General features: G+C 64.5%; 221 protein-coding genes, 4 tRNA genes and 5 pseudogenes (2 of these 230 cut by a window edge). 113 read left to right on the top strand and 117 right to left on the bottom strand.

What is annotated here, in order from left to right; genetic code table 11:
- Positions 1–44 carry the 3' portion of a phosphoenolpyruvate--protein phosphotransferase gene (gene ptsP / locus ABFK29_RS07525; protein ID WP_005856633.1) on the top strand. It extends 2,197 nt beyond the left edge of the window, so the window shows 44 of its 2,241 coding nt (coding positions 2,198–2,241); its start codon lies off the left edge, out of view; its stop codon occupies positions 42–44.
- Positions 45–400: 356 nt separating this feature from the next.
- Here the strand turns inward: ptsP and ABFK29_RS07520 are convergent, their stop codons facing one another.
- Complete coding sequence (locus tag ABFK29_RS07520; protein WP_005856631.1) at positions 401–1,162, bottom strand: EcsC family protein; 762 nt, start codon at positions 1,160–1,162, stop codon at positions 401–403.
- 58 nt (positions 1,163–1,220) lie between these two features.
- Positions 1,221–1,712, bottom strand: coding sequence for a GNAT family N-acetyltransferase (locus ABFK29_RS07515; protein WP_005856629.1), 492 nt, complete (start codon positions 1,710–1,712; stop codon positions 1,221–1,223).
- Between the two features lie 119 nt (positions 1,713–1,831).
- On the opposite strand from ABFK29_RS07515, the gene ABFK29_RS07510 reads away from it, so the two are divergent.
- On the top strand, positions 1,832–2,437 hold the full coding sequence (locus ABFK29_RS07510; RefSeq protein ID WP_005856627.1) for a flavin reductase family protein: 606 nt from the start codon (positions 1,832–1,834) through the stop codon (positions 2,435–2,437).
- Between the two features lie 209 nt (positions 2,438–2,646).
- On the top strand, positions 2,647–3,297 hold the full coding sequence (locus ABFK29_RS07505; RefSeq protein ID WP_005856626.1) for a CatB-related O-acetyltransferase: 651 nt from the start codon (positions 2,647–2,649) through the stop codon (positions 3,295–3,297).
- Positions 3,298–3,376: 79 nt separating this feature from the next.
- On the opposite strand, the gene ABFK29_RS07500 is transcribed toward ABFK29_RS07505, so the two are convergent.
- On the bottom strand, positions 3,377–5,005 hold the full coding sequence (locus ABFK29_RS07500; RefSeq protein ID WP_005856624.1) for a SulP family inorganic anion transporter: 1,629 nt from the start codon (positions 5,003–5,005) through the stop codon (positions 3,377–3,379).
- 289 nt (positions 5,006–5,294) lie between these two features.
- On the opposite strand from ABFK29_RS07500, the gene ABFK29_RS07495 reads away from it, so the two are divergent.
- Positions 5,295–6,047: a sulfite exporter TauE/SafE family protein gene (locus ABFK29_RS07495; protein ID WP_040604248.1), complete on the top strand. Its 753-nt coding sequence runs from the start codon at positions 5,295–5,297 to the stop codon at positions 6,045–6,047.
- A 19-nt stretch (positions 6,048–6,066) separates the two neighbouring features.
- Here ABFK29_RS07495 and ABFK29_RS07490 read toward each other — a convergent pair whose 3' ends face one another.
- Positions 6,067–6,240: a hypothetical protein gene (locus tag ABFK29_RS07490; RefSeq protein WP_005856620.1), complete on the bottom strand. Its 174-nt coding sequence runs from the start codon at positions 6,238–6,240 to the stop codon at positions 6,067–6,069.
- A gap of 45 nt (positions 6,241–6,285) precedes the next feature.
- Between ABFK29_RS07490 and ABFK29_RS07485 the strand changes: the two genes are divergently transcribed.
- From ABFK29_RS07485 to ABFK29_RS07470, 4 genes are all read left to right on the top strand, one after another.
- The gene (locus ABFK29_RS07485; RefSeq protein WP_005856618.1) at positions 6,286–7,155 is read left to right on the top strand and encodes an S-methyl-5'-thioadenosine phosphorylase; all 870 of its coding nucleotides are present in this window, start codon (positions 6,286–6,288) and stop codon (positions 7,153–7,155) included.
- A gap of 75 nt (positions 7,156–7,230) precedes the next feature.
- Positions 7,231–7,587 carry a hypothetical protein gene (locus ABFK29_RS07480; protein ID WP_005856616.1) on the top strand — a complete coding sequence of 119 codons (357 nt, stop codon included), beginning with the start codon at positions 7,231–7,233 and terminating at the stop codon, positions 7,585–7,587.
- An 11-nt stretch (positions 7,588–7,598) separates the two neighbouring features.
- Positions 7,599–8,276 carry a DUF2927 domain-containing protein gene (locus ABFK29_RS07475; protein ID WP_005856614.1) on the top strand — a complete coding sequence of 226 codons (678 nt, stop codon included), beginning with the start codon at positions 7,599–7,601 and terminating at the stop codon, positions 8,274–8,276.
- Between the two features lie 4 nt (positions 8,277–8,280).
- A complete protein-coding gene (locus ABFK29_RS07470) occupies positions 8,281–8,901 on the top strand; it encodes a LysE family translocator (RefSeq protein ID WP_005856612.1) in 621 nt (206 codons plus the stop codon).
- 52 nt (positions 8,902–8,953) lie between these two features.
- Here ABFK29_RS07470 and ABFK29_RS07465 read toward each other — a convergent pair whose 3' ends face one another.
- On the bottom strand, positions 8,954–9,145 hold the full coding sequence (locus ABFK29_RS07465) for a hypothetical protein (RefSeq protein ID WP_005856610.1): 192 nt from the start codon (positions 9,143–9,145) through the stop codon (positions 8,954–8,956).
- A gap of 266 nt (positions 9,146–9,411) precedes the next feature.
- Here ABFK29_RS07465 and ABFK29_RS07460 point away from each other — a divergent pair, with 266 nt between their 5' ends.
- Positions 9,412–9,951 carry an adenine phosphoribosyltransferase gene (locus ABFK29_RS07460; RefSeq protein ID WP_005856608.1) on the top strand — a complete coding sequence of 180 codons (540 nt, stop codon included), beginning with the start codon at positions 9,412–9,414 and terminating at the stop codon, positions 9,949–9,951.
- 124 nt (positions 9,952–10,075) lie between these two features.
- On the opposite strand, the gene phaZ is transcribed toward ABFK29_RS07460, so the two are convergent.
- Entirely contained in the window at positions 10,076–11,344 is a 1,269-nt protein-coding gene (gene phaZ, locus ABFK29_RS07455) for a polyhydroxyalkanoate depolymerase (RefSeq protein WP_005856607.1), read from the bottom strand.
- A 132-nt stretch (positions 11,345–11,476) separates the two neighbouring features.
- Here phaZ and ABFK29_RS07450 point away from each other — a divergent pair, with 132 nt between their 5' ends.
- Together ABFK29_RS07450 and ABFK29_RS07445 are read left to right on the top strand one after the other, a co-directional pair.
- The gene (locus ABFK29_RS07450; RefSeq protein ID WP_005856605.1) at positions 11,477–13,279 is read left to right on the top strand and encodes a PHA/PHB synthase family protein; all 1,803 of its coding nucleotides are present in this window, start codon (positions 11,477–11,479) and stop codon (positions 13,277–13,279) included.
- 126 nt (positions 13,280–13,405) lie between these two features.
- Positions 13,406–13,855 carry a phasin family protein gene (locus tag ABFK29_RS07445; RefSeq protein WP_040604247.1) on the top strand — a complete coding sequence of 150 codons (450 nt, stop codon included), beginning with the start codon at positions 13,406–13,408 and terminating at the stop codon, positions 13,853–13,855.
- Positions 13,856–14,191: 336 nt separating this feature from the next.
- Here the strand turns inward: ABFK29_RS07445 and ABFK29_RS07440 are convergent, their stop codons facing one another.
- The 6 genes from ABFK29_RS07440 to topA form a co-directional block, all read right to left on the bottom strand.
- The gene (locus ABFK29_RS07440; RefSeq protein WP_005856602.1) at positions 14,192–16,552 is read right to left on the bottom strand and encodes a mechanosensitive ion channel domain-containing protein; all 2,361 of its coding nucleotides are present in this window, start codon (positions 16,550–16,552) and stop codon (positions 14,192–14,194) included.
- A 227-nt stretch (positions 16,553–16,779) separates the two neighbouring features.
- Positions 16,780–17,403 (bottom strand): CoA transferase subunit B, encoded by a 624-nt coding sequence (locus ABFK29_RS07435; protein WP_005856598.1) that lies wholly within the window; start codon positions 17,401–17,403, stop codon positions 16,780–16,782.
- Positions 17,403–18,107, bottom strand: a complete 705-nt coding sequence (locus ABFK29_RS07430) for a CoA transferase subunit A (RefSeq protein ID WP_005856596.1) — start codon at positions 18,105–18,107, stop codon at positions 17,403–17,405. The genes ABFK29_RS07435 and ABFK29_RS07430 overlap by 1 nt, the downstream gene beginning before the upstream one ends.
- Positions 18,108–18,233: 126 nt before the next feature.
- Positions 18,234–18,767, bottom strand: coding sequence for a superoxide dismutase family protein (locus tag ABFK29_RS07425; RefSeq protein WP_040604246.1), 534 nt, complete (start codon positions 18,765–18,767; stop codon positions 18,234–18,236).
- Positions 18,768–18,899: 132 nt separating this feature from the next.
- Complete coding sequence (locus tag ABFK29_RS07420; protein ID WP_005856592.1) at positions 18,900–19,463, bottom strand: L,D-transpeptidase; 564 nt, start codon at positions 19,461–19,463, stop codon at positions 18,900–18,902.
- A gap of 153 nt (positions 19,464–19,616) precedes the next feature.
- The gene (gene topA, locus ABFK29_RS07415) at positions 19,617–22,286 is read right to left on the bottom strand and encodes a type I DNA topoisomerase (RefSeq protein ID WP_005856589.1); all 2,670 of its coding nucleotides are present in this window, start codon (positions 22,284–22,286) and stop codon (positions 19,617–19,619) included.
- Positions 22,287–22,461: 175 nt separating this feature from the next.
- On the opposite strand from topA, the gene ABFK29_RS07410 reads away from it, so the two are divergent.
- The gene (locus ABFK29_RS07410; RefSeq protein ID WP_005856587.1) at positions 22,462–22,878 is read left to right on the top strand and encodes a hypothetical protein; all 417 of its coding nucleotides are present in this window, start codon (positions 22,462–22,464) and stop codon (positions 22,876–22,878) included.
- A 1-nt stretch (position 22,879) separates the two neighbouring features.
- Here the strand turns inward: ABFK29_RS07410 and dprA are convergent, their stop codons facing one another.
- The 3 genes from dprA to tldD all read right to left on the bottom strand — a co-directional run bounded on the left by dprA (position 22,880) and on the right by tldD (position 26,058).
- Positions 22,880–24,061 (bottom strand): DNA-processing protein DprA, encoded by a 1,182-nt coding sequence (dprA, locus tag ABFK29_RS07405; protein WP_083803427.1) that lies wholly within the window; start codon positions 24,059–24,061, stop codon positions 22,880–22,882.
- Between the two features lie 118 nt (positions 24,062–24,179).
- Complete coding sequence (locus tag ABFK29_RS07400; RefSeq protein WP_157136416.1) at positions 24,180–24,644, bottom strand: hypothetical protein; 465 nt, start codon at positions 24,642–24,644, stop codon at positions 24,180–24,182.
- Complete coding sequence (gene tldD / locus ABFK29_RS07395) at positions 24,637–26,058, bottom strand: metalloprotease TldD (RefSeq protein WP_040604245.1); 1,422 nt, start codon at positions 26,056–26,058, stop codon at positions 24,637–24,639. Before tldD ends, ABFK29_RS07400 begins: the two co-directional genes overlap by 8 nt.
- 214 nt (positions 26,059–26,272) lie before the next feature.
- Here tldD and coxB point away from each other — a divergent pair, with 214 nt between their 5' ends.
- From coxB to ABFK29_RS07340, 11 genes are all read left to right on the top strand, one after another.
- Entirely contained in the window at positions 26,273–27,148 is an 876-nt protein-coding gene (gene coxB / locus ABFK29_RS07390) for a cytochrome c oxidase subunit II (protein ID WP_005856580.1), read from the top strand.
- A gap of 94 nt (positions 27,149–27,242) precedes the next feature.
- The gene (gene cyoE / locus ABFK29_RS07385) at positions 27,243–28,202 is read left to right on the top strand and encodes a heme o synthase (RefSeq protein ID WP_005856578.1); all 960 of its coding nucleotides are present in this window, start codon (positions 27,243–27,245) and stop codon (positions 28,200–28,202) included.
- Positions 28,199–28,378, top strand: a complete 180-nt coding sequence (locus ABFK29_RS07380; RefSeq protein WP_005856576.1) for a hypothetical protein — start codon at positions 28,199–28,201, stop codon at positions 28,376–28,378. Before cyoE ends, ABFK29_RS07380 begins: the two co-directional genes overlap by 4 nt.
- Positions 28,368–28,982, top strand: a complete 615-nt coding sequence (locus ABFK29_RS07375; protein ID WP_005856574.1) for a cytochrome c oxidase assembly protein — start codon at positions 28,368–28,370, stop codon at positions 28,980–28,982. The genes ABFK29_RS07380 and ABFK29_RS07375 overlap by 11 nt, the downstream gene beginning before the upstream one ends.
- A 19-nt stretch (positions 28,983–29,001) precedes the next feature.
- Positions 29,002–29,808, top strand: coding sequence for a cytochrome c oxidase subunit 3 (locus ABFK29_RS07370; protein WP_005856572.1), 807 nt, complete (start codon positions 29,002–29,004; stop codon positions 29,806–29,808).
- 97 nt (positions 29,809–29,905) lie between these two features.
- Entirely contained in the window at positions 29,906–30,580 is a 675-nt protein-coding gene (locus ABFK29_RS07365) for an SURF1 family protein (protein ID WP_005856570.1), read from the top strand.
- 1 nt (position 30,581) lies between these two features.
- Positions 30,582–31,970: a threonine synthase gene (gene thrC, locus ABFK29_RS07360; RefSeq protein ID WP_005856567.1), complete on the top strand. Its 1,389-nt coding sequence runs from the start codon at positions 30,582–30,584 to the stop codon at positions 31,968–31,970.
- Complete coding sequence (locus ABFK29_RS07355) at positions 31,967–33,229, top strand: M16 family metallopeptidase (RefSeq protein WP_005856566.1); 1,263 nt, start codon at positions 31,967–31,969, stop codon at positions 33,227–33,229. The genes thrC and ABFK29_RS07355 overlap by 4 nt, the downstream gene beginning before the upstream one ends.
- Positions 33,229–33,813: a GNAT family N-acetyltransferase gene (locus tag ABFK29_RS07350; protein WP_005856564.1), complete on the top strand. Its 585-nt coding sequence runs from the start codon at positions 33,229–33,231 to the stop codon at positions 33,811–33,813. Before ABFK29_RS07355 ends, ABFK29_RS07350 begins: the two co-directional genes overlap by 1 nt.
- Before the next feature lie 181 nt (positions 33,814–33,994).
- A complete protein-coding gene (locus ABFK29_RS07345) occupies positions 33,995–34,816 on the top strand; it encodes an MBL fold metallo-hydrolase (protein WP_005856562.1) in 822 nt (273 codons plus the stop codon).
- A 66-nt stretch (positions 34,817–34,882) separates the two neighbouring features.
- Positions 34,883–36,292, top strand: a complete 1,410-nt coding sequence (locus ABFK29_RS07340; protein ID WP_005856559.1) for an FAD-binding oxidoreductase — start codon at positions 34,883–34,885, stop codon at positions 36,290–36,292.
- Here ABFK29_RS07340 and ABFK29_RS07335 read toward each other — a convergent pair.
- Positions 36,289–37,134 (bottom strand): lytic transglycosylase domain-containing protein, encoded by an 846-nt coding sequence (locus ABFK29_RS07335; RefSeq protein ID WP_005856557.1) that lies wholly within the window; start codon positions 37,132–37,134, stop codon positions 36,289–36,291. The two genes, ABFK29_RS07340 and ABFK29_RS07335, sit on opposite strands and share 4 nt — an antisense overlap.
- Before the next feature lie 367 nt (positions 37,135–37,501).
- On the opposite strand from ABFK29_RS07335, the gene ABFK29_RS07330 reads away from it, so the two are divergent.
- From ABFK29_RS07330 to ABFK29_RS07290, 9 genes are all read left to right on the top strand, one after another.
- Positions 37,502–37,699 (top strand): Flp family type IVb pilin, encoded by a 198-nt coding sequence (locus ABFK29_RS07330; protein ID WP_005856555.1) that lies wholly within the window; start codon positions 37,502–37,504, stop codon positions 37,697–37,699.
- Between the two features lie 280 nt (positions 37,700–37,979).
- Positions 37,980–38,168 carry a hypothetical protein gene (locus ABFK29_RS07325; protein ID WP_005856554.1) on the top strand — a complete coding sequence of 63 codons (189 nt, stop codon included), beginning with the start codon at positions 37,980–37,982 and terminating at the stop codon, positions 38,166–38,168.
- A gap of 136 nt (positions 38,169–38,304) precedes the next feature.
- Positions 38,305–39,171 (top strand): Flp pilus assembly protein CpaB, encoded by an 867-nt coding sequence (gene cpaB / locus ABFK29_RS07320; RefSeq protein WP_005856552.1) that lies wholly within the window; start codon positions 38,305–38,307, stop codon positions 39,169–39,171.
- Between the two features lie 211 nt (positions 39,172–39,382).
- Positions 39,383–40,804, top strand: coding sequence for a type II and III secretion system protein family protein (locus tag ABFK29_RS07315; protein ID WP_005856550.1), 1,422 nt, complete (start codon positions 39,383–39,385; stop codon positions 40,802–40,804).
- Between the two features lie 8 nt (positions 40,805–40,812).
- A complete protein-coding gene (locus tag ABFK29_RS07310) occupies positions 40,813–41,496 on the top strand; it encodes an OmpA family protein (protein WP_005856548.1) in 684 nt (227 codons plus the stop codon).
- A gap of 296 nt (positions 41,497–41,792) precedes the next feature.
- Complete coding sequence (locus tag ABFK29_RS07305; protein WP_005856546.1) at positions 41,793–43,040, top strand: AAA family ATPase; 1,248 nt, start codon at positions 41,793–41,795, stop codon at positions 43,038–43,040.
- A gap of 18 nt (positions 43,041–43,058) precedes the next feature.
- Positions 43,059–44,516, top strand: a complete 1,458-nt coding sequence (locus ABFK29_RS07300; protein WP_005856544.1) for a CpaF family protein — start codon at positions 43,059–43,061, stop codon at positions 44,514–44,516.
- Between the two features lie 19 nt (positions 44,517–44,535).
- Positions 44,536–45,501, top strand: a complete 966-nt coding sequence (locus tag ABFK29_RS07295; protein WP_005856542.1) for a type II secretion system F family protein — start codon at positions 44,536–44,538, stop codon at positions 45,499–45,501.
- A gap of 10 nt (positions 45,502–45,511) precedes the next feature.
- The gene (locus tag ABFK29_RS07290) at positions 45,512–46,486 is read left to right on the top strand and encodes a type II secretion system F family protein (RefSeq protein WP_005856540.1); all 975 of its coding nucleotides are present in this window, start codon (positions 45,512–45,514) and stop codon (positions 46,484–46,486) included.
- A gap of 72 nt (positions 46,487–46,558) precedes the next feature.
- On the opposite strand, the gene ABFK29_RS07285 is transcribed toward ABFK29_RS07290, so the two are convergent.
- From ABFK29_RS07285 to ABFK29_RS07275, 3 genes are all read right to left on the bottom strand, one after another.
- Complete coding sequence (locus ABFK29_RS07285; protein ID WP_005856538.1) at positions 46,559–47,062, bottom strand: prepilin peptidase; 504 nt, start codon at positions 47,060–47,062, stop codon at positions 46,559–46,561.
- A 12-nt stretch (positions 47,063–47,074) separates the two neighbouring features.
- On the bottom strand, positions 47,075–47,929 hold the full coding sequence (locus ABFK29_RS07280; RefSeq protein WP_005856536.1) for a tetratricopeptide repeat protein: 855 nt from the start codon (positions 47,927–47,929) through the stop codon (positions 47,075–47,077).
- Between the two features lie 95 nt (positions 47,930–48,024).
- Positions 48,025–48,600 (bottom strand): tetratricopeptide repeat protein, encoded by a 576-nt coding sequence (locus ABFK29_RS07275; protein WP_005856535.1) that lies wholly within the window; start codon positions 48,598–48,600, stop codon positions 48,025–48,027.
- Between the two features lie 220 nt (positions 48,601–48,820).
- On the opposite strand from ABFK29_RS07275, the gene ABFK29_RS07270 reads away from it, so the two are divergent.
- The 4 genes from ABFK29_RS07270 (at position 48,821) to ABFK29_RS07255 (ending at position 53,144) form a co-directional block, all read left to right on the top strand.
- Positions 48,821–50,134, top strand: coding sequence for a hypothetical protein (locus tag ABFK29_RS07270; protein WP_005856533.1), 1,314 nt, complete (start codon positions 48,821–48,823; stop codon positions 50,132–50,134).
- A gap of 222 nt (positions 50,135–50,356) precedes the next feature.
- Positions 50,357–50,433, top strand: a tRNA-Met gene (locus ABFK29_RS07265).
- A 219-nt stretch (positions 50,434–50,652) separates the two neighbouring features.
- The gene (locus tag ABFK29_RS07260; protein ID WP_050772369.1) at positions 50,653–51,912 is read left to right on the top strand and encodes a tyrosine-type recombinase/integrase; all 1,260 of its coding nucleotides are present in this window, start codon (positions 50,653–50,655) and stop codon (positions 51,910–51,912) included.
- 209 nt (positions 51,913–52,121) lie between these two features.
- Complete coding sequence (locus tag ABFK29_RS07255) at positions 52,122–53,144, top strand: S49 family peptidase (RefSeq protein ID WP_005856526.1); 1,023 nt, start codon at positions 52,122–52,124, stop codon at positions 53,142–53,144.
- 1,031 nt (positions 53,145–54,175) lie between these two features.
- Here ABFK29_RS07255 and ABFK29_RS07250 read toward each other — a convergent pair.
- Positions 54,176–55,244 (bottom strand): annotated as a pseudogene (locus ABFK29_RS07250) (IS3 family transposase); the annotation flags it as partial.
- Positions 55,245–55,304: 60 nt separating this feature from the next.
- Positions 55,305–55,502 carry a hypothetical protein gene (locus ABFK29_RS07245; protein ID WP_005856518.1) on the bottom strand — a complete coding sequence of 66 codons (198 nt, stop codon included), beginning with the start codon at positions 55,500–55,502 and terminating at the stop codon, positions 55,305–55,307.
- A gap of 1,607 nt (positions 55,503–57,109) precedes the next feature.
- Here ABFK29_RS07245 and ABFK29_RS07240 point away from each other — a divergent pair.
- From ABFK29_RS07240 to ABFK29_RS07215, 6 genes and pseudogenes are all read left to right on the top strand, one after another.
- Positions 57,110–58,197, top strand: a protein-coding gene (locus ABFK29_RS07240) for an IS3 family transposase (RefSeq protein ID WP_085983413.1) whose coding sequence is annotated in 2 segments (ribosomal slippage) — positions 57,110–57,362 and positions 57,362–58,197 — 1,089 coding nt in all. Because the reading frame shifts where the segments join, the coding sequence is not laid out codon by codon here.
- 40 nt (positions 58,198–58,237) lie between these two features.
- A pseudogene (locus ABFK29_RS07235) lies at positions 58,238–58,546 on the top strand (transposase); the annotation flags it as partial.
- Positions 58,547–58,793: 247 nt separating this feature from the next.
- Positions 58,794–60,494 (top strand): hypothetical protein, encoded by a 1,701-nt coding sequence (locus ABFK29_RS07230; RefSeq protein ID WP_198135693.1) that lies wholly within the window; start codon positions 58,794–58,796, stop codon positions 60,492–60,494.
- On the top strand, positions 60,484–61,986 hold the full coding sequence (locus ABFK29_RS07225) for a hypothetical protein (RefSeq protein ID WP_005856508.1): 1,503 nt from the start codon (positions 60,484–60,486) through the stop codon (positions 61,984–61,986). The genes ABFK29_RS07230 and ABFK29_RS07225 overlap by 11 nt, the downstream gene beginning before the upstream one ends.
- 102 nt (positions 61,987–62,088) lie before the next feature.
- Positions 62,089–62,688: a hypothetical protein gene (locus ABFK29_RS07220; RefSeq protein WP_005856506.1), complete on the top strand. Its 600-nt coding sequence runs from the start codon at positions 62,089–62,091 to the stop codon at positions 62,686–62,688.
- Between the two features lie 11 nt (positions 62,689–62,699).
- A complete protein-coding gene (locus tag ABFK29_RS07215) occupies positions 62,700–63,287 on the top strand; it encodes a hypothetical protein (RefSeq protein ID WP_005856504.1) in 588 nt (195 codons plus the stop codon).
- 92 nt (positions 63,288–63,379) lie between these two features.
- On the opposite strand, the gene ABFK29_RS07210 is transcribed toward ABFK29_RS07215, so the two are convergent.
- The 4 genes from ABFK29_RS07210 to ABFK29_RS07195 form a co-directional block, all read right to left on the bottom strand.
- Entirely contained in the window at positions 63,380–64,141 is a 762-nt protein-coding gene (locus tag ABFK29_RS07210) for a nitroreductase (RefSeq protein WP_005856502.1), read from the bottom strand.
- Between the two features lie 73 nt (positions 64,142–64,214).
- Positions 64,215–65,780, bottom strand: coding sequence for a hypothetical protein (locus ABFK29_RS07205; protein WP_005856501.1), 1,566 nt, complete (start codon positions 65,778–65,780; stop codon positions 64,215–64,217).
- A gap of 677 nt (positions 65,781–66,457) precedes the next feature.
- On the bottom strand, positions 66,458–67,351 hold the full coding sequence (locus ABFK29_RS07200) for an OmpA family protein (protein WP_005856499.1): 894 nt from the start codon (positions 67,349–67,351) through the stop codon (positions 66,458–66,460).
- Between the two features lie 401 nt (positions 67,352–67,752).
- A complete protein-coding gene (locus tag ABFK29_RS07195) occupies positions 67,753–68,469 on the bottom strand; it encodes a hypothetical protein (protein WP_157136414.1) in 717 nt (238 codons plus the stop codon).
- Positions 68,470–68,843: 374 nt separating this feature from the next.
- Between ABFK29_RS07195 and ABFK29_RS07190 the strand changes: the two genes are divergently transcribed.
- From ABFK29_RS07190 to ABFK29_RS07180, 3 genes are all read left to right on the top strand, one after another.
- Positions 68,844–69,203: a hypothetical protein gene (locus ABFK29_RS07190; RefSeq protein ID WP_040604244.1), complete on the top strand. Its 360-nt coding sequence runs from the start codon at positions 68,844–68,846 to the stop codon at positions 69,201–69,203.
- 229 nt (positions 69,204–69,432) lie between these two features.
- The gene (locus ABFK29_RS07185; protein ID WP_005856493.1) at positions 69,433–69,627 is read left to right on the top strand and encodes a hypothetical protein; all 195 of its coding nucleotides are present in this window, start codon (positions 69,433–69,435) and stop codon (positions 69,625–69,627) included.
- A gap of 46 nt (positions 69,628–69,673) precedes the next feature.
- A protein-coding gene (locus tag ABFK29_RS07180) for an IS5 family transposase (protein ID WP_085983410.1) occupies positions 69,674–70,431 on the top strand; the annotation gives its coding sequence in 2 pieces (ribosomal slippage) (positions 69,674–69,995 and positions 69,995–70,431; 759 coding nt in all).
- Positions 70,432–71,084: 653 nt separating this feature from the next.
- Here ABFK29_RS07180 and ABFK29_RS07175 read toward each other — a convergent pair.
- On the bottom strand, positions 71,085–71,537 hold the full coding sequence (locus tag ABFK29_RS07175) for an Lrp/AsnC family transcriptional regulator (RefSeq protein ID WP_040604297.1): 453 nt from the start codon (positions 71,535–71,537) through the stop codon (positions 71,085–71,087).
- Between the two features lie 102 nt (positions 71,538–71,639).
- Between ABFK29_RS07175 and ABFK29_RS07170 the strand changes: the two genes are divergently transcribed.
- Both ABFK29_RS07170 and ABFK29_RS07165 read left to right on the top strand, forming a co-directional pair.
- Positions 71,640–72,320 carry an AzlC family ABC transporter permease gene (locus tag ABFK29_RS07170; RefSeq protein ID WP_050772377.1) on the top strand — a complete coding sequence of 227 codons (681 nt, stop codon included), beginning with the start codon at positions 71,640–71,642 and terminating at the stop codon, positions 72,318–72,320.
- A complete protein-coding gene (locus tag ABFK29_RS07165) occupies positions 72,317–72,613 on the top strand; it encodes an AzlD domain-containing protein (protein ID WP_005856483.1) in 297 nt (98 codons plus the stop codon). Before ABFK29_RS07170 ends, ABFK29_RS07165 begins: the two co-directional genes overlap by 4 nt.
- Positions 72,614–73,066: 453 nt before the next feature.
- On the opposite strand, the gene ABFK29_RS07160 is transcribed toward ABFK29_RS07165, so the two are convergent.
- Together ABFK29_RS07160 and ABFK29_RS07155 are read right to left on the bottom strand one after the other, a co-directional pair.
- A complete protein-coding gene (locus ABFK29_RS07160; protein ID WP_005856482.1) occupies positions 73,067–74,038 on the bottom strand; it encodes a cation diffusion facilitator family transporter in 972 nt (323 codons plus the stop codon).
- On the bottom strand, positions 74,038–74,211 hold the full coding sequence (locus ABFK29_RS07155) for a hypothetical protein (protein WP_005856480.1): 174 nt from the start codon (positions 74,209–74,211) through the stop codon (positions 74,038–74,040). The genes ABFK29_RS07160 and ABFK29_RS07155 overlap by 1 nt, the downstream gene beginning before the upstream one ends.
- A gap of 75 nt (positions 74,212–74,286) precedes the next feature.
- On the opposite strand from ABFK29_RS07155, the pseudogene ABFK29_RS07150 reads away from it, so the two are divergent.
- A pseudogene (locus ABFK29_RS07150) lies at positions 74,287–74,710 on the top strand (MerR family transcriptional regulator).
- 124 nt (positions 74,711–74,834) lie between these two features.
- Here the strand turns inward: ABFK29_RS07150 and ABFK29_RS07145 are convergent.
- Entirely contained in the window at positions 74,835–75,635 is an 801-nt protein-coding gene (locus tag ABFK29_RS07145; RefSeq protein ID WP_005856476.1) for an AraC family transcriptional regulator, read from the bottom strand.
- Between the two features lie 179 nt (positions 75,636–75,814).
- Between ABFK29_RS07145 and ABFK29_RS07140 the strand changes: the two genes are divergently transcribed.
- The gene (locus ABFK29_RS07140) at positions 75,815–76,213 is read left to right on the top strand and encodes a hypothetical protein (protein WP_005856474.1); all 399 of its coding nucleotides are present in this window, start codon (positions 75,815–75,817) and stop codon (positions 76,211–76,213) included.
- A gap of 29 nt (positions 76,214–76,242) precedes the next feature.
- Positions 76,243–76,653 carry a hypothetical protein gene (locus tag ABFK29_RS07135; RefSeq protein ID WP_005856472.1) on the top strand — a complete coding sequence of 137 codons (411 nt, stop codon included), beginning with the start codon at positions 76,243–76,245 and terminating at the stop codon, positions 76,651–76,653.
- Between the two features lie 307 nt (positions 76,654–76,960).
- On the opposite strand, the gene ABFK29_RS07130 is transcribed toward ABFK29_RS07135, so the two are convergent.
- Positions 76,961–77,095 carry a hypothetical protein gene (locus ABFK29_RS07130; RefSeq protein WP_005856471.1) on the bottom strand — a complete coding sequence of 45 codons (135 nt, stop codon included), beginning with the start codon at positions 77,093–77,095 and terminating at the stop codon, positions 76,961–76,963.
- A 287-nt stretch (positions 77,096–77,382) separates the two neighbouring features.
- Here ABFK29_RS07130 and ABFK29_RS07125 point away from each other — a divergent pair, with 287 nt between their 5' ends.
- The 5 genes and pseudogenes from ABFK29_RS07125 to ABFK29_RS07105 all read left to right on the top strand — a co-directional run bounded on the left by ABFK29_RS07125 (position 77,383) and on the right by ABFK29_RS07105 (position 80,951).
- The gene (locus ABFK29_RS07125) at positions 77,383–78,159 is read left to right on the top strand and encodes a phytanoyl-CoA dioxygenase family protein (RefSeq protein WP_005856469.1); all 777 of its coding nucleotides are present in this window, start codon (positions 77,383–77,385) and stop codon (positions 78,157–78,159) included.
- A gap of 333 nt (positions 78,160–78,492) precedes the next feature.
- On the top strand, positions 78,493–78,882 hold the full coding sequence (locus ABFK29_RS07120; RefSeq protein WP_157136413.1) for a hypothetical protein: 390 nt from the start codon (positions 78,493–78,495) through the stop codon (positions 78,880–78,882).
- A 62-nt stretch (positions 78,883–78,944) separates the two neighbouring features.
- Positions 78,945–79,091 (top strand): helix-turn-helix transcriptional regulator, encoded by a 147-nt coding sequence (locus tag ABFK29_RS07115; RefSeq protein ID WP_232281521.1) that lies wholly within the window; start codon positions 78,945–78,947, stop codon positions 79,089–79,091.
- Positions 79,092–79,417: 326 nt separating this feature from the next.
- A pseudogene (locus tag ABFK29_RS07110) lies at positions 79,418–79,792 on the top strand (transposase); the annotation flags it as partial.
- A 220-nt stretch (positions 79,793–80,012) separates the two neighbouring features.
- A complete protein-coding gene (locus ABFK29_RS07105) occupies positions 80,013–80,951 on the top strand; it encodes a hypothetical protein (protein ID WP_157136412.1) in 939 nt (312 codons plus the stop codon).
- 128 nt (positions 80,952–81,079) lie between these two features.
- On the opposite strand, the gene ABFK29_RS07100 is transcribed toward ABFK29_RS07105, so the two are convergent.
- The 3 genes and pseudogenes from ABFK29_RS07100 to ABFK29_RS07090 form a co-directional block, all read right to left on the bottom strand.
- On the bottom strand, positions 81,080–81,955 hold the full coding sequence (locus tag ABFK29_RS07100) for a DUF4231 domain-containing protein (RefSeq protein ID WP_040604242.1): 876 nt from the start codon (positions 81,953–81,955) through the stop codon (positions 81,080–81,082).
- Complete coding sequence (locus ABFK29_RS07095) at positions 81,952–82,347, bottom strand: TIR domain-containing protein (protein WP_040604241.1); 396 nt, start codon at positions 82,345–82,347, stop codon at positions 81,952–81,954. The genes ABFK29_RS07100 and ABFK29_RS07095 overlap by 4 nt, the downstream gene beginning before the upstream one ends.
- 413 nt (positions 82,348–82,760) lie before the next feature.
- Positions 82,761–83,762: pseudogene (locus ABFK29_RS07090) on the bottom strand (VapE domain-containing protein).
- On the opposite strand from ABFK29_RS07090, the gene ABFK29_RS07085 reads away from it, so the two are divergent.
- Positions 83,755–84,213: a deoxycytidylate deaminase gene (locus ABFK29_RS07085; RefSeq protein ID WP_005856452.1), complete on the top strand. Its 459-nt coding sequence runs from the start codon at positions 83,755–83,757 to the stop codon at positions 84,211–84,213. The pseudogene ABFK29_RS07090 and the gene ABFK29_RS07085 sit on opposite strands and share 8 nt — an antisense overlap.
- Before the next feature lie 427 nt (positions 84,214–84,640).
- Here the strand turns inward: ABFK29_RS07085 and ABFK29_RS07080 are convergent.
- The 6 genes from ABFK29_RS07080 to ABFK29_RS07055 form a co-directional block, all read right to left on the bottom strand.
- A tRNA-Glu gene (locus tag ABFK29_RS07080) sits at positions 84,641–84,715 on the bottom strand.
- Positions 84,716–84,840: 125 nt separating this feature from the next.
- Positions 84,841–84,915 (bottom strand) — tRNA-Glu (locus tag ABFK29_RS07075).
- A gap of 130 nt (positions 84,916–85,045) precedes the next feature.
- Entirely contained in the window at positions 85,046–86,791 is a 1,746-nt protein-coding gene (gene recJ / locus ABFK29_RS07070) for a single-stranded-DNA-specific exonuclease RecJ (protein ID WP_005856450.1), read from the bottom strand.
- A gap of 239 nt (positions 86,792–87,030) precedes the next feature.
- Entirely contained in the window at positions 87,031–88,002 is a 972-nt protein-coding gene (glpX, locus tag ABFK29_RS07065; RefSeq protein WP_005856448.1) for a class II fructose-bisphosphatase, read from the bottom strand.
- A gap of 278 nt (positions 88,003–88,280) precedes the next feature.
- Positions 88,281–89,567, bottom strand: coding sequence for a homoserine dehydrogenase (locus tag ABFK29_RS07060; RefSeq protein WP_005856446.1), 1,287 nt, complete (start codon positions 89,565–89,567; stop codon positions 88,281–88,283).
- A gap of 103 nt (positions 89,568–89,670) precedes the next feature.
- Positions 89,671–89,991, bottom strand: a complete 321-nt coding sequence (locus ABFK29_RS07055; RefSeq protein ID WP_050772375.1) for a hypothetical protein — start codon at positions 89,989–89,991, stop codon at positions 89,671–89,673.
- Positions 89,992–90,070: 79 nt separating this feature from the next.
- Between ABFK29_RS07055 and ABFK29_RS07050 the strand changes: the two genes are divergently transcribed.
- On the top strand, positions 90,071–90,658 hold the full coding sequence (locus tag ABFK29_RS07050; protein WP_005856442.1) for a TetR/AcrR family transcriptional regulator: 588 nt from the start codon (positions 90,071–90,073) through the stop codon (positions 90,656–90,658).
- A gap of 165 nt (positions 90,659–90,823) precedes the next feature.
- On the opposite strand, the gene ABFK29_RS07045 is transcribed toward ABFK29_RS07050, so the two are convergent.
- On the bottom strand, positions 90,824–91,240 hold the full coding sequence (locus ABFK29_RS07045; RefSeq protein WP_005856440.1) for a c-type cytochrome: 417 nt from the start codon (positions 91,238–91,240) through the stop codon (positions 90,824–90,826).
- A gap of 63 nt (positions 91,241–91,303) precedes the next feature.
- Entirely contained in the window at positions 91,304–91,822 is a 519-nt protein-coding gene (locus ABFK29_RS07040) for a hypothetical protein (protein WP_005856438.1), read from the bottom strand.
- 193 nt (positions 91,823–92,015) lie between these two features.
- On the opposite strand from ABFK29_RS07040, the gene ABFK29_RS07035 reads away from it, so the two are divergent.
- Together ABFK29_RS07035 and ABFK29_RS07030 are read left to right on the top strand one after the other, a co-directional pair.
- Positions 92,016–92,348, top strand: coding sequence for a PaaI family thioesterase (locus tag ABFK29_RS07035; RefSeq protein ID WP_232281519.1), 333 nt, complete (start codon positions 92,016–92,018; stop codon positions 92,346–92,348).
- 8 nt (positions 92,349–92,356) lie between these two features.
- Entirely contained in the window at positions 92,357–92,791 is a 435-nt protein-coding gene (locus tag ABFK29_RS07030; protein WP_040604295.1) for a DMT family transporter, read from the top strand.
- A gap of 506 nt (positions 92,792–93,297) precedes the next feature.
- Here the strand turns inward: ABFK29_RS07030 and ABFK29_RS07025 are convergent.
- Complete coding sequence (locus tag ABFK29_RS07025) at positions 93,298–93,996, bottom strand: ABC transporter ATP-binding protein (protein WP_005863762.1); 699 nt, start codon at positions 93,994–93,996, stop codon at positions 93,298–93,300.
- On the bottom strand, positions 93,989–95,272 hold the full coding sequence (locus ABFK29_RS07020; protein ID WP_005863761.1) for a lipoprotein-releasing ABC transporter permease subunit: 1,284 nt from the start codon (positions 95,270–95,272) through the stop codon (positions 93,989–93,991). Before ABFK29_RS07020 ends, ABFK29_RS07025 begins: the two co-directional genes overlap by 8 nt.
- Before the next feature lie 106 nt (positions 95,273–95,378).
- Between ABFK29_RS07020 and ABFK29_RS07015 the strand changes: the two genes are divergently transcribed.
- The 3 genes from ABFK29_RS07015 (at position 95,379) to ABFK29_RS07005 (ending at position 98,025) form a co-directional block, all read left to right on the top strand.
- Complete coding sequence (locus tag ABFK29_RS07015) at positions 95,379–96,062, top strand: NAD(P)-dependent oxidoreductase (RefSeq protein ID WP_005863759.1); 684 nt, start codon at positions 95,379–95,381, stop codon at positions 96,060–96,062.
- Between the two features lie 457 nt (positions 96,063–96,519).
- Positions 96,520–97,629, top strand: coding sequence for a pyridoxal phosphate-dependent aminotransferase (locus ABFK29_RS07010; protein ID WP_005863757.1), 1,110 nt, complete (start codon positions 96,520–96,522; stop codon positions 97,627–97,629).
- A gap of 168 nt (positions 97,630–97,797) precedes the next feature.
- Complete coding sequence (locus ABFK29_RS07005; RefSeq protein WP_005863755.1) at positions 97,798–98,025, top strand: hypothetical protein; 228 nt, start codon at positions 97,798–97,800, stop codon at positions 98,023–98,025.
- Positions 98,026–98,194: 169 nt separating this feature from the next.
- On the opposite strand, the gene ABFK29_RS07000 is transcribed toward ABFK29_RS07005, so the two are convergent.
- On the bottom strand, positions 98,195–99,391 hold the full coding sequence (locus ABFK29_RS07000; RefSeq protein WP_040605189.1) for a pyridoxal-phosphate-dependent aminotransferase family protein: 1,197 nt from the start codon (positions 99,389–99,391) through the stop codon (positions 98,195–98,197).
- 157 nt (positions 99,392–99,548) lie between these two features.
- Between ABFK29_RS07000 and ABFK29_RS06995 the strand changes: the two genes are divergently transcribed.
- Together ABFK29_RS06995 and ABFK29_RS06990 are read left to right on the top strand one after the other, a co-directional pair.
- On the top strand, positions 99,549–100,271 hold the full coding sequence (locus ABFK29_RS06995) for a tyrosine-protein phosphatase (protein ID WP_005863750.1): 723 nt from the start codon (positions 99,549–99,551) through the stop codon (positions 100,269–100,271).
- A gap of 104 nt (positions 100,272–100,375) precedes the next feature.
- On the top strand, positions 100,376–102,073 hold the full coding sequence (locus ABFK29_RS06990; RefSeq protein ID WP_430459349.1) for an ABC transporter ATP-binding protein: 1,698 nt from the start codon (positions 100,376–100,378) through the stop codon (positions 102,071–102,073).
- Positions 102,074–102,200: 127 nt separating this feature from the next.
- Here ABFK29_RS06990 and ABFK29_RS06985 read toward each other — a convergent pair whose 3' ends face one another.
- A complete protein-coding gene (locus ABFK29_RS06985; RefSeq protein ID WP_040605188.1) occupies positions 102,201–102,878 on the bottom strand; it encodes a TIGR04283 family arsenosugar biosynthesis glycosyltransferase in 678 nt (225 codons plus the stop codon).
- Positions 102,879–102,939: 61 nt separating this feature from the next.
- Here ABFK29_RS06985 and ABFK29_RS06980 point away from each other — a divergent pair, with 61 nt between their 5' ends.
- Both ABFK29_RS06980 and ABFK29_RS06975 read left to right on the top strand, forming a co-directional pair.
- Complete coding sequence (locus ABFK29_RS06980; protein WP_005863745.1) at positions 102,940–103,677, top strand: YgfZ/GcvT domain-containing protein; 738 nt, start codon at positions 102,940–102,942, stop codon at positions 103,675–103,677.
- Positions 103,678–104,475 (top strand): fructosamine kinase family protein, encoded by a 798-nt coding sequence (locus ABFK29_RS06975; protein WP_005863743.1) that lies wholly within the window; start codon positions 103,678–103,680, stop codon positions 104,473–104,475.
- Here the strand turns inward: ABFK29_RS06975 and ABFK29_RS06970 are convergent.
- Positions 104,472–104,969: a GNAT family N-acetyltransferase gene (locus tag ABFK29_RS06970; protein ID WP_005863740.1), complete on the bottom strand. Its 498-nt coding sequence runs from the start codon at positions 104,967–104,969 to the stop codon at positions 104,472–104,474. The genes ABFK29_RS06975 and ABFK29_RS06970 overlap by 4 nt on opposite strands.
- A gap of 95 nt (positions 104,970–105,064) precedes the next feature.
- On the bottom strand, positions 105,065–105,628 hold the full coding sequence (gene efp, locus ABFK29_RS06965; protein WP_005863739.1) for an elongation factor P: 564 nt from the start codon (positions 105,626–105,628) through the stop codon (positions 105,065–105,067).
- 214 nt (positions 105,629–105,842) lie between these two features.
- Between efp and ABFK29_RS06960 the strand changes: the two genes are divergently transcribed.
- Entirely contained in the window at positions 105,843–106,163 is a 321-nt protein-coding gene (locus ABFK29_RS06960) for a DUF6280 family protein (protein ID WP_005863737.1), read from the top strand.
- 108 nt (positions 106,164–106,271) lie between these two features.
- On the opposite strand, the gene ABFK29_RS06955 is transcribed toward ABFK29_RS06960, so the two are convergent.
- From ABFK29_RS06955 to ABFK29_RS06945, 3 genes are all read right to left on the bottom strand, one after another.
- Positions 106,272–107,642 carry a hypothetical protein gene (locus ABFK29_RS06955; RefSeq protein WP_040605187.1) on the bottom strand — a complete coding sequence of 457 codons (1,371 nt, stop codon included), beginning with the start codon at positions 107,640–107,642 and terminating at the stop codon, positions 106,272–106,274.
- Positions 107,643–107,895: 253 nt separating this feature from the next.
- A complete protein-coding gene (locus ABFK29_RS06950) occupies positions 107,896–109,305 on the bottom strand; it encodes a TolC family outer membrane protein (protein WP_050772496.1) in 1,410 nt (469 codons plus the stop codon).
- A 46-nt stretch (positions 109,306–109,351) separates the two neighbouring features.
- Positions 109,352–110,005, bottom strand: a complete 654-nt coding sequence (locus ABFK29_RS06945; RefSeq protein ID WP_040605186.1) for a protein-L-isoaspartate O-methyltransferase family protein — start codon at positions 110,003–110,005, stop codon at positions 109,352–109,354.
- Between the two features lie 230 nt (positions 110,006–110,235).
- Between ABFK29_RS06945 and ABFK29_RS06940 the strand changes: the two genes are divergently transcribed.
- A tRNA-Cys gene (locus tag ABFK29_RS06940) sits at positions 110,236–110,309 on the top strand.
- 134 nt (positions 110,310–110,443) lie between these two features.
- On the opposite strand, the gene ABFK29_RS06935 is transcribed toward ABFK29_RS06940, so the two are convergent.
- The gene (locus ABFK29_RS06935; protein ID WP_040605185.1) at positions 110,444–112,087 is read right to left on the bottom strand and encodes a Na/Pi cotransporter family protein; all 1,644 of its coding nucleotides are present in this window, start codon (positions 112,085–112,087) and stop codon (positions 110,444–110,446) included.
- 148 nt (positions 112,088–112,235) lie between these two features.
- On the opposite strand from ABFK29_RS06935, the gene ABFK29_RS06930 reads away from it, so the two are divergent.
- The 7 genes from ABFK29_RS06930 to ugpB all read left to right on the top strand — a co-directional run bounded on the left by ABFK29_RS06930 (position 112,236) and on the right by ugpB (position 118,852).
- Positions 112,236–113,045 carry a DeoR/GlpR family DNA-binding transcription regulator gene (locus ABFK29_RS06930; protein ID WP_347100248.1) on the top strand — a complete coding sequence of 270 codons (810 nt, stop codon included), beginning with the start codon at positions 112,236–112,238 and terminating at the stop codon, positions 113,043–113,045.
- A gap of 42 nt (positions 113,046–113,087) precedes the next feature.
- Positions 113,088–114,056, top strand: a complete 969-nt coding sequence (phnD, locus tag ABFK29_RS06925; protein ID WP_040605184.1) for a phosphate/phosphite/phosphonate ABC transporter substrate-binding protein — start codon at positions 113,088–113,090, stop codon at positions 114,054–114,056.
- A 71-nt stretch (positions 114,057–114,127) separates the two neighbouring features.
- Complete coding sequence (gene phnC / locus ABFK29_RS06920) at positions 114,128–114,922, top strand: phosphonate ABC transporter ATP-binding protein (RefSeq protein WP_005863721.1); 795 nt, start codon at positions 114,128–114,130, stop codon at positions 114,920–114,922.
- Positions 114,919–115,743: a phosphonate ABC transporter, permease protein PhnE gene (gene phnE, locus ABFK29_RS06915; RefSeq protein ID WP_005863720.1), complete on the top strand. Its 825-nt coding sequence runs from the start codon at positions 114,919–114,921 to the stop codon at positions 115,741–115,743. The genes phnC and phnE (ABFK29_RS06915) overlap by 4 nt, the downstream gene beginning before the upstream one ends.
- Entirely contained in the window at positions 115,743–116,558 is an 816-nt protein-coding gene (gene phnE, locus ABFK29_RS06910) for a phosphonate ABC transporter, permease protein PhnE (RefSeq protein WP_005863719.1), read from the top strand. The genes phnE (ABFK29_RS06915) and phnE (ABFK29_RS06910) overlap by 1 nt, the downstream gene beginning before the upstream one ends.
- Before the next feature lie 2 nt (positions 116,559–116,560).
- Positions 116,561–117,460 carry an HAD-IIA family hydrolase gene (locus ABFK29_RS06905; RefSeq protein WP_040605183.1) on the top strand — a complete coding sequence of 300 codons (900 nt, stop codon included), beginning with the start codon at positions 116,561–116,563 and terminating at the stop codon, positions 117,458–117,460.
- A 93-nt stretch (positions 117,461–117,553) separates the two neighbouring features.
- Positions 117,554–118,852: a sn-glycerol-3-phosphate ABC transporter substrate-binding protein UgpB gene (gene ugpB, locus ABFK29_RS06900; protein ID WP_005863715.1), complete on the top strand. Its 1,299-nt coding sequence runs from the start codon at positions 117,554–117,556 to the stop codon at positions 118,850–118,852.
- An 18-nt stretch (positions 118,853–118,870) separates the two neighbouring features.
- Here ugpB and ABFK29_RS06895 read toward each other — a convergent pair whose 3' ends face one another.
- Both ABFK29_RS06895 and ABFK29_RS06890 read right to left on the bottom strand, forming a co-directional pair.
- Positions 118,871–119,230: a hypothetical protein gene (locus tag ABFK29_RS06895; protein ID WP_005863714.1), complete on the bottom strand. Its 360-nt coding sequence runs from the start codon at positions 119,228–119,230 to the stop codon at positions 118,871–118,873.
- A complete protein-coding gene (locus tag ABFK29_RS06890) occupies positions 119,214–119,489 on the bottom strand; it encodes a ribbon-helix-helix domain-containing protein (RefSeq protein WP_005863712.1) in 276 nt (91 codons plus the stop codon). Before ABFK29_RS06890 ends, ABFK29_RS06895 begins: the two co-directional genes overlap by 17 nt.
- A gap of 66 nt (positions 119,490–119,555) precedes the next feature.
- Here ABFK29_RS06890 and ugpA point away from each other — a divergent pair, with 66 nt between their 5' ends.
- From ugpA to ugpC, 3 genes are all read left to right on the top strand, one after another.
- Positions 119,556–120,434 carry a sn-glycerol-3-phosphate ABC transporter permease UgpA gene (gene ugpA / locus ABFK29_RS06885; protein ID WP_005863710.1) on the top strand — a complete coding sequence of 293 codons (879 nt, stop codon included), beginning with the start codon at positions 119,556–119,558 and terminating at the stop codon, positions 120,432–120,434.
- A 17-nt stretch (positions 120,435–120,451) separates the two neighbouring features.
- A complete protein-coding gene (gene ugpE, locus ABFK29_RS06880) occupies positions 120,452–121,288 on the top strand; it encodes a sn-glycerol-3-phosphate ABC transporter permease UgpE (protein ID WP_005863708.1) in 837 nt (278 codons plus the stop codon).
- A gap of 282 nt (positions 121,289–121,570) precedes the next feature.
- A complete protein-coding gene (ugpC, locus tag ABFK29_RS06875) occupies positions 121,571–122,572 on the top strand; it encodes a sn-glycerol-3-phosphate ABC transporter ATP-binding protein UgpC (protein ID WP_005863706.1) in 1,002 nt (333 codons plus the stop codon).
- 10 nt (positions 122,573–122,582) lie between these two features.
- Here ugpC and ABFK29_RS06870 read toward each other — a convergent pair whose 3' ends face one another.
- From ABFK29_RS06870 to ABFK29_RS06855, 4 genes are all read right to left on the bottom strand, one after another.
- Positions 122,583–123,380 (bottom strand): inositol monophosphatase family protein, encoded by a 798-nt coding sequence (locus ABFK29_RS06870; protein ID WP_005863704.1) that lies wholly within the window; start codon positions 123,378–123,380, stop codon positions 122,583–122,585.
- Entirely contained in the window at positions 123,377–124,435 is a 1,059-nt protein-coding gene (locus ABFK29_RS06865; RefSeq protein ID WP_005863702.1) for an ABC transporter ATP-binding protein, read from the bottom strand. The genes ABFK29_RS06870 and ABFK29_RS06865 overlap by 4 nt, the downstream gene beginning before the upstream one ends.
- Complete coding sequence (locus ABFK29_RS06860) at positions 124,432–126,642, bottom strand: ABC transporter permease (RefSeq protein ID WP_040605193.1); 2,211 nt, start codon at positions 126,640–126,642, stop codon at positions 124,432–124,434. Before ABFK29_RS06860 ends, ABFK29_RS06865 begins: the two co-directional genes overlap by 4 nt.
- Before the next feature lie 81 nt (positions 126,643–126,723).
- Complete coding sequence (locus ABFK29_RS06855) at positions 126,724–127,746, bottom strand: ABC transporter substrate-binding protein (RefSeq protein WP_005863699.1); 1,023 nt, start codon at positions 127,744–127,746, stop codon at positions 126,724–126,726.
- A gap of 150 nt (positions 127,747–127,896) precedes the next feature.
- On the opposite strand from ABFK29_RS06855, the gene ABFK29_RS06850 reads away from it, so the two are divergent.
- A complete protein-coding gene (locus tag ABFK29_RS06850; protein WP_005863697.1) occupies positions 127,897–128,895 on the top strand; it encodes a LacI family DNA-binding transcriptional regulator in 999 nt (332 codons plus the stop codon).
- An 81-nt stretch (positions 128,896–128,976) separates the two neighbouring features.
- A complete protein-coding gene (locus ABFK29_RS06845; protein WP_040605192.1) occupies positions 128,977–129,780 on the top strand; it encodes a GIY-YIG nuclease family protein in 804 nt (267 codons plus the stop codon).
- Positions 129,781–129,794: 14 nt separating this feature from the next.
- Here the strand turns inward: ABFK29_RS06845 and ABFK29_RS06840 are convergent, their stop codons facing one another.
- The 23 genes from ABFK29_RS06840 to katG form a co-directional block, all read right to left on the bottom strand.
- The gene (locus ABFK29_RS06840) at positions 129,795–131,021 is read right to left on the bottom strand and encodes an AGE family epimerase/isomerase (protein ID WP_040605191.1); all 1,227 of its coding nucleotides are present in this window, start codon (positions 131,019–131,021) and stop codon (positions 129,795–129,797) included.
- A gap of 74 nt (positions 131,022–131,095) precedes the next feature.
- Entirely contained in the window at positions 131,096–132,118 is a 1,023-nt protein-coding gene (hypE, locus tag ABFK29_RS06835; RefSeq protein ID WP_005863690.1) for a hydrogenase expression/formation protein HypE, read from the bottom strand.
- A 154-nt stretch (positions 132,119–132,272) separates the two neighbouring features.
- Positions 132,273–133,415 carry a hydrogenase formation protein HypD gene (gene hypD / locus ABFK29_RS06830; RefSeq protein WP_005863688.1) on the bottom strand — a complete coding sequence of 381 codons (1,143 nt, stop codon included), beginning with the start codon at positions 133,413–133,415 and terminating at the stop codon, positions 132,273–132,275.
- Entirely contained in the window at positions 133,412–133,726 is a 315-nt protein-coding gene (gene hypC / locus ABFK29_RS06825; protein ID WP_005863686.1) for a HypC/HybG/HupF family hydrogenase formation chaperone, read from the bottom strand. Before hypC ends, hypD begins: the two co-directional genes overlap by 4 nt.
- A gap of 4 nt (positions 133,727–133,730) precedes the next feature.
- Entirely contained in the window at positions 133,731–135,236 is a 1,506-nt protein-coding gene (locus tag ABFK29_RS06820; RefSeq protein WP_005863684.1) for a sigma-54-dependent transcriptional regulator, read from the bottom strand.
- The gene (gene hypB, locus ABFK29_RS06815; RefSeq protein ID WP_040605181.1) at positions 135,233–136,099 is read right to left on the bottom strand and encodes a hydrogenase nickel incorporation protein HypB; all 867 of its coding nucleotides are present in this window, start codon (positions 136,097–136,099) and stop codon (positions 135,233–135,235) included. The genes ABFK29_RS06820 and hypB overlap by 4 nt, the downstream gene beginning before the upstream one ends.
- On the bottom strand, positions 136,099–136,440 hold the full coding sequence (hypA, locus tag ABFK29_RS06810) for a hydrogenase maturation nickel metallochaperone HypA (RefSeq protein WP_005863676.1): 342 nt from the start codon (positions 136,438–136,440) through the stop codon (positions 136,099–136,101). Before hypA ends, hypB begins: the two co-directional genes overlap by 1 nt.
- Entirely contained in the window at positions 136,433–137,326 is an 894-nt protein-coding gene (locus ABFK29_RS06805) for a hypothetical protein (RefSeq protein ID WP_005863674.1), read from the bottom strand. Before ABFK29_RS06805 ends, hypA begins: the two co-directional genes overlap by 8 nt.
- A 5-nt stretch (positions 137,327–137,331) precedes the next feature.
- The gene (hybE, locus tag ABFK29_RS06800; RefSeq protein ID WP_005863672.1) at positions 137,332–138,141 is read right to left on the bottom strand and encodes a [NiFe]-hydrogenase assembly chaperone HybE; all 810 of its coding nucleotides are present in this window, start codon (positions 138,139–138,141) and stop codon (positions 137,332–137,334) included.
- Entirely contained in the window at positions 138,138–138,968 is an 831-nt protein-coding gene (locus tag ABFK29_RS06795) for a hydrogenase expression/formation protein (RefSeq protein ID WP_005863669.1), read from the bottom strand. Before ABFK29_RS06795 ends, hybE begins: the two co-directional genes overlap by 4 nt.
- Before the next feature lie 13 nt (positions 138,969–138,981).
- Complete coding sequence (locus ABFK29_RS06790) at positions 138,982–139,365, bottom strand: hydrogenase accessory protein (RefSeq protein WP_005863667.1); 384 nt, start codon at positions 139,363–139,365, stop codon at positions 138,982–138,984.
- 11 nt (positions 139,366–139,376) lie between these two features.
- Positions 139,377–139,697 (bottom strand): HypC/HybG/HupF family hydrogenase formation chaperone, encoded by a 321-nt coding sequence (locus tag ABFK29_RS06785; protein ID WP_040605180.1) that lies wholly within the window; start codon positions 139,695–139,697, stop codon positions 139,377–139,379.
- A 3-nt stretch (positions 139,698–139,700) separates the two neighbouring features.
- Positions 139,701–140,309: a HyaD/HybD family hydrogenase maturation endopeptidase gene (locus ABFK29_RS06780; RefSeq protein WP_005863663.1), complete on the bottom strand. Its 609-nt coding sequence runs from the start codon at positions 140,307–140,309 to the stop codon at positions 139,701–139,703.
- A gap of 341 nt (positions 140,310–140,650) precedes the next feature.
- On the bottom strand, positions 140,651–141,433 hold the full coding sequence (cybH, locus tag ABFK29_RS06775) for a Ni/Fe-hydrogenase, b-type cytochrome subunit (RefSeq protein WP_005863661.1): 783 nt from the start codon (positions 141,431–141,433) through the stop codon (positions 140,651–140,653).
- On the bottom strand, positions 141,426–141,602 hold the full coding sequence (locus ABFK29_RS06770; RefSeq protein ID WP_005863659.1) for a hypothetical protein: 177 nt from the start codon (positions 141,600–141,602) through the stop codon (positions 141,426–141,428). The genes cybH and ABFK29_RS06770 overlap by 8 nt, the downstream gene beginning before the upstream one ends.
- A 15-nt stretch (positions 141,603–141,617) precedes the next feature.
- Positions 141,618–143,411, bottom strand: a complete 1,794-nt coding sequence (locus ABFK29_RS06765) for a nickel-dependent hydrogenase large subunit (protein ID WP_005863657.1) — start codon at positions 143,409–143,411, stop codon at positions 141,618–141,620.
- Between the two features lie 3 nt (positions 143,412–143,414).
- Positions 143,415–144,503 carry a hydrogenase small subunit gene (locus tag ABFK29_RS06760; RefSeq protein WP_005863655.1) on the bottom strand — a complete coding sequence of 363 codons (1,089 nt, stop codon included), beginning with the start codon at positions 144,501–144,503 and terminating at the stop codon, positions 143,415–143,417.
- A 369-nt stretch (positions 144,504–144,872) separates the two neighbouring features.
- Positions 144,873–147,095, bottom strand: a complete 2,223-nt coding sequence (gene hypF / locus ABFK29_RS06755) for a carbamoyltransferase HypF (protein ID WP_085983442.1) — start codon at positions 147,093–147,095, stop codon at positions 144,873–144,875.
- A gap of 96 nt (positions 147,096–147,191) precedes the next feature.
- Positions 147,192–148,619 carry a nickel-dependent hydrogenase large subunit gene (locus ABFK29_RS06750; RefSeq protein ID WP_005863651.1) on the bottom strand — a complete coding sequence of 476 codons (1,428 nt, stop codon included), beginning with the start codon at positions 148,617–148,619 and terminating at the stop codon, positions 147,192–147,194.
- Positions 148,616–149,605 (bottom strand): HupU protein, encoded by a 990-nt coding sequence (locus ABFK29_RS06745; protein ID WP_040605178.1) that lies wholly within the window; start codon positions 149,603–149,605, stop codon positions 148,616–148,618. Before ABFK29_RS06745 ends, ABFK29_RS06750 begins: the two co-directional genes overlap by 4 nt.
- Entirely contained in the window at positions 149,602–150,972 is a 1,371-nt protein-coding gene (locus ABFK29_RS06740; RefSeq protein ID WP_005863647.1) for a sensor histidine kinase, read from the bottom strand. Before ABFK29_RS06740 ends, ABFK29_RS06745 begins: the two co-directional genes overlap by 4 nt.
- A gap of 74 nt (positions 150,973–151,046) precedes the next feature.
- Positions 151,047–152,129, bottom strand: a complete 1,083-nt coding sequence (locus ABFK29_RS06735) for a LysM peptidoglycan-binding domain-containing protein (protein ID WP_005863645.1) — start codon at positions 152,127–152,129, stop codon at positions 151,047–151,049.
- Between the two features lie 187 nt (positions 152,130–152,316).
- Entirely contained in the window at positions 152,317–154,524 is a 2,208-nt protein-coding gene (gene katG, locus ABFK29_RS06730) for a catalase/peroxidase HPI (protein ID WP_347100242.1), read from the bottom strand.
- A gap of 209 nt (positions 154,525–154,733) precedes the next feature.
- On the opposite strand from katG, the gene ABFK29_RS06725 reads away from it, so the two are divergent.
- The gene (locus ABFK29_RS06725) at positions 154,734–155,633 is read left to right on the top strand and encodes a hydrogen peroxide-inducible genes activator (RefSeq protein ID WP_005860698.1); all 900 of its coding nucleotides are present in this window, start codon (positions 154,734–154,736) and stop codon (positions 155,631–155,633) included.
- A 291-nt stretch (positions 155,634–155,924) separates the two neighbouring features.
- Here ABFK29_RS06725 and ABFK29_RS06720 read toward each other — a convergent pair whose 3' ends face one another.
- From ABFK29_RS06720 to ABFK29_RS06695, 6 genes are all read right to left on the bottom strand, one after another.
- Positions 155,925–157,160, bottom strand: coding sequence for a CoA transferase (locus ABFK29_RS06720; RefSeq protein WP_005860696.1), 1,236 nt, complete (start codon positions 157,158–157,160; stop codon positions 155,925–155,927).
- Positions 157,157–158,026: an FAS1-like dehydratase domain-containing protein gene (locus ABFK29_RS06715; RefSeq protein ID WP_005860694.1), complete on the bottom strand. Its 870-nt coding sequence runs from the start codon at positions 158,024–158,026 to the stop codon at positions 157,157–157,159. Before ABFK29_RS06715 ends, ABFK29_RS06720 begins: the two co-directional genes overlap by 4 nt.
- On the bottom strand, positions 158,023–158,919 hold the full coding sequence (sucD, locus tag ABFK29_RS06710; protein ID WP_005860692.1) for a succinate--CoA ligase subunit alpha: 897 nt from the start codon (positions 158,917–158,919) through the stop codon (positions 158,023–158,025). Before sucD ends, ABFK29_RS06715 begins: the two co-directional genes overlap by 4 nt.
- A gap of 47 nt (positions 158,920–158,966) precedes the next feature.
- On the bottom strand, positions 158,967–160,148 hold the full coding sequence (locus ABFK29_RS06705; RefSeq protein WP_005860690.1) for a malate--CoA ligase subunit beta: 1,182 nt from the start codon (positions 160,146–160,148) through the stop codon (positions 158,967–158,969).
- Between the two features lie 133 nt (positions 160,149–160,281).
- On the bottom strand, positions 160,282–161,241 hold the full coding sequence (locus ABFK29_RS06700) for an HpcH/HpaI aldolase/citrate lyase family protein (protein ID WP_040604751.1): 960 nt from the start codon (positions 161,239–161,241) through the stop codon (positions 160,282–160,284).
- Between the two features lie 92 nt (positions 161,242–161,333).
- A complete protein-coding gene (locus ABFK29_RS06695) occupies positions 161,334–162,530 on the bottom strand; it encodes a pyridoxal-phosphate-dependent aminotransferase family protein (protein ID WP_005860686.1) in 1,197 nt (398 codons plus the stop codon).
- A gap of 140 nt (positions 162,531–162,670) precedes the next feature.
- Here ABFK29_RS06695 and ABFK29_RS06690 point away from each other — a divergent pair, with 140 nt between their 5' ends.
- Positions 162,671–164,065, top strand: coding sequence for a helix-turn-helix domain-containing protein (locus tag ABFK29_RS06690; protein WP_005860684.1), 1,395 nt, complete (start codon positions 162,671–162,673; stop codon positions 164,063–164,065).
- A 208-nt stretch (positions 164,066–164,273) separates the two neighbouring features.
- Here the strand turns inward: ABFK29_RS06690 and ABFK29_RS06685 are convergent, their stop codons facing one another.
- On the bottom strand, positions 164,274–165,209 hold the full coding sequence (locus tag ABFK29_RS06685; protein ID WP_005860681.1) for a LysR family transcriptional regulator: 936 nt from the start codon (positions 165,207–165,209) through the stop codon (positions 164,274–164,276).
- Positions 165,210–165,330: 121 nt separating this feature from the next.
- Here ABFK29_RS06685 and ABFK29_RS06680 point away from each other — a divergent pair, with 121 nt between their 5' ends.
- The 6 genes from ABFK29_RS06680 (at position 165,331) to ABFK29_RS06655 (ending at position 170,365) form a co-directional block, all read left to right on the top strand.
- Positions 165,331–165,651 (top strand): hypothetical protein, encoded by a 321-nt coding sequence (locus tag ABFK29_RS06680; RefSeq protein WP_005860679.1) that lies wholly within the window; start codon positions 165,331–165,333, stop codon positions 165,649–165,651.
- Positions 165,648–167,150, top strand: coding sequence for an L-piperidine-6-carboxylate dehydrogenase (gene amaB / locus ABFK29_RS06675; protein ID WP_005860677.1), 1,503 nt, complete (start codon positions 165,648–165,650; stop codon positions 167,148–167,150). Before ABFK29_RS06680 ends, amaB begins: the two co-directional genes overlap by 4 nt.
- The gene (locus tag ABFK29_RS06670) at positions 167,147–168,412 is read left to right on the top strand and encodes an NAD(P)/FAD-dependent oxidoreductase (protein ID WP_005860675.1); all 1,266 of its coding nucleotides are present in this window, start codon (positions 167,147–167,149) and stop codon (positions 168,410–168,412) included. Before amaB ends, ABFK29_RS06670 begins: the two co-directional genes overlap by 4 nt.
- Before the next feature lie 19 nt (positions 168,413–168,431).
- Entirely contained in the window at positions 168,432–168,677 is a 246-nt protein-coding gene (locus ABFK29_RS06665) for a hypothetical protein (RefSeq protein ID WP_005860673.1), read from the top strand.
- A gap of 121 nt (positions 168,678–168,798) precedes the next feature.
- Positions 168,799–169,194, top strand: coding sequence for a DUF6795 domain-containing protein (locus tag ABFK29_RS06660; protein ID WP_040604750.1), 396 nt, complete (start codon positions 168,799–168,801; stop codon positions 169,192–169,194).
- A gap of 10 nt (positions 169,195–169,204) precedes the next feature.
- A complete protein-coding gene (locus ABFK29_RS06655) occupies positions 169,205–170,365 on the top strand; it encodes a lipase family protein (protein WP_005860669.1) in 1,161 nt (386 codons plus the stop codon).
- Between the two features lie 61 nt (positions 170,366–170,426).
- Here ABFK29_RS06655 and ABFK29_RS06650 read toward each other — a convergent pair whose 3' ends face one another.
- The 3 genes from ABFK29_RS06650 to ABFK29_RS06640 form a co-directional block, all read right to left on the bottom strand.
- Positions 170,427–172,718, bottom strand: coding sequence for a right-handed parallel beta-helix repeat-containing protein (locus ABFK29_RS06650; protein WP_005860668.1), 2,292 nt, complete (start codon positions 172,716–172,718; stop codon positions 170,427–170,429).
- A 155-nt stretch (positions 172,719–172,873) separates the two neighbouring features.
- Positions 172,874–173,305, bottom strand: a complete 432-nt coding sequence (locus tag ABFK29_RS06645; RefSeq protein ID WP_040604749.1) for a DUF4864 domain-containing protein — start codon at positions 173,303–173,305, stop codon at positions 172,874–172,876.
- A 107-nt stretch (positions 173,306–173,412) separates the two neighbouring features.
- A complete protein-coding gene (locus ABFK29_RS06640) occupies positions 173,413–174,993 on the bottom strand; it encodes a lysine--tRNA ligase (protein ID WP_005860664.1) in 1,581 nt (526 codons plus the stop codon).
- 119 nt (positions 174,994–175,112) lie between these two features.
- Here ABFK29_RS06640 and ABFK29_RS06635 point away from each other — a divergent pair, with 119 nt between their 5' ends.
- Both ABFK29_RS06635 and ABFK29_RS06630 read left to right on the top strand, forming a co-directional pair.
- Positions 175,113–175,535: a tellurite resistance TerB family protein gene (locus ABFK29_RS06635; RefSeq protein ID WP_005860662.1), complete on the top strand. Its 423-nt coding sequence runs from the start codon at positions 175,113–175,115 to the stop codon at positions 175,533–175,535.
- A 176-nt stretch (positions 175,536–175,711) separates the two neighbouring features.
- Positions 175,712–176,140, top strand: coding sequence for a L,D-transpeptidase (locus tag ABFK29_RS06630; protein WP_005860660.1), 429 nt, complete (start codon positions 175,712–175,714; stop codon positions 176,138–176,140).
- A 161-nt stretch (positions 176,141–176,301) separates the two neighbouring features.
- Here the strand turns inward: ABFK29_RS06630 and dacB are convergent, their stop codons facing one another.
- The 3 genes from dacB to ABFK29_RS06615 all read right to left on the bottom strand — a co-directional run bounded on the left by dacB (position 176,302) and on the right by ABFK29_RS06615 (position 181,096).
- Positions 176,302–177,804, bottom strand: coding sequence for a D-alanyl-D-alanine carboxypeptidase/D-alanyl-D-alanine endopeptidase (gene dacB, locus ABFK29_RS06625; protein WP_005860658.1), 1,503 nt, complete (start codon positions 177,802–177,804; stop codon positions 176,302–176,304).
- A 58-nt stretch (positions 177,805–177,862) separates the two neighbouring features.
- On the bottom strand, positions 177,863–178,465 hold the full coding sequence (locus ABFK29_RS06620) for a nicotinate-nucleotide adenylyltransferase (protein WP_005860656.1): 603 nt from the start codon (positions 178,463–178,465) through the stop codon (positions 177,863–177,865).
- 108 nt (positions 178,466–178,573) lie between these two features.
- Positions 178,574–181,096, bottom strand: a complete 2,523-nt coding sequence (locus ABFK29_RS06615) for a methyl-accepting chemotaxis protein (protein ID WP_050772444.1) — start codon at positions 181,094–181,096, stop codon at positions 178,574–178,576.
- Positions 181,097–181,382: 286 nt separating this feature from the next.
- On the opposite strand from ABFK29_RS06615, the gene ettA reads away from it, so the two are divergent.
- Positions 181,383–183,038, top strand: coding sequence for an energy-dependent translational throttle protein EttA (ettA, locus tag ABFK29_RS06610; RefSeq protein WP_040604748.1), 1,656 nt, complete (start codon positions 181,383–181,385; stop codon positions 183,036–183,038).
- Between the two features lie 395 nt (positions 183,039–183,433).
- Here ettA and ABFK29_RS06605 read toward each other — a convergent pair.
- Positions 183,434–184,191 (bottom strand): IS5 family transposase gene (locus ABFK29_RS06605; protein ID WP_085983406.1). Its coding sequence is split into 2 segments (ribosomal slippage): positions 183,434–183,870 and positions 183,870–184,191, totalling 759 coding nucleotides; the frame shifts between segments, so codons are not numbered across the junction.
- Here ABFK29_RS06605 and ABFK29_RS25145 point away from each other — a divergent pair.
- On the top strand, positions 184,190–184,555 hold the full coding sequence (locus ABFK29_RS25145; RefSeq protein WP_083803471.1) for a DUF4145 domain-containing protein: 366 nt from the start codon (positions 184,190–184,192) through the stop codon (positions 184,553–184,555). The two genes, ABFK29_RS06605 and ABFK29_RS25145, sit on opposite strands and share 2 nt — an antisense overlap.
- On the opposite strand, the gene ABFK29_RS06600 is transcribed toward ABFK29_RS25145, so the two are convergent.
- A protein-coding gene (locus tag ABFK29_RS06600) for an IS5 family transposase (RefSeq protein ID WP_085983406.1) occupies positions 184,486–185,243 on the bottom strand; the annotation gives its coding sequence in 2 pieces (ribosomal slippage) (positions 184,486–184,922 and positions 184,922–185,243; 759 coding nt in all). The genes ABFK29_RS25145 and ABFK29_RS06600 overlap by 70 nt on opposite strands.
- A 119-nt stretch (positions 185,244–185,362) precedes the next feature.
- Between ABFK29_RS06600 and ABFK29_RS06595 the strand changes: the two genes are divergently transcribed.
- The 4 genes from ABFK29_RS06595 (at position 185,363) to ABFK29_RS06580 (ending at position 187,227) form a co-directional block, all read left to right on the top strand.
- Complete coding sequence (locus tag ABFK29_RS06595; RefSeq protein WP_157136532.1) at positions 185,363–185,566, top strand: hypothetical protein; 204 nt, start codon at positions 185,363–185,365, stop codon at positions 185,564–185,566.
- 180 nt (positions 185,567–185,746) lie between these two features.
- The gene (locus ABFK29_RS06590; RefSeq protein WP_005860649.1) at positions 185,747–185,953 is read left to right on the top strand and encodes a cold-shock protein; all 207 of its coding nucleotides are present in this window, start codon (positions 185,747–185,749) and stop codon (positions 185,951–185,953) included.
- Positions 185,954–186,289: 336 nt separating this feature from the next.
- Positions 186,290–186,496 (top strand): cold-shock protein, encoded by a 207-nt coding sequence (locus ABFK29_RS06585; RefSeq protein WP_005860647.1) that lies wholly within the window; start codon positions 186,290–186,292, stop codon positions 186,494–186,496.
- A 233-nt stretch (positions 186,497–186,729) separates the two neighbouring features.
- Positions 186,730–187,227: an RbsD/FucU family protein gene (locus tag ABFK29_RS06580; RefSeq protein ID WP_347100233.1), complete on the top strand. Its 498-nt coding sequence runs from the start codon at positions 186,730–186,732 to the stop codon at positions 187,225–187,227.
- Positions 187,228–187,410: 183 nt separating this feature from the next.
- Here ABFK29_RS06580 and ureG read toward each other — a convergent pair whose 3' ends face one another.
- The 12 genes from ureG to ABFK29_RS06520 form a co-directional block, all read right to left on the bottom strand.
- A complete protein-coding gene (ureG, locus tag ABFK29_RS06575) occupies positions 187,411–188,013 on the bottom strand; it encodes an urease accessory protein UreG (RefSeq protein WP_005860643.1) in 603 nt (200 codons plus the stop codon).
- 5 nt (positions 188,014–188,018) lie between these two features.
- Positions 188,019–188,546: an urease accessory protein UreF gene (locus ABFK29_RS06570; protein WP_347100231.1), complete on the bottom strand. Its 528-nt coding sequence runs from the start codon at positions 188,544–188,546 to the stop codon at positions 188,019–188,021.
- A 100-nt stretch (positions 188,547–188,646) separates the two neighbouring features.
- Positions 188,647–189,114 (bottom strand): urease accessory protein UreE, encoded by a 468-nt coding sequence (locus tag ABFK29_RS06565; RefSeq protein ID WP_005860640.1) that lies wholly within the window; start codon positions 189,112–189,114, stop codon positions 188,647–188,649.
- The gene (locus tag ABFK29_RS06560) at positions 189,111–189,701 is read right to left on the bottom strand and encodes a hypothetical protein (RefSeq protein ID WP_005860638.1); all 591 of its coding nucleotides are present in this window, start codon (positions 189,699–189,701) and stop codon (positions 189,111–189,113) included. Before ABFK29_RS06560 ends, ABFK29_RS06565 begins: the two co-directional genes overlap by 4 nt.
- A 328-nt stretch (positions 189,702–190,029) precedes the next feature.
- Positions 190,030–191,790, bottom strand: a complete 1,761-nt coding sequence (gene ureC / locus ABFK29_RS06555) for an urease subunit alpha (RefSeq protein ID WP_005860636.1) — start codon at positions 191,788–191,790, stop codon at positions 190,030–190,032.
- A gap of 90 nt (positions 191,791–191,880) precedes the next feature.
- On the bottom strand, positions 191,881–192,204 hold the full coding sequence (locus tag ABFK29_RS06550) for a hypothetical protein (RefSeq protein ID WP_050772442.1): 324 nt from the start codon (positions 192,202–192,204) through the stop codon (positions 191,881–191,883).
- Positions 192,205–192,287: 83 nt separating this feature from the next.
- A complete protein-coding gene (locus ABFK29_RS06545; RefSeq protein ID WP_005860632.1) occupies positions 192,288–192,683 on the bottom strand; it encodes a carboxymuconolactone decarboxylase family protein in 396 nt (131 codons plus the stop codon).
- A complete protein-coding gene (locus ABFK29_RS06540) occupies positions 192,683–193,498 on the bottom strand; it encodes a cyclase family protein (RefSeq protein WP_005860630.1) in 816 nt (271 codons plus the stop codon). The genes ABFK29_RS06545 and ABFK29_RS06540 overlap by 1 nt, the downstream gene beginning before the upstream one ends.
- Positions 193,499–193,537: 39 nt before the next feature.
- On the bottom strand, positions 193,538–193,843 hold the full coding sequence (locus ABFK29_RS06535) for an urease subunit beta (RefSeq protein ID WP_005860628.1): 306 nt from the start codon (positions 193,841–193,843) through the stop codon (positions 193,538–193,540).
- Positions 193,840–194,010, bottom strand: a complete 171-nt coding sequence (locus ABFK29_RS06530) for a hypothetical protein (RefSeq protein WP_005860626.1) — start codon at positions 194,008–194,010, stop codon at positions 193,840–193,842. Before ABFK29_RS06530 ends, ABFK29_RS06535 begins: the two co-directional genes overlap by 4 nt.
- 56 nt (positions 194,011–194,066) lie before the next feature.
- Positions 194,067–194,369 (bottom strand): urease subunit gamma, encoded by a 303-nt coding sequence (locus ABFK29_RS06525; RefSeq protein WP_005860624.1) that lies wholly within the window; start codon positions 194,367–194,369, stop codon positions 194,067–194,069.
- Between the two features lie 4 nt (positions 194,370–194,373).
- Entirely contained in the window at positions 194,374–195,150 is a 777-nt protein-coding gene (locus ABFK29_RS06520; protein ID WP_005860622.1) for an urease accessory protein UreD, read from the bottom strand.
- Positions 195,151–195,587: 437 nt separating this feature from the next.
- Here ABFK29_RS06520 and urtA point away from each other — a divergent pair, with 437 nt between their 5' ends.
- The 6 genes from urtA (at position 195,588) to ABFK29_RS06490 (ending at position 203,417) form a co-directional block, all read left to right on the top strand.
- Complete coding sequence (gene urtA / locus ABFK29_RS06515; RefSeq protein WP_005860620.1) at positions 195,588–196,877, top strand: urea ABC transporter substrate-binding protein; 1,290 nt, start codon at positions 195,588–195,590, stop codon at positions 196,875–196,877.
- Positions 196,878–196,983: 106 nt separating this feature from the next.
- Complete coding sequence (urtB, locus tag ABFK29_RS06510) at positions 196,984–198,915, top strand: urea ABC transporter permease subunit UrtB (RefSeq protein WP_005860618.1); 1,932 nt, start codon at positions 196,984–196,986, stop codon at positions 198,913–198,915.
- A gap of 241 nt (positions 198,916–199,156) precedes the next feature.
- On the top strand, positions 199,157–200,338 hold the full coding sequence (urtC, locus tag ABFK29_RS06505; protein ID WP_005860616.1) for an urea ABC transporter permease subunit UrtC: 1,182 nt from the start codon (positions 199,157–199,159) through the stop codon (positions 200,336–200,338).
- Positions 200,335–201,075: an urea ABC transporter ATP-binding protein UrtD gene (urtD, locus tag ABFK29_RS06500; protein WP_005860613.1), complete on the top strand. Its 741-nt coding sequence runs from the start codon at positions 200,335–200,337 to the stop codon at positions 201,073–201,075. Before urtC ends, urtD begins: the two co-directional genes overlap by 4 nt.
- Positions 201,076–201,139: 64 nt before the next feature.
- Positions 201,140–201,838, top strand: a complete 699-nt coding sequence (urtE, locus tag ABFK29_RS06495; RefSeq protein ID WP_005860611.1) for an urea ABC transporter ATP-binding subunit UrtE — start codon at positions 201,140–201,142, stop codon at positions 201,836–201,838.
- A gap of 124 nt (positions 201,839–201,962) precedes the next feature.
- Positions 201,963–203,417: a methyl-accepting chemotaxis protein gene (locus ABFK29_RS06490; RefSeq protein WP_005860609.1), complete on the top strand. Its 1,455-nt coding sequence runs from the start codon at positions 201,963–201,965 to the stop codon at positions 203,415–203,417.
- 10 nt (positions 203,418–203,427) lie between these two features.
- Here ABFK29_RS06490 and ABFK29_RS06485 read toward each other — a convergent pair whose 3' ends face one another.
- The 8 genes from ABFK29_RS06485 to ABFK29_RS06450 form a co-directional block, all read right to left on the bottom strand.
- Positions 203,428–204,528 (bottom strand): hypothetical protein, encoded by a 1,101-nt coding sequence (locus ABFK29_RS06485; RefSeq protein WP_157136531.1) that lies wholly within the window; start codon positions 204,526–204,528, stop codon positions 203,428–203,430.
- A complete protein-coding gene (locus ABFK29_RS06480; protein ID WP_005860605.1) occupies positions 204,485–205,537 on the bottom strand; it encodes a Gfo/Idh/MocA family protein in 1,053 nt (350 codons plus the stop codon). The genes ABFK29_RS06485 and ABFK29_RS06480 overlap by 44 nt, the downstream gene beginning before the upstream one ends.
- Positions 205,534–206,535 carry a Gfo/Idh/MocA family protein gene (locus tag ABFK29_RS06475; protein ID WP_005860603.1) on the bottom strand — a complete coding sequence of 334 codons (1,002 nt, stop codon included), beginning with the start codon at positions 206,533–206,535 and terminating at the stop codon, positions 205,534–205,536. Before ABFK29_RS06475 ends, ABFK29_RS06480 begins: the two co-directional genes overlap by 4 nt.
- Before the next feature lies 1 nt (position 206,536).
- Positions 206,537–207,553 carry a Gfo/Idh/MocA family protein gene (locus ABFK29_RS06470; protein ID WP_005860601.1) on the bottom strand — a complete coding sequence of 339 codons (1,017 nt, stop codon included), beginning with the start codon at positions 207,551–207,553 and terminating at the stop codon, positions 206,537–206,539.
- The gene (locus tag ABFK29_RS06465) at positions 207,550–208,623 is read right to left on the bottom strand and encodes an ABC transporter ATP-binding protein (RefSeq protein WP_005860599.1); all 1,074 of its coding nucleotides are present in this window, start codon (positions 208,621–208,623) and stop codon (positions 207,550–207,552) included. Before ABFK29_RS06465 ends, ABFK29_RS06470 begins: the two co-directional genes overlap by 4 nt.
- Before the next feature lie 10 nt (positions 208,624–208,633).
- Positions 208,634–209,713 carry a carbohydrate ABC transporter permease gene (locus ABFK29_RS06460; RefSeq protein WP_005860597.1) on the bottom strand — a complete coding sequence of 360 codons (1,080 nt, stop codon included), beginning with the start codon at positions 209,711–209,713 and terminating at the stop codon, positions 208,634–208,636.
- Between the two features lie 106 nt (positions 209,714–209,819).
- Positions 209,820–211,244, bottom strand: coding sequence for a carbohydrate ABC transporter permease (locus tag ABFK29_RS06455; protein ID WP_005860595.1), 1,425 nt, complete (start codon positions 211,242–211,244; stop codon positions 209,820–209,822).
- A gap of 66 nt (positions 211,245–211,310) precedes the next feature.
- Positions 211,311–212,597 carry an ABC transporter substrate-binding protein gene (locus ABFK29_RS06450; protein WP_005860593.1) on the bottom strand — a complete coding sequence of 429 codons (1,287 nt, stop codon included), beginning with the start codon at positions 212,595–212,597 and terminating at the stop codon, positions 211,311–211,313.
- A 216-nt stretch (positions 212,598–212,813) separates the two neighbouring features.
- Here ABFK29_RS06450 and ABFK29_RS06445 point away from each other — a divergent pair, with 216 nt between their 5' ends.
- The 7 genes from ABFK29_RS06445 to ABFK29_RS06415 all read left to right on the top strand — a co-directional run bounded on the left by ABFK29_RS06445 (position 212,814) and on the right by ABFK29_RS06415 (position 219,926).
- The gene (locus ABFK29_RS06445; protein ID WP_005860591.1) at positions 212,814–213,764 is read left to right on the top strand and encodes a sugar phosphate isomerase/epimerase family protein; all 951 of its coding nucleotides are present in this window, start codon (positions 212,814–212,816) and stop codon (positions 213,762–213,764) included.
- Positions 213,765–214,139: 375 nt separating this feature from the next.
- Positions 214,140–214,880: an ATP-binding cassette domain-containing protein gene (locus ABFK29_RS06440; protein WP_040604745.1), complete on the top strand. Its 741-nt coding sequence runs from the start codon at positions 214,140–214,142 to the stop codon at positions 214,878–214,880.
- Entirely contained in the window at positions 214,877–215,926 is a 1,050-nt protein-coding gene (locus ABFK29_RS06435; RefSeq protein WP_005860587.1) for an ABC transporter permease, read from the top strand. The genes ABFK29_RS06440 and ABFK29_RS06435 overlap by 4 nt, the downstream gene beginning before the upstream one ends.
- Positions 215,927–215,964: 38 nt before the next feature.
- Positions 215,965–216,957, top strand: a complete 993-nt coding sequence (locus ABFK29_RS06430; protein WP_005860585.1) for a sugar-binding protein — start codon at positions 215,965–215,967, stop codon at positions 216,955–216,957.
- A 76-nt stretch (positions 216,958–217,033) separates the two neighbouring features.
- On the top strand, positions 217,034–218,113 hold the full coding sequence (locus tag ABFK29_RS06425; RefSeq protein WP_005860583.1) for a Gfo/Idh/MocA family protein: 1,080 nt from the start codon (positions 217,034–217,036) through the stop codon (positions 218,111–218,113).
- The gene (locus tag ABFK29_RS06420) at positions 218,113–218,955 is read left to right on the top strand and encodes an amidohydrolase family protein (RefSeq protein WP_005860580.1); all 843 of its coding nucleotides are present in this window, start codon (positions 218,113–218,115) and stop codon (positions 218,953–218,955) included. The genes ABFK29_RS06425 and ABFK29_RS06420 overlap by 1 nt, the downstream gene beginning before the upstream one ends.
- 2 nt (positions 218,956–218,957) lie before the next feature.
- Positions 218,958–219,926, top strand: coding sequence for an aldo/keto reductase (locus ABFK29_RS06415; RefSeq protein WP_005860578.1), 969 nt, complete (start codon positions 218,958–218,960; stop codon positions 219,924–219,926).
- 16 nt (positions 219,927–219,942) lie between these two features.
- Here the strand turns inward: ABFK29_RS06415 and ABFK29_RS06410 are convergent, their stop codons facing one another.
- Positions 219,943–220,737, bottom strand: coding sequence for a metallophosphoesterase (locus ABFK29_RS06410; RefSeq protein WP_040604744.1), 795 nt, complete (start codon positions 220,735–220,737; stop codon positions 219,943–219,945).
- 211 nt (positions 220,738–220,948) lie between these two features.
- Between ABFK29_RS06410 and ABFK29_RS06405 the strand changes: the two genes are divergently transcribed.
- On the top strand, positions 220,949–221,764 hold the full coding sequence (locus tag ABFK29_RS06405; RefSeq protein WP_005860574.1) for an ABC transporter substrate-binding protein: 816 nt from the start codon (positions 220,949–220,951) through the stop codon (positions 221,762–221,764).
- A gap of 2 nt (positions 221,765–221,766) precedes the next feature.
- Here ABFK29_RS06405 and ABFK29_RS06400 read toward each other — a convergent pair whose 3' ends face one another.
- Entirely contained in the window at positions 221,767–222,930 is a 1,164-nt protein-coding gene (locus tag ABFK29_RS06400) for a PLP-dependent aminotransferase family protein (RefSeq protein WP_005860572.1), read from the bottom strand.
- Positions 222,931–223,115: 185 nt separating this feature from the next.
- Between ABFK29_RS06400 and ABFK29_RS06395 the strand changes: the two genes are divergently transcribed.
- From ABFK29_RS06395 to ABFK29_RS06385, 3 genes are all read left to right on the top strand, one after another.
- The gene (locus tag ABFK29_RS06395; protein ID WP_005860570.1) at positions 223,116–223,928 is read left to right on the top strand and encodes an amino acid ABC transporter permease; all 813 of its coding nucleotides are present in this window, start codon (positions 223,116–223,118) and stop codon (positions 223,926–223,928) included.
- Positions 223,925–224,653 (top strand): amino acid ABC transporter ATP-binding protein, encoded by a 729-nt coding sequence (locus ABFK29_RS06390; protein ID WP_005860568.1) that lies wholly within the window; start codon positions 223,925–223,927, stop codon positions 224,651–224,653. Before ABFK29_RS06395 ends, ABFK29_RS06390 begins: the two co-directional genes overlap by 4 nt.
- Before the next feature lie 515 nt (positions 224,654–225,168).
- Positions 225,169–225,909: the beginning of an SH3 domain-containing protein gene (locus ABFK29_RS06385; RefSeq protein WP_005860564.1), read on the top strand. 1,431 nt of this gene lie beyond the right edge of the window; the window shows 741 of its 2,172 coding nt (coding positions 1–741); the start codon lies at positions 225,169–225,171; the stop codon falls past the right edge of the window.

The following is a 225,909-nucleotide window of genomic DNA, read 5'->3' as shown; positions in this document are numbered from 1 at the left end:
CGGTGCGGCAGTCGGTCATGGAATACCTCAGGGATTCGAGCTGACAAAGCCATCGGACAAAGCCATTTGACCGGCAGGTGCCCGAGCGGCCAGGCGCTTCCACCGCACGTTTGCGCGCCCGATCGATGCCCGCGCAAAAAACGCCCCGGTCGGCGCGTTTTACACCGAACCGGAGCGCGTTAGTCTCTGACGTCTCATCCGCCCTCCGCCTTCTGGCAAAGAGCCCTGCGCACGCTTCCGCGCGGCAGGAGCCGGTTCCCACATGCAGGTACTGTGTGCTTTCAGGACAGCCTGTCGCGTAGGGTTTTGGGACCGGATTGCTTGGCAGGGCCTTTTGTGCCCCGGATGACCGAGACGCTACATCTTCGGTATTAAGCCAAAGTTACCGAAAATCCGAAATTCAGTTTCGTCGTATCCGCGGCGGTTCAAGCTCCTCGCGCAGCATGTCCAGAAGTTCTTCCCTGGGGCGCCCGCTGTCCTCGGCCAGCCGCATCAGGCCGAAGTGCACATGCGCCATCTGCTGGTAGTACGAGGTATAGGCGTAGTTCACGGCGGCACCCGCCGCAGCGCCGAGCACTGGCACGGTCTGCGCGGCCAGTTTCTGACCGAGCGCAGTCGCGACACGTGGCGCGACACGCGCGATCAGGCCATTCACGCTGGCCCCGGTCAGGGACACCCTCGCCGCCAGAAAGCCGATGTCCGTTCCGTCGTCCTTGGACAGCGGTCCGGCAGAGGCGAAGACGGCAAGGCACTCCTTCGCCACTTCCGGGCTTTCCGGGTCGAACCCGTGTTCGGCGGCGATACCCAGCATCGCGCGCATGAGGACGGTGACCGTGACCGGCAGTTCCGCCAAGGCCGACGGCAGACCACCTACGCCGCCGGCGACCCCCATGGCCGTCGCCATCGCTGTGTTCAGCCATCCTTTCTGGTCCGGGACGATGCCGCGCGTCCGTCCGGCGGCGTCCAGCGCGGCGCCCAAGGCACGCTCTGCCGTGACCTCCAGCCGGTCCTTGGCCGAATCCGGCAACCGTTCCAGCAGGTTCTCCGCCTGCCCCCCGATCAGGTTGAGCAACTGCATGCCGACCGAATTGGCCGACCTGTAGCGCTTCGCCAGCAGGCGCACCTGATCTTCGGGGGTTCCGACGGGTGTGATTTCGGTCATGGCGCATCCTCCTGATGAAAAAGATGTGACCGAACCCGCGACGTTCAAGACGTGGCGCTCACTCCGGCAATGCGCGCTCCACCTCTCCGGTCACGCCGGACCATGCGCCGTCCACCAGTTCCAGCCCGAGGATCCGCGCCGGGTTTGTGGGTGGGGGCATCTCGACCCCCTCCAGCCGGTCAAAGCCGAAGCGCCCGTAGTACGGCCGGTCGCCGACCAGCAGGATCCGTTCGAAACCAAGCTCCGCGGCCTTCGACAGCGTCTCGCGGATGAGGAGCGCCGCCAGCCCCGCGCCCTGCGCGACCGGGTGCACCGCGACGGGCCCCAGCAGCAGGACGTCTGCATCGCCGATCCGGACCGGCCAGTAACGGATGGCCCCCACGACGGTGCCCGATCCGTCCCGCACCAGGCGGCAAAGCGGTGCCACCGGCGGCACGTCATCGCGCAGCCGGTAAGAAGACAGGGCCGTACGTCCCGGTGCAAAGGCAAGGTCGAACAGCGCCTCGACATCCCACCAGTCCTCGGGCCGTTCCTCGGTCGTCACATACACCCGTCGGGGCCTCCCTTCCCGCCTGCACGTTTGCAGGCTGCCTGCGCCGTGAGGCACGTGCACTTCGCCTCCAAACGCCCTATCACCAGCGGGAATCCGCTGCAAACAGGAGCAACACCATGTTCTACCGCCCCGCTGACGGTCACGGCCTGCCACATAATCCGTTCAATGCCATCGTCACCCCTCGTCCGATCGGATGGATCTCGACCCGGGGGGCCGACGGGCGCGACAACCTCGCCCCCTATTCCTTCTTCAACGCCTGCGCCTACACTCCGCCGCAGGTCATGTTCTCTTCCACCTCATCCAAGGACGACCGCGGGGATACCAAGGACAGCGTCGCCCAGATCCGCGAATCCGGCGTCTTCTGCGTGAACATCGTCGAATTCGCCATGCGCGACGCCATGAACGCGACCTCTGCCCCGCTGCCTGCCGGAACGGATGAGTTCATTGAGGCCGGGATTGAGAAGGCCGAGTGCGAGACCATTGCCTGTCCGCGCGTCGCGCTGGCGCCTGCCAACCTCGAATGCCGGCTCACGCAGATCGTCGCGCTGGAGGGCACCAGCAATTTCGCGGTGTTCGGCGAGGTGACGGGTGTGCACATGCGCGACGACTGCCTGATCGACGGCATCTTCGACGTGCTGGCCTACAACCCGCTGTCCCGGATGGGCTACCGCGACTACACGGTGGTGCGCGAGAAGTTCTCGCTCAAGCGCCCCGGCGATTGAGCTGGCCCCGGGTTGGCGGGTGGGTGCTTTTGGCCGCAGGCCAAACAGGTCACCTGCCGACCCGTCATGACCGCCGTGCGGTTTCGCGCGACAAGGGCCGTGGCCAAACTGCCCGCGTCATGCTACGCATCCAATAAAGCCGATGGAGAGCGACATGGACCAGCACCTTTGAACCCCTGACATCCGTTCAGCATTTCAAAGGAGGCACCATGCCTGCACGTTTCTCCCTGCCCGACGCCGCGCGTCGCCATCCGATCACCCTGCCCGACGGTTCCCCGCATGTCGGCACTGTCCACCTGAAGGCCGTGATCGACCATCCAAGGTTCGTCGTCGGCGACTACACCTACGCGTCAGACTTCGATCCGCCCGAGGACTGGGCCGCGCGCCTCGCACCCTACCTGTTCCCGTTCTCGCAAGAGTCGCTCAGCATCGGAAAGTTCTGCCAGATCGCCCACGGCGTGCGCTTCATCGGGTCGTCGGCCAACCATGCGATGGACGGTCTGACCACCTACCCGTTCACCGTGTTCGATCCCGACGCGATGACCGGATACCAGCCCGACACCCGCGATACGACCATAGGCCATGACGTCTGGCTGGGCTACGGCGCGATGGTTCTGCCCGGAGCGCGGATCGGCAACGGTGTCATCGTCGGCGCCGGTTCCGTGGTACGCGGAGCCATACCGAATTATGCCATCGTCACAGGCAACCCGGCCAAGGTGGTGCGCATGCGCTTGTCTGAGGACGTTATCGCGCGGCTGAACGCGCTCGCCTGGTGGGACTGGCCAGCCGAACGGATCGCCGCCGCACGGCCTGCGCTCGAAGCCGGCGATGTGGGCGCTCTGGAACGGCTGGCGCCCTGACCCGCGCCCCGGCATTCACGCACTGGACATGAAAAAGGGCGGCCTCTGCAGGCCGCCCCGTTCCGATCTTCTGCGGGGATCAATGTCCGCCGAGGATGCCGGTCCGCACCCCGTAGTCCACCGCCAGTTCGTAATCCGGATCGTCGTCGGAATCGATCATCAGGTGTCCGGCCTTGTTGAGCAGCCGGTGGCAATCGCGCGACAGGTGCCGCAGTTGCACGGTCTTGCCCACGGCCGCGTATTTGCCGGCAACCGCCTCGATCGCCTGCAGCGCCGACTGGTCGACCACACGGCTGTCGGCGAAGTCGACCACTACCAGCGAAGGGTCCTCGGCCACGTCGAACATCTCGACAAAGCCGTCGGAGGAACCGAAGAACAGCGGCCCCTGCACCTGATAGACCTTCGCGCCCTCGGGCGTCACGTAGGTACGCGAATGGATGCGCCGCGCGTTGTTCCAGGCGTAGGCCAGCGCCGACACGATGACACCAACGACGACCGCGACGGCGAGGTCCTCCAGCACCGTCACAACCGTCACGAGGATGATGACGAAGGCGTCCATCGCCGGGACCTTGAGCAGGATCTTGAGCGAGTTCCACGCGAAGGTGCCGATCACCACCATGAACATCACGCCGACCAGCGCCGCCAGCGGGATCATCTCGATCAGCGGCGAGGCAAAGAGGATGAAGGACAGCAGGAAAAGTGCCGCCACGATGCCTGCGATCCGCGTGCGCGCGCCGGATTTCACGTTGATCATCGACTGGCCAATCATGGCGCAGCCGCCCATACCGCCGAAGAAGCCGGTCAGAACGTTGGACGCGCCCTGAGCGATACACTCCTGGCTGGCGCCGCCGCGCTTGCCGGTCATCTCGCCCACAAGGTTCAGGGTCAGCAGGGATTCGATCAGACCGACCGCCGCGAGGATCACCGCGTAGGGGAAGATGATTTCCAGCGTTTCAAGGTTCAGCGGGACCATCGGAACGTGGAAGCTCGGCAGCCCGCCTTCGATGGAGGCCATGTCGCCGACGCGCGGCACGTCCAGCCCGAAGCCGATCACGATGGCCGCGACGACGGCGATCCCGGCCAGCGGTGCGGGCACGACCTTGGACACCTTCGGCATGAGCCAGATGATCGCCATGGTCAGAGCCACGAGGCCCAGCATCAGATAAAGCGGCAGACCCGTCAGCCACTCGCCGCCCCCGGCGCCATGGCCCGAAATCTCGGTGGAGCCGGGCACTTTGAACTGCGTGAGCTGGGCGAGGAAGATCACGATGGCCAGCCCGTTGACGAAGCCCAGCATCACCGGGTGCGGCACCAGCCGGATGAACTTGCCCCACTGCATCACCCCGGCCAGAACCTGCAGGATGCCCATCAGCACCACGGTCGCAAAGAGGTATTCGACCCCGTGTTCTGCCACCAGCGCCACCATGACGACAGCGAGCGCGCCGGTTGCGCCTGAAATCATGCCCGGACGGCCGCCGAAGAGGGCGGTGACAAGTCCCACCATGAAAGCCGCGTAAAGCCCGACGAGCGGGTGCACCCCCGCCACGAAGGCGAACGCCACCGCTTCCGGCACCAGAGCCAGAGCAACGGTCAGGCCGGCCAGCACTTCGATCCGGAGTCGTTCAGGTGTCAGTCTCTCCTCCGGCATGAGGGACAGGTCAGGCATGGCAAGGCGTTTGGCGAAGTTCGCCAGTACGGTGTTTTTCATCGGGGATCCTCTTCGTCGCGAGGCGGCGGCATAGCGCAACGAGAGCGCAAACACCACCGACAATGCTGCAAAGCAGCGCGTTCGGCTTCGCTATAGACAGGAATCGATGCAGATGCACGGATTTCTTCTGCCCGGCGGCCGGTTTCCCCTTTCGCCACCGTGAAGCCGCAGTGGACGCGGATACCTTGAAGATACACGGCAGACCTGCAAGAGGGACGGAAGGGCAGACCTTTTGGGCAACGGCCTCCGGGTCTCCGCCAATCCGGGTCTCTGCCAAGAAGGAAAACCCGTGCTCGAAACCTCTCTTCTCCTGGTCGCAGCGCTGATCGTCGGCTTTTCCAAGGGCGGGCTCGCCTCTGCCGCGGCCATCGCGGTGCCGATGCTTTCGCTGTTCATGAACCCGGTCACGGCGGCGGCGACCCTGTTGCCGGTCTTCGTGGCCACCGACTGGATCGGCGTATGGCTCTATCGCAAGGATTACTCCCGTCGGAACGTCGCCATCCTGGTTCCGTCGATCCTTTTGGGTGTGGCCATCGCCACGGTCATCACGCCCTACACACCGGAACGGGCGCTGCTGATCTTCACCGGGCTGATCGGCCTTTGGTACATCGCCCGCACCTGGGGACGGGCGCTGCGGCAAAAGGAGACGCCGGAACCAACCAGCGCGGACGTCGCGCCGGGCGTCTTTTGGGGCACGATAACGGGCATCGCGAGTTTCATCACCCATTCCGGCGCGCCGCCCGTGCAGGCCTTCCTGCTGCCGCAACGCCTGCCGAAGCTGGAGTTCGCCGGCACCGTCGCCATCTCTTTCGCCATCGGCAACCTCGTGAAGCTGCCCGCCTACTGGTCCATCGGCCAGTTCGAAGGGCTGCGCTGGGGGCTTGTTGCGGCGCTCTGCGTCACCGGGATGATAGGGACCTACGGCGGCCGCTGGCTGACCGCCCACCTACCGGAACGCACCTACCGGATCGTGATTGAGATATTCCTCCTGATCCTCTCCGTCGTGCTACTCATCAAGGGCGGGTTGGACATCTACGCCTGACCCGGATCGGATGGCAGGTTCAAAGGCACATTTCCCTGTTTCGGAAATTATTCTCGATTTTGCAGAAGCCATACCTTTCCGAAGCTCCCGTGCGCCGCAAGGCGTTGATTTCAAAGAACTGACCGACCCACACCGGTGTCAGCGCCATGCGTGCAGCTTCGCCGATCCGCTGTTGCAGCCATGCCTTGGCCATGGCTAACTGCCCGCGAGACGCCCGATGAACAGCCAGGAGAGCCCAATGACAGAGACCATGATCGCCGTGATCGGCGGCTCGGGAATTTACGAGATCGACGGCCTCGAAGACGCCCGCTGGCAGGCGGTCGAAAGTCCTTGGGGGACGCCGTCGGACGAGATCCTGACCGGGCGGCTGGACGGGGTGAATATGGCCTTCCTGCCGCGTCACGGGCGCGGGCACGTCCACTCACCGACCACGGTGCCCTATCGCGCCAACATTGACGCGCTGAAGCGGCTTGGGGCAACGGACGTGATCTCTGTCTCTGCCTGCGGGTCCTTCCGCGAGGAATACGCACCGGGCCATTTCGTGGTGGTCGACGACTTCATCGACCGCACCTTCGCGCGCGAGAAATCCTTTTTCGGCTCCGGATGCGTAGCGCATGTCTCGGTCGCGCATCCCACCTGCCCCAGGCTGGGCGACGCCTGCTATACCGCCGCAAAGGATGCGGGCATCACTATCCACAAGGGCGGCACATACCTTGCCATGGAGGGGCCGCAGTTCTCATCCATGGCGGAATCGAAGATGTACCGCGCGTGGGGATGCGACGTGATCGGCATGACCAACATGCCCGAGGCCAAGCTCGCCCGCGAGGCGGAGCTTTGCTATGCCTCCATCGCCATGGTCACGGATTACGACAGCTGGCACCCGGACCACGGCGCAGTTGAAATCACCGAGATCATCGCCACCCTGACCGGCAACGCCGACAAGGGGCGCGAGATGGTGCGCCGCCTGCCTGCCCTTCTGGGGGAAGACCGCGCGCCCTGCCCGCATGGGTGCGACCGCGCGCTGGAGTTCGCCATCATGACCGCCCCCGACAAGCGCGACCCTGCGTTGCTGTCGAAGCTCGACGCAGTGGCGGGACGGATGCTCTGAGGGGCGTAGCGGTTGCCGTCGGGCTTGCCCCGCGCGCGTCCCCGGCGCTAGACTTCGGCACGAAGGAGACCCGTGATGCGCCTTGTTGCCCTCGCCCTGATCGTGACATGCGCGTCGCCGCTATCGGCGCAGGTCACATTCAGTTCGACCGACAGCTACGTCATGGGCGCTGGTGGCTGGACCTGTGCCAAGGTGCTGGAGACCTTCCATGGCACGGACGAAAGTCTGAAGGGCCAGTTGGCAGGCTGGGTGCTGGGCGTATGGACCCGGGCGACGACGGAACGGGAGAAGGGCTTTACCGACATTGTCGAGAACGTCGGCGGGCTGAAGATCTACGAGGCCACGCTGAACGAATGCAGGCAGGCGCCGCCGTCGACCTATCTCTACCGCGTCGCATACAAGATGATCGAAAACACCAATCCGCAGAAGTGAGCCGCCTGCCCATGCGTCCCGCCTTTTGCGGCCTCGTTCTGGCCGCGCTTACCGCAACTGCGGCCACCGCCGCAAAGGACTACGTGGAATCCGACGGATGGCTGTCAGACGAGGATTTCTACCGGCTAGTGGCCTGTGCCGCCCCGCCGGGAGATCGCTGCGGCAAACCGATGCTGCACTGGAACGCCGAACGCCCCGTGCGTGTCCGGATCGCCTCGATGGACCGTGCGTTCCTGGGCGGCAAGACCAAACGCGCAGAGGCGGCACTGGCCCGTGCAGTGAAGTATATAAACGCGGCGGGCGCGGGCATCCGGGTCGAAGAGGTGGTACCTGGGGCCGAGGCAGACATCAGCATACACTTTCTCGACACCGACGGCAGCAAGCCTCTGGCGCGGACCGGGATAGACGGCGCGGACGGCACCACGGTCACGGGCGCGCGGGTCATCGTCTGGTCGCGCAGCGATACGAAGACCATCCTGCGGGCCACGATCCTGTTCGGGACGCGGCTGCACATCCAGCACTACGAATCCGCCATGCTGGAAGAGGTGACGCAGGCGTTGGGGCTGCTGACCGACATCCGCAACCCCGTGTATGAAGGCGTCTCGATCTTCTCGCAGGACAGCAACGACACCAAGCAACTGTCGGCGCAGGACGTGATGGCCCTGCGCAGACATTATCCACCGGAGTAAGACCATGGACCTGTCAATTTGGCTCACCTTCGTCGCGGCCTCGACGGCGCTGCTGCTGATACCGGGGCCGACCGTCCTGCTGGTCCTGTCCTACGCCTTGTCGAAGGGCCGGTCTGTCGCGGTGGCCTCTGCCGCCGGTGTCGCCACCGGTGATTTCGTGGCGATGTCGGCCTCGTTGGCCGGTTTGGGCGCGCTGGTCGCGACCTCTGCCGCGCTGTTTACCCTGCTGAAGTGGGTGGGCGCGGTCTACCTCGTGTGGCTTGGCATCAAGCTGATACGGTCGGCACCCGCCGAGGGGCTGTCCCTGCCGCGCGCAGAAGTCTCCGCCCGGTCGGTCTATCTGCACAACGCGGCGGTGACGGCGCTGAACCCGAAGAGCATCGCGTTCTTCGTGGCCTTCGTGCCGCAGTTCCTGGATCCCGGTCGGGCGTTGCTGCCGCAATTCGCCATCCTGATCGCCACCTTCGTGACGCTGGCGACCCTGAATGCGCTGGCCTATGCACTGGCAGCCGACCGGTTGAGACGTTGGATCGCAAAGCCCGCCGCACTGACCTGGATAACACGTGCCGGGGGAGCGACGCTGATCGGCATGGGCGTCCTGACAGCGACCCTGCGCCGGGCCTGACGGCAGACGGTGGGGGTGGCGGCGCAAAGCCCCGCCCTACACCTTGCCGCGCCTAGCCATTGCGTTTCAGGAAGTCCCGGATGAAGCGCCGCACCTCGCGCGATGCGGATGTGTCCATCTCCTTGCAGAGGGCGATGAAATCGTCCCTGTCCTCGCGGTCCAGTCGCAGCACCAGTTGGGCGTCCTTGCCTTTGGCCTTCTTCTTTTCGTCCTTGCCCAACTCGGTCTTCCCTGGCTCCGCCATTGATCTTTCGTTAATACATTGTATATACAAATTACAGCAATAAACTATAAAACCGAGGTATACCGATGAGCCCTTTTCATGCCAAGTCCATCTTCATGCACGACAGTCTCGACGGCCGCCGCCCGCAATTGAGCTGGTTCAAGCGCGCCCTTTACGCGTCCTGGACCCGCTTGCGCTGAGCTTTCCCGCCACTCACGGCAACACGCTTGCGGCACAGCCGCCCCCGCGTTACCGCTGGGGGCGGTTTTTTCTTTTCCGGAGGCCGCATGCCACCCCGTCGCGAGATCAAGGATTATATCCGCACCATCGTCGATTTCCCGCACGAGGGGATCATGTTCCGGGACGTCACGACGTTGTTCGTCGATCCGCGCGGGTTCCGGATGGCCATCGACCAGCTTCTTCTTCCCTATGCCGGTGTGCGGTTCGACAAGGTCGTAGGCCTGGAGGCGAGGGGATTCATCCTTGGCGGCGCCGTCGCGCATCAGCTGTCAGCCGGGTTCGTGCCGGTCCGAAAAAAGGGCAAGCTGCCCGGCGCGGTGATTTCGGAAGAATACCAGCTCGAATACGGCGAAGCGGTGGTCGAAGTGCATGACGATGCCATCGAGGCCGGCGAGAAGATCCTGCTGGTGGACGACCTGCTCGCCACGGGCGGCACGGCGGAGGCAGGTATCAAGTTGGTGGAACGCCTTGGCGGAGAGATCATCGGCTGCGCATTCATCGTCGATCTGCCGGACCTTGGTGGGCGGAAGCGACTTGAGGCGCTGGGGATGGATGTGCACACGCTGGTGGAATACGGCGGCCTTTGACAGCGCTAACAAAAGCCGTCCCCGCTCGGCATCGAGCGCCGCCGGTGGCTTCCTGCGCCAGTTGGCCCAACAAAAAAAGGCGCGCCGTCGCGGCGCGCCTGTCCTGAAGCCCCCACAAAAACCGTCAGAGATTGACGACCTTGGAGTCGGCCTGTTCCGGGGTCCCAGAGTTGGCGTCGATGAAGTCGAGCACCAGAGGACGGATGTTGTTGCGCCAGCTCTTGCCCGCGAAAATCCCGTAGTGGCCCGCGCCCGGCTCCAGATGGCTTGCCTTCTTGGACGCCGGCAGACCCGTGCAGAGGTCGAGCGCCGCGACACACTGGCCGGGAGCGGAAATGTCGTCTTTCGAACCTTCGACCGTCTTGACCGCAACGCTGGTGATCTTGCCGATATCGACCTTGTGGCCGTTCACCACGAACTCGTTCTTGGCGATCTCGCGGTTCTTGAAGATCCGCTCCACCGTCGAAAGGTAGAATTCCGCCGGCATGTCCATCACGGCGAGGTATTCGTCGTAGAACCGGTTGTGGGCGTCGTGGTCCGACGCCTGCCCCTTGGCCACGCGCAGGATCTGGTCCTGGAACGCCTTGACGTGCCGGTCCGCGTTCATGCTGACGAAGGAACTCAGTTGCAGAAGACCCGGGTAAACCAGGCGGCCCACGCCCTTGTGTTTGAAGCCCACGCGCTGGATCATCGTCTCTTCGAGCTGGCCCATGGTCACGCGGCGGCCGAAGTCGGTCACGTCGGTCGGCGTAGCGTCAGGGTCGATCGGTCCGCCGATCAGGGTCAGCGTGCGCGGCTGCGCGTCCGGGTCGATCTCGGCCAGGTAGGCCGTCGCGGCCAGCGTCAGCGGCGCGGGCTGACACACGGCGATGACGTGGGTGTCCGGGCCGAGGTGGCGCATGAAATCCATCAGGTAGAGGGTGTAATCCTCCACGTCGAACTTGCCGCAGCTCACCGGGATGTCGCGCGCGTTGTGCCAGTCGGTGACATAGACTTCGCAGTTGACCAGCAGCGACTTCACCGTGGACCGCACGAGCGTGGCGTAGTGGCCGGACATCGGCGCGACCAGCAGGATCTTGCGCGGCTGCTCCTCGCGTCCGGAAACGTCGAAGTGGATCAGGTTGCCGAACGGCTTTTCCACGACGTTGCGGATGTCGACGAGGTGATCCTTGCCGTCTTCGCAGGTGAAGGTGCGGATGCCCCAGTCAGGCTTGACCACCATGCGTTCGTAGGTGCGCTCGGTCACCTCGCCCCATGCGGCCATCCACTGGATCATCGGATTCGGGGTCAGCGCCATCGCTGGGTAGGATGCCATCGTGCGCGCCGTGGCCCCAAGCCATTGGCTGGTATTGCGCATCGTTTCCATCAGATCGTACGTCGCCATGTAGCGCATGACAGCCACTCCTATTATCATGGGGGTCGACGCAACCACGTCGGCGGTCGGACCCGAGCCATTTCGTCGCTTTGCCCCCCGACCCCGGCGACGGTATTTCTGCGTTCGCGAAGATAGGGGGGAATTCCTTAAATGACAACGAACACTGTTGCCGCAGGGAAAGATAGAGAACGGCTCGAAGAGAACCTCAAGAAGGTCGAAGAGCTGTCGAAGCGCATGGTGGCCGCTTTGACACGGCGCCATCCCACCCCGGACGCACTGAACGGGCCGGACAGTTCCCTGTACGTCAAGGCCGCACAGGCCTACATGCAGGAATGGGTGACCAACCCCGCCAAGCTGATCGAGCAGCAGGTGGGCTTCTGGGGGAAGACCGTCACGCACTTCGTCGAGGCGCAGCAGGCGCTCGCTTCGGGAAAGCTCTCCGCGCCGGAAGACCCCGGCCCCAGCGACAAGCGGTTCAAGAACCCTTTGTGGGACAAGCATCCCTACTTCAATTACGTCAAACAGCAGTACCTCATCAACGCGGACGCGATCCGCGACGCGGTCGAGTCGATCGACGACATGGACCCCAAGGAGAAGAAGCGCCTGCGCTACTTCAGCCAGCAGATCATCGACATGTTCGCCCCGACCAACTTTCTTGCGACCAATCCCGATGCCCTGATGAAAGCGGTGGAGACGGAGGGCGAGAGCCTCGTGAAGGGGCTGGAGAACCTCGTTGCGGACCTGGAGGCCAACAACGGCGAGATGCTTGTGCGGCTGGTCGACGAGAGCGCATTCCAGATCGGCGAGAACATCGCCACCGCCAAAGGCGAGGTGGTCTATCGCAACCGCATGATGGAGCTGATCCAGTACAGCCCGACCACCGATCAGGTGCACGAGACCCCGATCGTGCTGTTCCCGCCGTGGATCAACAAGTTCTACATCCTTGACCTGAAACCGCAGAACTCCTTCATCCGCTGGGTCGTCGACCAGGGCTACACGCTCTTCGTGGTCAGCTGGATCAACCCGGACGGCCGCTACCGCGACGTCGGGATGGAAGAGTACATCGAGGAAGGGTTCCTTAAGGCGATGGACATCGCCAAGGACATCTGCGACGTCGACAAGGTCAACGCCGTCGGCTACTGCATCGCCGGCACGACGCTGTCGCTAACGTTGTCCCTGATGAAGAAACGCGGGAACAAGTCGATAAAGTCGGCGACCTTCTTCACCGCCCTGACAGACTTCAGCGACCAGGGAGAGTTCACCCCCTTCCTGCAGAACGACTTTGCCGATGGGATCGAGCAGGAGATCGACCAGGAAGGAATGCTGCCGCATTTCATCATGGCGCGGACCTTTTCTTTCCTGCGGTCGAACGACCTGATCTACGGACCGGCGATCAAGTCCTACATGATGGGCGAAACGCCTCCGGCTTTCGACCTGCTCTACTGGAACGGCGACGGCGCGAACCTGCCGGGCAAGATGTTCCGCCAGTACCTGCGCGCGCTCTGCCAGCGCAATGAGTTCGCCATGGGCGAGTACGAACTGTTCGGCGAGAAGCTGTCGGTGGCCGACGTGGACGTGCCCCTGATGTCCATCGCGACCGAAACGGACCACATCGCGGCTGCGCGCGACGTTTATCGCGGCGTGCAGATGATGGGGTCGAAGAACAAGCATTTCGTGCTGGGACAATCCGGCCATATCGCCGGCATCGTGAACCCTCCGGGCAAGGACAAGTACGGTCATTACCTCAACGACGACCTGAGCCTGTCCTTCGATGACTGGAAGGCCAACGCCGATCACCACACCGGATCCTGGTGGCCGCATTGGGAAGCATGGCTGAAGAAACGCGCCGGGAAAAAGGTGGACGCACGCGTTCCGGGTGATTCTGGCTACGAGGTCCTCGCCCCTGCCCCGGGCACTTATGTGAAGATGAAAGCGGCGAAACAAATTCAATGAGTTGAACGAATTTTTGCTGCGGCGCAGAAAAACACTTGAAATGCTGCGCTGCAGCATGCATATTCTTCTCAGTTGCAGAGACGCGGGGCGGGCCCGCAGAGCAATACAGAGATGACGAGGAATACAATGGCACAGACTCAAGACTTCACCGCTATGATGAAAGACATGATGGGTTCGTTCCCGGTTGACACCAAGGCAATGGAAGACGCCTTCAAGACCACCGCGACGATGAGCGAGAAGCTCTCCGCAGTGGCTCTGGAAGCAGCCGAGAAGTCGACCGAGCTGTCTGCATCTTGGACCAAGGAAACCCTGTCCAAGATCGCCGAGCTGTCTTCCGCCAAGGAAGAGCCGGCCGACTACGCCAAGGCAATGACCGACTTCGCAGCCTCCCAGGCCGAAGCCGCAGCCGAGCACATGGCAACCTTCGCCGAAATCGCGAAGAAGGTTCAGATGGACACCGTCGAGCTGATGATGGCCGCAGGCAAGGACTTCTCCGAGGACATGACCGCGGCTGCCAAGAAGGCAACCGACGAAATGACCGCGGCGACCAAGAAAGTCACCGAAGCGGCAAAGTAATTCCTGGGCCCTTCAGGGGCCAAGGACCGGTTTTTTGCGCCCTCTCCTCCCATTCAGGCGCAAAATCCTGGGGCGGGTTCTTAGGAGCCCGCCCCTTCTTTATGCGCCTTCCTGTGTGCCGGGATTACCTCGTGCGGCCTGCAGGGAGGCGCAGTCGTTTCCGCGTCCCGAAAGAAGTGGCCGGCTGCCCCTACGACGGTGCAGAGCAGAGGCCAAATCCCGGTTTGCATCACGACATGAAAACGCCCGCGCGACCCTTCGCGCGGGCGTTTCCCGTTTTCATCCTTGCCGGAACAGCCATCCCCCGTGCGTTTTGACACGGTGAGAGGGATCGCCTCAGCGGTCGCCCGGCGGTTCGTCGTCTGGTGACGTGTTTATCGAGCCGTCCAGTGTATCCTGCCGCCCCGCCGTGCCGCCTGACGGCGCAGGACCGGACTTCGGCGACTGTTCGATGGTCATGCGCACCGGTGCCGCAGGCGCACGCCCCTCCTTGTCCTCTCCGAAGTAGATGGTCTGGTGCGGGAACGGGATTTCGATACCGCGCTCGTCGAAGATCCGTTTCAGGATCTCGTTGTAGGCGCGTCCGATGCCCCACTGCTGGCCCGGCACGGTCTTGATGCGGGCACGCACCACGACTTCGCTGGCACCGAAACTGTTCAGGCCGAACCATTGCAGATCCTCCAGGATGTGCTGCCCCCACTCGGGATTGGTGCGCAGTTCCTCGAACCCGTCGAACATCGCCTGCTTGGCCTCGCCGATATCCTCGCGATAGGCGATGCCCATGTCCGCCACACAGAAGGCAAACTCCCGCATGTAGTTCGTCACCATGTCCACCGAAGAAAACGGGATGATGTGGAAGGCCCCGTGCAGGTCGCGCAGGCTGACGGAGCGGATCGTCAGACGCTCGACGGTGCCGGTGGTTCCACCGACCGTCACCACGTCACCCACGTTCATCGCGTTTTCAAGCTGGATGAAGACGCCCGTGATGATGTCCTGAACCAGCTTCTGCGCACCGAAACCGATGGCAAGGCCGAGCACCCCAGCCGAGGCGATGAGCGGCGCGATATCGATGCCGATCTCCGACAGAACGAACATCAGCGTGATGACCACCAACACGATGGTCACGGCGTTGCGCAACAGAGCCAGAAGCGTGCGTTCGCGTGCCGTCGGCACCGACCCGAACTCGGGGTTCAAACGGAAGTCCACCCACGAGTTGACCGCCAGCCAAATCATGAAGGACACCGTCAGGATGACCACGACGCGCAGGACGACAGCGGTCGTGCGCACGCCGATCTGACTTTCCATCCAGCCTTGGACGTCAAGCACCCCAACGGTATGGAGCGTGAACAGAATGACGGCCAGCAGGATCGCGACCTTGAGGATCGTCAGCACGCGCGGCACGAAGGCGTTCAGGCGGCGCTCCAGCAGAGGCAGCCTTTGCGACACGCCGGTCGGCACCCTTACGCCGCGCATGATGGCGCGGCTCACGATGTTAGAGGCGATGAAACCCAGCACGATGGCTCCCAGCACCTTGGCGGACGTGCCAAGGAGCGGGAACAGGATACCGCCCGGACGCGCCAGGACGATGGCCATCACGAAAATCAGGTAGACCAGCGCCGGAAGGTGCCAGTTGCGTGCGACGAACTTCAGAAGCCCGCGCCCCTCGCTTAGCCTGCGGTCACCCAGCAACCAGTCCGCGACGACCCTGCGCCACTTGATGACCATCCAGATCAGAATCGCGACGGCCACGGCCGAAATGAGCGTGGATACGCCACGTCCGGTGGTGAAGTTGACGTTCTGATTGATGATCGGAACCACCAGAAGCTGGCCGTAGCCCAGCAGGCTGACGAGGAACGTCAGCGCCCGAGCAATGTAGCGCGCGCCCTTGTCCGGGACGTTCACCGTGCGCAGTTGCGAGGTGGTGGGCGACATCACGGCGCGGATCAGAACCTTCAGCATCTCTACGATCAGGAAGGCGTTCAGGTACATCGTTTGCCGGATACCGATCTGCCCAGTGTCGCCGAAGGCCGCAAGCGCAAGGGCGTAGCCGGCCCCCCAGGCGATCATGACCACGATCGCATCGATGACGACGGAGGAGACGATGATCAGCATGGTTTGTGCAGGGCCGGCATCCCCGGCCACGGTGCCCATCCGGCGGAACAGCCGTTTCGCGATCCACCGCAGGACATTGTAGAGCAGGACCGTCGCGACGATCACCAGCGCAAGGTCGCGCAGAGATGTCAGGATAATGCCTGGGTCGATCGACAAGGCAGTGCCCAGCGTTTCGGGCGCCCGGCTGAACCCCCGCCAGAACCGTGCCAGACTGCCAGCGACGCTCTCCGCCGTATCCTGTGTGGCGGCAGCGATGCGGCGGCTGAAGGACGTCTCGCCCGGTGCCGTCGCCTCACTTTCCACCGCGGCCGTCACCGCTTCGGTCACGGTTTCTCCGGACGCCTTGCCGGACTTGTCCGCCGGCTCTCCGGTCCGGTTCAGGGCATCGATCAGAGCGCCGCGGGTGGCGTCATCAGCCAGAAGATCGGCCAGAGCCTTGGCCTGTTCGGGAGAGAGCGCCTCGACCCCGCTGACAGCGCCGGTTGTGGCGGTGGCGTCTTGGGCATGGAGGGAAGCCGGTATGGCAAGGACTGCGAGTAAGGCGACAAGGCAGGATATAAGGGCCTGCCGAATGTGAACCCTCATTTAGAGCTCCTTGTTCTTGTTCTGCTCAACGTTCCGAAACCGCGCTGCCGCCGAGCCCGTCGTCCCGGGCCGCATGGCGCACTCAGCGCAGGAAGACCTAGTGCCGCGGGTGCGAGGTCAAGGCAATCCGTCCCCCGGCGCGCGGCGGAGGCGAGGTTTCTTCCCGATCGGGCAACAAAAAAGGGCGGCCCCGGACAGGGCCGCCCCACCTTGCGGTAGATATGAAATCAGACGAGGGTCGCGTCGGTTGCGGCGCGGATGTCGTCCTCGGTCACGCCGTCCGCACATTCGACAATCCTCAGACCGCCCTCGACCACGTCGAGCACGCCGAGGTTGGTGATGATGCGGTTCACCACGCCTTTGCCGGTCAGCGGCAGGGTGCATTCCTTCAGCACCTTGGACTCGCCCGCCTTGTTCTGGTGATCCATCACCACGATGACCTTGCCGACACCGGCCACGAGGTCCATCGCGCCGCCCATGCCTTTCACCAGCTTGCCGGGGATCATCCAGTTCGCGAGGTCGCCGTTTTCGGCCACTTCCATCGCGCCAAGGATCGCCGCCGCGATCTTGCCGCCGCGGATCATGCCGAAGGACATGGCGCTGTCGAAGTAGGACGTCCGCGCCAGTTCCGTGATCGTCTGCTTGCCCGCGTTGATCAGGTCCGGATCCTCTTCGCCCTCGAAGGGGAACGGACCCATGCCCAGCATGCCGTTTTCCGACTGGAGCGTGATGTCCTTGTCACCCACGTAGTTCGCCACCAGCGTCGGGATGCCGATGCCGAGGTTCACATACATGCCGTCTTCGAGTTCTTCCGCCGCGCGTGCGGCCATCTGGTTACGATCCCAGGGCATTACGCTTCCTCCCGCTTGCGCGTCGTGCGCTGTTCGATCCGTTTCTCGTGTTCACCCTGGATGATCCGGTGCACGTAAATGCCGGGCAGGTGGATGTGATCCGGGTCGAGCGAGCCACGCGGCACGATCTCTTCCACTTCGACCACGCAAACCTTGCCGCACATGGCGGCCGGCGGGTTGAAGTTGCGGGCCGTCTTGCGGAACACGAGGTTGCCCGTGTCGTCGGCCTTCCACGCCTTCACGATGGACAGGTCGGCAAAGATCCCGCGTTCGAGGATGTAGTCCTCGCCGTCGAAGGTCTTCACTTCCTTGCCTTCGGCAATCTGCGTGCCGACGCCGGTCTTGGTATAGAAGCCCGGGATACCTGCGCCGCCGGCGCGCATGCGCTCGGCCAGGGTGCCCTGCGGGTTGAACTCCAGCTCAAGCTCACCGCCGAGGTACTGGCGCATGAACTCCTTGTTCTCGCCCACGTAGGACGACATCATCTTCTTGATCTGCCGGGTCGCCAGAAGTTTGCCCAGACCGAAATCGTCGACGCCCGCGTTGTTCGACGCGACCGTCAGGTCCTTCACGCCGCTTTCCACCAAGGCGTCGATCAATAGCTCGGGAATGCCGCAAAGACCGAATCCGCCCGCGGCGACCAGCATGCCGTCACTTAACAGGCCGTCCAGCGCTTCGGACGCCGAACCGTATACCTTCTTCATGAAACACCCCTCCTGTGCGGTAATGAAGCAGGTTGTCGCCGCTCTGCAGCAGAGAGTCAACGCGGCGGAGCCATGGTAGCGCCCCAACTCGGAGGGGGCGGCCCGACAGACCGCCCCCTGCATTGGTCACTGCCCCTTGATGACACCGCAGGCAACACGGTCGCCCGCCCCGCCAATGGGTTGGGACATGTGGTCGTCGCCCTGTGCGTGGATGATGAAGGTCGAACCATCCTCGTCCAGCAGTGAGGCCACGTCGACCAGCGTGGAATAGGCCTCCATCTCGCCGATGCCGTCCTCGCCCACGAAAATGTTCGGCAGGTCGCCCGGCTCCGGGCCCGCGGGGTTCAGGAGCCCATGGCCGCCCTCCACCTTGCCGACGTGGCCCGTTGCCGTCGTAAAGCCCTCGGACGGCTCACATGTGCCGACCGCGTGCAGGTGCAGACCGTGTTTGCCCGGGGTCAGCCCTTCGACGCGGACATGGATCAGCACGCCCGCCGGACCGTCGGTCAGGGTGGCCGTGCCGATGCTCTCGTTGTCGGTGTTGATCAGGTCGGCCGAAGCGGTCTGCCCCGGCTGGTCCATCCCGGCCCCATGGCTTTCGGCCATGGCCCCCGATGCAAGCATCGCTGCCATGGCCGTCGTCAGGATTAGTCGTGTCATGAAATGTCCTCCTCTGGTTCGGTGGGCGTCCCGGCGCGGGCTTCACAAGGAAGCCCGCGCGATGCGCACCTTGGACCAACGCCTGCATTGTCGGGGCGGTTCGGAAGACGGAGCGAAAAAGAGCAGGCCCGCTCAGATCAGGCGGACCTGCGTGCCGATGGGCGTGATCTCGAACAGTTCGGCGATCTTCTCGTTGTACAGGCCGATGCAGCCGTCGGACGACCTGCGCCCGATCTTGCGCGTGTCGTGGGTGCCGTGGATCAGGTAGGCGGGCCAGCTCAGGTACATCGCATGTGTGCCAAGCGGATTGTCCGGCGCACCGCCCGCAACCGGCTTCCAGTCGGGGAAACGTTCCATCTGGCTGGCGGTGGGTGTCCATGAGGGACCGACCTTCTTGCGCACGATCTCGGTGTAGCCGCGCTTTGTCAGCTCATCGGACTTCGGGACGGAGGTCGGGTAGATGCGATAGTCGACGCCATCGGCCGCCCAGTAGTGCAGCGCGCGGCTTTCGGTATCGCAGACGATGCAGCCTTTCCCGATCTCCGAGAAGTGGTCGCGCCAGTCCTGCATCACAAAGCTGGATACGTTGCGCCGCACGTCTGCCGCTCGTGCCGTGGCCGGGACGATCAGCGCCGCGGCCCCTGCCACAAGACCCGAGTTCAGCAGCGCGCGACGGGTGATGCTCGACTTCGTCATGAAGGTGGCCCTCCTTGTTGCCTGTTTCGATACGGGCAACATGGAGGCGGGTGTACGCTATTGGAAATCACACATTCTTTACCGCGAATGTGATTGCTTTTGCGCAACAGATCAGGGGGTTGGAGGCAGGTTTCCGCCTCCTTTTCCGGCCCGTCAGTCCTTCTTCGCGGGCTTTTTGGCCGCAGGTTTCTTGGCCGTGGTCTTCTTGGCGGTCGACTTGGACGCGGCCTTCTTCGCCGGCTTCTTCTTCGCCTTCGCGGCGATCAGCTCCAGAACCGTTTCCATGGTCACATCCGCAGGTTCCACGTCTTTCGGCAAGGTGGCGTTCACCTTCTCCCATTTCACGTAAGGACCGTAGCGGCCTTCCATGATCGAGATCTTGCCACCATCGGGATGTTCGCCCATCTCGCGCAGCGCCTTGGCAGTCTGCCGCCCGCGCCCGGGGTTTGCCCGCTTCTGCGCCAGCAACTCGACCGCGTGGTTCATCCCGATCTCGAAGACCTCCTGGAATTCCTTGAGGTTGACGTAGACCGGTTTTTCCTCATCGGGCAGCTGGTGCATGATGTAGGGGCCGAAGCGCCCGAGGTTCGCACTGACGACGCCGCCATCGGGGTGCATCCCCACCTCGCGCGGCATGGTCAGCAACGTAAGCGCCTTTTCCAGCGTCATGTCCGCCGGGTCCCAGCCGGGAAGATAGGCGCCGCCTTTCTTGGGCAGGGAGGCACGCGGCGGCTTCTTGTTCTCGGGCGTGGGCTCTCCGCGCTGTACATAGGGGCCGAAGCGGCCCGCCTTCAGCCAGATCTCGTCGCCCTGGTCCTCGCCCAGCAGCTTTTCCTCGCCCTCGGCCCCCTCTCCCGCGATGGGGCGGGTGTAGGTGCATTCGGGATAGTTGCCGCAACCGACGAAGCCGCCGGTGCGCGATGTCTTCAGGTGCAGACGCCCTTGCCCGCACTTCGGACAGATGCGCGGATCGCTGCCGTCATCGCGCGGCGGATAGAGCTGGGGCGCAAGCGCCTCGTCCAGCACGTCCAGCACCTCCGAAATCCGGAGGTCGGAGGTTTCGGCAATGGCCGCACTGAAATCGCGCCAGAACTTCGCCAGAAGTTCCTTGTAGTCCTCGGCGCCCGCGCTGACCTGATCCAGCTCATCCTCCAGCGCGGCGGTGAAATCGTACTCCACATAGCGCTTGAAGAAGTTCAGCAGGAAGATCGTCACGATCCGGCCCTTGTCCTCGGGGAACAGGCGGTTCTGTTCCTTGCGGACGTATTCGCGGTCCTGAATCGTCGTGATGACAGAGGCATAGGTGGACGGACGCCCGATGCCCAGTTCTTCCATCTTCTTGACCAGCGTCGCCTCGGTGTATCGCGGCGGCGGGTTGGTGAAGCTCTGCGTGCCCAACGTCGCGCCGTCACCGGACAGAACGGCGGGCTTGCCACGGTCCGTGCCCTTCTCCATCGCCTTCGCATGCTCGGACTTCATGGCGCCGGCTTCGAACTTCGCCGGATCGCCCTGCATGATTTGCGGCAGGCGCTTGTCGTCATCTTCGGCCGGCTCGTCGCGGCCTTCCTCGTAGACCTTCAGGAAGCCGTCGAAGAGCACCACCTGACCGGTGGCCCGAAGGCCGACCTGACCGTCGTCAGAGCCGATCTCCACCGTAGTTCTTTCCAGTCGCGCCGCTTCCATCTGGCAGGCAAGCGTGCGCTTCCAGATCAGATCATACAGTTTGCGCTGGTCGGATTCGGAGAGGCGCAGGCTTTCGGCATCCTTCGTCATGTCGGTGGGGCGGATGCACTCGTGCGCTTCCTGCGCGTTCTTCGCCTTGTTCTTGTAAACGCGCGGCGAGGACGGCACGTAGTCCTTGCCGTAACGATCGGCGATGGCATCGCGGCAGGCTGACACCGCCTCCGGCGCCATGTCGATCCCGTCTGTCCGCATGTACGTGATATGGCCGGCCTCGTAGAGCCGCTGCGCCGCATTCATCGCCGCCTTGGCGCCCATGCCGAACTTGCGGCTCGCCTCCTGCTGGAGGGTCGAGGTCATGAACGGCGCCGACGGATTGCGCGACGCAGGCTTCGCCTCGACGCTCAGGACCTTCAGGGCGCGCTTGGCCACGGCATCCACAGCCATCTCGGCCTGCGTGACGTTTTCCAGATCGTAGCGGTCGAGCTTCTTGCCGGCGAGACTGACGAGCCGCGCCTCGAACGTCTGGCCGCGCGGCGTGGCCAGTTGCGCCTTCACCTGCCAGTATTCGCGCGGATTGAACGCCTCGATCTCCATCTCCCGCTCGACGATCAGACGGAGGCAGACGGATTGCACACGTCCCGCCGACCGTGCGCCGGGCAGCTTGCGCCACAGCACCGGCGACAGGTTGAAACCCACGAGGTAATCGAGCGCACGGCGCGCCAGATAAGCCTCCACCAGCGGTGCGTCGATGTCGCGGGGGTTCTTCATCGCTTCGGTGACGGCCGCCTTGGTGATCGCGTTGAAGGTGACCCGGCTGACCTCGGTCGTCTTCTTGATCGACCGGCGCTTGGTCAGCGCCTCCTTCAGGTGCCACGAGATCGCCTCCCCCTCTCTGTCGGGGTCGGTTGCGAGGATCAGCTTGTCGTCGGTCTTCAAAGCTTCGGCGATGGCGGCGACGTGCTTGCGCGAATCGTTCGCGACCTCCCACTTCATCTCGAAATCATGGTCGGTATCGACCGATCCGTCTTTCGGAGGCAGGTCCCTCACGTGACCGTATGAAGCCAGAACCGTGTAGTCGGATCCCAGATACTTGTTGATTGTCTTGGCCTTGGCGGGCGATTCGACGACGACGACGGGCATCTGGGACTGCTACCTCTCCTGGTTTCTTGGCGGCCTCGCGCGGCTGCTTTCCGGGCGGCGTATCGCGGCGCTAGATGTGGGGTGCAAGGGGTAATTGTCAATGCGGGCGGATGAGCCGCGCTTGTGTCGGCGGTGTTCGGGCGTAGGCTGAACGCCACGAAACGGAGCCCCGGACATGCGATTCCTCGCCCTCTGCCTGACCCTGCTGCCCCTGCCCCTAGGCGCCTGGGAAACCCCTCGGATCGGTACCGCCCTGCGCGCCGACCTGATGGACGCGATGCGCCCCCATGCCGAATGGATCTTCGGCGCACCGCTGGTGTTCCGCGTCGACGAGCTTCGGGTGGATGGCGATGTCGCCTTCGCCATGCTGGAACCGCTGCGCAAGGACGGGCGCGCCATGACACCCGCCGATCTCATCCCGGGACACAGCCGCGACATCTTCGAGTTCGACGGACCGGCGATGCAGGCTCTGTTCCGGCGCTCGGGCAACACCTGGGTCGCGGTCCACTGGGCCATCGGGGCGACGGACGCATGGTGGTTTGGGGACCCCTACTGCAGCGACTGGAAAAGCGTGATCCCGGAGGCGTGCTGACTCAGCGGGGCACAAGCGAGAGGAAACCGCCCGGCTGACGGCGGATGCGCCCTTCCAGTTCGAGATCGGTGAGCGCGGGCGAGACATGGGACGAGGCCGCGCCAAGGTCACGGATCAACTGGTCCTCCGCCAGCGGCGACGGCCCGAGCCGGTCGAGGATACGCGTGTGCAGGTCCGCCGTCTGGCGCAGGGTCCGCGTTTCGGGCTCCGGCGCTTTCACAGCGTCGACGGCGGCGCCCTCTGGATCCGGCAGGCCAAGTTGCGGCTGTGCAGGGCCCTCTTTTTCCAGCGGCGGCAGGGCCTGCAGGACATCTTCGACATGCCGTACGAGGTGCGCGCCGTCGCGGATCATCATGTTGCAGCCCGCCGCGCGGGCGTCCAGCGGGTGGCCCGGCACCGCCAACACCTCCCTGCCCTGGTCGAGCGCGCCACGCGCCGTGATCAGCGATCCGGATTTCGCCGCTGCCTCCACGATGACGACGGCACGGGCCAGCCCCGAAACGATGCGGTTGCGCATGGGGAAGTGGCGGGCGAGCGGCTGCATGCCCATCGGCTGTTCGCTGATCCGCGCGCCGTGACAGGTGACGATATCGTCGGCCAGCCCCGCGTTTTCAGCGGGATAAAGCACATCGACGCCACCGGCCAGGACGGCGACCGTGCCGGTCTTGAGCGCGGCGTGGTGCGCCGCCGCATCTATGCCGCGCGCCAGACCGGAGACCACGCAATAGCCCGCCTCTCCCAGGCCTTCGGCAAGGCTGCGCGCCATTCGCAATCCCAGCGATGACGCATTGCGTGCGCCGACAAGGGCCACCATCGGCCGATTCAGCACGCGCGCGTCGCCCTTCACCCACAACGCCGGGGGCGCGTCGGAGAGGTCCGCCAGGTCCTTGGGATAATCCGTATCGCCCCTCAGGATCAGGCGTGCCCCGGACATCCGTGCGGCCTTCATCTCTGCAAGAATCACATTCTCGGGGCATATCGTGTAACGCTCTACCCCCGCGGCCCTGGCCACTTCGGGCAACGCTTCGAGCGCCGCGCGGGCCGAGCCGTGTTCGCCCAGAAGCCGCCAGAAGGTTGCCACGCCGACGCGGCGTGAGCGCAAGAGGCGGAGCCAGTCCACACGAGCATCTTCCGTGGTGGGTGGGAGTGGGGGGTGAGTGGAAGAGTAGCTATCGTCGCGCATCCTGTCCCCGCCGTCTTGCACCTTCATCCATAGCTTGAGGGTGGTTAATTGCAGGTAAACTCTGGCGAGAGAAATGCGCGTGCTGCACTGCCATTCGGTGCCGCGCCTTTCGGGCGTTTCACGCCGATGTGCCGCGGCGCGGCAGGGCCTGCGTATTGCGCCCGACAATCGCACGCAGCAGAGCGAGCTGCAGCACTGCCAGAAACGGACCCAGCCCCACGGTCAGCCCCGTGCCGACAACCGGTCTGAGCACCGCTCCGATGAAAAAGCCGCCAAGCATCGCCAAACCCCAGCCGCCGAGGCCGCGGATCAGGGCCGCGTGTAGGACGAAGGCCCCTGCGAGGTGTCCGATCCAGGTGAACGCGACCGAAAAGATCAGGACGTATCCGACGAGGATCATGGCCCCGGCCGCTGAGGTCGAGACTGCCTCCACCATGAACGCCAGCGTGACGACCGAGATGCCGGCGCCCAAGGTGGTGGCGAGCGTCGCCAGAATGGCCAAACCGTGCTGCCGCAGCGTCGGTCGGATGGCCAGGGCCTTCACGGGATGCCACCAGAGCGGATTGTGCTGCGCGTCAGGCACCCGCACCGCCGACCGTCAGGCCACCGATCATCACCGTGGGCTGCCCGACGCCGACCGGAACCCATTGACCCTGCTTGCCGCAATTGCCCATGCCCGGGTCCAGCGCCATGTCGTTGCCGAGCGCGCGGATCTGCTGAAGCGCGGAGGCGCCGTCGCCGATCAGGGTGGCCCCCTTCACCGGACGCCCGACCTTCCCGTCCTTCACGCGATAGGCCTCCGTGCAGGAAAAGACGAACTTGCCGTTGGTCACGTCGACCTGTCCGCCACCGAAGCCCACCGCCCAGATCCCGTCTTTCAGGTCGCGCACGATGTCCCGCGGATCGGCGTCGCCGCCCAGCATGTAGGTGTTGGTCATGCGGGGCATCGGGATATGCGCATAGCTCTCGCGGCGGCCGTTGCCGGTGGGCGTCACGCCCATCAGTCGCGCGTTCTGGCGGTCCTGCATGAAACCGACCAGCTTGCCGTCCTCGATCAGGACGTTCTTGCCCGAAGGGGTGCCTTCGTCGTCCACCGTGATCGACCCGCGCCGGTCCGGGATGGTGCCGTCGTCCAGCACGGTCACGCCCTTCGACGCGATCTGCTGGCCCATCAGGCCCGCGAAGACGGATGTGCCCTTGCGATTGGCGTCGCCTTCGAGCCCGTGCCCGATGGCCTCGTGCAGCAGGATGCCGGGCCAGCCGGGGCCGAGGACAATGTCCATGACACCCGCCGGCGCGGGCTCCGCCTCCAGGTTGACGAGCGCGATGCGCAGCGCCTCGCGCGCCTTCGATTGCCATTCGATGGGTTCCAGCAGGCCCTCAAGCGTGACCCGACCGCCACCGCCGGCAGTCCCGGCCTCCCGCCGCCCGTCCTGCTCGACGATCACCGAGACGTTCACGCGGGTCATCGGGCGCACGTCGGTCACGAGCCCCCCCTCGGGGCGGAGAATCGCGACCTCCTGCAATGAGGCGGCGATGCTGGCCGTCACCTGCACAACGCGACGGTCGAGACCACGGGCGAAGGCGTCGATCTCCTTCAGGGTGTCCACCTTCACCGGAAAGCTCGCCCCGGCAATCGGGTCGGCGTCGGTGTAAAGCGTGCGGTTCGTGCCCGCAGGCGGCGCGGCCATGACGCCGCCGCCATCACCCACCGCGAGCCGCGCCGTTTCGGCCGCACGTTTGAGAGAGGATTCGCTGATCTCCGTGGCATGGGCGTAACCGGCCACCTCGCCTTTCACCGCGCGCAGGCCGAATCCTTCGGAGGCGTCGTAGCTTGCCGTCTTGAGGCGCCCGTCATCCAGAACAAGCGATTCCGAGCGCCTCCGCTCAAGGAAAAGTTCGCCGTCCTCGGCGCCCGAAAGGGCCTCCTTTACCAGCGTCACGGTGCGATCGAGGTCCAGATGCGTCTTGAAAGGGCGGAAAAGTGCGTCGGACATATGGACCTCTGGATTGATCTGGATCAAGTAAAGCGGCGCTTTGCCGCAAGCTCAAAGCTTTCACGGGTGGAAAGAATATGGTTTCTAGACCGCCAGAACGCAACGGTATGCCGCGGAGGAGGACGGGCGCCAGCCTGCGCTTCCTTTTTGCATGTATATCAAGTCATTCCGGGTCGGCGGGCCCGTGCACAACTCGAATCGATCAGGGTGACATATGACCTTCAAGACGATGATGACGGGCCTTCTCAGCGCCTTTGTCGCCGCGCCGGCCTTGGCGCAGGACCTGCCCGTTGTGGGCCGCCCGCACCAGGGTGGCATGGGTTTCCAGCCGGCCTCCACGGAACTGGCGCGTGACCTGCAATGGCTCGACGGCATGATCCTTGTGATCATCACCGCGATCTGCCTGCTGGTCGTCGCCCTGCTTGCGTACATCGTGGTGCGCTACAACCAGAAGGCCAACAAGACGCCCGGCACCTTCACGCACAACTCTCCGCTGGAGATCGCGTGGACCATCGGGCCAATCGTGATCCTCGTGTTCATCGGCGCCTTCTCCCTTCCGGTGCTGTTCAAGCAGCAGGAAATCCCGGACGGCGACATCACCATTAAGGTCACCGGTTACCAGTGGTACTGGGGGTACGAGTACGTGGGTGAAGACCTGGCCTACGACAGCTACATGATCGGCTCTCCCGCGACGGGCGGCGACAATCGCTATTCCGACGACGTGCAGACCATGCTGACCGACGCGGGCTACACCAAGGACGAGTGGCTGCTGGCCACCGACACCGCCGTGGTCGTGCCGGTCGGCAAGACCATCGTGATGCAGGTCACCGGCGCCGACGTGATCCACTCCTGGACCATTCCGGCCTTCGGCGTGAAGCAGGACGCTGTCCCCGGCCGCCTGGCTGAGCTGTGGTTCACGCCGGAACGCGAAGGCGTCTACTTCGGCCAGTGTTCCGAACTCTGCGGAATTTCCCACGCGTACATGCCGATCACCGTGAAGGTTGTCAGCCAGGAAGCCTATGACGCATGGCTCGCCGCGTCCAAGGACGAAGGCTGGTACACAGACGTGCGCGCGGCACTGACCAACTGATCGCTTCCGGCGACCGAAAGATGATACGCAGGCCGGGACCTATCCCGGCCTGCGCCGCACCAAACCGACCTTGGCATTTCAGGCAGGAGCCGACATGAGCGACGCCAGCTTCGAGACACGCGCCCGGATGGGCACCGAGCTGCGGACCGACGCGCAGGAAGCGCAGTTCGGCGACTATTTCGCGCTGCTCAAGCCGCGTGTGATGACGCTTGTCGTTTTCACCGCCTTCGTCGGCCTGCTGGCCGCACCGGTGGCTATTCACCCGTTCCTCGGCTTCTGCGCGGTGCTGTTCATCGCCATCGGCGGCGGCGCATCCGGCGCATTGAACATGTGGTACGATTCGGACATCGACGCGCTAATGAAGCGCACGGCAAAGCGTCCGATCCCTTCGGGCAAGGTCACCCGCGACGAGGCGCTGGCCATCGGCCTGACGCTGTCAGTCTTTGCCGTCGTTTTCCTGGGCCTCGCGACCAATTGGCTGGCCGCGTCCCTGCTGGCCTTCACCATCTTCTTCTACGTCGTGATCTACACGATGTGGCTGAAACGCTCGACACCGCAGAACATCGTGATCGGCGGCGCCGCCGGGGCCTTCCCCCCGATGATCGGCTGGGCCGCCGCAACCGGCGAGATCTCGACCGCTTCCGTGCTGATGTTCTGCCTCACCTTCCTCTGGACGCCGCCCCACTTCTGGGCGCTCGCGCTTTTCGTCCGCATGGACTACGACAACGCCACCGTGCCGATGCTGACCGTGACACACGGGCGCAAGTCGACCCGGACCCACATCCTTGTCTACACTGTCCTGCTGGCCGCCTTTGCTATCGGGCTGGGCTTTACTCAGGTCGGCGGACCGGTCTACCTCGCGACGGCTCTCGTTCTGAACGCATTGTTCCTGAAGGGCGCCTGGACCATCTGGCGCCGCGACGAAGCCGCGTCGGAGGCCGACAACTTCAAGGCCGAGAAGGCGTTCTTCAAGCTGTCCCTGCTTTACCTCTTCGCTCATTTCGGCGCGATCCTCGTGGATGCAGGGCTGGACCGCTTTGGAGTGCTGTCATGAGCATCACGCGCGAACACGATCTTCACAAACGCCGCAAGTCCCGCAATATCGGCGTCGGGCTGGCGCTGGGGGCATTCATCGTGATTGTCTTCGGGATGACCGTCGTCAAGGTCGAACGGGGCGACTTCCAGATGCAACCGGCTGCGGCAACTCAGGGAGACGGCAATGGCAATTGATCCAAAGACCAAGACCCTTGTACAAACGCTCGGCGTCGTTTTCTTCATGGGTGCGATGGCCTGGGCCTCGGTGCCGTTCTATAACTGGTTCTGCCGTGTCACCGGTTTTGGCGGCACCACACAGGTGGCCGAGGCGTCGACCCGGCGCGACATCCTCGACCAGACCATCAAGATCAAGTTCGACGCCTCGAAGGACCGCGACATGCCGTGGGACTTCAAGCCCATGCAGACCGAGATGATCGTCCGCATCGGCGAAGAAGGGCTGGCGTTCTACGAAGCCTACAATCCGACCGATCATCCGATTGCGGGCCAGGCCACTTACAACGTGGCCCCCTACCAAGCGGGTGGGTTCTTCAACAAGATCGAGTGCTTCTGCTTCACCGAACAGGTGCTGATGCCCGGTGAGCGGGTTCAAATGCCCGTCAGCTTCTTCGTCGACCCGGAAATCGTGGACGACCGCGACGCGAAGTACACAAAGCACATCACACTGTCTTATACATTCTACGAGATCGACCTGCCGGAACAGACGCAGGCCGCGCTCGACACCACTGGCGATGCCCCCGGCATCGACGATCAAGACGATGCGAAAGCATCCGTGAACTAACGCCTAACGAGGGATTGCCATGGCGCATGCTAAGAACCACGACTATCACATTCTGAACCCCTCCATCTGGCCTTTCCTGGGTGCAGTGACCGGGTTCATCATGCTCTTCGGCGCGGTGCTGTGGATGAAGGACATCACGATTTGGATGTTCCTCATCGGCTTCGTCGGCGTCCTCTACACCATGTTCGGCTGGTGGAGCGAAACCGTGAAGGAGAACCAGGTCGGCGACCACACGCCGGTCGTCCTGATCGGCCTGCGTTACGGGTTCATCCTGTTCATCATGTCGGAGGTGATGTTCTTCTTCGCGTGGTTCTGGAGCTTCTTCAAGCACGCGATCTACCCCATCGACCCGAACGGCATGAGCCCGGCTGTCGATGGCGTCTGGCCGCCGGCGGGGATCGAGACGTTCGACCCCTGGCACCTGCCGCTGATCAACACGCTGATCCTCCTGTGTTCCGGCTGCGCAGCGACCTGGGCGCACCACGCGCTGGTCCATGGCAACCGTCGCGACGAGATCAAGCAGGGCCTGATCATCGCGGTCATCCTCGGTCTTCTGTTCACCGTTCTTCAGGCGTATGAATACAGCCACGCGGCGTTTGGCTTCTCGGGGAACATCTATGGCGCCAACTTCTTCATGGCGACCGGCTTCCATGGTGCGCACGTCATCATCGGCACGATCTTCCTGTTCATCTGCCTGATGCGCGTCTACCGCGGCCACTTCACCCCGGAGAACCACCTCGGCTTCGAAGCGGCGTCCTGGTACTGGCACTTCGTCGACGTGGTGTGGCTGTTCCTCTTCGCGGCAGTTTACATCTGGGGCGGCTGAGCCCCCGTCGATGGCCACAGGGCTTGCGCCCGACGCCTCACAAGGTAAACCAAGGCGCGCCCCACCGGGCGCGCCTTTTCCGTTTCCGGAGACGCATGTGACACGCTACCTCGCCCCCCTGCTGATCGGTATTGCCGGATGCGCGATCCTGCTGTGGCTGGGCACGTGGCAGATTCAGCGCCTGGACTGGAAGCAGGGCCTCCTCGCGGATATGGAGGCCACGATCTCCGGCCCCGCCCAACCCTTGCCCGTCATGGTCGACCCCTCGGCGCAGCGGTATCAACCCGTGGACCTGTCCGGCGAGATCGGCGACGAGTCGCTGCACGTGCTGGTCTCGGCCAAGCTGCGCGGGGCGGGATGGCGGGTCATCTCCCCCTTCACCACCGACGACGGGCGCCGGCTGCTTGTGGATCGCGGCTTCACCCCCATCGACCGTAAGGACGCCGCCCTTTACGCGGGGCCCGTCCGGCTGACCGGCAACCTGCACTGGCCCGACGACCGCAACTCCTCGACGCCCGACAACGACCCGGACAACGACACCTGGTTCGCCCGGGACATCGGCCCCATGTCCGAAGCGCTGGACACCGAGCCGCTCCTGGTCATCGCCCGAAGTGTCGACCCGGTCGACGAGGCCATAGATCCGCTGCCCGTGGACACCTCCGGCATTCCCAACGATCATCTGCAATACGCCATCACGTGGTTCTCGCTGGCCGCGGTTTGGCTCCTCATGACCGGCGTATGGCTGCGCCGTATCGCGAAAGGCACCGACTGACATGCGTTACATCTCTACCCGAGGCCAGGCCCCGGCCCTGTCATTCGAAGAGGCCATGCTGTCCGGCCTCGCCCGTGACGGCGGGCTCTATGTGCCCGAGACCATTCCCCAGATGTCCGCCGACGACATCAGGGCGCTGGAGGGCCTGAGCTACGAGGACATTGCCTTTCGCGTGGTGCGGCCCTTCGTCGGCGACGGCTTCACCGACGAAGTCTTTGCCGACCTGATCGCCAAGGCCTACGCCGGGTTCGGGCACAACGCGCGCGCGCCGCTGGTGCAACTGGCGCCGAACCATTTCCTGCTGGAACTGTTCCACGGGCCGACGCTGGCCTTCAAGGACTTCGCGATGCAGCTCATCGGCCAGCTCTTTCAGGAGGCGCTGGAGCGGCGAGGTGAGCGGGTGACCATCGTTGGCGCCACCTCCGGGGACACCGGCTCGGCCGCAATCGAGGCATTCAAGGGACTCGACAACGTCGACGTCTTTATCCTCTACCCGCACGGTCGCGTGTCCGAGGTACAGCGCCGCCAGATGACCACACCGCCAGAGGCAAACGTGCACGCCCTGGCGCTGGACGGACATTTCGACGACTGTCAGGCGCGGCTGAAGGACATGTTCAACCACTTCGAGTTCCGCGACACCGTCCGGCTCGCCGGCGTGAACTCGATCAACTGGGCGCGTGTCCTGGCACAGGTCGTCTACTACTTCTCGTCCGCCGTCAGCCTCGGTGCGCCGGACCGCACCGTCAGTTTCACCGTCCCCACCGGCAACTTCGGAGATATCTTCGCAGGCTACATCGCCAAGCGCATGGGCCTGCCCATCGACCGGCTGGTGGTGGCGACGAACCAGAACGATATTCTGCACCGCTGCCTGACGTCGGGCGACTACCAGACCTCCGAGGTTCATCCCTCGATCAGCCCGTCGATGGACATCCAAGTCAGCAGCAACTTCGAGCGCGCCCTTTTCGACGCTTACAACCGCGACGGCGGGGCCGTGGCGCAACTGATGGACGAGCTCAAGGCAGGCGGTTTCAATGTGAGCCAGGGCGCCCTGCAGGCCTTGCGCGAACACTTCGACTCCGGCCGTGTGTCAGAGGACGAAACACTGGACACCATCCGCCTTGCGCAGGCCACGATGGGCGAGTTGCTGTGCCCGCATTCCGCAGTGGGCGTCCGTGTGGCAGAGGCCCTGCGGGATCCGAAGACCCCGATGATCACGCTGGCCACCGCGCATCCGGCGAAGTTCCCGGATGCCGTCGAAAAGGCCACGGGTATTCGCCCCCCCCTTCCAAATCGCATGTCCGACCTGTATGAGCGTGCGGAACGGTTGACCCGCGTGGCCAACGATTTGTCCGCCCTCGAAAACCTTATTCAGGAGCGTATCACCAAGTGACCGTCCAGATTTCCACGCTCTCCAACGGGTTTCGCATCGTCACCGAGAAGATGCCCGGCCTTCAATCCGCCGCCCTCGGTCTTTGGGTGACAGCGGGTGGACGGCACGAACGCGTGGAACAGAACGGCATCGCGCATTTCCTCGAACATATGGCGTTCAAGGGCACGACGCGGCGCACCGCGCTGCAGATCGCCGAGTCCATCGAGGATGTCGGCGGCTACATCAACGCGTATACCTCGCGCGAGGTGACGGCCTACTACGCCCGCGTCCTGAAGGCCGATACCGCCCTGGCGGTCGATGTGCTCGCCGACATTCTGCGGAACCCGATCTTCGACGAGAAGGAGATCGACACGGAGCGGCATGTCATCCTGCAGGAAATCGGCCAGGCGCATGACACGCCGGACGACATCATCTTCGACTGGCTGCAGGAAAAAGCCTATCCCAACCAGCCCATCGGCCGCACTATCCTGGGCGAAGCGGAACGGGTCGAGGCGTTCTCCCGCGCCGATCTGCAGCAGTTCGTGCACGAGCATTACGGCCCCGGCCAGATGATCCTGTCCGCGGCTGGCGCGGTCGACCACGACGCGCTGGTCAAACAGGCCGAAGGCCTCTTCGGCGATCTGTTGCCCCGGCCGGGCCGCAACGCCGAAGGCGCGCTGTTTCATGGCGGCGAGATGCGGCGGGTCAAGGATCTTGAGCAGGCGCACATGGCGCTCGCCTTCGAGGCGCCGGGCTACAGGGACCCGGGGTTTTACACCGCGCAGATCTACGCCATTGCACTTGGCGGCGGCATGTCCTCCCGCCTGTTCCAGGAGATCCGGGAAAAGCGCGGCCTTTGCTACACCATCTTCGCCCAGTCGGGCGCCTATGCCGACACCGGCATGACGACGATCTACGCCGGCACCTCGGGCAGCGAGATGGGCGAATTGCTGGATCTGACCGTGGACGAGATGAAGCGCGCGGCGGACACCATGTCGGATGCCGAAATCGAACGCGCCCGTTCCCAGATGAAAGCCGGCCTGCTGATGGGGCTCGAAAGCCCCTCAAGCCGGGCCGAGCGCATGGCGCGCATGGTGCAGATCTGGGGAAAGGTGCCGCCGATAGAAGAGACAGTGGCCCGCATCGACGCCGTCACCCGCGAGGGCGTGCTCGCCTTCGCCGAGGCGCAGGTCGCGCAATCCGCCGCGGCACTGGCGCTTTACGGACCTGTCGACGGCGCGCCCTCCCTGGAAAAACTGCAGGCACGGCGGGCTGCGTGATGCTCTCTTTCCGGCGGAAGCTCCGGATCGAGACGGAACGTCTCACACTGCGCCCTCCCATGCATTCCGACTACACGCCCTGGCAGACGCTGCGTTCGGAAAGCCGGGGCTTCCTGGTACCTTGGGAGCCGACATGGGCCGCGGATCACCTGTCGCGCAAGGCCTTCACGAACCGCGTCTACTGGGCGTCGCGCTCGATCAGCGGCGGGACCGCGGTGCCGCTGTTCCTGATCCGACGCGAAGACGACGCGCTTGTGGGGGCGATCACGCTCGACAACATACGGCGCGGTCCGGCGCAGGCTGGCACGCTCGGCTACTGGACAGGCCAGCCCTACGCGCGCAACGGCTACATGGCAGAGGCCATCGCCGCCGTCACGCATCACGCCTTCGAACGACTGGGGCTCAGCCGCCTGGAAGCGGCCTGCCTGCCCGAAAACACGGCGTCGCGCGGGCTGCTAGAACGCTCCGGCTTCAAGTACGAGGGCGTCGCGCAAAGCTACCTGCAGATCAACGGTCGCTGGCGCACCCATGTCCTGTACGCCTGCCTGCGCAGCGACCGGCGCGGCAAGACGACCGTCGGCTAGTTCACCCGCAGTTCAACCCGTTGTGAACGCAAAGCCCCTCTGAGCGGGCTCGGCACGCTTTGGTGAAAACGCGTGTCGCGCTAGGCTGACCTGCGGGTCGGTGCCGTTCCTGCCTTTCTGGCGCCGGCCCCGTGTAGGTCGGAGTTCACTCCGACTCCCTTCCCGGAGCCAGGAGACGTCCATGATCCGCCTCGCCCTCGCCTTCCTAGCCGTTGCCGCCACATCCGCCACAGCGCAGGACCAGCGCCGCCCGTCGCATTGTATCGCCATCGCCGATGCGGCGCCGGGTCTCGAATACCTGCACAAGGCATCCTGGACGGACCCCGTCCCTGACTACTCCGTCCGTCTGCACTACATCTCTCACGCCAGTTTCCTGCTCCAGACACAGGGCGGGATGACGGCGGTCACCGATTTTACAGGCTTCATCGGCAACGTGCCCCTGATCCCGGACGTCGTGACGATGAACCACGCACACAGCACCCATTGGACAGCGAACCCCGATCCCGCCATCCCGCACGTCCTGCCCGGCTGGGGCGAGCCGTTCGGAACCGGCATCGACCACTATCTAGACCTCGGAGAGATGCTGGTTCGCAATGTCTCAACCAACATCCGGTCCGGCTATGGAGGGATGGAGGAAAAGGGCAACTCCATCTTCGTCTTCGAGGTCGAAGGCCTTTGCATCGGGCATCTCGGGCACCTGCACCACATTCCCACCGACGAACAGTTCGCCGCACTTGGGCGGCTCGACGTGGTCATGGTCGCGGTCGATGGCGGTATGACCCTGCCTCTGTCGCGCGTGGTGCCCATGCTGGAACGGCTGAAGTCTTCGGTCGTGATCCCGATGCACTGGTTCTCGGACTACGGGCTTGAAACCTTTCTTTCCCAGATCGGCGAAACCTTTGCCATCGACAGGCGCGACTCCCCGTCTATGGAAGTGAGCCTGCGGACCCTGCCCGCGCGCCCGACGGTGGTCGTTCTGCGGCCCCAATGGCTGCGCGAATGACACCCGCCCCTTGATTAACCCACCCGTATGAGGGACAGGAAATGGCGACGACGGAAGGAAAACACCATGCCCCTCGCCCCCGCCGATGACGCCCTTGCCGATACGCTGCGCCCCCTGCTGCCCGACGACACCTTGCGCCGGGCCGAGCCGCGCTACCTGGAGGAGCCGCGCGGCCGCTGGCAAGGGTCGTCGGCATGGGTTGCCCTGCCCCGCAGCACCGAAGACGTTGCCGCCATCGTCCGGCACTGCGCCGGAAAGCGCACCGGGATCGTGCCTTATGGTGGCGGCACGGGGCTTGTGGGCGGGCAGATCGCCCCGGAAGGTCAGCCGCTCTTGCTGTCGCTCGAACGGATGACCGCGATCCGCGCGACCTATCCCGAGGAAAACACGCTGGTTGCCGAAGCCGGCGCAATCCTGAGCGACATCCACGACACGGCAGAGGCGATGGACCGTCTGTTTCCGCTTTCGCTTGCGTCCAAGGGATCTGCGCGGCTCGGGGGGCTTCTGTCCACCAATGCCGGCGGGATCAATACACTGCGGTATGGCAACGCCCGGAACCTTGTCCTGGGGCTGGAGGCCGTTCTGCCCGACGGATCGGTCTGGCATGGGCTCAGGCGCTTGCGCAAGGACAACACCGGCTACGACCTGCGTCACCTGCTGATCGGCGCCGAGGGGACATTGGGCGTCATCACGGCAGCTTCGCTGGCCCTGTCGCCGCGTCCTGCGGCCACAGGCACGGCTTTTCTGGCGGTTAGCTCACCGCGCGCGGCGCTCGACCTGCTGGCCTTGGCACGCGACCAGCTGGGTGAGACCGTATCGGCCTTCGAACTGATCCACCGGCAGGGCCTGGACTTCCTCGCAGCAGAGCTGCCCGACATCCGCCGCCCATGGGAGACGCCCCCCGAATGGTGCGTGCTGATCGAGATCGGGCTGGGACGTGGCGCAGACCCGGTTGCCGCGCTGGAGACGCTCTTTGCCGAAGCGCTCGACCAGGGGCTTTCGGACGACGGTCTCATCGCATCGTCAGAGACCCAGGCGCAGCAGTTCTGGGACGTACGCGAACACATCCCTGAAGCAAACCGCCGGATCGGTTCGATTTCGAGCCACGACATCTCCCTGCCGCTCTCGGCGATCCCCGACTTCATCGTCGATGCGACGCAAGCGCTGAACGCTATCGGCTCGTTCCGCATCAACTGTTTTGGCCACCTGGGCGACGGTAACCTGCACTTCAATGTTTTCCCGCAGGACGGCCAGACCCGCGCGGACCACGCCCATCAAAGGGAGGCGATCAAGTCCTGCGTGCACGATCTGACACATGGGATGGGCGGCTCGGTCAGTGCGGAACACGGGATAGGGCGCCTTAAGACCGACGACATGACACGTTACACCGATCCGGCAAAGCTTGCAGCGATGCGGTCAATCAAGACGGCGCTCGATCCGGCAGGCATAATGAACCCCGGCGCCGTGCTGCCCTAGCGCGCCGCCACCTGGAAAACGCAGCCATCCGACGCCAGTTGCGGCGGTGTCAGGCACAGGCCACGGGCGACCTCGAAAGCCGCCAGCACCTTCGGGACGTAGTCGCGGGTCTCAGCGTAGTCCGGCACACCCTGATTTGCACCGATCGAGTTCTCTCCGGCGTTATAGCCCGCGAGGACAAGGATCGGGTCGCCCTCGAACTTTTCCATCAGGAAATCCAGGAAGCGGACGCCGCCCTTGATGTTCTGCACCGCGTCCAGCGAGTCCTCGACTCCGAAGCGTTTGGCCGTATCGGGCATGAGCTGCATGAGACCCTGCGCACCCGCGCTGCTTTTTGCATCGGGACGGCCACCCGACTCGACATAGATGACGGCCAGGGCGAGCGCCGGCGAAACGCGCGTTCCCACCGTCTCTCGCAACAGATCCTTGCCGTGACGTGCAGCGATGTCCTGAAGGGCCTGCAATCGTGGAGCGGCCACACGTGCGCCCCCCGGCCCCTTGCCCAGCGTGGCAAGCGCCGGTTCAAGACGACCGGGTCCGCTGTCGGTTTGCGCCGGAGACACTGTGTCCCAGAACCACGCATAACTGCCGGTACGCGGCACCGCATCGGGCGCCGATGCAGAGACAGACGCCTTTTCCTCGGACGGTCTGGGCAAGGGCAAAGGCGGCACGGCGGGGTTCGCCCGTGGGGCCACCTGAACCGTGATCCGTTTGGACGCTCCGGCCTTGGGGGGCGACACGCGCCGTGCAGAAAAATCGGAAAACGCCTGTTGCGCCATGCTGTCGGACGCAAAGGCGCATGTTGCAGCCACAAGGACCGCCGCGAAGAGTTTCTGTGTCATTTACTGCTCGTCCCCGGTTCTGTGCCGTTTTGGGGGGTATTGCAGTCAGTCTGGCACAGTCCGGTGAAAAAAACCACTTTTGTAAACGGATTGCGGCATTGTCTGCCGCAGTTGCCTGTCCGTTAGGATATATTTGCATTCATTCACAGGCAGCGCCCCATTACTTTTCCTTTTAAATTCAGACCTCTATCACGGTGTTTAAAAAAATATGAACGACCGTGAAATTAATGCAAAGCGGCCAAAATCTCGCCGCAAATCACGTGCTTTATAGGGTCATACCAACGAGGGACAGGGCAATGAGAGAGGCCCGCTACCGACCCCAAGCTGGTGAACGTGAGCAACACATTACACACTACGGAGAGAGACCATGATCAACTTCATCAAGAACTTCCGCAATGACGAATCCGGCGCCGTGACCGTTGACTGGGTCGTTCTGACCGCAGCCGTCGTGGGCCTGGCCATCGCCGCCTACACCCAGATCGAGACCAACGCCAACGCGCTGATCAACGCAGCAGCCGGCGAAGTCGCCGCAGAGCAGGCCCTGCTCGAAGCGAAGAAGCCTTAATCGCTTCTCGCGTCGGACCGCCCGGCACAGGGTGGTCCGCCCCGGCGCGGCAAATGCTTGCCGCGCCTTTTTCGATCCAGGCAGAAGCGCGCTTCACACCCGCTTTCGCCACCACATGACCACCGAACGATACCAAGGTATCCCGGAGCTTTCGGATGCGCGCAGAAGCATCTGTCGGCATGTGCGCCACATGAACGACTGCTGCTGCAGAACGCGGCCGCCCGACGAGACGGGAAAATCCGCGCAACGTGGATAAGGCTAAACGCGAGAGGCACTCCGGATGTTTACCAAGATATTCACCACATTCCTCACAGACGAAACTGGCGCGGTCACGATAGACTGGATCGTACTGACCGCGGCGATGGTCGGCCTGTGCCTGTTGGCCACAACCATCATGGACAGCACCACGATGGAGCTTAGCGAAGGGATCGGCCAGTTCATGCAGGACACCGCGCCCGAAGGTAAGTGATGCCCTACGTTCTGTCTCGGATCCCACGCATCCGCTTCGGCCACGAGATCGTCATGATTTCTGCCTGAGTTAACCTTTTTCCTCGGCTATCCCGGTGTCCAATGACCGGGCTGACGCCCATTACAGGAGAACCCACATGCGACTTGTATTCGGACTCGTCCTTCTCGCGGGCATCGGACTTGCCGGCTTTGCCGTCTACATGGCGCAGAACTACATCGGTGCTTACGAAACGGCGCTTGTCCAGGCACGGCAGCAGACACATGTTTCCGTGCCGACCAAACAGATCTACGTGTCCGCCAGACCCATCGCCTACGGCCAGGAAATCACGGAGGAGGACATCCGCCTCGCGCCGTGGCCGGAAGAGATCATGCCGGAAGGCATCTTCGACGAGGAAACCCCCCTCCTGACAGAGAACATGGAACCGCGAGTCGCCCTGCGCGCCATCGACGCGTTCGAGGCCATCGTGCCCAGCAAGGTGTCCCAGCCTGGCGGATCCGCCGGCCTGACCCATTATCTGAAGCCCGGAGAAAGCGCATTCGCGATCCGCGTGGACGTGGCTTCAGGTGTGTCCGGCTTCCTGCGTCCCGGCGACCGCGTGGATGTATACTGGACGGGTCGCGTGGACAGCCGCGATCCCAACATGCCGCGCGGTGAGGTGACAAAGATGATCCTGGCCGGCATCCGCCTGATCGCCATCGACCAGAACTCCGAAGCGGACACCAGCGGGACGTCCATCGCTCGGACCGTCACCGTCGCCGCCACCCGCGAACAGACGCTGGTCCTGACCCACGCACAATCGACCGGACAACTGACGCTTTCCCTGATTTCGCAGAACGAAGACGGAGAGGCGATCACCACCGAGGTCGACCAGATGTCAATGCTTGGACTGACGCGCGCCGAACCTGCCGCCGCCCCGGAGCCGGTCCAGCGTGAGCAGGTCTGCAGCACCCGGGTTCGCCGCGGCGCAGAGGTGGTCAACATCCCGATCCCCTGCACCAACTGATACAAGATAACATGTGACTCTGTAACCAAGGGGCCCGCAACTCGGGGCCCCTTGTCGTTTGGCCCACCGAAAACCTGTCTGTTGCCCCTTATCCACAGAAACTACGTGCTCAAAGCCCTTGATTCTTGATTAATTTCCCGAACTGAACCAAACTCATTGCAAATGCAGGCGACAAGACCTGCGGATGAGGCGTGATCGAAAGGCAGGTCACATGACATTTGACGGCTATCTGAAGGCGGCTCTCTGTGGGCTTGCCTTGGGCATTGCGACCATGTCGCCGCCGGCGCACGCGGATTCCATTCGCGTCGTTCGAACCGGTACGGAATCTGTCCTTTCTGTTCCCATGAACCGGGCCGTGGTGGTCGAGAGCGACACGCCATTCGCGGAATTGTCCATCGCCAACCCCTCCATCGCGGACATCTCGTCCTTGTCGGACCGCACGATCTACGTTCTCGGCAAGCAGCCGGGCACGACCACCTTGACGATCCTCGATCCGCAGGGGCAGCTCATCACCAATGTCGATGTCCGCGTCGCGGCGGATGTGACCGAGTTCAAGGAACGCTTGACGCAGATCCTGCCGGAAGAGAGGATCGAGGTCCGGACAGCCAACGACGGTATCGTCCTTTCCGGAACGGTGTCTTCGATTGCCCGCATGGAGCGCGCGCTGGACCTTGCGCAGCGCTACGCACCCGACCGCGTGTCGAACCTGATGGTGGTTGGCGGCATCCAGCAGGTCATGCTCAAAGTACGCTTCGCGGAAATGCGGCGTTCTGTCTCCAAAGCCCTGCGCGCCTCGCTCGCCACCGGCGGCTCGACCGGCGATCTGGGTGTCGAACTGGGGACGGGCAATGCCGGCACACTCGCCGAACGGGACTTGGTCGCCGACAAGCTGTTTCCCCGCCGACTGGGCACCGAGGGTGCAGTGCTCTTTGGCTTCAACGCCGGTGGGCTCGAAGTCGGGATCCTGCTTGAAGCCCTTGAATCCAAAGGTATGGTCCGGACACTCGCGGAACCGAACCTGACCGCCCTGTCCGGCCAGGAGGCCAGCTTCCTCGCTGGCGGCGAATACCCCGTGCCGACGGCGCAGGGCGACAACAGCGTGACCGTGGAATTCAAGCCGTTCGGTGTGGAACTGGCCTTCGTACCCCGCGTCATCGACGGCGACCTCATCAACCTCGAACTGGAAGCGGCCGTGTCCTCTGTCGACTCGGCCAACGGCATCACCTTTCAGGACGTGACCATCGCGGGGTTCGCACGCCGCGAGGCAAAGACAACGGTGGAACTGCGGGACGGCGAAAGTTTTGCCATCGCCGGGCTGCTGCAGGAAAACTTCGCCGACCTCAATGGCCAGGTACCTTGGATCGGCGATGTCCCCATCCTCGGCGCGCTGTTCCGGTCGACGGAATACCAGCGTGAACAGTCCGAACTGGTCATCATCGTCACCCCGCACCTCGTGACTCCGACCCGGGGCGAAGCGCTGGCCCTGCCCACCGACCGCGTGACCCTGCCCTCCGAACGCCAACTGTTCCTGAATGGCAAGATCGATGGCAACGGACGCAGGCCACGGTCTGGCGCTGCCGCCGAGGTCGCGAACCAGGACTTCAACGGCTCCTACGGCTACGTGATGGATTGAGAGAGACCATGGCCCAAAGACCCCTCCTCCGCCTCACCCTGACCGGGCTCGCCGCAGGGCTTCTGGCCGCCGGCTGTTCCAACGACACGCAATCCACGATGACACGCGGCTTCAACAACGAGGTTGGCGTCAAGGTCGATCCGGGCAACTTCGGCGACGCCACCATGAACAACCACCAGTACATGACCGGCGAAAAGCAGTACGTCTACGACCTGTCGCAACGGTTCGCCGCCGAGGTCATGACCACGGTCAACTTTGCGTTCAACTCCGCGCAGCTCGATCAGGGCGCGATCGACACGCTGCGCGAACAGGCGCGTTGGATCCGCCAGTTCCCCGAGGTCCGTTTCCGCGTCTACGGCCACGCCGACAAGGTCGGCAACCAGGCCTACAACAAGTCGCTCGGCCTGCGCCGCGCCAACGCGGTGGTCAATTATCTGGTGAGCCAGGGCATTTCCCGTTCACGCCTCGAAGCCGTGGTTTCCTTCGGCGAAACGCAGCCGCTGATCGTGACCGAAGGGCGCGAACGCCGCAACCGGCGCACAGTGACCGAGGTGTCGGGTTTCGTTGCCGGACACCCTCAGGTTCTGGAAGGCAAGTACGCCGAGATCATCTATCGCGAGTACGTCAACAGCGCCGCGCCGGAATCCAATCTCGATACACAGTCCGGGTCCGAGCTTCAGATCGGCAACTGACGCCAAGTCGGGACTGACATGCAACGCGCGCCGCGGTCCCCCGGGTCGCGGCGCGCGTTACATGTGTGGCGGGCCGGTCTGCGGTTTCCGACCGGGTTTTCCTGTGGCGCGAACAATCTTATGCCCGCCCTCAAACTTCGCACAAATTCGGAAATTTAGCCCCATTGTCGCCGCCTTTCGGAGTGATTCTGGAACGGAACCACCCGTGCGCCGACCCGACTCGGCGACCGCGTTCACCGGAGGGCGGGCAGAAGCCCGTCGATGTCCGGAACGCGCGAGAAAAGGACGAAAGAGGCATGACCAGTACACCGACCACGCAGGCAGATCCCGCGCCGATCCTTGCCTGCACGATCAGCCGGGACGTGCAGAACTTCGACCTGCTGATCGAGGACATGGAAACAGTTCTGGGGGAAGCCTGGGGCGATCTGGGTTTCGACGAAGCTCTGGCTTTCATGTCCCAGCCGGAGGCCGCATCACTGGAATTCGTGGCCATGGCCATCGACGCCATTGACGAAGGTGAAATCTCGCAATTGGCGGCGATCATCAAGGGGACGCGTTCACGCGGCATCAAGGTCATCCTGATTGCCGAAGACGTCACGCCCGCCTCCCTGCACCAGCTGCTGCGCAGCGGCGCCGACGAATTCATCCCCTACCCTTTGCCCGAGGGTGAGCTGGCCGAGGCGGTCGAAAGGTTGCGTGCACCGGAACCCGAACCCGCGCCACCACAGGAGGCCAGCGCACCTGCGAAGGTCAAGCTGTCTGGTGGCGGCGACGGCGTCCTGATTGCCGTTCAAGGCCTTTCCGGCGGGTGCGGCGCGACCACCTTGGCGGTGAACCTGGCTTACGAACTGACCGCCGTCGGCGGCGACAAACCACCCAAGGTCTGTCTGATCGATTTCGGACTGCAGTTCGGATCGGTTGCGACCTATCTGGACCTGCCGCGCCGCGAAGCCGTGTTCGAGACGTTGTCCGACATCGAGTCGATGGACGGCGAAAGCCTTGCGCAGGCGTTGGTTTCCTTTGAGGACAAGCTTCAGGTCTTTACGTCGCCCGCCGACATCCTTCCGCTCGACCTGATCGGTCCGAGCGATGTATCGAAGTTGCTGGATATCGCCCGCGACCACTTCGACTACGTGGTGGTCGACATGCCCGGCACGCTTGTCCAGTGGACGGAGACCGTCCTGACAGAGGCGCAGATCTACATCGCGCTGGTGGAACTGGACATGCGATCTGCCCAGAACACGCTGCGGCTGAAGCGGATGCTGCAGTCCGAGGATCTGCCGTTCGACAAGATCCGTTTCGCATTGAACCGTTCCCCGAAATTCACCGACCTGCAAGGCAAGAGCAGGGTCAAGCGCATGGCCGACAGCCTCGGTATTTCTCTGGATCTGCAGTTTCCCGACGGCGGGCGCGCCGTGATGCAGGCCTGCGACCACGGGCTGCCACTGGCCGCGCATGCCGCCAAGAACCCGCTCCGCAAGGAAATCGTGAAGCTGGCGCAACAACTCAACGCAATCGGTGCCGACGACGCCGAGGCTGCCTGATCGCGAAGGACCAACTGAATGTTCTCACGCTACAAGAAATCCGGCCTGAAGGAGCCACCCCGCCCCGCGGCCAGGGTGGAAACCGTTGCAGCCCCGGAATCGGCGGACCGCAAGGTCGAGGCGCGCGCACCGTCCGCCGTGCGCCGCAAGGGGGCACCGAAGGCCGCCGCGCAGGGCGCCAATGTCGACAAGGAAAAGAAGCGCAAGGAACGCCTGGGCGAGGTGAAGCTGGAACTGCACCGCGCCCTTCTGGAGAACCTCAACCTCGCCGCTCTGGACCAGGCCACGGAGGCCGAGCTGCGTGAGGAGATCTCACAGATTGCGACGGAGTCGCTGACCGAACGCGGCATCGTGTTGAACCGCGACGAGCGACGCTTGATGATGACCGACCTCTACGACGAGGTGAAGGGACTGGGTCCGCTTGAAGCCCTGCTCAAGGACGAGACCGTCTCGGACATTTTGGTGAACGGCCCGCATCAGATCTTCGTCGAACGGTCGGGCAAGCTGCAGCTTTCCGACATCACGTTCAAGGACGAGAAGCACCTGATGCGGATCATCGACAAGATCGTGTCCGCCGTCGGCCGTCGCGTCGATGAATCGAACCCCTATGTCGACGCCCGCCTGATGGACGGATCGCGTTTCAACGCCATGGTGCCTCCGATCGCCATCGACGGCAGCCTTGTCTCGATCCGGAAGTTCAAGAAGGACAAGCTGGGCATCGACGACCTCGTGAATTTCGGCGCCTTCACCGAAGAGATGGCCGTGTACCTTCAGGCTGCGGTGGCGACCCGTCTGAACATCATCGTGTCGGGCGGTACGGGTTCGGGGAAGACGACCACGCTCAACGCGCTATCCAGCTTCATCGACGACAGCGAGCGCATCCTGACGATTGAGGACACCGCGGAACTCCAGCTTCAACAGAGCCACGTGGGCCGCATGGAAAGCCGCCCGCCGAACGTCGAGGGCAAGGGGGCGGTAACGCCCCGCGATTGCCTGAAGAACGCCCTGCGGATGCGCCCTGACAGGATCATCGTGGGGGAAACCCGTGGCGAGGAAGTCATCGACATGCTCCAGGCCATGAACACGGGCCACGACGGCTCCATGACCACGATCCACGCGAACTCTGCGCGGGACGGTGTTGCGCGTCTGGAAAACATGATCGCCATGGCCGGGATCGAGATGCCGCTGAAGGCGGTCCGCTCGCAGATCGCATCGGCCGTGAACCTCATCGTGCAGGCCTCGCGTCTGCAGGACGGCTCCCGCCGCATGACATCGATTACCGAAATCACCGGCATGGAAGGCGACGTCATCTCCATGCAGGAAATCTTCCGCTACCAGCGGGTCGGCCTGACGCCGGACAACAAGATCATCGGTCACTTCACGGCGACCGGCGTGCGGTCCGCCTTTTCGGAGCGGTTCCGGATGTGGGGTTACGACATCCCGGCCTCGATCTACGAACCGTTTCGCCCGGATTAACTGAAAGCGAGTCACGAACATGCTCTCTGCAGCACCGATCATATACGGCCTGATTTTCGTCGGCGTCCTCGTCTTCGTGAACGGCATCTACCTGGTCGCCTTCGGCAAGTCGATCTCCCTGTCCAACAAGGTCAACCGGCGGCTCGAAATGCTCGACCGTGGGGACCGGCGCGAGGACGTCCTGGCCAAGCTCCGCAAGGAGATGGACCAGCACATGGAAAGCCGTTCCCTGCCGATCTATTCGCTGCTGGCGGACAAGGCGAACAAGGCGGCCATCGCCTTCACGCCCCAGCAACTGATGATGATCATGGCGGGCGCGTCCGTTGTAGCCTTCGTCGGCCTCAGCATCGGGACGGAGACCGGGCTGGCCATCCGCGTCGTGCTTTCGGCGGGTATGGGTATCGGGGGCGTCTACATGTGGGTCGGCACCAAGGCCAAGAAGCGCCTCTCCATGATCGAGGAACAGCTGCCCGATGCGGTCGAACTGATGGTGCGGTCGCTGCGCGTCGGCCACCCTTTCACCTCGGCGATCACCATCGTCTCGAAGGAGATCAAGGATCCCCTGGCCACCGAATTCGGCATCATCGCCGACGAATCCGCCTACGGCAGGGACATCGGCGAAGCGCTCAAGCATATGGCCGAACGTCTCGACATGCAGGACTTGCGATTCCTTGCGGTCGCCGTGGCGATCCAGCAGCAGGCAGGCGGCAACCTCGCCGAGATTCTCGAAGGCCTGGCCAAGGTGATCCGCGCCCGCTTCCGCCTGTTCCGCAGGGTGAAGGCGATCACCGCCGAAGCACAGTGGTCCGGCAAGTTCCTGTCCGGCTTCCCCGTCATGGCGCTGATCTTCATCCAGGTCGCCAAGCCCGATTACTACGACGAAGTTCTGGACCACCCGTGGTTTATTCCGGCCTGTTTCATCGTAGGCATCATGCTTGCCCTGAACATGATCGTCATGCGCTGGCTCGTGAACATCAAGGTCTGAGGAGACACCCATGCTCGACCAACTCAACACTGCAATCACCGATCTTCTTGGTCCCGCCGGTCCGTTGATCCTGGTTGCAGGTCTCGCGATCCTGCTGATCCTTGCGACCATTCCGATCATGCTGAACACGAAGCCGGACCCGCTGGACAAGCTCAAGGAGACCTCGCAGAAGAAGATGGACGCGCAGGCGCGCGCCGTCCTGCGCGACAAGCGCCGCAACGAGAAACTGAACAAGTATGCCCAGTTCCTCGAACCGCAGGACGCCAAGGAGCTGTCCGAAATCAAGCTGAAGCTGCTTCAGGCAGGCTACCGCACGAAAGACGCGGTGCAGGTCTATTACTTCATGCAGTTCGCGCTTGGCCTCGGGATGCTGGCGGCGGGCACCGGGTATTACCTCTTCTTCGTGAACCCCGAAGAAGCGGATATGACCACGAAGCTGATGTACATCCTCGGCCCGGGCTGCGTCGGCTACCTTGCCCCGAAGTACTGGATCACCAAGCGCATGGAGAAGCGTAAGGAGGAGATCCAGCAGGGTTTCCCGGACGCGCTCGACATGATGCTCGTCTGCGTGGAGGCCGGGCAGTCGATGGAACAGTCGATCATCCGTGTGGCCAAGGAACTGCGCGCGTCCTACCCCGCGCTGGCCGATGAGTTCGAGATCATCAGCCACGAGATGAAGGCCGGCAAGGATCGGAGCCAGGTGCTGAACGACATGTCGGAGCGGTGCGGCTCGCAGGACGTGTCCAGCTTCGTCACCGTGCTGAACCAGGCCCAGACCTTCGGTACGTCGATTTCCGATGCTCTGCGCGTCTATGCAGGAGAGATGCGGGACAAGCGCGTGATGCGCGCTGAGGAAGCGGCCAACAAGCTTCCTACGAAGATGACGCTCACAACCATGATGCTGACAGTGCCGCCGTTGCTGATCATTCTTGTCGGCCCCTCTGCCGTGGGCATCACGCAGATGGGTGCCATGGCCGGGAATTGAGCCGACCTACATGAAGAACAAGCGTCGCGTCCGAAAGGGCGCGGCGCAATGCATGGCACAATCAAGGGGATGTCAGCCGGCGGCCTGCCCGTAGAAAAGGCCGAGGCCGAGGTAAATCGCCATGGTCCCGCCAAGGGCGAGCCCCATGGGAAACTTCGACCCGGCGTTCCAGCTTTCCCAGTTCGGGGCCAGCCGCCTTATCGGAGTGAACTTGGCTATCCGGTGCGCGACGAATGCGGCCAGCAGGTTCGCCGCGAAGAGGATCATGAGGAACCGCAGGTCGCCGAGGGCGATGAAAGGCGCGGCCGAGGCCGCCCACTTGGCATCACCGGCTCCGACGGCCCCACCGGCATTCAAGGCGATACCGGCAACCAGTACCACGATCAGGTGCACGTAACGCCAGAGGTAAGCATCGAAGGGCATCGCGATGAAACCGACGACCACGAAGATGATGAACATCGCCAGGACCGAATGGTTCGGAATGCGCATGCCCTTCATGTCCGTGTACATGATGTACAGGCAGACCGGGAGGACGAAAGGCAGGAACCAAGCGGCTTCAGTGACCGTTATCGACATCTCCGACGCCCCTCAGGCGCCGTCTTCAAGCGCGGAGAGGGCACGGGCGGCAGCTTCGAAGTGCTGCGGATGGGTCTCCACCGCTTCGCGCAGCAACCCCTTGCCGATCTGCACGTCGCCGCGTTTCACCGCCGCTAGACCCAAGGTGTAGAGCAATTCCGCGCGTTCCGGCTGGGTCATCGGGATGACCGGCAGGGTGTAGTTGCCCTGCGCACCGCGCGCCATGACGAGGTTGTTCTTTGCGGTGAACATTGTCTGGTCGGCGTTGATCGCCTCGCCGAACAACCGCTCCGCCTCGCGGAAGTCGCCGCGCGTCAGTTTTGAATAGCCCCAGTTGTTCATAACCGAAGCGGGCTTTGTCGTCAGTCCCAGCGCGACCTCATAGAAGGCATCCGCCTTCTTCCAGTCCTTCTTGCCGTCCGCGATCATCGCCTCGAGCCGATAGCGCTTGAAGGACTCGTGGGTTGGCGGGATCGACATCAGGACCTTTTCCGCCTGGTCCCAGTCGTTTGTGCGGATCAGCGCATCGGCCAAGGCCACCCGATCCTCGTTGGTCGCCTCCTCATGATCCACCACCTGCGCCCAGGCAATTCGCGCTTCGGGGAAGCGTTTCGCCCGGATCAGGCTGGACGCCAGCCCGCGTTGGAAATCGATCCGGTCCGGCTCCGACGTCGACGAACGCTTGAAATAGTCGACCGCTTCGTTCGGGTCGCCGACTGTAAGCATGACTTCGTTAAGGTTCGTCTCGTCTATGACGTTGACGCCCTGGAACTTGCGGTCCATTTCGACCTTGTCCCCGGTCTTGTCGCACGCGGAAAGCGACGCCGCCACGGCCACGCCCAATGTCACACGGATCAGATGGCGCATGTTGCCTGCGTCCTCTTGCTGCTCTGCCTTTTCTCCACCTTGCTGGCGGATGTTTTTATGCCTCTGCCACCGCGTTGGGCGGCCATACGGCTCCTTTATACGCCGTTTCGCCGGATATGATACGATCCGCTTCCACGCCGCACGAGCCTGAATTCTTCTTCTTGCCCCGGATCATACCGGCTATTTTCCAATTTTGCGAGCGCCAAGCGAAGATTATCGCGAATTGAGTCGTTTTGGCCATTGTCGAGGGCATAGGCCTTTTTAAAGACGAGGCTTGCCTCGGATGTTTCGCCCTTTTCCATCAGCAGCACGCCGAGGTTGTTCCACGCTTCAGCCCAGTCCGGTTCAAGCTCAACGGCCCGGCGCAGCAGGCCTTCTGCCTGGTTGAGGCGGCCCAGGGCAAGGTTGACGGACCCGAGCGCCGTCAGGGTTTCGGCGTTTATGCCCTCTTCGCCCGCCGCGCGCGTGTACGCTTCGAGCGCGAGCTGATACTCCCCCGCTTCCATGAGCCGATGGCCGACGATCATCCCGTCGACGGCCTGTCCGTTCGGATCGACGGATGGTGCGAACGGGTTCGGGTCGTCCTCGACCTCTTCGCCCGGCGCGCATCCTGCAAGCGTCAGGAAGAGAATGATCGCGGCAAGCGACCACCACTTGGAATTTGGGGTCACCTGTCGCCCCCTTTTGAAAAGCTGCTCGTTTATTGAAGTCGCGTGAAGCGCCCGCCACGTCAAGACGTTTCGCGGAGGCACAGCGCAATCGAAGAGGTTTCGACGCGGGCGCAAGGCGAAGGCGCCCCTCTCCAAATGTCCCAAAGCCTGCCCTAGCCCTGCCACAAACCATTGTCACTCTGGCAACCAACAAACGGGCAATCCGGGCAGGACCTTTCAAATGAACATGCAAAGCAGCACCGTTATCGCGCCCCCGGCGCCGCGCAGGCTCGAAGACATGAGCCTGTCGACCGTGATGATGCGCGACATCGTCCTCAAGACGCTTTTTCGCAAGAACACGAACAAGGTCACGCAACTGGCCCGCGCTGTCTGCCTGCCCGTCCCCGTTTGCCAGGAACTTATCGACATGGCCCGTGGCCAGGGCCTGATGGAGGCGATGGGCACCCTTGGTGCCGCGGGACAGGTCGCCAACGAAATGCCGTACCAGTTGACGGACAGCGGCAAGGCCCGTGCCCTCGATGCGCTGGCGCAGTCGGAGTACTTCGGACCGATGCCCGTCCCGCTGGAGGTCTACCGCGAGCAGGTCGAACGTCAGTCGATCCGCAACATCCAGATCACCCGGGAACAATTGACCTCGGCGATGGGGCACCTGATCCTGCCGGACGATCTGATTTCCAACCTGGGGCCCGCTGTCTCGTCGGGTCGCTCCATTCTGATGTATGGCCCTCCGGGCAACGGCAAGTCGTCGATCTCGAACGGCATTCGTGACGCCATGGGCGACCGCATCTACGTGCCGCGTGCGCTGGAGTATTCCGGACAGGTCATTACAGTCTATGACCCGATCGTGCATTCGAAGGCCGAAGAGGATGCAGAGGACCCCAATGCCCTGCGCCAGCGCGCCCGTTTCGACCGCCGCTATGTCATGTGCAAGCGCCCGACGGTCATCACGGGGGGCGAGCTTTCGCTGTCTATGCTGGACCTCGTCTACAACTCCACGGCCCGCACCTATCAGGCGCCGCTGCAGCTCAAGTCCACTGGCGGCATCTTCATCGTCGACGACCTGGGACGCCAGGCCGAACCGCCGCAGAGCCTCGTGAACCGCTGGATCGTACCGCTGGAGGAGGGCAAGGACATCCTCGCCCTCCAGTCCGGCGAGAAGTTCGAAGTGCCCTTCGACACGCTTGTCATCTTCTCGACGAACTTCCACCCGAACGAGATCTTCGATCAGGCCGCGCTGCGCCGCATTTTCTTCAAGATCAAGATCGACGGACCCAGCCAGGAAAACTTCCTTAAGATCTTCGCCCTCGTGGCCCGCAAAAAGAAGATGCAGCTCGACGAGGCTTCGCTGGTGCACTTGTTGAAGACCAAATATCCGACGATCAAGAACGTCTTCGCCAACTACCAACCCGTCTTCCTGATCGACCAGATGATCGCCGTTTGCGACTTTGAGGGCCTGCCCTACAAGATGACGCCTGAACTGATCGACCGGGCGTGGAGCAACATGTTCGTCAAGGATGAGAAGATCGTGAAGTGACCGCCACCGCCCGTCGAACGGCGGCCGGGATCGCGCTACCCAGGTTCAAACGAGATCCGACTTGCCCTGGCGCCCGGAAACCAGCGGCACCCGTCCAGCGGAAACGGTCCGTCCACCACTCTGGCGCAACCTCCCGCACGGCAGGGGAAAACAATCTTCACATTCGCTCGGGTTTTCCGCTTGACGCCAACTGCGCCGTTCCTTATCCCCCGCCCACGGTTCGGCGCGGTAGCTCAGTTGGTTAGAGCGAACGACTCATAATCGTTAGGTCGGGGGTTCAAGTCCCCCCCACGCCACCAACCATCCTTCAAGCAACTGCAAGATGAATAACACGCGATTATGAAATCGTGTCAAATCAATCCTGTAGCCTGAAACACACAACTTTAAGGTGTATTTAGTCCCGGGTAGTCCCAGCCGATGTGGCACGCGAGTGTGGCACGCGGCGCCTTCCTGTGGCACGCGGGAGATGCAATGCTGCGATTCTAAAATTGCCTCATTGTCAAGATGCGAAGGAACTCATGATGCCACTGAGCAAACTTCAATGCGATCATGCGAAACCTGGTGACAAAAACTACTCATTGGCTGACGGGGACGGGATGTCTCTCAGCGTCCGAAAAACGGGCAGGAAGGTCTGGGAATTCCGCTACCGTTTCGACGGGAAGGAAGAACGCCTGATGATGGGCGACTACCCGGCACTCCCTCTCAAGTCGGCCCGGGCGATGCGCGCCCAGATGCGTGAAGCCCTCGCCAAGGGTCTCGACCCACGCGCCCTGGACGATGCCTCCTTCAAGTCGAAGACGTTCAGTCACGCCGCCGAGTTCTGGTTCCACAAAGAACAGGACAGGTGGTCCCACGGCTTCGCCGGGCGCGTTTGGAACCGTGTCGCCCGTGACCTGTTGCCCAGCCTTGGCCACACACCCCTCACCGAGGTCACTCGGTCCGACGTGATCGCAGCCCTGCGGTCAGTTGAGGACCGCGGGGCCATCGAAACCGCGCGTCGGATCGGCGGCTATGCTCGCGACATCTTCTCGCTCGCCATAAGTGAGGAATGGTGCGACGTGAACCCGGCCATGGACCTCACCAAGTCGCTCAAGCCGAAACCGAAGGTGCGACACAACCCGCGTTTGAAACTGGACCAACTGCCCGAGTTCTTCAACAAGCTGAACGACTATGAGGGTGAGGAAGAAACTAGGATTGCGCTCAAACTGATCCTGCACACATTCGTCCGCACGAAGGAACTGGTCGGCAAGACCGACGGCGGCGTGCGGACCCACGGCTTGCGGGCGGAAGAAGTGGATCTCGTGGGGAAGGTGTGGCGCATCCCGGCTGATCGCATGAAGATGGGGACCGAACACATCGTCCCCCTGACTGACACGACCGAGGCCCTGTTCCGCCGCCTGATCGAAAGGGCTGAGCCCGGCGAACCGCTGCTGAACATGAGCAACAACACGATGATCTTTGCTCTGTACCGAATGGGCTACCACACCAAGGCCACTGTTCACGGCTTCCGCTCTACGGCCTCCACCGCCCTTAATGAATGCGGCCTGTTCCGGGGGGAGGTCATCGAAAAGCAGTTGAGCCATGAGGAAAAGAATGAGGTGCGCGCTGCCTACAACGCTGCCGAATATCTGAATGAGCGCCGCACCTTGATGCACTGGTGGTCCGCACTTCTGGACAAGGCCGAGGCAGGGGGCGAGGCCGAACCTTATATCGACCTGCTGGGAACGGGACCGGCAGAACCCGCCGACCCTGACAAATTTGTGGACCTGCTGAGCTAACCTCTGCCTGCTTTCTTCAACTCGACTGATTTCGAAGCTGGCCATCGCCCGGCGTCCATCGCCTCCTGCACCCGATCCCACGGGGTCAGCTTCGGATTACCCCGAAACGTCTTCTCACGACCGGCGGGGTAGATGCCACACATGGCCAGCCAGATGGGAACCTCCACGAACCCCTGTGCCGCTACCATCGGCGCAATCTGGATTGCCATTTGTCGCGCGCCTGCCAGCTCCCGAACCCGCCCTTCGTCGTGAAGTCCGGCGGCGGATTGGTGGACGGCTGTTTCGAGCTCAACGACAAGATTTACGCACGCCGTGGCGAGAAGCCGATCCGCGCATTCGCGGACTCCTACGCCTATATCGCAGCATACGCGACGGCCTCCGTCGCTGACAGCATCACCGTGACCCGTTCGGGAGGGGTCGGCTCCATCGGAGTCATCATCACCCACGTGGAATACTCGTGCGCCCTCGATACCCGCGGCGTCACGGTGACACCGATCCGCTCCAAACCTCGCAAGGCTGAGAGTGGACCCTACCAAGCTCTGTCGAAGGCCGCACAAGCCAAGATGCAGGCAAGCGTGGATTTCTCACACTCCGAATTCGTCGCCCTCGTGGCGCGGAACCGGGGGATGTCGGAGGCGGATGTCGATGCGACTGACGCCCTGACCTTCCTCGCACACGAAGCCGTCGAAAACGGTTTGGCCGATCAGATCGGCAGCACCGACGACGCACTCGCGGCCTTCGCGGCCTCCTTCAACGACCCTGATACAGGAGAAGAACCCATGGCCGATAAAAACGTGGCCGATACCCTGCCCCTCGCAGATCACGAGGCAGCCGTCGCCGCGGCCCGCGTGGAAGCCGAGACCGCAGGCAAAGCGGCCGGTGCGGATGCCGAACGCGCCCGCGTCGCAGCGATCCTCGACTCTGCCGAAGCGAAGGAGCGGCCGGCAGCCGCTCGCATGATGGTGGATCGCGGCGTGGCCGCAGACCAGGCGCTCGTGCAGCTGGCGAAGTTGCCGGTGGAAGCGGCGACCCAGACCCCCACTGGCACGCCCACTGGCGCCGGTGCCCCCGCCGGGATGCTGGAAGCCGCTATGGACGGCACCCCGCAACCGAAAGTCGGTGCCTCCGACGATTCCGAAAACGATGTCGATCCGAAGGAAGCCCGTCGCGCCGCTCGCGCAAAGGCAGCCCGTGAATACTGCCTCGCGGGCTTCAAGAAGCCTCAGGACTGAACAAAACCACCCCGCCCAGTCAGGGCTGAACAAAGGAGTGTTTGCAAATGGCAAACGTGACCATCCCCTATGCTGACCCGGGCCGGGCGGCATTCGAAGAACTCGACACCTATTTCAACGTCGAACTGCTGGCCGGAAATCACCCCGAGCTGAAACCGGCGTACCACTTCGACATGGAGAACGATACTTCGTTCGAACAGTTCTCCGTCGTCGGTCTGGATGCCAACAACAAGCTGGCCCTCGCCCACGGGCAACGTGGACCCGGCGGACGACATCAAGCCGATTGGTGTCCTCCCGCACGCTGCCGCCCTGGCTGCCACCGGCACCCTGAAAGCCGCAGTCTGGTACAGCGGTCACTTCAACATCGACACGCTGGTTTGGGACGCTTCGTACGCGACCGACGAGCTCAAGACCATGGCGTTCCACGGCGCGCTGTCGCCCACCACCATCCTCGCCAGCAAGGCGTACGCGAGCTGGACACAGAGATCGGGTTCTTGTCGGCCTCCCAGTATGAGCAAATCCGAGCGATGGAGGACTCGGGGGGACTCGGCGGGCGCCCTCGCCGTCGATGCCCGGGCGCTAGGCGACCGTGTGCAGGACGCCAAGGGCGAGACCGAAGGCTGGTAGGCTGCAACTAAGGAACTCGGCAACGCTTGGGATGCGCTGATTTCAGCACTTGCCGACAGCAGCGCATTGCAGGCCGTCGCGGCCGGATTCCGCGATCTTGGCACCTCTGTCGGCCGCCTCGCCAAGGATTTTGCGAACCTGACCGGCAGCGGCGAGATTGTGACGCTTCTGCCCGAAGTGAAACTGGACCTCGCTATTGATGACGCACGTCTCGCGGCGGAAATCGAGACCGCTCGTGCCATGGTCGAGGCAGGCCTCCGCAACCCCATCCCTGACTCTCTCACGGACTGGCTCGGTATTGAGCGGATGCAGGAGGTGACCTGAGACCCGACTCTCCTCCGGCCAATCGGGGAATCCGCGGGTTGATTTCTGGGGCTACGCGGCGCGCATTTCCAGCCCCTCATTGCCATGAACTCAGCCGGGGTCATGTTCCCGAGGCCGGAGTGCGGGAGGTGGTGGGTGTAGTCGTCCTGCCAGGCACAGATTTGCTGCCGGGCCTCGCCGCGGGTCGAGAACAGTGTCTCGTTCAACAGCTCGTCCCGGAAGCGCCCGTTGAAGCTCTCGACGAAGCCGTTTTGCATCGGCTTGCCCGGCGCGATGTAGTGCCATTCGACGCCGGTGCGCTGGCACCACGACAGGATCGCCATCGAGGTCAGCTCCGTGTCGTTGTCGCTGACCACCATGGCAGGGCGCCCCCGCCGGGCGATCACGGCGTCGAGCTCCCGGGCGACGCGATGTCCCGACAGCGACGTGTCCGCCACCAGCGCCAGGCACTCGCGGCTGTAGTCGTCGACCACGGCCAGCACCCGGAACCGGCGTCCGTCCGTCAGCGCGTCGCTGACGAAGTCGAGGCTCCAGCGGATGTTCGGCGCATCTGGCAGCAGCATCGGCCGACGCGTGCCGAGGGCCCGCTTCCGGCCGCCCCTGCGACGCACCTGGAGCTTCTCCTCCCGATAGAGCCGCCGCAGCTTCTTGAGGTTCATCACGATCCACTGCCGCTCAAGCAGATGTGGATGCGGCGGTAGCCGAAGCGCCGTCGCTCTGCCGCCACGGCCTTCATCGCTGTCCTTGCCCCGGCATCGTCAGGGCGGACGCTGCGATAGCGCACGCTCGACCGATCCACGGCCAGGGCCTGGCACGCCCGGCGCTGGCTCACCCCGTGTGTCGCAACGACGTGGGCCACCGCTTCCCGCTTGACACCGGGCGCTACCATTTTTTTGCCGCGACATCCTTCAGGATCGCGTTGTCCAGCATGGCCTCGGCCAGCAGCTTCTTGGGCTTGCCGTTCTCGTCCTCGAGCGCCCTCAGCCGTCGCGCATCCGACACCTCGAGCCCGCCATACTTCGCCTTGTATTTGTAGAAGGTCGCAGAACTCACCCCGTGCTTGCGGCAGACATCGGCCGTCGCCATGCCGGCCTCCTGCTCCTTCAGCATCGCGATGATCTGCTCCTCGCTGAACCTCGATCGCTTCATAATCCGTCTCCTCGTTGGAGCGGACTCTACCTCAAACTGCAGGAAGATACGGGTCTCAGGTCAGAGGCCGAAGCCTATTTCAATGAACGGCTCCGCCTCCTGCAACAGGAACAGGATCGTCGCCGCAGCATCGCGCATGAGGCGGACAACCAAGCGAAGCTGGAACAGGACATCCAAGACATCGTGGACGAAACGGTGGAGGCCCTGCGCAAATAGGTTGAACAGGCTGGTATGACTTCCCGCGAGCGCGAGATCCAAAAGGCACTGGATCAGGCCCGCGAGGAAGCGTTGCAGCGCGCAATTGAACTTGGGACCACCTTCCTCGGGCTTCCATGCTGCGCCCTGCGGCTGCCCATCGGCGATCTGCTACCCCTCCCATGCTGCGCCCTGCGGCTGCCCCTCGGCGCCCCGCCGCCTGTTGCCCCCGCCCCCTGAGGCAATACCCGCCCCCGCCTTTCGAATAGTGCCCCCTCGCGCATTGCGTAGCCGAGTCCCTGCTCCGCCGAGGACGGGGCAGGGTTGCGGGGGCGCGGTTTCGCCTGTCGCCTGTCGCGGTTTCGCCGCATCGAATGGGAGGCATTTGGCGCCCCCTCGCATCATGGCTTTAGGTACTTTGGCGGTTTCGCGGGCCTGGGCGGGGGGCGCCGACCGCGGATCTCGCGCAATCTGAGAAGTCTCTCAACAAGACTGGACTAATTATGAGGATGGCTCACATTCGAAGATGCCAATCCAGCCGCAGAAAGCACGTCAGTCACTTTTTTAAATTTACAATCTCATATTAGCCCACTTTATGCGAGTCGGCACCGCCCGCGGGGTCACCGCCCTCAACTCCATGGAAATTTTAGAGAAAACCTGATTTCGCCCTAACCTTCGCACCGCCAAAGCCGACAGAGGCCACGATCTGCCGAACTAGAGAGGTTGTGGAAGACTTCACCAGCAAAAGAACGGGTCGGCCCACATCCACGCGCATTGGCGATGGCGGGACCGGGGGCCAGCCCTGCCAGCGGGGATTAGCTCGAGGATCGAAGGTGAGAGTCCCGGCTCCCATGGGACTCATATGACGTTAATCCGATGCAGCTCAACTCCAAGAGTGCGACATTCAACTAGTGCATGTATCCTGCTCGTTTTCCACCCAGCTCAATCTTGGCACACAATCACCCTTCTACCACGGCGCGGGATGTAGTCACATAACTAACTGATTCCACGACATAAAAACCCTACGTAGCCGCCCGCCCAGGGGTGACTACATAGGCGACTACATCGTAAGCTACTGAAATAAAACACTTTAATCCTTATGTAGCCTTGTAGCCCTTCAATACTATAGAGAATTGATAGAGATAAGCGGGGTGGAGGTGTGAGATAGAGGCAAGCCCACACCCCCTGGACAAAAAAACCCCTACGGGCGAGGTTTCTGGCACGGGGGTCACCTCGACTACAAATGGCCCAAAATTAGCATTTTTTCATTTATATTCAATTATTTACAATGTAGCCCGCTATGTAGTCGAGGCGACTACACGACTACATACCTAGTTCGCCCAAGCCTACTCAGAAATCCACTCTGCCTTCAGCCGCACCATAGTCCGTGTTGCATCTTAGATTGGTTTCAGTTTTGCCCGACATCCTTATACAGGTTGCATCATGCGGCTTGTCGCAAGTCGCGCATAACGTGATTATCTTTCATCGTGTGAATAAAGGTAAGATGCGTTCAACTGCAAGATGGGAGTGGGAATCAGTGTGCGGAAGGACGGAGTTGTCATAACTTCACGCCCTAGCCCATCGAGATTTGGGACGCATGGTAATCCCCCCCCGATCTTAGAGGGATGCGGAAGTAGAATTTTCTCGGCAGGATGAACGAGGAGATTCCGATGAAGAAGACACGATTTACCGAGGCCCAGATCATGGGTGTGCTGCGCCAGATGGAAGGCGGAGTGCCCGCTGTCGAGCTGTGCCGCGAGCACGGGATGAGCAGTGCGACGCTTTACAAATGGCGGGCTAAGTATGGCGGGATGGACGCCAGCCTCATCAGCGAGATGAAGGCCATGGCTGAGGAGAACCGGCGCCTTAAGCGCATGTATGCCGACGTCACCATGAAGAACGACTTGCTCAAGGAGGCCTTGAGAAAAAAGTGACATGGCCAGCGAACCGTCGCGCGCTGGCCGAGAAAGCGGTGGCAACAAGGGGCGTCAGCATCGCGCTGGCGTGTCGAGCCTTCGAGGTCAGCGAGACCTGCTATCGGTACAGCCCGAAGCTGGACGATGAAAACGAGCAGATCGCCGACCTGCTGCTTGGGCTGACGAAGGCGAAGAAGACCTGGGGCTTCGACCTATGCTTCCTGTACATGAGGAATGTCCAAGGTCATGGCTGGAACCACAAACGCGTCCACCGCATCTACCGCGAACTGGAGCTGAACCTCAGGATCAAACCGCGCAAGCGGCTGAAACGGGAGAAGCCTGACGCGCTGGCGGTTCCGGAGGCTGCGAATGAGGTCTGGTCCATGGACTTCATGGCGGATCGCCTTGGAGATGGGCGCCAGTTCCGGCTGCTGAACGTCTTGGACGATTTCAACCGTGAGGGTTTGGGCATTGAGGTCGACTTCTCGTTGCCCGCCGAACGCGTTGTCCGGGCCCTGAACCAGATCATCGAATGGCGTGGCGTTCCGAAGAGGATCAGGGTCGACAACGGCCCTGAGTACGTCAGTGGAACCTTGATGGAATGGGCCGAACACAAGGGCATCGCCCTGGCCCATATCCAGCCCGGGAAACCGCAGCAGAACGCTTATGTCGAGCGCTACAATCGGACGGTCCGGCACGAATGGCTGGACCTCCACATTTTCGAAACCATCGACGAGGTGCAGCAGATTGCCACCGAGTGGCTCTGGTCCTACAACAACGAGCGCCCCAACATGGGCAACGGCGGCATGACGCCCGCCCAGAAACTGAGAATGGCCGCGTAGATTCTACGCCTAAGCCCCCGCACAAATGGGGGGATTACCGTCCCAGTTCACTTCCTTCGCCTGGACGGACCGGCTGCGCCGATCAGCGGTGCGGATCTCGATGGATGGGAAGGGCCGCTTCCTCGACAACATCTTCATCGAGAGGTTGTGGCGCACCCTGAAATACGAATGCGTTTACCTGCATGCTTGGGAGACCGGATCGGAGACGAAAGCGGCGATCCGGAAATGGATGACCTTCTACAACCACCAGCGCCCGCATTCAGCCCTGGGCGGCCAACCTCCGTCGCTGGTCTATTGGCAAAGAAATGATATCAACCAACCCCATCAGCAGGTGCGACGAGTAGCTTAAATTACGCCAGATCCTGTCCAAGAGATGGGGAGTAGCTCACCTTGCCAATACGCAACTTTGCCTTCCAGATCTGAAACCCAAACTTGTTGAACAGTACAGTCTTTTAGCAGATCATGACAGCGGCTTACCGAAGGAATTTTCATTGCAATCAAGGGTTTCAACATTCCCAACCGAGTCTGATGGCAAGCTTAGTGTCATTCAAATTCAATTCAGGCCAGGCGACGCGGTAGCCGAAGGCGACTTCATCTTGTCTATCGCAGATCAGGCCGGGCGCATGTTTCAGGTGCGAGCGGCTCGAGACGGATGGTTGCAGTTCGCCCCCAGGCCCGGCGACGCTTGGGATAAGCACGCACCACATTTCTCGTTGGCTGCGCCTCTTGCCCCGCCAAAGAAGGAGTCTCACGTCGATATCGCGGCGCCGGTGTTCGAAGGCAAGTTTTATGCTTCGAGTGGAGAACCAGCCGTTGGCTCTGTCTTGCGCAAAGGCCGTGAAGTTGTAACCATCGTAAATCCTGATCAAAACATTTCCCACACTTTGCGTATGCCGGTTAACGGCAAGATCATTTGGCGCTGTGCGGCGAATGAACTTTTGAATTCGGAGGCGTTGCTTGCGGTGATAGATCCGACGGGGATCGCACAGGATATTCCTCCACAAAGTCGGCGATTGGCCAGTCCGGGGCAGGACTATCCAATGCAAGTCGTATCCATCGCGGCGCAGGAGGATGACGTCTGCGTGCCGGGCCAAGAGATCGCGCAACTCATGACGCGTACCGGGCAGATTCTGCGGCTCAAATGTCCGTCTGATGCCACCGTGGCGAAAATCTTCTTGCGCGCCGGCGACATTCTTCACGAGAAGACCCATCTCGTCACACTTAGCGTGGGAGGTGAGCGGACCAGCATCGAGGAGACTTATCTACGGGACAATCAGCCACCTGTTGTGATCAGCCTGATGAACGATGCGGCGCGCAACGTATCTTCCAAGGATAGCGCGCAGCCTGGGCTGAAGAGCGACCCGACTGATGCACCGGCCAAGTCAATGAAGCCGAAGCCAGATCCTGCGCCCGCACCGGGCGAGAAGACAAGTTCCGCCAGCCCCTTTGTCTATATGCAGCCAGACCGCAGGCCTGATCCAATGCCCGCCGAGACGGAAGCAGCACCTACCTCTTCTGCTTTCGATGCGATGCAGCCAGACCCAAAGCCTGATCCGACGTCCGCCGAAACAGAGGCAAGGCCTGCCCCTGCCGCGCCCGCTCCAAAGGTTGCACCTCGCCCGATCGTTTTCGATGCGATGCAACCGGACAAGCCCCAACCAAAACCAAAAGCTGCGCCCGCCAACCGCAATCGAAAAACACCGGTCCCAGGCTGGAGCGCCGCCACGGAAACCTATGGTACGCATAAATCTCCGACGCCTTCGAACTCCCCAAGATGGAACGCAAAGTCGAAGGAGGACCAGTCAGACCACGTTGCCCTTCTTACTGGACTGGGCACAGCGGCCTTCGTGGCGCTGTACGATATAATTCTCAATGAAAACATTGGATTCTCGCTCGGTGCGGGCGCGATCTTCGGAGTCTCGGGATGGTTCCTTGCCGGGTTGCTGGCCCGGACACCGCGGGTGAGTTTCCTCCTCGCCGCCGCCCCGGCGCTCGCCTTCGTGGTGATGTTCACGGAGGAGATAAACGAGATGCTCGTCAACTTCTCCGCCGAGGTCATGGCAGTTGTGGACCCATCCTCCGTCGAGCAGGCACCGCCCGTGATCCTGAGAAACGGCTCCGCTCCGCCCCCGGTCAAGAAAGTCACACGCGTGACACCTCCGGAGGTGCCTGCGAGCATGACCTCCCGGACACCCATTCAACTGGTCGACCTTGACGGACTCGACACCGGCCGGACGCCGGAATTGGTCCAGAGCCAGCAAAGTGCTTTCGAAAGGTATCTCAGAAGTGGCCAGTGAACGATTTTTCGCCCGCCTGACATGCGCCCTTGGCCTGATCTGCGCGACGGCCTTCCTCATCGGCACCCAGCCTTCCCCGGCACAGGCGCAGCAATCCGGGAGCTTTCACCCCGGCGTGTTCACCCATGATTTCAGAGGCTCCACGACCGTCCTCGGCGAGGCTCGACCCAATCAGTTGGGCACGAACCTGCGCGTCAACTACGAAGGTCAGATGCGCCTTGGCCTCGTTTTTGGTGACCCGGTCCTGTCCGTGCGCATTCGCAACGAGGTGGTCGGCGGCACCGTCACGGTGCCCAGCTTCGTACCGGGAGGAAATCGCTACGAGACCGTGAACTTCAACGCGCTGCCGAGCGAGGCGCGCGATCTCATCGACATCTATGATATGGATGTGGAGTTCCATTTTGCGCGGGCGCTTAACACCAGTGTACGCATCGTTGCCGACGGCGGCGCGATCATGCGCCAGAAGCAATGGTCCTTCAACACACCCACGGGGCTGGACTGGGACAAAACCTTCATCACCACGCCCAGCATCAATGAACCGAACCGCGCCTACATGAGCAAGGCGCAGGCGCAGGACTTCTGGCGGTCAGGGCTGAGCATCGTCGATGTGACGATCAGAAGCGCGGACCTCAATCTCCACGATCTGCATTCATGGTGGGCCGACAACGATCGCACCGCGCGCATCGAAACAAAGCTGAAGGCTTTTGCGCGAGTGACCGATGGGGTGAAACGATCCTATGGGTATCTTTTCGGAAATTATCAGAGGTCGATCTCCTACAAGGCGCTCGGGAACGCCCTCCGGGACTACGAAGAGGCCGTCTCCAAACGCAAGGGCGGCTCGCCCTATCACAACTTCGGCGTATGGTTCGACGAGTATCGCACGCCTTTGGAATACAAGCCGAATTACTTTGCCAAACTGGCCGAGGTGGAGGCACTGCTGGACGCCCAACTCGAACGCCTGATGTCCCTGCCTGAGAATTTGCGGTACGGGGACAATCATGCGCCCTACGAGCAGACCGTGCTGGAAGCCCGGGCCATGACCGCTCAGGTCGACCGCTGGCAGCAGGGGTTCCGCGCCGAAGACCGCAACCCGGGCAGCCTGCCGGTCGGGCGCGACGTGACTTTCGATCTGGCTGTCGATGAAAGCGGCCTCGAACCTGTGACCGCCTCGGACATCACGTCCATCGGTGTGCGCGATCATGGCGACGTGGACGGGGATCGGATTTCGATCAGTGTCACCGAAGCGCGCAGCGGGCGCGTGGTCTATGCCGAACCCAACGTGTTGCTTGAGAGTCGCTTCAAGGAGTTCAGCCCCGCAGGCGGGTTCCGGCCCGGCGTCTACACGGTTTCGATCACCGCCCTGAACGAGAATGTCGGCTTCAACACCGGGGAGATGCGGATCAAGGGGCGCATCCTCGAAGGTCTCGCGGTCCAAAGTTATGACCTGAGCACGGGCGAGTCGGGTGCTCTCCTTGTGACGGTGGTGGAGTGACCTGTGGTGTCATTCCGAATTGCATTCGTGCGTGGACGCGCATGGTTCGGGAAGCCGGGGACCGATGTGGACGAGACTGGATAAACTGGTAGTTTTCGATCCATGACCCAAGGCCCCTATTCCTCCGAGCTGATCTGCCTCTCCGCCATGCGTGGTGCGCGGGCCGCGTTTTTCGATGCCGTGGTGGATCACGCCGAGGCTTGGCGGGCAGAGCATGGCGGGCCGGAGCTGGCGCAGGACGAGCGCAGGCTGCTGCGCTCCGACGGGCTCGCGCAACTGGCGGAGTTCTTCTATGCGCTGCGGGAGGCGAAGCTGTCCGATCCGGAGCAGATCAAGGGCTTCATGCGCCGCCACAACGATGACATGCGGGCGCTTCTGGACAGTTGCGAGCGCGGCTATACGCGGTTCGGCCTCTCGGCGGCGCGGATCAAGAGCGCGTTTTTCACGCCGCAGCAGATGGACCTCGTCGCCCATGAAAGCGCCAACGGGCGGGTGACCTTCGATCAACGCTCCATCGGCAAGATCATGGTGCAGATCATGAGTTTCGAAAGCTGCCGGACGTTGCTCGTGCTTCTAGCCAGTTGCGGATTGCTGACCCGAAGCGACTTCCGCTCCATCGTATTGATCAGCAGCGGCGGGCAGTTGGAGGATCTTTACGGCGCGCAGATGCGTGCCATCGTCGCCAGCCTGCGAGCCGAGTGAAGGGGGTGAGGATGCGTGTGCCTTTCGGGATTTTTGTGGCAGTGACCCTCGGGCTGGCGGGGACTGGCGTTGCTGAACAGCACGGACAGCAACGGCCCGCGACACAGCTGGAGAGCGTCCGGTCCGACGAGGCCCCTCCGACACCGCCTGCGCCGGAACTCTGTGCGGCCCTTGAGGAGGTCGACCGCGAAACGGTTCGGGACGCGGCGTCGCAGCAGGCCTATGATTACCTTTCGCTGCGCTGCCTCGCACCGGGACCGCGCGTGCCGCCGAGGTCCTCGGCGGGGGATAGCGCAACGCGGGCCGATCCGGCCCCGCCCCGCAGTCAGACCGCTCTGGAACGCTGCAACAAGGGCGGCTTTCTCTCCACGGGCAGTTATTTCTTTGCCACGCAGGCAGAGCAGGACGCCTGCGAAGCGCTTTATGAACGGCGCAAGACCGCGCTTGTGGACCTCGAAGCCCTGCGCGGCACGCTTGAAGAGACGCAACCCGCATTGGCGGTCCGGATCGACGAAATCATCGACACGGCAGCGAACGATCCAAGTGCGGCCAATGACCTTCTGCGCCGCCTTTTGGGCGGTGCCCCGCCCCCCCGCTGAGCCCCGTAGGCCAGACTGCCTTCGACACCCGGCCCTGACACCCGACCGCGAGACGGGCCCCTTGATCGGAAGCCGCCCGTAACGGCACCGGGTCACACCTCCGCCGCAACTGGCACGAAGCGCGCCCAGTCGTCGAGCGGCGCGCGCTCCGTGCGGAAGCTGTTCTCCGGCGCACTTTGCTCCGCGTGGCCAAGGGCAATGCCACAGACGAGGATTTCGTCCTCTCCCATGCCGATCTCCGGGCGGATGACCTTGTGAAACGGGGCGAAGGCCGCCTGTGTACAGGTCGCCAGCCCGCGCGCCTCCGCCACCAGCAGAAGCGTCTGCATGAACATGCCGAGATCGAGCCACGAGCCTTGCTCCAACCGGCGCGAGACGGTGACGAAGATGCCCACCGGCGCGCCGAAGAAATCGAGGTTGCGGCGGAAGTGGGTGCGCATCGCCTGCACATCGCGGCGCCCGATCCCCAGCGCGCCATACAGCGCGGCCCCCACGGCACGGCGGCGGGCGTTCAGTGGCGCGGGTATCTTGTCCGGGTAATAGCGATAATCGTCCCATTGCGCCTTTTCCGGCGCAACCCCGCAGGCGTCGATCTTCGCGGCGATGCGGGCGATGGTGGGGCGGGTAATCACATAGGCCTGCCACGGTTGCATATTGGTGCCGGAGGGCGCGCGGGCGGCCAGTTCGAGGATCTCGCGGATCTGCGCGGGATCGACCTCCTGATCTGTGAAGGCGCGGGTGGAACGGCGCGCAAGCACCACGCGGTCGACCTCCGGGGCCCGGTGCGGCCGGGTGACGGCGCGGGGCAGAAGGGCGCTTAGGGCGCTGTCGAAACGATGGGTCAGCATGGTCATGTCATCCTCCGGAAAATGTGGCAGCGGACTGGGACGGCGGGGGCGGCCCCCGCCGCGGCTTGAACCGTTGGGCTCAGTAGTCGTGCACGAGGTCGTCCATCTTGAAGGCGGCGATCTCCGCGTGGTTCACCTCTTCCGCATGGGCCGTGACGTGGGCGGCCACGGTTTCGGGGGCATCGAAGAGCAGCGCCCATTCCACCAGCCGCAGGTAGAGCACCATGCCCTGACGCGCGCCGAGAATGAGGTCGTCCACGTCCTCCGGCTGCAGCGCCGCAGAGGTCAGCGCCTCGATGATCTGATCGCCGTGCGGCAGGGTTTCATGCTGGTGCAGCACCAGGAACTTGGTGTTGGAGCGGTCGAGGAAGGGGGCGGAGAGCGCCTCCTTGACCAGCGGACGGGCGACACCGTCCGAGATATTCTCGAGGATCATCGCGGCACCGGCCCGGATGAAGGGGTTGCTGTCGGTGACGGCCTCGAAATAGCTGTGCCAGAGCGCCACATCGAAGGGCATCGGCAGGATTGGCTCGCCCAGGGCCTTCAGATCCGAAGCCGCGACAAGGTAATGCAATTCCTCCTCATTGGCGAAATCCGTGAAGAACTTGCGCAGGGGGCGCAGGCGGGAGAGCTTCGGGCTGGCCGCCACGCGCATGAAGTAGCGGTTCACGCCGCGGGTCATGTGGTACTCGAAGGAGAGGAAGCGCTGGTAGGCCACGCGCTTGTCGCTGTCGGAGGTGATGTAGCGCTGGAGGATTTGGGCAAAGCGGCCCTGTGCCTCTTCGATGATGGCCGCCATCTGGCTGAAGTCGCGGCCGCAGGTCCATTTGGTCTCGAGGTTGGTCATGGTCTTGTCCTTTCGGTTTGATCTGGAGTGGAGGGGGCAGTTGAGGAGAATGCGGTCATGCACGGGCAGCAGCGGGCTGCGCATGGCGGCGAGGTGCGCCCGATCGTGCAGATCGAGGCGCATGAGGTGCTGTTCGCTGGAGTGGCGGCAGGTGTAGGTGCCGGAGGCTACAAACCCGATCTTGGTGAAGAACTTCAGATGCGCCCTGGAGCAGGTGAGCCATGCGATGCGACCACCGGCGCGCAGGTTTGCCGCATAATTGGCGCGGAACAGGGCATAGACATCGCGCAGGTTGGTGCTCTCGCCCTCGGGGGTGAAGAAGCGGGTCATCAAGACGTCGCCGGGGCTCGCTTTGGCGGCGAGCAACGGGTGGAAATCCGTGTAGTTTTGGTTGCGCAGGGCGGTCAGCGCGTCCTGCATGCGGATGGCGTAGCGCACCTTGCCGTCGCGCTTCACCCAGGAGTGCATGGCGTGGAAATCGCAAGGCTCGATAAAATGCGTGGGCGTCGGAGCCATGTTCTCATAGGCGCGCTGCCCTGTGCCGACGAAGCGCGCGGCGCGAAGGGCGAGATAGCGGATCATATCGTTTCGGGTGTTCATGCAGGAGACGGTGGCCTCTTCATCTCCAAAGCCGGCGGAGGCCGGGAAGGCATCCTGTGTCTTGAGAAGGAGGTCGGTGAGCCCGTCGAGCTTGGCTGCCGGGGTTGCGCGTTCAACGGGAAGGATCTGTTTCAGGCGCTTGAGGCAGTTGGCGTTTTTGCAGCGGTAGCTGCAGGGAGAGGCGTTGGTGTTCGTCATCTGTCTGTCCTCGTCTGTGTCGTTTTGGGCGACGTTCGATGAAGCCAAACTGCGGGGGCCAAGAGTTGGGACCAGCTTCAAGTTTTGGGTAATTGTTTCACTTTTCAGTCGTTATACCAAAATTTGGTATGTTCTCTTCGAGCTTCACGCTCTGTCCCATTTGACTGAGACGAGGATGTCGCCCATGCGCCGATTGCCTGTCCAGGAACGTGACTGGAAGTGGCCTGTACGGTTCGGCACGGTGCCGGGAAGTGCTGATTTTCCTCAGGCTTGGAGAGTCGTGGGACCGGTGCTCCCTTCACATGCTTCCAACGCCTCTAGGCGACGGTGAACGACAGCGCCGCCGAAGGCGAGGCTTGCTGAGACCCCCTTCAGGTTCCCAAGCACAGTAGCCCAGTGAGGTATGAACATGTAGCAAGACGTCTGGCGGTCGACGGTACACTGGCTCTGGCCCGACGTCCGCTTCCATGATCTCGCCGGGCTCGGTTTGCATGCGCAGAGAAGGTCTGCAATCCGCCGGCCCCTCTTGTCGATCAACGCTTCCGGCCCATTCCGGCCATTGGGAGGCTATATGAATGCTGCGAGGCCGTCATCCGCATTGCCGACGTTGGCTTCTGCGTTCAACGATCCTTCATGGTCGCCCTGAGGCGCCGCTGAAGCGTCATTACAACGCCATATCAGCGCCCGATGATCTCCACGCGGCGGTTCTGTTCGCGACCTTCTTCTGTCTCGTTGCTGGCCAGCGGATTGGATTCGCCCCGACCTTCGGACGAAATCGACACGTTGGTTAAAACGTCCATGCTGGCGTAATAGTCCCGCACAGCTGCGGCACGCTCCTGCGACAGTGTCAGATTGTAGGCGTCGCTGCCGGTGGCATCGGTATGGCCGACAACGCGGAAGGCAGAGAGATTGGCGTCGGCGATCTGCGCGGCCAGTTCGTCGAGAGCGGCCTTGGCATCAGGCATGAGGTCGCTGCTGTCATGAGCAAAGAGCACAGCGCCGTCAAGCGTGAAACGCAAGGCGGAACCGATAGCCGCGACCGCATCGACGTCCGCCCCGGCAAATGAAGTGCCACAGTCCTCTCCGTCATCGGCAAGACGCACAAAGCGGAAATCAGCCCCGTCTTGCGCGGCGTCTGCGATGTCTACTTCGGCACGCCCGCCGGCAATCGCGCCGATGTCTGTCCAATCCATGCCATCGGTAGAAATGGCGAGCGACATACCCTCGACTTTCGGCCCGACCTCAAACACGTATAGGTCCGGCCCCTCCACATCGACCAGCGCGTTGTCGGCAAACTGCAAGACCACATTCCCGTTGCAACCGAGTGATAAGAAGCTGCCGTCATTCACATTCCCGGAATAATTCGGTGCGCCCAGCGTGGCGGCGGGGTCTGCGGCCGAAGTCTTGATCGTTCCGCTGCCGACTGTGCGCGAGACGACCGCATCGGCAAAGGAATGATCGCCCTGAGGGAGAACGACAGTCCCACGGGTGGCGTCGCTATACTCGGTCTGCTGTGCGACGGCAGGGGCGGCGGCGAGGCCGAATGCGAGAGCGCGAATGATATGGGGCATGAATAGTCTCCTTCTGAGGGGAGGGAAAACGATGATTAAGTCATGGGTCAAGCCCGGCTTTGGCAGGAAGAAAGACTGTGGCGCCGGACGCCAAGCGGTGCGTGGCGACTGATGTTCGATGCGGGGTTTCCAGCGGGTGGGCTCCACGTTGAACAGCCTATACCGGCCTTGACCTACCGTTCGCTTCCTAGCTGGACGCTGCAGTGCAGCTTCACCTGAGCGGCCATTACTTCATCGCGCAGCACTTTCGGAGAGCTAAGGATGGCAGCGAGCGCGGGACAAAGGGTGCATTCGCGGTTGAAGCCAGATGGTTCGCTCTCACGCGATTAACACTTGTTAAACGAAGCGCTTCACTCTTGCTCTTTGGCCTCTAGCAGGCTGCTGAAGAGAGACGGGCCCAGTTAGTCCACGCTGAAAACGAGGGCATCACTACAGGTCAACACCTTGTTGCGTTTGAGGATTTTGAAGAGCGAAATGTCGAATTCATAGATAAAACTATCCAGATTGTTCACACCGTGTATCAATTCGCATTGCTCCCTAGCATCGCTGGCAGCGAGGGACTTCCTCTGTTTTGGAGCAGACACAGCCCAACCTCCTGCTGGCGAGTTCGAAACGCCAAAGTATGTAGTTGCATTTTTGTCTGCAGGGTAAGAAATGTCATTTATTGTTGCGTCTAAATTTGCAACGAGTTGAGGTAGTTCCTCAATGACAAACAAAACCAACTCCTGAGGGAAATCGCCGAGACTGCTTGCTTTTGCACCGCCGACGGGGCGGACCGCCTCGTAGATTTTGCATTCGGTATTTGGGCGGTTGGAGGTCACGTGACACCCCGTTTTTGCAATACGATGGGCAGCCTCCATGCTGGACGTGTTGTCAATCCAATAAAAATAGTCATTGTTCAAATCGATGGCGAAGGCGGCGAAATATCTTGGATTGGCGTTTTTAAAGCTACGATAGCCAAGCTGTTGACGCTTTCCAAGCTCGACGGTCGCTGTTTCGTCTTGGTACCTTATAGGTTCTGCAGTCGGCACCAAATCAAAAGGAAAAAGACCTTGGTCTGCGGCTGCCGACGTTGCTAACATCAACGAAAATCCAATGATTGATCTGGATCTTAGCATGAATCAACCCCCTTATCCACAGATCTACTGTTAACAAGTCTAATTGAAGGGCTGAGTGCTTACTGCATAAATGAAAGGTAACTCGTGCCGATAGCGGAAACATTGATGCGAAACTGCAACATCCTAAATGCGGCGGTATTGGCACGTGTGGGCTCGAACCCGACTTGCGGCGGCGCCGCGAGCGGAGCACTTGGCGCGCCGCAGCCATCGTCGCTCACGGCCCAAAGCTGACTATTGAAAAGGTTGAAGATGCCGCGTTACAGCACACTGCGCCAGACATTCGTTGGCTATAACAAGGAAGAATGTAATTGGGCAACTCTATGCCATGTATGGTTACATCCAACTAGAAAGTTTACATGTGAAAGAAGATTCCAATGATCAAGATGAGAGATTTATATTCCGGCTTTACATATCGCTCATCGTGGACTGGCTATGCAAAGGGCCGAGGCTTGAATATTTGCAATGCTCCAGTGCTGCACAGCGCACGCATCCATGCCAACCAGGTTTACGACGATCCCTTCAAGGGCCCTCGTCACGGTTTTTCAAAAAAGTACGAGCAGTTCATAGAAGCTCTTAAAACAAGTGAGTACGCCATCGTCCGACATGGCGGAAAAGATGAGAATCAAGAAATAATCGGGTCGGGCAAGCTGATTGCCGTTTATGAGGTTATTTCATACCAAATTGACGAAAGCGGCGGCGTGAAGATCCAACTCGGGAAACGGGTCGCGTCTTAGACCGGAGTGTTGCGTGATTGGCTTCAAGCACCGCCTGATTTCCAGGTTTGCCATCTGTCGCAATAGTGACAGGCCCTTCGCTGCCCTGCGGCTCGACCCTGCACACAGCAGCGCAGCTTCGAGGACCGGACAAAGCTGTCGTCGGCAGTACCTTAACCCGAAGCACCCAGAGGGTAGCGTCCTCGGACGCTACCTACTAAGGTGTATTTCAGCCAAGGAGCAGAGTACAATGAACTACCAAGAAACGCCTCTCCCTGCCCTGCAGCGCATCAATGAAAACGCCTACCGGCAACTAAACAAGAATTCCGAGGCCAAGGCGGTGTACGAGCGGACCAAAGCACTGCTCGATGAGCGCGCCGACTGGGATGTCAACTTGGCAGTTGAGTTGCTGCGCAAGGTCGCCTCTAGGTTCAGGACCCATTGATTTGGTTGAGCGAGCGTGATTCACCGTTCGAAAACGAGCGGTGAACATGTCTGATCTCTACTGGTTGAGCGATGCGCAGATGGCGCGTCTGGAGCATTACTTCCCCAAGTCGCACGGCAAGCCCCGGGTTGATGACCGGCGCGTTCTGAGCGGTATTATCTTTATCAATCGCAATGGATTGCGGTGGCGAGATGCGCCAAGGGAATACGGCCCGCACAAGACACTCTACAACCGCTGGAAGCGGTGGAGCGATAGAGGCGTCTTCGCCCGGATCATGGCCGGGCTGGCGGGCGAGCATGGTGAGGAGACGACCGTGATGATCGACGCAACTCATCTGAAGGCCCATCGCACGGCGTCCAGCCTGGGCGTGAAAAAGGGGGGCGTGGACGGCTGATTGGCCGGACGAAGGGAGGCATGAACACGAAGTTGCACGCCGTCTGCGACAGCCATGGCCGGCCCATCGACCTGTTCCTGACTGCCGGCCCCGTCAGCGACTACATCGGGGCGCGTGCGCTGGTCGGCGGGCTGCCAGACGTGAAATGGCTGCTCGGAGATCGCGGCTACGATGCCGACTGGTTCAGAGAAGCCTTGCAAGACAAGAAGATACGCCCTTGCATCCCGGGCCGGACGAAACGGAAGACGCCCGTCCCGTACGACAAGCGCAGGTACAAGCGTCGCAACCGGATCGAGATCATGTTCGGCAGGCTCAAGGATTGGAGACGGGTGGCGACCCGTTATGACCGATGCCCAAAGACCTTCTTCTCAGCGATCGCACTCGCTGCGACCGTGATCTTCTGGCTTTGAGAGAGAACGAGTCCTGACCCTAGGGCAGAGCTGATTACCTACACGGATCTGTGGGCTCAGGTGACCACCAAACGCTTCCCAGGCACTTCAATCCGAAACTACATGCAGGGCGTTCAGCGTGAGTGTAAGGCTAGGAGCTGGCCTATACTGAGTTCCATTGTGCATGCCAACGGTGATGCTGAGGGGCTGAAGGCCGCAGAGGGGCACTTTGAGGGGGCCAAGGCCGAGGGCTTGGATACTGGCACCGATACCCCGCTCATGTACCTACGCAGGCAGCGGCATGCGTGCTGGGTATGGGCGAAGGATGGCAACGATGAAGATTGTGTCCCATGATCAAACAATAGAGGCGCTATCAAAAGGCACCCTTATTGCCAAACTTGTCGGAGCGTCTGGGGCGACACGCCGACAGAACTGCAGAACATCGCTTCGCTGACTTGACGTCGCTTCCGGTCCTCTCCAGACATTCGCCGGGCAAGCTATGGCTGCAGTGCAGCTTCCCCGAACCAGCCATCCGAGGAGTCGTGCAGCATGGTCTGGCAGTCCAAGGTCAGCAGCGCGGACAACCGGCGAGCCGCAGCGCAGTCTCGAATGACCGCTACAGGTTCTGCGAATCTCGAACGTGCTCATTGCCGATGAGGATCATATCCACCTTGTCAGATCGGCAACTCCGACGTGGCCTTCTCTGTCGACACCACAATGGACGTTCTGAACTTGCGGACGTTCTTGTCGGCAAAGAAGAACCGATGCGTGAACGCCTCGTAATCCGCCATGTCTGCGGCCATCACGACAAGAACGAAGTCCGCGTCCCCAGCAATGCAGTAACAATGAGTCACCTGCCGATCTTCCCGCGCCTTGCGCTTGAAGGTGTCGATCTGGTCGAGCCGATCACGCTCGAGCTCGATCGCAACGATGGCCGTGATGCCAAGGCCCAAGGGTTTGGGATCGAGGATGGCCACTTCGCGCTGGATTACGCCGGCCTCTCGTAGCGATCGCATCCTCCGCTGCACGGATGCGGTCGAGACCCCGATCGTGTCGGCAAGAGACTGGATCGATACCTTCGAGTTCCGCTGCAGCTGATCGAGTAACTTCCGGTCCGGCGCGTCCATGATTCCCCCATGCAACATATACCGTATACATGATGCGATCCGATCATCAATTTGCCAAGATCAGTATACTTCGCATCAGCTGATCCACCTATGTTGAATGGCATGAAACACGGTGCCCTTACCATCCTTCCCCTTGCCCTCGGCGCAGCCGTCTACGGCTTCGCATTTGGGTTGCTGGCGGCGCAGGTCGGCTTTCCGTCGTGGGGCGTTGGCCTGATGAGCGCGTCCGTCCATGCCGGGTCGTCGCAGATCGTAGCCGTCGAGCAATTCGCCACGACCGGCACGGTCCTGGGAGCGGTGCTGGCCGGGGCCGCGCTAAACCTGCGCTACGTCGGCATGATCGCCTCTCTCTCGGACGTGTTGGTCGGGCTTTCATGGCGGTGGAAGATCCTCGCGATCCACGTCACGGGGGACGAGAACTGGGCCCTGACCATGGCAGAGCGCGCGAAGTCGACGGATGTCGGCGCGGCGTTTCTGTTGGGGTCGGGTTTCGTCATGATTTCTGTTTGGACCGCGTCGACCGTCGCGGGCGCGGCAACTGGAGCCGTGTTACCCGACCTCGAACGCTTCGGCCTCGGCTTTGCGTTCACAGCCGCCTTCATTGCCATGGCGCGCGGCGTGTGGCGGGGCCGGTCGCAAGCTCTGCCTTGGGTCACTGCCGCTGGGGCGACGGTGGCCACGGTCTCCCTCGGGGTGCCGCAGGCATACGGGATCGTTGTCGGGGCACTTATCGGGCTGGCGGCCTGCGCTCTGATGCGACGCAAAAGCGTAGCCGTCGCATGAGTGGGCAATACTGGGCGGTGATCGGGCTGTTGGCCATCGCGGCGTTCGCGATCCGTGTGACCGGGCTTATCGCGGGCGGGCGCATCCGGGAGTCGCGTCACACCTGGGTGCTGGATGAATTGCCCGGGCTGATCGTGGCCAGCCTGGTCGCGTCGTCGCTGGCCGGACAACCACCGGCGACCTGGCTCGCGGCCGGTATCGCGGTTGGCGTCGCGATTGGAACGGACCACGTTATTGCGACCATGGTCCTCGGCATGGCCGCCTTCACGGGGTTAGGGTGGCTGGGCGTGTAAGCGTTCCTGCCAGAACGCGCCTCATAGACCGTAAAGCAAAGCCAATGCAATCTGGACTGGTCGACAGGGACAACCGAGAACGGCCGAACCCGTCGTTCAAACACCCCGCAGCATCTGGTAGTAAGGGCTCGAAGCGGTCATGCAGCAGCACGGTGTGAAGGACGCCCGGATGAGCGGGTCTGCCCGGCAGAGACGGCCCTGACCAGGCCTTCGACGGGAAGACCGACGCCGCGGTACGACTTACTCGAAGCAGCCGTGCGCACCAGCGTGTAGCAACCGTCGGGGGAGGGAAGTCCGCCCGCGCTTTCCTCACTGTCAGATTTGTCGCCGCTGCATCTCGCGATGAAAGCAGCAACAAACCTTGGACAAACCAGGCTTTCGCGACGCTACGCGCGAAGACCTTACGTGTTCGGATACACCCATGGCCCATTCCTGCCTGGGGATGGATAGCGCTTAACCCCTCCTGTGCTCTGCGCCTGCCGCCACCTCGACGGTCACATGCTCCATCCCGGTCGTCTCGCGCACGCGGCCTTTCACGGCGCGGCGCACGTCGTCCGCCACCGCGCCCGGCGCGAGCTCGATCTCCAGCGTGGCCATGGGCCGCTCCTGAGTGATCGACCAGGCGTGGACGTGATAGGCGCGGGCCACTCCGGGCAGCGTGGCTTCGAGGTCGGTCGCGACGGCGCGGGCGTCGAAGCCCGCCGGCGCGCCTTCGAGCAGGATGTGGCCGCTCTCGCGCACCACGGACCACGCCGAGCGCAGGATGAGGAGAGCAACCAGCACCGACAGGATCGGGTCGATGGGGGTCCAGCCTGTCCAGATGATGACGAGCGAGGCCGCAATCGCCGCAACCGAGCCGAGCAGATCTCCCATGACGTGCAGGGCGGCGGCACGGACGTTGAGGTTGTCGCCCTCCGCGCGGCTGAGCACCCAGAAGGCCAGGATGTTCACCACGAGCCCTCCCACGGCGACCCAGAGCATCAGCCCGCCCAGCACCTCATGCGGATCGCGCAGGCGTTGGATGGCCTCGACGACGATCCACCCCGCGATGGCGAACAGCGTGACCCCGTTCACGAAAGCGGCCAGCACCGAGAAGCGGTCGAAGCCGTAGGTCCGCTTCCAATCCGCCGGTCGCCGCGCCAGCCGGAAGGCGAACCAGGCCAGCAGGAGCGAGGCGAAGTCGGTCAACATGTGGCCCGCATCGGCCAGCAGTGCGAGCGATCCGGAGATGAGTCCGCCGATGACCTCGGCCCCCATGAAGCCGCCCGTCAGGACCGCGGCGGTGAGGATGGCGCGCTCTTTTGAACGGCGCGCCTCGGGAGAGTCATTGGCCGAGAGGGTCGGGCCGTGCGAATGGCCCGCATGTCCGTGTGCATGGTCGTGACCTTGTCCATGGTCGTGATCGTGCGTGTGTTTGTGTCCCATCAGATCGCCTCCGGCCAAAGATCCGTTTTTGCCGGGGGTGTGGCGCGCCCATCGCCGGGGACGGGGGGCACGCGCTCATGCCGGGCGTCGGCGATGCGGTCATTCAAACAGTGGCGGATCGCGGGGGCGTCGACGTCCGGAAATTCGGTGCGGCGGGGGTATCGGTCGGTCATGGCAGTGCTCTTGATTCGTTTCGTCCCCATGGTAGATACGATCTACAGTGGCTGTAGCTTCAAGGGGTAATCGCGATGCAGGGGCATTCCATCGGCGCGTTGTCGCAGCGTACGGGCGTGAAGGTAACGACGATCCGCTACTACGAGGGGCGCGGTCTTCTGCCCGATCCCGGTCGCACGGGCCGGGGGGCAACGCCGCTATGGCGATGCCGAGCTTGACCGGCTGTCCTTTATCGCTCATGCCCGGCAGCTGGGCTTCGACCTCGACGCCATCGCCGAACTGATCGCGTTGCAGGAGGTGCCCCAGGCTGCCCATGGAGACGCGCACCGCATCGCGAAGGATCGGATTATCGAAGTCCGGGATCGGATCGCGCGGTTGCGGCGGCTGGAGGCTGAATTGGTGCGCGTCGTGAAGACCTGCGACGGTCAGTCCGATGGGCAACCCTGCCGGGTGCTGCACGCCCTGGCCGATCATCAGGCTTGCGAAGGCGAGCACTGAGACCTGCTTGGTGTCACAAAGAGGTTTTGACAGTGAACACGTCGCGTGTCGGGGCGAACGCCCCGCCGGAGCATTCGCTGAGCGGCGATTGTGGACGACACTCGGTAGCTCTTATCGCTCTTCCCTATCGTAAACGGTTCCGCTCGAGCAGATAGCGGCCTGGAGGCTTGCCGACCATCTTTCGAAACATGGTCACGAAACTGCTGGCGCTTTCGTAGCCGAGATCGATGGCGACGGCCTGAACCGACTGACCAGCGCTCAGCCGCCGCAAGGCAAGCACGATATGCAACTGTCGGCGCCAGCGGCCGAAACTCATGCCCACCTCGTCGGCCAAAAGACGGCTCAGGCTGCGCTCGCTGAGCGCGACGCGGGAGGCCCACTCCGCGACGCTCGCGTGATCCGCAGGCGCCGCGATCAACAGGTCGGTGAGCTTCTTCAGGCGCGGATCGCCGGGGATGGGCAGGCAGAGATCCTCGACCGGTGCCGCAGCCAGCTCATCGAAGAGAACGGACACGATCCGGCCATCCGGACCGTCGACGTCGTAGAGGTCTGGCAGAGCGTTCGCCCGCAGCAGCAATTCGCGGAAAAAACGCGACACCGTGATCGTGCAGCAGTCTTTCGGCAGGTTCGCGGAGTCGGGAGGATCAATGAAGAGCGAGAGGCACTCCACCTCGCCCGAGCCGAAAACGGAATGCGGCAGCCCGCCGGGAATCCACACGGCGCATTGCGGCGGTACGATCCAGACTGCGCCGTCGACCTCGCAATTGACGACACCACGCACCGTGAAGAGCAGTTGCGCCTTCTGATGGTGGTGCCGGGGCGATTGCTCCAGGGCGTCAAGGGTGGCGACCGCGTTGGCTGCCACCAGCGCACGCGGGATCTCGTCGACATAGGCGAGCCAGTCGCGACGGACGTCCAGATACATCTCAGACCTCGGCATTCTCAGATCAGGCCGGATTGAAACATATCGTGGCAGGGTTGCGCAATGACGCCATATGCCGGCTGGCGTACTGCTGTGGGGCAGAGGCGGCTGGCGGATCTTGTGATTGCGCTCCCTTGCTGGAGAGCCAGAGCTGCCCGGCACATAGGCACAGGAGTTTCCACGTGATCGACAATGCCCCGGTCAAGCTCGCGCTCGCATGGCTCATCCCTGCAGTTGGTGCCGCACTCTTTGTCACGATCCAGTGCTTTTCCTATCTGAACGCCTATGTCGGCAGCGGCGGAACGATGCAGGCCATGACGTTCGATCCCGCCGCCTTGTGGGGCGTGTCGATTTTCTATGGCGCCTGGGTCGTCCCGCCCTTGCTGGCGCTGGCCGCGCGGCGCGCGACCGACTGGGCGATGCTCATACTCGGTGGTCTGCTGTTCGTCATGAGCACGCTCGCTGGCGTCTTCGATGGCTTGCGCGATGGCGGCCATCTCGTGGGTCTGGAACTGCTGGCTGTCACGCTGCCGGGCGTGGTCGCGCTTATCTTTACGTGGCGACACATTCGCTCGATCTGAAACCATCCATTCTCGCTAGGAGACGGCACATGCCCTTGGATATCAAGAATTTTCCGCTTGTCTGGATGAGCTATGACGAAGCGCCCGATCACGACCACGACGAGGACTTCGCGGCACTCGAAGCGTGCTTTAAGCGCCGCGCGCCCTTCGTGATCTTGAGCGATAACGCTCCGACCGAAGACGAAGGCCACGACCACAGCCAGGAAGAAAGGAAGCGCACCGCGCTGTGGATGAAGAAGCACAAGGCGGAACTGCGGACGCTTGTGCTGGCGATGATTGTGATTGAGCCGAGTGCTGCCAAGCGACTGGCCTTTAAGGCTTTCGGCGCGGTCTTTTCCAAATTCTGGGGTTTTCCGTTGAGGATTGCAGTGACTCGCAAAGAGGCGATGGATGTCGCCGAGACCCTGCTGTCAGAAGGCGTGGGGCCTGCAACATCCTGAAGAACGGCTGAGTGGGCCGTGCGAAGACGGTTTTCGGAAGATTGCAAGTTTCGCTCAAACTTAGGTCGATCGGGCTATGGCACAGGTGTCGTGTCGAATGGTATCCCGCACGGTCCGCCAGGGGAGGGTCGAACCGATACTGGTTGTCTGCTTTATCGGCTTCGCTCTTCGGAAACGGACAGACAGCGTGATCCCAAGCTGTATATTCGTCGTGCGCTCGGTGGATGTCTCCTCCCTCCCTCAATGTCGATCGGTCAAGCTCCGGTATGGTATCCAGTCTGGAAGTCCGCTTCTGCATGGAGCCGGCTCAGGCCTCGCGCCCGCAGAGAAGGTCGGGAAGCCGCCCGCTCGTGTAGATGAGAACGCCGCCGACGCTCCCGGCCCAGACCTGCCGTTCGAAGCGACCGTCGATGCCGCAATGCACCGTCACCGAAGCAGCCATTCGTGCATCGCGCAGCGTTTTCCGGCAGCAAAGGTCCGCAGTGCGGACTAAGCGGACGCTTGGTTCGGCCATACAGGTGCCCGCCGGTCGTGGTCTCGCGGTGGTATCCGGAAGGCCGACCTTGACCTATCCGAGTAGCAGAAATATCCAGTAGCCATGATGTGTACGTCCACCTTCTTCCCGCGATTCTGAGCGACCCTCGTCGCTGGCGCTTCTGCGCTTTTTGAATCGTGACGGCTGCGCACTGCGACAGCCGATAAGGAGGACGTGAAATGTCCCTTCCCCGAATGACCGGCCTGACTGCGGATCAGGTCGAAAACTTCATCAACGACGGCTTCGTGAAGGTAGAAGATGCCTTCAGCCGCGATCTTGCCGAGGTGTGTCGGAACGAGTTGTGGGCCGATATGGGCCTCTCCCCGGACCGGCGTGAAAAGTGGACGGAGCCGGTCGTTCGTATTGGCTGGAAATCATCGCCACCTTTCGTGGCTGCCACCAATACGCCTCGCCTGCATGCCGCCTATGATACTCTCGTCGGCGAAGGCCGGTGGCTGGTCCCACAGGGGCTCGGGACATTCCCGATCCGCTTTCCGTCACAGGAAAGCGCCGGGGACGATGGCTGGCATGTGGACATGAGCTTCGGGACCGGGAACCCCGACTTCATGGAATGGCGGGCGAACGTCATGAGCAGCGGAAGGGCGCTGCTGATGCTCTTCCTGTTCTCGGATGTCGGGCCTGACGATGCCCCCACCCGGATACGGAAGGGCTCGCACGCCACAATCGCCCGTGAGCTTCTGCCCCATGGCAAGGCCGGTGCCACGCTCAGGCAGCTTTCGACCGGGGGCTATGCTTCCACGCAAGAGTGTGAGGTCGCTCTCGCCACCGGAGCGGCGGGGACGGTCTACCTGTGCCATCCCTTTGTGGTCCATGCGGCGCAGCCGCATCATGGGACCGACCCGCGCTTCATGGCTCACCCGCCGCTGGTGCCCAGCATGGAATTCGATCCGAAGCTTGCACCGTCGCCAGTCCAGGTCGCCATCCGGAAGGCCTGCGGCCTCACGATATAAAGCGAAGGGGTTTCGGGACCGCTGGTCGGTGCCGGAACCTCGCCACGGATGTCGTGGAAGGGCTCCAAGCGGACATGCGGCGTTGCAGCGGAGGCGGACGCCGGGCTTGCACCAGCGGCCGTCGCTCGCGGCCCAGAGCCGACCTTCGCCAGGCTGGGCCTCGCCGCAGGGCAGCTTCCCCGAAGCGGTCGTCCATGACCTGGTGCAGCATGGTCTGGCAGTCCAAGGTCAGCAGTGCGGGACTTTGGGGCCTTCGAAATCTCCTCTGAAGCAACCTTGACGTTACACAGGGGGTCGCCCTATGTAACCCATAGGTTACACAGGGAGATGAACATGAACCCGCTCGCCATCACGCGCCTTGCCGCTAATCTCATGGTCACCGCTTTTGGTGTCGGACTGCTCGGTGTCTATGCGGTCACGCAAACCGTCACCGCCGAACTTGTTGTTTGGCTCGGAGGTCTTGCCGTTCTTGGCGGCGTCGCGCAGTTCCTGGTTTCCGTGTTCTTCCCGCGCAGCATCCGCCCCACCTGGGACGAGATGGCCGTTGCGTCACACCGCGGCGCTTACCAGTTCGGATACTGGTGCGCTGTCCTTTCCTTCTGGGTGTTTTTCTTTTCCACACAATACTCTACGGTGAACTTGGACGGCGCATTCCTCACGCTGGGTGTCCTGCTGATCTGCGCCCCCTCGGCCTGGATGGCTGTCGCAGTGTTGCGCAAATGAGATCCACGGATCAGCTCATCGTCCATTTGAAGGTCCATCGACTGAAGGCCGGACTTACCCAAATGGAGCTGGCAAACATGGTCGAGGTGAGCCGCAAGACAATCAACACGGTAGAGAACGGCGTGTTCGTGCCATCGACGACCTTGGCCCTGCGTTTAGCGAGATGTCTGGGCGTTTCGGTCGAAGACCTGTTCACGCTTTCTGATTGAAGCGCTCAACGTTCAAGCTTTGCCTCTCGAGACGAAGAAAGGGCTCGGAGCAGACATGCGGCGGTGCCGCGAGCCCCACCGCCTCGTCGGCCAGCCAAGTCGTCGCTGAACGGCCCACAGCCGACCTCCAAAACCTACTCAAGATGCTGCGGTGCAGCCGTCATTGCTGCCATTCGTGCAGAGCGCAGCATTTTGACGGCTTTATCGTCGGTGTGCGGACTTTTTAGCCATTCGCTGCCAGCGCAAATCGTGGATTAAGCGGATGGGGCGTTCGATGAGGAGGGCAGCAAGCAGACTTTTGATGCACGCTCACACATGATATCTAGCAAGCCGAGACGCGTGTGGATGCCGAGGCCGCTTTTGATTTCTTCGTGGCATCCTACGGTGTGAAATACGACAAGGCCGTCGCCAAATTGACCAAAGACCGCAACGTGCTCCTGGCGTTCTATGACTTCCCCACTGAACATTGGAAGCACATCCGCACAACCAATCCCATCGAAAGCACCTTCGCCACGGTGCGGCATCGCACCGGCAAAACCAAGGGCTGCCTCAGCCGCCAAACCGGGCTCGCCATGGCCTTCAAGCTAATGATGTCAGCCCAGAAAAAATGGCGTAAACTCGATGGTGCTAACCGCATGCCTGAAATCATCGAAGGGATTGAATTCAAGGACGGGATCAAGCAACTTCAAAACGCCGCCTGATCACGCCGTCACCAACTTTCGGGCATAGCTCACTCTGGGTTGACCCATATGGCAAAATGCCTGCTCAAGCCTGATCCAAAATCAAGGAAAGAATTTCCTAACAGGGAAGTGAACGAAGACCTACTTGGGTTCCTTGAACTAAAATCTGATAAACTCAATACCAGTATCCGATGGAGCGAATTTCTTGCAGAGCCGAAATAGACGTTTGATGAGATCTTTCATGACTCTAAATCTAATACCATTTGGCATCAGGCTATTTGTCGTTGTGGTTTTTTTAATCCTTCTTCTAGGTGGGAAAGTGTTTGTTCCATGGCTATCAGAACACGGCCCAATAACGTCTATGTCTGACGGCACATATGAAGTCCAACTTCCACTATCAGAAGTCTTACAAGGCAAGCTGGTGTTTTTTGGTATTATTGCCGCAACAGCCCTATTCTCACTGCTCGTGGGTGTTGTCACCGTTTTTGAGCAGCACAAGCGTCGTACTGAAGTTGAAACACAGTCAGTTTCTGAATATTTGCAGGCAAATCGGTTTAAGCGGCGACGAGTCGTTTTGGTACTTCGTCCATTTGACTGTGATGGCTTTCTAATTTTGCCGGAAAGACGAGGTTTTTGGCATAAGCTGCTCTTTCCAGTTGTAGAAGCATCAACCATTGAGCAACTAGTTCGAAACCAGACAAAAACCTACGAAGACGTTGACGTGCTTTCTGTCGTCGCTCCCCAAAAGGACGAACTAGTACCTGGTCCGACCTATGTTACGACGGACATCGATTGGAAGAAAGACGTGACGAGATTAATAAACACTGCGGAAGCAATTCTGTTTGTGCTACCTCCTGGCACCTTGATGTCACCAGGCCTCAAGTGGGAGTTCTTTGAGGTATATGCTAAGAACAAGGAAGAAAAGTCCTGCGCGATCTTTCCTCCAATGCGTGAAAAGTCGCGTGAGATTGTACAAATAGTATCGGACATTATTGAAAGGTCGGGAAATATCTTCTCGGAAGACTTCGATCTAAACAGAGTGATACTGATGCCGTGGAGCGCTGGTGGCGAAGCATGGTATGAAATCGACAACAAGCCTCTTTCTGTTTTCAATCGTGTGCATTCGGATGTTTACAAACAGGCTTTAGGCAGCTGGCTGTCAAAAGTATTGTCAAAATAGTGCCAATAAATTGGGATATTTCTCAGATATTGACGTGCAGTTTAGTGTCAAGTTGGAAAGATATACTAGAGTAGAGTGATCTACCGGTGTTCCTGCATGGAACGGTTTCTTGCGTTGCTAACGTTGTTTCAATTTGCATCGCGCCTAGCGACCCACTGCGTATGCTCCCGCGAAAATGCCAGCTCCGCTTCATTAATTAAGTCAGAGAACTCATCCTCTGTCTTGACTGCTTCCAAATCGCCGAGAAGGATTCCGATCTCATGGGCGGTAAGGTTATAACTGGCCATCAACTCGCCGTGGCGCTTCATCTGTAGCCAACCGAGAGCTGAGGTCACAATGACAATCAGCGGATCAAATGCGAGCGTTGCCGACGGCAGACCTAGTTGCTCTGCGTTTAGCGCAATCGCAGCAATTATATACAGTACAATGGTGGCCACGACCCAAAATGAGAGAGCCGCCTTGCTTGCTGTCGATTTCTTTGAGTACCAAGCCTGCTGATTGTCAATTCTGTTTCTGACGTAGTAGTCCATCCGCTGATTGAGCGGTAATTTTCTGATCTCAATCATCGATCCTGTGACCTGTTCGGTAACGGACGTTTCGAGGTTGGCTGCGATGTGTCTGTTGGTTTGCAGGATATCTTTTAGTAGGTTTCTGAAGTTTGTCTTCGGTACTTCAATACTGCTTGTATCCTCAAAGGGATGTGCACGCATAGAAAACCGCCATGTCGATGTCTTGACGGATTCTGCAAGGGCGCGGCAGCGGTACCAATCTTGATCAAGACGCTTGAAGATTTTGAAGACGAAAAGGCCGGCTAGCACCACAAGTAAAAGTGTTATAAGTAAGGGATTTATCCCAGATATGCCACGAGTCGCGCTCGCAACACTGACGCAGAACAATAGAGAGTATTCAAGCCTGACCGTACGCAGGAAGCGGCTCTGGGCTCTAATAGCACCGTTGTTTGCGCTGTCGTATAGCGCCGGGTATTCGAGGTCGGGTTTGGTCAAGTGATTTGCCTAATGCCTGCGACGATCGAGTCTGAGTTCCAACTCACTACCAGATTCGACGCCAGCGTGACCGCAACCGGCATAACTTGCGCACCACGTGGGCGGACGCCGAGGACCGGTTTGTTGATGCTCTTGGCGAAGTCCATCTTGAACTTAATCCAATCGCTGTGGTTGGCCCACATGCCACCAATGATTATTACGCAGTTGACAGGCCAAATTTGGTCCTGCAACTCGTCCTTCATCTTGTACTGGGCCATCAGCCCAAATGCCTTCGTTTCTGGAACCGAATAATTCGTAAAATTGAAATAGGGGCAATTGTTGAGCAGGTTCACCATCGCATTGTAGCGTTCGCTGTATGACCACGAGTGGCTAACAAAGAGCCGAGTCGACATTTAGTACCTTTCAAAAACGGGTATCTAAACAACCGATACCACAATTCGAACCAATGCGGAACATTCGAATGGAGATTGGTTTGAGTTATCGTTCGAAGAGTGTGTAGCGTGAGCAGCACAAGAAGAAAAGGCGGCTTTGTCCACCTCCGGCCAAGCCAACCTGAGTGTAAGTGTTCCAAACACTTCGATAATCGATGTCAGCTTTCATATGGTCATACGATGTTTTCGCACTGACAGCGAATGGCAGCTCTCCGCCCTTCGTGTTGATCGACGCTTCCGCCCCGAGTAACCGATGCTTCGGTTTACCCCGTTGCCGTGGGAGGGCTAGAAGCGGTCGTCAAGCTCCGAGCCCTGACAGCACCCACCGGCACCACAAGATGCAAAGGGCCACCTCCGCGGGTGGTCCGTTCTTACTACAGAAGGTCGAGGGGTTCGGGTTCGGGATCTCGCAGCTGCCGCCTCTTAGGTGAACGGCTGGGCATCGGTGCAAAGGCTTCGCTTCGCACCCAACCGCGCCTCACACCCATGTTTTCGAACCTGATGGACGACTTCGCCTCCCAGCCCCGCGCCATCTTCATAGCGTTGTTGATCGACTGGACTTCTTGATGCGGGATCGTCTTGCGCCCGTCCTGCGACATGAAATCCGTCCAAATCAGCTGTGTGCAGATGCGATCCCGATAGCGCGGCTCTGTGCCGTCGAGGTCATCGAAGTCTTCCCCAACGGGGGCATCCAGCCATGCGCCCAACTGTTCCGACAGGATCGAAGCCGGGGTCTCGACGCGGGCACCCTCTTGCAAGGCCGTGGCCTCTCGCTGGGCTTCCGGGTCCACCAGGTAGAGCGGCAGATCGCCCGTGGGCTTGGCCTCACGCATAGCAACGTAACAGGCGTAGGCTTCCCCCATGATCTGCGGCAACTCGACCTTGAAGGCGTCGGTGTCAATCGCCCCTTCGATGTTCAGCTTCAAAGGCCAATAGCCCCGGTTGCCGGTGGGATCGCGCAGGTAGCTTTCGTCATTGGTGGACCCCATGAAGACGAAGGTCCGCCGAATGCGAGATTGGAACTACTCATAGGGCACGCGGTAGTCGTCCTCGACCGCCGTTGCGAAACGCTTCATGTGTTCCGACTCGGCCTTGTTGAAGCCCACCAGTTCGGGGAACTCCATCACCCACCGGCCCAGGCACGACTCAATCATCCCCTTCTTGTCGTGATAGTTGAAATCGAGTTCACCGGTGAACCCCATCCCCATCATTCGGATGAACGTGGACTTTCTCTTGCCTTGCTCGCCCTGGAGGATGGGCATGAAGTCGTATTTGCAGCCGGGTTCTTCGATCCGCGTAATCATCGCGGTGAAGTGGATACGGGCGGCATGTCGGTGATAGGGGGTGGCAGGGCAACCAAGGTAGCGGATGGCCAACCATCACCGCGCGCCCGACTGGTGGGATCGCTTCTTTCTCGACATGGCGGTACACGTCGCCACGGCATCCCGTGATCCCAGCACCAAAGTCGGCTGCATCTTGGTCGATGAGCAACGCCGCTTGGTCGGCATGGGCTACAACGGTTTCCCCCGGGGCGTGGTCGATCTGCCCGAGCGGTACGAAGATCGCCCGACGAAGTACCTCATGGTCCAGCACGCAGAAGCGAACGCGGTCCTGCAAAGCCCCTCGAACAGCCTTGCCGGGTCCACCGCCTACCTCACCGCACCACCCTGCTCGAATTGTGCCGGCCTTCTTATCCAAGCGGGCGTGAAACGGGTGGTCAGCCTGGGGTGCAACCCAGACCTTGCATTGCGGTTCAAGGACTCCTTCCGGGCATCGGTCCAGATGTTCTTGGAGGTCGGTGTGACGCACGACTTCATCCTCGCCTGACGAACCGTGGCAGAATGGGCACGCAGTTGCCAAATCGACAAAAACTGTGGCACGAAATAGGGCCTGCTTCATCATAGAGGCAGGCCCATCTTATTAGTCAACATTTTCAATGCGTTACCTACAGATAGTCCCAGATAGTCCCGGCCATGTGGCACGTCGCTTGTGGCAATATTTTCGCTAAGTGATTGTTATCGCTAAAAATGTGGTAGTCCCCCACGCCACCACAACATCCTGACATTCCTGGCTCTTGCCACATTGCAGGGGCACGTCGCGCCGCCGTGCACGACCTGCGCTGCAATGGCACTACCAGTGGCGGCGCAGGCAGCGACAGTCACACCAACAATCAGAGATGCCTCGACCGCGCTTGGCCAAGCGTCCGAATAGCACAAGCCGTCGGTGCATTGCTTTTGGCGATGTCATGACAAAGTGGCAGCCCGTAGGGGAATCGAACCCCTCTTTCCAGGTTGAAAACCTGGCGTCCTAACCGATAGACGAACGGGCCACACATCGTGGTGAGCGGTCTTCTACGTAAGCGCGTGGCGATGTGCAAGACCAATCTTTGACCTGGCTACGCGCAAGTTTTCTGTCACGTCCGTAGCGTCACAGGATTGAATATCAAGGGAGAAGTGGCAGCCCGTAGGGGAATCGAACCCCTCTTTCCAGGTTGAAAACCTGGCGTCCTAACCGATAGACGAACGGGCCACGCTGTGGTGAGCGGTCTTCTAGGGAATGCGGGCGCCGCGCGCAAGCACAAAATCGACAGACCGCTCAGGATTTGTCAGCGCGTCCCGACAGGTCGCCGCGCCACCTCTCAACCCTTTGAAATACAGCCTCAATCTGCCGCAGGTGCCGCATCGTCGAGGCGCATTTGCACGGTGTGCCGTCCCTGCCAAGTGTTCACGTCTAGTTTGCCCGCCAGGTGAAAGCGCCGCCCTTGGTGGTTCAGAAGCGTCTGTCCCAGCGGCCCATCCATGGCATTGAAGCAAATCGCTTCCAGCCGGGCCCCCAGACCGTCCCCGCATGTGATCTTGAGATGCCCCGCGCCCACGACCTTGGCAAACGACAACCGCACATCCGGCACGACGAATCGCGGTCCGGGGGCGCCTTGCCCGAACGGTCCGGCGCGCTCCAGATCCTCGACAAGGTCGACCTGTGCCGCGCCGGGCATCAGCACGCCGTCGACCCTCAGGTCGGACGCCCCGCCACTGCCCGCCCCCTGCTTCTCCAGCAGTTCGGAAAGCCGGGCCATGGCCTCCTCCAGTCTGTCCCGGGCCACGGTGAGGCCGGCCGCCATGCGGTGGCCGCCGCCCTTGATCAGCAGCCCCTCCGCCGCCAGACGTTGCACCGATGCACCCAGATCGACGCCCGCGACAGACCGTCCGGAGCCCTTGCCCTCTGCCCCGTCCAATCCGATCACGATCGAGGGCCGACCGGTGTGCTCTTTCAGGCGAGAGGCCACGATCCCCACGACCCCTGGATGCCAGCCCTCGCCCGCAGCCCAGATCAGCGGCGCATCCAGCCCGCGCGCTTCCGCCTGTGCCAGGGCCGCCGCTCGAACCGCAGCCTCGATCTCCCGCCGTTCCGCGTTCAGCGCCTCCAGACGCTCTGCCATGGCCTGTGCCTCCGCCGGGTTGTCGCTGGCCAGAAGCCGCGCCCCGAGGTCAGCCTGACCGATGCGACCGCCCGCGTTGACACGCGGCCCCAACACGAAGCCAAGGTGATAGCTCTCCGGTGCGCGTTCCAGCCGCGCCACGTCCGACAACGCCACGAGCCCGACGCGCTCCCTGCGCCCCATGACCTTCAACCCCTGCTGGACGAGCGCACGGTTCACACCGCGCAGCGGCGCGACGTCAGCCACCGTCGCGAGCGCCACGAGGTCGAGCATCTTCATCAGGTCCGGACCGCGTGCGCCAGCCTCGCGCAATTGCCGCCCCGCCTCGACCAGCATCAGAAAGACCACCGCCGCGGCGCACAGATGCGCCAATTCGCCGTCCTCGTCCTGGCGGTTCGGATTCACCACGGCCACACAGGCGGGCAATGTCTCGCCGCCAAGGTGGTGATCCAGCACCACCACGTCCGCTCCCTTTGCCGCCGCGATGGCGTCGTGGGACAGCGTTCCGCAGTCGACGCAGACGATCAGGTCGTGGTCACGGGCCAGCGCCGCCATCGCCGTCGGGTTCGGCCCGTATCCTTCGTCGATGCGGTCCGGTACGTAAAGCGTCGCCGGGCGCCCCATCTGCCGCAGCCAGTCGATCAGCAGGGCGGCAGAGGATCCGCCGTCCACGTCGTAATCGGCAAACACGGCGATCCGCTCACGCCCCGACACCGCCTTGAGGAACCGCGTGGCCGCCGTCTCCATGTCCTTCAGGGACCGCGGATCGGGCAGCAGGTCGCGCAGTCTTGGCTCCAGGTAGGGCTGCGCCTCTTCCGGCGGAACCCCCAACCGCGCAAGGATGGCACACAGAGGACGGGCCAGCCCGGTCTGCTGCGCCAGAAGCTCCGCCTGGCGCTCGGTTTCCACGTCCGGTCCGACCCAACGCCGACCCGACAGACTGTTCTTTACACCCAGATACGCCAATGCTGTCCTTCCACTGCCCCGCTGCAGGGGATAGCCAAAACCGCCGGCAAGCGAAAGACTGCAGCCGCATCGCCACAACGGCGCACCAAAGGCGCAAGCCTCCCGAAACCGCGCCCGGTCTTCACCTTGGCGGAAATATCTGTCTTGTCGCCACGGCCACATGCGATGCCGGGCAGCGACAGAATGAAAAAGCCCCCGCACAAGGCGGGGGCCGTCAATCGCAGCGATGGCGCCGCGCCTCAGATATCGTGGTGGAAGGGGTTGCGGTACTGCATCCGGCGCACCGATCCGGTCTTCGAGCGCATCAGGATCGTCTCGGTCTCGATCCAGCCGGGCGACCGCTTGATCCCCGACACCACCGAGCCATTCGTCACGCCGGTCGCGGCAAAGATCACGTGGTCGGTCACCAGCTCATCCCGCGCATAGATCTTGTCCAGGTCGGTGATCCCGGCCTTGGCTGCGCGGCCCTTCTCGTCGTCGTTGCGGAACAGCAGGCGGCCCCACATCTGGCCGCCCATGCACTTCAGTGCCGCTGCCGCCAGCACCCCCTCGGGCGCACCGCCAGAGCCCATGTACATGTCGATCCCCGTCAGCACCGGCTCGGCGCAGTGCATGACACCTGCCACGTCCCCGTCGGTGATCAGACGGATGCCCGCACCGGTCGAGCGGACCTCGGCGATCATCGCCTCGTGGCGCGGACGTTCGAGGATACAGCAGGTGATGTCCTGGGGCAGGCACGCCTTGGCCTTCGCAAGTGCAAAGACGCGTTCGGACGGCGACATGTCCAGCGACACCACGTCGACGGGGTAGCCCGGACCGATGGCCAGCTTGTCCATGTAGACGTCCGGCGCGTGGAGCATCGATCCGCGCGGCCCCATCGCGATGACCGTCAGCGCGTTGGGCATGTCCTTCGCGGTCAGCGTTGTGCCCTCCAGCGGATCGAGTGCGATATCGACCCCGGGACCACCCTGCCCCACTTCCTCGCCAATGTACAACATCGGCGCTTCGTCCCGCTCACCCTCGCCGATCACGACCACGCCCGAGATGTCGAGTTTGTTCAACTCTTCCCGCATGGCATTCACGGCAGCTTGGTCAGCGGCCTTCTCGTCGCCCCGGCCGATCAGGTCGGCACTGGCGATCGCGGCCTGTTCGGCGACCCGGGCGAGGCCCAGCGAAAGCATGCGGTCATTGAAATCCTTGGGGGTGGGCATCAGAGTATTTCCTTTGGATGAAGCGTGCCTTGGCTCTAGCGCAGCCACCGCAAGCGGGGCAAGGCTGGTTGCGCCAACCCTCCCCGCCTTGCGCCTTTCCCGCCACCTTCACCGCCGGCAAAGCCCGTTCGGACAGCACATTTTCACGGAATTGGCCCGATCGCGCCCCTGTACCGCACGCATCGCGGCTGCACGCCCGGTCCGCCCGCCCAGTCCGCCCGCAGCGCGCGCAACCAGAACCCACACCATGTAGGGCGGGGCTATGCGCCGCCTTCGCCTCAGACTTCCTCGATCCGCAGGGCGACCGGCGCCGCGACCACCACGGCAAGCTTCTGCATCGCCTCCAACGCCTGATCGAGCGCGGCGCGTGTGGTCTTGTGCGTCACGATCAGCACCGGTGCCCGGTCTTCGATGTGGTCGTACTGCCGCATCCGGTGGATCGACACCCCCGCCTCGCCAAGCGCGGCCGCCACCTTGGCGAGGGCGCCGGGCTTGTCCGCCAGTTGGGTCCGCAAATAGTAGGGCGCCGGCGTCGTGGCCTTGGCGGCCACGGCGGGCACAAGCTTCGACGCCGACTGGCCGAAGGTCGACACCCGCAGCCCGCGCGCCACGTCCATCACGTCGCCCATCACTGCAGAGGCGGTCGGCCCCTCGCCCGCGCCTGCGCCGCGCATGACGATCTGGCCAACCTGGTCCCCTTCGATCACCACCATGTTGGTGCCGCCCGAAAGCTGCCCCAGGGGCGAGGACGCCGGGACGAGGCAGGGCGCCATGGACTGTTCCAGCCCGCGGCCCGTCATCCGCGACACGCCCAGAAGCTTGATGCGGAAACCCATGTCGGCGGCCTGCCTGATGTCGTCGATGGTGACCTCGCCGATGCCCTCCAGCTCAACGCCGGAGAAGCTGACCTGCGTGCCGAAGGCGATGGCCGCCAGCAGGGACAGCTTGTGGCCCGCGTCGATACCCCCCACGTCAAGCGTCGGGTCGGCCTCAAGGTAGCCCAGGGCGTCGGCCTCGGCGAAGGCCTCGTCGTAGGTCAGACCCCCGTCCTCCATCCGGGTCAGGATGTAGTTGCAGGTGCCGTTCATCACGCCCATCACGCGGATGATCTCGTTCCCGGCAAGGCCCTCGGTCAGCGCCTTGATGACCGGGATACCCCCCGCCACCGCTGCTTCGAAGCGCAGGACCGAACCGCTGGCCTCGGCCAGTTCGGCCAGCGCTTGGCCATGGTGTGCCAGAAGCGCCTTGTTCGCCGTGACGACGTCCTTGCCCGCTTTCAGCGCCGCTTCGACAGCCGCCTTCGCGGGGCCGTCACTGCCGCCCATCAGTTCGACGAACACGTCCACGTCGTCGCGGGTGGCCAGCGCAACCGGATCGTCTTCCCACGCGTAGCTGTCAAGCGACACACCCCTGTCCTTGGCACGGGTGCGCGCCGACACTGCGCTGATCGCGATGGGCCGGCCGGAACGTGCCTCCAGCAGGGCCGCCTTCTGGCGCACGATCTTGACGACGCCGGTGCCGACGGTCCCGAGACCGGCAATTCCAAGGCGAAGGGGTTGGGACATGGGGCATACCTCCGGGTGACGTTCCGCGACACCGGTTACGCGCAAGTGATGCCCCCTGCAACCACGCGCGCACGTGCCCGTGCCAAGGCGTGCGCCGCCTGCGTCACTGTTGCCGCAGCTCTGCCGCTTTCTGTTGCAGACGTTTCAGGCGGTCGGCCACCGAACCGGACTGCGAGACCTGCGCATTCCCGACACGCGCCGCGCGCGATTGCAGCCCGCCGACACGCGCCTGCACCTGCGCGATGTCCTCCTTCGTCGCACGCGGCGGGGCCGGTTCGGCGATAAGGCCGTCGATGGGGACAAGCTGGGGATAGGGCGCGTTTTCGACACCCGGGGTGGCTACGGCATCCAGTTCCGGAAACTGGGTACAGGCCGTCTGGGCCACCAACAGGGCCACCGGAAGGGAAAGGTACGCGCGTCTCATGCGCCAGTCTTGCCGCATGGCGCATCCTCCCGCAAGCGCCCGCCTTGATCTGAACGCATGTTCAGATAATTTGGGCGGCATGGCGCGCACCCAAGGCTCCCACTCCGAGATCACCGGCCCCCGAATCCGCGAGGCCGCCTTGCACCTGTTCGCCAAGCACGGCTTCGCGGCGGTCTCCATGCGGCAGATCGCGGGAGAGGTGGGCGTGCAGGTTGGCGCACTCTACAACTACACCCCCGACAAGCAGGCGCTGCTGTTCTCGCTGCTAGAAGGGCACATGATCGATCTGCTGGAAGCCTGGCGCTCTCTCGATACGCCACAGTCGCCCGAAGCGCGGCTGGAGGCTTTCGTGCGCTTTCACATCGCCTTTCACCTTGATCGGCCAGAGGCGGTCTTCATCTCCTACATGGAGCTGCGCAACCTGGATCCGGAGAACTTCTCAAGGATCGAGCGGCTGCGCCGGGACTACGAGGACGCGCTCGAAACGATCCTGCGCGACGGAGTGGCCAAAGGCGTGTTTGCCCTGCCCGACAGCAAGCTGACAACGCTTGCCGTCATCGCGATGCTGACAGGCGTGACCACGTGGTATCGCCCCGGCGGTCGGCTTGGGCCAGATGATGTGTCGCGGCTTTACTGGGACATGGTGCGCAAGACAGTCGCCGCCTGACATGTTTGCAGGCGACTCGAAGCCAACGACCCAAACCCTTTTCACCACGAGTTTTTCCGGCATCCATGACGCATCACGTCAGGATGGCAAAACGTGCCCCCCGCTGAATCAATGCCACTTGAGGCACGCCGTGCAACCTTCGGAAATCGTACGCTCCTGCGGAGCTTACTTGCGCTCTTCCTGAATGGTCTGGAGGTATTCCAGCAGCGCCACCAGCTTGCGCGGCGTGGGGGTCTGGATGCCATCGCCCGAGTCGAAGGGCACCAGATCGCCTTCGAGCAGTTCGCCAAATTCCGGCATGCCGGGGCCCTTGATGTCCGAGCGTGCGTACCCGTCGATCGTCGACATGATCTTGGCGCGCGGGAAGGCGTTACCGTGCCGCAGCTTGATCAGCGTCAGATCCTTGGGCGCCTTCTGCATCCGGCGCGCCATCGGTCCGTCGCCCTTGCCGTTCTCGCCGTGACATACGGCGCAGTTCTCCATGAAGAGCGCGCGACCGTCCTGCGGTCCCGGCATTTCGGTCTCTTCGACACAACCTGCCAGTCCGGCGGTCATAACCAACGCGATCAGCGGTGCACGCATGTATTTCAGCCCCTCTTTTTCAGGCTGTGATGCCAGCGCCCTGTGGCGGATGCAAGCGCTGCGTCAGACCTGCAGGTCTTCGAGATAGACGATCAGGTCCATGGTGGATTGCGTGGTCAGGTGCGGCGTGCCGTCGGGACCGAACCACTCCACCAGCGGACCGTCCAGCGCGCCGCCGATCTCGGGCATCAGGCCACGGTGATAGGCCCCGGCGCCCTGCATCGCCCCGATCACGCGCCGCGCCGGGAAGGTCCCGCCATTGTTGAGCGACAGAGTCGTAAGGTCGGTGGGCTTGACCGTCATCTGGCCGGAGACACGCCCGTATCCGCGCGCCTCGGCCCCGTGGCATTCCATGCACCAGCCCGCGTAAAGATGCGCGCCCTGCGTCACCGGCACCGCGCGCGGCGGGTTGACGACGGTGACCTGCGGTTCCACGAGGTAGACGGCAGAAGCCGGTGCGGTCCCGGACAGGGTTATGGTGCCGGATTGCGGTGCTGCGGGTCCCGGACCTGCAAGCCGTTCGAGAAACGCGCATCCCGAGAGTGTCCCAAGTGCCGCCGCGAGTGCCAGCCAACGCTTCATCCGAAATCCTTCCCCTTCTGTCCCCCTGGCCTCCTCTGTCGCGGACCGGCCATTGTGGCGCGTGACAGGCGCCGTCCCGGCGGTCATGGTCGGACCAGAATTCGTCCGAGGGAGACTCATGCTCGATCCTGCCACCGCAAATGCGCTGTTAGAAGACAATTTCGCCCAATGGGTGCAAGCTTTGCAGCCAAAAGTGTCCGATATCACACCATTGGGCGCCGTTCTTGAGATTCCGGTCACGGCAGAGATTGCCCGTGTCGGTGGCATAGTCTGCGGGCAGGCCCTTTCGACGCTGGCCGAGACGGCGATGGTCTTTGCCTGTGCCGGGCACCTGGGAGAGTTCGTTCCCGTGGCAACGACGAACCTGGAGACGCGGCTCCTGAGTGCTGCGCGGGGCGATGCGATCCGCTGCACGGCACGTGTGGTGAAGGGCGGACGGGCGCTGTTGTTCGCAGAGGCGGTGCTGGTCAGCCTGCCCGACGAAAAGGAGGTCGCGCGGGCCAGCGCGACGTTCTTCAAGCCATGACGCCGGGGATGACGCATTACGCGGTGGTCATGCTTTTCGCCGGCATGGGCATCCCGATACTCGCGGCCCTGAACGCCGCACTGGGGCAGCGGCTGGCCTCGCCGGTGGCGGCGGCGGTGGTGCTGTTCTGCGTGGCGCTGGCGATCTGTCTCGTGGTCTGGATTCTCAATGGTGCCAAGGGGTTCGGAGGTGTGAGGGTCGCGCCGAAGCACCTGCTTCTGGGTGGCGCCTTCGTCGCGTTCTACGTGCTGTCGGTGACCTTCATCGCGCCGCATTTCGGTGTCGGAAACGCGGTGTTCTTCGTGCTGATCGGGCAGCTGATCTCGGCCGCGGCCATCGACCACTTCGGTCTGTTCGGCGCGCGGATCAGCCCGTTGACCCTGACCCGGGCCACCGGAATCGCGGTCATGGCGCTGGGGGTCTGGATCACGCAGAGGGCGTAAAGAACGCTCGTTCAGATCCGCAACGGGCTGGCCGCCCCGCCCCTGTTAAGGACGCGCGCGGTGGGATGAACGCAGCGTGCGGCGGCAGATGCAGTGGAGCGGAAGAGGCGATGCACAACGGATTAACGCCCCGTTAATCGGGTCCGATGCCCCGTTAAGGGGCGAACCGGCCGATTGGACCCCGATTCCCGGCCGGTTGTTAACCTTTGTCCCGGCGCGCCCCGCCGGCGGACGGATTTCGCGCGCAGATGTGGTTAACGGGCGCTTCTGTCGCAGGCGGGTCGACACTGTCGCGGACAAGGTCATTGGCACCGCATTGCGGCGCCCGGGCCCGCGTCCGAAGCCGTTCGGGTCGGGACAATACCTTGGGGCGAAGGCGGCGCAAAGCCCCGCCCTACGGCCTGTCGCGCAGGATGGCCGACACCTTGCACCGACACATGGGACGGCGCGTGCCCCCGTTGCCGCGTGGACCGGATCGTAGGGCGGGGCTGTGCGCCGCCTCCCCCTCAGTCGACCGCGCGCAGGTGACCGTCTTCCATCCGCACGCGGCGGTCCATGCGGGCCGCCAGCTCGAGGTTGTGGGTGGCGATCAGCGCGCAGAGACCGGTTTCGCGCACGAGGTCCATCAGCGCGGCGAACACGCGGTCCGAGGTCTGCGGATCGAGGTTGCCCGTGGGCTCGTCGGCCAGCAGGAGTTTCGGCGCGTTGGCCATCGCCCGGCAGAAGGCCACCCTCTGTTGTTCGCCCCCCGACATGGCCGCGGGGCGATGGCCCGCGCGTTCCCCGACGCCGACGCTGTCCAGCAGGCCGCGCGCGCGGTCCTCTGCCGCCTGTCGCGCGACGCCGTTGGCGAGCTGCGGCAGCACGATGTTCTCGAGCGCGGTGAACTCCGGCAGGAGGTGATGGAACTGGTAGACGAAGCCCACCTCTGCCCGGCGGACCAGCGTGCGGCGGCGATCGGACTTGCCCTGCATCGCCTCGCCGGCGATCTCCACCCTGCCGCTGTCGGCGGTGTCCAGAAGCCCCGCGATGTGCAGCAGCGTCGACTTGCCCGCGCCGGAAGGCGCCACCAGCGCCACGACCTCGCCGCGCGCCACTTCGAGGTCGCAGCCGCGCAGCACGCGGATCTCGCCCGGGGTGCCTGCGTTGTAGACCTTTTCGATCCCGGTCAGCCGCAGCACCGGATCCTGCGGGGTGTCATTCATATCGCAGGGCCTCCACCGGGTTCAGCCGGGCGGCGCGGCGTGCCGGAAAGATCGTCACGACGAACGACAGCCCCAGCGAGAGCATCACCGCCGACATCACGTCCGCCATCTGGAGCTGCGCGGGCAGCGCATAGATGCCGCGGATCGACGGATCCCAGACGCCGCCCCCCGCCACGTAGTTCACGAAGGCGAAGATCGGGTCGATGTAGATCGCGAAGAGGCAGCCGAGGATCACCCCCATCGCCGTGCCGATGATCCCGGTGAACGACCCGCAGATGAAGAACACCCGCATGACCGAGCCTTCGGTCAGCCCCATGGTGCGCAGGATGCCGATGTCGCGGCCCTTGTTCTTCACCAGCATGATGAGGCCCGAAACGATGTTCATCGTGGCGATCAGCACCAGCACCGAGAGGATGACGAACATCACGTTGTCCTCGATTTCGAGCGCGCGGAGAAACCCGCCCGACGCGTCCTGCCATGTCCAGATCAGCGCGCCGGGACCTACGGCCTCCGACACCGGCTGGACGAAGCTTTCCACGTCTTCGGGGTCGGAGACGATGACCTCCAGCTCGTCGGCCACGCCTTCGCGGTTGAAGTAAAGCTGCGCCTCGGTGAAGGGCATGTAGATCCGGGTGCGGTCGATGTCGTAGCGCCCGGCGGTGAAGATCCACGTCACGGTGTAGGATTTCACGCGCGGCGAAACGCCGAAGGCGGTCTTGACCCCGTTGGGCGAGATCAGCTTCACGTCGTCGCCGACGCCCACGCCCAGCATCATCGCGACGCCGGACCCGATGGCCACGCCCTCCCCGAAGCGGTCGAGGTCGCCGCGTCCGGTTTCCGGATCGGCGATGCGCGGGATGGCCTTCAGGTCGTCGGGGGCGATGCCGAAGACCTCGACGCCGGCGTTGTTGCCGTTGGCCGTGGCCATGACCTGGCCTTTGACCAGCGGGGCCACGCGCTGGATGAAGGGCACGCGTTCGACCTGCTGCGCCATGCCCTCGTAATCCGCGATGGTGCGGTCGGGGTTGCCCGCCTCGTCTGTGCGGGTCGTGCTGTAGACGGTCATGTGGGCGTTGGAGCCGAGGATCGTATCGACGAACTCCGCCCGGAAGCCGGAGCGCACCGCCAGCGTCGCGATCAGGGCGAAGACCGCCAGCGTGATGCCGACGAGGCTGATCCAGGTCATGACGGACACGCCGCCTTCGGCCCGGCGCGCGCGGAGGTAGCGCCACGCGATCATCCATTCGAAAGGGGCGAAGGGCGGCGGATTGCGCATATGGTATTTCTTTCCTGCACTGCTCGGCGGCGAAACTGGCCTTTTGCCGCTGCCGGGTCAAGTTAAGGAAGCGTGAAGGGCAACAACCTGCGGGAGGCGCGTCACCATGAAACTGCTTGTGCTGGGGGCCAGCCGGGGAACCGGGCTGAAGGTGGTGGAGGCCGCGCTGGCGGCGGGTCACACGGTGCGCGCGATGTCGCGCTCGGCCGGGAGGATGGCCCCGCGCGACGGGCTGGAACCGGTGGCCGGCGACGCCACGAACCCGACCGATCTGGGCCCCGCGCTGGAGGGGGTCGATGCGGTGGTGATGGCGCTGGGTATCAAGGAGAGCGTCGCGATGTTGTGGCGGCGGGTGACGCTGTTCTCCGACGCGACGCGGGCGCTGGTTCCGCTGATGGAGGCGAAGGGCGTCCGGCGGCTGGTGGCGATCACGGGCATCGGCGCGGGCGACAGCGTGTCGGCACTTTCGGCGCCGGAGCGGCTGGGCCACCGGTTCCTGCTGTCGGAGCCCTACAAGGACAAGACCCGGCAGGAAGAGATCATCCGTGCCTCGTCGCTGGACTGGACGCTGGTGCGGCCGACGATCCTGACGGCCAACCGCGCTTGCCACGACGTCGACGTGATGGTCGCGCCCGACACGTGGCGGATGGGCGTCATCAGCCGGGCCGACGTGGCGGAGTACGTGGTCCGCTGCCTTGACGATCCCGAGAGTTACGGCACCGCGCCGGTGCTGGCGCGACGGGTGACCTATCCGGGAAGGTCCCCGGGACAAAAGGCTGGCGCAGTCTGAACCAGGCACAGTCTGATCCAAGCACAGTCTGATCGCCGCGCAGTTTGATCGAAGTGCTGGCAGGCGAGGTTCGGGCCGAAGGCCGGCGGTTCCGGTCTGTCTCTTCGGCCCAAATCGCCGGCCCGGTTCTCCGACCCGTGTCTCTGGCGTCTCCACCCCGTCCGGCGCGGGCAATGCGGTGCGGGAGCGCCCCGGCAAAATGCCGTTCGGAGCTTGGGAACGCGGCGGGCCTGCGCTTCGTGGCGGAGACCTCAGCGCTGCCCGAGAGGACCGCATAGAAGACGCAGGGGGATGGCGCATCGTCGGCATGTCGGGGCGCCACGAACGCCAAGGACAGGAAAGGCCGCGTGCCCCGGATCGCCGGTCTTGTGCCGCGTCCGGCATCGCCCGCGCGGCGAGGCGCAGGTTCCTGCGATAACGCTTGCACGGCGAAAATCCCGCGCCATAGTGCGCAGCCATGAGAGGACCCCGTTACCCCGCCCCGATCGCCGATCTTCCCGCAACCGTACCGTTTGTCGGCCCCGAAGCGCTGGAACGCCAGCGCGGTGCGCCGTTCCGCGCACGGCTGGGCGCCAATGAAAGCGTGTTCGGCCCCTCGCCCTTCGCCATCGCGGCGATGCAGGACGAGGCGGTGGAGATCTGGAAATACGCCGACTCGAGCCATCTGGACCTGAAGGGCGCGCTGGCCGAGCAGATGGGGGTGACGCCGGCCAATATCGTTCTGGGGTCCGGGATCGACGGGCTCCTGGGGAACTTCGTGCGCCTGCTGGTGGCGCCGGGCGACGCGGTGGTCACGTCCGACGGCGCCTATCCGACGTTCAACTATCATGTGGCGGGCTATGGCGGCGTGCTGCACAAGGTGCCGTTCGCAGGCGACCACGAAGATCCGGCGGCGCTGTTCGCCAAGGCGGCCGAGGTCGACGCAAAGATCGTCTACCTCTCGAACCCCGACAACCCGATGGGCACCTTCCACAAGGGCAGCGACATCGCCGCTGCGCTGGATCACCTGCCGGACGGCTGCGTGCTGGCGCTGGACGAGGCCTATATCGAGTTCGCACCGAGCGGCACCACGCCCGATCTGGACCCCGAGGACCCGCGCGTGATTCGCTTCCGCACCTTCTCGAAGGCGCATGGCATGGCCGGGGCGCGCATCGGCTACGCCGTGGGCGCGCAGGGGCTGATCAAGTCCTTCGACAAGATCCGCAACCACTTCGGCATGTCGCGCATCTCGCTCGCGGGCGCGTTGGCCGCGCTGCAGGACAAGGCGTGGCTGGGCGACGTGCTGCGGCTGGTCGACGACTCGAAGACCCGCATCGCCCGTATCGCCGAGGCCAACGGGCTGACCGCCCTGCCCTCCGGCACGAACTTCGTCGCGGTGGACTGCCGTGGCGACGGCGCCTTCGCCCGCGCCGTGCTGGCCGCGCTGGCCGAGGACGGCGTGTTCGTCCGCATGCCCTTCGTGCCGCCGCAGGACCGCTGCATCCGCATCACCGCCGGGCGGCCCGAGGACATGGACGTCCTCGAACAGGCCCTTCCCAAGGCACTGGCAAAGGCGCGCGCCGCGTAACCGGCCTTAGATTGCGTTTCGGGCTGCACCACGGGCTGCGTTGGCGGATGCGTTAACACAGGGTTTACCAAATTCCCGCAGAGTGAACGGGACTCCTGTCGCGGATGCGCTAGGCTCTGGTTCGAGGCACCCGGAACGGGTGCGGGATCAGGTGTCGGAGCCGCCGCAATGCAGAACCACCATCCGCAACCGGTCGAGGACTACATGACCGCCAACATGATCCTGCTCTTCGTCAACCTGCTGTGGATCTTCACTGCGATCTGGTATGTCTGGGGCCTTGCGCCGCTGATCCTGATCGCGGCGCTCCTGAACCACCTGATCACCCGGCTGGACCATGCCCGCCGCCGCAGGGACGCAGGGGTCGAGCCGACCTCGGGCAATACCGACAAGGCCTGACCGGCGCCAGCGTCCGTCTCCGCAAGGGCCCTGCCGCCGTTTGGCCCTTCACCAGACCCGGCCCACCTGGCCCCGCGCCCATCACGAGGACGGGGGCTATGGCCCCCGTACGAGACGACCTGTGCGCCGCAGGCGCTCCTTTGGGTTGCCTGCGGATCACGTATGACGGTCAGCCTGCCGCCAGCGCCTCTGCCGCCTGCGCCACGCCGCCCGGCGTGTGCGGGATGTTCAGGACCTTCAGCCCGGTTTCGATCACGCCCAGCGTGCCCAGCATCATGTGCGCGTTGACGTGGCCCATGTGGCCGATGCGGAAATAGCCCGAGGCCGTGGGGTCGTCCGGGTCCGTCACGCCAAGGCCCACGCCCAGCGTCACGCCCGCCTGTTCCGAGGACCACTTGCGCAGCCGGTCGGCGTTGCCCTTGCCGATCGCCATGGCCGTCACCGCGTGAGAGCGGTGTGCGGGATCGGCGATGTTGAGCTTGAAGGGGCCGTCCTGGCCCCAGTGCTCCACCGCGGCCCAGAGCGCGCCGGCCAGCCGGGCGTGGCGGGTCCAGATCGCCTCCATCCCCTCGGCGCGGATCATGTCCAGCGCGGCGCGCAAGCCGTAAAGGTGGTGCGTGGGCGCGGTGCCGCCGAAGTACTGGTAGAACATCTCCGGCTCGGCCCGCCGGGTCCAGTCCCAGTAGTTCGTCACGCGCGGCATGGCGGCGCGCACCGCCTTGGCCTTGTCGTTGAAGAACACGAAGGCCATGCCCGGGGGCACCATCAGACCCTTCTGCGAACCGGTGATCGCCACGTCGGCGCCCCAGTCGTCCATGTGGAATTCGTCGCAGGCCATCGAGGCCACGCAATCCGCCATCAGGAGCGCGGGGTGCCCTTCCTCGTCCAGCACCTTGCGCAGCGCCGCGATGTCGGAGCGGACGGAGGACGAGGTATCGGTGTGCACCGCCAGCACCGCCTTGATCTTCTGGCCCTTGTCGGCGCGCAGCGCGGCGCGGACCAGCTCCGGGTCGATGGGGCGCTGGCGGCCGTGGTCGATCAGGTCGACCTCGATGCCGAGTCCGCCCGCCACCTCGGCCCAGCCGAGGCCGAAGCGCCCGCAGGCGGGCACCAGCACGGTTTCGCCCGGCGCCACGACGTTCGACAGCGATGCCTCCCACGCGCCGTGGCCGTTGCAGATGTACATGGCGACATGACCCGTCGTCCCCGCCACGTAGCGCAGATCGGGCACGAGGCTGTCGACCATGCCGTGCAGGTCGCCCGAATAGATGTCGGGCGCCGGGCGGTGCATCGCCTGCAGCACCGCGTCCGGCATCACCGAAGGGCCGGGAATCGCAACGTGGGCACGCCCCTGTGAAAGTGTCATCCGGTCCTCCATATTCCACAACGGCGCGACCCTTCACCGCCTGCGCCGCGCCGTCAATCCCCCCGGATGCCGCATGTCACCGGCCTGTTCACCGGCCTGTCGCTGGACACCGGGGGGTTTGCCGCGTACACGGCGACACTGACGCTTGGAACCTTCGATGCTGGCACGACTGCGCGACAAACTGGACAAGGCGGAACGTCGCCTGCGCTATTCCTTCGGCACCGACATCACGGATCCGAAGGCACGGCGCTGGTCGAAGCTGCATTTCCACCTGTTCGACCATGCCTTTCTGCGCGTCCTGTGGACCAATTTCTTCGAGATCGCGCCGGGCGTCTATCGCTCGAACCAGCCTACGCATGGCCGGTTCGAACGCTATGCGAAGATGGGCATCCGGACGGTCATCAACCTGCGCGGCCCGGACGTTCGGGCGCAATACCTGTTCGAGCGGGAAAGCTGCGAGACCCTCGGCCTGACGCTGGTCGATGCAAAGCTCTGGGCCCGCACCGCCGCCCCGCGCAGCAAGATCGAGGCGGTGATCGACGCCCTGCGCGCCGCCGAAAAGCCCGTGATGTTCCACTGCAAGTCCGGCGCGGATCGCGCGGGCTTCGTCGCGGCGATGTATCTGCTGATCTTCGAGGACGCGCCGCTTGAGGTCGCGCAGAAGCAGCTTGGTCTGAAGTACATCCACCTCGATTTCACCAAGACCGGCGTGCAGGACTATATCCTGCGGGTCTATGGCGCGCGGCTTGCGCTGGGGCAGATCGGCTTCGAGGAGTGGATCCGCCACGAATACCGCGCCAGCGCCCTGCAAGAGGGCTGGGAGGCGCGCCGCGCCGAGGCGGAGGTGGCAGCCCAGCTCATGGCGGAGCGCGACGCGTGAGCGAGGAAGCTCCGATACAGACCCCGCCGACCCGGCTGCTCGGGTGGTTGTGGACGCGCTACCTGAAGAAATACTGGAAGCTGCTGACCGTCGCGCTGGTGTTCATGGCCATCGAAAGCTCCATGACGGCGGGCTTCGCGGTGATGATGGAGCCGCTCTTCGACGACGTCTTTTCGACCGACGACCGCAGCGCTCTGCTGCGTGTGGGGCTGATCGTCCTGGCGCTGTTCGTCTTCCGCGCGGTGTCTGGCGTGGCGCAGAAGGTCGTTCTGAACCGCGCCGCGCAAAGCAGCATGGCCGACATCCGGCAGGACCTGCTGGAACACCTGATGCGGCTCGACGTGGCCTATCACAACGAGGTCGGCCCCGGGCATCTGATCCAGCGTGTCGAAGGCGACGTGGGCGCCATCGCAAAGGTCTGGAGCACCGTGCTGACGGGCGCCGGACGCGACGCGCTGACCTTCATCTGGCTGTTCGGCGTGGCGATGTGGACGGACTGGCAATGGACGCTGATCGCGCTGATCGGGGCGCCGCTGATGATCGCGCCAGGCGCGCTGCTGCAACGCTACGTGCGCAACAACGCCCGCTGGGTGCGCAACATCGCCGCCGGGCAGTCGACGCGGCTGAACGAGGTCTTCCACGGCATCACCCCGGTGAAGCTGAACCAGCTCGAAACGTATCAGTCCAAGAGCTACCGCAAGCTGGCCAAGAAGCGCATCCTGGGCGAAACCCGGTCGGTCGCCGGACAGGCGCTGATGCCGGCGCTGATCGACATCATGTCGGGCGTGGGCTTCTTCGGCATCCTGTTCTTCGCGGGGCGCGAGATTCAGGACGGCGGCAAGACCATCGGCGAGTTCATGACGTTCTTCACCGCCATCGGCATGATGTTCGACCCGCTGCGCCGCCTTGGCGCGATGAGCGGATCGTGGCAGGTCGCCGCCGCCAGCATCGAGCGGGTGGTCGAGGTGATGCACACCGAACCCGCCCTGAAAGACCCCGAGCACCCGGTGCCCGCCCCCACCGGCACACCGCGCATCGACCTGCGCGACGTGCGCCTGTCCTACGGCGACACCACGGTGCTGCGCGGCGTGACGTTCAGTGCAGAGCCGGGCAAGACGACGGCGCTGGTCGGGGCCTCCGGCGCGGGCAAGTCCACCATCTTCCACCTGCTGACCCGGCTGGTCGATCCGCAGGAAGGCGCGGTCACCATCGGCGGGACCGAGGTTTCGGCCATGCGGCTGGCGGACCTGCGCGGCATGATCTCGACCGTGAGCCAGGAGGCGCTGCTGTTCGACGAGACGCTGCGCGCCAACATCGTGCTGGACCGCAACGTGACGGACGAGCAACTGGCCACCGCGTTGAAGGCCGCGCATGTGCAGGACTTCCTGCCGCGCCTGTCCGACGGGCTGGACACGCGGGTCGGCCCGCGCGGTTCGACGCTTTCGGGCGGTCAGCGACAGCGCGTGGCCATCGCCCGCGCCGTGCTGCGCGACACGCCGATCCTGCTGCTGGACGAGGCGACGAGCGCGCTGGACACCCAGTCGGAGGCCATCGTGCAGGCGGCGCTTGAGGAACTGGCGGTCGGGCGGACCACCGTCGTGATCGCCCACCGGCTGTCCACCGTGCGCAGCGCCGACAAGATCGTGGTCATGGACGCGGGACGGGTTGTCGAGGAAGGCACCCATGACGCGCTGCTGGATAAGGGCGGCGCCTATGCCGCGCTCTACAAGATGCAGTTCGAGACCCGCAAGGCCACGGATGGCGCCGACGCCGAGGGTGACCCGGTCAGCGGAACGGCCTGACAGGCGCCCTGCGGCCCGTGACTGGGCCTTGTCCCGCGTCGGCGCCCTTTGCCTTGGAACAACCGCTGATTGCGCTCCTGCGGCCCCTGAGGGGCGTCCCTGACGTACATCGCGAAGGTCTGCGCCGTCAGCTCCGGTAGCGGCGCGCCAGCGTTTCCGGGTCGGCCCCGGCGAGGTAGCGGGTCAGCGTCGAGAGGTTGCGTCCGCCGCGCACGATCCAGCCCTGCTTGCGGTAACGCTCGGCCGATGTGGTGGCTGTGACGTCCAGCGGTTTCAGCCGTCCGCGCAGGGCCCGGGCGAGGGCCACGTCCTCCATCAGCGGGATATCCGGATAGCCCCCGGCCTCGTGGTAAAGCGACAAGGGCAGCAGCAGACCCTGGTCGCCGTAGGGCAGCCCGAAGGTCCGGGCGCGCAGGTTGGCCCAGCCGGCGACGACGCGCGGCGCGAGGCCACGGGCGTCGAAGCGCAGCGTGAAATAGCCCGCCTGCCGGGCGCGGATGGCCTCGGCCACGGGGCGGTTCCAGCCCTCCTCCAGGATCGTGTCGGCGTGCAGCACCATCAGCCAGTCGGCCCGCGCCTCTGCCGCCCCACGGCGCAACTGCCCGCCACGCGAGGCCGGTCCGGTCACGATCACGGCCCCCGCCGCGTCGGCGATGTCGAGCGTCGCATCGGTCGAGCCGCCGTCGCTGACCACCAGTTCGCGGATCAGCCCCTGGGTCAGCCCTTCGCCCAGCGACGCCAGCGCGCGCGGCATATGGGCCGCCGCGTCGAGTGTCGGCATCAGAACGGTGATCGGAGCGCGCATGTCTGTCATCTCTGGGTTCGCGGGCCTATATGACACCCTGAAGCCAAAGGTGAAAGTAAACATGACGCAAGAGAGCCGAACCGTCCTGAGGGTCCACGGCGCCAAGGCGCGGGAATTCCTTCAGGGACTGGTGACAAACGATGTGGCGCGGCTGGAAAAGGGGTTGGTCTATGCCGCCCTGCTGACGCCGCAGGGCAAATACCGCGCGGACTTCTTCCTTGTGCCGGATGGCGAGGACGTGCTGATCGACGTGGAGGTCGCGCTGGCCGTCAGCCTGATGCAGGCGCTGACCATGTACAAGCTACGCACGCCGGTGGAAATCACCGAGACGGACGTCGTGGTGACCCGCGGCACGGGCACCCCGCCCGAAGGCGCCTTTGCCGATCCGCGCGATCCCCGGCTGGGCTGGCGGGGCTATGCCGGACAACCCGCCGGAGAGGCCGACTGGGACGCGCTGCGCGTCGCCGCCTGCGTGCCGCGCGCCGGGGTGGAGCTGACCCCCGACACCTTCATCCTGGAAGCCGGGTTCGAGCGCCTGAACGGCGTCGATTTCAAGAAGGGCTGCTATGTCGGGCAGGAAGTGACCGCCCGGATGAAGCACAAGACCGAGCTGCGCAAGGGGCTGGCCCGGGTCGCCATAGACGGCCACGCGCCGATAGGCACGAAGATCGTCAGCAACGGCAAGGAGGCCGGTACGCTGTTCACCCAGTCGGGTGACTCGGCCATCGCCTACCTGCGCTTCGACCGCGCCGGAGACGACATGATGGCCGGCGATGTCCACGTTTCAATGGCCAACTAGGTGATCTCCGGCCCCTACCTTGCCGCGGCGCTGGAGACCCCGGTGACGGCGATCCGACACTTGCACGGCGGCGACCTGTCCGAGGTGGCCTGCGTGGATCTGGCCGATGGCCGCCGCATGGCGGTGAAGGTCGGCGCCCACGTGGGGGTCGAGGCGCGGATGCTGCAGGCCATGGACCGCAGCGGCGCGCCGGTGCCGCGCGTGCTTTTCCAGGGCCGCGATGTGCTTTGCCTCGAATGGCTGGAGGAAGGCCCCGCCACCGAAGACGGCTGGCACGCGCTGGGTCGGGGCCTGCGGCGGCTGCACGCGACAACGGGCGACGACACCGGGTGGCCCGAGGGCTACGCCTTTGGCGCGCTGCGGCTCGACATGGCGCCCCGCCCGGACTGGCCCTCCTTCTGGTGCGAGGCGCGGCTGCTGCCGCTTCTGCCGCACCTGCCCGGCCCCGTAGCCCGACGGGTCGAAACGCTGGCCTCAGCCCTGCCCGACCGGCTGGAGGACGTGACGCCCGTGCTGTTGCATGGCGATCTGTGGACGGGCAACGCGGTGTTCTCCGGCGACCGGGCGTGGATGATCGACCCGGCCTGCTACTTCGGCGATCCGGAGGTGGACCTGGCCATGCTGCACCTGTTCGGCAAGCCGGACCACGCCTTCCATGACGGCTATGGCGCGCTGCGCAAAGGACACGAAGCGCGCCGTCCGATCTACCAGCTGTTCCCCGCGCTGGTGCACCTGCACCTTTTCGGCGGCAGCTACTACGGGCTGGTGGAACGCCTGCTGACGGCGGCCCGCGTCTAGGCACTGGTCGGGGCACTGGCCCGGACGGGCGCGGCGTATTTGTCGAAGGCCTGCACCGACAGCTCCGCCCCATGGCGCCGCATGAGCGCGGCGGAGGCGGCGTTGAAGGCGTGCACCCGCACCGTCCAGCCCTGCGCCCCTGCCCGGGCGCTGTCCTGTTCGAACCGGTCGATCAGGCGCGAGGCCAGCCCCCGGCGCCGCCAGATCGGTTCCACCCAGATGTGATCCAGAAGCGCAATGCGGCGGGGCCGTTCCAGCGCGGCGACCCCCACGGGCATCATCTGCCATTTGAGGTAGCCCCGGGCCACGCCTTCAGTGCGGTAGACGAGGAAGCGGCTACCGCCCTGCCATGCGCCCTGCAGCACGTCGTGCAGATCGGCGTCGCTGGCGGCATCGTGGAAACGGTCGGGCACGTGGACCGCGTGCAGATCGTTCAGGGACCGAAAGAGCGGCACAAGCCCGCCCAGGTCGCTCTGCGTGGCTTCGGTAATCATGAAAAAGGCCTCCTTGGCTGTAAGAGCCGGAGGCCTTTCATGTCTGTATATCGCCCCCGGCGGTTGCACGGGGGAATGGGTTCAGGCCGCGCGGGTTATGCGCGTTCCGAATACTCCATGGTCTCGGTGTTCACGACGATCTGCTCGCCCGTTCCGACAAACGGCGGCACCGTCACGCGCACGCCGTTGTCGAGCAGCGCGGGCTTGAAGCTGTTGGCCGCTGTCTGGCCTTTCACCACCGGCTCGGTCTCTTCGATGGTGCAGACGACCTTTTGCGGCAGCGTGGCGTTCAGCGCCTCGGAGTCGTGGAATTCCACGACGATGGTCATGCCGTCCTGCAGAAACGGACGACGCTCGCCGAGGATGTCGGCGTCGAGTTCGACCTGCTCGAAGGTTTCCGTGTCCATGAAGGTCAGGCGGCCGTCGGACTCGAACAGGAACTGCATGTCCTTCTGTTCCAGGCGCACACGCTCGACTTTGTCCGCGGATCTGAACCGTTCGTTCAGTTTTGATCCGTTACGCAGGTTCTTGAGCTCGACTTGGGCGAAAGCGCCGCCCTTTCCGGGCTTTACATGATCGACCTTCACAGCGGCCCAAAGATGGCCGTCATGCTCTAGAACATTGCCTGGACGGATCTCGTTACCGTTGATCTTGGGCATAGGAGCTTTTCCGTGTCGAAAGGTTGATGGAACTTTGGCCGCTCCTATATCTGGCCAGTGAGTGGCTGGCAAGACAACGATATGTCGTGCTGCACTTGCAGAAGCCATGCACCAACCGCAAAGGAGCTATGCGGTATCGGGGTATCCGAATCGGAACAGATACGCCATAAGCCGCGTTACGCCGAACACAAGAGCAATAATCAAAGGTCGCACTATGAAGGATTTCGTTGACGGCACTGCATTCAATGCCGAGCAAGGCAACCGTGCCCGCAAACTGTTTGCGGCCGTGGTTCTGGCCGCTCTGGATGATGCAATTGCCGATGACAAGAAGTATGGCAACGGGCCGGAGCAGATCGCCCGTTGGGCACGTTCGCGCGATGGCCGCGAAGTTCTGTCCTGTGCCGGGATCGACCCGAACGAGCGTGTCGTGAACGGTTTGATGGAGTTCGTCTCGAAGGGCGTTCGTACGTCCGTCGCACTGTCGCGCGAAGAAAGCGAGCGTCGTCATGCCGCTCAGCAGGCCGAAGCCGCCTGAACCGAAACTGCTGCCAAGATGGAAAAAACCCGCTCTTCGGAGCGGGTTTTTCTTTTTTAACCATATGTTTGCATTGCGCCCACGTGGCGTCTGGCGCCGGAATGCGCGTCAGTCGAATTCCTGAGTCATCATCACGCGATGGATTTCGCGGCGGACCAGTTTGCGCACGTTGCGGGTGATCCGCTCTCCGAGCACGCCCTGAAGCTCCTGGCGCACGATGTCCGACACCATGTCGCGCAGCATCGCCTCGTCCAGGATCGGCACGTCACCGGGCGCCTGAGAAACGGGTTGCCGGGTCTCTTCCTCTCGGTCGGCATCGTGATGCGGCGACGACACATGGCGCGCGCCGTCCCTGCGGGGCGCGTGATCTTCCCAGTCGAGCGTCGCCTCCGGCGGACGATGGCGGGGCGTCGCCTCCGGCGGGCGGTGGCGGAAGGCCGGGCCAGTGGCCGCGCGGGCGCTGCTGTCCTCCGGCCTGCTGGCGGCATCGGGTTCCGGTTCAGCGTCGGTTTCGGGCCCCTCGTCGGCCAGATCGTCCCAGACGTCGCGTTCCTCGTCACTGACGACAGAGAGCGTCGGGCGCGTGGACGCCATCACGTCTGTGTGACCGGGAGCGTCACGCATATCCTCCGACGTCTCCTCGGAGCCCCAGGACTCGGCCTTGTCGGACATCATGAGAACAAGCGCCTCCGCCGCGTCGATATGGTCGGATAGGGCCTCGGAGGCGTCTTCGCCCGCGGCGATATCCGATGACGTTGCGTCACGGTTCGTGCCGGAATTGGCAGGGGCCGCATCGGTTTCGTCCGCTTCGTCGCTGTCGGGAGCGGGCTGTTTCGCTTCGTCGCCGGCGCGCCTATGACCGTCGTCCCGGCTGTTGATCAGCGCTTCGAGCGCGGCGATCTTCGCCTCGAGCCCGCGATCCATCGGGCCGAAATCGGCGACGGTTTCCGCCTCTGCCAGAACGGCGGAGAGATCGAGCGTGTCGTCCTCCGCATCGTCGCAAACGTCCTGCAGCGCCTCAAGCGAGAGAGCCTCGCCCCCGCCTTCGCTCCGCGCGACGGAGGAGGCCGCATCGGCAGCCTCGATCGCGTCCAGCGCGTCCTCCAGCGCGGCCTGATCGGGTTCCGCCGGCGCGGTTTCATCCGCAGGCGTGTCGCCCGGGTCCTTGGCCGTTTCATGCCCGGGCGTGTCGCGCGTGTCCTGGCCGATGGCGTCGTGGTCGTAGCGCGACATGGGTTCGGACAGCCGCACATGGGTCCAGTCGGCGATTTCGGCGGCGGGGTCGTCCTCCACCTCCGGCGCGGAGCCTTCGGTGTCGAAGAGACCGTCGTCGGTATCGTCGAAGAACGCGTCTTCATCGGCGGGTTTTTCCTGAACCGCCTCCGGCCCCAGGGCACGGGCGACCTCTTGCTCCACCAGCCGGGCCAGCCGACTGGGCTGGGCGGGCGCGGGTGTTTCAGCCGGATTCGTAAGGAGCATAGGTTCCGGCGCGGGGTCCGGCTTTGGCGCATCCTGAACGCGCAACGCGGGCGTCAGGACAAGCCTTTCGACGCGCTTCGCCTCTCTCGGGGCGGGATGGCGCGGGCCACCGTCCTCGGAGACGAGTCGCCGAATCGAAGACAGAATATCCTCTATCTCTATGTTCGTGACGGGATCTGACATTATTCTACCACTCTGACCTCGTCACCAATGTACCCGTTTGCGCGAATTCGCACAACAGACGCGAAAAAGACTAATCTTTTCCGAGGGCACGAAGGACACGGTCGAGTTCCTTGCCCTGCTTGCTGCGCGTCACGGGCGCTTTCTTGACGAGGTTGTAATAGGCCGCCGGATCGAAGTGCGGCACGTCCAGCCCCAGCGCATCTGCCGTCATCAGACCGAGCGACGCCAGAACGTCGTAGGCCGCCGAGAATTCCGCGATCTGTGCGGAGATCAGGTTGGCACGGGCGTCCAGCAGCTCCTGTTCGGCGTCGAGCACGTCGAGCGTGGTGCGTGCGCCCAGCGTCGCCTCTTCTCGGACACCGCGGAAGGCGGTCTGCGCGGCGCGGACCTGCTCTTCGAAGGAGGTCTTGTTGGCGCGGGCGACCCGCAGAGCACTGTAAGAGACACCGACCTGCTGCTCGATGGCCAGGCTGACCACGTGAAGGTTGGCGCGCGCCTGGTCGCGACCGGCCATGGCCTTGCGCACCGCCGAAGCCAGCGCCCCGCCCTGGTAGATCGGCCCACCGGCCTGCAGCGACACCGACCCGCCGCGCGAGAAGTCGTCGTTGCCGAATTCCTCCGTCACGCCGTAGGTGCCCTGCAACGAGACGGTCGGCTTCATCGCACCCTTCGCGATGAGGATGTTCAGTTCCTGCACGGCCACAGCGTACTGCGCGGCATGCATGTCGGGGTGCCGCTGCAACGCCTGCCGCTTTGCGTCCTCGACGCTGGACGGCAGAGACGGCAGCGCCGTCGGAGTCACGAGTTTGCCGGGGTCGCGCCCGACAACGGCGTGGAATTCCTCGCCCGCCTGGATCAGCGACCCTTCGGCGGCGGCCAGCGCGGCCACGGCGGCGGCAAGCCGTGCCTCTGCCAGCGCGACGTCGGTGCGGGTCACCTCGCCCACGTCGAACCGGTCGCGCGCGGCGCGCACTTCCTGGCGGATGACGCGGACGTTGTTCTGCCGGAGACCGAGGGTCTGGGCAGATTCGCGGATCGCGAGAAAGGCCTTGGCGGCCCTGAGAAGGATGCTTTGTTCGGCGGACAGCAGGTCGGCCCGCGCGGCAAGGACCGATTCCTTGGCGACATCGACGCCCAGCCGGTTGCGGCCGCCTGCGTACAGCACGATCTCGGCGCTGAGGCCGACGGTCGCGTCGTGGGTGATGTTGCGGGACGTCAGGTTGTTGGCACCGGCGGTGCCGTACTGGCGCCGCACCGACCCCGACCAGTTCAGGACGGGACGCAGGTTCGCAAGCGCCTGTGCCACATCCTCGTCGGCGGCGCGCAGCAGGGCGCGGTTCTGCTCCACAACCCCGCTGTGTATGTAGGTGTAGGTGAGTGTCTCGGCCAGAGTTTCGGCCCAACCCGCGGTGGCTGTCGCGACCGAAACCGCAATCGCGGCCACCCCTCCGACACATGTCGCACGAAGTCTGCTCAGCATAGCTGCCCCCATCGAAAGTCCCGTCCCGGCTTCTCGTCCGGTTGTATCAGAGCGCGAACGCTTCTTCTTTCGTGAACCCCGGCAGGACAGGCGCCGTGCCGTTGAACGCGAAGCGCCAGTTGATTTCGCCGTCGTACTTGCGGCCCACCCGGACGGTGCCCAGTTCGCCTTCCATGAAGATAACCGCCATGCGGCCGCCCTCCTTCAGCTGGTCGCACAGCGTGTCGGGAAGCGTCTCCACCCCACCCTCGACGATGACGACGTCGTAGGGGCCATGCTCTGCCGCACCCGCGTCAAGCGGGCCTTCGTGCAGGACGACGTTGTCGGCGTGGTGCTCCGACAGGAGCGACTGCGCCTCGGACGCGCGCGTCTCGTCATCCTCGACGGCGACGACCGCCTCGGCGATGCGGGCGATCACGGCGGCGGAGTAGCCCAGCCCGGACCCCACGTCGAGCACGAGGTCGGCGTTGGAAATGTCCAGCGCGTCCAGCATCTTGGAAAAGACGCGCGGGTCCAGAAGTACGCGCCCGCCGCCCAGCGGCACATGCTCGCTTACATAGGCGGCTTCGATCCGGTCACGCGGCACGAAGGCTTCGCGCGGCACGGTGAGCATCGCTTCGATGATCGGGAATTCGGTCACGTCGGAGGGACGCACCTGCGTGTCGACCATCATCCGGCGTCGTGTGGCAAAATCGCTCATGCACTAAACTCTTTCGTTCAGAGGCCTGAATTGCGTTGTGACACATCCCGAACGGGGCGGCAATGTCTGAGCCGGTCAAACTTGATGGTCGTGTCGCAACTGCCGAATGCTCCGGCAGAACCGAGGAGCGCGACGCGCGCAGGCCCGACGACCTGTTTCGGAGGCAAGTGAAAAGACCACGGATAACCGCTTGACGTCCCAAAGCGGTGGCCCTAATCAGGCGGAACTCTGGCGAGTTGGCGGAGTGGTGACGCAGCGGATTGCAAATCCGTGTACACCGGTTCGATTCCGGTACTCGCCTCCACACAAAATCGTGATCCTAGCGGACAGCGCCCTTCGGGGCGCCGATTTTTGTGGGTCGTTTTCTTTACATACATGTGCCGTTTCGCACTCGCCGGTGCCGCGCCAGCCAGACGCCGCGCCTGTCAGGCCTTCGGATCAGGCGTTGCGGGTCAGGCGGCTGCCGAGGAAGGCGCCGGCCTCTTCGAGGATCGGATAGGCGGCGTAGGTGAAGGACGTGTTGATCTGCTTCAGCAGGCGCAGGCATTCTTGGTGCATGTTTGTGCTGGCGACGCTGTCCGATCTCCGGTCCTGTAGACGTTGCAGGTGACGTTCCTGCAGGCGCTGTTCCAGTCCGCGCATTTCGTCCTTCTGGGCGACCAGTTGCCGCGCATCGTCGGGGTTGCCGGTGGTCAAAACACCCATCGCGAGCTGCGCGTTGGAGCAGACGACATCATGCAGCTTCTCCAGATCGCTCACTCCCTCGCCGGAGAAGTTGACGGCCTTGCGGTGCATCTTGCGGGCGATGGCGAGCATGTTGACGGCGATGCGGTCGGCGGCTTCTTCCAGCCCGTTGGCCACGGTCACCAGTTCCAGTGTCTGACGTGACTGGCTGTCGGACAACTCTCCGGCGCGCAGGCGGGAGATGTAGAGTTTCGACTCGAAGTGCATCCGGTCGACAGCCTCTTCCAGCCGCAGGATGCGCGCCTCGGCCTCGGCATCCCAGGCGCGGTACAGCGGCTTGACCTGCACCAGCATCGCCTGGACCGTTTCGCCCATGCGCATCAGCTCGCGGCGGGCGCAGGCAATGCCGAGGCGCGGATCGGCCACCGCGTCGGGGTCGAGCGCGCTCAGATCGTCCTGCGGGGCGTCCGGGTCCGACCGCACAAGATGACCGGAGATGTCCAGAAAGAGGCCCGGCCACGGCAGCACGAAGACCGCCAGAGCGAGGTTGAAGAGGATGTGCAACGTGACCGCGCGCGTGCCCTGCTCCAGCGCGGGGAACAGTGCCTCCGTTTCGACGATGTGCAGCGCCAGGAGACCGGCGACGGCGAGGCTTCCCCTTGCGAGGGTGTTGGCGGTGACCACCGCGCGCACGTCGCGTCCGGTGCCGGAAAGCAGCGTCATGGGGATGATCGCGCCGCCGAAGTTCGCGCCCAGCACGAGGGCTGCGGCCACCGGGCCGGCGGTCAGCCCGGTCGCGGCGAAACTGGCTACCGTCAACACGGCGGCGAGGCTGGAGTGCATCGACCACGCCAGGAGCGCGCCCAGCACCCACGCACTGAGCAGGTCCCCGGCGAGGTAGGCGGCGATGGCGCGCACGATGTCGTTTGCGGCGATGGGCGCGGTCGCGGCACGGATCATGCCGAGCGCCAGCAGGATCAGCGCCAGACCGATCAGCACCCGCCCGGCCTGCTTCAGCGCATGGTTGTGCTTGCGGAAATTCAGTATCACCCCGGCCAGTACGAGGACGGGGATCGCGCTCTGGATCGGCAGGAAAAGGACGCGCGCCATCAGGGCGGAGCCAAGCTCCGCACCGACGATCAGGACCAGCGCCGCCGCAGGCGCGATCGCCGAAGAGGCGATGAAACCGCTGGCGATCAGGGTCACGGCGGTCCCGCTTTGCATCAGCATCGCGGCCAGAGCGCCGCCCATCGCCGCGGTCAGCCGGTTCTGGCACACCCTGCGCAGGCCCTGCCGCACCTGTGTCATGAAGGCACGCTCGATCCCTGTGCGGACCAGCCGGACCGCCCACAACAGCAGCGCCACGGCCGCCGAGAGATGTATAAGGAAACCGATCACCGGTGCCCCTGCCCTTTCCACAATCGTCTGGTTGAATCGAGGTGTTTGGCCAAAGACCACCGCAAAGATGAGGCATATGCAACAAAAATGATTGTAAAACGAGCGCAAACCCACAAACATGACGGTGAAACGCGAGTCAGGACGCAACGTGGCAGTGACCGGCATCCAATCCCCGAAACCCGAACCGGCGCCGCAAAGGCTGCGCAAGTCGGAGCGGCGTGAGCAGATCCTGCTGGAACTGAAGCTGCGTCCGCACCTGCGGATTTCCGAGTTGGCCGAACGCTTCAACGTCTCGACAGAGACCGTCCGGCGCGACTTCGACGCGCTGGCCGACGACGGGCTGGTGGCGCGCGCCCATGGCGGCGCGATGGCGACCGGCGCGGGCCACTATCCCGGGCTTGACGAACGCGCCCACGCCCGCATCGGGGAACGCGAACGCATCGGGCGGCGCGCGGCGGAACTGGTGCAGGAGGGCGAAACGCTGATGGTGGATTCGGGATCGACGACGATCCAGTTCGCGCGCGCTCTCGCCCTGCGCGGCACGACCTGCACCGTCATCACCAATTCCATTCCCGTGGCCATGACGCTTGCGCAGGGACCTCAGCAGGTGCTTTTGTGCCCGGGCGAGTACCTGCCGGCGGAAAGTGCCGTGGTGGGGACCGATACGCTCGATTATCTCGCGCGGTTCAACGTCGACCGCTGCATGATCGGCGCTTCGGGGCTGACGGAGGATGGACCCTCGGAAAGCGTGCGGGGGTTTGCCGCCGTGAAGCGCGCGATGCTGGGCCGTGCCGCGCGGCGCCATCTGCTGATCGACGCGGAGAAATTCGGCACTCGGGGTCTGAACGCGGTTGGAGGACCGGGAGACCTCGACAGCGTGATCGTGGATCGCGTGCCGGGGCCGGAGATTGCCGGGACACTGACGGCGGGAGGCGTCGAGTTCATTCCGGCGGACTGAAAACAATGCGGTGAAACTGCCGCACACATGGGAGGAAACTACATGACACAGACACTCAGGCTGATGCTCGGCGCATCGGTGGCGGCGCTGCTGGCCACGGCGGCACAGGCGCAGGACTGCCCGCACGGCGATCTGGACGCGCGCTATTGCGACGCGGACGGCGATCTGGTGGCGGACGTGCCCACGGATGAAAGCCAGTGGATCGACCCGGACACGCTGGTCTTTGCCTACACCCCGGTGGAGGATCCTGCGGTCTACAAGACGGCATGGTCGGACTTCCTCGATTACCTCAAGGAGAAGACCGGCAAGGACGTGATCTTCTTCCCCGTGCAGAACAACGCCGCCCAGATCGAGGCGATGCGCTCGGGCCGGCTGCACATCTCGGGCTTCAACACCGGATCGAACCCCTTGGCGGTGAACTGCGCGGGCTTCCGTCCTTTTACCATCATGGCGTCCGAGGACGGCGGATTTGGCTACGAGATGGAAATCATCACCTATCCCGGCTCGGGCGTGGAAAAGATTGAGGACATCAAGGGCAAGCAGCTGGCCTTCTCCTCACCGACCTCCAACAGCGGGTTCAAAGCCCCCTCCGCCATCCTCAAGGGCGACTACGACATGGAGGCGGAGCGCGATTTCGAACCCGTCTTCTCGGGCAAGCATGACAACACCATCCTCGGTGTCGCCAACAAGGATTACACCGCCGGGGCCATCGCCAATTCCGTCATGTCTCGCATGATCGAACGCGACGTGATCCAGCCGGAACAGGTGGTGTCGATCTACAAGTCGCAGACCTTCCCGACCACCGGCTTTGGCGTGGTCTACAACCTCAAGCCCGAGTTGCAGGACCAGATCAAGGACGCCTTCATGACCTTCCCCTGGGAAGGCTCGTCGCTGCAGGAGGAGTTCTCCAAATCCAACGAGTCGCAGTTCATCGAGATGAACTACAAGGATTTCTGGGAGGTGATCCGCAAAATCGACGCCGCAAACGGCGTGTCTTACGCCTGCGAGTGATCCTGCCCCAATAGAAACCAACGGACAGGGCGCCCCTGCGCGTCCTGTCCCTGAACGGCTGGGGAACGGGAATGCTGCGCCTCGAAAAACTGACGAAAACCTACAAGACCGGCGACATGGCCCTGAAGGCCATCGACCTCGACGTGCCGTCGGGGCAGGTGCTGGCGCTGATCGGGCCATCGGGCGCGGGCAAGTCCACCATGATCCGCTGCATCAACCGACTTGTCGAACCGACCTCCGGCGCGGTGATGCTGGACGGAACCGATCTGACGAAGCTGGGTGCAGGCGCGTTGCGCCGGGCGCGGCGCGAGATGGGCATGATCTTTCAGGAATACGCGCTGGTCGAACGGCTGACGGTCATGGAGAACGTGTTGTCCGGCCGTCTGGGCTATGTCGGCTTCTGGCGGTCCTTCCTGCGCAAGTTCCCGCAGAAGGACGTGGACGAGGCGTTTCGCCTGCTGGACCGCGTGGGCCTTCTGCACATGGCGGACAAGCGTGCCGACGAATTGTCGGGCGGGCAGCGACAGCGGGTCGGCATCTGCCGCGCGCTGATCCAGGAGCCGAAGCTTCTGCTGGTGGACGAACCCACGGCCTCGCTCGACCCGAAGACGTCGCGCCAGATCATGCGGCTGGTCTGCGAGCTGTGCGCCGAGCGCGGGCTGGCGGCGATCATCAACATTCACGACGTGGCGCTTGCTCAGATGTTCGTGCCGCGCGTCGTCGGTCTGCGCTTTGGCGAGATCGTCTTTGACGGGCTGCCCAACGCACTCACGCCGGATAAGCTGACCGAGATCTACGGCGAGGAAGACTGGGAAGCGACGATCCAGAAGGATGAGGACGGCGAAGCCGTGGAGGCGGCAGAATGAGCGCCGGGACACATCGCGAACTGGACGACATGCTGGGTCGCGGCTGGCGCAAACCGCCGCTGATCCAGAACAAGGCCCTGCGCTGGGGCCTGATCGCGGCCTTTGCCGTGTACCTCGTGGCGGCGGTCTCCACCATTCCGGTGGACTGGGGACGTGTCTACGAGGGCCTCGACCGCGGCTGGCAGTTCGTGCTGGCCTTCACGCACCCCGACTTCGTCACCCGCTGGTCCGACATCTGGGACGGACTGGCCGAAAGCATTATCATGACCGTCGCGGCCTCGGTCGTGGGCATCGCCATCTCGATCCCCATCGGGCTGGGGGCGGCGCGCAACATCGCGCCCCTGCCCGTCTACGTGATCTGCCGGGCGATCATCGCGATCAGCCGCGCGCTGCAGGAGATCATCGTGGCAATCCTGCTGGTGGCGATCTTCGGCTTCGGCCCGCTGGCCGGGTTCCTGACGCTGTCCTTCGCCACCATCGGCTTTCTGTCGAAGTTGCTGGCCGAGGACATAGAGGCGATGGACCGCGTGCAGGCCGAGGCGATCCGGGCATCGGGCGCGCGCTGGATGCAGTGGATCAACTACGGCGTCCAGCCGCAGGTCATGCCGCGCCTCGTGGGCCTGTCGATGTACCGCATCGACATCAACTTCCGCGAAAGCGCGATCCTTGGCCTCGTCGGCGCGGGCGGCATAGGCGCGACGCTCAACACCGCCTTCGACCGCTACGAATACGACACGGCGGCGGCCATCCTGATCCTGATCATCGGGATCGTCATGGGGCTGGAGTATCTCTCTGGCGTCATCCGGGCGAGGGTTCAGTGATGGTGGTTCTGGCACAGGACGGCAAGCAGGTCTGGCGGCGCAGGACCACAGGACAATCGCTGGTCCGCTGGTTCGGCTGGCTGCTGGGCGTGGCGGTGTTCCTCTTCTGCTGGCAGCGGATCTCGGAGGCGACGACGTGGTTCTTCGTCTGGGACGCGCCGCGCATCGCGGGCGACATCTGGAGCCGCGCCACCCCACCGCGCTGGGAATACATCACCCAGCTCGGCCGCCCGATCTGGGACACTCTGAACATCGCAACCCTCGGCACGCTGATCTCGCTGGTTCTGGCGATTCCGGTGGCCTTCCTCGCGGCACGCAACACCACGCCCTCCCGCGTGCTGGCGCGGCCGATCGCGCTACTGGTGATCGTCTCGACCCGCTCGATCAACTCCCTGATCTGGGCGCTCCTCCTCATCGCGATCATCGGGCCGGGGGTCTTCGCAGGGGTGGTGGCCATCGCCATCCGCTCCATCGGTTTCTGCGCCAAGCTGATCTACGAGGCCATCGAGGAAATCGACCACAGCCAGGTGGAAGCGATCACCGCCACGGGTGCGTCGCGCTGGCAGGTCATGGCCTATGGCATCGTCCCGCAGATCCTGCCCGCACTGGCCGGGGTCGCGGTGTTCCGCTGGGACATCAACATCCGTGAATCGACCGTGCTGGGGCTGGTGGGCGCGGGCGGCATCGGGCTGCAATTGCAAAGCTCGCTGAACGTGCTGGCCTGGCCGCAGGTGTCGCTGATCCTGCTGGTGATCCTGCTCGCTGTCGTCATTTCCGAATGGGTGTCGGCGAAGGTCCGGGGGGCGATCATTTGAGCATGACGCTGGAAACCGCGTTTGCCGCCTACGAAGCGGTGCGCCACCGCCTGCCGACGCCGGTTGCGGGGCGCCCCGCCCCGCTGCGCGCGCGCACTCTGGCGGATGTGGCCAGCGGCTACGACGCCTTCCTGCTGGATGCCTTCGGAGTGCTGAACATCGGAGAGACGGCCATAGAGGGCGTGGCCGAACGTATCTCGGACCTGCGGGAGCTGGGCAAGCAGGTGCTGATCGTCTCGAACGCCGCCGGGTTCCCGCATGCCGCGCTGATGGAGAAATACGCGAGGCTGGGCTACGACTTCGCACCGGAGGACGTCATCACCAGTCGCCGGACGCTGCTGGCGAACCTGAACGGGCATGGCCACATGCGTTGGGGCCTCATGGCGACCCCGGCGACCGGCCTGCGCGATCTCGAAGATCTCGACCTTGTCTACCTCGAAGAAGACCCCGGCCCCTACGCAGAGGTCGATGGCTTCCTGATGATCGGCAGCGCCGCCTGGACGGAAGCGCGGCAGGCCCTGCTGGAGGCGGCGCTTGCCGACCGGCCGCGCCGGGTGCTGGTGGGCAATCCCGACATCGTCGCCCCGCGCGAGACCGGATTCTCGGTGGAGCCGGGCCATTTCGCGCACCGGCTGGCCGACATGACGGGCGTCGTGCCGGAGTTCTTCGGCAAGCCCTTCGCCAATATCTACACACTCGCCATGGCGCGGCTGGACCCCGGGCCGCCGCGGGACCGCATCCTGATGGTCGGCGACAGCCTGCACACCGATATCCTCGGGGCGCAGGCCGCGGGCATTCATTCGGCGCTGGTGGCGGGCTACGGCTTTTTCGCCAACGGCGATCCCCATGCCGCCATCGCGACGTCCGGTATCGTTCCCGACGTCATCGTGGACAGGCCATAGCCATGTCACACGACCTTCATCAAGCGCGGGCACAACGCGCAAATCACCGGACGGGTCAGCCGTCCGAACCGACATCATAGGAGGAAGAATTCCATGAAACTGACACAGACCCTGCTGGCCAGTGCCGCCATCCTGAGCGCCGCCCCCGCGATGGCCCAGACGGAAGTCCAGTTCTGGCACGCCTTCACCGGCCGCCTGGGCGAGCTGGTGGCCGAACAGGTCGAGACCTTCAACAACAGCCAGGACGACTACACCGTCGTCGCCACGCACAAGGGCAACTACTCCGAGACGCTGAACGCTGGCATCGCCGCCTTCCGCGCGGGCGAACAGCCCGACATCCTGATGGTCTTCGAGGTCGGCACCGCCACGATGATGGCCGCCAAGGGCGCCGTGAACCCCGTGTTCGAAGTCATGGGCGAAGGCTTTGACCAGTCGCAGTACATCGGCGCCGTGAAGGGCTATTACACCTCCGCCGACGGCAACATGCTGTCGCTGCCCTTCAACTCCTCGACGCCGGTGCTGTGGGTCAACCGCACCATGCTGGAAGAGAACGGCATCGACCCCGATATCGACCTGTCGACGTGGGAGCAGGTCGGCGATGTGCTGACGCAGCTCAAGGATGCCGGCGTCGAATGCCCGCTGACCACCGCATGGCAAAGCTGGATCCACCTCGAAAACATGTCTGCCTATCACAACGTACCCTTCGCCACGAAGGCCAACGGGTTCGAAGGCACCGACGCCGAGCTGGTCTTCAACTCCGAGCCGCAAGTGACGCACATCCAGGCGATGGGCGACTGGGCCAAGGACGGCAAGTTCATCTACACCGGCCGCCGCAACGAAGGTGGCGCCAACTTCCGCGGCGGCGAATGCGCGCTGTTCACCGAGAGCTCGGCCGGTTACGCGGGCATCAAGGCCGAGGCCGACTTCGACTTCGGCGTGCGGCCCCTGCCCTACTGGTCCGCGCTGGTGGACGCGCCCCAGAACACAATCATCGGCGGTGCGTCGCTGTGGGTGATGGCGGGCCAGTCCGACGAGGAATACGCAGGCGTGGCAGAGTTCCTGTCGTTCCTGTCCTCGCCCGAGATCCAGGCGAAGTGGCACCAGGACACCGGCTACCTGCCGATCACGCAGGCCGCTGCCGATCTGACCGCCGAGCAGGGCTTTTACGAAGAAAACCCGGGCACCGACGTGGCGGTCAAGCAGATGACCACCAATGAGCCGACCGAGAACTCCAAGGGCATCCGCCTGGGGTCGTTCGACCAGATCCGCACGATCATCGACGAGGAACTGGAAGCGGTCTGGGCGGGTGACAAGTCCGCGCAGGAAGCACTGGATTCCGCCGTCGAGCGCGGCAACCCGCTGCTGCGCCGCTTCGAGCAGTCCTCGCGCTGATCGCATTCGGGAGAGGCCTCAGGGGGCCTCTCCCTCCTCCCTCAACCGAGTGAACATCCGGTCCAGATGATCCTGCCCGCCGAAGAAGATCGCCTCGATGCGCAGTACCTGTGCGCCCTCGTCCAGCGTGAACCAGTAGATCGCACGGTCGATGGTGACGTTGCGGATGTCGACTCCAGCAAAACGATGGCGGGTCCCGCGATGAGGCGCGGCGGCAAGTGTCAGTCGCCGGGTTGCGATGGCATCGACCTTTTGGGCGGCCAAGATAGCTGCCTCGCGGTCAGAATTGCCAAACCGAAGGTGGCTTTCGTAAAGATGCTCGAAAATGGCGTCGAGGTCGGTTTCGACAGCGTCCGCGTCCTCAGTCGTCCAGGCCATGGGCCTGCCGTTTCCGCGCAAGCATCGCGGCGATCCGGGTATCCATCACATCGCTGGACACATGCGGCCCCTCGGCCCGGCGCCGCATCTCTTCGAAGAACTCGGCCTTCCACTCCTGGTACTCCTCGTCCTCGCGCCGCTTGGCTTCCAGCGCCTGCTGGATCACGGCGGAGGTTGAGGGAAACCGGCCCTCTTCGACCTGCTTGCGCGCGTATTCGGCCTGCTGGTCGGTCAGCGAAATGGAGATCTTGACGGTCATGGCGGCACTCCTTCTCATCGGGGCATCTCAAAAGGTGCGACCTGGTCGCACCGGAGTCAAGGTGACATGAAGCGCGTGACCTTCAAGGGCCTCTGGCTGCCGCTGCTCTTGGTACTGCCGCAACTGGCGGTCACGGCGGTGTTCTTCTTCTACCCGGCCGGGCAGGCGGTGTGGCAGTCGCTGTTCATTCCCGACCCCTTCGGCCTGTCGATGCAATGGGTGGGGCTGGGCAACTTCGAATACCTGCTGGGCGATCCGTACTATCGCGCTTCCTTCGTGACCACCGCGATCTTCTCGATCCTCGTGACGGTCGTGTCGATGGGTGTGGCGCTGTACCTCGCGGTGCTGGCCGACCGGCTGATCAAGGGATCCGGCACCTACCGCACGCTGCTGATCTGGCCCTATGCCGTGGCGCCGGCGGTGGCGGGTGTGCTGTGGCTCTTCATGTTCAACACCCGCGTCGGGGTGGTGACGTGGTATCTGGGCCAGTTGGGATATGACTGGAACCACGTGCTGAACGGGACCGAGGCCATGGGCCTCGTGGTCGTGGCCAGCGCCTGGGGGCGGATCAGCTACAACTTCCTGTTCTTCCTCGCGGGTCTTCAGGCCATACCGCGCAGCGTGATCGAGGCGGCCGCAATCGACGGTGCGCGCTTCTGGACACGCTTCCGCACCATCGTCTGGCCGCTGCTCAGCCCCACGACCTTCTTCCTGCTGGTGGTGAACATCATCTACGCCTTCTTCGAGACCTTCGGCGTCATCCACACCATCACCAGCGGCGGCCCGCAGCAGAGCACGACGATCCTCGTCTACAAGGTCTATGCCGACGGCTTCGTCGGGCAGGACCTTGGGTCTTCGGCGGCGCAGTCGGTCGTCCTGCTGGTGATCGTCGGCATCCTGACGGTCGTGCAATTCAAGTTCATCGAGCGCAGGGTGCATTACTGATGGCAGAGCGCAACGGCATGGTCGAGAAACGCGGCGCCGGTCTGTGGCTGACCCACGCCGGGCTGATCCTTGGCGTTCTCTTCATCTTCTTCCCGATCTGGCTGGCCTTCGTGGCCTCGACCGTCAGCCAGCCTGAAATCGCCCGCCCGCCGATGCCCCTGTGGCCCGGAGACCAGATGTGGGAGAACTACTCGAAGGCTCTGACTTCGGGTATCAATGCGCCGGTGGCGCTGATGCTGTTCAACTCTGCGGTCATGGCCATAGGCATCGCGGTGGGCAAGATCGTAATCTCGCTCCTGTCGGCCTTTGCCATCGTCTATTTCCGCTTCCCGGGCAGGCAGTTGTTCTTCTGGCTGATCTTCCTGACGCTGATGCTGCCGGTCGAAGTGCGGATCGTACCGACCTACGAGGTGGCGGCAAACTTCGGGATGCTCAACAGCTACCCCGGCCTGATCCTGCCGCTGATCGCCTCGGCCACGGCAACCTTCCTGTTCCGGCAGTTCTTCATGACCGTCCCGGACGAGCTGGCCGAGGCCGCCCGCGTCGACGGTGCCCGGCCCATGCGGTTTTTCGTCGATATCCTCCTGCCGATGAGCCGCACGAATATTGCCGCGCTTTTCGTGATCCTCTTCATCTACGGCTGGAACCAGTACCTGTGGCCGCTTCTCATCACCACCGATCCGTCGATGAACACCATCGTCATGGGCATCAAGCAGATGTTCCCGAGTGGCGACGACACCGCCGACTGGCCGGTCATCATGGCGACCTCGATCCTCGCGATGATCCCGCCGGTGATCGTGGTCGTGGGCATGCAGAGACTGTTCATCCGAGGCTTGGTGGACAGCGAGAAATGACGATGCCTGAGACACGAACCGATGATCGGGCACGCCTGCACCGAACGTGCGCAACCGGCGGGCGTGCGGAATGCGCCTGCGGGACCTTGCAGGTTCATCGCTCAAGACCGGCATCCGGGCGCTCAACGGCCCTCCGCCTGCAAGGACATCCCGACAAGCGCCGTTCCGAACCCAGCCGGAGTTGGCTTTCGGCGCACCCGAAGCGCCCGGAATTGCGGCCCCGCCTGCGTCGGGCACGGAGCCTGCGCGCCGGGCCGGACCTCCCCTACGGAAAGACATGACATGGCAACCCTGACCCTCGACAGCGTCAAGAAATCCTTCGGCAAGACCGAGGTCATCCATGGCGTCGACATCGACGTAACCGATGGCGAGTTCATCGTGATCGTCGGCCCCTCCGGCTGTGGCAAGTCCACGCTGCTGCGCATGGTCGCCGGGCTGGAGACCGTCACTTCCGGTACGGTGAAAATCGACGACCGCGTGGTCAACGACGTGGAACCGATGGACCGCGACATCGCCATGGTCTTCCAGAACTACGCGCTTTACCCGCACATGTCGGTTTTCGACAACATGGCTTACGGGCTGAAGATCGCGGGCACGCCCAAGGCGGAGATCGCGGACCGTGTCGCGCAGGCGGCGAAGATGCTGCAACTCGATCCCTATCTGACGCGCAAGCCGCGCGAACTGTCGGGCGGGCAGCGGCAACGGGTCGCCATGGGCCGGGCCATCGTGCGCAAGCCGGCGGTGTTCCTGTTCGACGAGCCGCTCTCGAACCTCGACGCCAAGCTGCGCGTGCAGATGCGGCTTGAGATCAAGGCGCTGCAGCGCGACCTGGGCGTCACGTCGCTGTACGTGACCCACGACCAGGTGGAGGCGATGACTCTGGCCGACCGGATGATCGTGATGAACGGCGGCGTGGCCGACCAGATCGGCGCACCGCTGGACGTCTACGCCAACCCGGCCACCGCCTTCGTCGCCGGGTTCATCGGCTCTCCGCCGACCAATTTCCTCGACCCTGCACAAATCGGCCAGAACGGCGAGGGGCAGGTCGGTGTGCGGCCGGAACACATGCGGATTGGGCCATCGGGCCGTTTGCACGCGGATGTCGCCTATGCCGAAGCGCTGGGGGCAGAGACGCTGATTCACCTGCGCGGCGCACAGGGCGACCTGCTGACCGTCCGGCAGGACGCGGCCAGCCCCATCCCGGAGGAAGGGGCCAGCGTGTCGCTCGACTGGGATTCAAGGCAGGAAATGCGCTTCGACGCACGCGGGCAGCGCCTCCGCTGACCCGGCGGCGCTACCAGTCTTCGGACGTGCCGAAGGCGCAGATCGACGCCAGTTCGTCGAAGGTCCCCGGTCCCGCGCCCATCACAGGCGCGGGTTTCGTCATGTCCGGGCCGGTCGGAAAAGGCAGCACCCTGCCACCGGCTTCGAGGATCAGCGCATAGGCGGCCATGCAGTCCCAGGCGGACATGCGCGGCTCGGCATAGCCGACGAGCCGTCCCGCCGCGACCCAGGCCAGCATCAGCGCGCCAGAGCCGTAGCGGGTCCAGGACGATCCGGCCTCCATCAGGTCGGCCAGCATCCGGCCCACGCGGTCAGAGGCCACCCGGTCGTTGGCCCCCACGCCCAGCATGCCGGAGCGCAGGTCGCCGGGCATCACGCGCACGCGGGTCCCATTGAGCTTCGCCCCCTGTCCGCGCGCCGCGACAAACACTTCGCCCAGCACCGGCGCGACGATCACGCCAAGCGCAGGCCCATCGGCATCGTGGCCACCGATGGACACGCACCAGCCCGGCAGGCCGTTGAGATACGGTGCGGTGCCGTCGATCGGGTCGATCACCCATGTGAAGCCGGTCGTGCCGCCGGACAGCCCGTGTTCCTCGCCCAGTTGCGCATCGTCGGGAAATGCCGCCGACAGGGCGTCGCGGATCAGCGTCTCGACTTTGCGGTCGGCTTCGGACACGAGGTCGGTGACATGACGTTTGCGCTCGATCACCAGCGCATCGCGTCGCAGGAAATAGTCCAGCGCCAGGGCGCCCGCATCGCGGGCGACGCGCTCGGCCACCGAGAGCCGTTCGGTCAGAGTGGTCATGCGGATTCCGGGATCAGGGCCAGACCGCGCGGACGCAGGTCCAGCACAACGGGCGCGCCCACCGGCAGAGGCGTGTCGCTTTCGTCGTCGACCACGAAGATCCGGCCAAGCGCGCCGTCGATCTCGTATTCGACATGATCGCCGAGGTAGGCAGAAGAGGCCACCGTGCCCGGCACGCCTTCGCCGCCCGACCGGACCCGCGCCGCGTTCGAGCGCATGGCCAGGCGGGCCGGGCCTTCGCCCAGGCCGCGCGCCGGCAGCACGATCACCGCGCCGCCCACGTCCACCTGCGCCTCTTCGCCCGAAACCGACAGCACGCGGCCTTCGACCACGTTCGCCTCGCCGATGAAATCCGCGATGAACTCCGACGCGGGCGCTTCGTACAGCTCGCGCGGGGAACCCATCTGCGCCACGACGCCCTCCTTCATCACCACGATCCGGTCCGAGACGGCCAGCGCCTCTTCCTGGTCGTGGGTCACGTAGACCGCGGTGAAGCCCAGCCGCTGCTGCAGCTCGCGGATCTCCGTCCGGACACGGCGGCGCAGGCGGGCGTCGAGGTTCGAAAGCGGCTCGTCAAGCAGCAGAACCTGAGGCTCAAGCACCAGTGCCCGCGCCACGGCGACGCGCTGCTGCTGGCCACCCGAAAGTTCGGCGGGCAGCCGGGCGCCCAGTCCTTCGAGCCCCACCAATGTCAGCGCGTCGGTGGCGCGTTCCCGTGCCTCCGCGGCCTTCATGCCGCCGGATTCCAGACCGTAGGCCACGTTCTGCGCCACGGTCATGTGCGGGAACAGCGCATAGCTCTGGAACACCATGGACACGTCGCGCCGATCCGCCGGCAGCCGCGTCACGTCCTGCCCGCCGATCAGGATTTCCCCTGCGGTCGGGCTTTCCAACCCCGCCAGCATCCGGAGCGTCGTCGTCTTGCCACAGCCCGAGGGTCCCAGCAGCGTCACAAGTTCACCCGGCTCGATCGAAAGCGACAGGTCCGGGATCGCCGTGAACTGGCCGAACCTCTTGGATACGTTGCGGAATTCAACCGCGCCTCTGGTCTTCATGCGTTGGCTTCCCGTGTTGCGGCCTCGGCCTTCAAGGTCTGTTTCACTTCCCGCCGTCCGATCCGGCGCTCTCCCACCAGAAGCTGGAAACCACCGATCACGGTGATCATCACGAGGATCAGGACAGAGGAATAGGCGATGGCGATGCCGTATTCGCCATTCTCGACAAGGCCCACGATGTAGGCCGTCGCCATGTTGTACTTGGCGCTGACAAGGAAGATCACCGCCGAGATCGAGGTGATCGCCCGCACGAAGCTGTAGACAAGCGCCGCGAGGATCGCGGGCCGCATCAGGGGCAGGATGACCTTGCGCATCGTCCGCCCCGATCCCGCCCCCAGCGTCAGCGACGCCTCGTCGAGCGACCCGTCGAGTTGCGCCATGGCCGCCACGCCACCGCGCACACCCACCGGCATGTTGCGGAACACGAAGCAGGCGATCAGGATCGCGGCGGTGCCGGTCATCTGCACGGGCGGCAGGTTGAAGGCCATGATGTAGCTGATGCCGATGACCGTGCCGGGGATGGCAAAGCTCATCATCAGCGCGAACTCGAAGACCGAGCGACCGGGGAACCGCTGGCGCACGATCAGCCAGGCGGTCAACAGGCCCACCGCGGCGGTCAGCGGCGCGGCGATCAGCGCGATCTCCATTGTGGTCCAGAAGCTGTTCCACGCCACGCCGGTCCAGGCGAACCCGTCCGAGAGCGATACGCCGAAGGCACGGACGTAGTGTTCCAGTGTCAGCGAGTGGTCGAGGCCCCAGGTCTTCACGAAGCCGCCGAAGACGATCATCGCGTAAACGGTTATGGTGAACAGCGCCCAGGCCACCGCGATGGTCACCACGGGCCAGGCAACACGGCGCGGCAGCAGCGCGTGGCGTCCGCCGTCGCCCTTGCCGGTGACGGTCGCGAAGTTCCGCCCCGACAGCCAGAACCGCTGCGCGAGAAAAGCCGACAGGGTGAAGACCAGCAGGACCGAGGCCAGCACGGCAGCCCGTGCGGGGTCGTTCTGCGCGCCGACCACTGCAAAGAAGATCTCGGTGGACAGCACACCGCCCGATCCGCCAAGCACCAGCGGGTTGCCGAAATCCGCCATGGATTCGATGAAGCCGATCAGGAAAGCGTTTGCCAGCCCCGGCGCCATCAGCGGCAGGGACACCTTGCGGAAGGTGCGCCAGCGGTCGGAGCGGAGCGTCTGCGAAGCCTCCTCCATCGACGGCGAGATGCCCTCGACCACGCCGATCAGCACGAGGAAGGATATGGGTGTGAAGGACAGCATCTGCGCGATCCAGATGCCGGTCAGGCCGTACAGCCAGCGGCCCAGTTCCCAGCCCGTCGCCAGTTCGATCCATTGCGTCATCGTGCCCTGCCGCCCCAGCAACATGGTCAACGCAAGACCCACCACGAAGGGCGGCGTGATGATCGGAAGGACGGTCAGCAGGCGCAGGGACTTCTTGAAGCGGAAGCCGGTGCGCGTCGCGACCAGCGCGAACACCAGCCCCAGCAGCGTCGTGCCTGTCGCCGTGCAGACGGCAAGGAAGAACGTCCGCCACGCCACGCCGCAGTTTCCGCCCCACAGACAGGCCAGCGACCAGATCTTCGGGTCGACGATATTGTGCCGGACACCGACAGAGGTGAAACTGCCGTCGAAGTCCTGAAAGGCGCCGGTGAACATCGACACCAGCGGATAAAAGACGAAAACGCCAACCAGCAGGACCAGCAGCGTGATCGCGCCGAGGACGAAGGCGTCGCCCTTCAGCGCGCCGCGTTCCGCCGCGCCGAAGGCCACGAACAGCGCGAAGACGCAGCCCAGCACGACCGCCCCGGCACCGAAGGCCTGCTGGCCCGCGACCTCTCCGAACGTGGTTTCAAGAAGTCCCCAGTTCCAGCCGCGCAGGCCCACCGACAGCCCCTCGACCAGCAGCCAGACGAGCCCGGCCACGCCGATTCCGACCAGCGCCCGGCCCCGCGCACCCGGCGCCTGTCCAAGCCGCAGCCAGACCGCCAGCGCAAAGAGCGCCAGCACCGGCCAGAGCTGCCATCGACCGTCGATGGCCTGGAACAGGCCGGGCCACAGCTTGTCCGACCCGGCGATGTCGCCGACCCACTCAAAGCCGAAGAACCCCTGGCGCACGCGATACCAAGGCAGTGCGACGAGCGCGAAAAGCCCCGCCGCAAGAATCAGGTCGAGCCTGCGGTTGTCTCTGTTCATCTCGATGTCCGGAAGCGTCAGGAGAGGGGTCAGGGGATGCGCGCCCCGTCGTTCGCGCATCCCAGGTCCGTGTCGGACAGCTTATTGCAGCGGCAGGCTGCCGATTTCCTCATCCCAGCGCGACAGCAGTTCCTTGCGCCGCTCCGCGCTGCCGTATTCGGCAAAGTCGTAGTCGATCAGCTTGATCTTCGACAGGTCGGGCGCTTCCTTCGGCGGGGTGGCCGAGGCGTTGGACGGGATCTGGAAGGACCCGGCCTCCGGCATCATGTTCTGTACCTCGGGCGTCAGCACCCAATCGTAGAAAACCTTGGCGGACTCCTCGTTCTGCGCGCCCTCGATCATGGACATGGAGCCGATTTCGTACCCGGTGCCCTCGCAGGGGGAACCGACCTCGATCGGGAAGCCTTCGACCGCCTGCGCCACGGCGTCATGCTGGAACACGATGCCAAGGCCGGTCTCGCCACGCGCCGCGGCCTTCACCGGGGCGGAGCCGGATTTGGTATACTGCGAGACGTTGGCATGCATCTTCTTGAGGAAGTCGAATGCCTCGTCCTCGCCCATGATCTGCACCAGCGTCGCCAGTGTGGTGTAGGCCGTGCCGGAGGAGTTCGGATCGGCGATCTGGATCTCGCCCTTCAACGCGGGGTCGAGCAGGTCGGACCAGCATTCCGGCGCCTTGATGCCCTTCTCGGCGAAGATGTCCTTGTTGTAGCCCCAGCCGAGCGCGCCGGAATAGACGCCCACGGTGTGATAATCCGAGGTTTTAGCCTGGCCCTGCGCCCAGTCCTGAAGCTTGTCCAGCATGGGCGACTTGTACTCGGCGGTCAGCCCATCATGGGCCGCCTGCAGGTGCGGGTCGCCGGTGCCGCCCCACCAAAGGTCGGTCTGCGGGTTGCGGCCCTCGGCCCGCACCTTGGCGTAGGCTTCGCCCGAGCTGAGGCGCACCATGTTCACGTCGATGTCGGAATGGCTGGCCTCGAACTCGCTCACCAGCTTCTCGCAGATCACCACGTCGGCCGAGCAGATCAGGTTCAGCTCTGCGGCCATCGCGCCCGCAGGCAGGAAAGCCGCGCCCCCAATCAGGGCGTATTTCAAAGTCTTCATATCTTCCTCCCTAGTTCCCGGCGGTTACCGGGCCGGGTGTTTTGCACACCTGTGCATCAGGTTGTCGTCCGAATCGCCAGTTGTCAAGAAACCATCACAAAACTATGGTTGCCTGACGGGATCGGCGGGACGCACAGGATTGCAGTGAACATGACGAAACGACAGGTCAGCGCCCGGGACGTGGCCGAGCTTGCCGGTGTTTCGCGCACCGCCGTGTCGCGCGCCTTCACGCCCGGCGCCTCGGTGGCCAAGGAAACCCGCGCCCGGATCGAAGCGGCGGCAGAGCAGCTTGGCTATCAGGTCAACCACCTCGCGCGGGGGCTGATCACCGCCAACACCGGGCTGGTCGCGCTGATCGCCGCCGAGGTGAGCACCCCGCACCGCTCCGCCCTGCTGGCTGCACTGACCGAACAGCTTCAGGCGGCGGGCAAGATCGGCCTGCTGATCAACACCGACCGCTCCGACGACAGCGTGTCGCGGGCCTTGCGGCAGGCCATCGCCTATCGCACCGACGCCGCCATCGTGCTGTCGGGGATGCCCGACATGTCGCTGGCCGAAACCTGCCGCCGCAACGGTATGGAACTCGTGCTCATCAACCGGGACGAGGCGCGGCCCGGCTCGCTTCTGATCCGGCTGGAGGATGCCGACGCAGGCCGGCAGGCCTTTGCCGCGCTGGCGGCTGCCGGTTGCCGCCGGATCGCGCTGGCCAACTCCTGCGCCGGGACCGCCAGCCTCGAAGACCGCGCGGCGGGTTTCCGGCAGGCCGCAGCGGAGGCAGGTATCCCGATCCAGGAGGCCGCGGCCGGTCCCACCTCCTACCAGACGGGACTGAACCTGGGGACACGGCTGCTGGCGCAGGCCGAACGGCCCGACGGCATCTTCTGCACGACGGACCTTATCGCCTGCGGGGTGATGGACGCGGCGCGCACGCGGCTTCGGCTTCGGGTGCCCGCCGATGTCTCCGTCATCGGGTTCGACGATATCGAACAGGCGGGATGGGAAGCCTACGGCCTGACCACCTTTGGCCAACCGATCGACGACCTCGCCCGCGCGGCGCTCGGCGCGCTCGACAGCCCGCCCGGCGACAGCGCGCCGAGCCGCATCACGCTGCCCGTCAACATGATCTGGCGCAGCTCGATCCGGCGCTGATCGCGCGCCTCCCGCCCTTTACAGGCCGTCCCCCCGTTGCGCATGATGGCGGGGCATCCGACCGCTGCCCGGGGGGCGCCCGTGACCGACTATACGATTGATGACCTGACCGTACTCGGCTTCGTGGAACTCGGAGAATGGGTCGAGGTCGACGGCCTGCTCGACGTCCGCATCCCGGACGAGACCCGCGATGTGGCGCAAGCCATCATGACAGAGCCGAACGCCCTATACGCCTTCGCCGACGGGGTCGACATCCTCTACATCGGCAAGACCACGCGCGGGCTGACAAAGCGGTTCCGGACCTACCGGCGCCCCGGCGCGTCGCAGCGCACCAACCTGAAATGCAACGCAAAGCTGCGCGACCTGATCGCGGCGGAACGTCGCCCGAAGGTCTACGGCTTCGCCCCGGTCAGCCACCTCAGCTATGGCGCGTTCGAAATCAACCTCGCCGCCGGTCTTGAGGACTCGCTGATCCGCCGCATCTGCCCGCCGTGGAACGGCGCGGAGGGCGGGCGCACGGAAACCGAGTCCGAGATGCGCGAACGCGCCGACGACATGCCCGAGCATCCCCCGCCTGAAACCGACGCTAAGGCCGAACGCTTCCACATCGTCCTGCGGCCCTCGTACTACCGAAAGGGCATCCTGAATGTCGGAGAAGGGCCAAGCAGCCATCTCGGTCGCGACCGCGACCCGCTGACGGTCGCCTTCACGGACGGAACGCCACCGCTGACCACGCGGATCAACCGGACGGCCAATGCGTCCGGCAACGTTCGCCTCGTCGGCAACAACCGGTTGCTCGCGGACTGGTTCCAGGAGCATTTCTTCGAAAACGACCGGATCGTGCTGGAGGTCCAGGGGCCCAACCGGATCACGCTGCACCGCTGACGCGACACATGCGCCTAAAGCGCGCCCAGCCCCTCGACCTGCCGCGACAGTCCCGGCGCCAGCGGGTAAAGCTCTGCCTGAAGCGCATGGTAGATGTCGGGCTTGCCCCTGAACTGGCGGCCCTCCGGCGCACCGTCGTCGTCCAGCTCCGGATACCAGCCACCCCGCTCTCGATCGATCAGGCGCGCATCGGCGAACCGCCAGAGCCTGCGATACCACGTCTCGTCTCTGTCCCGGTCCTCCAACTTCAGCAGGCTCGCCAGCGCGCCGATGCCTTCCGTCACGGGCCACCAGTAGCGGTCGCCGATATCGACCTCGCCGCCCGGTTTCAGCGTGTAGGCCAGCCCGCCGTCGACCCGCCACGCATCCGTCAGCGCGGTCTCCACCAGCCGCCGCGCGCGATCCGGAACATCGCCCACGGGCCGCCCCGATAGGTCCCAATGCTGGAGCAGCAACCGCGCCAGTTCCAGCGAATGCCCGGGCGTCGTGCCCGCCGGCCGGAACATCGGATCGCCCGCGTAGTCTGGATCGACCTGCCAGTCCTCGGTGTAATGCTCCGGCACCCGCCAACCGTTGGCGCGCGGCATCCGGTCGGTGAAGACCTCCAGCACACGGCCCGCCCGCTCCAGCCAGTGCGCCTCGCCCGTGGCCTCGAAGGCCGCAAGCATCGCCTCGGCCGAATGCATGTTGGCATTCATCCCGCGATAGGTGGAAACCGGCTGCCAGTCGCGCGCGAACTCCTCCCGGTGAAGGCCTGCCGCCTCGTCCCAGTAGTGCCGGTCCAGCACCTCCGCGACGTCGGCCATCAACCGGTCGGCCTCCGGGTGGCCGGCGAGCTTCGCGCTCGACGCCGCCAGAAGGACGAAGGCATGGCCATAAGCCAGCTTCAGACCGTCATGGACGCCGGTCTCGTCCACCGACCACAAATATCCGCCGTGCTCCGCATCGCGGTGACGGGTCCAGAGGAAGGCCATCCCCGCGTCGATCATACGGTCCGCACCAGGATGACCGATGGCCCGGCCCAGGACGTAGGCATGCACCATCCGCGTCGTGTAGTGCAGCTCCTGCCCGGCACGCGGCAAGGGCGTGCCGTCGTGATTCATCACGTCGAAGCCACCGTCATCGCGCAGCGTACGGTCGAAGAACCGCAACTGGCGGTGCGCATTCTCCAGAAGACCGGCGCGATGCACCGGGTCCTGCAGCCAGCGCCCCGCGCCCGCCGGATCGGAAATCTGTGACATGTCGGAAAGCCCCCAGCCCTCGGCGGTGATCGTCTCCGACAGGTATGGCAAGGCCGGGCGCGCGCGGCAATCCCTCAGCAGATCCGCGGCAACTGCTCGCCCACCAGCATGTCGACAATGCGGCTGCCGCCAAAGAGCGTGCGCATCGTCACCCTTCCCGGCGGACCGTCCAGCGCGCGCCCCACCTGCACCGCGCCACGTCCCTCCGGCAGGGCCCGCATCGCCGCCAGCGCAGCCTCCGCCTCGTCCGCAGGCACAAACAGCACGAGGGTGCCCTCGTTGGCCAGATACAACGGGTCGAGTCCGAGGATCTCGCACATCCCCTTTACCTCGTCCCGCAAGGGCAGCGCATCTTCGTCGATCTCCACCCCCACGCCCGCCACACCGGCGATCTCGTTCAGCGCCGAGGCCAGCCCGCCCCGCGTCGCGTCGCGGCAGGCCCGCGCATTGGGCGCCGCCGCCAGAACCGCCTCCATCAGGTGCCCCAGCCCCTGGCAGTCCGACACGATGTCCGTCGAAAGCGCCATGTCACCCCGCGCCGCGAGGATCGCCGCACCGTGGTCGCCCAGAACGCCATTCACAAGAACCGCGTCGCCCGGGCGCACACGCTCTGCCGCAAGGTCCCGGCCCGCCGGGATCACCCCCACGCCCGACGTCGTGACGAACACCTTGTCCGCCGACCCGCGCCCCACGACCTTCGTGTCTCCGGTGACGATCCGCACACCCGCCTTTTCCGCCTCGCGCTGCATGGACGCCACGATCCGCCGCAAGAGGTCCACCTCGCAACCCTCCTCGACGATGAAGGCCGCCGACAGCCAAAGCGGCCGCGCGCCGCCCACGGCCAGGTCGTTCACCGTCCCGCAGACCGCGATCTTGCCGATGTCGCCGCCGGGAAACTCCACCGGATCGACCACGAAACTGTCGGTGGTGAACGCCAGCCGTGCTCCCGGCGCGCACAGCGCCTGGGACATCAGCCGCGCCTGATCCTCCATGCCCGGCGGCTGAAAGACAGAGGTGAACACCTCCTCGATCAGGTCCCGCATCGCCTTGCCGCCGCCGCCATGCGCCAGCGTCACCCGCGCGTCTCTCAATGCCATGTCGCGTCTTCCCTGTCCCGGCACGCGTCCAAACGTGTCCGCAATGCCTCCAAACGGCCCCGCCCCTTCATCTTGGTCCAAATACCTCGGAGGGGGTCCGGGGGAGGCAGAGCCTCCCCCGGCGGATCGCCGGGCACCCGCCCGGCGACGTCCCTCATTCCGCCGGTTCCGCCGCCCGCGCACCGCCGTACTGGTAGTAGGCAGCGCAGGCCCCTTCCGAGCTGACCATGAGCGCCCCCAGCGGCATCTCCGGCGTGCAGCCCGTGCCGAACTGCGGGCAGGCCACGGGTTTCATCCGCCCCGTCATCACCGCACCGCACATGCAGCCCTCCGGCTCCGCGACGCTCCGCGCGCCTGCTGCATAGCCGATACCGAACTTCTCTTCCGCGTCCCACGCCCGGTAGGCCTCACGGATGCGCAGGCCCGAGGCGTCGATTTCGCCCAGACCCCGCCATTCGAAGGACGGGCGCGCTTCATAGACGTCCGCAATCGCGGCCAGCGACACAGGGTTGCCGTGCTCGGGCACCACGCGGGCATACTGGTTCTCGATCTCGGCGCGGCCCTCGGCGATCTGCTCCAGCACCATCAGCACCGACTGCAGCAGGTCCAGGGGCTCGAATCCGGCGACCACCAGCGGCTTGCCGTAGTCTTCTGCGATGAAATCATAGGGATGCACGCCGATCACCATCGAGACATGCCCCGGCCCGACGAAACCGTCCAGCACCATGTGCGGATCGTCCAGCAGAGCGCGGATCGGATGCGGCACCGTGATGTGGTTGCAGAAGACCGAGAAGTTGGCCAGCCCCTCGCGCGCCGCCGCCTGGATCGACAGCGCGGTGGAGGGCGTTGTCGTCTCGAAGCCCAAGCCGAAGAACACCACTTCGCGTTCGGGGTTGCGCCGGGCGATCTCCAGCGCGTCGAGCGGCGAATAGACCATGCGGATGTCGGCACCGTCCGCTTTCGCCTGCATCAGCGACTTGCCCGTGCCCGGCACCCGCATGGCGTCGCCGAAGGTGGTGAAGATCACCTCGGGGCGTTCCGCGATCTCGATGCATTCGTCGACGCGGCTCATCGGCAGCACGCAGACCGGGCAGCCCGGGCCGTGGATGAACTCCAGTCCCGGCGGCACCAGCTTGTCCAGCCCGTAGCGGAAGATCGCATGGGTGTGCCCACCGCAGATCTCCATGATGTGCACCGGCTTTTCCGCCGTGGCCCCGATCCGGTCGAGCACCGCACCGATGCGGGCGATCAACGCTTTGGCGGGTTTCGGGTCGCGGAATTCCTGGACGTGTTTCATGCGCTTTCCTCCATCGCGTCCCGCGCCGGACCGGCCAGCGCGGCATCGCCTGCCGCCATCGCCTCCAGCGTCTCCTGCGCCTCGCCCAATCCCCGCAGCGCCTCCAGGGTCTTGGCGGCCTCGTCCTCGTCGATCAGCGACATGGCAAAGCCCACGTGGATCAGCGCCCACTGGCCCACCAGATCCTCCAGCGCTCCCGTCGCCACGCAGGCCACGTTGACCTCGCGCCGGACGCCCGAGACGGAGGCCAGCGCCATCATGCGCGCTTCGTCCGTCACTTCGATGATCTGTCCCGGAATCCCCAGACACATGGTCTTACTCCTCCTCGTCGTCCGGCATCCCGGCCTTGCGCGGCTCTTCGATGCCATAGCGTTCGATCTTGGCCCGGAGACCCACGCGGCTCAGCCCCAGTTCAGAGGCCGCACGCGACTTGTTCCATCTGAGACGGGTCAGCGTCTCGCGCAGGATGCGCATCTCGATCTGCTCCACCCGTTCCTTCAGCGATCCGGTGTCGGCCAGCACCGCGTCGACGCCGGGTTCGCGCCCCGCCTCCGAAGGCGCTGCCTGCAGGATGTGACGCGAGATCAGCTCCGGCCCCAGCACCGCGTCCTGCGCGAAGATCAGCATGCGGAGCACCTCGTTCTCCAGCTCGCGCAGGTTGCCCGGCCAGTGATAGCGCTTCAGGAAATCCACCGCATCCTCGCAGAGCCCGTGGACGATCTTGCCATGCCGCGCGGCCGCCTCGAACAGCATTTCCTGCGCGAGAAGCGGCAGGTCAGACAGCCGGGCCCGCAGCGGCGGCACATGCAGCGTGGTCTGGGCCAGTGCGTAGAACAGGTCGGCGCGGAAGTTGCCTGCCTCGACCTCTGCCCTCAGATCTCGGCTGGCCCCCGCGATCAGACGCGTGCCCGTCCGCAGCGACTCGTGTCCGCCGACGGGGCGGAAGACGCCCTCCATCGCCACCTGCTGCAACTGGAGCTGCATCCTTGGAGACAGGCTCTCGACTCCGTTCAGGAACAGCGTGCCCCGGTCGGCTTTCTGCAACAGGCCCACGCCGTTGGTCTGCAAATTGGGGACCGCGCCGCGCTTATGGCCGAACAGTTCGATTTCGAGGATGCGGTCGTCCACGCCCACCACGTTGACCTCGTGGTAGGCCCGGTCCGACCGGAGAGAGCCGTAGTGGATCGCCCGGGCCATCTCGGCCTTGCCGGTGCCTTCCTCTCCTACGATCATCACCGAGACGTCGAAGGATGCGAACTGCCGCGCCTGCGCCACGACCGGGTTCATCGGCGAATTGGCCGAGCGCAGGATCTTCTCGAACCCCAGCCCCTCGCGCAGCGCCTTTCGTTTCTCCGCCAGCTTGTGCTCGACCGAGCGGGTGAGGAACCGCATCTCCAGCGACATGCGCTCGTGGTCGCGGTTCAGGCGGAACAGGTCGGCGGCGTTCTTCGCCATCATGATAAGCTGATCGGGGTGCCAGGGCTTGGTGATCAGCTGATAGATGCCCGCGTCGTTGATCGCCGCGATCATGTCCTGCGTTTCGGCGTAGCCGGTGATGATGATGCGCACCGTCTCTGGCCAGCGGTCGCGCACCGCCGACAGGAAATCCACCCCCGACCGCCCCGGCATACGCTGGTCGCAGATCACCACCTGGACGAAGTTCTCCTCCATCAGCGCCTCGGCCTCGTCGGCATTCAGCGCGCAAAGGCAGTCGAAGTCGTCCTCCAGCGCCATCCGCATGGCGTTGAGCGCGTGCTCCTCGTCGTCGACCAGCAGGATCGTGGGCAGGGTCAGGGTGGATGCGTCGGCCATGGCGTTCATTCCGCCGCGGCGGGCGCCCGTTTCGCCGCGAGGCGCGCCTTCAGCCAGCCGGTCCAGAGGTCCATGCCTTCGCCCGTGCGGGCCGACAGGGCGATGATCTCGATCTCCGGGTTCACCCGGCGCAGGTTCGCCTCGTACAGGTCCATGTCCACGTCGCAATGCGGGGCGAGGTCGGTCTTGTTGAGGATCGCCAGCCGCGCCGCCTGGAACATGTCGGGGTATTTCAGCGGCTTGTCCTCGCCCTCGGTGACCGACAGGATCGCCACCTTGCAGTCCTCGCCAAGGTCGAAGCCCGCCGGACACACCAGGTTGCCGACGTTCTCGATGAACAGCATGGCGCCGGGCGCGAGGTCGAGATGGTCCAGCGCGTGACCGACCATGTGGCCGTCGAGGTGGCAGCCCTTGCCGGTGTTCACCTGCACCGCCCGCGCGCCGGTCGCGCGGATGCGGTCGGCGTCGTTCTGGGTCTGCTGGTCGCCCTCGATCACCGCAAGCGGCTGATCCCCCAGCGCCTCGATGGTCCGGCACAAAAGCGTCGTCTTGCCCGATCCCGGCGAGGACACGAAGTTCAGCGCGAGGATCCCCTTCGCGGCCAGGACCCTGCGGTTGGCCTCCGCGTAACGGTCGTTCTTGGCAAGGATCGAGGTTTCGATCTCGATCAGCCGCGCCTGCGACATGCCCGGCACATCGACACCGGCAGCGCCATGGCCGAAATGGACGTGGTCATGCCCATGGCCGTGCCCGTGCTGATGGTGGTGGTCATGCTCATGGTGGTGGCCATGATGATGATGCCCGTGGTCATGATCGTGTTCATGGCCGTGCACCTTCACCTCTCCGTCTCCGCATCCGCAAACCGTACACATCACGCAGCCTCCAAATCCTTGATACGCATTTCATCGCCGCCCTGCGGCATCAGTTTTCCCCCGCCGCAGTCCGGGCAGGGGTCGAGCCGGTGAGCGATTTCCACGACCTTCATGCAGTCGTAACACATCGCCTGCCCCGGCAGGTCGATCACTTCCAGCACGGCCCCCTCCGCCGCAGAGCCGCGCATCACCACGTCGAAGGCAAAGAACAGCGCGTCCTTTTCGACGCCCGCAAAGCGCCCGACCTCAAGCCGCACCCGCGCGATACGCGCGACGCCATGCTGACGTGCCGTGTCTTCCAGCACCGACCTAATGCCTTCACAAAGCGAGAGTTCATGCATCGTCCATCTCCTCCAGCCGCACCGGCACGCAGGGGTCGAGAATATCCAGCACAAGTGGCGCCAAGCCCCATTTGACCCGTGGCAACGCCGCGAGGCTCTGATCGAGCACCCCGCTTTCGGCCAGCAGGTGATCGGTCGGCGTCACCCGGTGGAAGGTGGTCACGCGGCCAGCCTCTGTCCCGGCCGAGATACCGTAGCAGCCTCGTGCGGCAGGAACAAAAGCCTCGCCCTGCGGGGTCGCCCGAAACGGCAGGCGCACCCCGGCCAGAAGCGCGTCGAGTTCCACAACCCGCCCCATGAGTCGCCAGAACGGCCCGCGCCCGAAGTCCCGTTCGACTTCCCGCATCAGGGGATGCACGGCCCAGCGTCCCGCGACGGAGTTTTCCTGCGCCGTGAGGTCAAGGACCTCTGCACCCTCCGGCACCGGCAGAACGCTGGTTGCCGCCTCGAACGGGGCAAAGCTGTCGCGCACCCGGCGCAGAAGCAGCATCACGCCCTGGCCCTCCACCATGGCGCGGTACAGTTCCGACAGGTGCCGGGGCAGAGATTGGGAGCCAAACAGCGGCGTGCGCAGCAGGGACGGGTCAGCCTGCCATCCCTGCGGCAGGGCCGTCGCGGTGCTGCCGAAGTGGCGCGGCAGGCGAACGCAGAGCATCAGGACATGATCACGCAGGATCTCTGCGTGCAGGCGGTCATCGGCCCCCTCCTCCAGCGGCAGCCCGAAGGCAAGCCGCGCAGCGGTCTCCTGCGCGCCGCGGCAAAGGTTGCAGACGCGCGGCAGGACCGCCGCCGCCTCTTCTGCCGGGCGACCGACGACAAGGCGCGTCAGCGGCAGCGCCGGCCCGGTCCGCCATGTCAGCCTCGTTCCCCCGGCACGATCGAGCATCCAGCCTACTCCCCATCCCCGGCGGCCATGCCGCCTGTAATGACCGCCCGCCGCGTCGGCGCCGGGTCGAGAGCGGGTGCACCGGCCTCGTCTTCCGGCTCCGCAGTCTCGGCCAGTTCCGCCTCGCGCGCGGCGCGGATATCGGCGGAACGGTCGGTCTCTGCCCGGTGCTCCTCCTGGAACAGCGCGACCATGACGGCGCGCGCGACGTCGGCCGCGTCCTTGTGGCTGCGGAAATCGCCCATCGGCGAGAACAGGGAACATGCCTTGTAGCCGCCAGACTGCTCGCGCACGTTGTGCAGGAACTCGTAGTCGCCGGACGGGAAGGCGATCACCTCCTTCTCGCCCGCCTTCAGCCCGGACCAGTCCTCGTCCTCGGCGGCCAGCATCACGAGGTTCATGAACCACGGCGAGATCAGGACCCCCAGCGGGCGGCCTTCGTACAGGGTGAAGCCCACGGCCTCCACGCGCAGCGCCGCGTTGACCATCGGCACGTCGCGCATCTTCGAATGCCATATCTCGCGGAAGTCGGCCTCAAGCGCGGCGATGCGCGGGGCCAGCGCCGTCGCCTGCTGCGCTGCCACGGACCCCGGATCGGACTGCACCAGAAACTGTTCCTTCGGGGCCGAACAATTGGGGCAGGACCAGTCGTCCGGCAGCGCGAGGAACGGCGTGCCCGGTTCCACCTGCCGCGTGTCGTCGCCCTCTGCCGGATCGTAGGGTGTCCAGCAGATCTTGCACTCCATGATCGCCTGCGCGCTGATCTTGTCCGCCGCGCCTAGGTAAGAACCCTCGAACCCCGTCTGCGTGTTCATCGGATCGCCTCCAGCACTTCGGCGATGCGCTCCGCGCTGTCGGTCAGGTCCTCGTTCGCGGCCAAAACCACTTCGGGCATGTCGGTCACCTCGAACGTGTCGAGAATCAGCGTGTCCATCGAGTTGAAGAACTGCACCCGCCAGACATGCGGCAGCGCCGTCGCCGTGACGCGGCAGTTGCCATAGCCGCGCGACAGCAACGTGGCCGACCCCTGCCCCAGCGCGACATCGAGCCACAGCAGGTCCGGTTCGGTGTGCGGCAGGAGGGTCAGGTTGACGACGTGCAGCTCGCGCGCGGTCGCGTAGTTGGCCGATTTCTCCTCAAGCTCGACGGCCAGCGCGGGCGCGTTGACCACGCCCATGCCCTTTGGCGCCTGCGCCCCGGCGGCGGGCCTGCGCGGGATGAAGGCGCGTGCCCGGGCGGCCTGCGGCACCTGCGCGACCTCGATCCGGTCGACGCCTTCGCCGGTCACACGCCAGACCCCTGCAAAGACCGATTCCTGCGCGGCGAGCGCGGGCAGACCCCAGACCTTCACCGCCACTTCGCCCTCTCCCAGCGTCTCCTTGATCAGGGCGAGGTTCGCAGCGTTCAGGCCGGTCAGATCGAAGGTCCTTGAACCACCGTCGCGGGCCACCTGCGTGCAGGCCTCTCCGACCTCTGCCAGCAGGGCCATGGCCGCGCCTGCGTCGCCCGCCACGTCCGGCACATGCGGCGCATAGGTGCGCATGTCCTGCGGCATCGGCATGTATTCGAGCTGCGCCTCCTCATCGCCCAGGGGCTGCGATCCGGGCCCGAAACCCACCGGGGGCAGTACGAAATTCGACATCTGTCTCTCTCCCTTATTCCGCGGCGACCGGCAGGCTCAGGATATGCGCGACGCGGGCCATGTAGTCGTCCCAGTCGCGGACCTTCGGCACGGCGCCGATCATCTCGCCCGCGCGCCAGAAGATCAGGCTGGGGGTCTTGAAGACCTTGGTTTCGTTGCGGACCTGTTCTTCTATGGCATCGCCGCAGACCGCGCAGTCGAACCGGCCCTGGAAGGCCTGCCGCAGCTCGGGCAGGATCACCGCCACGTCGGCAGTTTCGAGGTTGCGTGCAGGATCGCCGGGGACGAACAGCACATGCGCACCCGCACCGCCCCGCCAGTCTTCAAGCGATCCCATGTCTTCGAAACGGGGCCAGCCGAACTCGGTCGTCAGGCGGGTGATCAGCGGATGGGACATGGCGGTTTCCTTCAGGCGGTGGACTTGCCGGCGGCGAGGGCGGCTTGCAGATGGGGCGGCAGACGCGGCCCGGTGTCTTCGAGATCGGCAAAGGCGTCCCCCAGGTTTCCACCGTTCATCAGCGACCTCAGGCCCGCCAGCGCGCTGGCGATCTTCGCGGCCTCGTCTGCTGTGATGACCTCTCGTGCGGCGCCGAGGAACGTGAGGACGTGGCAGCCCACGGTCGCATCCGGTGTCAGCGACAGGTCGATCACCTCGATCCCCTCCGCGCCCGACGCCATGGCCGAGATGCCGTCGACCGAAAGGATTTCCATCGGGACGCCGACACACATGGCTCAGGCGCCCGCGGGCAGGAATCGGGCATCACCGATGCGGCAGGCCTCTTCCTCGGAAGGGCGGCCCTCTTCGTAAGCGTCGCGCAGGATCGACTTGTCGGCCAGCAGATGCGCATCGGCCTTGCCGGGCGCGGGGGCAATGCCCATGGCGCGCAGCTTCTCCAGCGCGATCTCCAGCGCCGGGGCGATCTGTGCCGCCACCACGGCGCGCAGCCCGCCGCCGTAGTCTTCCAGTTCCTCGGGTTGACAGCCGATCAGGATCAGCGTCTCGGGGCAGTAGCCCATAAGCTGCGACGTCGCGATCACATCCTGAAAACCGGTCTGGTGCAGGGACATCTTCTTGGCGCCCATGAAGGCGGGAACTTCATCCCCCTCGACGATCTTGAGCGTGCCGGGGGTCAGGCCGTAGTCCACCGCGTCGAAGACGATCAGCGTGTCGGCCTCTTCGAGGAACGGCAGCAGGTAGAGCCCCTGCGTGCCCCCGTCGAGCAGCGTCACCTCTTCGGGAAACGACCATGCGGCGGCCAGCGCCTCCACGCAGCGCACCCCGAAGCCTTCGTCGGCCCAGAGCACGTTGCCGATGCCCATGATGAGGGTCTTACCTGTCATGCCGTCCTCCTCCGTCGAGCCGCCTTGCCGGAAGCCTCGTTACCAGACAGGACATTCCATGGATGGCCAGCGGACGGCAACCGACTTGCCAGATCGGGGCGCATTTCCTGCATATTGAACAAACCCTTACCGAATAAGCGTTTTTCCGGGCAGAGTGAGAACTCCCTCGCGCCCAATATGGAAGACAAACTACCACTTTCCTGAAAAATAGACATCACAGTATCCACTCTTAAAATGCATCCCCGACGAATCTTGGAACCGGGCAGCGGAAAGCGGTTGTTCGGAAAGGAAAAAGGCGGGCGCTGCGGCCCGCCTTCCCCTGCCTGTCAGGACGCACCGTGTCAGTCGGCGCGGTCGTCCTTGAACGTGCGGTGCCCCGAGATCATCGTCGACACGATCGACTGCCGGGACATGATGTCCTCGCGGATTGCCACGTAAATGTGGATGATCATGAAGATCACGATGAACCACATGCCGAGGTGGTGGACCGAGTGCACGATCTGGCTGTTGCCGAACAGGGTCAGCACCCAGCTTGTCGCCCCGTAGATGAAGCTGTGATCGCCCAGCCCCTCGCCATACAACGCAAGGCCCGTCAGGATCATGAAGGACAGGCCGACCGTCATGAACATGAACATGGCAAGCTGCGCCAGCGGGTTGTGGCCCACGTACTTCTTGGGCTCGCTTTCGAGGAAGGCGTACCACTTGATCTCGAACCACAGTTCCTTCCACCAGTGGCGGTTCCACACGGGCACGTAGAAAAGCTGCCTGGCATGATGGTTGCCGACGAAGGCCCAGTAGATCCGCCCGAAGAAGCCCACCGTCAGGATCAGCCCGGCGCTGAAATGCGCGAAGCGGGTGTAGCCGAACACGAACTGATGCACCGGCTCGGCGATCTGCATCGACGGGAACGGGTTGCCGATGAACCAGCCGGTGAACACCAGGACAAAGATGCAGGCCGCGTTGATCCAGTGCCACAGGCGCACCGGCGCCTCGTAGACATAGACGGAGGTGCGCTTGCGGATCGACTCGAGGTCCTGCGCGGTGGCGTCGCCGGTCAGGCGGGCCGTCGGCAGGGGTTCGATCCCCGGTCGCGGCTGGTGGATCGTCTCGGTGCCGTCATGCATCGTCCTTCCCCCGGAAAGCGATGCGGGCGACCACCGCGGCCACCGCGATCACCAGAAGCGCGGGCGCGAGGTGGGCGAGGCCGTGGGCGCTGTCCGGTACCGGGGCATGCGCGCCGTGCGCCATGGCCGAAACCGGAAGAAGTGCGATCAGTGCTGCAATGCGTTTCATGGTCTTTGTCCTTCCTCAGCGCACCTTGACGGTGGTCAGTTCCTCGCCGTCCGGCGACATCACGTGGGTGGAGCAGGCAAGGCACGGGTCGAAGCTGTGCAGGGTGCGCAGGATCTCTACCGGTTCTTCCGGACGCTCCATCTTGGTGTTCATAAGCGACGCCTCGAAGGCGCCGATGTTGCCCGCCGTGTCACGGGGCGACCCGTTCCACGTGGTCGGCACGACGCACTGGTAATTGTCGATGCGCCCGTCCTTGATGCGGACCCAGTGCCCCAGCGCGCCGCGCGGCGCTTCGGTCATGCCGACGCCCTTGGCCTCCTTCGGCCAGGTCGACGGGTCCCACTTCGCCACGTTCGCGGTCGACTCGTCGCCGTTCTTGATGTTGGTCACCAGCTTGTCGAAGAAATGCTTCTGAAGCCGTCCGCAGTATTCCGACTCGAGCGCCCGCGCTGCGGTGCGCCCGAGGGTCGAGAAGACGGCCTCCAGCGGCAGGTCCATGTCGCGCAGCAGACCGTCGACCTGATCCTTGATCTCTTCGTGGCCCTTGGCATAGCCCACGACGTAGCGGGCCAGCGGCCCCACCTCCATCGCGTTGCCCCGCCAGCGCGGCGCCTTGATCCACGAATACTTCGCCGCCTCGTCCAGCTCCTTGATGTCGGTGCGGGTGCCCTTGGCGTTCGGGCCAAGCTCGTAGTTCGGCTCCGTCACGCCGTCCCAGGGATGCAGCCCCTTGCCCGCCTCGCCGTAGGTGTACCACGAGTGGTCGACGAACTCCTGAACCTGCTCCGGGTCGCGCGGATCGACGTCGTGCACGGTGGTCAGGTCGCCGTTGATGATCGCGCCCCGCGGCAGGTGAAGCTGATCCGTCGAGAAGTCGTTCGGGTTCTCCGGGATATCGCCGTAGGCGAGGCACGCCTTGGACGACAGGCCGCCGCCGTACAGCCAGTTCTTGTAGAACCCGCCGATGGCCTTCACATCGGGCAGATAGACGTTCTTGTTGAACGCGATGCACTGATCGATGATCGAAGACACCATGTTCAGGCGTTCCATGTTGATCGCGCCCACCGCCCCGGTCGAATGCACGTTGATCGGGCACGGCACGCCGCCCACAAGCCAGTTCGGATGCGGGTTCTTGCCGCCGAAGATGGTGTGAACCTTGACGATCTCTTTCTGGAGGTCGAGCGCCTCCAGGTAGTGCGTCGTGGCCATCAGGTCCGCCTCGGGCGGAAGAAGGTAGGCCGGGTTGTCCCAGTAGCCGTTCTTGAAGAGGCCAAGCTGGCCGCTTTCGACGAACTTCTTCAGCCGGTTCTGCACGTCCCGGAAATAACCGGGCGAGGACAGCGGATGCGACGGGCTGACAGCCTGCTGCAATTCCGAGGTCGCCTTGGGATCCGCCTTCAGCGCGTTGACCGGGTTCACCCAGTCCAGCGCGTGCAGGTGGTAGAAGTGCACGATGTGGTCGTGGATCTCCAGGTTGAGCTGCATGATGTTGCGGATCGAATTGGCGTTGTCGGGGATGGTGATCCCCAGCGCATCCTCCACCGCGCGCACGCTGGTCAGCGCATGTGTCCCGGTGCAGACGCCGCAGATCCGTTCCGTAAACGCCCATGCGTCGCGCGGATCGCGGCCTTTCAGGATCACCTCCAGCCCGCGCCACATGGTGCCGGTAGAGACCGCGTTGCGGATGAAGCCCTCCTCGTCCACGTTCACTTCGCAGCGCATGTGGCCTTCGATCCGGGTCACCGGGTCCACGACGATCCGCTTGCCGGAATTGTCGAGGTCAAAGCCGTTCGGGGTTTGAATGACCATCTATCAGGCCTCCTCTTTGCTCGACTGTGTCTTTTTCTGTGCGGCCTTCAGCGCGGTCACGGCGGCATGGGCGGCAACGCCGGCCCCCACGACACCGGCGGCGGCCAGCCCGATCTTGTCGGCGTTCGCCTCGACCCCGAACTGGGTCAGGTCGGTCACCCGGTTGTAGAAACTGCCCTGGTCCCAGAACCCATCTTCGGAACAGCCGATGCAGCCATGACCCGACTGGATCGGAAAGCTGACACCCTCGTTCCAGCGCACGGTGGAACAGGCGTTGTAGGTGGTCGGCCCCTTGCACCCCATCTTGTAAAGGCAGTAGCCCCTGCGCGCGTTGTCGTCGTCCCAGGCCTCGACGAACTGGCCGGCGTCGAAGTGCGGGCGGCGATAACACTTGTCGTGGATGCGCTGGCCGTAGAACATCGCCGGGCGGCCTTGGCGGTCGAGTTCCGGCAGACGGTCGAAGGTCAGCATGTAGGTGATGACGCCGGTCATGACCTCGGCGATGGGCGGGCAGCCCGGCACCTTGATGATCGGCTTGTCCGTGATGACCTTGTGCACCGGCGTCGCCCGCGTCGGGTTGGGCGCGGCGGCCTGCACGCAGCCATAGGACGCGCAGGCCCCCCACGAGATGATCGCCTTGGCGTGTTCCGCCGCATGGCGCAATTGCTCGACGAAGGGCTTGCCGCCGACGATGCAATACATGCCGTCCTCGTTCAGCGGCGGGTTGCCTTCGACGGCAAGGATGTAGTTGCCCTTGTACTTCTCGATGGTGTCCTGCAGCGCCGCCTCGGCCTGGTGTCCGGCGGCGGCCATCAGAGTGTCGTCGTAGTCGAGCGAGATCATCGACAGCACCACGTCCTTGGCCAGAGGGTGTGCCGACCGGATGAACGACTCCGAGCAGCAGGTGCACTCCAGCCCGTGCACCCAGATCACGGGCGTGCGCGGTTTGGTCTCCATCGCGTGGGCGATCTTCGGCACAAAGGCGGGTCCCAGCCCCAGCGCCGAGGCCGTCAGCGCACAGTACTTCATGAAGCTCCGGCGGGTGATCCCCTGCCGACGCATCACGTCATAGAAGGTTTCGATCTGGCTCAAGCTGGTCCCTCCCTGTCATCCGGCGCCGTCAGCGGCACGATGCGGCGCCGCAGAATGCCGTGGCATACAAAGCTGCCTCCCATATGGGCCGGTCGGAGGGGGGCGATGCAAAATGAATGTGCAGCCTGCGAAGATCCCAGATTAAATTATGATTTTCAGTTGCTTGCACGGGTTTGGCCGACCAAAAAGGACCGCGCCTGCGGTAGAGAACTGACCGCTTTCCACCCGCCTCCGGTAAGTCGCTTTCCGCAGCACCGCCTGCCGCGCCGCGGCGGCTATGCATCCGAGTCATGCGGTCTTCCAACGCGCGACACATTGTAGGGTGGGGTTTCACGCCACCCTTGCCCGCTGGCCGATGGCCGCACGCTCTCAGTCCGCCAGCACTCGTGCTGCCGCCACCAGCGCCTGTCCAAGCGCCAGCCCGCCATCGTTCGCGGGCACCGTCCGGTGGACCAGAACCGGCACCTCGCCAAGGGCCATCATCGTCTCCTGCAACAGGCGGGCGTTCTGGAAACATCCACCGGTCAGCGCCACGGCCTCCGCCTCCCCGTCCTGCACCAACGCCTGTGCCCGCTCCGCGAAGACCCGCGCCAGACCGGCGTGGAACTGCGCCGACATCAACGCCACGCCCGCACCGCCGATGACGTCCGCGTGCAACGCGCGGAACATCGGCGCCGGGTCGATGACCGGGCCGTCGTGGCCGAACGCATACCCCGCGTCGCCCCCTTCACCGGCCAGCGCCTCCAGCCGCATGGCCGCCTCGCCCTCGAAGCTCTGACGCCCCGGGCATATGCCGAGACAGGCCGCCACCGCATCGAACAGCCGTCCGGCCGAGGACGACAGCGGCGCGTTCACCCCGCGCGCCGCCGCCGTCCGCAGCATGTCGCGCGGGGCGTCCGGGAAAAGCCCGTCTGCCCATTCCGCCAGTCCCGCCGCGTCCAGCCGGGTCAACGCATTGCGCCACGGCTCCGCCTGAGCCCGGTCGCCACCGACCAGCGGAACCGGCGCCAGCCAGCTGCGCCGTTCGAAACCGCGGTAGTCGCCCAAAAGCACCTCGCCGCCCCAGACCGTGCCATCCGGCCCCAGTCCCAGCCCGTCCAGCACGATCCCGGCCACCCGCCCGCCGTCCAGCGGCCAGCCATTCTCTGCCAGGCAGGACGCCAGGTGCGCGTGGTGATGCTGGATTTCCTCCAGCCGCAGCCCCTCCGACTCCGCCCGCGCGGCCCCGTGGCGCGAAGCGCGGAAGTCCGGATGCAGGTCCACCGCCACCACCTCCGGACGGTGGTCGAACAAGGCGGCATAGTCCCGGTCGGCGTCGAGGAACGCGTCCCAGGTCAACGCCTCGTCCAGCTCGCCCAGATGATGCCCCAGCAGCGCCTGACCGTTCTTCACAAGGCAGATCGCCGCCTTCATCTGGCCGCCATAGCCCACCGCCTGCGGCGCCGCACCGAACCCTTCCGGCAGGGGAATCGTGCCGGGCACCCGCCCCCGCGCGCGGCGCAACACCATCGGCGGCGCGGCCCGCTCGACCGAGTCGTCCAGCCGCCGCGCGATGTCGCGGTCATGCATCAGGAAGGCATCGGCGAACGGGGCCAGCACCTCCCGCGCCTCGGCGTTGCCGATCGCCTGTGGCTCGCCCGAGAGGTTGCCGGAGGTCATCACCAGAACCCCGCCGAAAGCCTCCAGCAGCAGGTGATGCAACGGCGTGTAGGGCAGCATCCAGCCCAGCTCCGCCATGCCCGGCGCCACACTTTCGGGCAGCGCCTCCGCTCCCTTCGGCAAAAGCACGATCGGCGCCGCAGGATCGCGCAGCAACGCCTCTGCCGCGTCGTCCACCCGCGCGAACCGCCTCAGGACATCCAGCGGCGCCATCAGCGCAAACGGTTTCGACGGCCGCCGCTTGCGCGCCCGCAACAGCGCCACCGCCTCCACGTTCGCGGCATCGCAGGCCAGGTAGAAGCCGCCCAGCCCCTTGACCGCAAGAACCTCGCCGCGCGCCAGCCGGGTTACAGCCTCCGCAAGCCCGCCCTCCGGTTCCAGCCACAGGCGCGGACCGCAGTCCGGACAAGCCACCGGCTGCGCGTGGAAACGGCGGTCGCCCGGGTCGCCGTACTCCGCCCGGCAGGCGTCACACATGGGGAAGGCCGCCATGGTCGTCTGCGCCCGGTCATAGGGCAGCCCGCGCAGGATGGTGAAACGCGGCCCGCAATGGGTGCAGTTGGCAAAGGCATAGCCGTACCGCCGGTCGCCGGGATCGCGCACCTCCGCCAGGCAATCCGCGCAGCTGGCCGCATCCGGCGTGACACGTGTCTCGGCCCCCGCGCCCTCGGTCGCACCGATGACAAAGCCCTCGCCCTCCACCTCACAGGGCACGGACTCCACCGAATCCACCCGGGCCAGCAGCGGCGCGCGCGCCACAAGCGCTTGTTCGAACCCGTCCAGATCGTCCCCGGCCGCCCGGATCAACACGCCCTCCGGATCGTTCAGCACGACCCCGGTCAGCCCCATCTCGCGCGCCAGTTGCCAGACGAAAGGGCGAAAGCCCACGCCCTGCACCTGACCGCGCACCCGTATCCGTCTCCCCGCGCCCATGGCTTCACCTTGGTCCAAATACCTCGGCACACCACCTGCCACCCGGCAGGCCGCCGACACCCGGGCGCGCCGCGCCACACCGCGCGTGGCGCGCCATCAATGCACCGTGCAGACCATGCACGGGTCGAAACTCCGAACCACGTGCTGCACGGCCAGGGGGGTGTCCTCGCCCTCCAGCACCTCCGCGCCGACCAGCGCCGCCTCCACCGGACCCGGAACACCGCCGCCATCGCGGGGCGAGAAGTTCCACGTGGTGGGCGCCACGATCTGGTAACTGGAAATGCGACCGCCCGCGACGCTCAGCCAGTGCCCGAGCGATCCGCGCGCCGCCTCCACCAACCCAACGCCCGACCCGTCTCGGGGCAGGGCCACGTCGGTCATGAAGGGCTTTTCCGGTGCGATCCCGGCCAGAAGCCCTTCCAGGGCGATCTGCGTCCGTGCGATTTCCAGAAGCCGCCCCGCAACCCGCGCCCGCACCCCGCCTTCGCCCGCCAGCGCCACCGCCAGCGGGTGGCCGTCGACGATCTGCCGCGCCAGCGCGCCGACTTCGACGGTCTCTCCGCCAAGGCGCGGCGCCTTGCACCAGCTGTAGGCGTCCGCGCGCATGGCCGCATCGGGGCGCGTCTCACCGGCGGACGGATGCGCCGCCTCGCCCAGCATCCACGCGTGGCTCAGGTCCTCGACGATGGCGGTCTCGTCCACCGGCCCCACCGCGCCGTCCTGCCACATCCCGCGCCGAAAAAGCCGCCCCTCGGGCACCGGGTAGGCGCCGAAGGACATGTACCGCCCCGGCCCCCGGCCCAGTCCGGCTAGCCCCGTGTCCTGCGCCGCCTCCAGGAACAGTCCGGCGTCGCCCGTGCTCCAACGCTCCAGCCCCGCCACGTCGGCCAGCGTATCGAAAGCCTCAAGCGGCGCGCCGAAGACCTCACGTTCCAGGAACCGCCGGAAGCCCGCCAGCCACGCCCCGATGCGTGCCTTGTCGCGAACCGAGGGCGCGCGCGTGACGCCCCCCGTCTGGATTGCCAGCGTGTGCGGCCACTTGCCGCCCAGAAGACCCACAACATGGAACAGCTCCGCCCGGGCCGCGACAGCCGCCCGCGTGCCAGAGCCCTGCCCGGCCAGGAACCGCGCCTGCACCCTCTCGTGCCACGCCCGGCCGGCATAGCCAGAACGCGCGAAATCCGGCATGAAGAACAGGTAGAAATGCGTCAGGTGGTCCAGCAGGTTCTCCACCCCGTGCAGCAGTGCGGCGACCCGCGCGCCCTCCGGTGCCATTTCCGCCCCGGCAAGATCGGCCAGCGCCAGCGCCGCCGCCGCCGACTGCGAGATCGAGCATATGCCGCAGATCCGCGGCGTGATCGTCAGCGCGTCTTCCGGCCCCTTGCCGATCATCATCCGTTCGAACCCGCGGAACATGGGCGAATTGGCATAGGCCGCCGTGACCCGCCCGTCCGCCACCTCCAGCCGAATCTCCAGGTCGCCTTCGACCCGGTTGAACGGCCCCACCAGCAAGGTCTTCGTCATGAGCGCGCCTTCGGACTGGGTGGGACCCGGATTCGGTCCGACACCGCGTTCCGCCCGATGCGCGGCGGCGTGGCGGCTTTGGATAGCGACGCCAGCGCCATGAACCACGCTTTCGGCATGTCCGTCGGCAACCCCACCGGGATGCCTGCGAACTTCGGTGTCTCGGCGAAGGCGTGGCCGGGCTCCTCGAACTCCGGCGCGGTGCAATTGATGCAGGGATATCCCGCCCGCGTACAGGAGCCTTCGCCGTTCCAGCCCCGGATGTTGCAATCGCCCACCGCCTGCGTCCCGACGCAACCGAGGTGCTCCATCATGCAGCCGATCTGGCTCAGCTTCTCGGCGCTGGCCTTGTACTCGTAGAACTCGTTCTTCGGGCAGGCGTGGTGGACGAGGTTTTCGGCGTAGAACTTCGGCCGCCCCAGCGTATCGAGCGCGGCCGTGTCCAGCACACCCTCCGCCAGCATCATCAGCGTCTCCGTCACCCAGTCGGGATGCGTCGGGCAGCCCGCGACGTTGACCACAGGCAGGCCACCTTTCGCGACGAACCCGGCCCCCAGCGCGCCACCCCGGTGCGCCCCGTCGTATTGCAGCCCCACGGCGTCGGTCAGGTTTTCGCCCGCCGAGGTCACACCGCCGTAGGTCGCACAGGTGCCCACCGCCACAACATGGGTGGCCATCGCCGACAGCGCCCGCACCCAGTCCAGCATCGACCGCCCTGTGCCGGCCATCATCTGGTAGCGTCCGGTCCCGCCCGGCCCCATCAGAACAGAGCCTTCGACACAGAGCACGTCCAGCTTTTGCTCGCCCGCCTCGATAGCGGACAGCAGGGCGCGCACCTCTCCGCCCGTCGCCTCCGAGAACGAGGGGTGCCACAGCATCTCGATCCCTGCCCCGTCCAGTAGGTCGAAGACCCCCGGCGCCTCGGCGCACAGGAGCGACATGGAGCATCCGCCGCAACCGGCAGTCTGCAACCAGAGTACGTTCATTCCCGCTCCGTCCCTTTCCCGGCGTCCTTTGCAGACTCCGCGCGCCTGAGCGCAACGCGAAAACAAGCGCCCCCCTCCTGCGGCAGCAGTTCCAGCGTGCCGCCGTGTTCCTCGACGATCTTGGCCGAGATCGCCAGCCCCAGACCCGTCCCCGCGCCCACGTCCTTCGTCGTAAAGAACGGATCGAAGATCGCCGCCGCAAGATCCTCCGGCACGCCGGGGCCGTTGTCGCGGATGTCGATCATCTCGCGTCGCGCGTCGCTGTGCAGCCGCAGGGTGATCTCTGCATCCGCCTGCCCGGCGATGGCATCCGCCGCGTTCTGAACGAGGTTCATCAACACCTGCTGAATGTGCCCGGGACGGCCCATTGCGGGCCCGTCGCAGGCGCCCTCGAAAGCGATCTTCAGGTCCGACCGGCTGCCGCGCTCCACCCAGCTTGCCGCGACGCGCGCGCAGTCGCCAAGATCGAAGGGCACCATGTCACCCGTCCCGTCCGCCGAGAGGCGGCGCAGGTCGGCCACGATGTCGCGCACCCGCTCTGCCCCTTCCTGCGCGCCGTTCAGGGCCGAACGCAGGTTTTTCAGGTCGCGGTCAAGCCGCAGCTTGGCGCGCAGGTCCACCAGTTCCTCACGCGGGGCCCCGGCCTGCACCCGCTCGAAATACTGTTCGAACCGGTCGACGTATTTCCCCAGCGCGTGGGAATTCGCGTAGACGAAGCTGATCGGGTTGTTCAATTCGTGCGCCACCCCGGCCAGCAACCGCCCGAGCGAGGCGAGCTTTTCGTTGCGCACCAAAAGGGTCTGCGCCTGCTTCAGGCGTTCGTGCCCTTCCGCCAGCTCGGAATAGGCGCGGCGCAATTCGCCCAGCGGCCGCCCCGTCAGAACGGCGCCCAGCCGGCGGCGTTGCTCCTGCCGGGGCGCCACGCGCCATTCCACCGGCTCCGGGCCGTCGCTGCTGGTCAGAGGCGCTTCGACCGCCGCGACGCTGCGATCCAGAACCGCCTGTTCGATGGCCCGGCGAAGCGCCTCGCGCGCGCCGGGTTCGAGGAAGTCTAGGAAGGGGCGGCCTACGGCCTGTGCCTCCGCCACGCCCACCATCGCGCAGAACGAAGCGCTCACCTCGACGATCAGCCCGTCGCGGTCGGTCACGACAAGGTAGTCGCCAATCGACTCGCGGATCGAGGCGAGCACACCGCGCAACGCCCTCAGTTCGGCGTTCCGGCTCTCAAGCTTTTCCTGGTAATCGACGAGTTCGGCATAGGTCCGGTCGACCGCGCGCAGCACGTCCGCCCAGGCGGCCTCCCCCATCTCGCCGGGGGCGGCTCCGGGCGGGTCGCTGTGTCCATGGCCTGAGACGCTGTTCTCCATTCCCCGACCCTAGCCGCCCCGAACCGCAAAGCACAATGCACGTCCAATTGACAAGGGTCGCCCGGGCCTCCGGGTCAGTTCCGGGCGCCCGCCGCCCGGACGAGATCCGTGGCTGCGCCATGGCCCGTCTTCGGCGCGCGGCGTGGCAGCAGGATACGCTTGTTGCCCCCCGATTCGGCGACCACCGCCTCGGCGCCGCTGACCGCCGCGCGTCCCGCGCCGCCCTTCTTGCCCGAGTGCCCGCCGGTCCGCACGCCGCCGGTGACGACGTCGCGGCTCCCCGACATGAGGATCTTGGCGCCCTGTGCGCCGCGTGTCAGCATCCGGCTCGCCAGCGCGTAGCTCGGCAGCTTTTCTCCCATCGCCGGGTCGGACGTGATGAACACATCGACGCCGGAATCGGTGATCGGCATGGCCACCTGTATCAGCTGTATACCCTCAGAGGCGTCCTCTTCCGATTGCCCACGGTGCTGGATCTCGATCTTCATCGACAGCAACGGATCGAACCTGTGCCCGTACATGCGGATTTCGTGCGTCGGCAAGTCGACCTGGCCGGTGCGGACACGGGTCACCGGGTTGACCTTCAGCCGCGCCGTCAGGCCACCTGCCGTGCGGAACGTGTTTCCGAAGCTCAAGGTAACCATCGCCTCCTCGGACCGATAATCGGCCATGATGGCGTTGAAGAGACGCGACAGGATCATGCGCTTCGCGGTCGCCTGAGCGATCTCGTAAGTGGCCGGCTTCATGTCGAGGAATTGGACCGGGTCCTTCGCCTGCATCCCCATCGCGCCAACGAGGCTCAGCGTGATGCGGAAGTCGGGGTGGAAGGCAGTGCCCGTCACCTTGACCATGTCGAACTCGAACCGCGGCGGCGTCACTTCCCGCTGGGCGCCACGCTCACCCAGGGACCGGCGCAGACTACGCGCCATCGGCAGCGGCGCCCGGCGCGGCAGCTTCGATCCGTCCTTCGGGATGTAGATCGTGTCGCCGGTGAACAGCACGTCGGGATCGACGATCAGCGTGGCATTGTTCGGCAGGCGCTCGGCGTCGATGTTCATGCGCCATATGTCGCCCCAAAGCCTTGTGTCGCCCAGCTTGCGCCCGGCGATGCCCCAAAGCGTATCCCCGTCCCGGATGGTGTAGGGTCGGATGGACATGGCGGCCCCTTTCGAAATCCTGTCAGGAACGCGCCCCTAGGCCACACGTTCCGCGTCAATGGCCGCAGCCTAGCACCGCAGCCGTCGCGCGGGGAAGTATGCGAAACCCAACCTTGCGGAAAAAAGCCCCTGAACGCAAAACGGCGCCCCCGGGGGCGCCGCCTGCATCGTCACATGTGCAAGGCCGTCAGGCCACGTCGAACCGGTCGGCGTTCATCACCTTGTTCCACGCGCTGACGAAATCGCAGATGAACTTCGCCTTGTTGTCGTCCTGCGCATAGACCTCGGACAGCGCCCGAAGCTGGCTGTTGGACCCGAAGACCAGATCGACCCGCGTGCCCGTCCAGCGCGCGCCACCGTCGGAACGGTTGGTCGCCTTGAAGGTGCCGTCCTCGTCCGCCGGGGCCCACTTCACACCCATCTCGGTGATGCCTTCGAAGAACTTGGTGTCCAGAACACCGTAGTCCCCGTCGAACATCCCGTGCGTGCTGCCGCCGTGGTTGGCGCCCAACGCCCGCATCCCGCCGACCAGCACCGTCATCTCGGGCGCCGACAGGCCCAGAAGCTGCGCCTTGTCCAGCAGCATCTCCTCGGCCGAGACGGCAAAGGTCGCCTGCGCGTAGTTGCGGAAACCGTCAGCCTGCGGTTCCAGCGGCTCGAAGCTCTCGGCGTCGGTGTGCGCGTCGGTGGCATCGACACGGCCCGGAACGAAGGGCACGTCGACCTCCTGTCCGCCCGCCTTCGCCGCCTTCTCGATGGCGGCGGCACCGCCCAGCACGATCAGGTCGGCGATGGAGACCTTCTTGGCCCCCTTCGCGTCGAAACCGGCCTTGATGCCTTCGAGCACGGACAGCACCTGCGCCAACTGCTCCGGCTCGTTGACCGCCCAGTCCTTCTGCGGCGCAAGACGGATGCGCGCACCATTGGCGCCGCCCCGCTTGTCGGACCCGCGGAAGGTCGAGGCAGAGGACCACGCGGTGTAGACGAGATCGCGCACCGACAGGCCGCTCGACAGGATCTCTGCCTTCAGCGCGGCGACATCGGCGTCGTCGATCGTCGGATAGTCGGCCTCCGGCAGCGGGTCCTGCCAGATCAGGTCCTCTTCCGGAACTTCCGGCCCGAGGTACAGCGACTTCGGCCCCATGTCGCGGTGCGTCAGCTTGAACCACGCGCGGGCGAAGGCCTCGGCGAACTCTTCGGGGTTCTGGTGGAACCGGCGCGAGATCTTCTCGTACGCGGGGTCCATGCGCATCGCCATGTCGGCGGTGGTCATCATCGGCTTGACCTTCTCGCCCGAACCGTCGACCTGCGGCGCGAAATCGTCGTCCTTCAGGTCCTTCGGCGTCCACTGGTTCGCACCGGCGGGCGACTTCGTCAGTTCCCACTCGTAGCCAAACAGCAGGTCGAAATAGCCCATGTCCCACTGTGTCGGGTTCGCGGTCCACGGTCCCTCGATGCCCGAGGTGATGGTGTACTTGCCCAGCCCGGTTTCATGGGTGGAGGCCCAGCCGAAGCCCATCGCCTCCAGCGGCGACGCCTCGGGGTCGGAGCCGACCAGACCGGCATCACCGGCGCCATGCGCCTTGCCGAAGGTGTGGCCGCCAGCGGTCAGCGCGACGGTTTCCTCGTCGTTCATCGCCATGCGGGCAAAGGTCTCGCGGATGTCGCGGGCCGAGGCCAGCGGGTCCGGGTTGCCGTCGGGGCCTTCCGGGTTGACGTAGATCAGGCCCATCTGCACGGCGGCCAGCGGGTTCTCAAGCACGCGTTCGCCGGTGTAGCGCGATCCTTCGCCGCCGGAAGTCGCCAGCCACTCGGCCTCGGACCCCCAGTAGACGTCCTGCTCCGGCTCCCACGTGTCGACGCGTCCGCCGCCAAAACCGAAAGTGCGCCCGCCCATCGATTCGATGGCCACGTTGCCCGCAAGGATGAAGAGGTCGGCCCAGGACAGGCTGTTGCCGTACTTCTTCTTCACCGGCCACAGCAGGCGGCGGGCCTTGTCGAGGTTGCCGTTGTCCGGCCAGGAGTTGAGCGGCGCGAACCGCTGCTGGCCCGAGCCCGCGCCGCCCCGGCCATCCGCCGTGCGGTAGGTCCCGGCAGAGTGCCAGGCCATGCGGATCATGAACGGGCCGTAGTGGCCGTAGTCCGCCGGCCACCAGTCCTGGCTGTCGGTCAACAGCGCACTGAGGTCCTTCTTCACCTCCTTCAGGTCGAGCTTCCGGAAGGCATCCGCGTAGGAGAAGTGCTCGCCCATCGGGTTCGATTTCGGTGCGTGCTGGTGCAGGATGCCCAGGTTGAGCTGGTTCGGCCACCAGTCACGGTTAGAGCGCACCCCAAAGGTCGAGGCGATCTGCGCCCCGTGCATCACCGGGCATCCGCCTGCGTTGTTTCCGTCCATGTCGATCTCCCTACGGTCAAAGTCGGTTTCGGCCCCATGGAAGGCAGCAAACCCTTGGGACCATTCGTGTATTCTCGTTCCGTGACGTTTTTCGGCACGGGCCGTGGCCGCGCGCTCTGTCTCCTCGCGCCGCCAGTCTGGACTCTTTCTAAACGGCGGCGCCAATATATTTAAGTTGAAAGTTCTGATGGCATTCATAACTTGCGATTATGAAGAACATCACCCTGAAACAGTTGCGCTATTTCGAGGCGCTCGCCCAGAAGGGGCATTTTGGCCATGCCGCCGTTAGCTGCGCGATATCGCAGCCGGCCCTGTCGGTGCAGATCAAGGAACTGGAGGCCGAGCTTGCCATGCCGCTGTTCGAACGCGGGCCGCGCTCCGTGCGTCTGACCGGCTTCGGCGAGACGTTCCGGCAACGGGTGACGGAGATCCTGCGTTCCGTGGACGAGCTGGGCGACCTCGCCCGCAGCGCACAAGGCGGCCACATCGGGCGGTTGCGGCTGGGCATCATCCCGACCATCGCGCCTTACCTGCTGCCCCGGCTGGTGGGTCACCTGTCGGCCGAGTTCGACGGCCTGGACCTGCGCGTCCGCGAAACCCTGACCCCGCGCCTGATCGCCGAGCTGCACGATGGCCGCATCGACGCCGCCATCCTCGCGCTGCCGATCTCCGAACCGGCGTTGACCGAGGTGGCCCTTTTCGATGAGACATTCGTGCTCGTGCGGCCCGACCACGACGCGGAAAAACCGGTGCCCGACGGCGAAGCGCTTCAGAAAATGCGCCTGTTGCTGCTGGAGGAAGGCCACTGTTTCCGGGACCAGGCGCTGTCGTTCTGCAAGCTGGGATCGGCCATGCCGCGCGACGGGCTGGACGGCTCGTCGCTGACGACGCTGGTGCAGATGGTCGGCGCGGGAATCGGCGTCACGCTGATCCCAGAGATGGCCGTCCCGGTGGAAACCGGCGCGGCGCAGGTCTCTGTCGCGCATTTCGCCGAGCCCCAGCCGTCGCGCACCATCGGCATGGTCTGGCGGAAGTCCTCGCCCATGGCGGGGCAGTTCGCGCGCATCGCCGAGGTCGTCCGCCGGGTCGGCGCGGCTTCGGACCGCTGACGCGATCCGAAGCGCCGGGTTGCTTTTGCGGGCCTGTCCGGTCTGGCGGCAAGGTCGGGGTCGGACCGCTGGCGCGCTCCGACCCGCCGGGGGCGCTGCCCCCGGACCCCCGAGGTACTTGGGCCAAGATGAAGGGACGGGCCGGGAAGAAAGGGTGGATTGCAGGGGGGCGTGGGTTCGGAGAGAACGGTTGTCAGGGCGCTCCGGGTCCGCGCCGGGGGGCGGCGCGGACCCATTCCGGTGTCCGGGTTGCGCGTCCGGTCACCGGGCTCAGCGGCGAAGCGCTGCGCGTCAGGAGGCCATGCGCAGGCGGTCGCCCGGCTGCATGGCCACGCCATCGTCGATGAGGCGACCGATCTCTCCGTCCGTGAGGCGGGCCACGTCGGCGAGCACCTCCTCGGTGTGCTGGCCGAGGATCGGGGCGGGACGGGGTTTGTCGCGCCCGTAGCCCGCGAAGCTGAACGGCGAGCCGGGGGTCAGCATCCGCCCGACGCCGGGCTGGTCGATCTCGGCGAACATCGGGTTGGCGGTGGAGATGTCGGGGTCCTCCGCCACGGCCTCGGCGAAGCTGCGGAAGACCGACCATGTGACGCCAGCCTTGTCGAAGAGATCGGCGAAATCGGCGAGGCCGCGTGCCGCGAACCAGGGCGTCAGCACCTTGGTGATGGCGGCGCGGTGTTCCCAGCGGGCGGCTTCGGTGTCCAGATCGGCGTTCAGTGCCCCCGACAGGTAGTTCATGTCGGTCTCCGTTCCGGTCACCCGGCAGAGGGTCTTCCACTGGCGCAGCGTCAGGGCGATGACCATCACCCGCCGTCCGTCGGCGCAGAGAAAATCCTGACCGTAGGCCCCGTAGAGCGCATTGCCGTGTTTCTCGCGGGTCTCGCCGTTGACCTGCACCTCGCCGATGATCCCGAGGTTGCCGAGCATCGCGCTGGCCGCGTCCTTCAGGGTCAGATCGGCTAACTGCCCCTGACGAGTGCGCAGCCGGTGGCGTTCCGCGGCCAGAAGCCCGCTGACCACCATGTTGCCGGCGATGCAGTCCCAGGCCGGCAGGACGTGGCAGACCGGGTCGGCCGAGCCCTTCCCCCCCGTGGCCATCGGGAAACCCAACTGCGGGTTCACCGTGTAGTCCACCGCCGGGCGGCCGTGCCGGTCGCCGCGCAGCTGCACCATGCAGAGGTCGCCGCGCCGCTGCGACAGGGTGTCGTAATCGGTCCAGCCCTTGACCGCGAGGTTGGTGATGAACAGGCCCGCATCCGGCCCGGGGGCGCAGATGATTTCCTGCGCGATTTCCCGTCCGCGCGGCGATTTCACATCCAGTGCGACCGAGCGTTTGCCCTTGTTCATCCCGGCCCAGAAAAGGCTTTGCCCGTCCCGCGTCACCGGCCAGCGTTTCGCGTCCATGCCGCCCGTCGGCAGGTCGAAGCGGATCACGTCCGCGCCCATCTGCGCCAATGTCATACCGGCCAGCGGCACCGCCACGAAGGCGGAGCTTTCGACCACGCGCATGCCTGTCAGGATACTCATGCCGCCCACTCCATCCTTGCCTTCAGCCCGAGGTAGTCCTCGAAGGTCGCCGTTCCGATCTCGATCGCGCCGCCCGCCGGGTCCAGCGCGCCCACCAGCCGCAGGTCGCTGTCGTGGAACATCGGGTGCACCACGCGGTAGCTGAACCGCGCGGGCGTGCGGCCGGTGTGCCGTTCCGCCGCCTCGATCGCCATGGTGGCCTGCATCGGGCCATGCACGACCAAGCCTGGATACTTCTCCACCTGCTGCGCGTAAGGCAGATCGTAGTGGATGCGGTGCGCATTGTACGTCGCCGCCGAGTAACGGAAGAGCCGGACCTCGTTCATCGGCACCCGTTCGTCATAGGCCAGCCGGTCGGGCACCGGGGTCTGTTTCGGTGGGCGGAAGGTTTTGGGGATGTCGAGGTAGACGATGTTCTGTTCCTCCTCGACCGTGCCGCCCTCGGTGCCCGTGGTGACGTGATCGACGGTGACAAAGGCCATGCGGCCCGTCGCCCCCTCCTTCATCGTCACGGCGCGGATGGTCGAGACTTTGGCCAGACGCTCGCCCACGTGGAAGCGCCCCTTGAAGGCGACGCAGCCCCCCGCCCACATTCGGCGCCGGAACGGCAAGGGAGGGAGGAAGCCACCCAGCGCCGGATGCCCGTCTTCGCCCAGATCGAACATCTGGACGAACTCGGGGAACGCCACCCAGTGCCAGAGACTGGGCAGCGGCTGTCCGGCCCGCAGGTCGCGGTCCGGGGAGAGATCGTGGCCGACCGCCGCGCCGAGCATCCCGGCGAGGTTGGGCGTCACACCCCCTTCGACGGTCTGCGTGCGCCCGATCCAGGCGGCGTGGTCCGGTTCCATCAGGGACGACGCGCTCATGCCGCTTCCTTCATGCCCAGCATCCGGGCGACGGTCTCGCCCATGGCCGAGGGGTTGGGGGCGACGGTGATGCCGACAGCGGACAGCATGTCCACCTTCTCCTGCGCGCTCTCCCCGAAGGCCGAGATGATCGCGCCGGCATGGCCCATCTTGCGGCCCTTGGGTGCGGCGAGACCCGCGATGTAGGCCGCGACGGGTTTCGTCATGTGATCGCGGACGTATTCCGACGCCTCCGCTTCCTGCGGGCCGCCGATCTCGCCGATCATCATCACGGCGTCGGTGTCGGGGTCGTTCTCGAAGAGTTCGAGGATATCGCGGAAACTCGAACCGTTGATCGGATCGCCGCCGATCCCGATGGACGAGGAAATCCCGATCCCAAGCGCCTGCATCTGGCTGGCCGCCTCGTAGCCCAGTGTGCCCGAGCGGCCGATGATGCCCACGCGGCCCGCCGTGTAGATGTGCGGCGGCATGATGCCCATGAAGCCCTGCCCCGGGCTGATGATGCCCGCGCAGTTCGGCCCGATCAGCCGCATCTTGCGGTCGCGCGGGAAGCGGCGAAGGAAGCGCTTCACCCGCATCATGTCCTGCGCCGGGATGCCGTCGGTCACGCAGACCGCCGTCTCGATGCCCGCCTCCGCCGCCTCCATCATGGCGTCGGCGGCAAAGGCCGGCGGCACGAACAGCAGCGAGGCGGTCGCGCCGGTCTGCTCCACCGCCTCGCGGACGGTGTTGAAGACGGGTCGGTTCAGCACCGTGGTGCCGCCCTTGCCCGGCGTGACCCCGGCGACGACCTTCGTGCCGTATTCGATCATCTCCTGCGCGTGGAACTGGCCGATGCGCCCCGAAAGACCCTGCACGACGACCCGCGTGGTGTCCTTGATCAGAATTGCCATCTGGGAATGTCCTTTCTGCCCTGCCGCCCGTGCGGCGCGTGGGGCGGTTATTCTGCTGCGATTTTCTGCGAAGCGGCCGCCACGGCCCTGTCGGCGGCCTCGGCCAGCGTGTCGGCGGAGATGATCGGCAGGCCGCTCTCGCGGATGATCTTCCGGCCCTCCTCGACGTTGGTGCCCGACAGTCGGACCACCACGGGGATCTCGATACCCACGTCCGTGTAGGCCCGGATCACCCCCTTCGCGATCCAGTCGCAGCGGTTGATGCCCGCGAAGATGTTCACGAGGATCACGCTGACGTTTCGGTCCGACAAAACGGTGCGGAACGCCTGGCAGACCCGTTCGGGCGAGGCGCCGCCGCCGATGTCGAGGAAATTCGCGGGCTGCCCCCCGGCAAGCTGGATCATGTCCATCGACGCCATGGCGAGGCCCGCACCGTTGATGATGCACCCGATGTCGCCGTCCAGCCCCACGTAGGCCAGCCCGTTGTCGGCGGCCATCGCCTCGCGCGGGTCCTCCTGTCCGGGATCGCGCAGCGCTGCCACCTGCGGGCGGCGATAAAGCGCGTTGGTGTCGAAGGACATCTTCGCATCCAGCGCCACCAGATCGCCTTTCCCGGTGATGACCAGCGGATTGATCTCCACCATCATCGCGTCGAGATCGCGGTACGCCCGGTAGCAGGCCTGCAGGAAGGTCACGAACTGCGTCACCTGCGGCCCGGTCAGCCCCAGCCGAAAGCCTAAATCGCGCGCCTGGTATTCCCGCAGGCCCACCGCCGGGTCGATCACCGACCGGACCAGGCTGTCGGGGTCCTCATGCGCGAGGTCCTCGATCTCCATCCCGCCATGGCCGGAGGCGACGATCATGATGCGCTCCGACTTCCGGTCCAGCACGAAACCCAGGTACAACTCCTGCGCGATGTCGGACGCCTCCTCGACATACAGCCGGTAAACCCCCTTGCCCTGCGCATCGGTCTGCTTCGTCACCAGCCGCGTGCCCAGAAGCGAGGCGGCGTAGTCCATGACCTCCGCATCGGTCTTGCACAGCTTGACGCCGCCCGCCTCGCCTCGGCCGCCGGAATGTACCTGCGCCTTCACGACCCAAGGGCCCGCGCCGCCCAGCGCGCGGGCGCAATAGGCCGCCTGCTCCGGCGAATAGGCCACGAAGCCCTTCGGCACCGGCACGCCAAAGCCTTTCAGGATGTCCTTGGCCTGATGCTCATGAATGTCCATGTTCGTCTCTCCTCCATTCCGTAGGGTGGGGGTTCACCCCACCGCCCCGCCGGGCACGCCGAACCACCCCGCCGCCTGCGGGTGCTCTCGTAGGGCGGGGCTTCGCGCCGCCGCCCTCTTCGCCAAAAGAGCTTTATTCCGCCGCGATCGGCTGCGACTTCGCGGCGATGGCGTTCGCCATGTCGATCACATTGCGCGCCATCTTTTCGCTGGCCGCGTCGATCATCTTGCCGTCGAGGCTCGCCGCGCCCTTGCCTGCAGCCTCTGCCGCCTTCAGCTCCTCGATGATGCGTTGCGCCTTCGTGACCTCCGCCTCCGGCGGGCTGAACACGTCGTTGGCCATGGCGATCTGGCTGGGGTGGATCGCCCACTTGCCCTCGCAGCCCAATGCGGCGGCGCGCTTTGCCCCGGCGACATAGCCCTCCGGATCGCTGAAATCGCCGAACGGCCCGTCCACCGCCCGCAGCCCGTAGGCGCGGCAGGCCACCACCATCCGGCTGATCGAGGCGTGCCACTGGTCGCCCGGGTAGTCCGGGTTCAGGCCGCCGATGTTCACCGTCCGCGCCCGCATCGAGGCCGCGTAATCCGCCACCCCGAAGTGCAGCGCCTCCAGCCGTCCGCCGAACTGCGCGATGGCTTCGACGTTGGCCATGCCCAGCGCCGTCTCGATCAGCGCCTCAAGGCCCACGCGGTTCTCAAGCCCGCAGGCCTGCTCAATCTGGTTGACCATGGCCTCCACCATGTAGAGGTCGGCGGCCACACCGACCTTGGGCACCAGCAGCGTGTCCACCCGGTCGCCCGCCTTTTCCATGATGTCCACCACGTCGCGGTACATGTAATGCGTGTCGAGCCCGTTGATCCGCACCGACACGGTCTTGCCCTTCCCCGCCCAGTCGATGTCGTTCAGCAGTTCCACCGCGTTCTTGCGCGCCTGGTCCTTCTCGGGCGGCGCAACGGCGTCCTCAAGATCGAGGAACACATAGTCGGCGGCACTGTCGGCGGCCTTCTCGACCATGGCGGGGTTGGACGCGGGCACAGCCAGCTCAGAGCGGTGCAGGCGCTGCTTTCGCAGGGGGTGAAGCGTATGAGACATGATGTCCTCCTTGGTCAGAGCCTCCCGGACCGCGCCCCTGATGGGAGCGGCCGACAGGCGTCCGGTCGTTGAATGCGTTCGAAAAGGCGGGGTTATTCCGCCGCCAGCCTGAGGCCGCTCTGCGCGCCTTCGGCGAAATAAGACGAGGCGGCGGCCACCCCGGCGCCCAGCGGCACCTTCGCGCCCGCCTTGACCAGCGCCAGCTCCGCCAGGCCAAGCGCCGTCAGCGCCATACCCTCGTTGAAGCTGCCGAGGTGGCCGATGCGGAACACCTTGCCCGCCAGCCGCGCCAGGCCAGACCCGAAAGAGGCGTTCAGTTCCTCGTAGGCGATGCGCAGCACCTCGCGTGCGTCCACCTCCGGCGGCACACGGATCGCGCTGACCGTGTCGGACATCAGCGACGGATGCTCCGCCACCAGGTCCAGCCCCATGGCCTTCACACCCCGGCGCACGCCCTCGGCAAGCCGCGCGTGGCGGGCAAAGACGTTCTCCAGCCCTTCCCGCTCCAAAAGGTCGAGCGAAGCGCGCAGGCCATGCAGGAGCGGGGTCGGGGGAGTGTACGGGAAATAGCCGCTGCGGTTGATGTTCACCATGTCCTCGAAGTCGAAGTAGGCCCGGCGCATCCGCGCGGTCTTAGACACCGCCATGGCCTTCTGGCTGACACCGAGGATGCCGAGGCCCGCAGGCATCATCAGCCCCTTCTGGGAACCCGTCACGGCAAGGTCGACGCCCCATTCGTCCATCCGGAAATCGACCGAGGCGACCGAGGACACCCCGTCCACGAACAGCAGCGCATCATGGAAGCATTCGTCCATCACCCGGCGCACCGCGGCCACGTCGCTGACCACGCCCGCCGCCGTCTCGTTGTGGGTGACGAAGACCGCCTTGATCTCGTCGTCCTTGTCGGCGCCGAGGATACGCCCGTATTCCTTCCACGGCACACCCGCGCCCCAGGGCACATCGACACAGATCACGTCCAGCCCCAGCATCTCCGCCATCTTCACCCAGAGGTGCGAGAACTGCCCGTAGCGCGACATCAGCACCTTGTCGCCGGGGTTCAGCGTGTTGGTGATCGCCGCCTCCCACGCGCCGGTGCCGGAGCCGGGGAACATCATCACCTCGCCGTTCGTCGTCTTGAAGACCCGCTTCAGGCCCTCGAACAGCGGCAGCGTGAACTCGGCGAAGTCAGGGGCGCGCATGTCCTGCTGCGGCACGTTCATCGCCTGTCGCACCACCTCCGGGACGTTCGTGGGACCGGGAATGAACAGATGGGTGTAACCGCTTTGCATAATGGCGCCTCCTCTTCGCTGACGCCAACATGCGCGGTCTGCCCACAAAGCGGAAACCAAACCGGGTCCTGCTGTGAACGCGAAATTTTACAAACCCTCACAATTGTAAAAGTGTCAAATTCTGTATACTGTAAAATACTATGAAAACCTTCATCGGCCCGCGCCTCAGGCGCCTGCGCATCGAACACGGTCAGACACAGGTCCAGATGGCGAAGGAACTCGGCATCTCCACCTCTTACGTCAACCTTTTGGAAAAGAACGAAAGATCGGTCTCTGTCCCGGTCCTCCTGAAGCTGTTCGAAGCCTACGGCGTCGATTGGCGCGACATCGCGGAAGACGACGACACCGCCGCCCTCGCCGACATCCGCGCCGCCCTCCAGGACCCGCTTTTCGAAGGTCACCGACCCGATCTGCCGCAACTGCGCGCCAGCCTCGCGCACAGCCCGGACCTCGCGCAGGCCTTCGTCATGCTGCACCGCGCCTATCTCGCCGCCACCGATCAGCTCATGTCCGTGGCCGCCGCAGGCGAGGAATCGGTCCTGCCGACCGCGCCCGAGGCCGTCGTCCACAACGTCTTCCGCCGCCACGACAACCACTTCCCCCGCCTCGAAGCCGCAGCCGAAGCCTTCTGGGACGCGCCCGTCGCCGCCGACGACATGTACTTCGCCCTGAAATCCCGCCTGCGCCAGCAGCTTGGCCTGCGTGTCCGCATCGCCCCCGTGGCCGAGATGCCCGCCTCCTTGCGCGAATACGACCAGTCCCAGGGCGAGGTCCGCCTCTCCGAAGCCCTCGACCACCCCAACCGCCTGTTCCAGCTCGTGCATGTCGCGGGCCTTCTCGAACAGGCCGACCTGCTCGACGCCATCCTGACCGAGGCCGGGCTGGAAGACGCCCACGGCCGCGCCCGCTGCCGGGTCGAACTGGCGAACTACTTCGCCGCCGCCGTGCTCATGCCCTACGACCGCTTCCTGGCCGAAGCGCGGGCCTCCAAGTACGACTTCGACCACCTCGCCACCCGCTTCGGCGTCTCGTTCGAACAGGCCTGCCACCGCGCCACCACGCTCCAGCGCACGGGGCACCGCGGCATCCCCTTCTTCTTCCTCCGGATCGACAAGGCGGGAAACGTCACCAAGCGCTTCAACGCCACGGACTTCCACTTGGCCGAGTACGGCGGCGCCTGCCCGAGGCTTGAGGTCCACTCCGTGTTCCGCACGCCCGGCCGCATCGTGCCGCAGGTGGTCGAGATGCCGGACCGGTCGCAGTTCTTCGTCTTCGCGCGCACCGTCGACCGGCCCACCTTCACCCGCCACGCGCAGGACATCCGCCTTGCCGTGGCCATGGGCTGCGCCCGCGATCACGCCGACGCCCTGGGCTACGCCGAGGACCTCAACCTGACCGAGGCCCGCCCCACCGAGATCGGCATCAACTGCCGCATCTGCCCCCGCGCCAACTGCGACCAGCGCGCCCACCAGGCCTTGGTGCTCTCGACCCCGGTCGACACGGCGCGACGGGGCGCGACACGATACGCAACATGAGGGCGAAGACCGGGTTCTTGCCCAGACAGCCAAGGCAACCCGGCCGGGGCGCGCCCACCACCATCAGGTGTCCCCCGCTGTAGCTCGCCCCCAGATGCCGATCCGCGACAGCGCGCCCTCCTGTTTCGACGTGCCGCTCGGAGTCAGCGGGGACGAGATCATCCGCCCCATCGCGACCCTGCCCAGTCCAACGGACGGATCGATCCCCTCAAGACGCGGGATCAAGATGCCGGCGGCCCGTGCCGTCCTTGGCTTTCCCGTCCGTAGCCTTCCTCAACCAGTCCACGAACAGGGCGCGCGGCTGATAGTTCGGCTCATCCTTGGGCCAGACGAAATAGTAAGTGCCGACGCTGGTCTTGCTTTCAGACCACAGCGCAACCAGCCGGCCGTCCTGCAATTCGTTTTCTACAAGATAGGTCGGCAACAGCGCGGCGCCCATACCGTGGATGGCCGCCTGTACCATCGACGCGAACTGATCGAAAAGCATGCCGACGGGGCACTCGACCTCTTCTCCAAGCGCCTGAGCCCATTTTTCCCACGCATCCGGGCGCGTCTCCAGATGAAGAAGCGGCAGGGAAAACAGATCGGTCAGGGTGTTGCCCCGCAAGGTGCCCGCCACCTTCGGCGACGCCACCGGCACCACGTATTCGCGCATCAGCTCCTGATAAGCGACATCGGACCAGTCGCGCCCGCCAAAGTGGATGGCCCCGTGAAATGGCTCGGACGCAAAATCGAAGGGTTTCAAACGGGTGCTGAGGTTCACGGTCACTTCCGGATGCCGCGCCACGAAGTCGGGCAGCCTCGGGGCCAGCCAGCGGACACCGAAAGCCGGGAGCATCGCGATGTTCAACTGCCCGCCGCGGGGGTTGGCCTTCAGGCGCAGGCTTGCCGTTCCGATCTGTTCGAGCGCGGCCCTGATCTGCGTGCAGTAGTCGCGCGCCGCCGGGGTAAGCGCGATGGCCTTCCTGTCCCGCGTGAACAGCGGCGTATCCAGGTAGTCCTCCAGAACCTTGAGCTGACGGCTCACCGCGCTTTGCGACACGCCCAGCTCAAGACCGGTTTGCGTCACATTCCCCGTCCGCTCGAACGACTCGAGCGCGCGGAGCGCCGTCATCGGAGGCAGGAAGCGCTTCGGATGCGGCATGGGTATGATCCTTTTGCATGATAAATGCGATAATCGCGTTTCTCATATGAGAGAACAGCATGTCAAACAGCCCATGTAACAGGAGCGCGCCGTGCTGCGGAAAGCCGACAGAACAGACGGAATGACGCTGTCCGGGATCGTCGCGATCTCGGAAGACGCGGCGCTGAACGTCACTCCCGGCATCGCCTGCAAGGTGCCCGACGGGGCCGCCCACGTCTTCCCGTCCGGCGCGGCGTTGCCAACCCCGATTGCGACGAACGCCGACGTCTGTGCCTACATTCTGGCCGCGAGCGGCCCCGGCCTCGCGACCTGCCCAGCCTTCGGGTTGCCGGAACATTTCCGCCCATCCTACGCATATGCACGCGCCGATCTGGAAGACGGCTGCGCGCGCCTGAACCGGGCCGTCCAGGGCCTGATCTCGAACCAAAGGACAGCCTCATGACCTACCAGCACATTCTCGACGCCTGCGGCCTGACCGCGGCGGAAACCACCGGCGGCACGCTTTCCGTCACCACCCCTGTGGACGGCAGCGAAATCGCCCGGGTTCCAATGCACTCGGTCGCCGACGCCGAGGCCGCGATTGCCAAGGGGGTTGAGGCCTTCGAGGCATGGCGCAAGGTCCCCGCGCCACGGCGGGGCGAACTCGTGCGCCTTCTCGGCGAAGAGCTGCGCCGCGAAAAGGAGAACCTCGGCCGCCTCGTGTCGCTGGAATGCGGCAAGATCTATCAGGAGGGGCTGGGCGAGGTGCAGGAGATGATCGACATCTGCGACTTCGCGGTCGGCCTGTCGCGTCAGCTTTATGGTCTGACCATCGCGTCGGAACGGCCCGGCCACTCGATGCGCGAAACATGGCACCCGCTTGGGGTTTGCGGCATCATCACCGCCTTCAACTTCCCCGCAGCGCCGTGGTGCTGGAACGCCGCGCTGGCGCTGGTCTGCGGCGATCCGGTCATCGCCAAGCCGTCCGAGAAGACCCCGCTGACCCAGCTGGCGATCCAGAAGATCTGCGACCGCGCCATGGCGGCCTTCGGCGGGGACGCGCCCGAGGGCCTGATCCAGACCCTGATCGGCGAACGCGACCTGGGCGAGGTCCTGACCGCCTCGCGCGATGTGGCGCTGATCTCGGCAACCGGCTCCGTGCCCATGGGCAAGGCGGTCGCGGCGGACATGTCCAAACGGCTGGGCAAGACGATCCTTGAACTCGGCGGCAACAACGCGATGATCGTCGCCCCTTCGGCGGATCTGGAAATGGCCGTGCGGGCGATTGTCTTTTCCGCCGTCGGCACGGCGGGCCAGCGCTGCACCTCGCTGCGCCGCCTGATCGTGCACGAAGACATCTACGACCAGCTGATCCCGCGCCTGACCAAGGTTTACGAAGGGCTTTCCATCGGCAGCCCGCTTGAGGCCGGCACCCTTGTCGGCCCGTTGATCGACGCAGGTGCCATGACGGCGATGGAGAAGGCGCTGGAACAGGCCTGCGCCGAAGGCGGCACCGTCCATGGCGGTGGCCGGGCGTTGACGGATCAATACCCCGATGCGGCCTATGTCGCCCCCGCCATCGTCGAAATGCCCGCGCAAAGCGCCATCGTGCACACCGAAACCTTCGCGCCGATCCTCTACGCGATGAAATACACCGACCTCGACGCGGCCATCGCGATGCAGAACGCGGTGCCGCAGGGCCTGTCGTCGTGCATCTTCTCTACCGATCTACGCGAGACCGAGCATTTCCTCTCGGCGCAAGGCTCTGACTGCGGCATCGCCAACGTCAACATCGGGCCTTCGGGCGCGGAAATCGGCGGAGCCTTCGGCGGCGAAAAGGAAACCGGCGGCGGGCGCGAAAGCGGATCGGACGCATGGCGCGCCTACATGCGCCGTCAGACCAGCACGGTGAACTACTCGCGCGAGCTGCCGCTCGCCCAAGGCATTTCGTTCGAGATATGACCGATCCGCGCCTCGACAGCCTCTGGTCCGACACCGCGCCCGACCGGACCCCCTATGCACCTCTGCGTGACAAGATCGCCGTCGATGTCGCCGTCATCGGCGGCGGCTTCACCGGCGTCTCGGCGGCTTATCATCTGGCCGCCGGTGGCGCCTCGGTCGCGCTGCTGGAGGCGCGGACCATTGGCTATGGCGGGTCGGGCCGCAACGTCGGCCTTGTCAACGCGGGGCTCTGGACGCCGCCGGACGACGTGGAAAAGACGCTTGGCCAGACAACCGGAGGCGGGCTGAACGACCTGCTCGCCACCGGCCCCGCAACGGTCTTCGAGCTGATCGAGAAGCACCAGATCCGCTGCGAGGCGACACGGAATGGGACGCTGCACTGTGCCCACTCGATGGCTGGCCTGCGCGATCTGGAAAACCGCTTTGCCCAGCAAGAGGCGCGTGGCGCGCCGGTCAAGCTGCTGGACGCGGAAGAAACCGCGCGGCGCACGGGCAGTACGGCGTACTACGGCGCGCTCTGGGACGGGCGGGCCGGCACCATACAGCCGCTGGCCTATGTTCAGGGGCTGGCCAGTGCGGCAGCGGCTCAGGGCGCGCGGATCTTCGAGGAAACGGGCGCCCTGAGCATGGCGGAAACCTCTGACGGCTGGACGATCCGAACGGCACAGGGCGAGGTGCGCGCGGCGCGGCTGATCCAGGCCACCAATGCCTATGGCACGGGCGCGGCGGATGACAACGCGATCATTCCGGCGCATTTCTTCCAACTGGCCACCGCCCCCCTGCCCGACGATCTGCGGCAAAGCATCCTGTCCGGCGGCGAAGGCTGCTGGGACACGGCGATGATCATGTCGTCCTTCCGCCTCGATCGGGCGGGTCGGATGATCTTTGGCGCGCTCGGCAATCTCGACGGTTTCGGCGGCGCGCTGCATCGCGGCTGGGCCACGCGCAAGATGGCGAAGGTCTTCCCGCAACTGGCGGGCATCCCGTTCGAGCAGCATTGGACCGGGCGCATCGCGATGACCGGCACCCACCTGCCCCGCATCGAACGGCGCGGGCGCACCGGCATTTCCATCTTCGGCTACAGCGGGCGCGGCATTTCCCCCGGCACGCTCTTTGGCCGTGCCGCCGCAGATTGGGCGCTTGGCACCGGCGATCTGCCGCTGCCGGTCCAGGACCCGCAGCCCGAAGCCTACGCCGGCGCCAAAAGCCTTTACTACGAGACCGGCGCGACCCTGACCCATCTCGCGAACGGGCGCATATAGGCGCCAAAGGACCAGACCGGTGCCCCTCTCCCCCAGCCAGATCCGCGCCGATTTTCTCACCGAGGGCCGCATCGCCCTGACGGGAAAGGCCGAGGCCGAAGGGGCCCGCGCGCCCGACATCGACGCCGCCAAGGCCCTCAAGCGGGCCCGGGGCCTGCCCGCCGCCGATAGGTCGCATACCGCCGCGCCGGCACGTCCGGCAAACGCGGGCCACCCGCCCGGACCGCGTTTCTTCCTCCGTCGGGTGCACCTCCGGTTTTCCTGACTTTCGCCTTGCGCTCAAAGCGGTAGACAGGGGGGCAGAACAAAGTTCATGCGATATGCCCTTTCGGTTACTGGCCCGGGTCGCGCTTGCGGCCCTTATCCTTATTGATGCGGAGACGGCGATGGCCCGCGCTGACGAATACCTCTGCTCCCCGATGAGCGGTCAGCTTGTCGACGCGGACGGTGCGCCCGTCCCCGACACACCCGTTCGGCGTGCGTGGTACTGGCGCGGCAAGCGCGGCGAGGACAGCACCGTGACCGATGACAGCGGCCATTTCTCGTTTGGCGCCGTGCCGCCGAAGCGCGGACTGTTCGAGATGATCCCTGCGCGCGAGGCGGTGACACAGGATTTCTATGCCGACCTGCCCGACGGAGCCTTCCAGTTCCTTTACCTGTCCACCCGTGGCCTGACGCTGAATGCCGAAACCGATGGCCGCCCCTTCAACGTCCGCTGTGCCATCGGCGTGGAACCCCACGCCGACGACATACACTTCGGCACCTGTACTCTGATCGAGTGAAGGACACCGCATGACCCTCCTGACAGGCAGCCAGGCCGCCACCTTCGCCGATCTCGCCTACGACACCGCGGCCGCGACCGACAATTCGGCGGCGACGTGGCGCGCGAAGGGCTCTCTGGCGGCGGCGCAGAAGAAGAAGGGCGGCTGTTCGGCGGACCTGACGGAGTTCTCGACCCTCACCGGCTTCACCGGCCAGTCGGGCGCGTTTTCGCTGCGCGACACCTCGGGCTTCGGTGCGGTGTTCGAACGGAAGAACGGCGGCGGTGGGCGCGATCTCGTGGTGGCCTTCAGGGGCAGCGTGTCCGCCAGCGACTGGGTGTCCAACTTCAACTTCGGGATGGACCGCGGCCCGGGCGACTGCATCGTTCATGCGGGCTTCAACCGGATCTACACGACCTTCCAGGACGACCTGCACCACATCATCGACGCCGCGCGGCCCGAGACGCTCCATTTCGTCGGGCACTCGCTGGGCGGTGCGATGGCGACGCTCGCCATGGCGGACTACGGCCTGCGGGGCGGCGCGGCCTGCCGGCTCTACACCTTCGGAACGCCCCGGATTGGCGGTTTCGGCTTGTCGTCGCAGCTGCGACGGGTGCTGACGCCGGGCACCGTCAGGCGGGTCTATTCCGTGTCCGACCCCGTGCCGATGCTGCCCGTCCTGCCCTTCCAGCACTTCGCCGCCGGGGCGACAGGGCTGGATTTCGGGTTCACCTACATCACGCCCCGCGCCCACGACCGCATCCAGTACCGCAACCGGATGCCCTCCTCCGGCTGGCCCGCCGCCACGCCGCTCGCCCAGAAAAGCGACCCGGATTACTGGCTGGGGCTGGCGGAAAAGGCGCAGGGCTTTTCGGCGCTGGGATACCACGCGCTGTCGATGGCGCTGCGGGGGATCATGCGGATGGTCAACATGGCCGGGCTGGCGCTGTCTGCCGGGATCACCGTGCTCGACCGCATGGTCGAGGCGATCCACCAGGGCGCGCTCCTGTCGAAGAAAATCGCGGAGACTACGCTGCGCTTCGTCAAGGCGGCGCTGAGGATGTGCGGACGGCTGGCCCTGCGCGCCGCCGTCACCGCCGCCGACCTGACGGTGGAGTTCCTGCAGACCGTCTTCGACATGATGCTGGCGCCGGTGCGCCGCTCGGCCCTGCTGGCGCTGAACGCGGCCTAAAGCGCACCCTCAAAGGCCGCGCCCGGCAAGCGGCGCGGCCTGTTCACACGCGGAACACGGCTTACACGTCGCAGCGCATCGTCACCGCCACGTCGCCCAGCATCGGCACGGGCCAGACCAGCTGCACCCTGTCCTTGTTGCTGCCGGTGGCGGCCTGCGTGTAGGGCATCGCGTAATTGCTGACGTTCGCCTCGTTGCGCGGACGCGAGGTGGTGGTCACACCGTCGACCTGCTCTGCCCACCCGTTGAACGGCAGGCGCTGGTCGCTGTCGATCTCCCAGACCTGCGCATGGGTGTTTTGGCTGTGCTTCACGGTTAGCGGGTTCTCGGCGCCGCGCACCACGTTGTGGTAGGTGTTGCCGTGAAAGCTGAGCGCCCGCATGCTGCCCATCTCCAGCGCCGCAAAGGAGGTGTCGACCTTCTCCGCCCGGTCGATGGCCACCCGCACGCCCCGGAAGGTGTTGCCCGACACGTTCATCCCGTTGACGAAATGCCCCGAGCCGTAGGGCTTCACCACGATGAAGGCAAAGCTCGTCGCCACGTCCGACACCAGCATCACGTTGTTGGTGACGGACAGGCCCGCAAAGCCGAACCCGCCGGAAAAATCCGGCTCCGGCTCGCGCTCGTTCGTCCACTCGATGAAACAGTTGTCGATGTAATTGCCCGTGATCTGCGTGTTGCAGGCGCGCAGGGCGATGACGATCCCCGCCGTCCGTATGCCATTCGTCGCAGCGTCGCCCTGAAAGAAGTGGTTGCCGGTGATGACGCTCTGCGCGCCGCTGACCACCGCAAAATGGCGGAACTGCGACGCGCGGCAGTTGCGGATCTTCACGTCGTTGGCGTTCACCACGACGCCCACCGACTGGCGGTTCTGCGACAGGGTCCCGCCCTCGTGGCTGATGAACTGGCAATGATCGACCAGCAACCCCTGGCAACCGTCGCCGATGGAGACCAGCCCGCGGTGGCCGGGCCGGTTGAAGACGCAGTTGCGCACCACGTTCACCGTCCCCAGCGCCGGCAAAGCCATGCCGCTGGCCAATTCGTTGCACTGGAACTCGACGCCCTCCAGCTCGAACACGTTCAGCCGCTCGAAGCCGGTGAAATCCAGCAGGAACTTGTAGCGTGTGAAGGTGTAGACCTGCACGCCCACCGCGTCCGACAGTGGCTGCGACAGGGTCACTTCCTGCGCGGGCACGTTCACCTCGCGCACATAGACCTCGCGTCCGACGCCGGGCGCGGTGACATGGCTGCCGACCTGGATGTTGGCGACGTTGGCCACCGCCGTCAGCTTCCATTCGTTCGCCGCCGAATAGGTGGCTTGGCTGGTGACCGTCTCCGGCGTCCAGTTGCCGCTGTCCTCGGCCCGAAGCTGGCCGTTGCGGATCACCCGGCGCTGCGCATAGCTGGTGCGGTTCGGCACCGCCGCCTGCACGTCGATGGGCGCGAACACCGACACCCGCCGCCCGCACAGGTCCAGGCTTTCGTGATCGGCGCCGTTCATCAGCGACTGCACCGCCTTGCGGAAGGCCAGTTCCTCGTCGCCACCGAAGGCGTCGATGTAGTCGGGCAGCGCGAAATCCTTGGTCAGCGACAGGATCGCGTCGACCGGCATGTCGAGCGTCCCCTCGAAGGTCACACGGCTCTCCAGCGTCACCGAAGACGCCAGCCGGTAGGTTCCCGCCGACACCAGCACCCGCCGCCCGTTCGCGGCGGCATCGGCGGCGGCAAAGGCGGCGGTGTCGTCGGTCACGCCGTCGCCCTGCGCGCCGAAATCGCGCACATCCACCCAGTTCATCATGTCGCGCAGGAAGGCACCGGTGACGTCCTCGATCGTCAGGTCGTCGACCCGCACCACGCCGCCGTTCGCCCCGGTCAGGTCGATGCCGAAATGCCCGTAGGCCGCGCCCGTCCCCCAGACCAGATCGACGCCTTCGCGATTGCCCGCGCCGACGATGGCCGAGACCTCGACCACCTCGCCGTAGTCCGTCAGCGCAACCGACGCGCCGACGGTGACGACACCGCCCACCGCCGCCCCACCCGCCGTCGCAGGATATCCCGCGATCCGGACCGAGGGCAACGCGCCCGCCACGGCCTTCACCCGCGCCGTCACCCGCAGGTAGCAGCCCGGCGGCAGCGGCGTCTGGCCCATGTAGCGCAGCTTCTGCGTGGCACTGGTCTTCTGGATTTCAAGGCAACCGCCGAAGTCCTGATCCGCCGGAACGAAGGCCGCCGATGCGAAACTCGCGTAGGTATCCGACCCCGGCACCCCGTCGCCCCGGGAAAACAGACCGAGGTTGCCCGCCGCAAACGCGGGCGGCATGAAGACCAGTCCGTCGGTAATCGCCTTGTTCATCGAGATCCCTTTCCACGCGAGGGGCACGGGCGCCCCGGTCGGGAGAGGGAAGTATCAACAGCCGGTTAACGCCTTCGGACCTGAGCGTACGCTGGGCCGAGGGCGCACGGTCCGGCCCCTGAGCCGGCCCGGTTCGGATCCGGATCGGCCAAAGCTCAGGCCGACACGTCCGGCGTCTGAAGGAACTGCACGCCGGAAATCCGCCAGGCGCCATCCACCTCCAGCATCCGGTAATCCAGCGCGAAGCTGCGGCCGCGTCCGTCCATGACATAGACCTCCTGCCACAGCGCGCCGTCGATCATCCGCAGGTCGCCGAACTGAACACCCGACGGCTTCCAGACCATCGGATACCCGTTGCGCACCATGTCGCCGAAGATCTTCGGCGTGCGGAACATGCTCTGGATGTTGGGGGCGGCGAATTCGAACGCGCTTTCCACGTCCTCGGCCAGGAAGGCGTCCATCTGCTGGCGGATGACCCCCTCGATTGCCGGATCGCGGGGCCTGACCTCTTCTTCAGCGCTCACGGCACCGACCAGCAGCATGCCTGCCAGTCCCATCAGCATGACCAGTTTCAGAAATCCGCGCATGACGTGCCTCCCCTGCATGTGTCGCAAGGTAAGGCACGCGGACGGGCGGTCAAAAGTTTCAACCGTCCGCGGTCACGCCTCGGAACGCCAAACCGCCGCTCAGGCGGTCAGGCGGTCAGCTCGCCCGCCAGTGCCGTCTCGATCAGCGATGCGGTCTCGGACACGCCGTAAAGCGCGATGAAGCCGCCGAAGCGCGGGCCCTGGCTCTGGCCCAGCAGCACCTCGTAAAGCGCCTTGAACCAGTCGCGCAGGTTCTCGAACCCGTGCTCCTTGCCGACCGCGAAGACCAGCGACTGCAGCGCCTCGTCGTCGGCACCGCCGTCCCAGCCGCGCAGCCGGGCCGCGAGGTCCTCCATCGCCGCGCGCTCCTGCGGGTTGGGTGCGCGGAAGACCTTCGACGGCTTCACGAAGTCCTTGTAGTACTTCACCGCGAACCCCGCCGCCGCGTCGAGATCCGGATGCGTCTCGGGCGAGGCATCGGGCGCGTAGCGGTTGATGAAGGCCCACATCGCCGCCTTGTCCTCGGCCCCGGCCGCCGACGCCAGGTTCAGCAGCATGGAGAACGGCACCACCAGCGTGCTTTCCGGCACCTCGCCGCCGTGAATGTGCCACACCGGGTTGTTGAACCGCGCCGCCGCGTCCTGCCCGCGGTAGGCCCGAAGCTGCTGGTGATACTCGTCCACCGCCTTCGGGATCACGTCGAAGTGCATCCGCTTCGCCGTCTTGGGCTTCTGGAACATGAAGTAGGACAGCGACTCGGTCGAGGCATAGGTCAGCCACTCGTCGATGGAGATGCCGTTGCCCGACGACTTGGAGATCTTCTGCCCATTTTCGTCGAGGAACAGTTCATAGGTGAAATGCTCCGGCGCCTTCGCGCCCAGCGCCCGACAGATGCCGTCGTAGATCGGCGTGTTGGTCGAATGGTCCTTGCCGTACATCTCGAAGTCGACGCCCAGCGCCGCCCAGCGGGCGCCGAAGTCCGGCTTCCACTGCAGCTTTACCTGCCCGCCGGTCACCGGCAGCGTCCATTCGCGCCCTGTTTCGTCGTCGAAGGTGATCTCGCCCTTCGCCGCATCGACGTGCTTCATCGGCACGTACAGCACGCGGCCCGTCTCCGGGTGGATCGGCAGGAAGATCGAATAGGTCTGCTGGCGCTCCTCGCGCAGCGACTTCAGCATGATCTTCATCAGGTCGTCGTAGCGTTCCGCCGCGCGCAGCAGCGTCTCGTCGAACTGGCCCGACTTGTAGAACTCCGTCGCCGAGATGAACTCGTACTCGAACCCGAAGGTGTCGAGGAACCGCCGCAGCATGGCATTGTTGTGATGGCCGAAGGACTCGTGCGTCTCGAACGGGTCGTAGACCGAGGTCAGCGGCTTTTGCAAGTCCTCGCGCAGGCGGTCCTGGTTCGGCACGTTGCCCGGCACCTTGCGCATTCCGTCCATGTCGTCCGAAAAGCAGATCAGCCGCGTCGGGATGTCCGAGATCTCCTGGAAGGCCCGGCGGATCATCGAGGTCCGCGCAACTTCGCCGAAGGTGCCGATATGCGGCAGACCCGAGGGGCCGTAGCCCGTCTCGAACAGGACGTAGCCCTTCTCGGGCGGCGCCTTCTCGTAGCGTTTGAGGATCCGGCGCGCCTCTTCAAAGGGCCAGGCCTTTGCCGTCATGGCGGCGTCACGCAGATCGGACATGTCCGGAACTCCTCGGGATCGTAAGGGGGTGGATACCGCGCGCTTCCTATTGCCCCGGCGCGCCGGGGTCAATAAACAGCGGGTGTACGAGAGTTGCCGATCAGACGAAGGGTTCGACCATGACCGACGTGACACACCCGCTCAGCCCGCAGGACTGCCTCGTGGCCCTGATGATCGCGGTCTCCGCCTCGGACGAGAACGTGCGCACCTCCGAGCTGGTCAAGATCGACTCGGCGGTCAACCTGCTGCCGGTCTTCGCCGACTACGACAACGACCGGATCGGCGCCATGTCGCGGCTGGTGTTCGAGCTTTTCGACCAGGAGGACGGGCTGGACGCGCTTTTCGGCCTGATGCGGGACAACCTCCCCGAACGCCTGTTCGAAACCGCCTATGCGCTAGCCTGCGACGTCGCCGCCGCCGACGGCACCCTGCGCGAGACCGAGCTGCGCCTGCTCGAAGAGATTCGCTACGAATTGAATATAGACCGCCTGCACGCCGCCGCGATCGAGCGCGGCGCCCGCGCGCGTCACCTTTCCCTCTGATTTCGCCGCAGAAAACGCATCAGACCGCGGCATTTTCGCATCGGTCGGCGCGAATGTCGCGGCAAAGCCGCGACGGGTCAGGATTCCCGGACTGACCGGGCATTAACGGCATTGTATCCTCAGGATCGGCATATTTTCGCCAATCGCGCTGCCCGCGTATTCCTGGAGGGACCATTATGAACCGTTTTCTTGCTGCCGCCTTCGGTGCGGTGCTGACCTGCCTGCTGCCGCTGGGCGCCCTGGCCGCGCCGCTTGTGGCGCAGGTCGACATCTCGTCGCAGACCATGACCGTGATCTACAACGGGCAGGTCGCCTACCAGTGGCCGGTCTCCACCGCGCGCAACGGCAAGTACACGCCGCGCGGGGCGTGGTCGGCCAAGTGGCTGTCGCGCAACCACAAGTCCAGCCTCTACAACAACGCGCCCATGCCCTATGCGATCTTCTTCAACGGCAATTACGCGATCCACGGCACCGACCAGATCTCGCGCCTGGGGCGTCCGGCCTCGGCGGGCTGCGTGCGGCTGCACCCCGAACACGCCGCCGTGCTGTTCGGCCTGACCCAGCAGGTCGGCAAGCAGAACATGCGCGTGGTCATCACCAACTGATCGGATCGCAAGACGGCAAACGGGGCGGCGCACAGCCCCGCCCTACGGGCCGTTCCGCGGGTTGGACAGGGCAAGCGCCGACCCGCGACTGCGTCACCGCCGTGAATACACCGTCATGAAAAAGGGGGCCATTTTGCCCCGCCGGACCGGTGTGGCCGGGCTCACGCCTCGTAGAGCACGCCCCAGCGTTCGATCAGCGCCTGCTGCAGCATCTTCGCCCGCACGTTCCACGAGGACGCGCCCTCGGGGCGTTCCCGCTCCTCGACAGTCAGCGCCGCGCGCCGGTCGAGGTCGGCGGTGAAGATCGCAAAGGCCAGCTCCCGGCCCTTCGGCAGGTCGGCGAACCCCGCCAGCCCGCTCACGAAGTTCAGCGTCCCGGTCTTGGCATGCACCGAGATCGGGTGGTTATCCATCACCCGGCGCTGCGCATCGCGCATCAGGAACGGCTTCATCAGCGGCTTCAGCTGCTTTTCCCGGTGCAGCGCGACAAGCGCCTCCATCATCCGGGCGGCGGGCACGCGGCTCAGGTCGCCCAGCCCCGAATGGTCGACAAGCCCGATCCCCGGCACGCCAAGGCTTTCTTCCGCCCAGTCGTTCAGCGCACCGGCGGATTCGCGCAGATCGCGCGGCATCCGCCCAAGGCGCACCCGGCTCGCCGAAAGGCCCACGACCTCGGCGGTCAGGTTGGTCGAATATTTCATCATGTCGTGCAGGATGTCGGTCAGCAGACCGCTTTCGATCCGGGCCACCGGTTCCGCCCCTTCGGGCAGGGTCTCGATCACCTGCGGCGCACCCAGCTTGATACCCTGGGCACGGGCGAAACTCTGGAACACCTCTCCGGCATAAAGCTCCGGCTTGCGGACCGGCAGCCACCGCGCCCCGCCCGAGCCCAGCGCCCCCTTCGCCACGGTCCAGGCGTCCTGCCCGTTGGCGTCGCTGTAGGTGTAGACCGGCACGCTGCGCGCCTCGACGGCCATGCGCGCCATGCGCACCTCGGGCCGGTGCGCGCCCGACCGCGCGTCCATCGTGACCTCGTAATCCCCCCCGGCCCGGCGCCACTCGAAATGCACGCGGTTGAAGTTCAGGCACAGGCCGGACACCGAAGGGTTGTAACCGACGTGATCGGGCTGCGCGGTGTCGATGTCGTGCTGGTAGGGCAGCGCGCCGCCCCAGACGCGAAAGCCGCCGGTCGCGCCGGTCACGCCCGACGCCTTCAGCCGCTGCGCCAGCGTCGCGAGGTCGTCGGTCTCAAGCGAGGGATCGCCGCCACCGGCGAGGATCACGTCGCCTTGCACCACGCCATCCCTGACAGCGCCAGTCACCATGACGCGGGTCTCGAAACGATGATCGGGCCCCAGTTGCGCCAGCGCGTAGCCCGACGTCAGCGCCTTGGCGACGCTGGCGGGCGGCAGGCCCTGATCGGGGTCGTGGCTTTCAAGCACCTCTCCGGTGGCCGCGTCCGAGACGCAGAATCCCACGGTGCCGTCAAGCCGCGCCCGGGCGATGAGCTCGTCGATGGAGGGCAGGTTGCGCAGCCGAAGGTCTTCGCCCCGGGCCACCGGCCTGAGCGACACCTCCGGCGGACCCGCCAGGGCACCGCCTGCAGAAAGCGCCAGTGCGCCTGCGCCGAATAGAAAGGAACGTCTCGAAACCCCGGTGGTCATGGCGGCGATCTAAGCCAATCTCGCGCGCCGCCGCAACCGGGCAATTGCCCTCTCACGGTCACGTTTCCGCCCCCCGGCGGCCCGCCGCGCGCAGCGCGCTGGAGCTCTCCGGACGCATCGGCATGTTCACGAAACACCACGCCGGCGCCACAGCCCCCCCCAGCGTGCGCGAGGCCCGCGCCGGTATGCGGGCATCTGCATAGGCCCGCGCCGCGACCGACCTCTGCGCCGCCAGCCTGTGGCCCGGACGGGCCAGAACGCCCACCGACACGCGGTCCATGATTTCGTGCCAGTTGTCCCAGCGGTGAAACTGCACGAGGTTGTCGGCCCCCATCAGCCAGGTGAACCGCACGCGCGGGCAAAGTGCGGTCAGCCGGGCCAGTGTCTCGGCGGTGTAGCGCGTGCCCAGACGGTCCTCGATGTCGCTGACGGCGATGGCGGGATGGCCGCCGAGGATGGCCTCTGCCGCCGCCATCCGCTCGGCCAGGGGGGCGGGTGGATGGGGCTTCAGCGGGTTGCCCGGGCTGACCAGCCACACCACCCGGTCGAGGCCGAAGCGTTTCAGCGCCTCCCGCGACAGCTGGACGTGGCCCACGTGCGGGGGGTCGAACGATCCGCCCAGCAACCCCACGCGGGCGCCGGGCCGGAACGCGGATGGCATGTCCAACGGTCTCAATCGCGGGTCCTGTTCCTGCGTGGCTCCTGCCCTCAGGCCTACGCATTCCCGCGGACCGGATCAAGCGGCTGACCGCCAAGCCGCTGCCGGTTCTCAGAAATCCTGCCACAGCGGCGATGAACCGCCTGACGCGGCGCGGGCCTTGGGCGCGGTGTCCGCAGGGATCGGCTTGGCGTCTGCGCTGTCCCATCCGAGATCCGCCGTACTGGCATGTGTGGCGCCTGACCCGGCCGCCGGGCGGGCGGTCTTCTTCGGCGCGTGGGGCCTGCGGCGACCGGGCGCATCCTTTTCGAGCCGGGCCACGGAGGCCGCCTTCCCCGTCTTGGGCGCGGCGGGTGCCGAGGCCTTCGCCACGGGCCGGGCAGCTCCCACGGGACGGACCTGCGATCCGCCACTCCCCTGCGAACGGAACCGCGCCACGAGGGTGCGTAGATCGGCGGACTTGTCCTTCAGCCCGCGGCTCGCCGCCACGCTGTCCTGCACCATCGCGGCATTCTGCTGCGTCACCTGGTCCAGCATCGAAATACCGTTGTTGATCTCGCTGATGCCCTGCGCCTGCTCTGCCGCGCTCGCCGCGATGTGCTCCACCCGGTCGGAGACCGAGACGACCTCGCGCAGGATGCCCTCCATCGCGCCGCCCAGTTCCGACACGAGTCTTACCCCGTTCGACACATTGTCGTTCGAGTTGGTGATGAGGTTGCGGATCTCGGTCGCACTGTCCGAGGACCGTTGCGCCAGCGCCCGCACTTCCGACGCGACAACCGCGAAGCCGCGCCCGACCTCGCCGGCCCGGGCGGCCTCCACCCCGGCATTCAGCGACAGGAGGTTGGTCTGGAATGCGATGTCCTCCATCACGCCGATGATCTGGGCGATCTGCTTCGACGAGCTCTCGATGGCGCTCATGGCCTGCACGGCACGGCCCCGCACCTCTTCGCCCTGCTCCGCCTGGTCGCGCGCCACGCCGATGGCACCCACGATCTGTTTGGCGCCATCGGCGGTCGATTTCACACTGGCCGAAATCTGGTCCATGGCGGCGGCGGTCTCTTCAAGCGTCGCGGCCTGGTTCTCCGTACGGGAGGACAGCGATTCAGCGCCATCGCTCAGCCGGTCGACGTCCGCCTCCATCGACACCGCGCTTGAGCGCAACTGTTCGATGATCGCGGACAGCGATTCCGCCGTCGCGTTGAAATGCTCCTTCAGCGGGGCGTAATCGCCATCGAGCGTTTGCCGGATCGCGCAGTCGAGATCTCCGTCCGCCAGCTTGAACAACGCCTCGCGCAGCGCCTCCACCGCCTTGGCCTGCTGGAGCGCCTTCTGCTTTTCGCGGGCATGGGCCGCCTCCACCTCGGACAGGTCCTTGCGGAAACCGTTCAGCGCGCGGGCGATGTCGCCGATCTCGTCCGCCTTGTCGGCCTGCGCGACCTTTGTCTTGTAGTCGCCCTCGGCGATGCGGCGCACGCCCTGCAACAGGTCGCCGATGCGCCCGGTCAGCATCCGGGCGACAAGGAACGCCACCCCCATCACCATGACCAGCACGATCAGCACCTGCGCGACGGTCGTGGCGAAAAGCTCGTTCTCGGTCGCCATCGCCTCGACGCGGTCCTGCTCGATCACGATGTGCCATTGCGTGCCATCGAAATCGATACTGTTCGACAGCGCCACCGCCGGATTGCCCGACAGCCCGGTGACGTCGGTCGAGGAAAACTCCTCGCCGTTCCGCGCCGCCCGGATCTGCGGCAGGTCCGGCAGCGGATCGAAGATGCCGTGACCGCCCTCCTGAACAGACGCGGTCAGGGCCAGGCCGGCCTCGTTGACCGCGTAGATCTCGCCCGTCCGGCCAAGGAACGGCGTCTGCCCCAGAATCGTGCCCACCCGATCGATGTCGATCTGAAGTCCCGCGACGCCCAGCAGCACACCGTCCGCATCGAACACCGGCGCGGCGACGAACTTGGCCGGCTGGCCGTTGCTGGGCGCATAGGCCGCGAAGTCGGAAAAGGCGATCTCGCCTTCGTTCATGTCCAGCGCCCGGCGGAACGCATCGCCCAGCCCGCTGTCGGCATAAGGGCCGGTCAGGAAATTCGTGGCAAAGTCGCGCTCCTTGAACACGGTGTAGACAAGGTTGCCGTCGGCATCGAACAGGAAGAGGTCGTAGTAGTTCCGCATCTGCTGAAAGCGGCGCAGGTCGGGATGGTACACTTCATGCTCCTCCGACCAGATCGAACCGTCCCGCGCCGTCAGCAGATTGTCCTTCTCCCCGACGGGATTGGGATTGTCGTCGATGTAGAGCCGCCGAAGCGTTTCGTCCGGGGCCTCTCCAATCAGCCGCCGGGACCGGGTAAACCTGTTCAGCGCATCCCTCGTGCTGTCGGCCTCGGCCAGCAGCACGATATCCGTCTCGATCGTGTGCAGCCATTCCTTGAGCGCGAACTGGCGCTCCTCCATGACGGCTTCCATGACGACATTGCGCCGCGATTCAAGCGCCCGGACCGCCTGCCAGTAGGCAAAGGCCGACACCGCGAAGACGATGACCAGCGTGGGCACGGCGATCTGCAGCGGGAACTTCCACTTGATGTTCATCGCCAGTGCGGACTTGGGAGGAAGAGTGTCGGAATTCATCGGTATCTCCGGCGCAATTTGATCGGGACATGCGCGACCGCACGGCCCGTCGGACGATGCCATTCATGATCCTGAAGTCTTTATATCGAATTAATCGAAAACTGGCGCGGCACGCGTGGCAGCAGAAACCGTGGGGAGCCATCAAGCATCTGAAAGAAATCGTTAAATCTTGTGGCATCGGGCGCAGGCGGCGTGACACGCACCGGCTGTCCCGCCGCTCAGGATTGCACCTTCACGGCCCATGCGATACTGCGCACGAAACCGACAGCCTCAGCGGAGCGATGTTATGGCCTCTTACCAGTACGTTTACCACATGGACGGCGTCTCCAAGACCTATCCGGGCGGCAAGAAGTGCTTTGAAAACATTCGCCTTTCTTTCCTGCCGGGCGTGAAGATCGGCGTTGTCGGCGTCAACGGCGCCGGTAAGTCGACCCTGATGAAGATCATGGCCGGCATGGACAAGGACTTCACCGGCGAGGCCTGGGCCGCCGAGGGTGCCAAGGTGGGCTACCTGCCGCAGGAGCCGCAGCTCGACGAAAGCCTGACCGTGCGCGAGAACGTCATGCTGGGCGTCGCGGCGAAGAAGGCGATCCTCGACAAATACAACGAACTGGCGATGAACTACTCGGACGAGACCGCCGAGGAGATGGCCCAGCTTCAGGACCAGATCGACGCCGAGAACCTCTGGGATCTCGACAGCCAGGTCGACGTCTCGATGGAGGCCCTGCGCTGCCCGCCCGACGACGCCAACGTCGCGACGCTTTCGGGCGGTGAACGCCGCCGCGTCGCGCTGTGCAAGCTGCTGCTCGAAGCGCCCGACATGCTGCTGCTCGACGAACCGACCAACCACCTCGACGCCGAGACCATCGCCTGGCTCCAGCAACACCTGATCGACTACAAGGGCACGATCCTGATCGTCACCCACGACCGTTACTTCCTCGACAGCATCACCGGCTGGATCCTCGAACTCGACCGTGGCCGCGGCATCCCCTACGAGGGCAACTATTCGTCCTGGCTGGAACAGAAGGCCAAGCGGCTGGAACAGGAAGCGCGCGAGGACAAGGCCAAGCAGAAGACGCTGGAACGCGAACTCGACTGGATCCGTCAGGGCGCCAAGGCCCGCCAGTCGAAGTCCAAGGCCCGTATCGCGGCCTACAACGACCTCGCCAACCAGTCCGAGCGTGAGCGTGTCGGCCGGGCGCAGATCGTCATCCCCAACGGCCCGCGCCTCGGCGCGAAGGTGATCGAGGTGGAGCACCTGAACAAGGCGATGGGCGACAAGCTCCTGATCGAGGACCTGACCTTCTCGCTGCCGCCGGGCGGCATCGTCGGTGTCATCGGCCCCAACGGCGCGGGCAAGTCGACGCTCTTCAAGATGCTGACCGGGCAGGAAAAACCCGACGCCGGCACGGTCGAGCTGGGCGACACCGTGCAGATGTCCTACGTCGACCAGTCGCGCGACGACCTGAACGCCACCGACACCGTCTGGCAGGCGATCTCCGGCGGGGCAGAAGTCATCAAGCTGGGCGACGCCGAACAGAACTCCCGAGCGTACTGCGGGGCGTTCAACTTCAAGGGCGGCGACCAGCAGAAGAAGGTGGGCCAACTCTCGGGCGGCGAACGCAACCGCGTCCACATGGCGCGCCTGCTGAAGGAGGGCGGCAACGTCATCCTGCTCGACGAACCGACCAACGACCTCGACGTGGAAACCCTCCGCGCGCTGGAAGACGCGCTGGTCGACTTCGCCGGCTGCGCGGTGGTCATCTCCCACGACCGCTTCTTCCTCGACCGGATCTGCACCCACATCCTGGCCTTCGAGGGCGAAGCGCATGTGGAATGGTTCGAAGGCAACTTCGAAGACTACGAAGAAGACAAGAAACGCCGCCTCGGCGCCGATGCCCTCGAACCCAAGCGCCTGAAGCACAAGAAGTTCACGCGCTGAACAATCGGGTGGGTTGCAAACCCACCCTACCTTTATGACTGCGATTGAAAGTATGTGAGTTCCATCCCCTAGTTCGAGGACAAACTATGGCATTTCGTTGGCGCTGCCCACATTGCAACCTGGATCAAGCCGTAACAAATCCCTCAGTTTCCAATGTCGAAGTTCACTATTATATCGGTGACATCGCCACTGGAAACATTGGCTTAATCTCTCGCGCCATTGCTTGCTCGAATCCCGACTGTTTGATGCCGACCGTGTCGGTCGCCATTGTTAATACTGGAACGTATCAGAACGGACACCGCTATTTCCTTGAGAACGCTGAACCTATTGCAAAAATGCGCTTGATGCCGGAAAGCGCCGCCAAGCCGATGCCTAGGGTCAGGACTCGTTCTCTCTCAAAGCCAGAAGATCACGGTCGCAGCGAGTGCGATCGCTGAGAAGAAGGTCTTTGGGCATCGGTCATAACGGGTCGCCACCCGTCTCCAATCCTTGAGCCTGCCGAACATGATCTCGATCCGGTTGCGACGCTTGTACCTGCGCTTGTCGTACGGGACGGGCGTCTTCCGTTTCGTCCGGCCCGGGATGCAAGGGCGTATCTTCTTGTCTTGCAAGGCTTCTCTGAACCAGTCGGCATCGTAGCCGCGATCTCCGAGCAGCCATTTCACGTCTGGCAGCCCGCCGACCAGCGCACGCGCCCCGATGTAGTCGCTGACGGGGCCGGCAGTCAGGAACAGGTCGATGGGCCGGCCATGGCTGTCGCAGACGGCGTGCAACTTCGTGTTCATGCCTCCCTTCGTCCGGCCAATCAGCCGTCCACGCCCCCCTTTTTCACGCCCAGGCTGGACGCCGTGCGATGGGCCTTCAGATGAGTTGCGTCGATCATCACGGTCGTCTCCTCACCATGCTCGCCCGCCAGCCCAGCCATGATCCGGGCGAAGACGCCTCTATCGCTCCACCGCTTCCAGCGGTTGTAGAGTGTCTTGTGCGGGCCGTATTCCCTTGGCGCATCTCGCCACCGCAATCCATTGCGATTGATAAAGATAATACCGCTCAGAACGCGCCGGTCATCAACCCGGGGCTTGCCGTGCGACTTGGGGAAGTAAGGCTCCAGACGCGCCATCTGCGCATCGCTCAACCAGTAGAGATCAGACATGTTCACCGCTCGTTTTCGAACGGTGAATCACGCTCGCTCAACCAAATCAATGGGTCCTGAACCTAGCTTCATCCCTACACCGATCATCGAAGACTACACAGAGGCATGTCGAATAAGCCTCTTGTCGCCGAAAGCATCGGCCACATTATCCCGCCGGTGCCTTCAGGGTATGATCCGCGACTTTTGTGGCATTAAAGAGAAAAATCTATTCAACGAGATCGAAAAACTAAAGGAAATGGCTAAGAATGGCTCCGCCCCAAGGGGCGTCTCGTTAGGGTCAGGACTCGTTCTCTCTCAAAGCCAGAAGATCACGGTCGCAGCGAGTGCGATCGCTGAGAAGAAGGTCTTTGGGCATCGGTCATAACGGGTCGCCACCCGTCTCCAATCCTTGAGCCTGCCGAACATGATCTCGATCCGGTTGCGACGCTTGTACCTGCGCTTGTCGTACGGGACGGGCGTCTTCCGTTTCGTCCGGCCCGGGATGCAAGGGCGTATCTTCTTGTCTTGCAAGGCTTCTCTGAACCAGTCGGCATCGTAGCCGCGATCTCCGAGCAGCCATTTCACGTCTGGCAGCCCGCCGACCAGCGCACGCGCCCCGATGTAGTCGCTGACGGGGCCGGCAGTCAGGAACAGGTCGATGGGCCGGCCATGGCTGTCGCAGACGGCGTGCAACTTCGTGTTCATGCCTCCCTTCGTCCGGCCAATCAGCCGTCCACGCCCCCCTTTTTCACGCCCAGGCTGGACGCCGTGCGATGGGCCTTCAGATGAGTTGCGTCGATCATCACGGTCGTCTCCTCACCATGCTCGCCCGCCAGCCCGGCCATGATCCGGGCGAAGACGCCTCTATCGCTCCACCGCTTCCAGCGGTTGTAGAGTGTCTTGTGCGGGCCGTATTCCCTTGGCGCATCTCGCCACCGCAATCCATTGCGATTGATAAAGATAATACCGCTCAGAACGCGCCGGTCATCAACCCGGGGCTTGCCGTGCGACTTGGGGAAGTAAGGCTCCAGACGCGCCATCTGCGCATCGCTCAACCAGTAGAGATCAGACATGTTCACCGCTCGTTTTCGAACGGTGAATCACGCTCGCTCAACCAAATCAATGGGTCCTGAACCTAGATAGCATTGATGCACTTCATCATCTGCGGAGCTTGGGCAATATTGGCGCGCATATGGAGAAAGATATCGACCGAATAGTGTCTGTTGATCCAGACGAAGCACACCTGTTGATCGAGTTGATCGAGACACTGTTGGATGAATGGTACATCGAGAGAGCTAAGCGCGAAAATCGTTTTGCACGATTGAAGCAAGTAGCTGATGACAAAGAAGACCTGCGTAAGCTACCTTTTCCCTCCAACGACAGCTTGAGTTCGTGACCTCACCACCCCGTTAACACGAACCCTCTTGCCCCGACTCACCAAACCTGTCAAACGGGCCAAGCTACCGTTACCCAGATCGCCTACCTGTCTCCCTCACCCGGCGACAGAGCACCGATTTTGCTCTGACCTACGCCGACCCGCAGCACTTCCGCGTGCGGACACTTAAGGAGAGACACGATGGCCACTGGCACCGTGAAATGGTTCAACACCACCAAAGGTTATGGCTTCATTCAACCGGAATCCGGCGGCAAGGATGTGTTCGTGCACATCTCTGCAGTCGAGCGTTCGGGCCTGACCGGCCTCGCCGACAACCAGAAGGTCAGCTACGAGCTGCAGACCGGCCGTGACGGCAAAGAGTCCGCAGGCAACCTCGAGCTGCTCTGACGATCTGCCTTCGGGCAGAACCGGACGCAGGGGGAGTGCCCTCTCCCTGCGACTGAGGCGTACTCCGCCACACCAGACGTCAACGCTGCCGACCAGAACGGCACCAGGCGATATCGAACCGACGCACAGGCCGGAATGCGCCTGTCGCGCAGCGCGTTCAACCTGACGTTAACGCAAACTCTCTTGCTCAGAATCACCCGATCTGCGATAAGATGGCCTTGCTACGTTACCAGATCGCCTACCTGTCTCCCTCATACGGCGACAGAGCACCGATTTTGCTCTGACCTACGCCGACCCGCAGCACTCCCGCGTGCGGAACAAGACAGGAGACACACGATGGCCAAAGGCACCGTGAAATGGTTCAACACCACCAAAGGTTATGGCTTCATCCAGCCGGATGAAGGCGGCAAGGACGTTTTCGTCCACATTTCCGCAGTCGAGCGTTCCGGCCTGACCGGCCTCGCCGACAACCAGAAAGTCAGCTACGAGCTTCAGACCGGCCGCGACGGCAAGCAGTCCGCCGGCAACCTCGAGCTGCTCTGAGCACGCTTTGGGGCTCCGCGCCACGCGCGTGACGGGGCCCCTCCTCTACCGGCAACAGCACTGTCGAGCCGCAGGCTCGGTCATGCCGGTCTTTCCCAGATATGGACGATTCGGCACGCTTGAGGGCGATCGACCGGTGTGTCCGCACGCCCGTCCCGAAAAGGTTAACAACCGGCCGGTTCGGGGGGTCAAACCGGCCGGGACTCACCTTTCAAAATCGTTAACGCGGCAAGGTGAACGGGGCGGACGCGTCTTTAACACTTGCCAGTTTCGCCAATTTTGCGCTTCATGGCGGCATGTTGCGCAATATCCCGGCTATCCTGTCCCCCGACATCCTCCACACGCTGCGTGCCATGGGCCACGGCGATATACTCGCCATCACCGACGCGAATTTCCCGGCCTATTCAATGGGATGCAAGGTGCATCGTCTCGACGGCATTCCGGCGACCGACGTTCTTGACGCGGTTCTGACGCTCATGCCGCTCGACAGTTTCATCCCCGATCCGGCCTATACCATGCAGGTCGTCGACGATCCGAACGCCGTGCCCGAGATTGTCGCGCGTTTCCAAGACATTATCGACCGCGTTTCCGATAACCCAACCAAGATTATCACAGCCGAAAGATTCGCCTTCTACGACCGGGCCAAAAGTAGTTTCGCCGTGATTCAGACCGGGGAAACAAGGCTTTACGGCAATATCCTGCTGACAAAGGGCATTATTCCGCCGGGGTAATCGGGCAACACGCCGGTCACGTATTCCGTACTGGCGAAACCTCCTGCTAATGCACAGGTTAATCTTGTCAAAGGAGGTGCCGAAATGGCTCGCAAGACACGCAAACCGCAACCCGAACTGCCGGTGGCCCCGAAGCCCAAGTCGTGGCGTTTCACCGACTGGGCTTCGCTGTAAGGCCTGGGTCTAGATCCCGGTAAGTGCCTGGATCTGCTGAACAACGTCATCAGCCCCGGTGCCCTGCCTGAGGCTGGTGAAGACGAAGGGCCGACCGTCCCTGACCCGCGTCGCATCGTCTCGCATCACGTCGAGCGACGCGCCCACGTAAGGCGCAAGATCGGTCTTGTTGATGACCAGCAGGTCCGAGCGCCGGATGGCCGGTCCGCCCTTGCGCGGGATCTCTTCTCCGGCAGCAACATCAATGACATAGACGGTAAAGTCGGCAAGTTCCGGAGAGAAGGTGGCGCTCAGGTTATCGCCCCCGGATTCGATCAGGACGACCTCCACCTCCGGGTGCCGTTCCACCATTTCCGCCACCGCGGCAAGGTTGATCGACGCATCCTCGCGGATCGCCGTGTGCGGGCAACCCCCTGTTTCCACACCGATAATCCGGTCCATCGGCAGGATCTGCATGCGCATCAGCGCCTCCGCATCCTCCTGTGTGTAGATGTCGTTGGTGATGACCCCGATGGAGTAGTCGTTCTTCAGACGCTCCGCGAGGCGTGCGGTCAGCGTCGTCTTGCCCGCACCGACCGGTCCCCCGATCCCGATGCGCAACGGCCCGTTCATGGTTGTCACGATTGGAAAATCCTTACGTCCATAGTCTCATGTGTCATGGAGGCGATGTCCGCCATGAAGCTGTTCGACCAGATCTCGCCGCCCTCGGCGACGACGGTCTCTGCCACCGCGACGCAAGGCGCCGAAAGTGCCGCGACGATCCTCTGCGCATCGGTCTGGCCCAATGGCATCAGCCGTTGTCCGCAGGCGACCATGTTGCTCACAACCCCCTGAAGATAAAGGATCAAAAGCGGCCCAAGGTCCAGCCCCACGCGGCGCGCCGCATGGCCGAGGGCGACCGGCAAAACCACCGGCGGCACCTCGATGTGCCAGACGTCGGACGTGATCCGGGCAAAGGCCGCGCCCTGCCGCTCGGCCTCTCTCAGGCGGTCGGAAGAGGGCATGTAGGACCGCGCCAGCGCATCAAGCTCGACAGGCGGCAGGTCCTCGTGCCACGCCCGCGCAATCCACACCGCGTCCGACCGGCCGCTGCCCACCTCGATCACGTCGCGCAGCCAGGCCTCAAGCGACGCCGCGTCGTGCACAATGCCGTCCGCGCAGGCCCTCTCCACCCCTTGGGAAAAAGCAAACGTTCCCAGGGGGTAGGACGGTGACAGCCATTGCGCGACCGTCAGAAGACGGGGGTCAATGGGCATGGGCGGTGTGGCCATGTTCGTGGCTGTGGGTCCGGCCATGACCATAGGCGCCGCCTTCGGGCGTGAAGGGCCGCACGGTTTCACGGACGTCGGCGCCGAGGTGCTCCAGCATGTGCCGGATCACCGGATCACGCTGGATCACAAGGTGGTCATCGCATATCTGACACGGCGTGTGCCGATTGCCGATGTGCCAGGCCAGACGCGCCAGCGAACCGCGGATTTCCAGCACGTCTTCGGCGGCGGCCCGCACTGCCACCAGACGTCCGTCGCCCAGTTCCAGCGCGTCGCCATCGTCGAGCGAGGTGGTCTTTTCCAGATCGACCACGAAGGCCAGGCCGCTTTCGGCCACCAGCCGTTTGCGCCGCAGGAAGCGGCCGTCATAGTCCAGCACCACGGTCTCGGAGGCACCCGCCCCCTGGCCGCGTTTCAGGACCTGCGCTACGGGAATATCACTCATTTCACGGCCTCGATACGATGGTAGATGTAGCGGTCATTGGTCCCGTCATAGGTACTTCCCGCGTAGTAGGCGATGCCCAGTTCTGGCAGATAATGCAACAGATCCACGGTGTTGGAGTCGTCCTCGGAATACCGGATCTCGATCGGGATCATGTCGTAGGTGCATGCGCCGAAGCTGGCGCGGCCTTTCGGCCCAAAGTCGTAGGACTGCACTTCACTGTCAAAGTTGCCGCGCTCATTGCGCAGCAGTGAAAACTGTGCGGTCGACCCCGGCACGGGCAGCGGCAGATCCTCGGCGTTCTGCGGGAAGGCATAGGTCATGCGGGTCGACGGATCGGGTTCCGCGCCGTCCATGTCCATCAACTCCAGAAGGTAGATCCCCTGCCCCAGAAGCGAGCGCGTCGCTCCCCCGTCCGCATGCGTAAAGATCGCTTCGACCACCCCGGGACGCAGACTGCGAAAGACTTCCTCGTCGCCTTTGTCCACGCCGAAACGGATGCCCGCCTCAAGGTCCGTGGCCACCGGACACTCTTCTGCCAAGACGGGCACCGCGACCGTCATCGCGGCCACCATTGCCAAGATCTTCATAGACTTTCTCCCGCCGCGCGCGCCATTGGCCGATGGAAAATCGCGCGTGCTGTTCGATTTGATAACCAAGTTTTTACCCCATCGACTTAACCAGTTTGCATGGGCAACAGGCAAATCATATCCCGCATATCCACGTCACTGGACTCCATCCGTGATCGCATGCAGTTGATCAAGGAACTCCACGTCGAGTTGTCCGGGCAAGGGCCAATCTACGGCCCACATGGCTCCGGATCGCGATCTGAACCAGACATGCCGGATCAGGCGAACACGGCACCGCATCCTGCAATGACTGGTGCCAACCGGCGGATCTGATCGCCCGTCAGGCAGGTCAGAACAGAAAATACCTTTGTGCCATCGGCAATTCGGCCGCCGGCTGGCATGTCAGCAATTCGCCGTCGGCGCGCACTTCGTAAGTCTCCGGGTTGACCTCGATCTTAGGGGTCGCGTCGTTCAGCTTCAGGTCCGCCTTGCCGATGCCCCGGGTGTTGCGCACCGCCACGGTCGTCTTCGCGAGCCCCAGCGACGCCCCGATCCCTTCGGACTGCGCGGCTTCAGACACGAAGGTCACGGCAGAGTTCTCGACGCTGCGGCCATAGGCACCGAACATCGGGCGCGAATAGACCGGCTGCGGCGTCGGAATTGAGGCGTTCGGATCGCCCATCTGCGCGCAGACGATGGTCCCCCCGATCAGCACCATCTCGGGCTTCACACCGAAAAATGCCGGGTTCCAGAGCACGAGGTCCGCGCGCTTGCCCGCCTCGATGGAGCCGATCTCATGCCCGATGCCATGCGCGATGGCCGGGTTGATCGTGTACTTGGCGATGTAGCGGCGGACACGCAGGTTGTCGTTGTCGCCCTTCTCTTCGGACAGCCTGCCCCTTTGTTTCTTCATCTTGTCGGCGGTCTGCCACGTGCGGATCAGCACCTCGCCCACACGCCCCATGGCCTGGCTGTCGGACGCGATGATCGAAAACGCGCCCATGTCGTGCAGGATGTCCTCGGCGGCAATGGTCTCGCGCCGGATGCGGCTTTCCGCAAAGGCCACGTCCTCGGGGATCGACTTGTCGAGGTGATGGCAGACCATCAGCATGTCGAGGTGTTCCTCGATGGTGTTCACCGTGAAGGGCCGGGTCGGGTTGGTCGAAGACGGCAGGACAAAGCTTTCGCCGCAGATCTTGATGATGTCGGGCGCGTGCCCCCCGCCTGCGCCCTCGGTGTGGAAGGCGTGGATGGTGCGGCCCTTCATGGCCTTTACGGTGTTCTCGACAAAGCCGCTCTCGTTCAGCGTGTCGGTGTGGATCATCACCTGCACGTCCCAGTCATCGGCGACCGAGAGACAGCAGTCGATGGTCCCGGGGGTTGTGCCCCAGTCCTCGTGCAGCTTCAGCGCGCAGGCTCCGCCCTTGATCTGCTCGATCAGCGCAGCGGGAAGCGAGGCATTCCCCTTCCCCGCAAACGCAAGGTTCATCGGAAAGGCATCCGCCGCCTGCAACATCCGGCCAAGATGCCACGGCCCCGGCGTACATGTCGTGGCGAGCGTGCCATGCGCGGGTCCGGTGCCGCCGCCCAGCATGGTGGTCAGCCCCGAGTGAAGCGCGTCCTCGATCTGCTGCGGACAGATGAAGTGGATGTGGCTGTCGAAGCCTCCGGCTGTCAGGATGCGGCCCTCACCGGCGATGGCCTCCGTTCCGGGACCGACGATGATGTTGACGCCCGACTGCGTGTCCGGGTTACCCGCCTTGCCGATGGCCGCGATGCGTCCGTCCTTCAGCCCCACGTCTGCCTTGTAGACGCCGGTCCAGTCGACAATCAGCGCATTGGTGATGACGGTATCGACGGCACCCTCGGCGCGGGTGACCTGGCTTTGCCCCATGCCGTCGCGGATCACCTTGCCGCCTCCGAACTTGACTTCCTCGCCATAGATCGAAGCGTTCGGCCCGCTGCCGCCGTTGACCGCGGCACCGACGGCCTCCGCGGTCAGGTCGCGTTCGACCTCGACGATCAGGTCGGTGTCGGCAAGGCGCAGGCGGTCCCCCGTCGTGGGACCGAACATGGCGGCATAGTCGGCGCGTTTGATGGACGTCGGCATTCCTGTATTCTCCCTCGTTCGCCGGTCACCACGCAAAGGACGCCGGCGGCATTGTCTTTCAGAGCCCCTGCGGGCCGTATGGCACCCCTCTCAGGGTCGCCGGAATCCTCGTTGCGACAGCCTGCGCCGGTTCGCCCGGGCGGCCCTGTCGAACGGCAGCACCACCGCGTCGTAGACGGCTTCAGGCGTTTCCCCCCGCCAGGCGGCGCGGATCAGACCGTGCCCGGCTTCGGCGATCGCGGCCTGTTTCTCGGACACCATGAGCGTGTTCTCGGATTTCGGGACCGACCAGATACCCATGAAGCCGAGCGTGCGCATGGTGATGACTGCCGAGGCCTCGGCCGCCATGAGGGCCAGCATGGCCTGACGTTCCGCGACGCGGAGATAGCAGGTGAGTGGGGAAGAGGACTGCACGAAGATGCTCCTGTCTTTAAGGGCCGGGACACGCGAAAAAGCGCACCCTGCCCGATTGAAATGACTCCCACTCACGCCCAGGGTCATGCCTTGAACGCCTCATCCACCGGGACCTGCAACGCGTTGACGATCCCGTTCGTCTGCATGGCCATTCCGATCACTGCCAGAAGTTCGCCATGCATGTCTGCGGTCATGCCCTTCGACCGCGCCGAGGCGCTGTGCGAATGGCAGCAGTATTCACATCCGTTGGCCGCAGATACCGCGACGTAGATCATTTCCTTCGTCAGCGGATCGAGCGCCCCGGGTGCCATCACCACTTTCAGCCGCTCCCACGTCGCCTGCAGCAATGGTGGATCGTTGGCCAGCGCACGCCAGAAGTTGTTGACGAAGTCGGTCCCACGCACGCGACGGATGTCGTCGAAGACGGCGCGGGCCGTCTCCGAAAGTTCCTCGTCCGACAGAAGGGGAACAACCGCCATCAGACGACAGCCAGTACGCGCGCCGGTCCGCCCGTACCGGCTTCGTGCTTGGGCGCACCCACAAAGAGCGTCGCCCCGGTTGCCGGCAATTGCCCCAGCCCCTTGAGGTTTTCGATCCCGTAGCGCCCGGCGGGCAACCAGGAATAATGCACCGCGAAGTCGGCGGAGTTGCCGGGGTCGAGCGACAGCGTGTCCACCCCGATGGAGGCCACGCCCATCTCCAGCAGCATGTCGGTGGCGGACTTGGCGAAGCCCGGAAAGGCGAAGTTCCCGTCCGCGTCGTTGCGATAGGCGGCGCTGCCCATCTTCTCTTCCCAGCCGGAGTTCATCGCCACACAGGCCCCCTCGGGGATATCGCCGTTGGTCGAGATCCAGGCCTCGATGTCCTCCGCCTCGACCATGGCGTTCGGCTCCTCGGCGGCCTTGGCGGTGATGTCCAGCACGCACAACGGGCACATCAGGCTTTCCGGCGCCAGTTCATCGACAGAGTCCGCGCCTTCGGCGAAATGCGCGGGCGCGTCGATGTGGGTGCCCGAATGCTCGTAAAAGGTGACCTTCCAGATCTTGTAGCCGTCCGCAGCATAGTCCTTGTCGGACTCGAACATGATGCCGGGATTGCCGTCGAAGGTCGGGAACTCGGGCGTCAATGTCCAGGTGAGGTCGACGACCTGCCCCGAAGACTGCGCCAGCGCGGGTCGCGCGGTGATGGCACCTGCGGCGACAGCAGCCACCCCCGCCGCGGCGCTGCGGCGAAAGAAATCGCGCCGCGAAAAGGCGGACTTCCGCACGTTCTCGATCAGGCAGGCATTGCACATGACTTTGTACTCCCGGTTGAAACGAGGCCGGTTGCACCCTCAGAGGGCGCCCATGACCTTCTGGTTGAAGCCGTAGACGTGGCGTGACCCGCCGATGGGGATCAGGTTGACCTCCCGCCGCTGGCCCGGCTCGAAACGCACCGCGGTTCCCGCCGCGATGTCGAGACGCATGCCTCGCGCCGCCTCCCGGTCGAAGTCGAGCGCCGGGTTGGTTTCCGCGAAATGGTAGTGCGACCCCACCTGCACCGGCCGGTCGCCGGTATTGGCAATCATGATCGTGATCGCCTCGCGATCCGCGTTCAACACGATGTCGCCTTCTGCCGGGAACAACTCGCCGGGAATCATCTGGTCCACCGCGCGACAACGATCGCCACGACCACCAGAACCGCCGCCGCCGTCATGGCCAGCCAGCCCTCCGACCCGTGCGGGTGCATGTGCGTCCCCGCCTCGTGTGCCATCGCCGGCGCCGCCGCACCTGCGACCGTTGCCGCCAGAGCCATTGCCTTTGTCATCTCGATGTCCCTCGTTTCTCTGCTTTTCAAATACTCAATCAGGGCCCGCCGCCCGCTCAGCGGATCGGGTTATGCACCGTCACCAGCTTGGTCCCGTCCGGAAAAGTCGCTTCGACCTGTACCTCGTGGATCATCTCGGCGATGCCTTCCATGCACTGGTCGCGGCTGACGACCTCGGCCCCGGCCTGCATCAGGTCGGCGACGGACCGTCCGTCGCGGGCGCCTTCCACGACCGCGTCGGTGATCAGTGCTATGGCTTCGGGGTGGTTCAGCCTCACGCCACGCGCCAGACGCTTGCGGGCCACCTCGGCGGCCATCGAAACCAGAAGCTTGTCCTTTTCGCGGGGGGTCAGTTGCATGCCGTCAAAGTCTCCATGATACGGGCAGCCCGTCGCCGGACAGCAGGTCCAGCGCGGGCAGAAGGGTCTTGCGCAGCGTAAAGCCGTCCTCCGCCAGAACGCGCGCCACAAGCACGTCCGGGCGCAGCAAGGACGCGCCGCCGGTCGCGGTCAGATGCGAACGCAGTGGCGCCAGCCGGCCCTCCGCGTCCGCTCCGACGTAAAGGATGCAGGCCATGGCACCGGCACCGCCGCCCACGGCAGGCCGCGCCATCTGCGCATCGAGGTCGCCTTCCAGCCGCACCGCATCGGAATAGAGCGCCACCCCGTCACGGCGGATTTCGATCCGGTCGCGCAATGCGGCGTCATGCAGGCGTTCGCCCATGGCCGCGCGTCCGAAGATCACCGGCTCCACCAGCAACAGGCGCGCATCGCCATGGAGGTCGGCCCGCAGGCTGCGCTGCAGCCGGGCGCCTTCGAAGAGGATCAGCTCCTGCGGCAGCCAGTCGATGCGGCCGCCCGCCTGCACCGTCAGCCGGGTATCCACCCGCGCCCAGCCAGAGGCCGAACGGTAGGCCCGCTCCGCCGCCTGCGTCGTCAGCGTCAGCCGGGCATTCGCGCCCGCCTCCGCGACTTGCGCCAGCCGGTCGCCGCCGGTCAGCCCGCCGGAGGTGTTGATGAGAATGGCCTCGACGGCCTGAGCATTGCGGGGAAAGAGGGTCTTCAGACAGCCGGACGTCCGCAGCCGGTCGATGGCCGAGACGCCACCCCTCGCCTTGGCCGACAGCACGAGATCGCCCACCGCCCTGGGCTGGGCGTTCGGGGCGCTTGCGGGCGCATCCAAATCCTCGCGCTGATAAAATGTCACGCGGGTCCCCCGTCTTCCACTTGCTCAATTCGTAGACGCGATCAGGCCAACAGGACAACGATTCCCCCCGAATTTGACGCACCACCCCGAAATTCCGCCCATAATTTAGACAGGCGCCCAACTATCAGATTAATTCGCAGGCACATCCGTGGATTTCCCAGACGTCACCCGCGCCGTGATTGACCCAACATCCCCTCACGCCCCCAAGTGACGCTGCCCATGGCTAAGAGACGGCTTTCGTCGGACGTCAGCGGGCGTGCGAAAGCCCCGGATCATCGCCTAGATCCTGCTGCCGCACGGGATGCAACAGGAACGCGAAGGACAGGGCCGCGCATTGCCGCGCCGAGGGACACCTTCGCAGGGAGACAAGAATGAACAGATTCACCAAACTTCTCGCCGGTGCTGCCACCACCGCGATCATCGCCGGTACGGCTTCCGCTCAGGACTGCACGGACCCGATCAAGGTCGGTGTGCTCCACTCGCTGTCCGGCACCATGGCCATTTCCGAGACGACCCTGAAGGACACCATGGAAATGCTGGTGGCCGCGCAGAACGAAAAAGGCGGCGTGCTGGGTTGCGAACTCGAGGCCGTCGTCGTCGACCCCGCCTCCGACTGGCCGCTGTTTGCCGAAAAGGCCCGCGAGCTGCTGACGGTACATGACGTCGATGTGATCTTCGGCAACTGGACCTCCGTGTCGCGCAAATCCGTGCTGCCTGTCATCGAGGAACTGAACGGCCTGCTGTTCTACCCCGTCCAGTACGAAGGCGAAGAATCGTCGAAGAACGTGTTCTACACCGGCGCTGCGCCGAACCAGCAGGCCATCCCGGCCGTCGACTATTTCCTTGAGGAACTGGGCGTCGAGAAATTCGCGCTGCTCGGCACCGACTACGTCTACCCCCGCACCACCAACAACATTCTGGAAAGCTACCTGAAGTCTAAGGGCATCGCCGAAGAGGACATCTTCGTGAACTACACGCCCTTCGGTCACTCCGACTGGGCGACCATCGTCTCCGACGTCGTGGCTCTGGGTGAGGACGGCAAGCAGGTCGGCGTGATCTCCACGATCAACGGCGACGCCAACATCGGCTTCTACAAGGAACTGGCCGCGGCAGGCGTCTCTGCCGACGACATTCCCGTCGTGGCCTTCTCGGTGGGTGAAGAGGAACTGTCCGGTCTCGACACGTCGAACCTGGTCGGCCACCTCGCCGCGTGGAACTACTTCATGTCCGCCGACACGCCGGAAAACGCCGAGTTCATCGAGCAGTGGCGCGCCTTCATCGGTGACGACAAGCGCGTGACCAACGACCCGATGGAAGCCCACTACATCGGTTTCAACATGTGGGTGAACGCGGTCGAGCAGGCCGGCACCACCGACGTGGACGCCGTGCGCGAGGCGATGTGGGGCCAGGAGTTCCCGAACCTGACCGGCGGCACCGCCGTGATGGGCGTGAACCACCACCTGTCCAAGCCGGTCCTGATCGGCGAGATCCGCGCAGACGGCCAGTTCGACATCATCTCCTCGACCGAGCCGGTCCCGGGCGATGCCTGGACCGACTACCTGCCGGAGTCCGCGGTGCTCGAGTCCGACTGGAAAGATCTCCAGTGCGGCATGTACAACACCGAGACCTCCACCTGCGTGCAGATCAAGTCCAACTACTGATCGCCTGACGGCGGCGCCTCGCGCGCCGTCTGCAAAGCGCGCTTTCGCATGGCGGGGCACAGCCCCCGCCATGACTTCCGATCGTCCCCATATACAGGCGCCCGCCATGCTTCGTGCCCTACTCGCGGTTCTCGTGCTGCTCGGACTGCCCGAAACGACCCATGCCCAGGACCAGGACCTCCAGTCGATCCTGCAGGAGCACCAGGCAGAGCTGGCCAAGCCGTCCCGCACCAAGGTCGGTCCGGCGCTCGAAGCGCTGACCTCCTCCGGTCTACCCTCCGTGCCGGTGTTCCTCGAAAGCCTGCGCGACAAGCAGGTCTGGGTCGCCCAAGACGGCATCTTCTACATCGTCCGCAAAAAGACCGTGCTGGACGTGGCCACCACCGAGCCCGTTTCCGGAGTTGAGCTGGCCTCCCTCGATCAGATCAAACCGAACGGCGGCGTGCGCAAGGTGATCTCCGAGGCCCTGGTGCAGTTCCAGCTCTCCGATCCCGACATCACCCGCCGCCGCGATGCGCTCGACGCCATATCGCGCAACCTCGATCCCTCGCAGATGGAGCCCCTGGCGCAATCGATCGCGAACGAGCCGGACGCCGGACTCAAACGCCGCAAGGAGCGGCTGATGAACTACCTCGCCGCCCGCTACGGCGACAACGACGAGGCCCGTATCGAGGCGATCTCCTCGCTCTCCGACGATCTGTCGGTCGACGGGCGTGCCGTTCTGTCCCAGATCCTCGCAACCGAAACCGAGATCGCGCAGGACGTGCCAGACGGCGCAAATGTCGCCCGAATCCTCCGGATCGGCACCGATCTGGGCCGAGAAGAAGCTTACGCCATGATCGGCGAGGAAACGGAGCTGCCACCGATCCTTGGGCCCTCCGAACTGAGGTCCGCGCTGGAAACCCAGGTCGAGGACAACAAGATCGCCGGTGTCTCGATCAACACGCTGAACACGCAGGCCGCCCGCGAGGAGGCTTACGACCGGCTCGCGACAGCGGGCGCCCTTCCCCCGCGCGCCACGCCGGACAGCATCGACGCGACGCTGACCGACTGGACCATCTACGAAACATACCGCGAGCAGAACAAGGCGATCACTGACGCCGCGAACGATGCCCAGGCCGGGGTGCAGACCCGTGTCGCCGCCAGCCAGACCGCCGACCTCGCACTCGACGCCTTGTCGCTCGCCTCGATCTACTTCCTCGCCGCCATCGGCCTCGCCATCACCTTCGGCGTCATGGGCGTCATCAACATGGCCCACGGCGAATTCATCATGATGGGCGCCTATACCGGCTACGTGGTGCAACAGTTCGTCCCGAACTATACCGTATCGCTGGTCGTGGCCCTGCCGCTCGCCTTCGCGATCACCTTCGCGGCGGGCGTCGCGATGGAACGGCTCGTGATCCGCTGGCTCTACCACCGCCCGCTTGAAACCCTGCTCGCAACCTTCGGCATCTCCATCGCGCTCCAGCAGCTCGCCAAGAACATCTTCGGCACACAGGCCCGTCCGCTGACCTCGCCCGCTTGGCTGGACGGCAATCTCGCCTTCAACGAGGTGATCTCCATCTCCTACATCCGTATCGCGATCTTCGTTCTGGCGCTCCTCTTCCTCGGCCTGCTGCTGTTCATCCTGAAGAAGACGCGCCTCGGGCTCGAAGTCCGCGCCGTCACCCAGAACCCGGGCATGGCGGCCTCGATGGGCATCAACCCCGACCGCATCAAGATGATGACCTTCGGCCTCGGTTCCGGCATCGCGGGCATCGCCGGCGTGGCCATCGGCCTCTATGCCAAGGTGACCTCGGAGATGGGGTCCGACTACATCGTCCAGTCCTTCATGACGGTGGTCGTGGGCGGCGTCGGCAACGTCTGGGGCACGCTCGCGGGCGCCGGCCTCATCGGCATCCTCCAGAAGGGAATCGAGTGGTTCAACCCGTCCAACACACTGGCGGCACAGACCTACATGATCCTCTTCATCATCCTCTTCATCCAGTTCCGTCCCAAGGGCATCGTCGCCCTCAAGGGCCGCGCGGCAGGAGACTGATCACGATGCGTTCCCTCTTTACCTCCGTCCCGCCTGGCTACGCCGTCACGGCCGCCTTCGGCGATGCCTCCGAAGACGTGCCGCGCCGCGGTCCCGCCCCTTCATCTTGGTTGAAATACCTCGGGGTGAATGCCGCAGGCAGAGGGGCAGAGCCCCTCCCGGCCGCGCAGCGCGCGGCTGCTCACGGGCACTCCGGCTTGCAGGGACTCAAAATCTCCGGCGCCAAGGGCGGGGTCGACACATGACCGGCGTCCAGGCGAAACCCCGCGGCTTCTTCGCGCAAAACCCCTCGATCCTGTGGTTCATCGCCCTCCTCGGGCTGTTCACCTTGGTCGTGACCGTGACCTCCGAGGCCTTCGGAACCGGCCTTGTCTCCACCTCCTTCGTGAAGACGCTGGGCAAGACGCTCTGCCTCTGCCTGATCGCAATCGCCATGGACGTGGTCTGGGGTTACTGCGGCATCCTCTCGCTCGGCCACTTCGCCTTCTTCGGGATCGGTGGTTATGCCATCGGTATGTGGCTGATGTACGCACGAACGGAAACCATCGTCGCCCGCTCCATGTCGAACCAGATCATCCCGCCCACCGGGCAGGAGATATCGGACGCAATCGCCTCGCAGATCTTCGGCGTCGTGGGCGCGTCGGAGTTCCCACCGATCTGGGCCTTCGCGCACTCGCTGCCCCTGCAACTGCTAATGGTCATTGTCGTCCCCGGCCTCCTGGCGCTGGTCTTCGGCTGGCTTGCCTTCCGGTCGCGCGTCACCGGCGTCTACCTCTCGATCCTGACCCAGGCGATGACACTGGCGCTGTCGCTCTACCTCTTCCAGAACGACAGCGGGCTGCGCGGCAACAACGGCCTCTCGGGCCTGCAGAACATCCCCGGAGCGACGGACGTGCCGCAAAGCGTCATCTCCATCTATTTCCTCTGGGCCTCCGCGCTTGCGCTGGGTCTGGGCTACGTGCTCTTTGCCTTCGTGACATCGGGCAAGATGGGCTCCGTCATCCGCGCCATTCGCGACGACGAGCGGCGGGTGCGGTTCCTCGGCTACCACGTGGAAAGCTACAAACTCTTCGTCTTCACCCTGACCGCCGTGGTATCGGGCATCGCGGGCGCGCTCTACTATCCGCAGGCGGGCATCGTGAACCCCGCCGAGATCGCTCCCATTGCGTCCATCTACCTGGCCGTCTGGGTGGCCATCGGCGGGCGCGGTCGTCTCTATGGCGCCGTTCTGGGCACCGTCTTCGTCACGCTCCTGTCGAGCTGGTTCACAGGCGGCGGCGCGCCTGACATCAACCTCGGGTTCTACACTGTCAAGTGGACCGACTGGTGGCTGGTGCTGCTCGGCTTCTCCTTCGTGGCCGTCACCCTCTTCGCCCCGCAGGGCCTTGGCGGACTGGTCGACAAGATCGTGAGGAAATCATGAGCACCCTTCTCGAAATGTCCGGCGTCTCTGTCTCCTTCGATGGGTTCAAGGCGATCAACAACCTGTCCTTCCAGATCGGCGAACCCGAGATGCGCGCCATCATCGGCCCGAATGGGGCGGGCAAGACCACTTTCATGGACATCATCACCGGCAAGACGAAGCCGGACGAGGGCCGAGTCGTCTGGGGCGACAAGAACATCTCCCTGCTCGGCATGTCCGAAAGCCAGATCGCCCGCGAAGGCGTGGGCCGCAAGTTCCAGAAACCCACCGTCTTCGAAGCCCAGACCGTGCGCGAGAACCTCGCCATGGCGCTGAAGAACCCGCGCGGTCCCTTCGACGTGCTGTTCTACAAGAAGACCAGGCAGGGTGCCGAGCGGATCGAGGAGATCGCCGAACGCACCGGCCTGTCGGACAGCCTGAACCGCATCGCGGGCGAGCTTTCGCACGGGCAGAAGCAATGGTTGGAGATCGGTATGCTTCTGGCGCAGGAGCCGCGCCTCCTGCTCGTCGACGAACCAGCCGCAGGCATGACCCCGGCGGAACGCGAGAAGACGACCGAGATGCTCGTCGAGGCCGCCAAGACCCGCGCCGTCGTCGTCGTCGAACACGACATGGAGTTCATCCGCCGCCTGGGTTGCAAGGTCACTGTGCTGTGCGAAGGGTCGGTGCTGGCCGAGGGATCCATCGACCACGTGACCTCCGACCCGCAAGTCATCGAAGTCTACCTCGGGCGCTGACGCCGATGCCCTGCCCCGCACCATACCGCCAAGCCCTCAACGGCCCGCACTGACAGGACAGCCCATGCTCACGCTTTCCGACCTGACCCTGCATTACGGTCACAGCCAGATCCTCTACGACATCTCGATGGAGGCAAAACCCGGCGCGGTCACCTGCCTTATGGGCACCAACGGGGTGGGCAAGACCTCGCTGCTGAAGGCGATTTCCGGCGCGCATCCCAGATCGGGCGGCACGATGACCTTGAATGGGCAGGACGTGCCCGCCTCCACGCCGCCCCAGGCTCGGGCCCGCGCGGGAATCGGATACGTGCCGCAAGGTCGCGACATCTTCCCCCTGATGACCGTTCGCGAGAACCTTGAGACCGGCTATGCCTGCATCCCCAAGGATCAATGGACAATTCCAGACGAAGTGTTCGAGCTTTTCCCGATCCTCAAGAGCTTCCTGAACCGGCGCGGCGGCGACCTTTCCGGGGGGCAGCAGCAACAGCTTGCCATCGCGCGCGCAATGATCGCACAGCCGAAGCTGTTGTTGCTGGACGAGCCGACCGAAGGGATCCAGCCCAACATCATCAAACAGATTGGCGAGGTTATCAAATACCTGCGGTCAAAAGGCGACATGGCCATTGTGCTGGTCGAGCAGTTCTTCGACTTCGCCTACGAGCTGGGGGACCACTTCGTCGCGCTGGAACGGGGGCGAGTGATCCACAACGCCACCCGCGCGGACACGGACCGCGAGGATCTTCTCGCCAAGGTGTCGGTCTGATCACGCGTATGCTTTCGCTTTAAATGCAAGCGACATTGGCCACTGCAGGGCGCCATCGGGCGACTCTTTGTTAAGGCAATTGGGTTCACCTTTGGTCACCTCCAGCGAAGGAGAGGGACGAGTGATGACCAAAGATTTCGAAGCCAAACTGAAAACCTACCAGCTTGATGGCGAACACCGCGAGATGTTAATCAAGGCTGGCGAGCTGCTGCTACCGGAACTCGACACCGTGCTCGAGAATTTCTATGCGCGAGCGACGAGCAATCCTGCAACGGCGGCTTTCTTCGACGGTGCCGACCGCATGGCGTTTGCACGCTCCGCCCAGAAAAAACACTGGGAGCGTATCCTGACAGCGCAGTTCGATGCGGAGTATTTCGCTTCGATCGAGCGTATCGGCCGGACACATGCACGGATCAAGTTGCCGCTCGAATTCTACATGTCCTCCTATTCACAAGCGACGTCGGACCTCGTGTCGATCTTCCTGAAAAAAAGCCGCATGGGCTTTCGCGGGCGTTCCGTCGACGTTATCCGCTCCCAGATCGGCGTGTTGGTCCGCGCTTTCTCGCTCGACATCGAGCGCGTGGTCGAGACGACTTTCATGGTTCTCGCTGAAGAGCAGACCTGCGCCTTCCGACACATCAACACGGCCATCGACAAGATGGCCGAGGGCGACCTGACGCATGTGATCCCTTCGCCGGAGACGAGCGACTTCCCCGCCACCTTCGACCCGGTGCGGCGCAAGCTGAACGAAGCGACGTTGAAACTGGGACAGACGCTGGCCCAGGTGTCCGCCACGATGGACAACCTGCTCGGCATGATCTCCGACGTGAACTCCGGCACGTCGGACCTGTCGAACCGCACCGCCAGCCAGGCCGCGTCTTTGGAAGAGACCGCGGCCGCGATTCACGAACTGACGGAAAACGTCCAGCAATCGTCCGACAACACCAACCGGGCAAAATCTGTGGCCGACGACGCGGCCCGCACGGCAGAGGCAGGCGCCGCGACGGTCGCCGAGGCGTCGGAGGCGATGGGGCGTATCCAGACATCCTCCGACAGGATCACGCAGATCATCGGCATGATCGACGACATCGCGTTCCAGACCAACCTCCTAGCGTTGAACGCAGGGGTAGAGGCAGCGCGCGCGGGCTCTGCCGGACGCGGATTTGCCGTCGTTGCTGAGGAAGTCCGTGTTCTGGCGGGCAACGCCTCCGACGCGGCCAAGCAGATCAAGGACCTCGTTTCGGCCAGTTCGAGCGAGGTGGGCTCTGGCGTGGACCTCATCCAGCGCGCCGCCGGGACGCTGCAGACCATCGTCCAGAACTTCGACCACGTGGCTCGACTGTCCACGGACATCGCCTCCGCCTCACGCGAACAATCGACCGCCTTGAGCGAGGTCAACGCGGCCATTGCGCAGATGGACATGGTCACTCAGCAGAATGCGGCAATGGTCGACGAAACCACAACCGCGACGGAACGGATGCGGCAGGAAGCCTCGGGGCTGCAGACCATGCTGGTCAGGCTGAAGGTTCCGGAACTCGACGCTCCGGCCACTGTCAGCGCGACATCTCGGGCGGCCTGAACCTGGCCCTTCAGTAGCCGGAAACATCGAGGAAGTGCAGAAAGCACCTCCAGTCATGGGGCAGCATCTCGTGTCCGCCCGGACGCAGATGCCACCCGGACAATCCCCGAACGATCTGGCCGCCCTGTTCCCACATCGTCGGCACATCCGGCCAGTCCTTTCCACTGGCCATGGCAAGTGCAAGGTAGCTGCCCACCGGATCGGCCCAGAGGTCGCCGACCGCACCGGACAGATACAGGCGACGCTGTGCGCAGAGGGCGAGCAATGCCTGCTGATCCGGAAAATCGCCCGTCTTCTGCGTGCCTTGACGCAACCAATGCGGGAACCTCCGAACCAGTTGAGCGCGTGTCTCGCCGATACCATGCGCTTCCGGCGCGGCCCCACAACAACCGGACGCATTGGCCCAGACGGCCGCGATCCGCGAGTCCTGCGCCGCAGCCCAAAGGGCCGCCTTTCCCAACCTTGAATGCCCGGCCACGGCAAGGCGTCCCGGGTCGATCCCGGGCAGTCGTTCTGCCACATCGAGCAGCCGCATGATCGCCCAGGCCCAGAGGGAAATCGCACCGGCGTCAGTCGCACCCGTCAGCGGTCTTGCACCGGATTTGTGCCACTGCGTCGCGGAATCCGGCACCCACGATCCGTAGCAACTGACCAGCACCGCGTGGCCCCGGTTGCAGAGCATCGTCACCGGCCAGCGGTAGGCGGTGGCGCCACGGTGAAACTCCTCCAGTCGACCATGCCCACCCAGGACTTCCGGCGCCTGCACCACCGCCCCGGGATCGCGGGGGAATGCGTGCGTCGCCGCGATGCCCAAGGGCCCGACAAAGTCCAACCCGGCGACAAGCGGAAACGGCCCGGGCCCATCCGGCACCCACAACCCAGCATCGACGCGCAAGTGGCGCCCGCCGACCGTCACCTCGATGACGATCCGCTCCAGTCCCGGTTCGGGCGTTGCAATCCGTTCGAACGACACAGCGTCCGGCGGGGCGGGCACTGCGCCGTACAGCGCGTCGAAGCCGGCCACCCCGCAGGCCTCAGCCGGCAGGGTGGTCAACCCGGTCCAGGCCTCAAGCGGGCAGCCAGCCATCGTAGAGCGGGAAGTCGGCCCCAAGCGGCAGGTCCACCGGCAAACCGGTGCGGGACGACTGGTAGATCGCGCTGACGAACTCCAGCGACCGACGTCCATCGGCCAGTGTAACCTCGCGCCCGCCGTTGCCTTCCAAAGCCTCCGCAACCGCGCGGAAAAAGCCGGTGAACCCGACATCCTGCGGGCCGACAGCGGACAGCACCTCCGCGATCTGCTCGGCCGTGACCGGCGCGCGCGGCGTGAACTGCCATGCGGATTGCGCCGGTTTGTAGGGCGACAGGCCCGTCTCGACAGTCACGCCCTCGAAAACCAGACGCATCCGGGTGGTGTCCGTCGCCGCGCCCAGAGTCACCGAGGAGGTCAGAACCGCGCCGTTCTCCATGCGCAACGAGAGGGCGGCGCAGTCCTCTACCTCGATCTCGTTCACCCGGGTCGCCAGTTCCGCGTAGACGCGCGCGACAGGGCCGAGGAAGGCTGGAAGGAAGTCGTGGATATGGATCGCGTGGCCGAGGATCGCGCCGCCGCGCTCTCCGGCCCATGTCCCGCGCCAATCCACGGCGTAATAGGCCGCGTCGCGGTTCCAGTGCGTCTCGATCGTGCCGGCATAAAGCTTGCCAGCCAGCCCGGCCTCGACGATGGCGCGCAGTTGCGCGGTGCCGAGGCCAAAGCGGTACTGGAACACCGGGAAGACCCTGCCACCCGTCTCCGCGGCCTTGGCGATCAACCGGTCCGCCTCCGCCAGCGAGGCGACGAGCGGCTTTTCACAGACCACGTCCTTGCCCGCCTCCAGTGCCTTCAGGCAGGCAGACAGGTGCAGGTGCGGCGGCAGGCACACGTCGATCAGATCGACGTCCGACGCCAGCACCGCCGCGAAATCCGCTGTCACCGGGATACCGTAGGGCGCGGCCACAGCCTCCGCGCGGGCGAGGTTCAGATCGCAGACCGTCGCTACTTCGAACAGGTCGGGGAGCTCAGAATAGGCGGCAAGGTGTTCCGCCCCGATGCCCGCCCCGACGATGGCGACCCGTGTCATAGGCCGTCCGCCTTCATCTGCGCCCGGATCGCGATCTCCATCGTGCGGAAGGTGTGGGCCTGTGTCGCGGCGGTTTCCGTCCTGTCCTGCACGTCCGAGATCAGGCGTCCGAAGTAGGGCAGTTCCACTTCGCGGCAATCTATGTGCACGTTCTCCTCCGCGTTCACGAGGTAGAGGTTATCGGTGCGATGCGGCTGCCCGATGTCGGTGTATTTACGGCACTCGATGGTGCCCTCGGTGCCCAGCAGGAAAAGCCGCCCGTCGCCCCATGTGGGCAGGCCGTCCGGCGTGAACCAGTCGAGCCGCAGGTAGCCGTGGCCCTTGTCGCCGACGAGGGTCATCTCGCCAAAGTCCTGAAAGCCGGGATACTCGGGGCGGGTCGTGTTCTCGGCCAGAGCGTGCCCGATGGTCACCTCGGTAGAGCCGGTGAAGTGCAGGAACTGATCCACCTGGTGGGAACCGATGTCGCAGAGGATGCCACCGTAGCGCTGCTTCAGGAAATACCAATCGGGGCGGGTCTTCAGGTTCTGCTTGTGGGGCGCCAGCGTGACCACCTGCACGACACGTCCGATGGCGCCCGCTGCCACCAGTTCGGAGGCCTTGGCCGCAGCCCGCACCTCGAACCGCTCGGAGAAATTCACCGACCAGATGCGCCCGGTCCGGGCCACGCAGTCGCGGATCGCGTCGAGCTGGTCCAGCGTGGTGCAGCCCGGCTTGTCGACCATGACGTCCTTGCCCGCTTCCATCGCCTCGATCGCCAGTGCGGCGCGATCGGCGGGGACGGCGGATATCAGGATCATGTCCAGATCGGCGTCGAGGATCGCGCGCCGATCGCTGACCCTATCGACGTCGGGAAAGACCTCGTTGAACTTGTCCTCGGTCACGGCGGGGCCGTCGGTCCAGTAATTTGCGCAGGTACACCCCAGCGCCTTCATCCCGCCGAGCATTCCGAAGATATGCCCGTGGTCGATGCCCAATACGCCCAGTTTCAGGCTCATTTTATACATCCTTCAGGGAAACGGTCGTGCCGGTGCGCCCGGCGTCTTCCAGTGCCGCGATCAGCCTGTGTACCTCCAGCGCGGCGCGGCCCGGCACGAGCGGTGCACGCTGGTCGGTCAGAGCCTGCGCGAAATCCTCGATCACGAAGCGGTGCCAGTCTGAGGTAAAGGCCATCGGGTCGGCCCCGGCGCCCGACGTGGCCGCCTGCCCCAGCACCTCGGACGTGCCGTCGCGGCGGTCGATCCGCAACTGCCCGGCTTCGAGATGCGCAGAGCCTTCGGCGAAATGCAGGGTGACGGTTTCTCCCCTACCCGGGAAGCTGGCGGTCGTCGCGAACAATTGCCCGACCGCCCCGTTGGCAAAGCGTAGCCCGGCGCAAACGAAGTCCTCGGACTCCATATCGTGAAAACCGGTCGTGGCGGACATGGCCGACACCGCGGCCACCGGGCCGGTCAAGGACAGCATCAGGTCCATGGTGTGGATCGCCTGCGAAATCATGACCCCGCCCCCGTCGCGTGCGTAGGTGCCGCGGCCCGGCTCGTCGTAGTAGGCCTGCGGTCGCCACCAGGGCACGTTGACCTCGGCCATGCGCAGCGACCCGAGGTCGCCGATCACCGCGCGCAATTCGGCGACCACTGGACGGGCCCGGTGCTGGAGCATGATCCCCAGCGGTACATCCGCCGTCTCGCATCGTTCGACCAGCGCCGTGGCCGCGGACAGGGTGCGCTCCACCGGTTTCTCCATCAGGATCGGCTTGCCCGCCGCGGCCAGTGTTGCGACGATCTCTGCACGCGCGTTGGGGGGCGTCGTCAGGATCACGAAGTCCACGTCGGAGGCGGCGATTTCCTCCACACTCGCTGCTGCGCGTGCATCAAGCTGCGGCCAGTCGGCAAGGAATTTGCTGCGCGAGTCAGGGTTGCGCGCGTAGACCAGCGAAAGGTCTACCGTATCGCAGTTGGCAATCGCGTCGCCATAGGTCTTCGACACCATGCCAAGACCGATCAGAGCGCATTTCAAAGGTTCATCTCCAGTGTCTTTTCGTCTTCTCCGAACAGGTGGAATGCTTCGGTGGGAAATGTCACGCCGATCTTTTGTCCGCGCTTCAGGGGGATCTGGTGGGCGTGCTGCACCGTCAGCCGTTCGCCGTTCGCAAACACGCCGTAGATGTATGTCACGGCGCCGAGTTGTTCGTAGTTTTCGACGGTGATGACTTCGTCCCCATGCCCGTCGAGCGAGACGCCGATGCGTTCCGGACGGATGCCCAGCGTCACTTTGCCCGTGTGGGTCGAGGGCACGTCACGGACCATCCCGCAGTCGAGCGTCAGCACGCCGCCGTTCAGCGTTGCATTCAGGAAGTTCATCTGCGGCGCGCCGATGAACCCCGCCACGAAGCGGTTCGCGGGGTTGTTGTAGAGGTCCAGCGGACGTCCCACCTGCTCGATCCGGCCGCCGCGCAGGACGACGATCCGGTCGGCCATGGTCATCGCCTCGATCTGGTCATGGGTGACGTAGATCATCGTGTTGCCCAACTTGGCGTGCAGGTCGCTGATCTCCACCCGCATTTGCAGACGGAGTTCGGCATCGAGGTTCGACAGCGGCTCGTCGAAGAGGAAGATCACCGGCTCTCGCACGATGGCCCGCCCGATGGCCACGCGCTGCCTTTGCCCGCCCGAGAGCTGCCCGGGGCGGCGCGACAGCAGGTGGTCGATCTGGAGCATCTTCGCGGCGGCATCCACGCGCTGCGCGATTTCCTCGCGGGGCATCCGCATGTTCTCCAGACCGAAGGACAGGTTTTGACGGACCGACATGTGTGGATAGAGCGCGTAGCTCTGAAACACCATGCTGAGGCCACGTTCGGACGCCGGGATGCCGTTCACCCGCTTGCCTTTCAGCACGATGTCGCCGGAGGTCGGATCGTCGAGGCCCGCGATCAGCCGCAGGAGCGTCGACTTCCCGCAGCCGGAGGGGCCGACGAAGACCACGAACTCCCCGTCCTCGATGGCGAGGTCGATGCCATGGATCACATCGACGGGGCCAAAGCTCTTGCGGATCTGGTTCAGCTCCAGCGCGTGGGTCGTGTCCGTCATGTCAAACCTGTCATTTCAGCCCGGTCGTGGCGATGCCGGTGGTGATGAACCGCTGCAACCAGACAAAGACCAGCGTTATCGGGATGAGCGTCACCACGGTCATGGCGAGGATGTAGTGGAAATCGGAATTGAACTCGCCGGCGAACTGGGTGAGGCCCAGTTGCAGCGTGTGTTTCGTCGGGTCGGAGATCAGCACGATCAGCGGCCAGAGGAAGTCGTTCCAGCGCCAGATCACGCTGAGGATCGCCAGCACGCTGAGCGCGGGCAACGAAAGCGGCAACACGATCCGCCAGAAGATCCGCCATTCCGATGCCGCATCCATGCGCGCGGCCTCGAGCAGTTCGTCGGGAATGGTCAGCATGTATTGCCTGAGCAGGAAAACCCCGGTGGGCGTGGCGGCGGCGGGGATGATGACCCCCCAGAGCGACCCGAAGATGCCGAAGGACCAGACCACGAAGAACAGCGACACGAGGATGATCGAGGCCGGGATCAGCAGGGTCGCGACGATCAGGATGGTGAAGGTCAGCCGCCCGGGAAACCGGTATTTCGACAGGGCAAACGCGGCCATGGCGTTGATCAGCAGCGTGATGAGCGTGGCCGCGACGGTGACGAAGACGGAGTTGGCGAGATAGGTGAAGAAGTTGAAGGTCTCCTGCCCGTTCCGCTTCAGGATCGGATCGAGGTAGTTCTCTACCGCGACCCGCATTTCCTCCTGCTCGCGCAGTTGTTCGCGGGGCACCTCGAAGACGTCTTCAGGCGCGTCGAGCCGCGCGACTTCTGTGATCCGGCGTGTCGGGCCTGCCTTGAAGACCAGCGTTTCCGTGCCGTCCTCTGCCGTCCAGATCCAGACGGGTTTCTCGCCGACGCCTTCGATTTCCCGGATCACCTGGCTCATGGGCAGAATCCGCGTGTCGAAACTGTCGACGGCGGTTTCCGGCTTGATGGAGGAAAACAGAGTCCAGAGCACCGGCACGAGAATGACCAGCACGCCGACCACGAGGTAGCCGTACGCCAGCACGTCCTGGATGCCGATCCGGTCGGCGGTCTCGCGGTTGCCCGAGGTGCGGGAGAGGAAGGTTGCGACGCTCATGCGGAAGACCGGCCCCGGTGTGGGCGGCGAGGACGGATGCCTCCGGCGGAGGTATTTTGGCCAAGATGAAGGGCGGGCGCCTTTCGGCGGGCGGGCGGCGTATGTATCACAGGTCCGATTGCCTCCGTGTCATCCAGAGCTGGAAGAAGGTGAAGACGGCGATGACGACAGCCATGAGGATCGAGCCGGCCGCCGCCTGTCCGTAGTCGGGGTGGTTCGAGGAAAAGGCGACCTCGTAGATGTTCTGCACGACCATGAAGGTTTCGCGCCCGGGACCGCCGCCGGTCAGGAGGTAGACCTCGTCGAAGATCTGGAAGGAACGGATAAGCGAGAGCACGAGGACGACGGTCAGGGTCGGCATGACCAGCGGCAGGGTGATGCGGCGGAAGGCGCGGAACGGTTTGGTGGCATCCATCTTGGCGGCTTCGTAGAGGTCCGCGGGAATGGCCTGCAGGCCGGCCAGCAGGATCAGCATGTAGAACCCCATGTGCGACCAGCAGAAGACGAAGACCAGCCAGAAGAAAGGCCAGCCGGTGTTCGGAGTTACCAGCCAGTTCACCGGACGGTGGCGCCCGAAGTCGAAGACCGCGTCGAACTGGATCGACAGCAGCATCAGCACGGCGGCGATGCCGAAGGCGATCACCGCCGCGCGGGCGATTGCGCGTTCGCTGGCCACCAGCCACAGGAGCGCCGCCGCGAGCGCCAACCCCAGCCAGCCGCTGCCGGGCAGGCCTGCCAGAGACAGGGGCTGCGCCCAGGCTGTCAGGAGTGCGAATATCCCGCAGAAGACACTGGCCCAGGGCGTGGAGAGACCGCGCTCGCCACGCAGGGTACGCTCGGAAACGACCATCAGGACGATGCCGAAGAGCACGGTGGCCGCGATGTCGAAGCCCGACAGACCGGCGAGGCCGGTCAGGGTGTCCTGCGTGCCGCCGATCGCGGCGTTCAGCGCGCCCTTGCGGTGCAGGACCCAGTTCCAGATGTTGGCGATGACCACCGGAGACAGCATCACCGGATAGAAGAACATCGCCCGCCAGAATCCCCTGCCCCGGATGTTGCGGTTCACCACCAGCGCGGTCAGCAGCGCCACGACGACCATCACCGGCACCTGAATCACCACGAACCAGAGCGTGTTGAACATGCCGGTCCAGAAGTTGTAGCCGGCGTTGCTGCAGGTCTTCGGGATAAGGATGTTCGCGCATTCGAAGATGTCGCGGTATTTTTCCAGCCCGACGAATGGCCGGTCGAAGAGCGCGATGGACGATCCCCCGGTCATCGAGACGTAGACGTTCAGGATCATTGGCAGGAAGGTGAAGAAGCCGAAGATCAGCATGTTCGGCAAAAGCAGCGCATAGGGCACGCCGATCCGTCCGAACAGGCTTTGTGACAACTCCACGGGGAACCCCAGCAGGTCGGCGAAAAAGCGGGGCACGTGTCTCAGGGTGTAGCTGCGGTGGCTCAGCAGCCACGCGCTTCCACCCACGACCCAGGCAAGCCCGAGAATGGTCAGCGCCAGTCCGGCCGGTGTCATGGTCTCTCCCGTCGCATGGGGCCTTGGCGTGGCAGGGCGGACCGCGGTCCGCCCTGCGCACATCCGTCAGCGGGCGTTGGTTTCCAGTTCCTCGGAAATCTTCGCCATCGCCTCGTCCAGAGACAGCTCTCCGTTCATCGCCGCCGAGAGATACTGCACGGTCGCGTTGTACATCACGAACCCGAACTGCGAGCCTTGGAGGTCGTAGGCCTGCGGGGTCTGCTCGGCGGCGGCAGAGGCCATGCCGGTGAAGGCCTGAAGCGCGTTGGCGACGGCCTCGGTCGCTCCGGCGGCCTCGTAGTCCAGCCCTTCCTTTTGCAAACCGGCGTGGGCCGGGATCGCGAAGGTCCGGGCGTACCATTCGCGCGCCTGCTCCTCTTCGCCCATCCACCCGACGAAAGCGGCGGCGGCGGCTTCCTTCTCGGCATCGCCGGACTTGAAGGCGACAAGGCCCGCGCCACCCGGCATCACGCCGCAGCCATCCGGGCCGCAGGGTACGGGGACCACCTGCCAGTCGAAGGCATCGCCCACGTTGCTCTGCACATTCGAGGTGTTCCACGATCCGGACATGTAGAACGGCACTTCCTGATTGAAGAACAGTTCGTTTCCGTTGGTGTACTTTGCGCCCGACGCGGCGGGCCAGATGTCGGCGGGCATCAGGCCGCTTTCATGCCAGTCGAGCATCATCTGCGCGAAAGCCTTGAAGCCCTCGTCGACAATCAGGTGGCCCTCGTCGTCGAAGTACTTGGCGCCATAGGACATGGCCGGACCTGCAAAGCGGTGGCCGGAGCGGTCCATCACCATCCCGGCGTAGGAACCCGTCTCGTCCATCACGGCCTGCGTGGCCTCTGCCCAGTCCTCCCACGTAGACCCCGGCTCCGGCAGATCGACGCCGGCCTCTTCGAACATGGTGAGGTTCACGTACGGGCCTGTCACCGTCATTTCGGTGTGGAAGCCGTAGATGCCGCCCTCGTTGCCCGCGCGATACCAGGGCAGGACCGCGCCGTATGCGGCTTCCCACGCTTCGGCATCGACGTAGGGCGACAGGTCCACGTAATAGGGATGCATGCCGCCGAGGTTGGTGACAAACGACAGGTCAGGCCCGGTGCCCGCCTCCAGCTGGATCGGCAGCTGTTCACGGATGACGTTGTAGCCCACGGCATTGAGCGTGATCTGCACGTCCGGGTTCTGTTCCTGATAGCGCTCCGCGAATTCCTGGATGATGGCGGCCTTGCCATCCACGTCCGAGATCATCAGGTCGAGCTCCACGGCCTGTGCCGCACCGGCGGTCAGGGCAAGGGCCGAAACGGATCCGGCCACGACGGCGCGCAGCGCTCCGCGTCTTGTCAGCATTACGAATTCCTCCCATGTCGTCCCCGCTTTGGCACAGGGATCTGCCGGGATACTGCGATTGCGCGCGGCCCGGGTCAACCTGCCACGGACCAAATTGATGCACGATTGCTATGCTCCAGCGGTGCACCCGTCCGTCGTGGAAATCTCGGACGTTGAAATCACTCCTTTACCTTGGGCGCGTTATGCCACGGAGGTGGACACCGAAGGACCTGACGCATGAAACTCGGGACGCTTTCCGACAGCCTGCAACATTTGCCGTTCGATCAGATGCTGGATGCCGCCGCAGGCCTCGGCCTAGCCGGTGTGGAGGTGAACACCGGCGGCTGGTCGACCGCGCCACATATAGACGTGGCGAAGTTGCTGTCCGATGCGCGTGCGCGCCATGACTACCTCAGGGCGTTCGCCGCACGCGGGCTGGAGATCTACGCGCTGAATGCGGCCGGAAACGCGTTAAACCCTTCCGTACGCGACGACGCCGACACGCTCGCCGACGCCATACGCCTCGCCGGCGCGCTCGAAGTGGACATGGTGGTGACAACGTCCGGGCTGCCCGCGGCGAACGCCACCGACACGGCGCCGAACTGGATCACCTCTTCCGTTTCGCCAGAGAACAGCGCGGCCCTGCGCTACCAGTGGGAAGACGTGCTTTACCCCTTCTGGACCGGCATGGCAGCGCTCGCCCGGGAAAACGGTGTCAGCAAGATCGCGGTGACGATGCATGCCGCACAATGCGTTCACAACGTCCTCACGTTTCACGACCTTCGCCTGGCCATCGGCCCGCAGCTTGGCGCGAACCTAGATCCGGCGCAGATGCTTCTGATGGGGGCCGACCCGATCAGCGTCATCGACGTGCTGGGCGACGCGCTTTTCTGCGTGCATGTCACCGACGCCACGATCAATCCGACGGTCGCGGCCACGAACTCGCTGATCGACACGGGCTGCCTGACGGACATGAGCGCCCGCGCCTGGACCTATTCGACTCCCGGCTACGGACATCCTCCGGAATGGTGGGCGCGCTTTGCGTATCGGCTGTGCCAGAACGAGTACGATGGTTGGTTGTCGCTCGTCTATCAGGACCCGGTCCTGTGCCCGAAGTCCGCCCTGGAGAAATCGACGGCCGTGATGCGCGAAGCCCTGCCAGGGGAGCTGTGCCTGTCCCGCCCCTGACTGTCGTCGCGCCCCGCCCGATGCGCAGCTGATCCACGACAGGGGCAAAAGCGGCGACGTGTGTTCCTTTTCGCCACCTACCTGGACCCCACCGGCTGACGCCGACATTTCCCGAAAAATCTTCTTGTCAGGTCAGGTGCGCCGTGCCAACGATGGTATACCAAAGCCGCGGCGGCACGTAGATCCGCGAAAGAACGGCGGCACTGGGAAGGGAGGAACACGGACGAAACGACAGCGCCGCTGTCGCTTTTCCGTACGTCGAACGGATCGTCCTCTTCCCCGATGAGACCAGGCCGCGTCCCGCTGGACGCTGACAGAATTGAGCCCGCACCCGGCACGTCAGAGGCCGGGGCGGACAGGGAGGACCAGACCAACATGAGCCTTATCGAATTGAAAGGCATCACCAAGAGTTTTGGCGCCATCCACGCGTTGAACGGGATCGACCTGACGATTCAGCCCGGCGAGGCGGTGGGCCTCATGGGCGACAACGGCGCCGGCAAGTCGACCCTGATGAAGATCATCGCCGGCAACTTCTCTCCCACAGCGGGCAAGATCCTGATCGAGGGCAAGCCCGTGCACATGACAAGGCCCATCGAGGCACGGGAAAACGGGATCGAGATTGTCTATCAGGACCTCGCGCTTTGCGACAACCTGACGGCGGCCGCGAACGTCTTTCTCGGGCGGGAAATCTCCACCGGCGTCTGGCCGTTCCGCAAGCTCGACTACCAGGCCATGTACGCCAAGGCGGGCGAACTCTTCGGCGAACTCAAGTCCGAGACTCGCCCCCGCGACCTCGTCAAACAGATGTCGGGCGGTCAACGGCAGGCCGTCGCCATCGCCCGCACCCGCCTGTCCGACCCGAAGCTGGTGCTGATGGACGAACCGACCGCCGCGATCTCTGTCCGGCAGGTGAAAGAGGTCCTCGCCCTCATCAAGCGCCTGAAGGACACCGGCCACGCCGTCATCCTCGTCAGCCACAGGATGCCGGACGTCTTCGACGTCTGCGACCGCGTGGCCGTCCTGCGCCGCGGCACCAAGGTGGCCGACAAGCGCATCACCGAAACGACCCCCGAAGAGGTCACCGGACTCATCATCGGAGCGATCGAGGCAGCATGACCGACACGACCCCCACCGAAGAACACGCCAAGACGGCGCAGCAACCCATCGACCACGCGGCGATCGACGACAGCATCACGTCCCGGCAGGAAGTCACGGGGATCGGCGCGATCATCCGCACCCAGCCCTTCTGGGTCTTTGTCGCAATCCTGTTCATCGCGCTGGTCATGAGCTTCGTCTCCGACGCCTTCATGACCGAACGCAACATGTTCAACATCACCCGCAACATGGCCTACTTCGGGATCATGGCACTGGGCATGTCGGCGGTGATCTGTACTGCCGGTATCGACCTGTCGGTCGGCTCGCTGCTGGGGTTGTGCGGCATCAACCTCGCACTGGTCCTGCAGGCCGGTTGGGGCGTGGAGGTCGGCTTCATTGCCTGCATGCTGACTGCCGCGATAGTGGGCTTCATCAACGGCGTGCTGATCGCATACGTCAGGCTCGCGCCCTTCGTCGTCACGCTGGGGATGCTGGCCATGGCGCGGTCTGTCGCCATGGTCGTGTCGAACAACAAGATGATCTACGAGTTCGGCCCCGACCAGGAAATCTTCGAATGGATCGGCGGCGGAGACGTCCTGGGCGTGCCGAACGTGGTTTGGGTGCTCATCATCATGACGCTGCTGTTCCTGTGGGTCTGGCGCTTCACCCAGTGGGGCCGCTGGGTCATCGCCATCGGCGGCAACGCCCATGCGGCGAAACTGGCCGGCATCCCGGTCGAGAGGGTGATCGTGTCGGTCTACATGGTCTGCTCCATGTGCACCGGGATCGCAGCATTCATGTTCATCGGCTACACCGGGTCGGCCACCAACGCGATGGGCGTCACCTACGAGTTGAACGTCATCGCGGCCACCGTCATCGGCGGCGCGAACCTGATGGGCGGCGTGGTATATGCGTTGGGCGCGCCCATCGGCGCGGCTCTGGTCGAACTCATCCGGAACTCGCTGCTGCTCGCCGGGATACCCGCGCTGTGGCAGCAATTCTTTGTCGGTCTGTTCCTCATCCTCGCGGTGCTTCTGGAACAGATCCGCAATCGCGGGGGCAAATAATCCCCGGTCTTTCATGCTAATTCAGGGAGGATATACGCATGAAGAAACTACTGACGGCCACGGCCCTGCTGGGCGCACTCGCGGCTCCGGCCTTTGCCGAAAGCCACGGCGGCTACACTTTCGCGCTCGTGCCGAAGGCAATGAACAACCCGTTCTTCGACCTCGCCCGCGACGGCTGCTACAAGGCGCAGGAAGAGATCGAAGGCGTGACCTGCGAATACATCGGCCCCGGTGAGCACACCGAGCTGGAGCAGATCCAGATCGTGCAGGATCTCATCACCAAAGGTGTCGACGGCATCGCAGTGTCGCCCTCGAACGCGCCCGCAATGGCGAAGACCCTGAAGGAGGCCGAAGCCGCAGGCATCCCGGTCATCACCTGGGACGCCGACCTTCTGGAGGACGACAAGGGGCTGCGCGCGGCCTTCGTCGGCACCAACAACTACGACATCGGCGTCGAGCTGGCGAAGCTGGTTCAGGCACGTCACCCCGATGGCGGCACGATCTGCCTGCAGACCGGCGGCGCCGCGGCGGCCAACCACAACGAGCGCCTGAAAGGTGCGCGTGACACGCTGGCCGGCGAGGACATGGGCGAAGCGCCGGGCGACATGCTGGACGGTCAGGGCGGCTGGACCGAGATTTCGGGCTGCCCGCTGATCACCAACGACGACGGCAACGTCGCCGTGCAGGGCATGACCGACATCCTTGCCGCGAACCCCGACCTGACTGCATTCCTGTCGACCGGTGCTTTCACGCAGTGGTTCGACAATGCCTATCGCGGTGCGGCGGAGCCCTACAAGGACAAGATGGCCTCGGGCGACCTGACCATCGTCGTGGCGGACACCCTGCCGATGCAGATCGCGCAGACCAAGGACGGTCTGGGCAACGGTCTGGTCGGGCAACGTCCGTTCGAGATGGGCTACCTTGCCATGCAGATGCTCAAGGACCTGAAGGACGGCGGCTCGCTCCAGGATCCGACCTACACCGGTCTGGACGTCTGCACGAACGACAACATCGACTCCTGCGTCGAATAAGCCGATACACGCAGCAACAGACGGTGGCGCGCATTCCGCGCCACCGTTCTTCTTTTGAAACATACCCGGACCGTTCATGACCGAAACCAGATACGCCGTGATCGGCGCTGGCTGGATCAGCCAGATCGCCTTCCTGCCCGCTGTGCACCAGACCGGAAACTCGCGCGTGACGGCGCTTGTCACCGGCTCACCCGAACGCGCCCGCGAGCTGGCCGATTTCCACGGCATTCCCGACGTCATCTCGTACGACGAGTTGGACGGCTATCTCGCGGCGGGGAACGCGGACGCGGTCTATATCGCGACGCCGAACAGCAGCCACGCCGACTTTGCCCTCCGCGCCGCGCAGTCCGGGTGCCATGCCCTTGTCGAGAAACCGCTGGCGACCACCGTCGAGGAGTGCGACGCGATGATCGCAGCGCACGCCAAGGCAGGCACCTACTTGATGACAGCCTACCGCCTGCACCACGACCCCGGCACCATCGACATGCTGGAACGCATCAGGGCCGGAGAGATCGGGGAGCCGCGCCTGTTTTCGTCCGTCTTCGGGTTCCAGATCGACGCGGGCAACCACCGCTTGAAGGGCAGCCACTGGGGCGGGCCCCTGCAGGACCTGGGCGTCTACTGCCTGAACGCCGCCCGCCATGTCTTTTCCGCAGAACCGGTCGAGGTCACGGCCATGTTCGGACACGGCGACAACGATCCGCGCTTCTCCGAGACGCATGAGACCGTGGCCGTCACCCTGCGGTTCCCGGGCGACCGTTTGGCGCAGTTCATGGCGAGTTTCGGCACCGACGCCCGCGACTTGATGCAGGTGCTTGGAACGAAAGGGACACTGACAGCCGATCCCGGCTACAAGTTCGAGCACGAACTGCACCTGACCCGGCACGCCGGTGAAGAGGTCGTCGAACAGGTCCGCACACCGGAGAACGACGACTTCGGGGCGATGATCGCCTATTTCTCGGACTGCATTCAGGCGGGCACGCCGCCTCAGAACGATGGCGCCGAGGGGCGCGCCGACGTGCTCGTGATGCGCGCGATCGAGGCGGCCGCAGAGACCGGGCAGCCGCAGCGCACCGACTTGCCGCCCCGGCCCGGCCACCCCGATGATACCACCCTGCGCCGCGTACCGCGCACCGACAGAAGGCTGGTGTTCTGATGGCCGTGCAAGTCGACGCTCACCATCATTTCTGGCACCCCGCACGAGGCGACTACGGCTGGATGCCGGAGGACGACCCTGTGCTGTCGCGCCCTTACACGCCCGCCGATCTCGCCGCCGGATTGACCGGGACTGGCGTGACACGGACCGTTCTCGTACAGGCCGCACCCACGACCGGGGAAACAGAGTACCTGCTGGGCATCGCCGATGCGACGCCGCACGTGGCCGGTGTTGTCGGCTGGATCGACTTCGGAGATCGCGGACAGGCGCGCACGCTGGAACGGCTTGCACGGCATCCGAAGTTCAAGGGCGTGCGCCCGATGATCCAGGACCTCCCGGATGACGACTGGATGCTGCGGGACGACGTGCAATGGGCCTATGCGGCACTCGTCGACCTCGACCTGACGTTCGATTGCCTCGGCTGCCCGCGCCACATGCCGAACTTCCGCCGATTGCTGGATCGCTACCCGGATCTGCGCGCCGTGCTAGATCATTGCCTGAAACCCCAGTTGCGCGCCCATACGCCCGAGGCCCACGCCGAATGGTGCGACGGCATGTCGGGACTGGCCCAGACGCAGACCTTCCTGAAGCTCTCCGGCCTCGTCACCGAGGCCGACACCGACTGGTCGGCAGAGGCCTTGCGCCCCTACACCGACCACGCGCTGTCCGTGTTTGGCGCAGAGCGCACGATGTGGGGCAGCGACTGGCCCGTCCTGCGGCTGCGTGCCGAATACGAAGACTGGCACGCCCTCGCCCACACCCTGACCGACCATCTGGACGCCGCCGCAAAAGATGCCATTTTCGGCGCGACCGCGACACGCTTCTACCGACTGGAGACCTGACCATGTCCATGCCCCGATACAAACTGGGCCGCACCGACCTCGAAGTGACCGAACTCTGCTTCGGTGCCAGCGCACTTGGCGACATGCCCGACACCTACGGCTATTCCGTTTCCGAGGATCGCGCGCGCGATACCATCAACGCCATCTTCGAGTCAGAGGTGAACGTCCTCGACACATCGCGCAACTATGGCTTCGGCCGTTCCGAGGAGCGGATCGGCAAGGTCATCAAGGAACGCGGCGGACTGCCCAAGGGCTTCGTCCTGTCCACCAAGCTTGACCGCGACATGGAGACGAGGCGCTTCGACGCCGCCCGCGTCCGCCAATCGGTGGAGGAAAGCCTGAAGGCGCTGAATCTCGACACCATCCCGCTGTTGCACCTGCACGATCCCGAACACGCCCGCGATCTGAACGAGATCACCGGGGAAGGCGGCGCGCTGGACGAGTTGTTCAAGCTGAAGGAAGAAGGCATCGCCCAGGCGGTGGGCCTTGCGATGGGGCGCATCGACATCATGTTCCCGATCCTGCGCGACCGGCCTTTCGATGCGTTGATCTCGCACAACCGGTTCACGTTGCTCAACCGTGCTGCCGCTCAGATGTTCGACTACGCCTACGACAACGAAATCGCGATCCTGAACGCCGCCCCCTTCGCCGGTGGCGTGCTGGCCAAGGGGGCGGCGGAGATGCCGCAGATCACCTACCAGGAGGCCACGGACGAGGCGTTGCAACCCGTCCGCGCCATCGAAGCGATCTGCGCCAAGCACGGCATCGCACCCGGCGCGGCGGCCCTGGGCTTCTCGCTGCGCGATCCTCGGATCACCTCGACAGTCATCGGCGTGTCCAAGCCGGAGCGTGTGCAGCAGACGCTCGATTGGGCCGCAACGAAGATCCCGGCAGCGGCATGGGAGGAGCTGGACGCCCTGCCCTTCGATGCCGACGACCCCGAAGCGAACCGCGTCTACCGTCCCGGCTGAGACGCGGCGGCGGGACTCATGTGTTGGCGAACCAGTCCAGTTCGCCTTCATAGGCAAAGGGGATCTGGTGGATGACCACGTCCTCGCCGCGCACAAGGACGACACGATACGCAGGTTCGAGCGGTCCGATGGCGGTGTGTTCCGCCGGCGTCAGGTTCGGGATGCGCTGCATCATGGTGGAGGGCACACCAGAAAAGGCGATGCCCGACATCGTGCCGCACAACGGCGCATGCACGTGGCCGAAAAACATGTAGGCGACCTTCTGGGCGTTGGCTTTCAGCAAGTCGCGCAACGGCCCCTGATCCTCGTCCCGCAGCGAGTACCCGTCGGCCGACGGGTCGCCGATGTGCAACGGGTTGTGATGAAAGAACAGGAAGGCGCGTTCGCATCCTGCCAGTTGCTCGGTCAGCCAACGCAGGCGCCCGGGACCGAAATGGCCCTCGTCCCGGCCCGTCTCCACCGTGTCGCAGAAGATGAACCGGCCTTCCCGCAGGTCGGTCGCATGATTGACGTAGCCGTCCGCGTCTCTCGGATGATCGCGGAACACGTCGAAGAAGACATCGCGGTCATCGTGGTTTCCCATCATCAGGCGCACCGGCATCGGCAGCATCGTGAGCGCCTGCCGCAGCCGGGCATAGGCCTCTCTCTCGGCGTATTCGGTCAGGTCGCCGCTAATGACCACAAACCCAGCGTCACGATGGTGTTCGGCGATATGGCCCAAAGCGCGCGCCAGCCGGTCGTAGGGATCGAGACCGCCGATGGTCATGCCCGGCGGGCCGAGATGAATATCGGAGAGGTGAACGAACTTCATGAAAAACTCCGCTACCTGAATAGACCGGTGTCAATGCACCAAGCCAGACACGCGGCGCGGCGGGCGTCAAGCCTTCGCTGACACCAAACCGCTGGGCATGCTGTCAAATTCGCCAGCCGCATCGGTCACGGGCAAGCCTTGGCGGACAAAATTGACAAGGACGGGCAACCGACGGAAGCTGCCAGTCAAAATCCAACCGGGAGTCCCAGACATGAAACTCGTCACCACCACCGCGCTTGCGCTGTGCCTTGCCGGCGCGGCCTACGCGCAAAACGATTGCGCCGCCGGCAAGACCCTGAAGGACGGCACCCTGACCGTCGCCACCGGCAACCCGGCCTTCTACCCTTGGGTTCTGGATGACAAGCCGGAGTCCGGTCAGGGCTACGAAGCCGCCGTCGCCTACGCCGTGGCCGCCAAAATGGGGTTCGAGCCCGACGCCGTGGAATGGATCCGGTCCTCCTTCGACCAGGCGATCCAGCCGGGCGAGAAGGACTTCGACTTCAATCTCCAGCAGTTCTCCATCACGCCGGAGCGGGAAGAAGTCGTCGATTTCTCGATCCCTTATTACAGCTCCGCCATGGCAGTGCTGACGACCGATCGCGTGGTCGAAGGCGGCGCCACCGCCACGATGGACTCGCTCCAGGGACTGGTCTGGGGGGCCGACGCCAACACAACCGCCGTGCCGATGCTGCAGGACCTGATCGGTCCGTCAAAGGACCCGATGCTCTACAACGACAACGTCGACGTGACCGCCGCGATGCAGGCGGGCCAGATCGACGCCGCGCTGTTCGATCTGCCGACCGCTCTTTACCTTTCGGCGGTCGTGGTCGACGGCGGCACCATCCTCGGCCAGTTTCCCGCCGACCGGACGGAGAACCCCGATCAGTTCGGCCTTCTGATGCCCAACGAAAGCCCACTTAAGGAATGTGTCGATGCCGCGCTTCAGGAGCTGATCGACGACGGCACCCTGGCCGAGATCGAGAAGAGCTGGCTGGAAGAGACCACCGGCGTCCCGGTGATCGAGTAAGCTCAGCCCAGAAGTCTGCCCAGCCGGGCGATGCCCTCGTCGATCCGGGCTTCGTCCGCGCAGGAGAAGCTGAGCCTCAGCGTGTTCCGCCCCGATCCGTCGGGGAAGAACGCGGCGCCGGGCACGAAGGCCACGCGCGCCTCGCGCACAGCCCGTTCCAGCAGTTGCGCGCTGTCGTTTCCCGCAGGCAGCGTCACCCAGACGAACATTCCGCCCTCGGGCCGCGTCCATGTCACGCCTTCCGGCATCTCGCGCGAGAGGGCGGCCAACATGCGGTCGCGCCGCGCCCCATAGACCCGGCGCAACCCAGCGACGTGATCGTCGAAGATCTCGCGCGCGACACGCTCGGTCGCGATCTGGTTCAGGGTCGGCGAATGCAGATCCGCCGCCTGCTTGATCAGCACCAGCCGTTCGATCACCGGCGTCGCGGCGCAGACCCATCCGACCCGCAGCCCCGGTGCAAGTGTCTTGGAGAACGACCCGCAGTAGATCGTCCGGCTGTTCTCTATCCCGCCGTTGCGGGCGATGTCGGTCGCCAGGATCGGCGGCACTGGATCGCCGTCATAGCGCAGCGCCTGATAGGCGCCATCCTCGATCAGCGCGATTCCCAGCGCCTCGGCCCGCTCCAGCAGCCGCCCCCTGCCCTCCGCGTCCAGCGTTTCGCCCGTGGGGTTGGCAAAATCCGCTGACAGGTAGGCCATCTTGACCGCACCGCCTGCGGCCTCCGCCTCCGCGCGCAGATCCTCGGGGGCCGCGTTGGACCACGGATCCAGCGGGATGTACCGCGGCTCGCAGGCGTTGAACGCGCCAAGCGCCCCGAGGTACGTGGGCCAGCCGACCATCGCCGTATCGCCGGGCGAAAGAAGCAGCTTGCCGAAGTAGTCGAGGGCTTGTTGCGATCCGGACGTGATGAAGATGTTCTCCACCCCGCACGCCACGCCGATACCGCCCATATGGTCGGCCAGCCACGCTCTGAGCGGAGCATAGCCTTCGGACACCGAATACTGCAGGGCCTGGGACGCGCGTGGCCCGGTCATCGCCTCCGACATGGCCTTGGCGAACTCCGCCGCCGGGAACAACTCCGGATCGGGAATGCCACCGGCGAAAGAGATGATGTCCGGCTGATCCAGCAGTTTCAGCAGCTCGCGGATCTCCGAGGCTTTCATTCTCCCCGTCCGCCGTGCCAGCACAGTTTGCCAGTCCATACCATCACCTCCGAGTCGACCTTGTTTCGCGATACGCCTGCGAATTTAGGTATGCAATGCTTACCTATGCATCTGAAATACAGATGTGAAGCGTTTGACACTCCGCTGCCCTGCGGCAAAAGTCGCCGCTAAAAGAGGGACACCCCATGCCCACCCGCCGACAGCTCTACGCGGCCCGTCAGCGCCGCCGCGCAAATCTGATCGCCGCCGCCTCGACCGGCGGGGTGCTGCTGGCACTTGTCCTGCTGGTGCCCCTCACTCCGGGCTGGGAGGCCGTGCAACGCGCCTTCTTCAACGGATCTGTCTTCGCCCGCACGTTCCCCGGCCTGCTGCAAGCCTTTCTGATGGATGTGGCGATTTTCGCATGGTGCGCGCCGCTGATTGCGATCCTGGGCCTCGTCCTCGCCGTGGCGCGTGACCTGCGCAGCCCCGCGCTCACCCCGGTTCGCCTGTTCGCAACCATGTTCATCGACATCTTCCGCGGCCTGCCGGTGATCCTCGTGATCTACCTGATCGGCTTCGGCGTACCGGGCCTGGGCCTGCCAAGGCCCTGGAACTCTCCCTACATCTGGGGATCGCTGTCGCTGATCCTCGTCTACGCCGCGTATACGGCTGAGGTCCTGCGCTCCGGCATCGACTCGATCCACGAGAGCCAGCGCGCCGCCGCCCTGTCGCTCGGTCTTTCCGGCGGCGATACCATGCGCTTCGTCATCCTGCCGCAGGCCATCCGGCGGGTGATCCCCGCCAACATGAACCTGTTCATCGCTTTGCAGAAGGACGTGGCGCTCCTGTCCTTCATCGGCCCGGTCGAGATCTTCCGGCAGGCCGGCGTCTATAAATCGCTCCTCGCGAACTTCACACCCTACGTGGGCGCGGCGCTGATCTTCCTGGCGATCACCATCCCCGCGACCCGCTACGCCGACCACCTGATGAACCGCGAACGGCAGGCGCGCTCATGAAAAACCTCGAACTCTGCGCAGTGACCAAGGCCTTCGGCACCAACACCGTGCTCGACGGCATCGACCTGTCGGTCTCGCCGGGCGAGATGATCTGCCTGATCGGCGCCTCGGGGTCCGGCAAGTCGACGCTACTGAAGTGCCTGAACCTTCTGGAGCCGATCGACGACGGGCAGATCCTGCTCGACGGTCAGGACATCGCCGAACCCGGCCTCGACCCGCAGCCAATCCGTCAGCGCATCGGCATGGTGTTCCAAAGCTACAACCTCTTCCCGCACATGACCGCGCTCGACAATGCGCTGCTGGCGCCCCGCCGGGTGCTGCGCAAGACCCGCGCCGACCTGCTGCCGGAAACAGAGGCGCTGTTCGCCCGCTTCGGTCTGGCCGACCGGATGCACCACTACCCCGACCAGCTTTCCGGCGGGCAGCAGCAGCGCGTGGCCATCGTCCGCGCCCTCGCCATGCAGCCCGAGATCATGCTCTTCGACGAGATCACCTCGGCCCTCGACCCGGAACTGGTGGGCGAGGTTCTGGACGTGCTCCGCCAGTTGCGGACAGAGGGCATGACGATGATCCTCGCCACTCACGAAATGGCCTTCGCGCGCGAGGCGGCGGATACGATCTGCTTCCTCGACAATGGGCGCATCCTGGAACAGGGAGCGCCGTCGGACATCTTCACCGCACCACGCCACGCCCGCACGAAGAGCTTCCTGTCCCGCGTGCTTTGAACCGCTCTCCTTCTTCTTGGCCATAAATACCTGATCAGCGACGCAGAACGACCTGCGCGCCGTTCCAATCGGGGCGCACGACCAGAACGCGGTTCACATCCATTGCCTGACCACGCGGTCACGACCGGTGACCCCGACCGCGGGCTTCGAAAGGTGCCCCGAGAGGGCCCGCTTCGACCTCGGCTGAGGCAATCACAAACCGGCGCGCACCAGCGCAAGGCTGCGACCCGATCCTTCGGCGCCGATCCTTCCGGCTTCGGGCCCTCGGCACTCTGTCCCGTCCCTGCCGGCATCAAGGCGGTGCACACGGCAAGGTAACCGCCCCCCCTGCAGGGCGACAGAAGTTCTGCTTCCCCGATCACGCGCACCCGGACAGTCGCGTTCCAAGCGGTCTTTTTCCCTGTCTTCCGGCTCTTTCCCTGTTGGTCGGGTTTTCCTTCGTTGACGTGGGGGCGCCCGTCATTGAACATGACGGCTGTTGTAGACAAAGCCTTTTTCGTAGGGGGAGGGAAGCCGTGCGCTCTCTGGTTCTGACGACCGTCCTGACGTCCCTGTTGTCCCTGCCCTACTCGGGCGCGGCGCAGGAATTCGTCGGCTTCGACCGGAACAGTTTCGGGCAGGTCGTTCTGGACCGCAAGCAGTTCGCGATCATGGACCGGCAGGACGGAAGCAGCACCGGGCTGACGCAGCCCGGCGAGGGCACCAGCGAATCCATCGGATCATATTCGCCCGATAATTTCTTTGCCAAGCTCGGGCGCCCGGTCGGACGGCTGGACATTCTGACGGACAACGGCGTCTTTCCCTGCACCGCCTTCATCGTCGACGACGCGCACATCGTCACCAACTATCATTGCATCCCCGGGGCAGCGGGCGCGGACCGCACCGGTGCGACACGGATCGAGGCAGCACTGTTCTGGGCCGGCTACACGCGACAGGGCGTCGAGGAAGGCGCACGCAGCTACACCGTCCTTCCCACGCCGGTCGAGGCGGACGAAAAACTCGACTACTCCGTTCTGAAGGTGATCGGCGATCCCTCCGAGGACTATGGCACGCTGGAACTGGCCTCCAACATGCCGCATGACGGCGACCCCTACTGGGTGATCGGCCATCCCATGGGAGAGGCGCAGCGCATCAGCCGCGAGAAGTGTCAGGCGAATTCGCCGGCGGTTTCGGGCGGGCGGCTGCTGCACACCTGCGATACGATGCCCGGCAACTCCGGCTCACCGCTGATCGACGCCGCCTCACGCAGGGTGATC

The organism is Sagittula stellata E-37 (assembly GCF_039724765.1).
GTDB lineage: Bacteria > Pseudomonadota > Alphaproteobacteria > Rhodobacterales > Rhodobacteraceae > Sagittula > Sagittula stellata.
The sequence above is the reverse complement of the archived record's forward strand: the minus strand, read 5'-3'. Positions and strand labels throughout refer to the sequence as shown.

Coding starts and splice junctions, on each gene's coding strand:
- ABFK29_RS07520 (WP_005856631.1), bottom strand. CDS start 1,162: ATGACCGAAATCACACCCGTCGGAACCCCCGAAGATCAGGTGCGCCTG.
- ABFK29_RS07510 (WP_005856627.1), top strand. CDS start 1,832: ATGTTCTACCGCCCCGCTGACGGTCACGGCCTGCCACATAATCCGTTC.
- ABFK29_RS07505 (WP_005856626.1), top strand. CDS start 2,647: ATGCCTGCACGTTTCTCCCTGCCCGACGCCGCGCGTCGCCATCCGATC.
- ABFK29_RS07500 (WP_005856624.1), bottom strand. CDS start 5,005: ATGAAAAACACCGTACTGGCGAACTTCGCCAAACGCCTTGCCATGCCT.
- ABFK29_RS07490 (WP_005856620.1), bottom strand. CDS start 6,240: ATGGCCAAGGCATGGCTGCAACAGCGGATCGGCGAAGCTGCACGCATG.
- ABFK29_RS07485 (WP_005856618.1), top strand. CDS start 6,286: ATGACAGAGACCATGATCGCCGTGATCGGCGGCTCGGGAATTTACGAG.
- ABFK29_RS07480 (WP_005856616.1), top strand. CDS start 7,231: ATGCGCCTTGTTGCCCTCGCCCTGATCGTGACATGCGCGTCGCCGCTA.
- ABFK29_RS07475 (WP_005856614.1), top strand. CDS start 7,599: ATGCGTCCCGCCTTTTGCGGCCTCGTTCTGGCCGCGCTTACCGCAACT.
- ABFK29_RS07470 (WP_005856612.1), top strand. CDS start 8,281: ATGGACCTGTCAATTTGGCTCACCTTCGTCGCGGCCTCGACGGCGCTG.
- ABFK29_RS07465 (WP_005856610.1), bottom strand. CDS start 9,145: ATGGCGGAGCCAGGGAAGACCGAGTTGGGCAAGGACGAAAAGAAGAAG.
- ABFK29_RS07460 (WP_005856608.1), top strand. CDS start 9,412: ATGCCACCCCGTCGCGAGATCAAGGATTATATCCGCACCATCGTCGAT.
- phaZ (WP_005856607.1), bottom strand. CDS start 11,344: ATGCGCTACATGGCGACGTACGATCTGATGGAAACGATGCGCAATACC.
- ABFK29_RS07450 (WP_005856605.1), top strand. CDS start 11,477: ATGACAACGAACACTGTTGCCGCAGGGAAAGATAGAGAACGGCTCGAA.
- ABFK29_RS07445 (WP_040604247.1), top strand. CDS start 13,406: ATGGCACAGACTCAAGACTTCACCGCTATGATGAAAGACATGATGGGT.
- ABFK29_RS07440 (WP_005856602.1), bottom strand. CDS start 16,552: ATGAGGGTTCACATTCGGCAGGCCCTTATATCCTGCCTTGTCGCCTTA.
- ABFK29_RS07435 (WP_005856598.1), bottom strand. CDS start 17,403: ATGCCCTGGGATCGTAACCAGATGGCCGCACGCGCGGCGGAAGAACTC.
- ABFK29_RS07430 (WP_005856596.1), bottom strand. CDS start 18,107: ATGAAGAAGGTATACGGTTCGGCGTCCGAAGCGCTGGACGGCCTGTTA.
- ABFK29_RS07425 (WP_040604246.1), bottom strand. CDS start 18,767: ATGACACGACTAATCCTGACGACGGCCATGGCAGCGATGCTTGCATCG.
- ABFK29_RS07420 (WP_005856592.1), bottom strand. CDS start 19,463: ATGACGAAGTCGAGCATCACCCGTCGCGCGCTGCTGAACTCGGGTCTT.
- topA (WP_005856589.1), bottom strand. CDS start 22,286: ATGCCCGTCGTCGTCGTCGAATCGCCCGCCAAGGCCAAGACAATCAAC.
- ABFK29_RS07410 (WP_005856587.1), top strand. CDS start 22,462: ATGCGATTCCTCGCCCTCTGCCTGACCCTGCTGCCCCTGCCCCTAGGC.
- dprA (WP_083803427.1), bottom strand. CDS start 24,061: ATGCGCGACGATAGCTACTCTTCCACTCACCCCCCACTCCCACCCACC.
- tldD (WP_040604245.1), bottom strand. CDS start 26,058: ATGTCCGACGCACTTTTCCGCCCTTTCAAGACGCATCTGGACCTCGAT.
- coxB (WP_005856580.1), top strand. CDS start 26,273: ATGACCTTCAAGACGATGATGACGGGCCTTCTCAGCGCCTTTGTCGCC.
- cyoE (WP_005856578.1), top strand. CDS start 27,243: ATGAGCGACGCCAGCTTCGAGACACGCGCCCGGATGGGCACCGAGCTG.
- ABFK29_RS07380 (WP_005856576.1), top strand. CDS start 28,199: ATGAGCATCACGCGCGAACACGATCTTCACAAACGCCGCAAGTCCCGC.
- ABFK29_RS07375 (WP_005856574.1), top strand. CDS start 28,368: ATGGCAATTGATCCAAAGACCAAGACCCTTGTACAAACGCTCGGCGTC.
- ABFK29_RS07370 (WP_005856572.1), top strand. CDS start 29,002: ATGGCGCATGCTAAGAACCACGACTATCACATTCTGAACCCCTCCATC.
- thrC (WP_005856567.1), top strand. CDS start 30,582: ATGCGTTACATCTCTACCCGAGGCCAGGCCCCGGCCCTGTCATTCGAA.
- ABFK29_RS07350 (WP_005856564.1), top strand. CDS start 33,229: ATGCTCTCTTTCCGGCGGAAGCTCCGGATCGAGACGGAACGTCTCACA.
- ABFK29_RS07345 (WP_005856562.1), top strand. CDS start 33,995: ATGATCCGCCTCGCCCTCGCCTTCCTAGCCGTTGCCGCCACATCCGCC.
- ABFK29_RS07340 (WP_005856559.1), top strand. CDS start 34,883: ATGCCCCTCGCCCCCGCCGATGACGCCCTTGCCGATACGCTGCGCCCC.
- ABFK29_RS07335 (WP_005856557.1), bottom strand. CDS start 37,134: ATGACACAGAAACTCTTCGCGGCGGTCCTTGTGGCTGCAACATGCGCC.
- ABFK29_RS07330 (WP_005856555.1), top strand. CDS start 37,502: ATGATCAACTTCATCAAGAACTTCCGCAATGACGAATCCGGCGCCGTG.
- ABFK29_RS07325 (WP_005856554.1), top strand. CDS start 37,980: ATGTTTACCAAGATATTCACCACATTCCTCACAGACGAAACTGGCGCG.
- cpaB (WP_005856552.1), top strand. CDS start 38,305: ATGCGACTTGTATTCGGACTCGTCCTTCTCGCGGGCATCGGACTTGCC.
- ABFK29_RS07315 (WP_005856550.1), top strand. CDS start 39,383: ATGACATTTGACGGCTATCTGAAGGCGGCTCTCTGTGGGCTTGCCTTG.
- ABFK29_RS07310 (WP_005856548.1), top strand. CDS start 40,813: ATGGCCCAAAGACCCCTCCTCCGCCTCACCCTGACCGGGCTCGCCGCA.
- ABFK29_RS07305 (WP_005856546.1), top strand. CDS start 41,793: ATGACCAGTACACCGACCACGCAGGCAGATCCCGCGCCGATCCTTGCC.
- ABFK29_RS07300 (WP_005856544.1), top strand. CDS start 43,059: ATGTTCTCACGCTACAAGAAATCCGGCCTGAAGGAGCCACCCCGCCCC.
- ABFK29_RS07295 (WP_005856542.1), top strand. CDS start 44,536: ATGCTCTCTGCAGCACCGATCATATACGGCCTGATTTTCGTCGGCGTC.
- ABFK29_RS07290 (WP_005856540.1), top strand. CDS start 45,512: ATGCTCGACCAACTCAACACTGCAATCACCGATCTTCTTGGTCCCGCC.
- ABFK29_RS07285 (WP_005856538.1), bottom strand. CDS start 47,062: ATGTCGATAACGGTCACTGAAGCCGCTTGGTTCCTGCCTTTCGTCCTC.
- ABFK29_RS07280 (WP_005856536.1), bottom strand. CDS start 47,929: ATGCGCCATCTGATCCGTGTGACATTGGGCGTGGCCGTGGCGGCGTCG.
- ABFK29_RS07270 (WP_005856533.1), top strand. CDS start 48,821: ATGAACATGCAAAGCAGCACCGTTATCGCGCCCCCGGCGCCGCGCAGG.
- ABFK29_RS07260 (WP_050772369.1), top strand. CDS start 50,653: ATGATGCCACTGAGCAAACTTCAATGCGATCATGCGAAACCTGGTGAC.
- ABFK29_RS07220 (WP_005856506.1), top strand. CDS start 62,089: ATGACCCAAGGCCCCTATTCCTCCGAGCTGATCTGCCTCTCCGCCATG.
- ABFK29_RS07215 (WP_005856504.1), top strand. CDS start 62,700: ATGCGTGTGCCTTTCGGGATTTTTGTGGCAGTGACCCTCGGGCTGGCG.
- ABFK29_RS07210 (WP_005856502.1), bottom strand. CDS start 64,141: ATGACCATGCTGACCCATCGTTTCGACAGCGCCCTAAGCGCCCTTCTG.
- ABFK29_RS07205 (WP_005856501.1), bottom strand. CDS start 65,780: ATGACGAACACCAACGCCTCTCCCTGCAGCTACCGCTGCAAAAACGCC.
- ABFK29_RS07200 (WP_005856499.1), bottom strand. CDS start 67,351: ATGCCCCATATCATTCGCGCTCTCGCATTCGGCCTCGCCGCCGCCCCT.
- ABFK29_RS07195 (WP_157136414.1), bottom strand. CDS start 68,469: ATGCTAAGATCCAGATCAATCATTGGATTTTCGTTGATGTTAGCAACG.
- ABFK29_RS07190 (WP_040604244.1), top strand. CDS start 68,844: ATGATCAAGATGAGAGATTTATATTCCGGCTTTACATATCGCTCATCG.
- ABFK29_RS07185 (WP_005856493.1), top strand. CDS start 69,433: ATGAACTACCAAGAAACGCCTCTCCCTGCCCTGCAGCGCATCAATGAA.
- ABFK29_RS07175 (WP_040604297.1), bottom strand. CDS start 71,537: ATGGACGCGCCGGACCGGAAGTTACTCGATCAGCTGCAGCGGAACTCG.
- ABFK29_RS07170 (WP_050772377.1), top strand. CDS start 71,640: ATGAAACACGGTGCCCTTACCATCCTTCCCCTTGCCCTCGGCGCAGCC.
- ABFK29_RS07165 (WP_005856483.1), top strand. CDS start 72,317: ATGAGTGGGCAATACTGGGCGGTGATCGGGCTGTTGGCCATCGCGGCG.
- ABFK29_RS07160 (WP_005856482.1), bottom strand. CDS start 74,038: ATGGGACACAAACACACGCACGATCACGACCATGGACAAGGTCACGAC.
- ABFK29_RS07155 (WP_005856480.1), bottom strand. CDS start 74,211: ATGACCGACCGATACCCCCGCCGCACCGAATTTCCGGACGTCGACGCC.
- ABFK29_RS07145 (WP_005856476.1), bottom strand. CDS start 75,635: ATGTATCTGGACGTCCGTCGCGACTGGCTCGCCTATGTCGACGAGATC.
- ABFK29_RS07135 (WP_005856472.1), top strand. CDS start 76,243: ATGCCCTTGGATATCAAGAATTTTCCGCTTGTCTGGATGAGCTATGAC.
- ABFK29_RS07130 (WP_005856471.1), bottom strand. CDS start 77,095: ATGGCTGCTTCGGTGACGGTGCATTGCGGCATCGACGGTCGCTTCGAA.
- ABFK29_RS07125 (WP_005856469.1), top strand. CDS start 77,383: ATGACCGGCCTGACTGCGGATCAGGTCGAAAACTTCATCAACGACGGC.
- ABFK29_RS07120 (WP_157136413.1), top strand. CDS start 78,493: ATGAACCCGCTCGCCATCACGCGCCTTGCCGCTAATCTCATGGTCACC.
- ABFK29_RS07115 (WP_232281521.1), top strand. CDS start 78,945: ATGGAGCTGGCAAACATGGTCGAGGTGAGCCGCAAGACAATCAACACG.
- ABFK29_RS07105 (WP_157136412.1), top strand. CDS start 80,013: ATGACTCTAAATCTAATACCATTTGGCATCAGGCTATTTGTCGTTGTG.
- ABFK29_RS07095 (WP_040604241.1), bottom strand. CDS start 82,347: ATGTCGACTCGGCTCTTTGTTAGCCACTCGTGGTCATACAGCGAACGC.
- ABFK29_RS07085 (WP_005856452.1), top strand. CDS start 83,755: ATGGCCAACCATCACCGCGCGCCCGACTGGTGGGATCGCTTCTTTCTC.
- glpX (WP_005856448.1), bottom strand. CDS start 88,002: ATGCCCACCCCCAAGGATTTCAATGACCGCATGCTTTCGCTGGGCCTC.
- ABFK29_RS07060 (WP_005856446.1), bottom strand. CDS start 89,567: ATGTCCCAACCCCTTCGCCTTGGAATTGCCGGTCTCGGGACCGTCGGC.
- ABFK29_RS07055 (WP_050772375.1), bottom strand. CDS start 89,991: ATGAGACGCGCGTACCTTTCCCTTCCGGTGGCCCTGTTGGTGGCCCAG.
- ABFK29_RS07050 (WP_005856442.1), top strand. CDS start 90,071: ATGGCGCGCACCCAAGGCTCCCACTCCGAGATCACCGGCCCCCGAATC.
- ABFK29_RS07045 (WP_005856440.1), bottom strand. CDS start 91,240: ATGCGTGCACCGCTGATCGCGTTGGTTATGACCGCCGGACTGGCAGGT.
- ABFK29_RS07040 (WP_005856438.1), bottom strand. CDS start 91,822: ATGAAGCGTTGGCTGGCACTCGCGGCGGCACTTGGGACACTCTCGGGA.
- ABFK29_RS07030 (WP_040604295.1), top strand. CDS start 92,357: ATGACGCATTACGCGGTGGTCATGCTTTTCGCCGGCATGGGCATCCCG.
- ABFK29_RS07025 (WP_005863762.1), bottom strand. CDS start 93,996: ATGAATGACACCCCGCAGGATCCGGTGCTGCGGCTGACCGGGATCGAA.
- ABFK29_RS07020 (WP_005863761.1), bottom strand. CDS start 95,272: ATGCGCAATCCGCCGCCCTTCGCCCCTTTCGAATGGATGATCGCGTGG.
- ABFK29_RS07015 (WP_005863759.1), top strand. CDS start 95,379: ATGAAACTGCTTGTGCTGGGGGCCAGCCGGGGAACCGGGCTGAAGGTG.
- ABFK29_RS07010 (WP_005863757.1), top strand. CDS start 96,520: ATGAGAGGACCCCGTTACCCCGCCCCGATCGCCGATCTTCCCGCAACC.
- ABFK29_RS07005 (WP_005863755.1), top strand. CDS start 97,798: ATGCAGAACCACCATCCGCAACCGGTCGAGGACTACATGACCGCCAAC.
- ABFK29_RS07000 (WP_040605189.1), bottom strand. CDS start 99,391: ATGACACTTTCACAGGGGCGTGCCCACGTTGCGATTCCCGGCCCTTCG.
- ABFK29_RS06995 (WP_005863750.1), top strand. CDS start 99,549: ATGCTGGCACGACTGCGCGACAAACTGGACAAGGCGGAACGTCGCCTG.
- ABFK29_RS06990 (WP_430459349.1), top strand. CDS start 100,376: ATGGCCATCGAAAGCTCCATGACGGCGGGCTTCGCGGTGATGATGGAG.
- ABFK29_RS06985 (WP_040605188.1), bottom strand. CDS start 102,878: ATGCGCGCTCCGATCACCGTTCTGATGCCGACACTCGACGCGGCGGCC.
- ABFK29_RS06980 (WP_005863745.1), top strand. CDS start 102,940: ATGACGCAAGAGAGCCGAACCGTCCTGAGGGTCCACGGCGCCAAGGCG.
- ABFK29_RS06970 (WP_005863740.1), bottom strand. CDS start 104,969: ATGATTACCGAAGCCACGCAGAGCGACCTGGGCGGGCTTGTGCCGCTC.
- efp (WP_005863739.1), bottom strand. CDS start 105,628: ATGCCCAAGATCAACGGTAACGAGATCCGTCCAGGCAATGTTCTAGAG.
- ABFK29_RS06960 (WP_005863737.1), top strand. CDS start 105,843: ATGAAGGATTTCGTTGACGGCACTGCATTCAATGCCGAGCAAGGCAAC.
- ABFK29_RS06955 (WP_040605187.1), bottom strand. CDS start 107,642: ATGCTCCTTACGAATCCGGCTGAAACACCCGCGCCCGCCCAGCCCAGT.
- ABFK29_RS06950 (WP_050772496.1), bottom strand. CDS start 109,305: ATGCTGAGCAGACTTCGTGCGACATGTGTCGGAGGGGTGGCCGCGATT.
- ABFK29_RS06945 (WP_040605186.1), bottom strand. CDS start 110,005: ATGAGCGATTTTGCCACACGACGCCGGATGATGGTCGACACGCAGGTG.
- phnD (WP_040605184.1), top strand. CDS start 113,088: ATGACACAGACACTCAGGCTGATGCTCGGCGCATCGGTGGCGGCGCTG.
- phnC (WP_005863721.1), top strand. CDS start 114,128: ATGCTGCGCCTCGAAAAACTGACGAAAACCTACAAGACCGGCGACATG.
- phnE (WP_005863720.1), top strand. CDS start 114,919: ATGAGCGCCGGGACACATCGCGAACTGGACGACATGCTGGGTCGCGGC.
- phnE (WP_005863719.1), top strand. CDS start 115,743: ATGGTGGTTCTGGCACAGGACGGCAAGCAGGTCTGGCGGCGCAGGACC.
- ABFK29_RS06905 (WP_040605183.1), top strand. CDS start 116,561: ATGACGCTGGAAACCGCGTTTGCCGCCTACGAAGCGGTGCGCCACCGC.
- ugpB (WP_005863715.1), top strand. CDS start 117,554: ATGAAACTGACACAGACCCTGCTGGCCAGTGCCGCCATCCTGAGCGCC.
- ABFK29_RS06895 (WP_005863714.1), bottom strand. CDS start 119,230: ATGGCCTGGACGACTGAGGACGCGGACGCTGTCGAAACCGACCTCGAC.
- ABFK29_RS06890 (WP_005863712.1), bottom strand. CDS start 119,489: ATGACCGTCAAGATCTCCATTTCGCTGACCGACCAGCAGGCCGAATAC.
- ugpA (WP_005863710.1), top strand. CDS start 119,556: ATGAAGCGCGTGACCTTCAAGGGCCTCTGGCTGCCGCTGCTCTTGGTA.
- ugpE (WP_005863708.1), top strand. CDS start 120,452: ATGGTCGAGAAACGCGGCGCCGGTCTGTGGCTGACCCACGCCGGGCTG.
- ugpC (WP_005863706.1), top strand. CDS start 121,571: ATGGCAACCCTGACCCTCGACAGCGTCAAGAAATCCTTCGGCAAGACC.
- ABFK29_RS06870 (WP_005863704.1), bottom strand. CDS start 123,380: ATGACCACTCTGACCGAACGGCTCTCGGTGGCCGAGCGCGTCGCCCGC.
- ABFK29_RS06865 (WP_005863702.1), bottom strand. CDS start 124,435: ATGAAGACCAGAGGCGCGGTTGAATTCCGCAACGTATCCAAGAGGTTC.
- ABFK29_RS06860 (WP_040605193.1), bottom strand. CDS start 126,642: ATGAACAGAGACAACCGCAGGCTCGACCTGATTCTTGCGGCGGGGCTT.
- ABFK29_RS06855 (WP_005863699.1), bottom strand. CDS start 127,746: ATGAAGACTTTGAAATACGCCCTGATTGGGGGCGCGGCTTTCCTGCCT.
- ABFK29_RS06850 (WP_005863697.1), top strand. CDS start 127,897: ATGACGAAACGACAGGTCAGCGCCCGGGACGTGGCCGAGCTTGCCGGT.
- ABFK29_RS06840 (WP_040605191.1), bottom strand. CDS start 131,021: ATGTCACAGATTTCCGATCCGGCGGGCGCGGGGCGCTGGCTGCAGGAC.
- hypE (WP_005863690.1), bottom strand. CDS start 132,118: ATGGCATTGAGAGACGCGCGGGTGACGCTGGCGCATGGCGGCGGCGGC.
- hypD (WP_005863688.1), bottom strand. CDS start 133,415: ATGAAACACGTCCAGGAATTCCGCGACCCGAAACCCGCCAAAGCGTTG.
- hypC (WP_005863686.1), bottom strand. CDS start 133,726: ATGTGTCTGGGGATTCCGGGACAGATCATCGAAGTGACGGACGAAGCG.
- ABFK29_RS06820 (WP_005863684.1), bottom strand. CDS start 135,236: ATGAACGCCATGGCCGACGCATCCACCCTGACCCTGCCCACGATCCTG.
- hypB (WP_040605181.1), bottom strand. CDS start 136,099: ATGTGTACGGTTTGCGGATGCGGAGACGGAGAGGTGAAGGTGCACGGC.
- hypA (WP_005863676.1), bottom strand. CDS start 136,440: ATGCATGAACTCTCGCTTTGTGAAGGCATTAGGTCGGTGCTGGAAGAC.
- ABFK29_RS06805 (WP_005863674.1), bottom strand. CDS start 137,326: ATGCTCGATCGTGCCGGGGGAACGAGGCTGACATGGCGGACCGGGCCG.
- hybE (WP_005863672.1), bottom strand. CDS start 138,141: ATGAACACGCAGACGGGGTTCGAGGGTTCTTACCTAGGCGCGGCGGAC.
- ABFK29_RS06795 (WP_005863669.1), bottom strand. CDS start 138,968: ATGTCGAATTTCGTACTGCCCCCGGTGGGTTTCGGGCCCGGATCGCAG.
- ABFK29_RS06790 (WP_005863667.1), bottom strand. CDS start 139,365: ATGTCCCATCCGCTGATCACCCGCCTGACGACCGAGTTCGGCTGGCCC.
- ABFK29_RS06785 (WP_040605180.1), bottom strand. CDS start 139,697: ATGTGTGTCGGCGTCCCGATGGAAATCCTTTCGGTCGACGGCATCTCG.
- ABFK29_RS06780 (WP_005863663.1), bottom strand. CDS start 140,309: ATGACAGGTAAGACCCTCATCATGGGCATCGGCAACGTGCTCTGGGCC.
- cybH (WP_005863661.1), bottom strand. CDS start 141,433: ATGCATGACGGCACCGAGACGATCCACCAGCCGCGACCGGGGATCGAA.
- ABFK29_RS06770 (WP_005863659.1), bottom strand. CDS start 141,602: ATGAAACGCATTGCAGCACTGATCGCACTTCTTCCGGTTTCGGCCATG.
- ABFK29_RS06765 (WP_005863657.1), bottom strand. CDS start 143,411: ATGGTCATTCAAACCCCGAACGGCTTTGACCTCGACAATTCCGGCAAG.
- hypF (WP_085983442.1), bottom strand. CDS start 147,095: ATGGGCGCGGGGAGACGGATACGGGTGCGCGGTCAGGTGCAGGGCGTG.
- ABFK29_RS06750 (WP_005863651.1), bottom strand. CDS start 148,619: ATGACGAAGACCTTGCTGGTGGGGCCGTTCAACCGGGTCGAAGGCGAC.
- ABFK29_RS06745 (WP_040605178.1), bottom strand. CDS start 149,605: ATGAACGTACTCTGGTTGCAGACTGCCGGTTGCGGCGGATGCTCCATG.
- ABFK29_RS06740 (WP_005863647.1), bottom strand. CDS start 150,972: ATGGAGAACAGCGTCTCAGGCCATGGACACAGCGACCCGCCCGGAGCC.
- ABFK29_RS06735 (WP_005863645.1), bottom strand. CDS start 152,129: ATGTCCATCCGACCCTACACCATCCGGGACGGGGATACGCTTTGGGGC.
- katG (WP_347100242.1), bottom strand. CDS start 154,524: ATGGACGGAAACAACGCAGGCGGATGCCCGGTGATGCACGGGGCGCAG.
- ABFK29_RS06725 (WP_005860698.1), top strand. CDS start 154,734: ATGAAGAACATCACCCTGAAACAGTTGCGCTATTTCGAGGCGCTCGCC.
- ABFK29_RS06720 (WP_005860696.1), bottom strand. CDS start 157,160: ATGAGTATCCTGACAGGCATGCGCGTGGTCGAAAGCTCCGCCTTCGTG.
- ABFK29_RS06715 (WP_005860694.1), bottom strand. CDS start 158,026: ATGAGCGCGTCGTCCCTGATGGAACCGGACCACGCCGCCTGGATCGGG.
- sucD (WP_005860692.1), bottom strand. CDS start 158,919: ATGGCAATTCTGATCAAGGACACCACGCGGGTCGTCGTGCAGGGTCTT.
- ABFK29_RS06705 (WP_005860690.1), bottom strand. CDS start 160,148: ATGGACATTCATGAGCATCAGGCCAAGGACATCCTGAAAGGCTTTGGC.
- ABFK29_RS06700 (WP_040604751.1), bottom strand. CDS start 161,241: ATGTCTCATACGCTTCACCCCCTGCGAAAGCAGCGCCTGCACCGCTCT.
- ABFK29_RS06695 (WP_005860686.1), bottom strand. CDS start 162,530: ATGCAAAGCGGTTACACCCATCTGTTCATTCCCGGTCCCACGAACGTC.
- ABFK29_RS06690 (WP_005860684.1), top strand. CDS start 162,671: ATGAAAACCTTCATCGGCCCGCGCCTCAGGCGCCTGCGCATCGAACAC.
- ABFK29_RS06685 (WP_005860681.1), bottom strand. CDS start 165,209: ATGCCGCATCCGAAGCGCTTCCTGCCTCCGATGACGGCGCTCCGCGCG.
- ABFK29_RS06680 (WP_005860679.1), top strand. CDS start 165,331: ATGACGCTGTCCGGGATCGTCGCGATCTCGGAAGACGCGGCGCTGAAC.
- amaB (WP_005860677.1), top strand. CDS start 165,648: ATGACCTACCAGCACATTCTCGACGCCTGCGGCCTGACCGCGGCGGAA.
- ABFK29_RS06670 (WP_005860675.1), top strand. CDS start 167,147: ATGACCGATCCGCGCCTCGACAGCCTCTGGTCCGACACCGCGCCCGAC.
- ABFK29_RS06660 (WP_040604750.1), top strand. CDS start 168,799: ATGGCCCGCGCTGACGAATACCTCTGCTCCCCGATGAGCGGTCAGCTT.
- ABFK29_RS06655 (WP_005860669.1), top strand. CDS start 169,205: ATGACCCTCCTGACAGGCAGCCAGGCCGCCACCTTCGCCGATCTCGCC.
- ABFK29_RS06650 (WP_005860668.1), bottom strand. CDS start 172,718: ATGAACAAGGCGATTACCGACGGACTGGTCTTCATGCCGCCCGCGTTT.
- ABFK29_RS06645 (WP_040604749.1), bottom strand. CDS start 173,305: ATGCGCGGATTTCTGAAACTGGTCATGCTGATGGGACTGGCAGGCATG.
- ABFK29_RS06640 (WP_005860664.1), bottom strand. CDS start 174,993: ATGTCCGATCTGCGTGACGCCGCCATGACGGCAAAGGCCTGGCCCTTT.
- ABFK29_RS06635 (WP_005860662.1), top strand. CDS start 175,113: ATGACCGACGTGACACACCCGCTCAGCCCGCAGGACTGCCTCGTGGCC.
- ABFK29_RS06630 (WP_005860660.1), top strand. CDS start 175,712: ATGAACCGTTTTCTTGCTGCCGCCTTCGGTGCGGTGCTGACCTGCCTG.
- dacB (WP_005860658.1), bottom strand. CDS start 177,804: ATGACCACCGGGGTTTCGAGACGTTCCTTTCTATTCGGCGCAGGCGCA.
- ABFK29_RS06620 (WP_005860656.1), bottom strand. CDS start 178,465: ATGCCATCCGCGTTCCGGCCCGGCGCCCGCGTGGGGTTGCTGGGCGGA.
- ABFK29_RS06615 (WP_050772444.1), bottom strand. CDS start 181,096: ATGAATTCCGACACTCTTCCTCCCAAGTCCGCACTGGCGATGAACATC.
- ettA (WP_040604748.1), top strand. CDS start 181,383: ATGGCCTCTTACCAGTACGTTTACCACATGGACGGCGTCTCCAAGACC.
- ABFK29_RS25145 (WP_083803471.1), top strand. CDS start 184,190: ATGTTCACCGCTCGTTTTCGAACGGTGAATCACGCTCGCTCAACCAAA.
- ABFK29_RS06595 (WP_157136532.1), top strand. CDS start 185,363: ATGGAGAAAGATATCGACCGAATAGTGTCTGTTGATCCAGACGAAGCA.
- ABFK29_RS06590 (WP_005860649.1), top strand. CDS start 185,747: ATGGCCACTGGCACCGTGAAATGGTTCAACACCACCAAAGGTTATGGC.
- ABFK29_RS06585 (WP_005860647.1), top strand. CDS start 186,290: ATGGCCAAAGGCACCGTGAAATGGTTCAACACCACCAAAGGTTATGGC.
- ureG (WP_005860643.1), bottom strand. CDS start 188,013: ATGAACGGGCCGTTGCGCATCGGGATCGGGGGACCGGTCGGTGCGGGC.
- ABFK29_RS06565 (WP_005860640.1), bottom strand. CDS start 189,114: ATGAGTGATATTCCCGTAGCGCAGGTCCTGAAACGCGGCCAGGGGGCG.
- ABFK29_RS06560 (WP_005860638.1), bottom strand. CDS start 189,701: ATGAAGATCTTGGCAATGGTGGCCGCGATGACGGTCGCGGTGCCCGTC.
- ureC (WP_005860636.1), bottom strand. CDS start 191,790: ATGCCGACGTCCATCAAACGCGCCGACTATGCCGCCATGTTCGGTCCC.
- ABFK29_RS06545 (WP_005860632.1), bottom strand. CDS start 192,683: ATGGCGGTTGTTCCCCTTCTGTCGGACGAGGAACTTTCGGAGACGGCC.
- ABFK29_RS06540 (WP_005860630.1), bottom strand. CDS start 193,498: ATGTGCAATGCCTGCCTGATCGAGAACGTGCGGAAGTCCGCCTTTTCG.
- ABFK29_RS06535 (WP_005860628.1), bottom strand. CDS start 193,843: ATGATTCCCGGCGAGTTGTTCCCGGCAGAAGGCGACATCGTGTTGAAC.
- ABFK29_RS06530 (WP_005860626.1), bottom strand. CDS start 194,010: ATGACAAAGGCAATGGCTCTGGCGGCAACGGTCGCAGGTGCGGCGGCG.
- ABFK29_RS06525 (WP_005860624.1), bottom strand. CDS start 194,369: ATGCAACTGACCCCCCGCGAAAAGGACAAGCTTCTGGTTTCGATGGCC.
- urtA (WP_005860620.1), top strand. CDS start 195,588: ATGAACAGATTCACCAAACTTCTCGCCGGTGCTGCCACCACCGCGATC.
- urtB (WP_005860618.1), top strand. CDS start 196,984: ATGCTTCGTGCCCTACTCGCGGTTCTCGTGCTGCTCGGACTGCCCGAA.
- urtC (WP_005860616.1), top strand. CDS start 199,157: ATGACCGGCGTCCAGGCGAAACCCCGCGGCTTCTTCGCGCAAAACCCC.
- urtD (WP_005860613.1), top strand. CDS start 200,335: ATGAGCACCCTTCTCGAAATGTCCGGCGTCTCTGTCTCCTTCGATGGG.
- urtE (WP_005860611.1), top strand. CDS start 201,140: ATGCTCACGCTTTCCGACCTGACCCTGCATTACGGTCACAGCCAGATC.
- ABFK29_RS06490 (WP_005860609.1), top strand. CDS start 201,963: ATGACCAAAGATTTCGAAGCCAAACTGAAAACCTACCAGCTTGATGGC.
- ABFK29_RS06480 (WP_005860605.1), bottom strand. CDS start 205,537: ATGACACGGGTCGCCATCGTCGGGGCGGGCATCGGGGCGGAACACCTT.
- ABFK29_RS06475 (WP_005860603.1), bottom strand. CDS start 206,535: ATGAGCCTGAAACTGGGCGTATTGGGCATCGACCACGGGCATATCTTC.
- ABFK29_RS06465 (WP_005860599.1), bottom strand. CDS start 208,623: ATGACGGACACGACCCACGCGCTGGAGCTGAACCAGATCCGCAAGAGC.
- ABFK29_RS06460 (WP_005860597.1), bottom strand. CDS start 209,713: ATGAGCGTCGCAACCTTCCTCTCCCGCACCTCGGGCAACCGCGAGACC.
- ABFK29_RS06455 (WP_005860595.1), bottom strand. CDS start 211,244: ATGACACCGGCCGGACTGGCGCTGACCATTCTCGGGCTTGCCTGGGTC.
- ABFK29_RS06450 (WP_005860593.1), bottom strand. CDS start 212,597: ATGCTGACAAGACGCGGAGCGCTGCGCGCCGTCGTGGCCGGATCCGTT.
- ABFK29_RS06445 (WP_005860591.1), top strand. CDS start 212,814: ATGAAACTCGGGACGCTTTCCGACAGCCTGCAACATTTGCCGTTCGAT.
- ABFK29_RS06440 (WP_040604745.1), top strand. CDS start 214,140: ATGAGCCTTATCGAATTGAAAGGCATCACCAAGAGTTTTGGCGCCATC.
- ABFK29_RS06435 (WP_005860587.1), top strand. CDS start 214,877: ATGACCGACACGACCCCCACCGAAGAACACGCCAAGACGGCGCAGCAA.
- ABFK29_RS06430 (WP_005860585.1), top strand. CDS start 215,965: ATGAAGAAACTACTGACGGCCACGGCCCTGCTGGGCGCACTCGCGGCT.
- ABFK29_RS06425 (WP_005860583.1), top strand. CDS start 217,034: ATGACCGAAACCAGATACGCCGTGATCGGCGCTGGCTGGATCAGCCAG.
- ABFK29_RS06420 (WP_005860580.1), top strand. CDS start 218,113: ATGGCCGTGCAAGTCGACGCTCACCATCATTTCTGGCACCCCGCACGA.
- ABFK29_RS06415 (WP_005860578.1), top strand. CDS start 218,958: ATGTCCATGCCCCGATACAAACTGGGCCGCACCGACCTCGAAGTGACC.
- ABFK29_RS06410 (WP_040604744.1), bottom strand. CDS start 220,737: ATGAAGTTCGTTCACCTCTCCGATATTCATCTCGGCCCGCCGGGCATG.
- ABFK29_RS06405 (WP_005860574.1), top strand. CDS start 220,949: ATGAAACTCGTCACCACCACCGCGCTTGCGCTGTGCCTTGCCGGCGCG.
- ABFK29_RS06400 (WP_005860572.1), bottom strand. CDS start 222,930: ATGAAAGCCTCGGAGATCCGCGAGCTGCTGAAACTGCTGGATCAGCCG.
- ABFK29_RS06395 (WP_005860570.1), top strand. CDS start 223,116: ATGCCCACCCGCCGACAGCTCTACGCGGCCCGTCAGCGCCGCCGCGCA.
- ABFK29_RS06390 (WP_005860568.1), top strand. CDS start 223,925: ATGAAAAACCTCGAACTCTGCGCAGTGACCAAGGCCTTCGGCACCAAC.